Origin of the sequence: Bradyrhizobium sp. BRP23, from assembly GCF_020194135.1 — a bacterium.
Lineage (GTDB): Bacteria > Pseudomonadota > Alphaproteobacteria > Rhizobiales > Xanthobacteraceae > Bradyrhizobium > Bradyrhizobium yuanmingense.
Map to the genome: position 1 here is coordinate 57672 of NZ_JADYVW010000007.1, position 230686 is coordinate 288357.

Genomic DNA, 230686 nt, shown 5'->3' on the forward strand with positions numbered 1-230686 from the left:
ACGATCACCAGCATGGGCGGCTTGCGGGCAAGCATGCGCGCAAGCCAAGGATTTGCTGTCGAGCCTTTGCGCATTGCCCAGCGCACGGCCGCGCTCGCGCCAATGATCAGTAGTCGGCGCAGGGTTCGTTCGCCCATGCGGGATGTCTCGCCGAGCTTCTGCTTTCCGCCGGTGGAGCGCTGCAGCGGGGTGAGCCCCAGCCAGGCCGCAAAGTCGCGTCCCCTCTTGAAGGCCTGCGCCGTCGGTGCCAGGGCAAAGAGCGCCGTCGCCGTGATCGGCCCGATTCCTGGGATTGTCATCAGCCGCTTCGCTTCGACATCCTCCTTGGCGCGTCGGGCGAGCTATCGGTCGAGCAGCGCCACCCTCTCGCCCAGTGATCGCAACTGCTCGGCGAGTAGCCGCAGGATCGCTCTGGCCAACTCAGGAATGTCGGTCGTCGATCGCGGACATAGGTTTGGCAACATGAAAGGGGCCTTGCGCAACCACCATCCCAAATTCGGCCAGATGGCCGCGGGTCGCATTGATGGTTTGGGTGCGCTGACGCACCAGGAGGTCGCGGGCGCGAAACACAACGGCCGCCGCCTGCTGCTCTTCGCTCTTCACGCCACGAAACGCATCGTCGGCCGCTGGACGGCTTCGCAGATCGCTTCCGCATCGGCGGCATCATTCTTCTGCCGTTTCACGAAAGGCTTTACATAGTCTGGCGCGATGAGTCGCACCGCATGCCCCAATTTTCCGATCTCGCGCGCCCAGTAATGGCTGCTGGCGCAGGCTTCCATGGCGACCGTGCAAATCGGCTGCGCGGCAAGAAATTTGAGCACCTGGTCCCGGCGCAGCTTCTTGCGGAAAAGTACGGTTCCCGATGCATCCGCGCCGTGCATCTGGAACACATTCTTCGCCAGATCCAACCCGATTATGCTAACTTCCGACATGGACGCCTCCGTTCAAGTGATGGTCAACGACACCACTTTGGCACAGCGATGGCGTGAGGGGGCGTCCACCCCATCAACCTCTCCAGCCACAAAGGGCCGCGCATACGGGAGGTGCTCGCGGCGGCCGGCGCTACGCTTCTCTTTCTTCCGCCCGTACAGTCCCGACCTCAATCCCAATCGAAAATGCCTTCGCCAAGCTCACAGCAAATTTGCGAGAGGCCGCCGAACGCACCGTCGGCGGCCTCTGGGATGCTGTTGGGCGCATCATCGATACCTATACGCCCGCAGAATCCACAAACTACTTCGCCGTCGCAGGCTACTCGCAACTTGATCGGCTAACGCTCTAGCAGTGCGCTTGCACGGCGGGAGTGCACAGGGATTCATTAAGCGAAATCGAAGAAGGCCAGAGATACTCATCGATGCTCATCTCAAGTAGTATCGCCGCAAGTTCCGAAAAATAAGAAAGACTATGCGAACGAGGCTAACGGCCGGGATCTCCTGGGACGTAGACTAACCACCCCTTGGTCCACATCCGATTGACGCCCCGGCCTCCCATCCGATGCCACGTGTGCCGCTCATTGTGCTTCAAAACGTGCCGCAGTCCTCCCCCTCAACAGGCGGCGTCGTGGATCTGCTGAAACTATGGTGCCTGTCAGCATGGCGGCGCCGCCAGAGTCAGGTGAGGCCGTGTTGCACCGGCGACTAGCAATGACGAGTGTCCCCGGTTTTTGCGGCCGTGTGCATCACGAAAGGCTACTGCGCCATTCAAGCGGACGCGTCAGCCAGCCGAAAGGCCTCTGGCCATCAGCCTACCAAAACAAGGAGACGACGGCTCTCTTGTTTGTTTGTAGCATATGCCGTGCGAGCGTACGGCTGACAACAGATGACAAATGTTGCGCCGGAGCGCTCGGACGGTACGCGATTAGGGGCACTGATGATCACGCCGTTTCGACGGAACTGGAGTCCAAAAGAATTATTCGATGCTCTTACGCCAGCGATGTTCGCCGCCGAGCCGTCGGCTGTCCGCGCACGTTGGGACAAATTGTGGCCAGATCTGTACACAGAAGATGACGCCCGGTATCTGAAACAAGAATTAGTGGCGCGAAATCTTATTGCTTCCGATGAAGCTGCGGCATTCTTCAACGCTTGGGCGATTGACGAACGGCGCCACACCGACGGATTCATCCGAATCATTGAACTTGTCGCTAACGGGTCGGAAAAGGATCTTCGGGCGAGATTGGACGCCCGCACGCATGATTTTGGTGCGATCGTTGAACACCTGAAGGACGAATTCTCCTTAATGGTTATAATCGCGTTTGATGAGATGTGCACTTGCCGCGCCTATGCAGCAGAAAAGCCATTTTATGATGCCCTTGGGAACAACACGTTCCATCATTGGCTGCGGGAGGTTATTGCCGACGAGGCGGTCCACTCGATGAACGCGGTTAACGTTATCCGCGCACGCTATCGCGACCGCATCGACCAAGCCGCCACAATTCTCGATAACCTAATCCGCGCGTCGGATAATCTACGCTATTCTGGCACCTTCCTGCTGGACTATTTCGGCGCAGTTTACTCCAAGGAGTTGCTCGCCGACTCCCGCCTCGCGACCATGAGAAATATTGCCAAGCCACTCATCGTGTAGAGCGAGATGTGTGCAGCGAGCCTGGCGAAAGTTGCACCGGCGTCACATCGCCGATCAATCCACCTTTTCTGCAAGTTTACCATTCTATCAGTTGACGCCAAGTTGTCCTGACGCGTCGTGCGCATTGTCGCCGCCGCCACCATCTGCTCAGCGAGCCGTTCACCTGATGGTTGGCGCGCCAAACCTCTCCTTGACCATCGAGCGGATTTCCTCGGAGGCGACGTCCCCAGCGGCGCCGGCCTGACTTCGCGCCTGTTCCGCGAAGTCCGCGAGAAGCGCGGACTGGTCTATTCGATCCGTGAGAACCTGGTCCGCTGGATCATTCAGCCATGTTTCTCGGCAATAGCGCCACCTGCGCCGATCGTGCCGACGAAACGGTCGAAGAAATCGAGAAGCAGGTCCGCCACGTCGCCGAGGAAGGACCGACTCAGCAGGAGCTCGATGATGCAAAGTCCTACCTGAAGGGCTCGCAAGCGCTGGCTCTCAACACATCATCAAAGCTGGCACGAACGCTGCTGCAGCGTCAGCTTGACAAGCTGCCCATCGACTATTTCGAAAAGCACAACACCATGGTCGATTTGGTGACGTTTGGAGGACGCCAAGAGAGCAGCGCAGCGGCTGTGGGGCGGGGGTCTGCTCACAATTATCGTCGGCCGCTCCCCAAAGGACGCAGCGCGGCCGAACACCATGCCAGCGGGGACAACACCCCCGCCAGGCGCCGAGCAGCTAGGCGCCGCCCCGACGGCGCCACCGAATTGACTTTCTAGCAGCCCAGGCGCTTAGCAAGCGCCTCCCTGTTGCGCGCAGAGTGTCTAGCCCCCGCCTTTAGCTCGCGGAGATATTCGATCATCGGGCAGTTACCATGCGGCCGCTCGAGTGCCGCTTTTGCTCAATCGCTTTGCCAAACAAGGCGGCAGTCCGGCGTGAAGTCTTCAGCGTAGCGAAATGCAAAAATAGAGCCATCACCAAGCAAGACGGCCTCGGCGGGGGCTACGCTGAGGCAGAGCTTTCACTGTGGTCGTGCCATTGGAGGAATGGCACAGACGTGGAGATAACCGCTTACCAAATAGCTTGTTCTTAATTTCTTTTCATTTCCGGCCTGACCAGCGATCGCCGGATCGGAGCTCTTCGCGGCGGCAGGGGATCGCTACTTTCCGCGGCCTTCGGCGGCAGCAATGAGGTCGATACTTCCTGTTTTCCACCCCTCCCTCGATTGTTGCAGTAAGCATCCGCCTTGATCGCATTCAGTTGTGCTCGAGTTGCGTTACCCTGGTCGGCTGGCGTGCGTACCGTGGCGCCAGCGGGATCGATGCCGCCTAGAGCTCTAGGGGCCTAACAAAGCTTCGGTGGTTGCCCCATGAAGGATATGAAGGTGAGCATGACGTGGCTTTACGCCCAGGCCGAATATGCAGACCAATTATCTAAAGCGCGACCGACCAGAAGAAACGAGAACTGGACGCGCATCTCGCACCGGCGGGCTTGCCTAGCAAATCAAAAAGGTGGTCAGAGTGGGCGCTTCAAAAGTGTAATGTACACCGTCTGCCGCCCCCCCCAGCGAGAGCGCGCACGCGCCAGGCCATCGTTCATTCCCTGCAGATTCTTCTCGACCTGCACGTAGCCTCATCGGCGAAATCTGTGCCCAAGACAAAGATCGTCCCGGTCGCTCGACGCCGACTTTCTTTTGACGAAGCGTCCTCGATATCGCTTCGTCACCGCCATCGGCCGGCGAGCCCCGTGCACCCTTCGATCCTGTTCCCATGACACGATACCTCGCCTCGGCGCGAACAGATGCATGCTTGCTGTTTGCGTCAGCATCAGCGCTCGCATATCTCGATATTCTTCAGCAGAGTGAGAGTTCGGTCGTTCAGGGTCATCTCTCAGTGATTGACCAGCCACTTCGCTGTCTGCCGAAAAGACGACGATCTGATCCAGCATACCTTTGATGATCTGCCAAGTCATAGTTGGACCGCGTAGCACCGCCTCGATTGCGCTTCCACCGAGCTCGCAATCTGACGCTACGTAAGATTCGGCCGCTTCATGCCAATCATAGCAGCAGCGATAGATATCCTATGGCAATCGCCACGATCACCACAGGCAGCCGTTGATACTTGGTGACGCGCATTCCAGCCGTTTACAAACCTCACGTAGATCACCAGTACAAGTGATTTACTCTCCATTTTCGGCCTGCATCGTCGTTGCGATCCAAGGACGTCACTCGCTTGATGTTGAAAACGTTCATCGGTTGCAGAGCTCTCGCATCGAAGGTTCATTGCCCCTTCTTTCTGCCATGTTCGCACCCAAAGCAGAGACGCGCCGGTTGCGTACTTTGCGCGCCGCGATAGCGAGTGTCTCAGGAGATTTCCATGGTGAAGCCAGTTGTAATTGTGGTCGGTGCGGACAAGGGAGGTGTCGGCAAGACGACCGTATCACGAACGCTACTGGACTACTTCAGCGTCAACAACGTGCAAACACGCGCATTTGACACGGAGTCGCCGCGGGGAACGCTGAAGCGCTTTTATCCCGAGATCACCGAGATCGTCGACATGACGACGACGGCGGACCAGATGAAGATCTTCGATACCCTGAACTCAGGGCTGTCCGTCACTGTCATCGATGCTCGCGCAGGCTTACTGTCCTCTGCGCTGGCTTCCTTGCGCGACATCGGATTTCTGGACTCGGCGCGGTCTGGCCAGATAACATTCGCCGTGTTCCATATCCTGGGATCGTCCATCGCCTCGCTAGACGAGATCGCGGAAACCGCGACCTTTATGAGCGGCGCGAAGTACTACCTAGTCAAGAACTTCATCAACGACACTCAATTCTTCCAGTGGGATCAAGCGACATACAATTCCTATTTTCACCGCATCAAACATGCGACCGAGTTGGTCATACCGAAGCTTAACGAGATGGCCTATGAGCAGGTGGAAGTCGCATCCGTCCCATTCATAGACTTCGTCGCAAACAAGGGGCGGAACGATGAACCTGCGAACAACTCCTTCGTGCTGCGCGGCTATGTCCGGCACTGGCTGGCAAATGTCTGGAACGAATTTGATCGCATCAACTTGACGGAATTGGCCGGCGCCAAGTCCGCCACCCGTGCCGGCGAGAAGTAATCGCATATTCGGCGAGCTCAGGCCGGGCCCACGTACGAAACGAAATTGATCTGCTGGCTATGTTAGCGACCCCAATCTACATTATCTGCTCTCCTAGCCCGCAGGTCGGTAAAACCCTCATCGCTCGGGCGATGAGCGAGTTCTTGCTGCTGAAAAACGGCACAGCGCTGTCGTTTGATGTCAACTTGAAAGAGCCATCGTTGCTCGACTACCTCCCCAACATCACGGAAACCGCGGATGTGATCGACACTTACGGCAAGATGCAGCTGATGGACCCTCTTATCATCCACGATCGGGTACCCAAGGTGATTGATCTCGGATTTCACGCCTTCGACGAATTCTTCAAGATGTGCGAGGAGATTGGCTTCATGAAGGAGACGGCGCGCTGCTATGTCGCCCCTATCATCCTCTACGTCGCGGGCGCAGACCGTATCTCCTTTCGCGGTTATGAAATGCTGCGCCGGCGAATTCCGCCGGCGTCGCTGGTCACCGTCCACAATGAATTCGTGCTGCGCGGCGGATTACCTGATCCGATGGATGGCGAGCGGGTGATTCGGATTCCCGCACTTCCGCTGTTCCTCAAGAGATATATAGACCGTCTTGGCTTTTCCTTCACGGGATATCTGCGCAACGAGAAGGACTGGTCCACCGAGCTGCATCAATGGATCCGACGGAATTACAGCATGTTTCGCGATCTGGACTTGAGTGTGATGCTGCGAGGGTCCTATCGATCGCGGGGGACGGATATCGATAGCCTACGTTTCACAAGGACCACTTGAGATTTCGGTCTGCTCGCCATCTATTCGTCCGGCCTATGAGTGGTCGTTGACCAATGACTTCAATGGCGTTCGCAACGCGAACGCATGAATTGCGGTATACGACTCTTCGCTTGGATCGCGCATCTTTACCGTGATCGTCCGCACGGACCGCGCGACCGGTAATTGACGTCAGCTCATTCGCCGGATGCCGCAAGTAGACACGCCCGTCCTCGAAAGGATCGATGACTGTCTTGACCTTGTGAGCAGCTAGGCAGTCGTCCGTGAAGAGTGGCTCCGATTGAGCTAGAATCGCATTTGTCGTTGTGGACTGTTTTGCGTTTGCAGGGGTTTGATGCTTCGGGCGTCGGAACCTTGCAATTTCATTTTCGGGATTCCGTCGAATCGCCAACCATGATTCCGTCATCGCATCGGAGGTGGCGATGCGACCGAAGGAGCACAGGACGACGGGATCGGGCGATCTGTTCCGGGCCAGGCTGGACCAAATCATCAATATGAAGCACGAGCTGGTTCAGCTCGCCGGCAAGGTCGATTGGGACTGGATCGACGGCGAGATCGCGCCGCTCTATAGCGAGAATGGTCGGCCCGGGATCGCGAGCCGCTTCATGATCGGGCTGTTGCTGCTCAAGCACATTTACGGGCTGTCCGATGAGGGGGTGTGCGAGCGCTGGGTCCACGCCCCATATTTCCAGTACTTCACCGGCGAAGAGTTCTTCCAGCACGCATTCCCGCACGAGCGCTCGGACCTGAGCCACTGGCGCAAGCGGCTCGGCGACAAGCTGGAGCTGTTGCTGGCCGAGAGCTTGCGGGTGGCACACGAGGCCGGCGCGTTACGCAGCCAGGACATCAAGCGGGTCACAGTCGATACCACTGTGCAGCCGAAGGCGATCACCTTCCCGACCGATGCCAAGCTCTTGCACGCGGCGATCAAGGGGCTCAACCGTCTGGCGAGGAAGCACGGGGTCAAGCTGCGGCAGTCCTATCTGCGCATTGCCAAAACCGCGACAATGATGGCGGGACGCTACGGCCATGCCAAGCAATTCAAGCGGCATCAGCGGCAGTTGCGCATCCTGCGCAGCCGACTGGGCCGGATCATCCGCGATATCCGCCGCAAGATCGAAGGTCAGGCTGTGCTTGAGAACACGTTCGCCCTCCCGCTCAGCCGGGCCTCGCAGATCCGCTCGCAGCAGCAGCGCCAGCGCGGCTTCAAGCTTTATTCCTTCCACGCCCCGGAGATGGAGTGCATCGGCAAGGGCAAAGCAGCCGCGCCTTACGAGTTCGGCGTCAAAGCCTCCATCGTCACCAACAACCGCCGTTCTCCCGGGGGCCTGTTCGTGCTGCACGCCAGGGCGCTACCCGATAACCCGTACGACGGTCACACCTTGCGGGACGTCATCGACCGCACCGAGACACTCACCGGCTGCGCGATCGAGCGGGCCTATGTCGACAAGGGATACCGCGGCCACGACGCACAAAATCCCCGACGGATCTTCATCTCCGGCCAGAAGCGCGGCGTCTTCGGTGTCATCAAGCGCGAGCTGCGCCGCCGCTCCGCCATCGAACCCATCATCGGACACCTGAAGGCCGATGGTCACCTCGGCCGCTGCTACCTCAAAGGCCGCGCCGGCGATGCGGCTAACGTCATCCTCTCAGCCGTGGGCCACAACTTCCGCCGCATCCTCGCCTGGCTCAGAGAACTCTTGTGCCTCATCCTGCTCCAGCTATGGCGCACGTTCGGCTGTCGCGCCGCGCTCAATTCGCCTTCTTAACGGACGACTAGGCAGATCGACGGGCCCTTGCGTCGGAGGGCGCTCTTAGCTCAATGCCGAGTTTCCCGAGCACCTGGTGCATGACCGCGCTTTTGATCTCGCGGGCGATCTCGTTGCGTATCTGGGCACCGAGCACCCGCTCGGCATCGGCATCGCCTGTCAGACCATGCTCGGCCAGTCGCTCATCCAAGCGGGTTTGAAACTGTACGCCCATCGCGTCGACGAGGCGCTCCTGCATTTCAGCATAGTCTTCGGGTGCGATGCGCCTCACCACGCTTTCCCATGGTTGCCAGCGCGCTGCTAAATAGTCCGGAAATTCCGCGGCTTCCTGGTTCCGCACCGATGCCTCGGCCCTGGCCACATCGTCCTCGCTCACGTGAGAGACGTTCATGAAGCGCATGTCGGGAGCGATGTGCCGCAGCTCCAGCGCGTCCCGCAGCTGGGTCTGATAGGCAAGGTAGACCTCGATCTCATCGACGTCGGGATAGGCACGACGAAGCGAGTTGACCCTCTCGCGCGCGATTCCGTCCAGAGCTTCCAAGCGAAACATGACGCGGCCGTGCTGGAGCAGTTCGCCCAGTCGCCCATCATAGACGCCGTCCTCGACATCAGCGTTCAGGCGTGCAGTCTGCATGCCGTTCCAGGCCAAAGTAATGCGATCTTCGCAGCTCGCATTCGCTCCCGAAGCCAACTCGAAATACTCCTCGCGCAAATGCGGCCTGACGGCTGCCTGCCGCAAATCTTCGGCGACCGCTTGGCGGAACGCCTCGTTGCCATAGTTCACCGTGCCCCGGAGCCTGTCGAGGAAGCGTGCATAGTCCGCGGCCCCCGGTTCATGGGCGAAGTGCTGCCAAGTGGCCATTGCCGTGGGCTCGCCCTCGAGCCAGTCCGCGGCAACCTCTTGCAGGGACCGCGGCTGAACTTCCACCGGTCCATCCGCGGTTGAGAAGAAAACCTGAGGGCCGGCATAGTCTCCGGCATGCATCGCCGTTGCCAAGCCGGCCTGCACCCGCTCGGCGAGCGGATTATTCTCCAGATCAACGCTCGAGTCACTGCTTAGCTGCGTCAGCAGGGTCTCGGGTACGTTGGTCAGATAGTTGTTGCTGGCGCCGAGCCATATCAGCTGGGGCGGGACCGTCTCAGGCAGGCTGGTCAGCCGGTTGTGGCTGGCGCTGAGCCATTCGAGCTCGCCGGGAAGAGGTTCGGGCAGGTCCGTCAGCTGATTGTACTCGACGTTCAGACGCTGGAGCCCTGCTGGAAGCCCGGGCAGTTGGGTCAGGCGGTTACCGCGGGCGTCCAACTCCTGAAGCGTTGCTGGTAGGCGTTCGGGCAGGCTGTTGAGCTGATTGTCATCGACATTCAGGCGGCGCACCCCGGCCAGAATGGGCGCAGACAAGGCGGTCAGGGACAGAGACGACAGATCTAGCAGCTCGTTGATATCACCCGCGCGCCGCCAAGCCCTCGTTCGACTGACCGCCTGTTGCCGATCCTCATTTTGCCCCTGCCCGTCTTCGGCAGCCCAATCCGTCAACACCTCCTCCTGCCAGGCAGTGGCCTCGGCAGCGGACGCCTGCACGTCCGTCAAGGCCTCTCCCCATTGCGATGCGCCCGCAGAGCCCAGTTCGGAGCTTTCCGAATTGGAAGTTGCGGAAGGAGTACCAGGGCCGAGCTGTTCTGCATTCATCGATGTCGTCTTTTCGGTAGCAAAAATTAAGCGAACTCGCCGGGGCGGCGCATCTTAGAACCGGTAATCCCCAACCATGGATGGCGCTCCACCGGCTAACTGCAATGAGCTGCGATCACAGAGCGGGGCCGTCACGCACGACTGGCGCGAATACGCTGCTGCGACACCGAGGAACTGCAGACGGTGCAGCGAACCCGGGCGAAGTCTCGCCTCCTGGATCGGTTGATGTTGAGGTCCACCCTGGTCTCGCCTGCCAGATCTGTGCCCATTGAGCCGAGCCTGCAAGCGAGTAGCGACGTTCATGATACGAGAGCTAGCTGTCGATAAGCTGACGGACCGCGGAGCGACAAAATGGCGAATGGTCCCCATCAATTTCTCAACCTTAGGCTCAGCGCCCCGCAGGCGAATGAATTCGAGCTGGGCCGACTGATGCCGGGCGCCGGCACGCCGGCAGCGGCGCGCTTGCGCCGGCAACTTTGCTGTCGCTTGCGGCGAGGCGGCCCCACTTCTCCCCGCGTTCAAACGCTTGTGTTATAGCTGAGCTTAAAAGCTTGCAGCCCATCGCGCCTAACGCCGCTCGCCCTTGGCTACGAGACCCGCGCGCACTCAAATGCTAACAACACGGGCCCGTTAAATTCTCCGATGACGAGTTCCTTGCGTTTTTGACATCGGCCACGTGAACCGGCCATCCCCCTCGGCTTACCGTCGCAGACCTCGACAGGCAAGCGCCCATGAGACGCTCTTGATCCGTGCACGTTCGACTGAATGACCGGACGGCTGTATCTGCACTGATGCGACAGAGTTTATATGTCGAGCTCAGTGTAATCGAGCGGCGCCGCGATCAATGAACTTGAGCATCGACTGAGACTTGTTGATCTCGCATGAAACTCGTTTCAGTATACGTATTGCTATCTCCTCGGTCGCAATCAGCCCCACTCTCTCGCAGGCTACCCCAAAATGATGCATCACCTGCTCCTCGGAGGGTGCGATACGATTCTGCAACACGCTGGTCGTCAATGACGAGAGCATGTGCTCGACGACGTCATTCTCCGCCTGGCTCAAGACCTAGTCCTTCTGATTTTTTGTTCAGTTCCTTTGGCGACCACATCGCATAGAGTGTCGCTGCGACGGACAGTCATCTTCAACATCGCAGCTTCATGCCCGTTGAACTCTGCTTTCGAGAGATGGTCGTTTACCTCACCTGCTCGGACCGCTTATCCTCAGCACACGCGCACGGCTTCAGATTGCGTGAGTTGCACGATTCTGATAGCTCCACAGCGGCATTCCGCTCTTTTGGAGTGTGCCGACCGAATGATGGTACAAATATGGAAGGGGCCCTAATTCCGACCTTCCCAATCAGAACGCCGTCAAGATGCGACACTCGAGAAGCTATTCTCTGGCAAACGTCCTGGCCGGCCTAGCCTCCGGCCTTTCGGCTCAACGCATTGCATGTCGTGGCGTAGCCCACGATCTTCCGACGCGGATGCTTTCCTCGAAACTCCAGAAATCTAGATTGAAACTCAACCGCCGCCCCTTTCCGGAACATCGAAAGGTCGACGGTGCGCAGTTGCTTGTTGCGCGTGACCACCACTGTTGAGCATTTAACGATGTCGCCGGCGCAATCGATTTCGCCTAGCGCCCTCGTGAGGGTGGTTTGAAAGGACATAAGGCCTTCCGAGCTTTCACCGCAGCGTTCTGCGCGGCATCAGTGCTGCGGGTCATCGCCTCTGGCCGGAGTGACCGGCTATTCCGTTGGAGTATCTGCTTGCGAGCGCGGGCTGTTTAGCCAGCGCGCTTTCGCTGTTGCGTTAAAAGCGCCTACGGCTGTGGTCAACCATATTTCTGCTGCCTGCATCATTCCATCATTGCGATCTGGCGACTCCAACTGATCAGTGTAGGGGCAATGGCTGGCCCGGCGCCCCGTGTGACGACGGAAATGGCTTTCCTGGCCATCGCCCGCAAAACGAGAAAACTAGCAATCAGCAGGCCGTCCTCTCGGTCTCCATTTGCGTTGCGCCGTCAACGCATCAGCAAGCGGACAACCTGTCGCAACGTGAGATTCAAGCTAATAAATCGGTCTTCTGAGGCGTGCACAGCGGATGTCGATAGCAATGATTGTCTGTGGAATGCTCATTTGGCTCGACACTGCGTCCAGCCGACATTTTACCTTGGATCCAATCCCGGCGCGTGCGTTTCTTTGATTGGCTGGCGCGCGCCGTGGATCGCAGTCAGCCTGGCTCGCCTTCCTCAAAATCGCACCACCGCGGCTTTCCCATTATGTTGATGAGGTCCACCTCGGCCCATCGATGATTCATCGGGTAAGCGACTGCGAATGGCCGTAGCAGCGCGGGACCGACCACCATCGGAGCTCGCAATGAAGCCGCCATCGCCTTATGCCGCTTGGGCCGCTAGAGGTCGACATCGCTACGTTCGGGCTCGCGAGCTGCTGGCCTAAGTCAGGTCGCGCCCAGCGCCTGAACAGGCAACAAAGCCGTCAAACGCTTGCATATTCCGCTGCCATCGACCATGGGGACATGCGTTGTGTGTTACCAGCTCCTGCTTGAGCCGTCTGCGTGGCGGGCATGGGCTTAACTGCTCTCCGGTGTTGGCGCACCAATCAATGAGCGCTGGAATTGTGCAAGGCACACGACCGCGGCGCCGTGAAAACGCGAGGATCTGCCGCGATTTCTCGTCACACGCGCGGTGTAGGGTGATATTGATTGATAGAGTTGCATACATCCAACTGCTCGCCGCCTACCGCGAAGAACAGGCGGGAGGTCGCAAGTTCTCGGATCAACTATTCGGCAGGAATGCGGAGCCAAGGAATGGCCGCTCGGTGACGATAGATATGCTTGATACCCCAGGGACGAAGTGAACTAGATCTGTGATGACTTCAATTGATGATACATTAAGTGAGATCAGATGGCTGCGGAACGAAGTCTGGCGCTGCCGTCGATTCCTTAAAAGGGACCTACCTGACGCAGAGCGCAAGGCCGTTGAGAGGCGTCTGCTTGAACAGCTTTCTGCCTTTGAACGGCTCTTGTCGACGTCGTTTCCTTTGACTTTGAGCCCTAAAGTGTATTCGGCCAAGAGCACCACGATCGGACGAAGCGACTCCCCTGAAGCGCCCATCGAGAACCCCGCAATGGCATCAAGCGGTTCCTCCGGGAAGTCGATGGGCGGCTAAGAGGCTTCCTAGCTGTATCTGTACCTTGAGCCCGCCAGTCAAGACCAGGCTAATTCCCAGCTGAGAAATCTGAGGAAGACCGCTATTGAAGAAACATCCAACGCGAGGATACCGGCGATCTTTTGCCAGTTGTAGCCGATTTAGCCAGCTGCCGGAAAATACTTGGTTGCCGGGCACAACGCCATACCATGATGAGCAGCACGGATTTCTGCAAATGTCCGGCCGCAACCACTGCAGTTTACGCAGATTCCCCTTCCGACCAGTTAGGCCGATGGCAATCTCACGACGGCCTCAAAGTCAGCGAATGGCAGCAGCTCAGAATAAAGCGCAACTGCTGCAGTACGAAATCGAAGTTCGGAGCGCATTACAACCTCGTAACACGCGTGGGCGCACATCGATCGTTGATCGAGGCGAATCGATTCACAGAGCTCAGTGCCCCTGATAAATGAACTGCGGCTCGGCAGGCTGATGCTTCAGCCCGATCGACTTTCGGCCAAGGGCCAAACTCCGGCTCCCGTCAGTCTGGAACACCTAACTGTCGCTCGATTTCTGCGACTGCCGCTCGGACGCCTCACTCTCGATGGAGGACGACCGGAAGCCTGTTGAGACGCCGTCTCGGTCGGTCGTTTCTCTCCGCCGCGATTGGCATCCTGCGGCGGCATTCTCCGCGCAAGTTCTTGAAATTGTCCCTAAGACAAAACATGGCCACGTCCGCATCGCCACGCCCTGTAAAGCGGTTACAGAAGCGCATCACGTCCGGTCTGCAGGAGGTCAAGACTTCCTCGGCCCGCCGATCTCGCGCGCGAGCGTAGCCTGTGCACCACGCCGTTGCGATCGCGATCACGATCGCAATGAGGGCCGCTGCACAGCGATGCGCATTGGGAATCCAGCTCATTCGTCGCTCATGACCCACCAAATCTGTCTTAAGCCGCATATCGGTAACTATTACTCTTTCCTCAATCTGTTTACCGGCGCCTCGGCAGCCATGGTCGCGCTGTTGCGGGGCAGCCGCAATGATTACGGCCTCCCGAATCATCGTCCCGCCACGAATAACACGCTCGTTGCGAAGACACGGAGGTCCAACAGAGATCGGCTGTTTAGCATGTGCGGCGATGCTGGCTCCCAATATGGCGTTCTGCCTTCGCAAGGCCTACAACCTGACGCTACGGTCGATTCAAGCACTTTGAGCGTCGTCCGGCATGTGTGAATCGCTCTGAGACGGGCATGCCCTCATTGGGCGCAGCAGGACGAACTCCCGACAACTGCGCGCCGGACCGGCTGCCTCCGGGGTAGGAACGTTACCGATGCTGGTGGATGACGCTTAGCTTAGTGAAGCGGTTGAAGCCGCAAAGGGCACGCATCGAGACGATCAGTAACAAACTGCGTCGACGCAGCTCCTTTTGTTCGCGATCCGATTTGCAGAGTCAAAAGAGTTCGGTAGATGGGTTTTCCGAGAAGCACAGAGGTTTGGACCGACAGGCCAGGATACCTTGCCTGGTGGTGATTGTCGCAACTGCCACGTACCGTCCATGACAGCCTCATGCGGCCTGCTGCTATTCACGGTGCGCAATTGCTTGAAACCGGCTCAGCAGCTTCGACCTTGAGCCCCGCTGGCACACCGGTTGCTAGTAACACCGGCAGAACGTCAGCCTTGGTGCGGCCTAGCCGGAACACGGAAGACACCATTCGACGTTGACTGCTACAGGTCTTTCTGGGACCGAGGGCTATGTTCGCGAATCCACGATCTAGGAGAAAAGCGAGACTTCACATGAGGAGATTAGCGGTACGCGAGTTTTCCAGGGTCGGCAGGTTAAGTGTTATGGCCTCAGCCATTCTGGTTTCGCCAGCAGCAGGCGCCAATGAGGATTTGATGAGCGCCGCCAAGCGCATTTTCAAGCCGATTCCCTCAACCGTTCCAGCGGTGAAGGACAATCCTATTACCCATGAAAAGGTCACACTTGGCAAATCCTTGTTTTTCGATCCGAGGCGATCGGCGAGCGGGGTTATTAGCTGCAACACGTGTCATAACCTTGGGACGGGCGGGGTAGATGCCGGCCCGACGTCGATTGGTCATCGCTGGCAGCTGGGGTCACGTCGTGCGCCAACAGTCTATAACGCAGTCTTCAACGTGGCGCAGTTCTGGGATGGACGCGCGGCGGATCTTAAGGCGCAGGCCGCGGGCCCTGTCCAGGCCAGCATCGAAATGAATGCGACGCCCGATCGCGTGCTCAGAACATTGAATTCAATGACCGATTATGTCGCTATGTTCAGCAAGGCTTTTCCCAACGATGCGACGCCAATTACGTTTGAAAATTTCGCCAAGGCCATCGAGGCTTTCGAGGCGACCTTGATTACTCCCGCCGCCCCATTCGATCAGTACCTCGAGGGCGATGAATATGCTCTCACTGATCAGCAGAAAGCTGGGCTAAAGCTATTCATCGCAAAGGGATGCTCCTCTTGCCACAACGGAATCAACGTCGGTGGACAAGAATACTTCCCGTTCGGCATGATTGAAAAGCCCGCCGAAAGGCTGCTTCCGAGGGAGGACAAGGGTCGCTTTGCCATCACCAAGGATCTCGGGGACGAATATGTTTTCCGCTCCGCGCCGTTGCGGAACGTCGCGTTGCGCCCTCCTTACTTCCATTCCGGTCAGGTTTGGAGTCTTAAGCAAGCGGTTGGCGTGATGAGTGAGGTTCAGCTTGGCGCAAAGCTCAGTGATGAAGAATCTGACGAGATTGTAGCGTTTCTGAATTCGCTCACCGGGCAGCTGCCAAAGATCGATTACCCGATGCTGCCAACGCGGACCATTGCAACCCCAAAACCTTGCCTAGACAAATAAGCCTTCACGATAGCGACACGCGGCGTTGTGATTAGCGAGGAAGATACCGCTGCCGCAGCGAAATCAGGCGATATCGCGGTCCAAGCTGGAGCATTTAGCAGGCTGCAATTGCGAGCCTCGAGTCCCAACGGTTCGTCGCTGACGCAAGAATTCCTTCGGAGCCTGTAAAAGTATCCAACTTGGGCAGCTCAATCCTGGGTCACCTCGCGTTGCAACAAAGGCCCGCGCGCCTGAGATGCGCCCGCGACCGGTGCGGCCAGGAAGACGTTCTCCCGTAGCTCGCGGGCACAGCATCTCATCTCACATCAGCCCTTTTTCCCAAGCGCCCCGCTGCCGACTTTCACCTCCGCGCACACCGGAAGGTGCGCCAAATCGGGTGACATGGACTTGTGCATCATTGACGAGTTTTACGGCCGCATGTTCGCCAAAGCACCATCTCCAATGCAAGAGGCGATCGATCATCCTCAGCTTCCACTTCGTAGCTCCTGCATGTGCGGTTGGTGACGCGAGCGTCCAAAGCCCTACAATGACATGCGGCGATTTACGCCGAGTGGAGCCCGATACAAAGCCTCCTTCACCGCTAGACGCGCAGATATTCATTGAAGCGGCACGCGGATTGCTGGGCAGGGATCAACCAGTCGCGACGGCGGAGCCGGAGTTCCAATGAGGCTTATCCGATTCATCCAGATCGATCTAGCTTTGATGCTGCTCGCACCCGAGAATGCAGGGGCCACGACTATGGCGACCGGCGCAAACTTCAAATCGGCTAGCAACGCTGTGGGAGGCTTGATGCGGATTTCTGATCCCGAGCCAGTATTCAGCTCTGGCGCGAGCCGACATCTTTACCGTCAAACCTCTCAAGCCGGGCCATTTGGACATTCAGCAGAAGCCCTCGGCTTTGCCAAGCAGGCTGAGAACGTCGCGTTGCTAGGTGTCTCATTGGCAAGCGCAACCGGGCAGCGTCCGATTGTCACAATCCTCGCGGCTGGGAGATGAAGACGCCTCTGGTCTTAACACCGTTCTGCAGTTCGCCGCCGCACCTTATGCCCTCACCCGAGTAGAGACGCCGTGCTGGAGCGGCACGGACTGGATTTTCGGAGGCATGGTCATGATCTCCATTGCAGTGATTGTGCTCGTGTCTTGGATGGGAAGATACAGCACCGGCGCAGGTTCATGAGAGAAGCAAAAGCGGGCTATATAGAGGTTACGTTCAACGGCTCTCTCGCAAACATTCCGCTAGATGCGCAATTCAGCGTACCAGCCAAAGGCGTCACAGCGACTTTTGGTCCGCCCGGGTGCGGCAAGACCACACTCGCGCGCTGCATCGCGGGCGTGCAGCGTCTGCCGAACGCATTTTGTGCGGTCGATGGAGAGATTTGGCAGGATGAGACGACATTTCGACCGCCTCATCTGCGTCCCGTCGCATATGTATTCCAGCTACCAACTCTTTTCTCTCATTGGTCTGTACGGCGCACCCTTCTACATAACGCGTCAAAATCGACACCGACACTGATCGATTTTGATGGTGTGGTCGAATTACTCGCCTTGGCGCCACTGCTCGAGCGTTCGCCATCGCATCTTTCCGCGGCCGAGCGACAGCGACTTGCGCTTGGCGGCGCGTTGTTAGGCCAGCCTAGGCTGCATTTGCTGGACGATCCACTCGTTGTGCTCGACCGCTCCGCCAAATGCGAGATCCTACCATTTCTCGAGCGCCTGCGGGAACAGCTCCCACTGCCGATGATCTACATCAGCCATGACATCGCTGATATCGAGCGTTTTGCCGATCATCTTGTCATGATGAAAGATGGCGTCATGACTGCGGCAGGGCCGCTCCATGTCGTTTAGAGCGAACCGGCGCTTGCCAGGCGCCGCGACGCGGCAGTCTGTCTTGATACCGTGGTCGGCGGCTACGGACGCTATGGGCTGATCATGCTCCGCCTAGAGGGGGCACGCCTTCTGATACCTGGAGTGCCGCTTAGACCGGGCGCGCAGCTGCGGCTCCGCATCGCAGCCGGCGACGTCAGCATTGCGTGTGAGCGCCCGCGTGCAAGCTCTATCCTCAACGTATTTCCGGCACGCACAAAGCCTCTCTGCCGTTCGACGAGGCAGAGGTCACCTTCTTCTGACTGTTGAAATTGGCCGTTCTGGCGTAGCTCTTGGCGCGCATCACGCGCCGGTCCTTTGATGCGCTACGGCTCAGCGATGGAGCGGACGTATTCGCCGAGGTCGCTCGCGCCGTTCCGCTTGCGGCTGCCGAGCGGTGCTTGCAACACCCGCCACGACCCGCATGAGAACCTCGACAGATATTCCCCGACAAGAGAAACACATCAACAGGATCCCAGCCGTGATCGATGATCTGGATCAGATAGGTCCGTATAGTGTGGGGGCAATTCACTACCGCCCAAAAGACGATGCCGATAGGCTACTCGCCCAGTTCGCTCAGGATATCGCGCAGCAAGGCCTACGCTTCGGCGGCATCGTGCAGCGACACTCGATGCGCGCAAATGTGACGCACGTCATGATCACAATCGACGTTGCGACGGGACAAGAGATCTCGATCTCCCAGCCACTCAGCAGCGGAGGTCCTGTAATCTCGGTACAAATGCGCTTGCCAAGGCCGCAGCTGTCCTTTCCCAGGCACTTCGCAACAAGTTCGATCTTCTCATGACCAACAAATTCGCCAGACAAGAAGCAGCTGGCCGGGGCCTGCGCGCCGAATTCGTTGACGCGATCACCCGAGGCGTAGTCCTAACGGCCGTTCCGAAGAAATGCCTTGCCGACTGGCGACCCTTCAGCGCGGGCGTTGGCACGCTGCTGCCTTGTGATCGTAAATAGTTGGAGCGAAGCGCTTGGCTACTGATTTTTCAGAACTTAGCGCTGATCGACTCTCCAAGCGCGCGAGCATGCTCGTATCAAAGCCGCTGGAATCCACTCCCGAGAACGGATGGCATATAGTTTGCTTCAACAGTGAAATCACGATCTACAAAAGCAAATTTGTGAGGACAGCATGCTCGGAATTGGAAGTCAGTTGCCGCCGTTCGAAATCACAGGCGTGAAGCCAGGTTTTCAAGCGCAGGAAGAAGGAGGACAGAGTGCATTCGAGACGCTGACCGAGGCGAGTTTTGCAGAAAAATGGAAGGTCATCTTCTTCTATCCCAAGGATTTTACCTTCGTCTGCCCGACAGAGATCGCTGAGTTTGCGCGGCTCTCCAAGGAATTCGCCGACCGCGATGCGATTGTACTCGGTGGTTCGACTGACAACGAGTTCTGCAAGCTCGCTTGGCGGCGCTCACATGTCGACCTGCACAATCTGCCAATCTGGCAGTTTGCAGACACAAAGGGAACGCTCGTCGATGGTCTTGGCGTGCGTTCACCTGAAGGGGTTGCTTATCGTTACACCTTTATTGTTGACCCCCAAAATACGATCCAGCACGTCTATGCGACCAATCTCAGTGTCGGGCGCAGTCCTAAGGACACGCTCCGCGTTTTGGACGCGCTGCAAACCGACGAGCTCTGTCCCTGCAACCGCGAAATCGGCGGCGAAACCTTGAAGGTTGCTTGAGGCAGCATGTCGTCGATCGAACAACTAAGCGACAGGATTCCAGATTTTGCGAAGGATGTCAGGCTTAACTTGACCTCCTTGGTGGCCGATGAGACGCTTTCGCCACAGCAAAAATACGGGCTGCTGCTGGCGAGCGCTATTGCCACCCGCAACGCAGCCCTGATTGCCGCGATCGAATCGGCTGCCGCCGCCGTGATGACATCTGTGGCGATCGCCGCAGCAAAAGCCGCAGCCTCCCTCATGGCAATGAACAACGTTTACTACCGCTTCGCTCACCTCGTTTCCAACTCGCAATACAAGACGATGCCGCCACGGCTGCGTATGAACATCATCGGCAATCCCGGCGTCGACAAGTCCGATTTCGAGCTGTGGTCGCTTGCGGTCTCGGCCATAAACGGCTGCGGTGCTTGCATCGATGCCCATGAGAAGACACTGAGAGCCGCGGGCGTCAGTTCCGAAGCGATCCAGACCGCCGTACGCTTTGCCGCGATCATGCAGTCAGTGGCGATCGCAATCGAGGCCGCTGGGCCCACCCCCTCTCGGGCGAGGGGCTGATCCTTCTTCTGCCATACGATCGACTGCGTTGTGGCGCCACTCAGTGACGCCACAACGAGCCCTTTGCGGCTCCCGAACGAGCGGGACATCTGCAAATCATGTCTTGCGCAGCGTCCGCATGAAGAGCGTCTTGCTCGAATTCCAGGCGCCGTGCAACTGACGCGGAATGCGCCACACATGCGGTGAGATCCTATCGCCTAACCTCGGTCGCACCACGGCCCGCCCTTTTTTCCACCATCACCCAAACTTGAACAGCACTCCATATCCGCCGCGCGGATGGCTCCATTCGATGTCGCCGGTGGGCTCGGCGATCACGCGGCAGGTACCGCACTCGATGCAGCCGTCAACGGTTATCTCGACCTGGCCGTCGTCATTGAGCTCGTAGCATCGCGCGGGGCAGGCTTTCAAAAGTGCAAGTAGCTGCGGCGATGGCGTCGTGTGCGCACGGACCTTGACGTGAGGATGACCGATGTCGACAAGATAGCGGTTGTAATACAGCTTGTCTTCGACGCGCACTGGGGGTTCGACATTCATGCTTTGACCTTCCATTGTTAGCCTTCACGCTGTCCCGGTCAGCGCCAGGCCCGTGCAAAACGATAAGCATCGCCGAACAGACCTGTCCATGACCTCGCCTTGGCAAAGGATTTCAGGGTCGCCTTCTCCTTCTCAGCCTTGGGCGTACCATCGACGCGCACAAAGTTTTGCATCGCCTTGGAGATGAGCTGCGGATAGGTGAGAAAGAAGTTTTGTGAGTGCGTATGCATCAGGGGCGGCAAATCCTTGTACTTCTTTAGATCTTTGATGACGAAGGAGTCGTCCAGCATCTTCTTGTAGATCGCCAGATTTGTTGCACTCATCGGCTCGCCGCGCGATTTCACCAGACCTATCGCTTCGGCGGCGATACGGCCGGAAGTCATCGCGAGATTGGAGCCCTCTCGATGAATGGCATTGTTGAGTTGGGCCGCATCGCCCACGACGACCCAGCCTTCGCCATAAAGCTGCGGGATCGACTTGTACCCGCCTTCAGGAATGAGATGCGCCGAATATTCCTTGACTTCGGACCCTGCTATCAGGGGCGCCACAGAAGGATGCCTCTTGAATTGATCGAGCAGGCCGTAGGGCGTCCGGCCCGTGCGCTGGAAGTCGGCAACGAGACAACCGATGCCGAGCGAAATGCACTCTTTGTTGGCATAGATGAAACCCATCCCTGTCATGCCGTGGGAAATGGTACCGGCCGCCTCGATCACGACGCCTTCATCGCCCTTGAGATTGAAGCGCGCCTCGATAGTCTCGCGAGGCAAGAAGTGCATCTCCTTCACCGCGAGCGCAACGTTATCGGGTCTCGGCCGCGCGCGCAGGCCCGCGCGCGTCCCGAGCAGGCCATTGACCCCCTCGGCCAGCACGACGACATCGGCATGTATTTCGCCGTCTCGGCGATCTGTACGAACACCGACGATTCTTTCACGCTCGTCCCGTACAAGCTCGGTGACGGTCGTCTCGCACAGCACGGTCGCGCCAGCCTCCCGCACCTTGGAAGAGAACCATTTGTCAAACTGGGCCCGTATAATCGTATACCGGTTCGGCCGTTCCTCGTTGAAGTCGTCTGAGCGGTAATGCATGCCGACATGGGAGCGATCGTCCATCATCCAGAACCGCTGCTCGATCAGATGACGTTCGAGCGGCGCCTCCTCTCGAAACTCGGGGACCAGCTTTTCCATCATGTCGGCATAGAGGATGGCGCCCTGCACATTCTTCGATCCGGGATATTCGCCCCGCTCGAGCTGCAGCACCTTCATGCCGCGTTTGGCCATGGTCAATGCCGCCGCATTGCCGGCCATACCGGCTCCGACCACGATCGCATCGAATCTCTCTTCAATCATCATCATCTCCTCTAGGCCGTCGCGATCCGGGCGCGCGAATTCGGCAAAAGCCGGGCGCGAAATGCGGCCGTGAGCGAGGGTAGCAATTGCATGGCGTCACTGACGATCGCGAGATGGGCGAAGTCGAAGATCGGAGCGTTCTTGTCAGTATTGACGGCGACGATCAGATCCGCGCCCTCCACACCAACCCGGTGCTGGATCGCGCCGGAAATGCCGGCGGCAATATAGAGCTTTGGCCGGATGGTCTTGCCCGTCTGGCCGATTTGCCGGTCAGACGTGACCCAGCCTTTTTGCACCAGAGGACGCGAGCAGCCATATTCAGCGCCAAGCAGCGTTGCGAGCTCGCGCACCAACCGAAAGTTCTCAGGCGATCCCAGTCCCAGACCGCCCGCAACCACGACATCGGCATAGGCCAAATTGGACGTTTCTGCATCGCGGTCGGGTAGGAACGACAATATTTTTGTGACAATATCGTCTTCGATAAGACCGAGCGGATGGACGATGATACGAGCGGCATCGCGTACGACGCGCTCAGGCATCGGCATGACCCGCGGGCGGACGGTTGCCATCTGCGGACGATAATTCAAAGTATAGATTGTGCAGAGCAGCGAGCCGCCAAAGGTCGGACGCGTTGCCGCAAGCGAACCATCGGCGTCGACGTCCAGCGCGGTGCAGTCGGCAGTGAGCCCGGTCGACAGGGTCGTCGCCACGGAACCTGCGAGATCGCGACCGAGCGTCGTCGCCCCCAATAGCAGGATCTCGGGCTTGTATGTGTTGACGAGTTCGGTTAGCGCTTTTGTATAGGATTCGTTGCGGTAATCCGACAAAACATTGTCGCTCACGAGATAGGCCAGGTCGGCGCCATAGCAAAAGGCATCAAGCGCGGCGTTACGTGTGTGCTGCCCCTCCGGACCGATAACGACAGCGGCAAGATTCACTTTTAGCCTGTCGGCAAGCCTGCGCCCCGCCCCCATGAGTTCCCAGGAAACCGGATGCACCTGGCCGCGCTCCAGCTCAACAAAGACCCAAACGTGTTTGTACGCCTTAAAGTGCTCCGGCAGTTCCTTTTTTGCTGCTGCGCGGCCGGCCGCCGCCGGCATGGCCGTTCTGGTGACATTGCTCATACTCAAAATTCCCCTCAAAGATAGGCGCGCCCGCGCCACAGGTCGCTTTTTAGCTTCGTTGACTGAAGATCACTTTTGGTCAGCAGGTGGCCGGTTGCTCTGCCCCGTCAGCCTGGTCCGACCGGCCGCACAACAAGACCCGTCGTCGCGATAGACGTACCGGTCCGGCCGGATTTGGAGAGGTCTTCCACACTGGACCCTTGCGCGCCGGGTTCGACGAATGCGGCCGCGGTGATTCTGACCGGTCGCTTCCATGCCTGAGTTGGCGTGTCCGTTCGCTGCGCAATACCTGCGCCTCACTTTCGGCCCAGCGGCTCCACATTGACTGTGACGGCGAGGGCGATCCCCGCAACGCACCTGTCACGCAATCCATCCCGAGCCTCCAGCGCCGACAACCCGCATGCGCCGACCTTGGCCCTCTTCCTAACGTGCTGTCCGCCATGAGATGGATACAAATCTGAGCGGAATCGGGGGCCGATTTGATGGGGATGACGCTGTGCATACCCTCTCCAGGTGTAGCGCGAACGGGCGACTTATCCATTGACCACCATCTGACCGTCGATACGGAACTTCGATCGCGTCAAAGACCATTTCGAACGGACCTGCGCGATCGTAGGCCACGAGATGATGCCGCAGCGCTCGGCAGGCAGTAAAAGCAGCATCATGGGTCTCCTTCAATCTCATCTCGGACGACTAGCATCTGTCGGCAGCGATGATCATACCGGCAGGACAACAGCAAGTGTCGTACCAGTTGCAAAAACCCTTGAAAGTCAGTCGAAAGTAATGGTTTGGGAGACACTTGAAATAGCCGCTGATACCGTGGACACGACCAGTCCAGACATGGGTCGGGAATACGACAGGCGCCGCTCGGGTCGTGGTTGCAGAGAGTTGACCCGGATAAGGACGAAGGCTGCACATCGGGTTGCCATGGCGCCCCGCCGGCAAACCTTGCTTGCAGTGGACCGCGAGATCACTTCAGCTCGCTCAACGGGACAAAGGCAGCGGCCTTCTTAGGGTCTGCGACGGCATCCTTCAAAACCTTGAACACTCGCTGGTCGATCGGTGACGATGCCACGAAATCGGCATAGGCCTGCTCCAGCATCGCCTTGCACCGAGCTCTGATTTCCGGCTCGGCGGCACCAGCAAATTGCTCTTTGGCAAGATACTGTCCCATGCGCTTTAAGATGTGAAGGCGCGCGACATTCACGATCTTAGGGTCGTAATCGACGCCTAGCAGCGAAAAAAAATCCTCTGCCGACGAGGCCTTGCTGAGCCGAACCAGGATACCGGCTGCCGGGGATGAGTTGATCATCGAAACTTCTCCTTCAGATTAGCTCTGGACGGTCAATGAGATGGGGTTGCGCCTGTTGACTGCTGCCGTCCTGCCTCGCACAGCTGATGCGCACGCCACAACCCGGAAAGCGGTGCTCTCAACTTCGCTGCCCAGATCGGCGGGTCCGCCGGTGACGAAGCCAGTCCCGATGAAGATCCGGGATCAATGGCCAAACCACGATCTAGGTTGACGCTCGTCAGGACGGTCGTCGGACCGGAAATCAGCCGCGCGAGAAGATGCCGATTGGCAGTCCGGGGACGGCTCGTCATTGTGTAGGAGATCACAGCATGTATGGCGGAACGGGAACTAAGATTTGGAGGTGAGATCGCGCCAGGGATCTGACGTGCGAAAGCTGGGCGCCGCTTGCGCCATCAGCGACATGGGACACTGTCCTTGCGGCGCGTCGGTTTGCGAAGGGTCGACGCAAACGTTGCTGGGCACGGCTTTTCACGCGGGCTGGGTTGCCAAGCATCCGCACACGTCGCGCCAGATCGCCGCCACGGTTTCGCGCTCGACTGGCAGCTTGTGCTCGATCGCATACTTGCGGACTTGCGACAGGATCTGCCTGGCTTGATCGTCGCTGGCGACGAGCTGCAGTTCATCGAGTAACGCGGTGATCGCCGCAAGTCCGGAATGCTTGCCGAACACAAAGCGGTTGCAGCGGCCAAGCAAAACGGGATCAAGCGATTGATAGGTGCGTCGATCCTTCAAAAGGCCAGCGACATGAATGCCGGATTCGTGCGTAAATACATGCTGTCCGACGATCGCCTTGTTCATAGGAATCGCACGTGCGGCCGCGGCTGCTACCACCGTGGCGACGTTCTCGAGCTCCCGGAGTATGATGCCGGTCTCGCGCCCGTAGAGCTGCTTGAGTGCGACCGCGATTTCCTCGAGCGGTGCATTTCCGGCCCGCTCGCCCAGCCCGATGACGGTCACTGAGGCGTGGCTCGCGCCAGCCCTGATGGCGGAGAGCGTGTTCGCGGTTGCGAGTCCTAAATCATCGTGACCGTGAAATTCGAGTTCGAGATCGGTTGTCGCACGCAAATTTCCGACCAGCGCGTAGGTCGCGTCGGGATCGAGCACACTGAGCGTATCTGCAATACGAAAACGACGCGCGCCCGCGGCTTCTGCAGTCGCCATCAGCCTGATGAGAAAATCAATGTCGGCGCGGGAGGAGTCCTCACCACCGACGGCGACCTCAAGTCCGCGCTCACAGGCATAGCCTACCACTCGCTTCACCCGTTCTAGCGCCAGGTCGCGATGACCACCTAGCTTGGCCGCGATCTGAACATCGGAGGTCGGGATCGAGATATTGATCATGGACACCTTTGCTTCGATCGCCGCGTCGACGTCAGATTCCCGCATCCGGCACCAGCCTATGGTGGTCAGCGGAAGATCTGCTTCGACAATGGCGCGGATGGCGGCGATCTCCTCGTTGCCCATCGCCGGCGTTCCCGCTTCGATCTCCGTGACTCCGGCCCGCGCCAGCGCCTGCGCGATCGCCAGCTTTTCCTCTGTGGTGAACGCAACGCCAGGTGCCTGCTCGCCGTCGCGCAATGTCGTGTCGTTGAGCACGGTAGGCTTGGCGCGCACCTGGTCGGACCAGGACGATTTGGCGGCGGTGCTGGCGGCAATCACGCGAGAGCTCCTCATTGTTTGACCTACCTACGCTTCAGCAACCAGCATGCCAGCCTGCCATCCCGTCCAACCCATTGACGAATGACCCCTTCCGTCCTCGACCTTCTTGAGCAAATGAATTGTCGCAAATGCGACAGGTCATGAAGCGGACGCCTTGCCTGTTGCTACGCCGAGTTCGAACGTTAGCAATTGCGGCTCGCCAGGATGTGAGAATTGTCGCGGTCCACTTGGGCCCGCCGCCGCCTTGGACACATGGTCACTCGCTCACATCGAAGCGGCGTCGGCCGCGCCCTCAACCTCCCGCGCGACTTACCAAATCCGGCGAGGCTTTCTCGGATGACGGGGCGATAGCGGACGCTCCTGGCAGTTCAGATGGACAGTCTCCGGCAACGACCGGCCGAGCCGCCCGGAACAGAAGATCGCGCCGGCGCTCGGCCATCCGGCTCTCACCGCTTTCTTCGCCGAAGCACAGGTTGAAGTCGTCACATTGCTTGCACACAGGTGTTGTGCACATCACGAGCCCTTCATTCTCGCAAAGCATGCGGTAGAAGAAACGCTTCCAGCGCATATTGTTGACATTGCGCGCGGCGAGCGGCGCGAAATGGCGGCTCAGCAGCCGAGAGAGCTCGCCACGATTGCGCAAGCCGAGCGCTTCCCACAGGTGGTCTGGCTCAATGGCACGGCGCGCGATCATCGCAGCCAGCCAGCGGCCGATATCCCCTTCCGTCGAGCGTTGCTCGAGCAAGAGATCGCGCAACATTGCGATCTCGTCGTCCTCTTCGCACTCGAAATCCGAGAGCTGCTCCGCGAGCTTGATCTCAAGCGAGGGAAAGTACTGCTCCAGCAAGGCCACCAGTTCAAGGCCGGACAGGCCAGCCTTCTCGGGAAGAGAGCCACCATCCATTGTGGCAGCCGCCAGGATAGACGCCAGGACATGGCGATCGAGATCGCTGTCAATGGTAATATCGGCATCTGTAGGAGGCACACCGGTGAGCATGCGATAGGTTGCAATTCCCCTGTGCATCTGGCTGTTGATATCAACGGCACAAGCAGCCGGCGACGGAAGGAAGTGCGCTTCGAACATAATTTTGCGGGTTTCCACAATGGTCAGGTTTGCGTGCCGCATCCTGGTTTTGATCAGGGTCGATCGTCAGAATGCCGGCCTCCCGGGATGGGCGGTGAGGGAGACCGGCATCCGTCGCGCGCCTTTACAAGGCCGCGACTCGCGACCTTTACGAGGCCGCGAGTTCGGCGGCGGTCTTGCCGATGATGGATTCATCCACGGGCTTCATGATGCCATGCTCCATCAGCATGTCCTCGAGCTCGTCCATGGAGATTGGGGTCGGGATGATGCCTTTGCCGCCATTGTTATGAACCTTGGTCGCAAGATTGCGATAGTGATCGGCCTGCTTGGAATCGGGTGCATATTCAAGCACCGTCATGCGGCGTAACTCGGCATGCTGCACCACGTTGTCGCGTGGCACGAAGTAGATCAGCTGAGTGCCTAGCTTCTTGGCCAACGCTTCCGCCAGTTCCAGCTCCTTGTCGGTCTGCCGCTCGTTGCAGATCAGACCGCCCAGCCGCACGCCGCCAGAGTTCGCGTATTTCAGGATGCCTTTGGAAATGTTGTTCGCAGCATACATCGCCATCATCTCACCGGACATCACGATATAGATTTCCTGCGCCTTGTTCTCGCGGATTGGCATCGCAAAACCACCGCAAACGACGTCGCCGAGCACGTCGTATGAGACATAGTCAATGTTCTCGTAGGCTCCGTTCTCCTCCAGGAAATTGATCGAGGTGATGACGCCGCGGCCGGCGCAGCCGACACCCGGCTCAGGACCACCGGACTCCACGCAGCGAATGTCCTTGTAGCCGACCTTCATTACGTCCTCGAGCTCGAGGTCCTCAACGCTGCCGGCGCTCGCTGCAAGGCTCAAAATCGTGTCTTGCGCCTTGGCGTGCAGAATCAAGCGGGTCGAGTCCGCTTTCGGATCGCACCCTACAATCAGAATTTTCTGACCCATCTCGGCCAGCGCCGCCAGCGTGTTCTGCGAAGTGGTCGACTTGCCGATGCCGCCCTTCCCGTAGAACGCGATTTGTCTCAGTGAAGACATGTTGCTCTCCATCAACCGATTTGCCAAAAGTTGCGCGCTTCTTGCGCGCGAGCTTGTTTCTCTCTCAGAAACGGGGGCACACGGGTTCGAGGGAAGGAGCGCATCGCTCGTGTTACGCGTCGGCGTGCACTCAGCCCTCACTCAGTGTTGCTGTCGCTTATTAGCAACCGCCGTGCCAACGCTTGACCGCGCTCCTTAAGCTTCTGATTACGTTTCTAAAAAACACCAGCCGGTGAGTGAGGCCTTGGCTATTTTGGATCTGACAGGATCTGCGCGACTGTCAGAAAACTAACAACGACCACAACAATCTACGCGAAAAGCCGATTTGGCGAGACCTGTTCCGATGCCTTCTGGTGTGGAACGGCACTTTGTCCTCTTCTCGCAAGCCGGGCGATCCTAGGACAGTGAATATGCCGGTCGGGCTCGAAACCTGGCGGACCAGCCGCGAGTGTTGCAAATACGGTACGGCGCTTGATGCGCTGACATTGGAGATGATCGGCAAGAAATTCGAATGGGCTCCCGAAAGCAGCCGCGCCATGCCAATCGTTCAGCTCAGCGCGCCTACATAGGTATGTCGTGGCGACAATCATCTTTTATCAGAAGCCCGGCTGCGCCACTAACGCGCGTCAGATTCAAGCTGAAGTCCGACGTGATCGCCCGAGACATCTTGAAAGATTCATGGGATGCGGAGAAATTGCGCGGCTTCTTCGGCAATGTGCCGGTCAAAGCCTGGTTCAACCGAGCTGCCCCCCGTATCAAGTCAGGCGAAGTCAATCCGATACTATCGACCCGGCAAGCGCGCTCGCATTGATGATAGTCGATCCGCTCCTGATACGACGACCGCTGATCGACGTAGACGGGGCACGATGTGCCGGACTCGATCATGAGCCCGTGCTGTCCCTGCTTGGCGGCAACACGCAAGATGATCTCGGCGGATGCTTGCACGAAGCAAACCGTACGCGTTGTCCGCAGACGTGAGAAACGGGCGGAGGGTACCCACCGCTATCAAGCGAGGCAGAGATGCCGTTTCCCACTTCCGGCTTCCTTCACCGGTAGTAAGCGACGGGACCTTCCCTGAGACGCTCGCACGAGTGACTGCTCCGTAAGGGGCATCGCCTCTATTGCGCTCGAATGCCGCGCTTCTCGCCTGTGTAGTGTGTGAGAGGCCGCCGCAGTTGCCGCCTTTATCGCGCATGACCTCCGCGGCACGGATTGGATCACAGCACCAAGGCGAGAAGCGGTTTCTTGAAGACATTCTGCTCTATTCAATTGAATAACGATCAGAACAGATCACAACGCTTCGCGGCCGTGATCCTTATGCAACTTAGCGGCATAATTGCGCTATGGCCGCTCCCATTTGATCGGTATCAAATCCTCCGCCATTCCCCAGTGTCACAGAGATCTCGCGCGGCTCTTCGCGCCGATTTTGGAATGGAGAATTCGATGAGAACAAGGACAGTTCTGACGAGGGCATCGCTCCTCGCGCTCGCGACCTCGTTGGCCAGCATCTCGGTACAGGCTGCGGATCTGGGTCGGACGCCGGTCTACTATAAAGCGCCTCCGATCGAACCCTTCAATCCATGGATGATCCGCCTGCGCGTGCTTGGCGTTTTGCCGGATACCGCAGGCAGCTCGGTCAGCATCGCCGGGGCCCCCTCGCTGTCCTCACCAAGTTCTGGCCTTTCGATCAGCGATCAAGCCGTACCCGAGCTCGACATCACCTATTTCTTCACAAAAAACGTTGCCGCCGAACTCATTCTCGGCGTGACCAGCCATCACATCAGCGGCAATGGCGCGCTCACTGGCCTCGATATCGGCAAAGCCTGGCTGTTGCCGCCAACACTGACCCTGCAATATCACTTCACCGAATTCGGCGCGCTCAAACCCTATATCGGTGCGGGCATCAACTACACCGCATTCTTCAACCAATCGGCAGCCAATACGTCGCCCGCCGGTCTTGCGGTGACGGATTTGCACATCAGCAACCAATTCGGCGCGGCGGTCCAATTCGGCTTCGATTACATGCTTGATCGTCACTGGGGCCTCAACTTTGACGTGAAGAAGCTGTGGCTGCGGCCGGAGTACTCCGCGACCGTAAACAATGCGATTGCCGTCACCGGGCGCGCCAATATCGATCCATGGCTCGTCAGCGGCGGCGTCACTTACAGGTTCTGACGCTAGAACAGGAGCAGAATGGGGAATCCGTTTGATCATTCCGGACGTACGAGCTCATCGAGCGCGTCCCCTAACCTCACCGCTGTGCAAGCAGGGAGCGAGATGACGCGTCAAGGACGCGTCATCTCACGAGAAGCGGGGAGCCATTCGCAGCATTGCTCTCGCTGTAAGCTACGGATCGCGCGGCATGGAGTGACGGTACACAAACAGATCGACCCAGCATGTGTTCATATTCTTGTTCGCGTTGCAAAAGGCGCCATTTGCCGATCGGCCCGGAGAAAAAAGGCAACACCCGCGCCGAGGTCAATGACCTGCTGTTCGCAGACCCAGAGCGTGAGGCCTCCGCTCAACCTCAGACGATCCTAGCTCCGGGCGGCCAGCTCATGGACTGACAAGCCGTCCATGCTTGCTAGCCCGGGCACGTGGCCGCTGGGCGAAGCCTCTAGCTTCGCTTTAGCACCATCACAAGGCGGTCGACACGTTTGCCCTGCTTGAGGTGGGAGTTTACGATTTCGTCAACGTCCTCAGGCGTGGTCGCGCGATACCACACTCCATCGGGATAGACTACCATCAAGGGACCAGCGTTACAAAAGCCAAGGCAGCCTGCCATCGTGAAGCCAATATCGTTGAGGCCTTGCGCTTCGACCGCCTTGCTCATTCGATCCCACAGGGCTTGCGCGCCAAAGGCGCCACAGCTGCCGTGCGGATGAGTTGGCGGACGCTGCATGTTGCAGGCAAAGACATGATGCCTATAAAGTTGAGGAAGTTCGAATTCGGCTTCTGAGTTCATGCGCCTGTCCTGTGATCAATGGGCTTCATCTGAAAAGATGACAAGGTGCGAGCACGTCGCTCCCACAATCTCTTACGATTAAACGCTGCATCGAAGACTTTGATGCTACTGATTCCCACTCGCGCTTGCCAATGCTGGCGAAATGAGCGGGTGCCATAGTGGTTGTCATCGCTGAAGATCAGCGATAGACACCTTCGCGTCCGGATCAGCCTCTTTGATCAATTCCAACCTCTTCTGCCATCATCGCGACCTTTTTACTCCCGCATCACTTGCTCATCATTCAACTTCTCCAAAGCAAGTTGCACACCAGATGCGTAACGTTCGTTTGTCCAACGATCCCTTCCTTTTCGCGGCGCGACTCACAATTATTGCGCAGGTTGCGACAACGTCGTTCGCTTCTGTTTCGGACACGACAAAACTCGCATAGCATTTGACCTCCCGCCTCGGCCTGCTGCTGTGTTCCGTCGCTGCCGATCTATCGTTTGCTCAACAGATAGCGCCTGTCGCAAGAGCCCAACGAGACAGCGATGATTGCTGAGCCACCTTTGAGGCTGCAGACCAAGCCGGCCGCAATCCCGATTGGCAGGAACGTTAAACCGGCAACGCAGCGGCCCGCAGGCTTCCCACGATACACGTCAAGACGCGCTTGCAGCGGCAAATTTGCGACGAACAACGAGCACCTGCTCACATGCATTTGCTCCTAACGGGTCCTAGCTGACATCCGCTAAGGGCCTCGCACGAACGGAGTGGCATGGCAGTTGCAGCGCAGGCAATAACGCCAGCTGCGTCCGCCGGCCAAAGAGTTTTGACACAGGATCGTCATTCCTCCTCCCCAAACGGTCCTGTCAGTCTGGGCCCCACATTCTCCCAGCCCAGACGATGCCCTCGGCGAACTTCCAGCCGCCGGGGGCATTTCCCTCTCCAACATATCGCCTGCAGTAGGAAGCATGTCCTGCCTGCCCGCTCGATTTGGCGAGCTAGTGCAAGGGCAGCTTCTTGGTGCGACGGAGGTCGCGGAGTGGCAGGGCTGCAATCCGCGCAAGGTGCCCGTTTTGTCTCACAAATCAACAGCCGTGACACGCATCTGCCAACGCTCACGAGTACGACGGCTTCATCCGACGGCAAGGCGCCTCAAGCAGCTTGAGCATAACAAAGCGATAGGCCCGTTAGTCCGGATGGATCGTGATATCCATGGTTTCGTCGCTGTCCGCGAACGGGTCGGCAGACCGATCGTCCTCCAGCAGCCTGACGCCGCACAGGCAGACGTCACCTTCGATCACGGCGAGCGGTACCGGCTCAAGCGATTGTCCATCGCAGGGGCCGTCGATGCACATCCCAGTGTCGATCTCGAATCTTGCGCCGTGCCGGCCGCATCTGAGAAAGGAACGGTCTGACGAGAAAAACGCACCGGTGCCGATGTTAAGCCAGACGCTCTCATGCGGACAACGATTGACGTAACCAAAATAGTCGTTGCCGAAGGTGCGCACCACAATAATTGGAAACGGGCGGCTCTCGCCCCTATCATCGATCCGCGACAGGCTGAAGCCCATGGCCCCACTCCGCTCGAGGGCATCGGCCGGGCAGACGGCAAAAACCTCCGTCTTATCGCTCATCAGGTCGCCGATTATCGGTTCGCTCATCCCGGCCTCGCAGTTTCCTGCTTGAAGGCTTCGATCGCAGTCCGGCTCAGCCGAAAAATCCCGCGGCCACGAGCGAGCGGCCGATAAGCCGAGCTGGCACGGGCGTTCAGGACATCAAACCATTGGATCGGCGTGAGCTTCGCCGGACGCTCACTGATCTGGATCACCCTCCCGTCCGGACCGAAGCGGACGTGGATGATGACTTCTTGCGAGCTCATACCGATCCCCTGTTTTGGCAACTCTAAGGATCCCGACCGTACACCGACGATCTCGACTCGGGCACCTTGGCGCGTGGGGGCTCAAGCCGCGCCTTAGACGCCGCGCCTTTTGTACTATCGAGCAGGTATTCTTCACCCGCTTGGAGCATTTCTCGCGCGGACTTAACACGAGTGCGTGCCTCCAACCGCACGGCGTGCTCCCGCATTTGTGTGGATCACGATCCGCACCAGGCAACGCTGCCACAAGCGACGTATGCTCAATCCGTCCTTGTAGCTCGATCCAATCGCCTCGGTGTAATCCTCCAAAAGCAGCAGCTGATGGCGCTGCGCGACCGCACGCAGTTCCGACCACGGCGCGGGATGACCGTTAGGATTGCCGGCGACAATCGCCCGCGTGTTGGCCGTGATGCGCTCTTTGGCCTTCGCTGGGACTAATGCTCCCGACCAATAATCGACATCTGCAAATACCACTCGTGCGCCCGCGAGACTGGTGGCATGCGCGGTTTCGCGAAAGGAGTAGGGCGAGGCGAAAACCTCCTGCCCCGGGCCGATGCCGAGCGCCTTCAGCGCAAGCAGGAGCCCGATGGTACCACTCGAGACCGCATCAACATATTTGCGACCAAGATAGGCGGCGAAAGCGTGCTCAAACGCCTCAGTGATCCGCCCGTTGGAAATTTGCGGCGAACACAGCAGCGTCTCCACGGCAGAGAGCTCAGAGAAGGTGATATCGGAATCGAACAGTGGAATGAATGATGTATTCTCCTCCACAGTGTGCGCACCATCAAGCCGATACTCTGCTAGTTCAGTGCTCACCGCCGCACATTCCTTTTGGCCAATACGATGCCGGTCGCCCGCGTCGGATCGGCCGTAATCTGCACGCAGTGATCTGATCCATCGATCAGATGAAGGTCGAAACGCGGAAACTGCCGGAACGGCTGATCCGCCACATCCGACGCATCACAGCGCACCCAAGCAAGCTGTGGAAAGCGGTGCCGCAGCTCGACAAACGGACCCATCTCGGCGCGATCGGCTGCAAGCAGCCGCTCGATTTCGATCAATTCCTCCGCGGTGAGCGCCATCGTGGCTCCTCTATGACTCGTCAAAGGCGCGGCGTCATTGCCAGAACAGACGCTCCGGATCCGCATTCAATTCGTCGATTGCAGAAGTCAACCGATGGTAAAGGCTGTAAAATTCCCAGGTTCCTCGCGCGTGGTTCTTGCGAAACAGCTTCCAGATCCCGCTCACGGCATCATAATGAATCAGTGCGACATCGATGAGAGCGCCATCCTTGTCGATGTTGCGCGAGCAACAGGGGCTCTCGACGAGGTAGCCGCCCCTCACCGGCGTCACGTTCGGCGAGACGTAGAGATAACGCTTGCGCGAGCTCAAGCCGCGCTCGATCCGTTTGCGATCGAGTTCGTTGGGGTGAGGCACCAGCCCGGCCTTTACCGTTCTCATCAGCGCGGCATTCATCGCGAAGCCTCCATTCAAAGCACTGTGATTTCTTCTTCAAGACAGCCGATGAGCATCTGCTCACCAAAATCGACAATATAGATCGGCACGTTCGCTTCGGTATGGATCGCGACGTTGATGATCTCGCCGGTCGCTCCGGCCGCGAGCAAGACTCCCTCGGGCTCCATGTCGGGATATGAGTGGTCGTTGATGAGGTCGACTGCGGTTTTGACCCGCTGGCCCCGCTGATATTTCGGAACGCCGGGCTGAGTCATGACTCCTCCGGGAATGGCAGATCATCGATCTCCTCGCACGTGTCCACCGGCTCTAGCTCCTTGCGCTTCATGCCAACGCGGTAGCCGCTTTCCAAAAACTCAACGCCGTAGATGTAGAATTGCTGCAGGAACGTGCCGATCGAGACGACATAACCGACCTCCCCCTTCTTGACTAAGACGTCGCCAATCTCCTTGCCGCGATAGGTGCCATCATTGCGGATGGTGCGATTGGCTCGCAGCTTTTGGCCAAAGCTGAAGACGGGCGGGTCGCTGAGCTCGACGACGTCGCTGTCGCGAACAATGCTGTTCATGTACCGCTCCTCATGCATCGCTCCCTCTAGAGATGTAGGAAGCTGCCTCGCCCACGGCAGGCGAGATCCTGCATCACTTCATACTCGCGCGGCGTGGTCAGTCTCATCGACGACAGCAGCGCTGGGTAGGAAGGCCGCTCTCGGAATCGCGAAACGCCTTGGACCGCCGCGCAGAATGAAATGCCCGCCAGGGCCGTGCTGCCGACCAGCAACAGCACGATCGCAGGGCAAGCCAGCGCAGTCGTCGTCCGTGATGGAGGACCGAACGTCGGCGTCCGCGCCGCCGCCAACGCGCAGCACGAAGCTTGCGACGTTTTCAGCACCCGCTCTTGGCGTGCCGTTCATGGGGTTCACACTTTAGACTGGCGCCTGGTAGCGAGGAAAGGACGTGTCAACCACACAGGTATTGTCGACCGGACAGGCGGCGACGCATTGCGGCTCGTCGAAATAGCCAACACATTCAGTGCATTTCGCCGCTTCAATGACAAAGCTGCCCCCCTTCTCCGAGATAGCAACGTTCGGGCATAAGGGTTCGCAGGCTGAACAGCTCGTACACTGCGAGGCGATGATCTTGAATGGCATATATCCCCCTTAGCCTGCGGAGAAAAGAGATCCTTGCGGGATCGCGGCGTCGCCGCGCTGCGCGTGCTGGATCTCCCCGCGTTTCACCTTATCCAGATAGGATCTGAACCAGGCGATCGCCGACTTCTCAATGAACTCATGGGCATATTGATCGACCGGCTCGATCCCTGCCTTGATCAGATTGCTTTTCGGGCAGCCGCCTATCTTGGAGACGAAGACCGCATGGCAGTCATGGATGCCACGCATGATGGCGGAAAGCCTGTCCTCCTCGCCATAACCGCCCTGGCAGTAAACGTCCACGCGGCGGTGGCCGACGAATTTGGCGCCGGATGTAGAAAGTTCGTAGACCTGGAATTCCTTTGCATGCCCAAAGTGCTCGTTGATCACCCCCGAGCCCTTGGTTGCGACGGCCACTAGAAGAGTGATCGCGCTCATCTCCCCGGCAAATTTCGCAAGCTCCTTTTGGGCGACCGCGACTCTGGCGGCACGCTCATGCTCTACCCTGCCCTGATATGCCTTGCGCATCTCTAGGTCATATTCGACGTCCATTTTCATGACCTGATCGGTGGTGAACTCTGCGCTGCGGTCCTGCCCGAGCAGACCGACCGCATCGGCCCGGCACTGGCGACAATGGCGCATAATTTTTATCTCTCCTTCACAAGCATCTTGCAGCGCCTTCAATTCTTGCGCCGTCGGTCCGCGCTGACCGTTGAGGCCAAATACTGTGCCGTGTTCGGGCGCGGAGATCAGCGGCATGATATTGTGAAGGAAGGCACCGCGCGACTTCACCGCCTTGTTGACCTCGATCAGGTGGTCGTCGTTGATGTTTGGGATCATCACCGAGTTGACCTTGCACAGGATACCTCGTTCGCTAAGCATCTCGAGACCTTGCAGTTGGCGATCGGTGAGTATTCTTGCCGCGTCAATACCCGTGTATCGCTTGTGGTTGAAGAAGATCCACGGATAAATCTTGGCTCCGATTTCGGGATCAACCATGTTGATGGTGATGGTGACGTGGTCAACCTTGGACTTGACGATGGTATCAACATAGTCCGGCAGTGCGAGTCCGTTCGTTGACAGACACAGTTTGATTTCGGGAGCGGCCTTGGCGACCAGCTCGAACGTCTTGAACGTCTTTGCTGGATTGGCCAGAGCATCGCCCGGTCCAGCGATGCCAAGCACCGTCATCTGCGGAATGCTGGTCGCGACCGCGAGCACTTTTCTGACCGCCTGCTCAGGCGTGAGCTTCTCGCTCACCACACCCGGACGCGATTCATTGGCGCAGTCGTATTTTCGGTTGCAGTAATTGCACTGGAGGTTGCAGGCAGGCGCGACCGCGACATGCATACGGGCGTAATGATGATGCGCTTCTTCGCTGTAGCAGGGATGGTTCTTGACCTTTTCCCAGATTTCGGTCGGCAGATCGCCTTGGCCTGCGTGCGAGCCGCAGCTCGCCTGTCCGGTCTTGGCCGAAGCGCGGCAGCGCTTATGCTCGGGGGCGGGCTGCATCATCTTGCCGCTATCCACTGCAGCTTTGACATACTTTCCGCGTTCATTTTCATTTTTCCCTGCTGGCATCATCGCCCCCCAGGACGATCAAAGAAGCTGGATAGCAACTTGCATGCCATGGCGCAGACGATGAAATTGCAGCCATACGCCAAGGAGTTAGCGGAAACCATCGTCGCTGGCGCACGAAAGAAGAGCAATGATGCGCTTGTTGACGATGCGACAGATACGTCGTCATTCTCACGCAGAGCTCCACGGCTTGCGCATGCTCGCGCTAAGCTCGCCGGAACCGGCTCCATCTGAACGGGTTTTCTCGCGTTGCGGCTCCCACGATAGGAGCTGGGGGATCCGGGCTTCATAAGGCCACTAATGGGTGAGCAGTATCTCAACCGTGCAAGGGAACCCAATCGCAAGCGGTGTCAGGCGTTGCTCGAGTAGAAAGCGGAGCTCGTTGCGAGAGAGCGCGTCCCCATCAACGATGGCATAGTGGGTGCTGGCCGAGCGCTTGATGATCTACCGCCGCATAGCTACGCAACAGCTGTTCGTTGAAGCGACAGCCGATCAAGAGAAAGGTCTGTTCGCCTTTCCTTGATGGATGTCCGGAACTGGCGTCTGAATGTCGATTTCGGTCAACGCCTGACGTAGTCCGCGTCGGAGATAAGGAAGGTGTTGGCCGGCTGCACGCTGCCATGCGACTTGTACAGCACCCCCGTCGCCCAGCTGACGGCCACCGCACTGCCGACCTCTCGGCAAGCGAATCGTAAAGGCGATACCAGCGATTTTCGCCAATGCCGACGCGGGTGATACCCTGCACTTCGACCCATCCATCGCGCTTATCCAGCGCCGGGCGCCTGGCGGCATCATACCAGATGTCGACTATGACTCGCAGCGACAGGGACGCAAGATGATGGCGCGACCGCGTCGGCTGAACTGGCCGAGCGAAAGCCCGCGCCATCAATGCCGTCACGGCGGACCGATCTTTGCTGATCTCGACTTGTCGCGCCGACGCCAACGCATTGCCCCTAGCCGGCCGCGGCAGCGGAACCTCGCTCGAAGAAGCCGGGCAACGCCTCTGGCGTGGTCGACATATCGGATCTGCACAATTCGGCGAGGCCAGGACCGAGATGGGGAACAATGCTCGCGGCCCTCGTCCACGAGCGTGGCTTTTGCATCGGCCGCATCGACAAAGTCGATCTTCGGGGGCGCCTTCAGGGATCGTCCCCGTTCTCGCCCCGTTTTTTAGCGTTGATTGTGATCGGTAGCCGTGTGTCGCTCGCCATCTCGGGCAAATCGAGCACCCAGCCATTAGCTACTTTGATCCAGCCGCCCCATAGCGTCTCGTGCTCGGATTCCACGATTGGCTCTTCGAGATCCTTTTTTGGCACGTATATCGACAGGCCCGCGTCCGGAGACCGGCGGATCATGATTTTCACGTGGTCAACTCCTTGGCTGTGACGCAGGAGGTGGCGCGCAGGCGAGCCACGATGTCGGACACTGCGCACACGACCTCATCGACCTCCGCGAACGAGGTTTCACGTGACAGAGAAAAGCGCACCGCGCCGCGCATCCGCCACGCCGGCACCTGCATGGCACGCAGAACATGCGAAGGCTGCATTGAGCCGGAGTTGCAGGCTGATCCGAGCGACACGGCAATACCGGCCCGATTGAGATGGTGGGCGATGGCTTCGCCTTCGAGATGATCGAAGGCAATAGTGGCCGTGTTCGCTAACCGATTGCTGATATCGCCGAGCGCAACGCACTCGCCATTGTGCAAAATTCCCTGCTCTAGGCGGTCGCGCAACGCGCCAATGCGAACGCGCTCCGGTTCGAGCCGCTCCGCCGCGAGCTCGGCAGCCTTTCCCAGGCCGACGATGCCGGGAATATTCTCAGTCCCGCCGCGGCGTCCTCGTTCCTGTGATCCGCCGCAGATCAGCGGCCGGAATTTTGTCCCTTTGCGCAAATATAGCGCGCCGATTCCCTTGGGGCCGTGCAGTTTGTGCGCGGATAGCGACAGCATGTCGATCGCACTGTCCTTTAGGTTTACGCGCACCTTACCGATGGACTGGACTGCATCGGTGTGAAACAGCGCGCCCGCCTCACGGGTCAACCCGGCCAGAAACTCCACAGGGAATATCGTTCCGGTCTCGTTGTTGGCCCACATAACCGAGGCGATCGCTGTGCGTGGCCCGAGCGCGCAGCGAAACGCCTCGATATCGAGCCGGCCGCGGGAATCTACGGGTACGATGTGCGTCTTGACTCCTCTTGCCGCCAATTGCTTGGTTAACGCAAGAACGGCGGAGTGCTCTACCGAGGTGGTGACAATCTCGTCTCGGTCTTCCTGCGTCGCAAGCGCAGAGAGGATCGCGGCATTATTCGCCTCGGTCCCTCCCGAAGTGAAAACGATTTCTTGATCGTATGCGTTCCCTAACAGGCCCCGCAAGCTATGCCGGGCCTGCCTCACAGCGACCGCGACCTCGTCGCCAAAGGCATGCGTCGACGAGGCATTGCCGAATTGCTCGGTGAAGAACGGCAACATGGCTTGTACAACGGATGGATCGGTCCGGGTCGTTGCATTGTTATCGAGGTAGATCGGCATTCTATTCCTCGCTCATCCATTGCCTCGCCTGCAGCAGCAACGGGGACCAGATTCAATTCGCCGAATTGATCAACCAGCCGCGCCTGAATGCCTTCCAGCGTCACCCGCGAAGTCTACAAACCGTGCAGGCACCGGTCAGCGTGACCATGATCCTGCTGCTGCCATCGATGCCTATCAGCTGACAGTCGCCATCATCGCGTGGCAGATTGGGGCGTATCTCTTCGAGAGCCCCGCGAATGCGACGCTTTAGGTCTGTCGCAGTGGACGACGATTGCCTCAGTTGTTCGGCCGGCATGCTTCGATATGTCCTCTTCATCAGCTGAACGATTTTTTTCATCAGCTGAACGATTTTCCGCAGGAGCAGTTCGCGGTGGCGTTCGGGTTGTGAAAGGTAAAGCCAGAACTCTCCAGTGCCATCACGAAATCGATGGTCGTGCCGACCAGATGCTCACGGCTCTTGTTATCGACGAACACCTTCAACCCGTCGCATTCGATCACGGTGTCGTCAGGCTTCGGTTCCTCGGCCAGGCCCATCTTGTATTTAAATCCATTGCAGCCGCCTGCTTCGATCATGACGCGCAGACCGCCGGTCGGGTGCGCCGACGATGAAATCGCGCTCTTGATTGCATTCACTGCGCTGTCCGTCAGGTTGATCACGGCTTTCCCTCATCAGCTTGGATCTAGCTGTTAAGGGCAAGTCACGTGCCAGCGCGCAGGCGCTTGATGATGCGCACTTTTTCGGACCGCGCCTGTTGACTTTGGAACCGGTGTTGGGTTCCTGACACGACTAGGCGCGGCCCCCTGACGCGTTTTCTTTCTAAGCTACGCGCGGGCAGCTACGCATGCAACGGCAAGCAATTTGCATCGCATCTGGCACCGGCCAAGGCGTCGGTGAAGAGCTTAGATCGAGGACGAATTTAATGACTGCAATCGAGAACACCGCACTCGGCAGATTTGAGAAGGAGGGCCGCCTGCTCAACGCCGTACTCAAAGGCGCGACTACCAAGCCGGGCCGGTTCGGCTTTCGTGGCGACGTCGCACTGAAGTTCCAGACTCAGGTCGCCGACGAGAAGCGACCGCCGGACTATTCGATCGAGCAGGTTCTGACGATCGCGCAGGACGGAGAACGCACTATTCCGGTGCTGGCCGGCTACCTACACTCCTTCGCGTATCTTGCTGACGTCGCGACCGTCCTTGACGGCGCCTTAAGCCCAACCGGCAGCTACTTCATGTTTTGCAACAACATCGATTTGCTGGCGAAATATCGAATCAAGTTCGGTGATATCAACTTTCACGTCTTGCCCTGCGATGAATCGACCGTTTGGAAGGAGATGATGGAGCTGGTCGGGCTCAACAAGGACGACATCAAGAAGCTCGATCCGGGCGGCAAGCTTGATTACCTCCTCGATGCCGCAAAGGATCTCGATCTGTCCTATGAGGAGATCTCTTACGACGGCGGGCTAAAGAGGATGGAGCCGGTGAAAAACCGCAACGAGAACCGCCCGGTCTGAGGCGGTCTTCAGTTGTTTGGCGATGCATCGTCTTCGACAAGACGCACGCCGAGGACACAGATATCACCATCCAGAACTGCCAACGCGATCGGCGTGAGCGCTCTACCCTGACATGGACCTTCGACGCACCGCCCGGTGCCGAGTTCGAAGGTCGAACCGTGCTTGCCGCACATCAGCCGGATGCCGCAAGGATCCAGGAATTGGTTCTGCTCCCAATCCAATTTGACGCTGTTGTGCGGGCATTTATTGACATAGCCAAGCACTTTTTTGCCCCAGCGCACCACAATGATGGACCACGGCCGGTGATTGCCGTCATCTTCAACGACCATAAGATGGAATCCCATGGCTTGGCGGCTCGGAATGTCGTTAAAGCCGCAAATTGCATAGATGGGATTTGGCTGCATTCATACTCGCTTATTGCAAGGCGCTTTTCATTGCGTTGTGCAATCAACGTGCAAGAAGTGTGCAAGTGCCTGAGCGGATCGTGTCTGTGGTAATCCAATGCGCAAGCTTATTGCAGCTCACCCCATTACCAACGCACAATTAGGCCAGTTCGTTCGACGATTGGGCCGTGCTGCCCTTCCATGAAGCCCGCCCAGCTACAGCTTTCGGCTTCAAGCATTCTGCACGATTTGCCGGATAGCTACATGCGGTGGCTGGTCGTTGCTGCTCGTTGATGGCCACGGCCGTGGCAACCCCGTTAGGGCCCCTCGGATCGCCTATCCCCCGCGAGCATCGTAAGAGCCTCGGAGAGGGGCTAGACGGTCGTTTCGGCCGCCGGGGCGACGCTGCGAGCGTCGCCCCTTGAAGTAAGACCATTGCGTCCGCTATAGAACGGTCGAAAGCCCATCATTTCAGGCCCGGTGCTGCTATGCAGCCAATTTACTCGAGGGGCATTCGCCTAAGAGCGCGCTCCAGGTAAATTGAAGCGCCGTCGTCCGAGGAATCCGAGTCGTAGCTTCTCTGAGGACCGACATCACTGCCCCCAGCTTTGGAAAGATACTTCGTAGGCTTGTCTACACGCTGCCACTTGTCATTCTCGTTCTTCGTCCACACTTCGGGATTTTGGTGAGGATCAAGCACCCAGTGGTTACGGCCCACGTGAACAAAACCCATGTCCGCAAGGCGGGGTTCCATGCCTGGTAAGGCCGGCCTCGACATGATCAGCGGATGGTCGCCGTCCTCTCGCAGTAGATGTTGTAGCAAGATGTCGCCAGCGTTCTCGACAAGCGGATGAGTTACCCTAAGATCTACCACGGACGTGATATCGTTCCGCCCAAACTGTTGTTGAAATTGGTCTCCTTTGATCCGAACCGGGCCTCCTGCTCTTAATAGCCCGACAATTTCGTCGCCCAACCGGTAGCTGTAAAATCGTGCTGGCTTATTTGGATCGTCGTAGGTGTAGGCGTAACTTCCAGCAACGGTTGCTGCGCGCTCAGCCTTCTGGGAGACGAAATCTGAGTATTCCTGTGGGTTCTCGGCGATCTGCATGATATCGCTGCGCAAGAACCTCTCGACTCCTCTCCTGAAGGTTTCGCGGTCGGGGATCTCTCTAATGGGCGGTTCGGAAACGAGAGAGTATGACGCCGCTGGTTCGGATGACGACCCACTTGGCTCCATCCCTGCAACTGTTTCCGCAAATCGGGGACTATCTCCCGCTTCTGACGAATCGTCATTACCGGTTGTGAACTGGCTGGATGAGCCAACGATTCTGCCATACATCAGACCGCTCTCCTATGAGAAAAGTTGCACGCAATCGAGCTCGCCCACGCGCGGCTCTGCCTGCGAGGATAGAATTCCTAGCTGACCACAACCTGACCAAAGCACTCAGCGTTTACACGTGGCTACCCCGCGCAGTCTGCGCGTAGCTGCGACTAGCCGCGATCTGTGGGTGGAATCGCACGTAATATCGGCGGCTACGATCCGTCGAAGAAACCGATGCTTATGATAATGACTTGCACGTTCCTATTAGCAGATGGGTTACCCCGCCCGACCACGTACATCGACCCATGAACCCGCAACGAGAATTAGAGACCTGCGTGCCAATTGTTCCGCGTCCTGATTTTGCGATGTGCGCTCGATGCCCATGTGGGGCAGCGAAATGTCGTCCCCGCTGGGCGTGTGCAAAAGACCAACTAAGGTGTTCCCGGCGCATCCCGTCCCTGTAGAATCGACCATCTAGGCAGACACCATTGTCCACGATCGGCGGCGCGGCGGGAACATAAGCTTCTCCTGATCCGCAAGCAGACATGCACAGGATCCGCTCGGATCAAATCGCCAGATGTAGTGGCTAACTGCCTTTCAAAGTAGACTCCTCGGCCTCAATCATGACAGGCTTCAATCCACCTAGTGCGGCGCGAGGCGCAGCTCGCCTCCTACGAATACGCGAACCTTGGGGACGAGTGGTTCGTGAGCAACGGATATTATGCCGGCATGACATAGCCCGAGGCGCCAACCATCGCCTCGGTAATGCTTACGCTTTCGCCGCTCGATCTTGCTATTCGATGCTTGGTCGACATCCTTCTGGCATGCCGTCCTCACCTGAGTTCACCTGATCACAATTGCGCCTTGCCTCACGTATATCTCGCCTGCCACAACAGGACGAGTGTGTTCGCTCACGCTGCTTCAGGTACCGCCAAAGTGTGCGTCTGGCAGTTGGCCGGGCAAACCCTGGCGCATGCACCGCAGCCGATGCAGGCGCCTTGATCATTCAGAACCATAATTTTCTTTTCGATCTCATCGTCCTCGTCGTCGAGGTCGACAAGTTCGCCTCCCTCACCGATTCCTTTCAAAGTCATGACATCTCGACCGCACACCTTGAAACAGCGGCCACAGCCGATGCATTTCTTTGCATCGATCGTGATCAAGTATTGTGGCGTCCAGTCGCGTCCGTCTCGTGTTTGGAACGACATGCATTGCCCCTTTTAAGTATTCTCTAGCGCCTTCAAGGCGAGACTCTCGCGCTCAAGTTCGGCATAAGCATCGTACGCCTTCTGCGCGACCACCATGATCGAGGTCCAGTTGATGGGCAATTCTTCCGAAAGGTCGTGCAGATCCAGCTTGGCCTGTATCGCCTTGGCGGACACTTTCCTTAGTTCGGCCTTCAGTGTTTCACGATCGCTCATGAATATCCCCAATAGTTCGCCACGTCCGGAAATTTCCGAATCAGGCCGATTCCGTCGCTGACACATTTGTCGCCCTGCTGCGCGAGCTTCACCAAACTATCAAATCCGAAGCGATACACATCGCGCAGCTGCTTGTTCACGGCGATCAGACGGCCTGAGATGAGCACCATGCGGGCGAATCCTTCATGATGCAGATCCAGAATCGGCTGGGTCATCGCGCCGGTCTCCCTCTCGATCGAGAGCGCGACCGCATCGAAGAAAAGCTTAAGCCGCCACAGTGGATCGGGATCAGGATCACCGATAATCGGCAATGCGCGCCGTTTCTCCTTGTCCAGAATATAGAGTTCGAGCAGATCGAGATCGCTCCTCGCCTCCAAGGCTCCGTTGGTGTCCTGAGCACGCCAAACCTTGATCAACTCCACGAGGAACGGCGCGTCGGCGGCGTTTCCCTGCTGCTCTATTTTAGCGGTCATATCACCTCATTCGTCGAACTCGAAGGTTCGCCGTCGGTCTTTTGCCATAGCCTTGCGTAGCCAGGGAGGTGGCGTGCCCTTCAGTACGCGCTCGAGTTTCTCGAGCAACACCAGAATGCTTTCTGGCTTGTTCACCTTGATAGGATGGATCTTGTTGGCGACCACTCGCGCAGCCCCAGCACCGCCAATGGCGCCGACGTAAAGGATTGCGCAATCCTTGATTGCGTCGATCTTGGGCGCCAACTTGTCGTCGTTGCCGTCTTCCTTTAGATCGCCCTCAAACTCAACCGCTTTGAGAAACACGTGCCCGCTAGGCGTGACATCGTAGATCGCGATATTCTTTGCCCAACCAAAATGGGCATCGACGCGTTTCAGGTCCTGAGTGGCAAACGCGACCTTCATGCACTCGACCTCTCAGCTGCGCCGGTGGAACTGCGATATCCCGAGCATCGCGGCGATCCGGCCGCAGTTCGCCATTTGTCGGGCGTAGGCCGATCGTTCTCCTCACGATGCGCGATCACGAGATTGGCGATATCGAAGACCAGATTGCGGGTACCACGATAGCCCACGGATAGTTGGTGTCCCGCACCAAGTCGGTCGAACATCGGAAAACCCGTACGATAGAACGGGACTTTCAGCCGAGCAGCCGCTTGCCTGCCATGCGAGTGCGTGATCAGCAGGTCGCAATGCTTTGTTTTGGCAAGCCCTTCCAGATCCTCGAGATCGCCAATGAGTACCTCCTTGGTCTTAATCCGCTCGATCACCCCCGACTGAGTGGTCGTCACGGCCGCCGTCACCTGCGCGCCCATATCGTGGAGCATGCCGGATAGATCGAACAGGAGGTCTGGCTCAGCGCCGATCGCAACTTTGCGACCGCCAATATGGAAGTGCGCGTCCAGCATTGCATCGGCGAGCTGACCGCGCTGGCGCCGATACTTCAACGGTATGGGGCGACCGCTGATCTCGCTCAAGAACGTCATGAATTCGTCATTCGGACACAGGCCACACAACCGCTCGAAGACACGAAAAGGCACGCCGGTCTTGCCCTGCATGACCTCTGCCGCCCGCTGCATCTGCGCGCCGATCGCAATTGTCCACCCGGCGCGGCCCATGCTCGCAATTTCGTCGACGCTGATGCCGCCGATGGTCGTTGGCGTAAACTCATCGGGGATATGCCCATCGAGCGATCCCGCCAGATCAGGGAGGAAGGACGGGATCAACCCGAAATCCTCCAGTATGACACGGAGTTCATCAAGGTCGCCGGGCGTGAGGTGACATCCCGGCAGAACATTCACCTTCGATGGATCCCGCAGGCCGCTGGCGTTGGGCCCTTCCACCAGCACCTCCACAATGCGCGCCACAGCCTTTTCCCAGCCGTCCTGGAACGCGCCCTTGAAATCCGGCGTCGAGACATACACCAGTGGCAACTTTGCGAGTTGCGGATGATTGCTCCGGATTAGCTTGAGGTAGGCATCCACATCGTCGCCGTTGGTCTCGGTGATACCGGTCGAGCAGATTCCGATGATCTTTGGCTTGGTTCGGTTATAGATGTTCAGTATAGCGTGCTCGAGATTCTCATAGCCGCCGAGTACGGTCGCGACCTCGCTCATCGCGGTGGTCTGCAGCGGTACTGCCTCTTTGAAATGCCGGACAAAGAGCGTGAGACCGAAGGATGTGCACCCCTGGGAGCCGTGCAGAAGCGGCATCGCCCCGCGCAGCCCCATGAACGCGAATGCGCCGCCGATCGGCTGACTCATCTTCAGCGGGTTGACAGCGCACGCTTTTGTCGGCGCCGTGACGATTGCCATGACGCCTCGCTATTCTGCGGCCTGTCGCATGGCAGATGGTTCGGACACCAAGATATCTTCGATGCGTCTTTGGCAGCAGCCACCGACCGCATTGGTATGCTCTCTGACCGCTGCGACGCTCTTCAGGCCGTGCGCATAGATTGCATCCTCAATCGTGCCCAAATCGACTCTGTTACACACGCAGATCTTCCTCGCGCGGCGCGCGGTTTCGGCGAGCGCCGGATCGCGGGCGATCGCGGCCATCGGCGATTGTATCTGCACCATCGCCTTGGCCAATGCTTCCCATGGTGCCGGTCGACGTAGCTGCTCCCACATCGGACTGGAGAGCGAATTATCGATCTCCTCCACCAGCTTGACCATTCCGACATAGCCCATATAGGCGTGGCAACGCTCCTGGTTGATATCGAGCCAGGGCATCGCCGCTTTCAGCGCGACGAACTGCGACTTGCCGCCCGATAGCATGATGTCCGCTTTTGCGTCCTTCAACATCTTATACATTTCGCGCGGCGTCATGTCCTCGATCATGTGGGCATCCTGCCCCATGAGCTCCTTGATGCGCTCCTTGTCCTTCCTGGTTGATTTCTTGACGCTGGTTCCGACTAATTCAAGCCCTGCTTCCTGGAGTGCCGCAACGACCGACCACGACTTGACGCCGCCGGTAATCAACAAGGCCTTCTTACCTTCGAATCGCGGCTTGTACGGCTCTATCGCAGCCCACGCCCACGCTTCCTCGCGCGCGATCACTGCTTCGGTGCGCCCGAGCAGATCTGTCGGCGCGCCGCGTTCAACCAATAAGCGGGCAAGCTGACGCAGCGATTCGCTCGAATCTTGAATACCGTAGAACGACCCCTCGAAGAACGGGATCCCGTAGCGTTGCTCCATCTTGCGTGCGACGTTGATCATGGACTTTGAGCACACCAACATCGCCGCCCGCGCGCGATGAGATGACGCGACTTCGCGATATTTGCCATCCCCGGAGATGCAGGAGAGAATCCGTACTCCAAGCTCGTCTAGCAATGGCTTCACTTGCCAGAGCTCTCCCGAAAGGTTGTATTCCCCGATCAGGTTGATGTCATACGGCGTGGTATAGTCCGGTTCTTGCGTCCCGATCACATACTCGAGCAAGGCCTCGCCGGCGAGCTTGTTACCGAGGTTCTTCGAGCCGACGAAGCCCGGCGAATTGATCGGGATCACCGGCTTTGCGAACCTTTGAGATGCTGCCTTACAGACTGCGTTGATGTCGTCGCCGATCATCGCCGGAATACAGGTTTGATAGACGAAGATGGCGGGCGGGTCGCACTTCTCGATGATCTCCTTGATCGCTTTGCAGAGCCGCTTCTCGCCTCCGAATACAATATCGGTTTCGCTCAAATCGGTTGTGAATGCAGTGCGCCACAGATTCGCGCCGGACGACGCCGCGCCGCGATTGTCCCAGGAATTTCCTTCGCACGCGATCGGACCATGCACCAAGTGAGCGACGTCGGTGAACGGCTGCAACGCAATCTTGGCGCCATCGAAAGCGCAGCCGCCGGCAGCGCTACCCGGCTGCAGCTGTTTGGTGCAGCCGTTCTTGCGTTCAGCCTCCGACTTACTGCCGTTCTTGGCGCAGCCCGGCTCGTCGAAAATATTCTGGAGCGTGGCCGCTAGTGAATTCATCCTTTTTCCTCTCAGCGCAAACTAATTGCGTGGTCAACCCTCGTGTGCTTGTGTCATTTCAAGTGCTTTGGCGATGGCACGCGCACGGTCGCTCATCAACGAATGATATCGAAACTGTAGTCAGTTTTGCCAAGAACGTTTGTCTTCTTGTCCATCTCATCGAAGATCTTGTCCAGGATCTTCACCAGCACATTCAAGCCGCCCTGATAGCCCCACAGGGGGGAGCGGTGATGATGATGCCGATCAAAAACGGGAAAGCCGATGCGGATCAGTGGCGTTCCAGTATCGCGCTCCAGATACTTGCCATAGGTGTTGCCAATCAGAAAATCGACTGGCTCGGTGAACAGGAGTGAGCGCATGTGCCAGAGATCTCGGCCCGGATAGGCTTGGCAGCCCTGCCCAAATGGCGAGCTTGCAAGCAGCACCTGCATTTTTTCGTGCCACGCCTTGTTGCCGTTGGTGGACAGCACATGGGTCGGTTCGGCGCCGAGTTCGAGCAGAAACCCAGCCAACCCATAGCAAAGATCCGGATCGCCATAGATCGCGAACTTCTTGCCATGGATATGCGCGCTGGAGTCAGCGATCGCGTCGACCAGGCGGCCACGTTCTCGCGCGAGTTGCTCGGGAATCTCCTTGCCGCTGATGCGTGACAGCGCCAGGATAAAGTCATCCGTTGCCGATAAGCCCACGGGGTAGTTGAAGGATACGACGTCCTGTCCATGCTCAGCCACGAATGGCAGCGTTTTTTCGGTGCACCACTGCTGCATGGAGATTGTCGCCTTGGCGTGAACCGCGTTGGCCGCATCTTTCAGGGTCGTGCCTCCGTCATACATCCGGAACTCGCCGTCTGTCGGAGTATCGAAAACGTCAGAATTGTCCGCTAGAATCGTGTGCTGGATGTCCATTAACGCCAAGATGCGCTTGATCTCGCGAAGGTTTCCGACGGTATAGCCATCGAACCCACCAATGATGTTGATCGCCCCGTTCTGCTTGCGCTCCAGCTTCGGCGCTGTTCCGGCCTTACCGTCCCAAAAATGCTCCAGAATGCCCTTGAGCGCATTGTCATAACCGGTAACGTGGCTGCCGACGAACGCTGGCGTGTGGGCGAATGGCACGTCGAAGTCTGCCGGAACCGAGCCTTTTTCTTTCGACGTCTTGATGAAGGCGTTGAGGTCATCGCCGATCACCTCGGCCATGCAGGTCGTCGAGACCGCAATCATCTTGGGCTTGTACATGTTGTAGCTGTTCGCGAGCCCGTCGATCATGTTGTTCAGGCCGCCAAATACGGCAGCGTCTTCCGTCATCGACGAAGAGACGCAGGAGCTAGGCTCCTTGAAGTGCCGCGACAGATGGCTGCGGTAGTAAGCCACGCAACCTTGAGAGCCGTGGACGAAGGGCAGCGTGCCCTCAAAGCCAACAGAGGCGAATACGGCGCCAAGCGGCTGGCATGCCTTGGCCGGATTTACCGCTAGCGCCTCCCGCGCAAAGTTCTTCTCGCGATATTCGGCCGTTTTTGTCCATTCCTTGATACGCTCGACCTCGGCGGGATCGCGAGGATTCTCGAATATCTTCTTCTTAGCCAGCATCTGCTGGTATTCTGGACCGCGGAACAGCTCGAGATGATCGAGCACGTGTTCGGCACTCTGCGCCATTGTTGAAATCCTTCACTATCGAGGTTGGTGTCGCCCCGGCTTTCCCAAAGAGCGAGATAAGTTGATTTATTCAGCAGCCAGGAGCTTCGCCCTCGAAGCTTGATTCCAGGGGGCCTTCGTTTTCTTCCAGACCGGCGAGTTGATCGCCATGTCCATGTCGCGCGCAAAGATCGCAAAGCCGTCATAGCCGTGATATGGGCCCGAATAGTCCCAGGAGTGCATCTGCCGGAACGGCACACCCATCTTTTGGAAAATGTACTTTTCCTTGATACCCGAGCCGACGAGGTCAGGCTGGAGCTTTTCGACGAAGCGCTCGAACTCATAGCCATTGACGTCATCGTAGATGAGCGTGCTGTCCTTTACGTAATGCTGAGCTGTGCGCTGATAGTCGTCGTTGTGACCGAACTCGTATCCGGTGCCAATGACTTCCATCCCGAGGTCCTCGTATGCACCAATCACATGACGCGGACGGAGCCCGCCGACGTACAGCATCACCGTCTTGCCCTCCAGGCGCGGGCGATATTTTGCGATCACAGCGTTCACCAGCGGCTGGTACTTTTCAATCACCCGCTCGGCGCCTTCCTTAATCTTGTCGTCGAAATAGCCCGCAATCTTGCGCAGAGACTCTGCGATCTTTGAAGGTCCGAAGAAGTTATACTCGCACCAAGGGATACCGAACTTCTCTTCCATGTGGCGTGAGATGTAGTTCATGGAACGGTAGCAATGCAGAATGTTGAGCTTTGCTTTCGGGGTTGCCTCGAGCTCAGCCAGAGAACCGTCGCCGGACCACTGCGCGATCACCCGCAGGCCCATCTCCTCCAGCAGAATTCGTGATGACCAGGCGTCGCCGCCGATATTGTAGTCTCCGATGATCGCAACATCGTACGGCGTCGGCTCAAACTTTGGTTTGCCATCCGGCTCGAGCTGGTCGAAAATCCAATCGCGCACCGCGTCGTTGGCAATGTGGTGGCCTAGTGACTGCGACACACCCCGAAAGCCCTCACAACGGACCGGCACGATGGTCTTGCCGCCATATTCCTTGGATTTCGCTCTTGACACGGCCTCGATGTCGTCACCGATCAATCCGATCGGGCATTCCGATTGGATCGTGATGCCGTTGTTGAGTGGAAACAGCTCCTGGATTTCGTCAAGAATTTTGACCAGCTTTTTGTCGCCACCGAATACGATATCCTTTTCCTGGAAGTCGGAGGTGAACTGCAGGGTCACGAAGCTATCGATGCCCGTCGTGCCAACGTAATAGTTGCGTCGCGAGCCCCACGAATACTGACCGCAGCCGACCGGGCCATGGCTGATATGAACCATATCCTTGATCGGTCCCCAGACCACCCCCTTTGACCCTGCATAGGCGCAGCCTCTGATCGTCATCACGCCGGGTATGGATTTGATGTTGGACTTCACCCCGCAGTCTGATTTGCCGGCTTGGTGAACGTTGAGGTGCTTGGCACGCCGTTTCGCGGTTTTCTCCGGATAGACCTTCAGCACCTCCTCGATCAGCTCTTTGTTGCGAGCCCTGATTTCTGCGATGCTCTGGGTCGTGGCGAGACTCATCTGATGTCCTTCAAAGGTTAGCTGTTGCGAGGGCGGCTTCTTGCCAAGACTTCTGCAACCAGCATGCCAGCATCTCGTGAGCACAAAAAACAGAGCAATCAAAATCGCTTAGCGCGCCTCGTGCGGTGATAGGGGGTGTTGTTGCGAACCCGACATCACGCTTTGGGCAGAGAACTCTTGGCTTGGCCCTGTTCGAAATGGAACAAGGGCTGGTTATGGGTGAAATTGCCCGCCCAATACTCGAGCGTGTCCGCGATCGCAATACTCTGCAATCGGCGCTCGCCGAAAGCGGCCGAACAGGAAGACCGGCTGCAAGGCCGAGTGGCCTACACAGGCTCGCCAATGCTATCTATGCCTGCTGAGATCTACAGGTGCTTACGTGCTACGATGACGATGAGGTGCATGACCTCATGCTCCAGATCTCAATGCGAGCTGCCTCGCCACCCGGCGTCGTAGGCTCGCCGATCACGATAACAGCTGCCGCGCCTTGATAAGCGCACGCACGAGCACATCAATCTCTTCACGTGTATTGTAAAGTCCGAGTGACGCACGGCACGTCGCCAGCACGCCGAAGCGCTTGAGCAGCGGCATCGCACAATGGGCCCCCGCCCGCATCGCTACACCAGCGCGGTCGACGACGGTAGCAATATCATGGGCATGCGTACCCTTCATATCAAAGGAAATGATCGGCCCCTTCTCGGCCGGGGTCCCGATCATGCGCACGAAGTTGATGTCCGTCAGCCTCTCCTGCGCGTAAGCGAGCAGTGCGCGCTCGTGCCTGCGGATTTGCACCTTGCCTATTGAGTTGATGTAATCGATAGCCGCCCCTAAACCGATGGCTTCGACGATCGGCGGCGTACCCGCTTCGAAGCGATGTGGCGGATCACCATAAATGACGCCGGAACGCGAGACGTCGCGGATCATCTCCCCGCCGCCATTGAAGGGCGGCATCCATGCCAGATGCTCAGACTTGCCGTAAAGCACACCGATCCCCGTCGGACCATAGAGCTTGTGGCCCGTCATGACGTAGAAATCGCAATCAATGTCGCAGACGTCGGCGCTCAGATGGACGCATCCTTGCGAGCCGTCGACCAGCACCGGGATACCACGAGCATGCCCGATCCTCACCACGTCTTTCACCGGCAACACCGTGCCGAGCACGTTCGACATTTGTGTGATTGCAACCATCTTGGTGCGCGGGGTCAGCAGTCGCTCAAAATCATCGAGCAAAAAGTTTCCGTCATCATCCACTGGGGCCCATTTGATCACTGCACCGAGTCGTTCCCTGAGAAGGTGCCATGGCACAATGTTGGAGTGGTGTTCCATAATCGAGAGAACGATCTCATCACCCGCGCTAATGCGTTCACGGCCAAACGTCTGCGCCACCAGATTGATTGCCTCCGTGGCGCTCCGGGTGAAGATGATCTCTTCGTTTAAATGCGCGTTCACAAACCGCGCCACCTTGGCACGGGCGTCTTCATACGCCTCCGTCGCCGCGTTAGCGAGGTAGTGCAAGCCGCGATGAACGTTGGCATATTCGCTGGAGTACACCTGCGTCATACGGTCAAGCACCGCGTTGGGCTTTTGCGCGGATGCAGCGTTATCGAGGTAAACAAGCGGCTTGCCGTACACCGTCATGGCGAGCGCAGGAAAGTCTGTACGCAGACGGTTGACCTCGTAAATGCCATTGCTCACGGCGGTATGTGCGCTCATCGCCCCGCCTTTAGCCAGTGTTCAGCTTGCGCCGTCACAAAATCGCGCAGATTCTCGGAAGTGATCTCCTCAATCGACTCGCCAACGAACGCTTTAATCAGCAACATCTGCGCATCCTTCTCTGATAGCCCCCGGGCGCGCAGATAGAACACGAGAGTGTCGTCCAGCGCACCCGATGTCGCTCCGTGGCCGCAGGTCACGTCGTCGGCCAAGATTTCGAGTTCCGGCTTGTTGTCGACCTCGGCCTGGTCGGATAGGAGCAACGCTCGCGTCGTCAGGGTGGCGTCCGTTTTCCGGGCGGCGGGACGAACGATAATTCGGCCCTGAAACACCGAGCGACCGCAATCGTCTACGACCGCGCGGAACTTCTCCCGACTGGTGCAATGTGGCATGGCGTGGTCGACCACGACCGTTGTGTCCGCGTGGAGCTTGTCCCTGATGAGATTAACCCCATTCGCCGAGAGCTTGGTTCCCTCGCCGGCCAGCGTGATGAATCCCTGATAGCGGCTGATGGAGCCGCTGCAGGTCATGCTGAAGAGGTCGAGCTTAGCCCTGGCGCCGACTGCGATGATCGCCGACGAGATGTTCACGGCGTCAGAGGCAGCAGCTGCCACGCGGATATACGAAAGGCTCGCCTCGTCACCAACCAGGGCGATTATCGCATCGTTGGCTTGATAGCCACTCGCGCGTTCAGCCGGGACGAAACTTTCTACGATGGCCGCATGCGCTCCTTTACCGAGTTGCAGATAGCAACGTGTAAAGGTGGACACCGACAGTCCGGTTGCGACGTGAACGATTTGAATTGGACGCTCCACCGCATTGCCGTCGGCGACCGTAATCACCAAGCCATCTGTCGCCATTGCGGCGTTGAGCGCGATCGCCGAGTCGCTCGTCGTCGACAGCACCAGACCGGCCATGCCCCCAGTAGCCGAGTTCTCCAGAACCTCTCGCAGCGACCGCACAACGACTTCGTTTTCCAGCCTGCCGAGATCGGATAGCTCCGGCGCGAATATGCCATCCACCAAAACCAGTTTGACCGCCTGATCGGCAGCCACTTGCTTGACCGAGACCTTTGCGCGCACCAGCGCCTCCGCATCCGGCCGCGGAGCGAGTGGCAGCACCTCGCTGATCAGGGCGCGCAGATCTGTGTATTTCCAATCCTCCATGCGCCGATGCGGGAGGCCGGTACGCTCGTAGACCTCGAATGCTCTCGCCCGTATTTGGGGGACAGGGCCTGCACCAGGCAGCCGTCCACGCGCCGCAGCGAAAACATTGCCCATTGCGCGTTCGGCGTCGGCTTTGACCAAAACCTGCTTCATCGGGAAGTCCCTAGAGCCGTCAGGCCGCGTCTTCGAATTGGGCGTAGCCACAAGCCTCGAGCTCCAGCGCGAGTTCCTTGCCGCCACTCTTCATGACCCGCCCTTTCGACATCACGTGCACAATGTCCGGCACGATATGCTCGAGAAGCCGCCGATAATGAGTGATCACGATCATCGCTCGTTCCGGCGAACGTAAGGCGTTGATGCCACTGGCGACGATACGCAGCGCGTCGATATCGAGGCCGGAATCGATCTCGTCAAGGATGCACAGGCTCGGCTCGAACAACGCCATCTGCAAAATTTCGTTGCGCTTCTTCTCGCCGCCGGAGAAGCCGACATTGACGCCGCGCTTGATCATGTCCCGGGGAATGTTGAGCGAACCGGCCACCTCGCGGACTCTTTTCAGAAATTCGGGGGTGGAGAATTCCTGTTGGTCGCGCGCCTTGCGCTGGGCGTTCAGTGCCGCGCGCAGGAAGTTCATGGTGGTCACGCCGGGGATCTCGACTGGATACTGGAATGCTAGGAACACGCCCTTGGCGGCGCGTTCATTTGGCTCCATCCGCAAGAGGTTCTCGCCCCTGAACAAGATTTGTCCGCCGGTGATCTCATAGCCCGGCTTGCCGGCGATGACGTGCGAGAGCGTCGATTTGCCGGAGCCGTTCGGCCCCATGATCGCGTGCACTTCACCGGCATGGACGCTAAGATGCAGCCCGCGAATGATTTCGCGGTCTTCGACACCAAGATGCAAATCTCGGATTTCGAGTAGCGCCATTCTGATCTGCCCCCTGAAATGCGTCGTCTGGCGAGCCGCATTCGAGGGGCTCGCGGGAGGTTTCGTTATCCAACGGATCCGTCGAGCGAGATCGAGATTAGCTTCTGCGCCTCCACTGCGAACTCCATGGGCAGTCTTTGCAGAACTTGCTTGACGAAGCCGTTGACGACGAGGCCCACCGCTTCTTCCTGGCTGAGCCCGCGCTGGATGCAGTAGAACAGCACGTCCTCGGAGATCTTCGAGGTCGTTGCCTCGTGCTCGAAGGTTGCCGAGGAGTTCTTGGCCTCGATGTACGGCACGGTGTGCGCGCCGCATTTGTCGCCGATCAGCAGCGAGTCGCAGGCCGTGAAGTTGCGCGCCCCGGTCGCCTTGCGATGCGCGGTGACGAGACCGCGATAGGTGTTCTGCGACTTGCCGGCGGCGATGCCCTTGGAGATGATCCGGCTCGACGTGTTCTTGCCGAGATGGATCATCTTGGTGCCCGAATCGACCTGCTGGAAGCCGTTCGAGATCGCGATCGAATAGAACTCGCCGCGGGAATTGTCGCCGCGCAGGATGCAGCTCGGATATTTCCAGGTGATGGCGGAGCCGGTCTCGACCTGGGTCCAGGAGATCTTGGAGTGGTTGCCGCGGCAGTCGCCCCGCTTGGTGACGAAATTGTAGATGCCGCCCTTGCCTTCCGAATTGCCGGGGTACCAGTTCTGCACCGTCGAATATTTGATCTCGGCATCGTCAAGCGCGACGAGCTCGACCACGGCGGCATGCAGCTGGTTCTCGTCGCGCTGCGGCGCGGTGCAGCCTTCGAGATAGGAGACGTAGGAGCCCTTGTCGGCGATGATCAGCGTGCGCTCGAACTGGCCGGTGTTGCGCTCGTTGATGCGGAAATAGGTCGACAGCTCCATCGGGCAGCGCACGCCCGGCGGCACATAGACGAATGAGCCGTCCGAGAACACCGCCGAGTTCAGCGTCGCATAGAAATTGTCCGAGGTCGGAACCACCGAGCCGAGATATTTCTGCACCAATTCAGAGTGCTCGCGGATCGCCTCCGAGATCGGCATGAAGATCACGCCGGCCTTCTTCAGCTCCGCCTTGAACGTGGTGGCAACCGAGACCGAATCGAACACCGCATCGACCGCGATCTTGCGCCGGGCCGGATCTTCCTCGCCGACCTTCGGCTCGACGCCTTCGAGCATGGCGACTTCCCGCAAGGGGATGCCGAGCTTCTCGTAGGTTTTCAGGATCTCCGGATCGATCTCGTCCAAAGACGAGACCGTCTTCTTCGGCTTCGGCGCCGCGTAATAATAGAGATCCTGGAAGTCGATCTTGGGATAGTCGACGCGGGCCCAGGTCGGCTCCTGCATGGTCAGCCAGCGCCGATAGGCCTCCAGCCGCCACTGGAGCATCCAGGCGGATTCGTTCTTTTTCTGTGAGATGAATTTTACGATCTCTTCCGACAGCCCCTTGGGAGCCTTCTCGGTGTCGATCAGGGTCTCAAACCCATAACGATACTGGTCGACGTCGATGCGCTTCACGCGCTCGACCGTCTCTTGTACGGCTACCATTGCCCGCTCCACTCACGCAGCGACAACTCCCGCCGGCGAGGATAGCGCCGCAATCTCTCTGAGCGGATCGTGCAAGTCGCCGCCAACTCTGGGCCAGCGAGTGAGAGAAACAGGACACGGATCCAAACGGCGGCGGCTGACGATAGCCTCTTCATCATGCTTCGCGCCGGAGCTCCTCTCATCGGCTACCCCACCTATGCCGGCACGCAGGTATCGGGCACCGGGCAAACGACCACGCATTGCGGCGCGTCAAAATGCCCCTCACATTGCGTACACTGGGTCGGATTGATCACATATATATCGTTCTTCAGGCTGATCGCGGCATTGGGACATTCGAACTCACACGCACCGCAGACGGTGCACTGGGATGCGATTATCTTGTAGGCCATCACTGCGATTCCATGAGCAAAAGTTGCGCGACAGTTTCTTGCTTTCAAGTCTTGTGCCAGACAGTTAACCTTGATTTGTCTGGGCTATTTTCGATAACGCAAGTCGCCGCCTCGACACGGTGTCGCAATTCCTACAACGCGCATGACAGCAGCTTGATCTCGATGCCGTGGTTTGCGCATGGTCGATCTCTCGGCAGTCAGCGATCAGGTGAACCGCGTTAGCCAGCCTGCGATGCATCCTAAGGTGGTCGTGCCGCGGCTATGATCGATGCGCCGCGCGACTTCACAAGGTTCTCCGCCGGTGTATCAGGTCGACCCCAAGCCCCAGTCACGGGACACCGGCGGCCTCGGCGACGGCACCGCGATAAACAGCCCGCGCAGTCATCACCGGTCCGGTCGGCGTTCCACAGCCAGCCAGAAAGGGTCGCGGCGATCGCGCCAGATAAAGTCGCCCGTGATTGCGGGTCCCCTGCGGACCCGCGGGACGCATTCTCAATTGCCTTCGATTACCTGGCAAGACCGGCATTCATATGCGCTGTATGGGCGAACGTACATTGTCTCGCATCGTGCGAGCGACTGAAGCCGGCGCTCGTCTGGTGATCCTTCACTTATGCCGACGGCGGTCAGCAGATCGATGGAGCCAAAAAAAAGCCACCCCGAGGGGTGGCCTAAGTCAGGGAGGAAACGCCCATAAGGGCCTCTGGGATCAGGCCGCAGCCTGTTCGATCGGTGAGAAGGGCAGCCCGAGGCTTTCGGCCACCGCTTTGTAAGTTAGTCGGCCCCGATGGACGTTGAGGCCCGCGCGCAAATGCGGATTTTCGAGCACGGCGGAAAAACCTTTGTTGGCCAGAGCCAAACCAAACGGCAGCGTCGCGTTATTCAGTGCCTGGCTCGAGGTCAGCGGTACAGCCCCAGGCATATTGGCCACGCAATAATGAATGACGCCATCCACTTCGTAAGTAGGATCAGCGTGGGTGGTTGGGTGCGATGTCTCAAAGCAGCCGCCCTGATCGATAGCGACATCCACGAGCACCCCCCTCTTGCGCATCGAGCTCAGCATGCTCCGGCGGACCAGCTTCGGCGCGCTCGCACCTGGAACGAGCACCGCACCAATCACCACATCCGCCGCAAATACCTCTTCCTCCACGGAGTCGATAGTCGAAAACCTGGTGCGAACGCGTCCTTCGAATAGCTCGTCCAGCTCGCGGAGCCGGCGTATCGAACGGTCGATGATGGTCACTTCTGCGCCCAGACCGACCGCCATGCGTGCCGCGTGCGTACCAACGACACCACCTCCGATCACCACGATACGGGCAGGCTGAACACCGGGCACCCCACCGATCAACAGCCCTCGTCCGCCTGCACTCCGCTTCAGGGCGCTACCCGCCGCTTCGATCGCAAGCCTACCCGCGACCTCGCTCATCGGCGCCAGCAGCGGAAGACCACCATGCGCATCAGTTACGGTCTCATAGGCGATCGCGGTGCATCCAGATTTCAGGAGGCCCTTGGCCTGATCCGGGTCGGGGGCCAGATGCAGATAAGTGAAAAGGATCTGATTTTCCCGCAGCTGACACCATTCGGACGGCTGAGGCTCCTTAACCTTTACGATCATCTCGCTCGATGCGAATACCTCAACTGCGGAAGTTAGAATCGTTGCGCCAGCATTGCGATAATCGTCGTCGGTTGCACCAATGCCAGCGCCGGCATTGGTCTCGATCATCACGCGGTGGCCCGCTGCCACGTATTCGCGGACAGCTCCCGGGGTAAGGCCGACGCGATATTCGTGCGCCTTGATTTCCTTGGGGACTCCGACCTTCATTTGAAAACTCCCTACCTGGAGCGCCTTTCTAATCGGAAGCGAGCAGGGATATTGCGACGCAGCCGTCAAAATGACGCAGAAATTCAGCGATATTTGGCAAGCTTCGCAGGATTTCAAACCCACTGGTGCCGAGCGGATCGAGTGACCATGCTCGCTGAGCTTAACCGTCGAAAATGCGTGATCGCGATGAAGTTTCGAATTGCGTTCTCGGCTCGTGAAAAAGCTAACAACCGAAATCCAGCCTCGCCGAAACTTCTTGAAGAGCCGAGTCGCAGTGTGCCGGTTGGGTAGACTTGCCCATAGAAGGGATCGTTTCCAAAGCTGATGGCGCTTGGCTAATGACCATTGATCATAAATTTGGTTTCCAAAAAACTGGACGATGCGCAACGTGTTCAACAGATCCGAGGCAATTGTTCGCCCCACAACCAATCAACGATTCGCCGGCCGCCGAAACCGGTCGCCATCTGCACAAATTTCCGATCGTCAGCCACCGCCTCGCCAATATCAGCTGCATCGGACCCGAGCGGGTGCGCCTTCATGGCTGCAAGCACGGCATCGGCCAAATCAGGCGCGACGATCGCAACGAGCTTGCCCTCATTGGCGACATGGATCGGATCGAGACCAAGGAGCTCGCAGGCAGCTGCAACCGCGGGCTTCACCGGAATGGATGTTTCCTCCAGATGGAACCCGAGGTCAGATTGATGCGCAATCTCGTTGAGGGTCGCGGCAAGCCCACCCCGCGTCGGGTCGCGCATCACCCGGATGCTGCTACCGCCGGCGGCAACCATGACCGCTACGAGATTATGCAACGCTGCGCAATCCGAGACGACCTCGGTTTGAAAAGCGACGTTCTGACGTTTTGACATGATCGCCACCCCATGATCGCCGACGCTACCGGACACCAGCACACGGTCCCCGACCCTTGCCTTGTCGGCGGAGAGATCGAGCCCATCGGCCACAATCCCGATGCCGGTCGTAGAGATGAACAAACCATCGGCCTTGCCGCGCTCGACCACCTTGGTGTCTCCGGCAATGATGTAAACGCCAGCGCCGCGCGCTGCCGCGCCCATCGAATCCGCGATCGCCTTCAGATCCGAAAACCGGAAGCCCTCCTCGATGATAAAACTGGCCGACAGATAGAGGGGACGCGCGCCGGACATCGCGACATCATTGATCGTGCCGTGCACAGCCAGTGACCCGATATTACCGCCCGGAAAGAACAGCGGGGAAACCACATAGCCGTCGGTCGTCATCACCATCCTGCCTGCCGCAACGTCAAACGCGGACTGATCATTGCAGCGGGCGAGCCATTCATTACCAAAGGCTTGGTGAAAAAGGCCGGAGATCAGCTGTGCCATGGCACGGCCCCCGGATCCATGGGAAAGATCAACGCGTCCGTTCTCGATGTCGAGCTTGCGTTGATAAGCCTTTACGCTCATGACGTCCGCCTCAACTGTTCATCGCGAACTCGGCCGTAGGCCCAATACGCCGCACAAGCGCCTTCTGATGACACCATGCAGGATCCTATGGGAGTTTCCGGCGTGCAGACGGTTCCAAACAGCTTACAGTCGACCGGCCGCTTGGCGCCACGCAAGATCGCGCAGCACTCGCATGCCGGATTGTCTGCGATACGCAGGTCGTGGATCGCAAAACGCGTCTCGGCGTCGAATTGCGCGTAAGCCTGCTTCAGCTTCAGTCCGCTGTTGGGGACGAGTCCGAGCCCTCGCCATTCAAACTGCTCGCGCAGTTCGAATATCTGCGATACCTCCTCCTTGGCGCGCCGATTGCCTTCACGCGTCACCGCACGACTGTATTGGTTCTCTACCTCGTAGCGATCTTCGTTCACCTGCCGCACCAGCATCAGGATCGCCTGCATCACATCGAGCGGTTCAAAACCCGCGATCACGATCGGCTTGCCGAATTGTTCCGCCAGAGGCTCGTAAGGCTGCGTGCCAATAATGGTGCTCACATGTGCAGGCCCGATGAAGCCGTCGATTGGAACCCCGCCGGTGTCGCGGATTTTGGGGTTCTCGAGAATGCTGTGCATCGCAGAGGGTGTAAGCACGTGATTGCAGAACACGCTGAGGCCCTTCAACCGCTTCTTCTCGGCAATCCGGATCATCACCGCCGTCGGAGGGGTAGTGGTCTCAAATCCAATGGCAAAGAAGACCACCTCGCGGCTCGGCGCCTGTTCGGCGAGCCGGATAGCGTCGAGCGTCGAGTAGACCATCCGAATGTCTGCGCCGAGCGCTTTGGCTCGCAACAGGGACTGTCCTTGCGACCCAGGCGCGCGCATCAGGTCGCCGTAGACGCACAGAGTGACCTCTGGTCGGTCGACGAGCCGGATCGCCATATCAATTCGGCTGGCGGGCAGAACGCAGACGGGACAACCGGGCCCGTGGATCATGCGAACGTTCGCGGGCAGCAGATCCTCCAGGCCGTAGCGGGAGATCGCATGAGTGTGTCCGCCGCAGAATTCCATGAACCGATAGGCTCTTTGCGAACTGACCTCGGCGCCAATCGCACGCGCAATTCCCTGCGCGATGGCCTTGTCGCGAAATTCGTCGGCATATTTCATGATCGGCGTTCTCCTGCACTGCCTAGCTCCTGCAGGAGCTCCAGCGTGCGCTTGGCTTCCGTCGGATCGATCTTGGCCAGCGCATAGCCGACATGGACAAGGACGCAATCGCCGACCTCGAGCTCGTCGATGAGAGCAATCGATATCTCCAGGCTGATGCCATCGATGGACACCGTAGCCATGTCGTTGGGATGAATTTTCGCAATCCTTGCCGGCACTGAAAGGCACATATCAGGCTGTTCCTTCCCTGGCGGACGACCGTTGAGCAATCTGCAGAGCGGCAATCCAGGCCTGGCCAAGGCTCAAACCGCCATCATTGGGCGGCACCCGCCGTGGCACGAGCGGGGTAAGGCCGGCAGCGCTGCAACCGCGCGGGATCTCATCAGCCAGCACCGCGTTCAGGAAGCAGCCGCCGCTCAGAACGACAGTATTAACGCCGGTTGTCCGCGCAGAGCGTGTGACCCAGTCAACGCAGGCGGCAGCGAAGGTGCCATGAAAAAGCCCGGCTCCGCCCACGGCGTCAATGTCATGTGCAATCAGCTGCGCAAACAGCGGACGAAGCGACAGCACGCCGCCGTCGATCGTCCAGCCGGCTTCGAGAATCGCAGTCCGCCCCACCAGCGCCTCGAGCTTCATCGCCGCTTCGCCCTCATAGCTCTGCAAACTCGCAATCCCCAGCAGCGCCGCTGCCGCGTCGAACAACCGGCCCGCACTGGTCGTGGTGGGCCCGCCCGGCTGATCGAGCAAGGCCGACACACATCCAGCCCGCCTTTGCGCCGCAAAGCGCGGCCCGATTTCATTACCCCGGCCGAGCCCGTGTAGTACTGCGCTCGCCATGCGCCAGGGCTCGCGAGCTGCACGATCTCCACCAGGCATTTGCAGCGGCGCTAAGTGCCCGATGCGTCGGCACCTCGGGCCTTCGCACAACAATAGTTCGCCACCCCAGTTGCCGCCGTCGGAACCAAAGCCATGGCCATCGAGCACCAGGGCAAGCGCAGGTCCCGCATGGCCATGCTCGGCGATCACTGCGGCAGCGTGTGCGTGGTGATGTTGGACAGCCACCAGCTCGCGGCCATTTGCTTCCGCAAACCGGGTAGAAACCATATCGGGATGCAGATCATGGGCGACGACGACAGGCTCCACGTCAAGGCTCGATGTGAGGTGTCGGATCGTCTCCTCGAACGCACGAACGCCTTCGGCCGTATCCAGATCGCCAATATGCTGAGAGACGAACGCTTGGTTGTCCCGCGTGATGGTGATGGTCGATTTCAGCGCGCCGCCGACGGCGAGCACGGGGGGCACAGACTTCGGAAGCCTGATGGGTTCGGGAACATAGCCACGGGCACGACGAATGAATTGTGGCCGGCCAGCCACCACTGACACCACGGAGTCATCAGCACGCGTCAGGATATCGCGGTCATGGGTCACGACAAGGTCGGCGATCTCATCGAGCCGCCGCAGCGCCTGCGCGTTGTCGATCAGGAGCGGTTCGCCGCCAAGATTGGCACTGGTAGCCACGATGACCGCGCCGGCCCCCGCCCATGCACCTGCCGAGCGAAGCGCATGAAAGATGAGGTGATGCAGCGGCACTATAGGCAGCATGACACCCACACGTGACAAGCCAGGAGCTATGTCGGGCGCCAGGTTGTTTCGCGAAGGCAGAAGGACGATGGGACGTGCTACGGATTCGAGCAGCGCAAGCTCGGGCACGTTCGCCTCCGCGATCTCGCTGACGCGCTCTATCGAATCGACCATAACCGCGAACGGCTTCTGAAGGCGCTGCTTTCTCCTGCGCAAACGCTGCACCGCGTCCTGGTTACGCGCATCGCAAAGCAGCTGGTATCCGCCCAGCCCCTTTATCGCCACGATTTGTCCACCCGCGATTGCCGCGACAATGGCGCTGATCTCATGGCTGAGCCGAGGACCGCATGTCGGACACGCGATCGCCTCCGCATGAAACCTGCGGCTCTCCGGATCGCCATATTCGGCCGCGCAGGCTGCGCACAGCCTAAAAACCCTCATGACGGTGTTGCGGCGATCGTAGGGAAGCCGTTCGGCGATGGTGTAGCGTGGGCCGCAATGGCAGCAACTGATGAAGGGGTAAAGGTAATGCCGATTTTCTGGATCGAACAGCTCACTGAGACATTGCTGGCAGACCGCAGCATCAGCGACGATCTGCGTTGACAATTTGCCGCCTTCGCTCGTGCCGATCGAAAAGTCTTTCGCCGCGAGCGCCGCAGTCTCCCGAACGCAGATGTGGTCGATGCGTGCCAATGGCGGCGCCTCGAGCGGCAACGTGGCGATAAACTCCGAGGCCCGATGCCCCTCGACCTCGATCGTAACACCGTCGGGGCCATTGATGACAAATCCCGCCAATCCGTACCGCATAGCGAGTCCATAGACGTAAGGACGAAAGCCGACCCCTTGTACGGCCCCACTCACGCGCACGCGTAGCCGTGTTCGGTCGCAGGAGGTTGCGGCGTTCATCGCCTTGTGTCCTCTACGATGGGCCTCTGGGCCTCGCCTGTCTATCGATCCAGGCGTAGAGCGCGCCAAACCCCTCGCCGGTACGAGCCGAAACTACAAGCACGTCAATCTTCGGATTGACGCGTCTGGCGTATTCGATCGTCTTACCCAAATCGAAATCGAGCAGCGGGGCTAGATCAATCTTGTTGATCACCATGAGCGAAGAAGCGGCAAACATATCAGGATATTTGAGCGGCTTGTCTTCACCTTCGGTAATCGACAAGACTACGATCTTGCAGGCCTCACCAAGATCGAAGGCTGCGGGACAGATCAGATTACCGACGTTCTCGATGAAGAGAATACCGCCAATCAGCAGCGGCAAGCGCCGATGAGCCTCGCCAATCATTGCAGCATCGAGATGGCAACCCTTGCCGGTGTTGACTTGAACGGACGGCACGCCGGCGGCCCGAATGCGTTCGGCATCGTTCGAGGTCTGCTGGTCGCCTTCGATGACCCCGACCGGACGGCTGCGCTTGAGCTCGGACACGGCGCGGACAAGCAGGGTCGTTTTACCTGCACCAGGACTAGACAGAAGATTAAATACAAGCAGGTCATCAGCTACGAAGAGCGCGCGGTTGTCCGCCGCAATCCGATTATTCTTGCCAAGAATGTCGCGCTCGATCTGAATGACCCGCTCTCTGCTCATGCCCGCAGCCTTCAAGCCAGCCGGCCCGGCGCCGCCGCTCAGCAGCGCCTGCCCGCCATGAGCCTGGTGATGGGCAAAGCGATGATCGTGACTATGACTGTCGCGAACATGGTATGAACGTTGCAGGCCTTGGTCGCCATGCGGATGGTAACCGCGATCGAAATCGTCCTGCATATCAACATAGTAACGCGCGTGGCTCTCCGCGTCATGCGCCTTGGCGCGTTCGGTCGACGGCGTCCCGTCGGTGCAGCCGCAAACGGTACACATCAATCGATCTCCAGCTCTTTCACGCGCATCTGTTCGCCCGCGGTTACCTGCAACTGATAGCTGCCGCAGCGAGGACAGCACTCACCGCGCCGTGCAATTTCAACGCTTTTCGAACAGCTCATGCACCAGACAATGCCTGGCCGTTCGACGATATTAAGGACCGCGCCCTCGGCAACGGTCCGCGTTGCAACGACAGCAAAGCAGAACCTGATCGCTTCAGGCGCAGCATGGCCCAGCGCTCCCATCTCTAGACAGACGCTCCGTACGCGCGAAAACGATCGGTGACGTGCCTCCTCCTCGATGATTTGAATGATGCCAAGACAAATCGCCATTTCATGCATCGCCAATTTCGCGAAAATTGAGGGTGAATCCGACGCACGGATCGAGCGATGCAATCACTGCATGGACTGCATCCCGACGCCGTCTAGCCGTCAGCACCGCGCCCTGCAGGCTGCGGACAAGCGGTCCGCGGCGGTGGAAATTCCACTCCGTCGGCGCAAGGAATTCGAAGCGGGATATCCGGCCCTGAGGATCAAGCTCAACCGCTTGGTAGAGACGCCCCCTGGCGCATTCGACCGCGGCCGCTGCACGGCCGGGCCCTAGCCTATATCTTTCGATAATCCCATGCTCCGCCGACTCAATCTGAGCACCGGCCTTGAGCCAGGCGCATAGCCGGAGGATTTCAGCAATTCTGGCCCTCAGCCGCTCGGCCGCTCCGGAGGGGCTCGGCGAGAGTTGATCACGCGCCATTTGGCGCGCCCATGGACCCGTCTCGGGCGCATGTCCGTCAAGATCGGGACAATGGCAAAATGTAGCGTCATCCACGAGCAGCCGTTTAATGATGTTGCGGTCGTCAGCAACGGACAGGAACGAGTGCTCCGCCGGAATTGACTTCAGGTCGATCTCATCAAGCGCTGCAATGCGAAGCGCCAATGGGCTACCGGATGTCAGCGCGCCACCCTCATTCGGTATGCCGAGCGCGGCCAGCGCAGCCACAATCCGCACCGTTGCTTCGCATTGAGTGGAGCCCCAGGGTGGCTGGGTGGTGCCGACAAGCGCTGAGATTTCCCGCATCACGGAGCGGACTGCCGCCGCACTGATGACGTCTTGCGCAAGATGTCCGACAAAGAGGCCCCTTAGCAAGTCCGCGATGCGCTCGGTAACGATAAGCGCAATACGATGCTGTTTTGTTGTGCGTGTGATCACTTCGTCGCGCGCCGTCTCGATCGCGGACAGCAGTGCGGTTTGCTGCGCAGCGGCACACAATGCGAAGAGCCGCGGCAGCACCTTAAGCAGCGACGAAGCTTGTTTGCCAGCGAACAGCTGCCCCAGCGGCGGCCGGACTCGCGGCAGGATCTCGACCGCGGCGACTACGTCGGCAGCAAGCGATACGGTGACATCGATCTTGTTGTGGGCAGCAAGGCTCATGCGCACCGCTCCGCAAACATCCTGCGCAAGGTATGCCGGCGGTCGCTGCGCACGCGCCGTCTACGGGATCCCCCCGGACGCCGAACGTTCTCCAAGCTCTTCATGTGACGTACGCCTTAATAATTTCCTGCATGCGTTCGGCAGAGTCCTGGAAATCCTCGTCGGCAGCCAACGCAACAATCGGCACGCCGCCGACCTCCAGCGTATCAAGGATGATGTTGTCCGTAGAATTGAAGAACTGCACCGACCAGACATTCCTGATCCCGGTCGCCTGCACTCGGCACGTTCCGTAACCGCGGAAGATGAGCTGGACCGGGCCATTGCCCAGGCTGAGCTGCAGGAATGCCAGATCGATAACGCTCATCGGCAGCAACGTGAGATTGATGACGTGAGCGCGCATGCCAAACCGCCAGACGCGCGACCGCTCGCGTATTTCCGCGAGCAAAGGTTGCACGTTCATCGCGCCGTCCGGCGCCGCGCGGATCACAATATCGGCGGACGTCAGGTCACTTGCGGCGCGCCGGACAATTTGCGGAATCGCTCCGACCTCGACATATTCGTGCGCCGGATCGGTCCCGATGCGCACGCGCCAGATTCCCGCAAGCACGGACTCCCGGATTTGCGCCAAAGTGCCATCTGGCAGCGCAACCACGCCAGCAATCTCACCTTCTCCGAGCACTTCGCCAATCAGCTTGCGCTCGGGATCGCTGAGATTCGCGAGTCCGTACTGTTGCGTCCGAGCGCCCCTTCTCTGGCTGGCAACGGCAGCAGCGGCATTCGATAAGAGCGCGGTGGCATTTGGATAGTTCCTTGCAAGCCCGTCGCCATCGCGCCAACCGCTGGCGAGCGCACTCCTCGACCCGCCATGGAATACATCGAGGCTCCCAGAGCCCATGGCAAGCTTGCTCGCCACCCGCTCGTCGCCGTCCGATGCAACGCGGAGCGCTGTTTTCATCATGCGATGTTCCGTTGGCTGTCTCGAGGAGCAATGCCCTTGCCGACACAAGTGCTGCCGGCGTGTGGCCGAACGATCGGTACCGAGATACGGCTGATCCTGACCAAACGGACCGGTCTCTTGCCGATCACGCGGAGTGTATTGCGCCGACGGCGCAGGCTCGGGCTCGACGGGCCGCGCAGGCCGAGCCGGCCGACCAGTTCGCCACCAACGCCGCCCGCAGGCACTGCGCCTTGCATGCGCCGCCGAAACGAGTTGACCATTTCAGGACGGAAGTACGCGGGCTTGATGATTCGGAGCAAATATAGGAGATCGGCCGGTGACTGCGGCATCACGTCCGCCCTCACGGGAGCGTGTGCGACTAGGCACGCACCTCCGCTGACGCCCCCCACCTCGGATGGAGCGGGCCGCGAAAGACCACGCTGCGCCGGCTGCAACTTCATCACACGCCTTCTGAAAATCTTCGGTTTCTGCTAACAGGCTATTAGCAAGGTGCATGCCAATCATCGTCTGGCCGCGTCTCCCCCTCGAACCAGAGGCTCGAAGCGCCTGACATTTTCCATGCAAAGGTTACGTGCGACTGGAAGCCAATGTGTGAGCAAGCAATCGGCGCAATATCCGCAAGCGGAATCGCTAGCGTAGGTGCTCCGGCAATTGCGGCTCATGACCGATTAAGTCCGCAAAGAAGGGATCGCAGTCCTGGCCGTTGAGGCTGGCCTCAAGCCCGTCCAGTGCTTGCGAGATCAGCGTTGCTTCATTTTCATCCAAAAGCCGCACCGCGCTGTCGATATGAACGAGCACCTTTGCGCCGACCACGGCGTCCGAGAGCAGCATGACCGAGACGCGCCGCTGTTTATCGCCATACTCGCACAGCGCCGTGATGCCGTCGGTCTCGAGAATCGTCATTGGCAATCCAAGGCACATGGTCACTCGCGGGCCGCTAGATCGGCTGCGTCCTCATCTCATAATTTGCATGGTCGATATTGTTCGCCAATAGTCGTTCTGATGCAGGCAGCGGCGCGGTCCGCGGTTTTGCCGGCGAGTCCCACTGCGCCAGGAGTTTGCAAGCCAGTTCAATCGCAGGCGCAATCTGAAAGCGTACCGGGGCAGTCAGCGGACCGCCCCAATGCTCCAGGTCCAGCGGCTGACAGCCGATGAGAGCGAGCTCTCGCGGGCGGCGGCCAAGCAGGTCGGCCGCACTCAAGACCTCCTGAAAGCCGGTCTGATGCAGGCTCACCTTCTTGGCGGCGGTAAATTTTGGCACTTCGTCATCTCGCACAAGCTTCAACTGCCCGGGCAGTAATCCATAGTCGATAGCATCGAACACGATCAGGCAATCGGCCTGCTCAAGAAAACTAATGAGGTAGAGCCCCTGTGTGCCGCCATCGAGAACGGTGACGTTGTCATCGATGGCATAGCGGCGATGAAACTCCTCGACCACCCGCACGCCAAATCCCTCATCGGCCCACAAGATATTGCCGATGCCGAGCACCAGAATCCTCTTCTTGGTTTCCGGATTCAGCATCCGCCTCCCAGTCAATCGCGAGACCCGCGCTCACCCGATGGACTAGATGCTCCGGCGCGACATGAGTCTTCACGGATCACCGCGTAGATGTGGACCAGCGCAAAGGTCACGATCACCCACAGGCCGAGATGATGCCAGGTATGGACGTCCTGACTGTTCGGCCAAATTGAAAATACCCAGCTGAACAGCTTGTACTGCCAGCTGTCAGTGCCTGCACCTTGCCCATAAAGTGCAAATCCTGTGACAACCATGAACGTGATCGTCTGCGTAAACATAAAGAACATTGCGAGCTGAGCAAGACGGTTGCGCCCGACGCGCCTCTCGGGCTCAACTGTAAGGAACGCATACGAGCGAATCTCGTGGTAGACCTCGCGCCAAAAGCACCTGCGCCAGAGCGGCACCCAAAAGATCTGCATGGCATGCGCATTTCCCATTAAAGCCCAGTAGATTCGCAGAAGAAAGCCGGTACTGAGCACATATCCCGCCGAGAAATGAGCAAAGCGGATGTAGCCGAACAGGAAATTGCCGGTTGCCTCTCCCGACATCGCCGGTGTCCCGGTTCCAATGAGATAGCCGGTTAAGCTCAGCATCAGAATGGTCGCGGCATTGACCCAATGCCACAGTCGCACCGGCGCGGAGGCGATGCCACCGCCGATCCTGCCTTCAGTCGGTGCCGCATCGACGGCGGCAAGGAGCTTCCGAGCCCTGTCCGGCATGCCCCTAACGAACATTGACTGAAGCCATTTCCTGGCCATCAGGACTCATCACATGGGTCGAGCAAGCCAAGCATGGATCAAAGGAATGGATCGTGCGCAAGATCTCCAGGGGCCGCTGCGGATCGGCCATCGGGGTACCGATCAGGGAGGCTTCAAAGGCGCCAATATTGCCCTTGGGATCGCGAGGAGATCCATTCCACGTCGTCGGCACAACACATTGATAATTGTCGATCTTGGCGTCCCTGATCTTGATCCAGTGCCCAAGCGCACCGCGCGGCGCCTCAGTGAACCCGTAGCCCTTGGCCTCCTTGCGCCAGGTTTCCGGCTTCCACCTGCTGACATCGGCAGTTGCCGTATTGCCTGCCTTGATGTGGATTACCAGCTTATTCTGGAAATAACGCATCTGATGCGCCGCCCACTGGCATTCGAGCGCTCGCGTCGCAGTACGGCCAAGCGTCGAGAACAGCGCACTCAGGGGAAGATTGAGCCCCTTGAGCAGTCTCTCGGCGGGCTCCTTGAACTCGGCTTTGTCTTGCGCATAACCGATGATGTATCGCGCTAACGGCCCGACCTCCACGGCGTGGCCGCGCCAGCGCGGCGCTTTGATCCAGGAATACTTGCCGCCCTCGTCGAGTTCCTTAATATCTGTCTTGCTGCCTTTGAGTTTTGGCCCAAGTTCAAAACTCGGCTCGGTGAGACCGTCCCAGGGATGCAGTCCGCAGCAATCGCTGGGGTATTTATACCATGAATGCGGGACGAATTCCTGGATCTGCTCGGGATCACCATGGTCGATCGGCAGTATCTCCTTGAGATTGCCACCAAGAATGACCCCTCGCGGCAGCTTGAAGCTTTTGGCGGAACAGTCATTTGCGTTTTCGGGGATGTCGCCATAGGACATCACGCTTTTGCTCGAAAGTCCGCCGCCATGGAGCCAGTCCTTATAGAACGAGCAGATCGCGGCAATGTCGGGCAGGTAGACCTGCTCGACAAACTCGATCGAACGGTCGACGATCGAGGACACGATGTTCAATCGCTCCATATTGATCGCACCCACCGCACCAGTTCCGTCGACGTTGATCGCGCAGGGCACGCCGCCGACCAACCAGTTCGGATGCGGGTTCTTGCCACCATAGATCGCCTGGATCTTGACGATCTCCTTCTGAAAGTCGAGCGCTTCTAGATAATGCGCTACAGCCATCAAGTTCGCTTCCGGTGACAGCTTGTAGGCCGGATGCCCCCAATAGCCATTCTTGAACGGACCGAGTTGGCCTGATCCGAAGAATTTGGTGAGCCGGATCTGCAAATCCTTAAAATAGCCAGGGGACGATAGCGGCCAGGGCGAGATAGACTGCGCGAGCGCGGAGGTCGACTTGGGATCGGCCTTGAGCGCGGAGACCACGTCGACCCAATCCAGCGCGTGCAGGTGATAGAAATGTACGAGGTGATCATGCACGAGCAGGCACAGCTGCATGATGTTGCGGATCGAATTGGCATTCTCCGGAATCGCAATTCCTAGTGCATTTTCAACCGCGCGCACGGAGGTGAGCGCATGGGTTCCGGTGCATACCCCGCAAATCCGCTCGGTGAACGCCCAGGCGTCGCGCGGATCGCGCCCGCGCAGGATAACTTCGATGCCACGCCACATCGTGCCGCTTGAGACCGCATTGCGGATCACATTGTCTGAATCGAGATTGGCTTCGACACGCAGGTGGCCTTCGATCCGCGTCAGCGGATCGATGACGATTCGCCTGCCGGAACGATCGAGATTGAACCCATTCGGTGTCTGGACGGCCACCGTCGCCCCCTCCTCAAGTCGATTTGCTTTTGTGGGCTGCGCGATCCCGCTTGTGGGTCAACCGCTTCGCGGCGGTGAGCGCCGCGTGGGCAGCGACGGTTAGCCCAACTACGCCGGCAGCGGCCATGCCGATCTGGTCGGCGTTCGCCTCGATGCCGAACTGCTTGATGGTTGTGAGGCGGTCGTAAAATGATCCCTTATCCCAGAAGCCGTCTTCGGAGCAGCCGAAGCAGCCGTGGCCGGATTGAATCGGAAATGAAATGCCGCCGTTCCACCGAATGGCCGAACAAGCATTGTAGGTGGTTGGCCCCTTGCAGCCCATCTTGTACAGGCAATAGCCCTTGCGTGCGTACTCATCGTCCCACTCTTCGACGAATTGGCCAGCGTCGAAATGGGAACGCCGATAGCACTTGTCGTGAATCCGCTCGGAATAGAACATACTGGGACGGCCTTGGCGATCGAGCTCCGGAAGCTTTCCGAACGTGGTCATGAAAGTCAGGAGGCCACTCATAACCTCTGCGATAGGAGGGCACCCGGGCACCTTGATGATCGGCTTGTTGGTGATCACCTTATCGATCGGCGCCGCGCCAGTCGGATTGGGCTTGGCCGCTTGCACGCATCCCCAGGACGCACACGTGCCCCAAGCGATGACCGCCATGGACTCTTCCGCCATGTACCTGAGCTTTTCAACGAACGGCTTGCCGCCGTCAATGCAGAACATGCCACCCTCGTTCAGCGGCGGATTGCCTTCGACGGCGAGCACATACCTGCCTTTGTACTTGGCACGAGTTTCCTCCAGGATGGCTTCGGCCTGGTGTCCTGCCGCCGCCATGATCGTATCGTCATAGTCGAGCGAAATCATCGACAGCAGCGCGTCCTTGATCAATGGATGGGCCGAGCGGATAAAGCTTTCCGAGCAGCAGGTACACTCGAGCCCGTGCAGCCAGATGACGGGCACACGCGGTTTGGTCTCTAGGGCGTTGGCAATTCTGCCTGCGGCGAGCGGACCGAGTCCCAAGCTCGCGGCAGTCAAACTGCAGAATTTGTGGAAACTACGACGCGTGATACCCTGACGTCTGATCACGCTGTAGAACGTTTCTGTTGCACCACCCATTAAGCCTTCCATGTGAGTTGTCGTCGACCGAAACGAATTACTGACGTTCAGCAAGAAACAAGCCACAGCAGCGAAACACTTGACAGATGGCACGCCACCGCTTCTGGATTTGATGACAGTCGAAACCAGCCAGCGAGCCACGAGCTGCGCCATTGATCTGTCATGCTAATGGTGTCCGGTTTTGGACATCGATGTGATCAGTTCAACAGAGCGACACGATGGTTCATCACTGCACGGTGACTACGTCCTGCTCGCTCTTGCAGACGCGACACTCATGCCTCATGCCGATTGTTGAATAGAATTGGTGCAGTTGACGGGGACCGCACTGCCCCTGGGGCGCTTAAAGCCGCTCATAGTCGCAACTGCGCAAGCAGCCCGTACCAAAGCGGCTGTCGAGCGACGAAGAGAAGCCGCAATGTGAGCCCCGAGGCGCACGCAGCGTTCGCTTTTTAGGTCTGATCGACCCGATCTGCCTTCATTCAAAGCGGCTCGCCGCACCGCATCGCTGCATATTTTAGGCGAGAGCCTGGATGTTCAGAGCTATTACAGGAGCGTTCATCGCGCGAGCCGATCGATAGCAATGCGCGATCGTCTTGGCGCATCGCGATACCAAACCCGCTAAGAGCTTCTTCTCGATAGCGGAGGCGATCTCGTTATTGAAGCACTAGCGCGATCCGGCCGGGCGCTGCCGTCCACGACGAGATGCTCCTTTGGGTCGCAGAACAATTGTGTCCCGTAGGCGCCGGTCCAGGTGAACTCGCTAGACGAGTTCTTCGCTCGCGAGACCGCCAGTAAAAGCGTTCTGTGCGCGGTGGTTGCAGATCCGGCTTGCAATACTGCTGCTCGGTCGTGATCGGATGTGTCCGGCGGGCAAGCCTAGGACGGTTCAATGCCTCTCTTGACACAGTGTCTGTCGATGAGGGCTAAGGTGAAGATAGCCGCAAAGGCGAACATCACCATACCGCCGGCAACCACACTCGCTTCGCGCCAGCGAGACGCTTGGACGTAGTCTACGACGTGGGCTGACAAGACCTTGGTGCGCCCAGGAATGTTGCCGCCGATCATCATCACGACGCCGAATGTGCCGATCGTATGAGAAAACCCAATCACGGCAGCTTTAACAAACTCCAATCGCGCCAGCGGCCCGCTGATGGTAATGAAGGCATACAACGACGAAACGCGCCCTGTAGTTTTCAACGGGCAATCGCCATCGCAACAAAGGCGTTACGGATCGGCTGCACCACCAACGGCAGCGCCGAGAGGACCGATCCGACCACGATTCCTGCGAAGGTAAAAGCGAGCGTGCGCTCGCCCCACAAAGAGGCGAGGACGCCACCCGGTCCGTTGGGGCCGAGCAACACGAGTACGCAAAAACCGAGAGCCGTAGGCGGTAGCACTAGCGGCAGGGCGATCATCGTCGCCACCGCCTCGCTCAAAAGAGTCTTTGAGCGCGCCAGCCACCAAGCGAGGGGGACACCAATCAGGAGGAGGATCACGGTCGTCACGCTGGCGAGCTCAATCGTGAGCGCAACTGACTGCGAAATCTCTGCCGAAAAGACATCCATGTGGATCAGCCCAAAAGTGCGAGCAGGTCGCCGTGTCGGCCGAGTGAGCGCCTGCACGTCCGGCTCGTCCAGGGATGTGGCGCGGATCGCCCTTTAGTCGCGCGGCACTTCGTGGCGGCCGCCACATCGCGCGTCGTTTCTGCGAGCAACAGCAGCATCGCAAGCCTCATCGGCAACTCCTGTGACTGGGTCACTTCCATCCATCCGACGGCGGAAGCTCCTCGTTCGTCATCAGCAATTGCTGTGCCGCGTGCGAACTGTGGCGCGTTCTATGCTCAACGTGCGAAATTCGCATAGACGGCGACGTCACCCTGGCGTGAACCTAACGCTCTGTCAGATTTCTGGCATCTTTGTTGCCGAGCAGACAGCGACACGCCGCGCAACGAAGGGCAGATTTTGACGCCCCCAGACATGCTTGTTTGATTCGTCGATGGCTCAACCGCCGCACTCGCCGCGCTGGCAATGGAACGGATCTCAGCAAGACTGCCGTAAGTAACGGGAACGATCTAGCTGTAAGCTGCTTCTGCGACGCGGCAAAAGGCACGAGGAGCCGAGAGCGAAGGCCGCCTGCCGACCAATCTGCCTAATGCGCAGCGCTAGCACAGGCCTGGAGACAATGCCCCGTGAACGAGCCTTGCCGTTAGCGACAGCGCAGTGCATTGATCAAAGATTCTTCCGCGCAATCGAGTTCCTAAGCCAGGCTTCCATCGCGTGGATGCCTACGATCCAAACTATGAATTTTACCGATGTCACGTACTGTTGCATCCATCTCAGCAGTCGGCGTATATCGATCCCGCTAGAGCTTCGGGGCCGAGACGTGACTCCGCTAATGCGCCCAGCCGATGAAGTTACGAGTCACGCTAGAACTTTTTGTTCGACCTTGCGAACGCGGTCCGAGCACTCAAACCCATGCCGCCGGAGACAGACGGTTTGTCCGCCACTGCTTAGTCGGCGCACTTTGGGCATCTGGTGCAGATCTTGCTTAAGAGAAAGGATAAACGCAACTCGCCTGCCTTTGGAACGACGCGCCGACTCTCGGAACCGTCTTCAATCGCACACGGCTAAAATGAGTCTCGTATGACGCTGTCGCCTCTCAAAGACGCGGCGGCTCACATTCGACTATATTCGGGAAGGAAGCGTCATGACCACCATGTCAACTGCGGCGCCCGCGCGCGCGTCGCAAACTTGGTATAAGATTCTCTACGTGCAGGTGCTGATTGCGATTTTGATTGGCGCCATGGTCGGCTGCCTATGGCCGTCCGTCGCGACCAACGACTGGGTCAAGGCGCTTGGTGACGGATTCATCAAGCTAATCAAGATGGTGATCGCGCCGATTATTTTCTGCACCGTTACATCCGGTATTGCGCATATTCAGGATGCGAAGAAAGTCGGGCGCGTCGGCGTCAAGGCGCTGGTCTATTTCGAGATCGTCTCCAGCTTTGCCTTGTTGTTGGGCCTTGTTATGGGCAATCTGGTCCAAATCGGCCATGGTCTTGCGCTCAAGCCGGATGCTGCGGCGGTCGCCAATTACGTGAAGCAGGCGGAAGCCTCGAAGACCGTCGATTTCTTTCTCAACATCATTCCCGACACCGTGGTGGGCGCCTTCGCTCGCGGCGATGTTCTGCAGGTTCTCTTGTTCGCGATTCTATTCGGCTTTTCGTTGATGGCGCTCGGAAAGCGTGGGGAGCGTCTGCGCGGCATGATCGACGACGTCGCGCACGCGGTGTTCGGCGTAATCGCTATCATCATGAAAGCGGCTCCGATCGGCGCCTTCGGCGCCATGGCCTTCACCGTCGGCAAGTTCGGGCCGGCAGCACTCGGCAATTTGATCGGTCTGATCGCTCTGTTTTACGCGACTGCGGCGCTGTTTGTTGTGGTGGTGCTCGGTTTGATCGCGCGCCTCGTCGGCTTTTCAATCTTCAAGTTCATTGTCTATATCAAGGATGAGATTCTGATCGTGCTCGGCACTTCGTCCTCTGAAAGCGCTCTGCCGCAATTAATGGAGAAGCTCGAACGGCTGGGCTGCTCCAAGCCCGTGGTCGGCCTGGTGGTGCCAACTGGCTACTCCTTCAACCTCGACGGCACCAATATCTATATGACACTTGCGACATTGTTCATTGCCCAGGCACTCGGGGTCGAGCTCACCTTTGGCCAGCAGCTCACCATCCTGCTCGTTGCAATGCTGACGTCGAAGGGAGCAAGCGGCGTCACCGGCGCGGGCTTCATCACGCTCGCTGCGACGTTGTCGGTGGTCAATCCAGCGCTGGTGCCGGGCATGGCAATTGTGTTTTCGATCGATAAGTTCATGAGCGAGGTGCGCGCCCTTACTAACATCACCGGCAATGGCATCGCGGCCGTGTTCATATCTTGGTGGGAGGACGAGCTGGAGCACGCGACGCTGCAGGCCCGGCTCAACCAGCCCAACGTTTCCACCACTATCGACGCACGATGAGATAGGTCCCGGATCTTAACCACAGCCATTCGAAGACGCGTCAAATGCAAGCGCAGCCACATTTCTCGTAGTTCGAAGACACAGCCGACTTGACACGAGCCGGAACTTTCAAGGGCGATCTCCAGTGCGCAGATCTTGTCCCGCTTCGCCCCCCCCCCCGCAGCCGCCCTGAAAAGATGCCAGCCGGGCAAAAGAGCCGGAGCTTTTTAACGGTCATTATCAAGCGCGTCTTTCGCGTCAAGCTCCCGCCATCTGAACGCTTCTGCGACATTTTGCCGTGCCAGATAACAGGACTGCGACAGAACTTGTCCAGCCTGACGGACCTAGGTGTTGCTCCGCCTACAATTGCCAATGCGCGCGGTCACTGCACTGGCCTCGCCCAACCAACGACGTGGTAGCGATCTTGCTGACGCAACTCGTCATCCCTTGTTACGGTCCGTGCTGCCGCATTAGATCGTGATGGGTGTGATCAGCATGGATTAGATGGCACCTCGACGGAGCCATGCCGGCTCGCACACGGCTAGTGTTCGGTTCGGCGTCGTTCGCGCGCGCTCAACGGCTGACCGGAGACAAGTCCTCTCACCTAGGCGTGATGGCCCTCGGGCATGCAAGGCAGTCGCGTAACTTCGCCTTCGTATCTCGGCACGAGACGGTTGCGCTTTCTTCCGCATGCCGATCGCAACGGCGAGATGAATCGGCCGGCAGCTTGTCCCTGTTCTTTCCGGTTCGGCGAGGCGCGCCTGATTGTTTCGGCTCAACGTCTTGGCCGAACTGCAGCCGCTGTCCTCGTCCGGCTGGCGTAAGGGAGTTGTCCTCGGCTGCAGCCTCAAGCGCCTGCCTGGAGGTTATCGGCAGCGGAGGAAAGTAGACATCTCAGCTTCGATTCTAGGCGTGTCAGCGCGCGATAGTGGCCATATTGAAAGGTTTAGGACGACTATACGTATGTCTGTGATGCGTTTTTTCTTCGCGCGTGCTCAGTTCAGCAAGCAATCGATCTCGGAACCGCTCACAGCAGGTGCTGGTGCCGAGTATTGCCCCATTTTTGCCTAAAATGTTATAGCTCTCCCGCCGGAGAACAGGCCGGACAGTATCAAAATGCGTAGCCAGATCAGCAGTTTAAAGCGCTCAGCCCCTCAGTTTACCTTCGGCTCCATAACGCTGGCGGTGGTAACACTGTCTTGCTTGTACCTTCACGCGCATTTCGCCCCCACGGCGTTCGCCTATTTGTTAGTGGTGTTACTGTTTTCGTTGATGGGCAGCTTCATCGCGTCGTCCGCGCTTTGCATCGTAGCCGTTGCTGCTCTCGCTTATTATTTTGCGCCGCCGGCGTTCAGCCTGCGAATCGATGACCCCCAAGATCTGCCCGTGGTTGTTGCATTCTTTATTGCCTCGATTGTGGGAGCGCACCTGATCGGAAAGCTGCGCCAGGAAAGCGAGGCTGCGCGTGTGGCTGCGGCCAAGCTTCAGCGGAGTGCGGCCGATTTGGAGGATCGGGAAAAGCGGTGGCGCGCCATCTTCGAGCACAATCCGGCCATGTACTTCATGGTCGATGAAGCCGGCACTGTCCTCGACGTCAATACATTCGGCGCGACACAACTCGGCTATGCTCGTGCTGAACTGATTGGTCAATCCGTGCTGGAGGTATTTCTCGAGGAGGATCGCGCCTTCGTTCGTGAATGCGTTCGGACGTGCCTGGAGGATGTCGGACAAACGCGCACGTGGGACGTCCAGAAGGTCAGGAAGGACGGCTCGGTATTGTGGGTACGTGAAATCGCCAAAGCCATGCTCTGGGCGGATGAGCGGCCCATTATCCTTGTCGCCTGCGAAGATATAACGGAGCGAAGGCGGACTGAACTTGCCCTGCAGCGGAGCGAAGCACATTTGGCCCAGGCGCAGGAGTTGAGTCACACAGGCAGCTTCAGCTGGAACCCTGCTACGGGCGAGGCCTTCTGGTCAAAGGAAACATTTCGGATTTTCCAATTAGATTCTGAGACAGTGCCACCGGGGCCGCAGCTCGTCGTTGAGCGCACTCATCCCGATGATAGGGCTTCGGTTAAAGAAATTATCGATCGCGCGATGCGAGACCCGAGCGATTTCGAGCACGAATACCGGCTTCTGCTACCGGACGGCTCGGTAAAGCACATTCATGCGCAGGCACGAGCCACGAGGACAGCCTCTGGTGACATCGAGTTTGTTGGGGCAGCTACGGATATTACGGCGGCGAGGCGAGCAGAACAGCAGCTGCGCCGCAGCGAGGCCTATCTGGCCGAGGCCCAGCATCTCACTCACACAGGCAGCTGGTCCTGGGACGTCTACGGCCTAGATTTCGTGTATCGCTCCGCCGAGGTCGATCGTCTGTTTGGCTTTAGCCCACAAGAGCCGGTATCGATCGAGACCATTCGATCGCGCATCCATCCGGACGACTTGCCGCGGCTACAGGAGGTGCTGCGGCAGGCGATTGAACACGTGGAAGAACGGTTCGAGTATGATTTTCGTATTCTTCTGCCAGATGGCGGGATAAGGCGCATACACTCCGTTGCACACGTTGTCCTCGGCAGCGATGGTAATGTCAGCGAGCTGATCGGAACACATATGGATGTCACCGAGCAGCACGCAGCTAGGGAACGCCTGGAAAACACACTTGTCGCGCTGCGCGAAAGCGAGCAGCGCTTTCGCGACTACGCCGAGACAGCTTCCGACTGGCTCTGGGAAACTGGGCCGGATCATCGGGTCACTCACTTGTCCGAGCACACCAGCGCTGCGGGAATCTTGGCGACAGGATTGATGGGCCTGCTTCGCTGGGACATTGCTTGCGACACGGAAGAGGAACCCGAGAAGTGGCGTCAGCATCGGGCGACGTTGCAGGCGCATCTGCCGTTTCGGGATCTCATCTACCGTACCGTGAATCGAACGGGATCTCCGATCTATGTCCGTACGAGTGGCAAGCCATTCTTCGATGGAAACGGAACTTTTCTGGGCTATCGGGGCGTCAGCACTGACATAACGGCTCTCATTCGCGCTGATCAGGCCGAACAAGAGCTGCGAAAGGCACAAGCGGAGCTTGCACATGTCACGCGTGTAACGACGTTAGGAGAACTGACGACTTCCATCGCTCACGAGATAAACCAACCACTCGCCGCTATTCTCAACAACGCCGATGCGTGCCTCGGCTGGATGGCTCGGGAAGCTCCTAATCTTGCCGCCGCGCGCTCTTCAGTGGAATGGATCATCGAAGACGCAATCCGGGCAAGCGAGGTGATCCGCAGTGTTCGCGCGCTCGCGAAGAAAGGCGAGATTCAGATGGTGCCACTCGACATTAATGAGGTCGTTAGGGAGGTCATTGCGCTGGTAACACGAGAGCTGGTGAGCCACCGAGTGACGTTGCGAACCGAGTTGGCGGCCGCGCCGCCGAGGATCCTCGGTGACCGAATTCAGCTACAACAGGTGATCATCAATCTGGTAATGAACGGAATTGAGGCGATGGACGCAGTTACCGACCGGCCGCGCGAACTTCTAATTCGATCATCCAAGGACGATCTGGGGCACGTGCAGCTTGCAGTGGCCGATTGCGGCGTCGGGATCGCCGAGAAGGACGCTGACCACGTCTTGGATCCCTTCTTCACCACCAAGCCGAGTGGCCTTGGAATGGGCCTTTCGATCTGCCGTTCTATCGTGGAAGCTCATGGAGGGCGGCTATCGCTTCTCCAGAAAAATGAACCGGGCGCGACCTTCCAGTTTGTCCTGCCCGTACACAAGGAGGCCCTCCAGTGACAGGACGATTTGACTCGCCAGGTGAGGGTAGCAATGCCGAGGCCTCGACGAAGGCCATCGTTTTTGTCGTTGAGGATGACATCTCGGTGCGCCGCTCGCTTACGAACCTTTTTCAACAGGTAGGGTTGGAGGTCGTGGCGTTTGGATCGGCCCGTGAAATGCTGCAGAGCACAATTCCGGACGTCACAAGCTGTCTAGTTCTTGATGTCCGGCTGCCAGGCCTGAGCGGCCTTGACTACCAGACCGAGCTGGCCAGGTTGAACATACACATCCCGATCATTTTCATCACCGGCCATGGCGACATTCCCATGACCGTCAAGGCCATGAAGGGAGGTGCGGTCGATTTTCTCAGCAAGCCGTTCCGCGATCAGGAACTGCTTGATGCCGTGGTTGCGGCGACCGAACGAGATCGCAAAAGACGGGAAGCTCAGCGAACCGTCGTGAATCTGCAGTCTCTATTTGAGACCTTAAGCCCGCGCGAGCAGGCAGTGATGAAACTGGTCGCGGCCGGCCTAATGAACAAGCAGGTAGCCGGCGAACTTGGGCTCGCCGAGATTACGGTGAAGATTTACCGGGGTCACGTAATGAAAAAGATGCGTGCCCGGTCGCTGGCCGACCTGATCAGAATGAGCGAGACGCTGGGAATTCGCGTCGATCGTTCCGAACAAACGCAAGTATGATTTTACAATTCCATCACTTAAGCCCACTTTTCGCCGAAAGTGGCTAGCGCTTTGGCTGCCGCTGTACTGCGTCTGGAGGGCTCATCTTGTCCACGCCTTTGATTTCCGTCGTTGACGACGACGTCTCCGTCCGTGCGTCGACAGAAAACCTTCTGAAATCGCGTGGCTACGTCGTGCAGATATTTGCGTCGGCCGAGGCACTCCTGCGGTCGCCGTACTTGAATGAGACATCCTGTGTCATCACCGATGTGCAGATGTCGGCTATGAGCGGGCTGGAGCTGCTGGCAGAGATGCGGACGCGTGGTTACGACGCACCATTCATTTTCATTACAGCTTTCCCCAACGAGCGCGTGCGCGCGTCAGCCCTGGACGCCGGGGCGATTGGCTTCCTCGCCAAACCCTTTGCAGGACAAGCGTTAATCGAATGCCTCGACACCGCACTGAACGCGTATGACGGCCGGCGCGACATCTGATGCAATCCATCTGCGGCTTGGGTTGGTGTCCGATCTAAACGCTCCACGCGTCGATCTCGCCGCCGATCAACCTCTTCGAGTCAAAGATGCTACTTGCTCTAAAATCAAGCGAGCGAGAGGCCAATTGTCGCTTGTCGACACTTTAGCGACCATCGCCGGGCGGCTACATTGGTGCAGAACAACCTTATCGCTGCGAGTGCTGGAAGGGTACGCCAGCTCGACTCATTCTGCAGATCGACGTTCAATGTAATGCTCACCCAAAGCAATCGACGACCCTGAGCCCTTCTTAACTCGTCTGGATCGTTTCTATATGTTCTATTGCAGAGCGGAGCTGGCCGAGAGCGATCGACAAAGCAAGAGTTTGGCTGTTCGCAGCCGACTGCAGTGACGATGATAACGGAGCTTCGCCCAGGACAACCGCCGCGTGTCTTCTGTTGAGGCTTTTCTGGTGAAAGTGCTCTGCACGATGATCGTGCTCTCGGCGTCGTTATGTCCGTTGACGCATGCCAGCCGTCTTGCCCATCGGGCGCCGCTTCGCTGTGCATTTCCTTGCCCACCGACTCGCGGCAGGCGCCCACACCCTTACTACTTCGTAGGCGCCATCTGTAGACAACTTCTGGCTCCAAGCCGTCCAACGACTCGGCACAACACGCCCGGCCCTCGGCGGCCGGGCGCACTTTGGCGGCACCCCATCCAGGTCCTCTCCGCAGCGAGCATTGTCGCAATTGCCTTCCGCAGTGAGCCCCTACTTCCAAGGCTCAAACAAATCAGCAACCGCTAAGCCAAGAAGCACTCTGCGGACAGTATTCTGAGCCAACTCAGAGGAACTCTCAGCCGAAAAGGCGATAAACACAGAGGAGCCCGGAGCACGCTAGATTGGTCTACTCCATCGGGCCAAATCACCGGTGATCCCATTGTCACATAAAATCATCCTCATAGTCGTATGTTGAGGGGCTCGCTGAGATCTCGGTATCACTACCTTCACTGTCGTCAGCTTTGGAAAGATACCGCGCAGCAGTACCTTTGCGCTGCCATTCGCCGTCGCTATTCCTTACCCACTTATCTGACTTCGCTGGGTCAAGAACCATGTTGTCGGCGTCAACCTCGACGAATCCCATCTTTGCCGCACGGGCTCTTGCTTCCGAATTAGCCGGACGCAAATTGAGCAGCGGCTGTTTTCCGTCTAGTCGAAGCTGGTGCTCGAGCAGGATGTCGCCAGCGTTCTCGACAAGCGGATGAACGACTTGAAGATCCACAGTAGAGGTAGTCCCGTTGCGTCCAGGAAATAGCTTCTTCCACCTTTCGACGTCGAACTCGGTCATGCTGTCGCCGCCTTCCGTTCTTAGAAGTCCGACACTCTTGTTGCCCAATTGGTAGCTGAAGTATCGCGCCTTCTCGGAATCTCGGGTTCGCCCGTAGTCTTTGGCAACTTCGGCAGTTCGCCTTGCCTTGCCGGACACGAAGTCGGAGTACTCTTGGGGGTTGTTGGCGATTTTCATGATTTCGTCACCATGATAGGCCTCCGCGGCTTTTCGGAATGACTGACAATCCTTGAACTCTATTATGGGAGGGGTTGAAACGAGCGAATACGGTCTTGTTGCCGCAGATGAACTGCTACTGGAACCAGATTCGGCTAAGCGCATATTTGCGAACGCATCCGCAAAGATGTCCGCGTCCATTTGCTCATCAGTTTCGGCATAGTCAGAGGATTGGAAGTAGGACGAGCCATTGATCCGATTATACATGGCGATTGGTGCTCCCGTCGGACATACATTTCCGCATCTGTTTAGGCTTGTTAGGCCCAGCGGCGCTGATAGGGAGCCTGGCTTACCAAAACCTGACGTGGCCGCCCTCACGTTTGGCTTGTCATAGGGCTTCCTTTCGAACTACACGGCGGCACGCTCGTGCCATTGGCATTCATCAGGTTTGATGAGAGGCCGCGAACACCTCCGAGGAAGCTCCTTTATTGGGAATTGGGCCGATCGCTGGTTGACCTGCTGATGCCAATCGGATCGTACTCTTTTCGGAGTTCCGCCGCTTCATATTCGGATTTTTTCAACGTTCGAGTGGAGCTCGCGCACCGCCTTCCATAGATTGGCCGATTTCCAGACTTTGACCAACGATATCGCCTGCGCCAGAAAGGCCGTCTAACGTCGACTCGTGGAAGCGCGACCCGCTCGTCCGGCGTTAGCGCTCCTCTATTTAAATCCGCATTTCGCCTTCGCCACGATTATCCCAGCTGAACCACGGAATGAATGTCAGCCGCTGCGGTTCTAGCTGTCCAGGCGATTTGTCGTAGTTATAAAGCGCCGCTTCTTCAGAATGCGTGCGTTGCAACCGCGCCCCGTCCGCCTGCAGCATAATCTTGCCGTTAAAGAGACCTGTTCCTTCCATAAGGGAAAACCGGCTGTCTGAGTGAAGCCAAACGTTGTCTAACTCGGTCCCGTTGTCGGCCTCCTCCAGACAATAAATTAAGGGGCCACGCTGGATGGCCACCTTGCCGGCCAAATTGGGAAGTTGATGGCCGTATACGCGGCGCACTTGCATCGGCAGCGATAATTTGACGCGATCTCCCTGCTGCTACGCTCGGCGAATGTGCAAATAGCTCCTGCGCGGCTCGCAATTCATGGGCTCGCCGTTCAGGCTCGCCTGCGGCACGCTGTACCATTCTGGCAGCGCAGGGCGAGCGTGTGGGCAATTGGCGGCGCAGATTCGACGGCGATTTCTACCTCTTCTCTCCAGGGATAGCTGCCGCTTATCAGCTAACGCAGCGCGTGTCCGTCGACCGATATTGCTACTATATTACCAACGTAGAAATTTACATAGAGCGCATCGGTGCTGGGCGTGTAGATGTAATGACCAATGGATGTGAAAAGCCGTGCGATGTTCGGTGGACAGCAGGCGCAGCCAAACCAAGGTCGTCGCACCGGCGAGACATGATTGTAGATGCCATTAGACCTCAGCGTTTTTGGATGCATTTCGAGCCGTTAACATAAAAATAATGGCGCCCGTCGAACGCGATACCGCCGAGAGCGCGCGCTCCATCACGTCTGCATAGCGACTGTCCAGTTCCAACTCCAGCATACGGCGCGCGAACATCATCAAGCCAATCGACACGCAACTTTCCGCATACGCCGTATCATTCGGCAAATCGTAATCGCTGCTGTACGCTTCGCCGGCACTTTGCGAGCCGATGGCTCCGGTAATATAGATCTTGCGCTGAACCATGTTTTGCCATAGCCGTAGGCAAGTTTGGCGCTGCTGGTCGTTCTGGCGCAGACGCGCGAGATGAGCTACTGCCGTCATGAGGTATACAAAACGAACCGCATGACCTATTGCAGTCCTCTGCTCCGAAAGCGGCAACTGCGCTTGGCTGTACGCTTTGTTTTTTATCATCCAAGGCGTGCCGTGGGATTTGGCGACGCGGGATTGCTGGCGCTTCTCTTACTCAATGTCGTAGAAGTGCGGCTCCGTGCCACGTTCCTAGCCGTACAACTGATCGCGCTCTGGGCCAAAAACTGTGCCGAGGTGGTCAGCAAGCCTGCAAACGACCTCCAGCAATCGCCGTTTGCCAGTTGCCTGAAAGAACGCGACACCTGCTTCAATCAAGTGCCCCGCGCAATAAAGTTCGTGGCACTCCGCTAGGTTGGTCCAGCGCTCCTGAGGCGCGTTCATATGAAATAGGTGTTGAGATAGCCGTCGCCACATTGGGTGGCCGCCATCAATTCAATGAGCTCATCGGCCGCTTTCTCCTGCTCTGGATTTGGTGTCTGGCATAGCGACCATGCAGCCGCCTCAAGCCATTTTGCGACGTCACTGTCCTGAAAGACCGCGCCGTGAAACTCGCCCCTCGCACGTCCGGCGGCAACGCGGAAGTTCTCTACCGCGTGGCTCGGTATCGCCCCGGGATTGCGATCGTTTAGCACCTCCCATTGCTAGGGAATTGCCACTTCCCTGACCAGTTGCTGGCATTGCCCAATCAGCGGATCCAAGACTTCTTGATTGTGAAGATCGACTTCGGCCACATTTCTCTCGTTCCTCCTTGCCGTGTTGTAGCGCGCCAATCTGGGTAGGAAGTGCGCGGCGATCAGGATGGCGAGGCAGTGTCGCGGCCCGATGATGATTGCCGCGATGATTGTCGCGCGCAAGAGTTTTGTTGAACTCTGATTGTCGCGCAGCGTCAATCAGCGACGGTTTTAGGTGTCGCGTGCGATGGCGGCCGTCCGGGTCCGCGTTTTCGTGCGAGGGCGGTCCGTCTGCGATAGCTCTCGACGTTCATCTCGACGATGGTGGCGTGGTGAACGAGGCGATCGATAGCGGCGAGGGTCATGGCGGGATCCGGGAAGACTCTGTTCCATTCGCCGAATGGCTGATTGGCGGTGATCAGCATCGAGCGGCGCTCGTAGCGTGCACTGATGAGCTCGAACAGCACGCTGGTCTCGGCCTGATCCCTGGTGACGTAAGCGAGATCATCAAGGATCAGGAGATCGAAGCGATCGAGACGATTGATGGCCGCCTCGAGGTTGAGCTCGCGTCGCGCCAGCTGGAGCTTCTGCACGAGATCGGTGGTGCGGGTGAAGAGGACGCGCCATCCGTTCTCGATGAGGGCCAGGCCAATCGCTGCCGCCAAGTGGCTCTTTCCGCCGCCGGGCGGGCCGAACAGGAGCAAATTGGCGCCCTTGCCCAGCCAGCTGTCACCGGCGGCGAGCGCCATCACCTGCGCCTTCGAGATCATCGGCACGGCTTCGAAGTCGAAGCTGTCGAAGGTCTTTCCGGCGGGCAAACGTGCTTCGACAAGGTGTCGTTCGATCCGACGGCGGCCGCGTTCGGCGATCTCGTGCTCGGCGATGGTCGCGAGGAAGCGGCCGGCCGGCCAGCCTTCCTTGTCGGACTGTTCGGCAAATTGCGCCCACAGCACCTTGATGGCAGGCAGCCGGAGCTCATTGAGCAACAGATTGAGGCGCGCGGCATCAACCGTGTTCGTTACGCTCATGCGGCACCTCCGGTCTCGGCGGTACCGATGAGGCATTCGTAGGTGGCAAGCGGCACGAGCTGCACCACGACGTTCGGCAGGTTGGCGGGATCGGGGGCGAAGTGAGCACGTAGCCGGTTGAGGTCGGGCAGTCGGCCGGCCTCGAGGTCGGCGGTGAGCTGATCGGCGAGTTCGGTCTCGCAGCCGCGCTCATGAGCGAGCGCGAGGAGATCGACCATGATCCGGCAGGCTTTTTTGTCCGGCAAGCGTTCGCGCAAGCGATCGAAGGTCTTCCGATAGGCATCGCGCGGGAACAGCCGATCTCGGTAGACCAGATTGAGAAGCGCCATCGGCTTGCGCCGCAGGGAATGGATCACGTGCCGATAATCGACGACCTGGTCGTACTTGCCATTGGGATGCGGCCGCCCACGCGGCAGGGTGACGAGATGGGTGCCGCCGACGAACACGTCGAGACGATCATCGTAAAGGCGCACCCGCAGCCGGTGACCGATCAGGCGCGATGGCACCGTGTAGAACACCTTGCGCAGGGTGAAGCCGCCGGACGATGTCACGCGGACGATCACCTCTTCGTAGTCGGAGGTGCGCCGATCGGGCAGCTCCTGCAACACCACGCGCTCGCTATCGATCCGCTTGGCGTTGCGGGCATTGCGGCGGCTGACGATCTCGTCGATGAAGCCGCGATAGGTTGCAAGATCGTCGAAGTCGACAGTTCCGCGCAGCAGAAAGGCGTCCGCGATTGCTCGCTTGAGATGACCGTGGGGCCCTTCGATCGAACCATTCTCGTGAGCAACGCCTCGATTGTTGCGGGAAGGCCGCATGCCGTAATGGGCACAAAGGGCCTCGTATCGCTGCGTCAGATCGTCCCGTGCATCACGATCGAGATTGCAGAATGCGGCCGACAGACTGTCGGTCCGATGCTCCCGCGGCGCCCCACCGAGCGACCAGAGGGCATTCTGCAGGCCTTCGGCCAAGGCAACGAAGCTCTCGCCGCCAAGCACGACGTGGGCGTGCTCGAACCCGCAATAAGCCAAACGGAAGTGATAGAGACGATGATCCAACGGTGCACCCGCAATCGTAACACCCAACTCGTCCATGTCTGTGAAGTCGGAGAGGCCGAGTTGGCCAGGCTCGTGGGTTTGGCGGAAGATCACCTCCTGCTCCTCGCCGTGGATCGCCCGCCATGCACGGATCGTTCCAGGGTACGACGGATACCGCTGCCGAGATCCGGATGACGCCGTAGCATCTCCTCGAACACCGCCACCGGGCGTAAGCCAGGTGCCGCCTTCAGGATCGGGACGATCTCGGTCTCGAACACGTCGCTCAACGGGTCCGGCGGTCGCCGGCCGCGGGGCGCCTTCCTTTGCGATGGAAATCGGGGGTCTCTCTCGATCAGATAGGCGGTCGACGCACTGAATGATGCCTTGGCCGCCGCCACTGGCGGGCTATCGGTCTGACGGTACTTCATGTAGAGCCTCATCTGGTGATCTGTGATGTGTCGGCCGGGCACGCGAGTGATTGCTCTTGGCGGAAGAACCACTTGCATAACCCCGCTGGCCGCGATCACCAGTCGGCGCGGTCCTCCTCGGGATCGCGCCGACACTGGGCTCGTAACTCCGGTCGGGCTACGCCCTCCCTACGTCACGAGCCCAGCGAAACTCTCTCACCTTGATTGACGCTGCCTTCCATCCTGATCGCCGCGCGACACCGTGTGGCGAACGGAGCCTAGTAAGCCACCTCACCACGATTGCGTCGTTGAGGTTGTGGCTCTGAGATTTTGCGGCTGCACACTCGTAGTCTCGGTGCGAGGGTTCAAACGATAGAAATGGTGAGGCTGCCCTAAGGCGCCACACTCCCAGACGCGCGTTGACAGCAGTCGTTCGACGAGGGGGGCAGCAATTCCCGTGCCGATTATGAGGACCGGTTCTTCTGGCAACCCGATCTGCAGCTCCGCGGAAGGAACCCGATGCGATCGCTGGCCCACCAACCGGATTTGGCGGTCGTGCTAATCCCACGTCGTCGCAAGGCTAGTCCATCCTGCTATACGAGCGGGTGACTGTCGCTGGATCAGACAGTGGCCAATAGTACTCGCCTGCCGCATATACAGCCAGGGGCGCCGCGTCCTTCCGGTGCGGCGCCCCCTGCACTTGGTTTTGGGCCCTCACCTTGCGCGGGAATGTCAGTTATCTAACAATCCATTTGATGACACGTATCAGTGAAGTGGACCCCGGGAGCAGGACCACTGACGCCGCCTTCTTAGTTGGAACTCTCGCCGCTCCGATTTTCTGATATGAGGCCGCGAGGGCCTCTGTCTGCGTCTGTTGTTGAGGTTGTGGGCATGTGGGCAACGCCTCTTCGGCGTTGTCCACCATGTCCAGAGCCTTTGCTGTAGCGCCGGCGCGCCAGACCGCCATCGGCGTGCGATAGCCGTGTGCCTGGTGCGGGCGCTCCTCGTTATAAAAGGCGATCCAGTCGGCGAGGCCCGCGTGCAGCTCTTTGCCGTCGGCATAGAATTTGAGATAGACGTCCTCGTGCTTGAGGCTGCGCCACAGCCGTTCGATGAACACGTTGTCCATCCAGCGGCCGCGACCGTCCATCGAGATCCGAATGCCGGCGGCCTCCAGCACGCCGGTGAAGGCCGCGCTGGTGAACTGGCTGCCCTGATCGGTGTTGAAGATTTGCGGCTTGCCGAACCGCGCCAGCGCCTCCTCCAGGGCGTCGATGCAGAACGACACGTCCATCGTATTGGACAGGCGCCAGCTCAGCACGGCCCGGCTCGCCCAATCGATCACAGCCACCAGATAGAGGAAGCCGCGTCCGATCGGGATGTAGGTGATGTCGGTCGCCCAGACCTGGTTCGGCCGGTCGATGGTCATGCCGCGCAGCAGATAGGGATAGATCAGGTGCCCCGGCGCAGGCTTGCTGGTGCGCGGCTTCGGCCCCAGTGCCTCGATCCCCATCTTGCGCATCAGCCGCTGCACGCGCTTGCGGTTGATCGGGACGCCATCCTCGCTCAGCAGCCACGCCATCCGCCGCGAGCCCAGAAACGGCCGCGCGGTGAACAGTTCGTCGATCTGGCGCATCAGCGTCAGATCGTCGTCATTGGCCGGCTGCGGCGTTCGGTAAACGCCCGAGCGCGACAGCCCGAGCAGCCGGCACTGGTGGCGGATCGACAGCACGCCATGCGCGCGGTCGAGCTTCGCCCTGCGGTCCGGGACGCTCATCTTCCGGACCTCTTCGCTAAAAAATCCCGCTCCACGACCAACTGCCCGATCTTGGCATGCAGCTTCTCGATCTCACGGTCGCGACCAACGTCCGCCGCCTCCCCAGCGGGATCAAAAGCTCTGGCCGCCTGATCCAGCAGTTGCTTCTTCCAGGAATAAATCTGGTTGGGATGCACCTCGTAGCGCTGCGCCAGATCGGCCACGCTCACCTGTTCACGCAGCGCCTCCAAAGCGATCTTCGCCTTCAGCGCCGCGTCGATCTTCCGTCTCGTCTTCTTCGTCATCGTCCGCTCCGTTTACCAAACGGAACGGCTACATTCCAACTAGGCTTCCGGTCCCAAATCCGGGGGCCACTTCACAGGTCGGAGAGCCGCGGTGGCGCGTGTGGCCCAACCGGATTGCGTGAACCCCTGCCACGCGCGATCGAAGGGACAAACTGGACTGCTAATCCTGAGCAATCGAAGTGCATGCTCGACGTGCCCGACATCGCTCGGATGCTGGCAATCGGGAAAAGTAAGTTGTCGCGCGTATGCGCCGCCAGTGAATAAGCTGCGACGGAGCGGCCCGAAGCTGTTGTGCAGCGACTTGTTCGTCGACATCGGCGAGGTGGGAGGATGAGTTAGAGAGTATCTTTTGTGGCTTCAGGCTGATTTGGCCCTGCAAAGCAGATCGCGGGCTGGTAACCGAGAGCCGACTTCGATCTTCCAATTATCCGGAATTTCCACTTGTTATCGACCGTTCGGCTCGAACAAGAGGAAGGTAACGCTCGCTCCCAGGACGTTAGTCGGTAGACGATGATGACGCAAGCAGGGCTGACTGCTGCTCATCGAGCTGGATCGGTCTATGATTGACCTGTGATACCGGGATCGTTCTCTTTCTGAGCTCGCCCAGGCGATTCGTGGCCTCAAGGACCGACATAACACTGTAGCCTCATTCCACAGTCACCGATTTTGCTAGATTACGCGGCTGATCCACGTCCGCGCCCCTTACGAGAGCGGTATGGTAAGCCAAGAGTTGTACCGGAATGGCATAGACCATCGGCGTAAAGCGTGCGACCATCTCAGGCAGCACAATGGTCATGAGTGTGTCCACCGTCGGTTCCAAAGAACCCTTCGAATCGGTGATCAGGATGATCTTGCCGCCCCGAGCCGCAACTTCTTGCATATTCGAGACGGTCTTCTCGAAGACATCGTCATAAGGTGCGATCACCACCACAGGCACGGCCTCATCGATCAGTGCGATCGGTCCGTGCTTGAGCTCGCCGGCGGCATAACCTTCTGAGTGGATATAAGCAATTTCCTTCAGCTTGAGTGCGCCCTCGAACGCCAAGGGAGCCGATGTGCCACGACCGAGATAGAGCACGTCCCTTGAATCGGCGATATAACGCGCGAGCTTCTCGATCTGCGGCTCGATCAACAGCGCCGCAGCAATCAACCGCGGCACTTCGATAAGCTCACGCACGAGCCTCGTTTCATCGATCTCAGACAGTTTACCGCGCTCTTTGCCTGCTGCGACGGCAAGCGCCGCCAATACCATCAGCTGGCAGATAAATGCCTTGGTGGAGGCGACGCCGATTTCCGGCCCCGCCAGCGTCGGCAGAACGGATTCGCTCTCGCGCGCAATCGTCGACGTCGCGACGTTGACCACAGATATCGTGTGCACGCCCTGGTCCTTGGCGTATCGCAGTGCAGCTAGCGTGTCAGCGGTTTCGCCCGATTGCGAGATGACGATCGCGAGATCGCCCCGGCGCAAAGGCGCCTCCCTATAGCGGAACTCGGACGCTACATCGATCTCGACAGGCAAGCGCGCCAGCCGCTCGAACCAGTATTTGGCGATGTGCCCGGCATAGCCTGCAGTCCCGCACGCGGTAATTGAGATGCGCTGAACGGATTTAAAGTCGAACGGCAATGTGACCGGCAGGGCGACGCGCTCGGCCGCCATGTCGAGATAATGCGCCAATGTCTTGCCGGCCACTGTCGGCTGCTCGTGGATTTCCTTGGCCATGAAGTGGCGATAATTCGCTTTGTCCACAAGGAGTGACGATACGCCAGACTTTGATGTTTCCCGCTGGACGACAGATCCGTCTGCGCTATAAATCACGCACATCGTGCGGGTAAGCACGGCCCAGTCGCCGTCTTCAAGATAGGTGATGGTGTCGGTCAAAGGCGCGAGCGCAATCGCGTCCGATCCTAGATACACTTCGCCGATACCATGTCCGATCGCAAGGGGCGACCCCTTACGCGCACCGATCAAAAGATCATCGTGGGCTTTGAAAAGGAATGCCAGCGCGAAGGCACCGCGCAGCCGTGGCAGTGACGCTTGTACCGCATCCCGCGGCGAGTAGCCCCTGTTGAGATAAGATTCGACGAGATGCGCCACCACCTCCGTGTCTGTCTCTGAGTTAAAGTGGGCTCCATTCCGCTCCAGTTCGGCTCGCAGCTCGCGGAAATTCTCAATGATCCCGTTATGAACGACCGCGACATTTTCTGTCGCATGCGGGTGAGCATTGCTCTCGGTCGGCTTTCCATGAGTCGCCCAGCGGGTATGACCGATGCCGATATGACCCAACGGCGGATAATAGCGCAGCTGCTCTTCAAGGTTTCTCAGCTTACCTTCAGCGCGCCGGCGTTCGATACGGAGACCTTCGAGAGTCGCGAGGCCTGCGGAGTCATAGCCACGATATTCCAATCGCTTGAGCGACGCGACCAACTGGCCAACGACCGGACCACGCCCCAAAATGCCAACAATTCCACACATATCGATCAATGCAGCCCAAGTTCAAGGGGCCCGAGGTCCCGCCTACAGGAATCCGATCATGAAATCGCCTGCACGATGGTAACAGGCGTCAAGTTCGGGCTTTTTCGCGGCCGCCTGTATCGCCGCCGCATTCGCAAGCGTGAGTTAGACCTCCTTTAGCCATCATCGCTTCGGCCGACTACATTCCGCTTTTGGCTGCCGATCGAGTACAAACTGCGCAGCAGCTCTAGCTTGAATTGTTCTGTTCTACCTGAAACATTTTGCCGGCTTGGATTTAGGAGGCCCATCATACTCGTACGAAGGCAAGTTACGCTCATCGAGACTAGACGATTGGCAGCGAAGCTCTATTGTACGAGCGTAAACTTTCGATATCGAAACGTTGGAGCATCTATACCAACGTTTACTACTCTTTCTCATCTTGTCTTGTGTCGGCCGCTCCACTGCCTGCCGCGAGCTTGACATTGGCAACAGCGCTGATCACGGGCGATGAATCGACCGCGAAGACCGGGTGTTCTGTCCGGAAGTTAACGGTAGGGGGGCTTTCTTGACTACGAATTGGCGTGCAAGCTTGACTGTACGCTTGCTTGCATCCCGTCATCGGGCGAAATGCATCGATGACTGCGGCTCCAGCTCGTCGCTCTCGCAAGCCGTGACGAGACCACGCGTATGCGTACTTGCGCCTGAGGTTAGATAGGAACACAGATGGTCAGCTTCTATCTCGTTGGAGATATAGCCCGGACAAGCGCGCCCTTGCGCTCGCAACCGCGATCGCATGCATCTCGCCTACTTAGGATCGTCAGAGATATAAGCCAGGATGCGAGCGTTAATTGACTTTGATGTTTTGGAGATCAATGCGTTCACACAATCCAGTCCGATTTAAAACAATGTATATAGTGTGCTTTCCTAGCTGATGTGTATGACTGGACATAACGATCGCTTTCCTCAAACTGCGGGTGGAGCGGGCTTGCGCCGTCTAGACTTCACGAGAAACGGCTTCCAATAGCGTTTCACAGGGCTTTTCTTTCCGGCGAAACTACGAGAGACCATGACGGTTCAGGACTCAAAGCGACGCGTTGCGCTGATCACCGGCGTCACCGGGCAGGACGGAGCATATCTCGCCGAGTATTTGCTCGGTCTCGGCTACCACGTGCACGGGATCAAGCGCCGATCGTCCTCGTTCAACACCGCGCGCGTCGATCATCTCTACCAGGATCCGCATGCCGGCAGCGTGCCGTTCCTGATGCACTATGGCGACATGACGGATTCGACCAATCTGATCCGGCTGGTGCAGCAGATCCGGCCGACCGAGATCTATAACCTGGCCGCCCAGAGCCACGTCCATGTCAGTTTCGAGAGCCCGGAATACACCGCCAACGCCGACGCAATCGGCGTTCTGCGCCTTTTGGAAGCGATCCGCATCCTCGGCATGGAAAAGGAGACGCGGTTCTACCAGGCCTCGACCTCGGAGCTTTACGGGCTCGTGCAAGAGGTGCCGCAGAAGGAAACCACGCCATTCTATCCGCGCTCGCCCTATGGCGTCGCCAAGCTTTATGGCTATTGGATCACGGTGAACTACCGTGAGGCCTATGGCATTTTCGCCAGCAACGGCATCCTTTTCAACCATGAGAGCCCGACCCGCGGCGAGACGTTCGTGTCGCGCAAGATCACCCGCGCCGTCGCCCGCATCGAGGTCGGCCTCGAGAACACGCTCTATCTCGGCAATCTCGACGCCAAGCGCGACTGGGGCCATGCCCGCGACTATGTCGATGGCATGCACAGGATCCTGCAGGTCGACGAGCCCGGCGACTTCGTGCTGGCGACCGGCGAGACGCGGTCGGTCCGCGAGTTCGTCGAGGTGGCGTTTGCCGAGGTCGGGCGCAGCATCGAATGGCGCGGCAGGGGCGTCGAGGAGGTCGGCGTGGACAAGGCCTCGGGCAAGACCCTGGTGCAGATCGATCCGACCTATTTCCGTCCGACCGAGGTTGATCTCCTGATCGGTGACGCCAGCAAGGCGCGCGCCAAGCTCGGCTGGGCTCCGAAGACGCCGTTCTCGCGACTGGTGAAGGAAATGGTCGCCAGCGATCTCGTTGAAGCCAAGCAGGATGCGACCAATGGCAAGCACGTCGTTTGAACTGAAGGGTAAGACGGTTTTCGTTGCGGGCCATCGCGGCATGGTCGGCGCGGCGCTGATGCGCCGGCTAGCACGCGAACAGGCCGATCTCTTGACGGTGCCGCGCAGCGAGCTCGACTTGCGCGACCAGGCCGCGGTGAACGCCTGGTTTGCCGCGAAGCGGCCGCAAGCCGTGTTCCTCGCCGCCGCGAAGGTCGGCGGCATCGTCGCTAACAACACGCTGCGCGCCGAGTTTCTGCACGACAATCTGGCGATATCGAGCAACGTCATCCAGGCGGCGCATGCCAATGGGTGCGAGAAGCTGATGTTCTTCGGCTCCTCCTGCATCTATCCGCGCTTGGCGCCTCAGCCGCTGCGAGAGGATTCGTTATTGACCGGCCCGCTGGAACCGACCAACGAACCCTATGCCATCGCCAAAATCGCCGGCCTCAAGATGGCCGAGGCCTATCGCAGCCAGTACGGCGCCGATTTCATCAGCGTGATGCCGACTAATCTCTACGGCCCCGGGGACAATTATCACCCCGAATACAGCCACGTCGTCGCCGCGCTGATCCGCCGCTTCCACGAGGCCAAGATTTCGGGCAGCCGCAACGTCGTGGTGTGGGGCACCGGCACGCCGCGCCGCGAATTCCTCTATGTCGATGATCTCGCCGATGCCTGCATCCATCTGATGAAGACCTATTCCTCGTCGGAACTGGTCAATATCGGTAGCGGCGAGGACATCAGCATCGCCGACTTCGCACTCATGATCGCGGCCGCCGTCGGTTTTCGCGGTGAGATCAGCTTCGATACGTCGCGCCCGGACGGCACGCCACGCAAGCTGCTCGACGTGCGTCGGCTGTCTGGGCTCGGCTGGCGCGCCACGACTTCGCTAAAGGATGGCATTCAGCTGGCATATCGGGCGTATCGGGCTGACAGCGACGGACGGCACCAGAGTGATTCGCTTGTTCCCGGATAAGGGGCGATACCACGATCGCCCGGCGGTGAACGTCCGTCCTAGCAGACTCGCCGCTCACGTAACGATCAATCTTGCTTCGCAAGTTGACGAACGTTCATTGTCAACAGCTGCCCTCAGTTCGCCGCCAAGAACCCCTGCCGACTTGCAGGAAAGGAAAGATCAGATCGAGACGTGCTGCCAGCAGTTGAGAGCTCATCGACTCTAAATCTCAACCGCCGACGGGCGATCACTAGCCGGAGCGAACCGGCGCTCCCTTCCTCTTGACCAATGCCTTAGCGATGGTCGGTCATCATCCTCGCCGACAGCATCACGATGGACATGAGCGCGCCTAACATCCCGAACGCCATTGGCAAGCCAAATATGTGTGAGATGAGCCCGATGCCGGCCGGCCCGACGAGTATACCCGCGTAGCCGCCGGTCGTGATGACCGCTATCGCTATGCCTGCTGGCATCACGTTCTGTTTGCCGGCGCGTCGACACAGTACGGGTACAACATTTGAAATACCCAATCCGATAAGCAGGAACCCTGCCATAGCAATCAACGCAACGGGCGCGGCTACCACGGCCAAAAAGCCTGTTACCATTAGTACAGTCCCGAGCATCAATGTGGCACGGTCGCCGATTCGCGCCACCACGGCATCTCCGCTGAGACGCCCTGCGGCCATGGCGATTGAGAAGAGCATATAACCAATGCCCCCGTGCGCCTCCGCGAGAAGATCTCGTTCAACGAGAAGCAAAGCGCTCCAATCGAGCATTGCACCTTCTACAAGAAAGGTGATACCCGCGAGCACCGCTATGAGCAACACACTGCGGTGGGGCAAGACAAATAATGGCCCCTGCTGTCTCGAACCCGTCGCCAGCAACCTCGGCCAGGCCGTCACAATCGCGATCGCTACTAACGCCGAACAGACCAACGTCGAGAGAAGCGAGCCACACTGCAGGGAGACTAACAAGGTGACCGCGGCAGAGCCGGTGACTTCCCCAATGCTGTACCGAGCGTGGAAGCCGGACATCAATAGACGGCCCGTGGCGCGCTCCAGTTCAATCGCGTGGATGTTCATTGCTACATCGATCGAGCCGAGTGAAACGCCGAAAGCAAATAGCGTGGCACCGAGCCTTACAGGTGTGTCGGAAATTGCAAGGCACGGCAGGATGATCGCGAGTCCAAGTCCACCCGCGAGGATAATGGGCTTGCTGCCGTACCGCGAGTTCAACACGCTGGTCAAAAGCATCGCGACGACAGATCCCGTTCCGAGACAGAGCAGCAGTAGACCAAGCATGCGGTCATCCGCCGCGAGCCGCTCCTTGGCGAGTGGCACCAAAGGCGCCCAGGCCGCGAGGCCGAATCCGGCCACAAAAAATGTCAGGCGTGTCCCAAGCAGGCCGGCAGACAAATTGGCACATGGTATCACGGACGCTCCTGAGAGAACGGACTCGCGGGCGCGGCGCCCCTCATCCTGCGTGCGTCGCCTGCAAGCGACGCGCGGCTCGACGATGATGGCCTCAAGTTGACGTTCTTCATCCCTGCAAATGCGATGCCGTCACAAATGCTGAACTGCGTCACACGCAGAGCGACAAGTAGGGGTGATCGTCGAGCCCCTGGGGATGGCGGTGTTTCGGCCAATCTCTCCCGGATGAGCTGGCCACACGAGGGCAATGATTTTTGCTGGTCTGCGACAGCCAAATCGCAACGCTCAGCATGCTTGTCGCAACGCCTACAAAGCCGACGGCGCCCCAGGCCTCTATGCAGTTGGCGCTAACACGGCCGTCCTTTTTCCGACAACTTTGCACAATCGGAAGCTCTCATCACGAGTGGCGGCGCTGTCTCAAGAGATCACTACAACGAGCTCCGCTACCACGCGCAAGCGGTTAATGTCGGCCCCGATGGTTTTGACATTCGTTCGTCCCTGGTTTCCGGCCGCCAGATGGTTCCCGCGCAGCCATTGGGCCTCAGTTCGTTTGTTCTGGGCCAGCGTGTCGCCGCCGGCAACAGCCATTTCGAGTAGCATGGCGGCATCAGGGCTGTCCTGTGATCCCGGGTTCCCGGCGGCGGTGGGCTGGGCCGTCTGGAGCAATCAACCAGATTTGCAAGCCATCATCATCGCCGCCGAAGAGGGCGGCGTCGATCAGGTCCAGGACGCGCGCGCATTCGATACCGAGTTGCCCGCCGGCATCGTTCAGGTGCTTATATCCGCAGTTCGCCGAGATGAGATTTGGATTGTGCGTTGTAAAGAACAAGTATAGCAGGGAGAGATCGATCAGTATCGCCGCCGCCATCACGCTATAAGCCCAGGCGCTCTGCACTAGATCGAGCTCAATCAGCACCCGTGACAAGCCGAAGCCCACGATCCAAGCATCAAAGCTCATACAGATGCGTCGGAATATCTCCGCATCAAGCCGGCGAATGACGTAGGACCCCAGCGGGACGCCAAGCAGGACACTCGGTACAAAAACATAGAGCAAGCTGCCGCTTTCGTAAATGAACAAGCCGAGCTGATAGTAGACGAAGGCGGTAACGCTCGATTCCACCACGCGAACCAGCGCTAGGCCGGCGCGAAATTCGTGTTTGACCAAGCCCTGGTTGTTAAACAGCATCGCTATGGGAGGCCCGGAGATTGTCGTCAGCGAATAGAGAACGCCCAGCATCCACCCGAATGGCAGGCCGATCAGCCAGCTTGCTCCGATAGGGCGGCGCCAACCCGCAGCTTGCAGCAGGATCAGGGGCAGAATGATCGTGTAGGTGGCGAATTTGATCCAGCCCGGCTGAAGCGAGGTCAAGGCATAGCCGCCGAGCGCAACGCCCGGCAAGAGCCCGAGCAAGATGGGAAACACTCGTCTCCAAACCACCCGCACGCCCTTCAGATTGATGAGGAGGACGTAAACGTTGACGAAGACCTCGATGATGACAATGGCGGGGTTGAGAATGCGATTGGTGTAGAAAACTAGGGCTCGGACTCAATTGATCCAATAGGCAACGATGGCGGCGAGATGGATGGCAGCCAAGAAGTTCCTGGCTAGTTTGTCGTAGCGAGTTGCGACACGCCTGAAATCCTTGAGGCGGCAGAAACAGCGCTCGATGACGTTGCGCCCCTTGTAGGCGCGTTTGCTGAAGCTGTGGAGAGTGACCCTGTTGGATTTGTTTGGGATGACGGGCTTGGCACCACGATCGACGATTTCGGCTCGAAAGCCGTCGCCGTCGTACCCTTTGTCGCCAATGAGGGCAGACATGGGTTTCGCGAGTTCCAAAAGGGCTGGCGCTGCGGCAATATCAGCGTCCTGGCCTGGAGTGAGATGAAATGCGCAAGGTCTGCAGTCAGGGTCGCTCAGCGCGTGGATTTTCGTGGTCCGCCCGCCGCGCGAGCGGCCGATCGCTTGTTCATGCTCCCCCCTTTTCCGCCGCTCGCCGAGCGATGCGCTTTGATCGTGGTGGAGTCGATGGACAAAGTCACGCCGTCTTTGCCGCAGCGGGCGAGCGCTTCAAAGATCGCCCGCAAATGTCCGCGCTTGGCCCAGCGATTGAAACGATTGTAGATCGTCGTGTACGGACCATAGTCGGGCGGTCAATCGCGCCAGCGTGCGCCGCACTGAAGCATGTGAATGATACCGCTGATGACGCGTCGATCGTCATCGCGCACCGGTCCGGTCTGGTTCGTTGGCAGATGCGGCTCTATCAGAGTCCATTGCTTGTCGTTGAGCCAGAACAGTCCTTTGCGCATCGAAGTCCCCCGCGTGGAATCAACCCGCTGCGAGGGAATCAGAGTTCGCTAATTAGGTACAGACCCTAGCGCAAAGGGTACAGTGAGCGACGAAAAGCCGTAGCCAATGGCTCCATTTACAAAGGCAGCAAAACACGTCGTTGCGGCCAGAAACCAGATAGCAGCATCAAACTCAGGCATTTCCTTAATTTTCCCACTCCAGAGGGTCGGGTCACACGTCGGGGGAGCCAGCGCGGCCATTGGTCATCGGGTTGCGGCAGATGCTGAACATTCGCTTAGCAGCTCCGCCCTTCTTCACAATGGCAGCGGCCGTTTTTGCGTTCAGCAGTTGCTCTTGTTCTCGACTTTCGATCGTGCAACGCAAGCTGTGCTGCACTTCCCGATACCCGGCAACGATCATTCAGCCAAAACGCGTCGGCTTGTTTCTCGGCTTGTCGATCAATGGTCCTCGTATCGAAAGCGGTAAGTGCGTCGGCCATGGATACGGGCCGTTCCCACGGCGCGTGTCGACCCCTAAGCGGTTCAGCGCCATCATTTTTCGGCTAGCAACGCAACGCGGTTAGACGGAAGCAAACAATTCTCCTTCAAGAGCCCTGGGATAAATAGCAACGCGCCTTTTGTCAGCGAGGATCAATTCCCTTCTCCCCCGGCGATGTCGAGCTTGGGCATTCCGCTGCCTTGAAATGTACGGTGAAATTCACCTTAGCGGAGCAGCCGGGGATCACCGATGTGTTCTTCCGAGCCCCCGATAGCCGCCAAGCTCGGCACCACGGGCGTGAAGATCTCAATGCGTAACGGAGCGTGAAGCGATCGCAGGCTCCCTCGCTTGACACTGAGCGAACCTGGATTGAATTTATCGTCATTGCTTGGCCAGCTGGGGATCAGCAGCGCCGGTGAGGCCGAACTCGGCGGCGTTCTTCGCGCGGCCGGAGCTCGCGTCGGCGCGGTGGTCCGACGCGAACACGACATAGACCGCCGGCAGCACGAAAAGCGTGAACAGCGTGCCGACAGTCATGCCAGCGACGAGCACGAGCCCAATCGAGAAGCGGCTCGCGGCGCCAGCTCCCGTTGCAGTCAACAAGGGTATGAAGCCCGTGACCATTGCCGCCGTAGTCATCAAGATTGGACGCAGTCGGACGCGCGCCGCCATCTCTATAGCCGAGCGACGGTCAAGTCTCTCCTTGAGCTGCAGCTCATTGGCGAACCCAACCATCAGGATGCCGTGCTTGGAAATCAACCCCACCAGTGTCAACAGTCCGACCTGGGTGTAGATGTTCATAGTTGCCCAGCCAAAAAATGGCGGGATCAAGGCGCCCACGATTGCCATCGGTACGCTGATCATGATGATGAAAGGATCGCGCAGACTTTCAAACTGCGCCGCAAGCACCAAGAATATGATGATGATTGCAAATGCAAAGGTAATCGCCAGTTGGTTACCCTCGTATACGTATTGGCGGGCGTCGGCCAGAAAATCGTGGCTGAAGCCTGCGGGCAGTTTCTTTGCCTCGGCTTCCAGGAAGTCCACAGCCTGACCGATCGTGACGCCAGGCATCGGCACGGCCTGAAAGGTCGCGCAGTTGAGCTGATTGTAGTGGGTGAGAGCGTTCGGATCGGTCGCAGTCTCGATGGAGACTACAGTAGACAGCGGGAGCATCGAGCCCGTCGCAGTCTTCACATAATAGCTCCCGATTGCTTGCGTCGCCAGGCGCTCCTGACGTGGGACCTGCGGGATCACCTGGTAGGAACGGCCCTGCAAATTGAAGCGATTGACGTAGTTTCCGCCAAGTAAGGTGGCGAGCGCGCTACCGATAGTCTGCATGGTGATGCCAAGCTCGTTGGCCTTAGACCGATCAACCTTGATTCGCACCACCGGCTGGTTGAACTCGAGGTCGGAGTCGCTCACCATGAACAGACCGCTCTTGCGCGCGACATCCTTCAGCTTGGACATCTGCTCGTAAACGGATTGGAAGCCAACCGTCGAATTAATCACCATCTGCACTGGTAGGCCACCCGAACCGCCCGGAAGCGGAGGCAAGCTAAAGGCAAACGCGTTAATACCTTCGATTTTGGACAGCTCGGCTTGAACGAGGGATTTTAGTACAATCGATGATCGCTTGCGCTCGTCCCACGGCTTGAGCAACATGCCGGCCATGCCACTCTGCTGGCCACTGATGCCATTGAGCACGAAGCTCAAGTCACTCTCTGGAAATTTCTTGAACGCGTTTTCAAGTTTGGCGCCGTAATAGTCGAGGTAGTCGATATTGGCGTATTTGGGCGCCTTCGTTAGCGCGAATACGATACCTTGATCCTCCTCCGGCGCGAGCTCCTTGGAAATATTCATGTAGAGAAAACCGACAAGGCCTAACATGGTCAGCGCAAATAGCCCGGTAATTGGGCGATATTCGAGCGAGCGGTCGAGCTTGCGGCCGTACCATCGTGTTATGGCGCCGAACCCGCGGTTCACAAGCCTTGCAAATCGGCCCCCCTCGGCGCGCCTCAGGAAGAGCGAGCACATCATGGGCGACAGCGTCAACGCGATCACGCCCGACACGATCACAGCTCCCGCCAGCGTAAACGCGAATTCGCGGAACAGCGCACCGGTGAGGCCGCCGAGAAACCCAATCGGCGCATATACCGCAGCCAAGGTGATCGTCATGGAGATAACGGGACCGACGATCTCGCGCGCGCCCCTTGTAGCAGCCAGTAGGGGCGTCGCACCTTCTTCTAAATGGCGATGAATGTTCTCCACCACCACGATCGCGTCGTCGACCACGAGACCGATCGCGAGAACCATCGCAAGGAGAGTCAGGAGATTGAATGAAAACCCCAGCGCGAGCATCATGCTGCAGACACCCACGAGCGACAACGGAATAGTGACCACAGGAATGATGACCGACCGCAGTGAGGCCAGGAACAGAAAGATCACGATCACCACGACCACGACAGCCTCAATGAGCGTCTTCTCCACTTCATCGATCGATGATTGAATAAACTGGGTGGAGTCGTAGGCCACTTTCATCGTCAGCGACGGCGGCAGGTTACGCTCCATTTCTGGAAACAGCCCTCGAACGCCTCGCACTATGTTTAGCGGATTGCCTTGCGGGCTCGCCTGCACGCCGATGAAGACCGCGTGCTCGCCGTTCATCGCGACGCTAGTGTCTGCCGTCTGCGCGGCAAGCTCGACTACCGCAATGTCTTCCATGCGCACAAAGCCACCGTCGTTGGCTTTGACGATCATCCGCTTGAAATCATCCACACTCCGCAGATCCGTATTTGCCGTGACATCGGAGATAGTGAAATAGCCCTTGGCCTGGCCAGCCGCGGCCTGGAAGTTGTTGGCGGCGATTGCAGCCGAAACCTCGGCCGGCGACACGCCGTGCCCAGCCATTTTCGCAGGATCGAGCCATAGCCGCATCGCAAAACTCTGACCGCCCAGGATGTCCGCCGCTGCGACGCCATCCACGGTTGCCATAACGGGTTGCACGACGCGCGAGAGGTAGTCGGAGATCGCGCTTGCCGTCAATTCCTCGCTGGAGAACGCGATATACATGACAGCGGTTGTTTGACCGGTCGATTTGGTGATGACCGGATCGTTTGATTCCTTTGGGATCAAATATTTCACTGAGTTGACCTTGGAGAGCACCTCGGTGAGCGCCTCGTTGGGATCAAAATTCAGCTTGATGTAGACTTGGATCGTCGAGGTACCGAGCACCGATGAGGAGCTGATGTAGTCGACGCCCTCGGCGGAAGCGACGGCCTGCTCCAGGGGAGTCGTGATGAACCCCTGGATCATGTCGGCGGAGGCGCCAGGATAGGAAGTAGTGATATTGACGACCGTATTAGATAGCTTGGGATATTGCCGGATCGGCAGTACGGTCGCCGCCCGAAAGCCGATCAGCAAGATCAGGAGGCTAACGACAATAGACAATACCGGACGTTTGATGAAAAGCTCGGTAAATGCCATCTCGACTCGCATTTCCAGAGGGGGATGCAAATACGCCAGCAAATTGCGGTACAGCAATGATCATCAATGCGGCGACTGCGCTAAAGCCCGTAGTATGAGGGAAGCGTTATCGGCTACTCTAAGGAATCACACGTTGCTGAGCATAGCGTGCCCGATCCTCCGCTTCTTCATCTTCGTCGCTTGAATGAAGGTTGGTTGCGCTGTTCTGATCGCTCATCGCGATCTCGAATAGTGGGCACCTTCTTAAGGCACAGCCCCCCAAGTCTTTTTGCGTGCAACCGGCTAACGGTCAGACTCAAGATTCGTCCTCACACCTGATTGGAACGCAACGACTTCTAGCAAGGCGTCACTTCGGGCTTCGCGCCGCCCCGTCGATCGAATGATCCGGGTTCGAGATCGAAAGTACAAACGACCTGACGGGTGCTCAACTCTACAAAGGTAAGTGGGAAATATAGAATGGGCTGCAAAAGACTATACCAAGGTTTGTCGAAACGCTCGCTGGTCGCAGCCCCGCGAAGTATGACCTTGCCAGAGGCAAAATTCTCGGGCCTACAATATTCCGCAAGCCCCCCTCTCCGCATCGCTAACTCGCTGAACAACTTTGCTCGGAGTTCGCCCTTGGCACCAATCGACACGTCTGTCGGAACAGTTGGCTTGAGCACTTCTTCCAGCTCAATATGCTGCGTAATGTTGGCTGCGCAGTGCGCTATGGAGTTGGCAACGCCAGTATTACCTTGTCGGTCAGCCGGGTCCATCCAACGTAGGCTGCTGCACAAAGCTCCGCGGGGCGTCGCAGTGGACTGTCGGCGGCACCGTCCACAAGTTCAAGATACTGGAGTCGGTCAACTGTCTCTAAATGCCCCTTGGCGATCGCAATTGGCCTTTCTCCCGAGCGGAATTCATCGAGCGCGGCGGAGAGTCCACGATTGAACGCAAGGGCCCGCTGACGTTCTTCCTTGCCGAGATACTGGTTGCGACTGCTCATCGCGAGCCCATCCTGCTCGGCAGCGGTCGGTACGGTGACGATCTCGATTGGGAGATTGAGATCAACCGCGCCATGCGACGCACGACTGCGCATTGGCTGAAAATCCTTCTGGCCAAAAAAAACAGCACGTCGGGCTGCACCATGTTCAACAACTGACATACGACAGTAGCGACACCGCGAAAATGTCCAGGCCTGAAGGCTCCGCACAGCTTTGGCGAGGTCGCCCGGTTCAATTAAGGTCTCGAAATGACTCGGATAAACTTCCTGTGCATCCGGCGCAAAGTGGAAGGCAACACCGGCGTCGCGGCACAGTCCCTCATCCTGCAAGAAGTCGGGCGTGTAGGTGCTGAGATCCTCGTTCAGTCCGAACTGAGTGGGGTCGACGAAGATGCTGACGTTCGATCGCCGGGCTCAATCAAGCCAGCCCGGCGCCGGCCCGACTGAGCGCATAGCCGCGCGACAAATGCGCGCGCTCATCATCCTCGTATGCCGGCGGGCCCAGAAGTCGACGTCGCCCTCTTCTACTGAATGAAAGAGGTGGCCTCAGTTAGTGGCCTTACTTTGCCAAAACCAGGATCGCAGTCGAGCGCGGCCTCAACGTCAGAGGGCGACTCTTCGCTTAAACCATTTCCTTGGTAGGCCAATGTAGTAGCCACGCCTCCGAAGTTCCGGCTCGGACCTGTGGAGCGTTTCGCAAATGGATTCCACAGGCGCGCCTGCATCAACAAGCTCGCGCAACAGTTCATCTTCCCGTCTGGTCCAGCGAGGAGAGCGGAGAGCCGCCTTCAAGTTAACCTCTTAGCCCTGAATTCATGCGGTTCTAGAGAAGAACTGTCCGCCAGCCTCGGCGAGCCTGTTCCGTGCCGAGCGCATTGCCAAGCTTGGCCTGCGATCTCCGCGTTCGTGTTCTGGAGTGCGCAGTACAGTCCCAATCAGGATGACAAAACTCATCTGAACAGAAGTGTGATCAACTGTATGGCCTCCGATAGCGTCGCCTCGGCTCTCCCAATGATCGTGTCCTCCTCAACAATGCCGGCGGAGGAATTCCTTCGAAAGCTATACGTTGGCATAGCCGAGCTGATCCTATGCCAACGAAATTTTGGAGCCACTAGGACTCACCCAGACCGTGACGGACAACCTGTGGGATGGGCGTGCGGCCCTGGAGTGAACCTGCGTGCGATAGCCTATCGCTAGGATCGCCCGCCACGGCCGGAACCGGCAGTACCAAACGCATGCAGTGGACCGGGCGCCTTGGTCGCAGCCAAGACCGGCTCGACCAGCATGGCGCGCGCATAACTGCGGCCGATCTTGCTGATGCGGCCGTGAGGGGCAGCTCCCAGTCCCGACAGCCGCACCCGCGTGTTGAGCCCGAAATCGCTCACCAGCTTCTGCGGGCTGTTCAACCGGCTGATCCTGCAGCGCAGTCCGCGTGATATCAATGCGGCCTGCATGTGTCGTGTGTATCGGGCTGCCCGCACCGTGCTTCCGGTGCCTCGGCTTGGACTCCTAGCTGTCGATGCACGCATGTAGCTTCCGGAGCAGCGCGGACGTGCCTCGGCGCCTCGAGTGAGTGAGAACCCGACGCTGTCCCTGCTACACGCGCTAGCTGAGGGCGCGGCATCGGCTTCAGCACAAACTCCGAAAAGGCTGCTCGCGCCTAAAAACTCTCGGTTCCAAATGACCCGACGAGAGCTGCGGGCGCGCGCTCTCGGCGCAACCGGGCGAGTCGGAGGCGACCAGCCCTAAGTTCTCGGCTCGTGTCTGGCAGGAGGTGCGAATGCGACGGGTGATTGGCATTGATGTCCACCGAACCTCGGGGAACTGGTGCTGGGTTCAAATTGGCTTGCAGCCTTGGAGCCAGTTTAAGGCCGTTTTCCCAATGCTGTTTGCGGATCGTGAGGATGCGTAGTCTAAGCAGGGCCAAATCGATATCTTTGGGCCCGGCGACCTCTCGAACTGATGAGGTCGCCCGTAGCGCCGGCCATGCGGCGTCATTTGCTGTCGCGATCCCGAGGAATGCGTCGGCAACCAGCGAGATATTTGGTGGCGGCGTGAAAGTAGGGTTGTCGCCCAGGTATCATCCATCATCACGAAGCACCCGACTGGTGCGCCAGCACACGAGCGAGCAGTTCTAGCGCCTGATGGCCGACCATGGCATCGTTTGCAGCATGAGCCGTTCCGGGAAGCGTGGGACGATGCGGCCACGGAGAGCTTCTTCTCTTCTCAAGACCGAACGGACGGCAGGAAAGATCTACAGAACTAGAGACGAGGCACGCGCCGATGGGTTCAGCTAAACTGAAAGATTTTGCAACAATACCCGCATGGACTCGACCACGCCTATGTCAACCCGGTTGAGTTCGGGCGCAAGACGGGTTTAGCTGAACCCCGTGTCCATTAAACCGGAAAGCTCAGGCGCTTGGTGAACGCGTAAGACCACCGATTTCTCGGGTTCGGAGCTTGCCGGAATAGTTGGCGGGTTACGAATCGGCGATCGGCAGGCTTACGAGCACTAAGTCGACCGCTGCCCAGCCCCCAGGCCCCGGGCAGCGTAGGATAGCCGGCGGCGGATGACGTCCGCCGGCCATCTGCTCGGACGAGTTGCCCAAGTTCTCTACGAGGAGATTTGTGGTTCATCGTAGCCATCAGAAGCGAAGATGAACCACAAGTCCAAACCGGGCGAAGCGACGGCAGAACAAGTATCGCCTGGGGGTGCGTGATCGCCTCGTAGTCCGACAACTGAACTTCTCCCGCACCGTGTCGATCACCTTGAATCGACCCTGAGATCTCTTCCAGAGTCGAGGTCACCCTTCGCTTATTGCATGGAGGCCCAGTCTTTGCGTGCACCGAAATGTTCCGTGACGAAGACGTGGAAGACGGGCACAAAGAACACAGCGAGGAGCGTTGCTGAAATCATGCCACCGAATACCCCGGTCCCGATGGCGCGCTGGGTTTCGGCGCTAGCGCCGCGGGCAAGCATCAATGGGACCACACCGAGTGGAAAGGCCAGTGAGGTCATTTGGATCGGACGCAATCGAAGCCTGGCTGCTCCGACGACGGCGTTCGTAAGCCCACGCCCTGACTGCGAAGGTTCTTGGCGAATTCGACGATCAGGATCGAGTTCTTGGCCGAAAAACCTATGATAGTAGTAAAGCCGATGGTGAAGAAGACGTCTTTTTCGAGCCCGCGCAGATGGGCCGCGAGAACGGAACCGATTATTCCAAGCGACACGACAAGCGTCACCGAGAACGGAATTGACCAGCTCCCGTAAAGCGCAGCCAGCACCAGAAAGACGACCAACATGGAGAGAGCAAGCAGGATTGGCGCCTGCGAGGCAGATTGCTTTCGTGCAGAGACTGTCCAATCCACTCGACTGTGAAACCTGGGGGCAGTTTGAGGCTAGTCTTTCCATTTCCATCATCGCGTCGCCGGCTATCCCGGGTGCAGCCCTTGCCGGCAATACGCATGGCCGGGTAGCCGTTGGAGCGCACGAACTGGAGGGGACTGGTTTCCATGACCGGTGTGACGAGTTCTGACAAGGACACCGTAGCGCCCGCATTGTTGCTGACGTAAAGCTTGAGCACGTCGTCAACCTGCATGCGGCTCGTCGCATCGCACACGCCGCGCCCCGTATCACCACGGTGTAGTGCCGGCTTGTCTGCATCCTCGCCAGATATGCTCGGGGCCCGTTTCTACGTGGCTGAGGTGAGCGCCCGTAGTTGCCCAAGCTTGGCGCGGGCAATCGTGTATGTACATGTGCCCATCTCGTGCGGCCATTACCACACCGATAGTGCGCCTTTACGCCGTCGGCCAGCCACCAATCCTGGTAGGCGTCCCATGATCGCTCTTGGCGCTACAATTCCGCAGCCCGTGGGAGCTTCAGACACTCCCGCGAAGGCGAGGGTGGTTAGCGTTGTTATGGCAAGGTTGGCCACTGAAGTTAGTGGGGCGTGGTAGGGACAGCGCTTTTTCGGACCAGCACAAGCGCCGAGTCACGTCGGGCTAACTTCACCGGCAGCGTGGGCGCGGCAGGGACAGCGTCGAGTTCTCTTGAGTGAAGGCGCCGAGTCGCACCTGCGTTGCCGTCAATATCAAAGGGGTTAACCCGGTAGTTAGCTATGAAATGGAGGTATGAAACATACGCCGGTCTAGCCGAGATCATTATCGTGCCGGGAGGATGCGCTCTCCTGTTTGATGGTCAGGTTTTAGGCCAGTATATCTCGCCAGTCATCGCAGCAGAAGGGTTAGCGAACGGGAGATGTCATTGGCCGTGGGCTGGAGATCCTACAAAGATGGGTATCCCGCGAGACTTATCTGAGTGGCAAAGCATCCCATAGCGCCGCGTCGGCTATGAGCACAGTGGTGAAACGCGATCGAGCTCTCACCCAGATTAGCTCGCTACGCGATCTGACGCGATGGGTTCGGATGGACTGTGATCGGTGTTGTGACCGGGCAGGCCGCATGCCAGGGCAACGTCACCTTCACGGGGCTTTTGATGAAGGACGCTGTCGACTTGGCCGACGCGCTGTCTTGGATCTCTACTTTGACAAGCATCGTCGATCGCGCAAGTTATGGCAGGGGCAGACTGCGCCTGTCCTCCAGCCCGCTTGATCCCCCAAATAGCTGTGGGACGATCTGAAGAGTATCTGTTCGTCGATAGGAACCCGCGCTCGAGTACCGCAACAGTTCACCGTATTCCTCCACGATAAAGCGTTAGGTCCGGGTTGATTCGAGTCGCAATGGACGAGGACGGCACAGTACAGCTTCGAGCATGCGAATCCTCAACTCGACCAACGCTCGGCTCGTTAAACAGTGCCAACGTTCGCTCGATTAAGTCCGCATGGGGAAGCGCGTCCGCAGTCCAGTCGAGTGGCACAAGCGTCGGCGAACCACATGGCGCTAAGACACTATGGCAGCCACTCCCAGAAGAGCGCGCCAATACCATTTTGTCGGATTGAGCAACGGAACGACGGTAAGGCGGAGCCCGATTCTGAAAGCGGCGTCTGCAAAACGAAATCGGCGTCAAGTACGGCGACAAAGGCCGTGGAAAGCCGCAAAGAGTCGTGAGGGCAGCAGCATCAGAGCCCGTAGCGCGTAAGAAACCGACGGAATTGTGCGATCGGGCCGCCGGTGAAGATAACGCGTCCAGTACTCCCAATCGCGCAGCCGAGATCTGGCTCTCCTGCGAGATCTGAAACAATCACGGTGACATCAAAGCGCTGGAGGTGCTGCGCACTTCGACCAGCGAAGGAGCATCATTGTAGGGCTCCCGATGAAGACTCCGTCGCGGGCTGACGCAAGTTCGGCCTCGAGGTAATTAACTCGATCCGAGAACTCGATCAGCGGCTGGCCGAGCTTAATGTCGAGAGCGAGCAAGTGAAAGCGCGCATCGTCCATCTCGACCGGCAAATCGTGCCGAGCCTGTTCGTGTCTGATCTTCGCTACGCTCAACGCCGGCGTTGTTGGCATGCCTGGAATATACCGATGGCCAATACACGCGGCGTGGCTAGGATCTCGTCAAGATCGTCGACCGCAATACGCTGAGCGTCACCGCGGGCGTCGCCGAATCCGTGTATGATAGTCTTTCCGTCGGCGCGGCCGTCCAGTTTCGGCTGTTTGGGGACGATCGCATTTGTACGAGGTCCGTGCCAAAACGCTGCCGTCAGATGACGCCGTCGTTCTAAACTGGTCCAACATCTTCGATGCTTCATTGAACGATTTTGACCAGGTTTGCGCACGACATCCAGGTGGCACGTCACTACGCCAAAAGGACTCTTGGAGTTGGCAAGATTCTTCAGAAGATCGACCGTAAATTTTAATGCGCCCTGCAAGGGAAGCGCTCCTGCATCGCCGTTCCGATATCAAATGATAAGCAACCCGTGCTTCAGAAAATACGGCATCTCAATTGATTAGTCTGACCTCGGCGGCTCTGTACTTTGAGCGGCGTTTGTTGAAGCGACGATCGAAAGACACGCGCGTCCCCGGCACCAGATCAGCCCCTGTGCAGTCGCAAAGGTCCGAAATGTGAACGAACAAATCCATGCCGTCGCAGCTGTCGGGTCTGATGAAGCCCCAGCCCTTCTCAACACTGTAGGAGACTACTGTTCCAGTCTGCATCTCTGATCTAACGTGTGTTCGAGGCTATGGCATGGCCGCTTAGGCGCCGAAGTCGCAAGCCACAGCAAATCGGCGGGGCGGACCAGACGCTCGCGACGCCGAGCCCGCCCCTAACATCGCCGTATCTGGAGCAATACGTGATGGTACCTCTAACCAAGCAAGGGCCGTGCCGAATTGAGAATTGGAGGTTCAGCAGGGACTTCGTAGCGGGCTGCAGGGTCAAGTTGTCGACATTCGTTTGAGAGCTGACGTCCGTCGTCAGACAACTCCTTGAACCAACTGTAACACATCGAGGCAGCGATGCCTTCTGGGCGGCAGATCTCGAGATGTTCTCCTTGCCGCGCACAGCATCATGCGGATCCTCTCTTCCGCCGAATAATGCCGGCGGGTCTGTCGCCTAATGTCTTTTTACAACTTGTTCTGCCGGTGCTTTTCTCGGTCCGGATTTCTGTTTCATCTTCGCTCCCGCTGGCTACTATGAACCAGGAACTCCTCCCAAAGCAAAATCACACTGCCTGTTTCACAGGCCCCGACGGCGAACACTCTTTAGGTCAGCGTGGCGCCTTGGCTAGCTAAGTGCCGCGCAAGGTCAAGCGCCGGAAGTAGTGCATGTCTAGGACAGCTCGCGAAGCTGGACCGGCAGGCCAAGCAAGCATGGATAGTTTGCGCCGGACCAAAACCACGCCGTACCCCACGTGCGCGTCTGTCGGCAATCTGCACGTCCTTCGCTATGGCGAGTAAGGTCTCGGCTTTGAGGCTGCCGGCCCGGAAAGCTGTCGTAGGCTCGTGGCTCAACAGCGGTCGCCTACTGTGCAGACTAGGCTGCTTCGCCGGATCATGCATCCTGCTGTAAGACGGGCTCGGCTTGAAGACTGTGAACGGTCTTTTGAACGCTGCCGGAAATGCGCAGCATCTTCTCGACTGAAACAATCTAAACGGCAGGGGACACTGCTTCGGTGGCAGTCCGAGGCAGCTCGCAATACTGAAGTCGCTTGAGAAGCCGCGTTCTTGAGAGTGAACCAAATCAATGTCCATCGTTCATGGCAGCCGCTCGTCTTGTTAGTTCTTGTGCATGGTGGAATCTGCGCGAAGTTGATGGATGCTAGCGAGGGCAACGATGCGCGTATTCGAGACAACGCAAATTGGCCGGCCCAGGTATCCGAAGGGCCTGGGAGATTCCAGGCCGAAACGCGACGCATTGAAACGTGAAGGCGCCAGCTTTGAAGTGACAGGGCTTCGTAGGTGCGAGCTCAAATGTTTGAGTATTTTCCTGAAAGCGTAGGTATGATCATCATCATTGGCTGGGAAGTTCTTGTTCGAAGCCGCCCTCCGTCTCAGCCAGCTTCCGGAACGTGCGGAGGTCGACACGTCCGCCTGAGGGAGTATCAATATAGTCTATGTCTACTCCCGATCTCTCAAGACACTCCGCCTTACACAGGGCTTCTCTTGCGCTCAAACTTTGAACTGAAAAATGCCTCCGGCTAAACCCCGTTCGATGACACCTAATGCTGTAGGACACGGATCCCCCTCCGTTGAGAGCGACAGTATAACCAACTTCCCGCGACAGTGCGACCGGCCATTCTTGGTAGGTCCTTGCGGGCGCGTTTGCGCAATCACCGCGGCTCCTGAGCTTCAAACCGACTTTCTGAAGCAGAACTGTGAGATCCTCTCCAATCAAAGTGCCAGACGTCCGTCGAACTTCATCTGAAGTGAGTCAGAGCCAGTACGCTGGATGGCTACGGCTATCGTCTCAAAGTCCGTCGGACCGGCAGCCGAACGAGAAATGTTGCGATACAGTTGCGCTACGATCCAGGCAATGAGGCAGGAATATTTGCATCACTCCAGTTGACTTCAGCGATTCCCTGCCTGCGAAGGCACGTCGTAGTGAGGTGAAGAACATGGAAGTCCTGCCGCACTGAGCCGAACGCGGGAATGCTGTTCAAACTGCCACCTCATCCCTTTCGATCGGATCAAAGTGGCATAGCGCCCCGTCGGGCCACTCCCGAACCGCTGCACCTAAGGACATAGCTATGTTGCCATCAGGCGATCCTTGTTGGCCTCCAGAGCGAATCTCAAAGGGGATTGATGCTGTGCGGCAAGGTCGGCGTGAAGGCGCTTACCGAAAGCGTGGCCCGCGCTTGTCATTTGCGCCCCCCCGCATTGCAAGCCCCAAGTGCGCCTCGCCCGCATAAAAGCGGCCCCAGCCAATCGGCGACAGCCGGGGCCGTTGTGCTCTGGCACGGCGGGGGCTATCGGCCAGGGCGCATCAACAATCCAATCCCTTCGCCACAAGTTCGTAAACGATAGCTGCGCCATGAGGCGGCGCTACTTTTGAAGCGCCTACGATCCATTGCCACCTTGATCTCGAAGATGGCGACGATCGCCGCGCAGACCGCTGTACCGCCAATTGCCGATACAGGATCATTTCGATCCATACGTGTACTAACACTGGACGAAGGCGGTTAATCCGGCCCCAGCCGTGAATCAGGACAGGCCGAGGCGGCCTTACTCTCGATGCTGGGGGTTGTGGTCGTGCCAGTCCGCCATCTGTTTGTACTCGCGGGCCATCTGCCCGAGCTCGCGCTTCGCTTTCGGATTGCCGGTTAGGGCGGCCTGGTGCCGGCCGAGCAGTTCAAGCGAGCGGTGCGAATAATTCGGCGGGAGATCGGTCTGGCATTCGGCAGAATACCACGCCCCTCTCGGGGGCGGTCAGCCGTGTTACAAAGCGAACACTTCTCAGAAGGCCGGGCGAGAAGACCGCAGTCGCGGCCTCAAGACAGCTCCTGGGGCCTGTGCCGCGACGTTCCGCACGATGGGCGCTGCGGCTTGACCTAGCACATCGCGCGCTAACCCGGCGAGGATCTTAGCCGATCGTTAGCAAGAATCTGCAGTTTGCTCTTGGGACGAACCGTGGGGACATGCACGGCCTTGTGCTCAGGCTCGGGGTCGAGGGTCCGCCAGCCAGCCCGGAGGGCCTTCCCTCATGCCCCTAACTTTCGATTCACATGTATGGAGTCGGAACCGGTGCACGCCGTAGCGTTGGTGAAACCGGGGCTGGCTATATATTTCACTTAAACCAGGGCTCTCCCTCGCGTCGCGCGCTTACTTCGTTGTCGCGCTGCCGGACCGGGGGGAAGCTTCCTGCATTGCGCAAGGAGCTAACGTCGGCTGGTGGACGCAGGCGCGGAGATCGGCACGCGGCAGATCCCCGGCGTGGACGGCCCCTATCGCTTTTTTGAAAGCAGCTCGCGAAGGGCGGCCGCGTCGAGCATCTGCTCGGCCAGAAGCTTCTTCAGCTTCGCGCTCTCCTCTCCCAGCGCCTCAGGCGCTTGGTCTCAGAGACATCCATGCCGCCGAATTTAGCCTTTCAATTGTAGATCGTCGCTTCGGAGATCCCATGCCTGCGAGCCAGGTCAGCCGTTTCGCCCAAGCCTCATCCTCCTTTAATACCGCGATAATCTGCTCTTCCTGAACCTTGCTCGCCTCATCTGTCCGTCCCTCTTCGGGCTGGACTCTAACTCCTTCGCCTTCTGGAACAAATACTTAGTGGCGGGTCACGTCCCGGACAAATCCGAAAACTTCACGTCAAAAGAGGAAGCGGAGCACCTCTACGGGAGCTACCGAAACTGCCGGTTTTCTAGCTTCTTGACTTGGGTTTTATCTGGACGACAGCCAACGGAGACCCTCTATGTACATACCATCCCACTTTCGAGATGACGACCTCAAGAGCATTCAAGCGACAATCCGCTGCGCCCGATTGGCCAACCTGATCACGGCGACATCAGATGGGCCACTTGCGACGCCTCTTCCGCTCTTCCTCGATGAGAGCGAAGGCAAACACGGCGCGCTGTACGGGCACCTGGCGAAGGGCAATCCGCAATGGCGCACGGCCCCGATTGGAGAAGCTCTGGCGATCTTTAGTGGCGCAGAGGCTTATGTGACACCATCCTGGTATCCAAGCAAGCGTCAAACTGAACACGTGGTGCCTACATGGAATTACATCGCGGTCCACGCCCATGGACCGATTGAGTTCTTCGAGGATCCTAAACGCCTGCTTGAGATCGTGACGCGTCTGACGAATATCCATGAGACGTCACGTGCGACGCCCTGGGCCGTCAGCGATGCGCCCGCGGATTTCATTGCCGTCCAGTTGCGTGAAATCGCCGGCGTGCGCATCCCGATCACCATGGTCGAAGGCAAGCGCAAGATGAGCCAGAACCGCCCTGCGCCCGATCGCGTTGGTGTCGCCACCGGCCTAGCGGCGAGCAAACTGGCACAGGACCTGGAAGTTGCAGCTCTTATCCTGGCTCAGGACTGAGACGATAATGTGCATGACCGTGGCCAACAGCGCCGATGGACATTACATCTGCAGCTCTCACACGCTCCAGCGGCATTAGTAGAGATTAACCCGGGCATACAATTACCTCGCGACATTTATTAACCGAACAGTCAGCTCGGGCTTACCGCGCTGTAGACACTTGTCTGTATTCTGACAGAGGCACAATCTCGTGTCAGGTCCAGTACAGCGCGAATATCGAAAGTCCATTCGGCCTTGTGGCTTGCCAGCGCCGCCTAGGTTGGCGCCTCCTGCTGTCCGCTTCGGCTTTCACGGTTCGACATTAGAAGGGGGAGGTCGGTGATCGAGTTTTTTCGTCACTCGGTCCAACCATCGGCTCAGTTCGATGACTCGCGCCGAATACCACGATTCGTTCAGTGCCCATTGGCGGTACATGGTCGTCTTTCGCCTGGCACGATGCTTGCTGAAGATCATTCGCTCCGAGAGGCGAGAGAGAGAAACTGCAAGGGCTTACAAAAGCAACATGAGCACAACGGCTTTGATCGGTGGCGTCATTCCGAGCACCGATGTGGTGAAACGAGCAGCGCGCATCGGCGCCGAAATCAAAAATATCAAGCTATCAGGCGATTTACCGGATCACGCGATCGCTGCGATCAACAGCTTATTGCTCAAGCACAAGGTGATCTTCTTCCGTAATCAAGGACATCTCAATGACGCCGAGCAGGAGCGCTTTGCCGCTCGTCTCGGAAAGTTAGTGCCGCATCCGATGCTTGGTGCCACCAAGGGGATGGCGTCGCTCCTCGAACTGGACTCCACTCGCGGCGGCGGTCGCGCAGACGTTTGGCATACGGATGGGACCTTCGCCGACGCCTATCCCAAGATTTTGGTCCTGCGGGCCGTTGTAATGCCAAGGTTCGGAGGCGACACCGTGTGGTCGAACACAGCTGCCGCTTATCTTGATCTGCCGCCGCCTCTACAACGCCTTGCCGACGGCCTATGGGCCGTTCACAGTAACGTTTTCGATTACGCCGGGATCGCGCGTGTCCGCGAGGTCGACAAGAAGCACTTTGACGAGGTGTTCACCAGAACGGCTTTTGAGACCGAGCATCCCGCTGTACGCGTCCACCCCGAGACAGGCGAGCGGACGCTAGTGCTCGGCGCCTTGGTGAAGCACTTTGTTGGGGTCGGCAAATACGACGGACAAAAGTTGTTCGATCTGTTCCAATCTCACATCACCGCGCCCGAAAACACTGTGCGCTGGAACTGGCTAGAGGGCGATATTGCAATATGGGATAACCGCGCAACGCAGCATTACGCGGTAAACGATTACGGGGACCAGCATCGCGTCGTACGGCGGGCCACGGTCGAGGGTGACGTGCCTGTCAGCGTCGATGGCCGGAGCAGTGTAACGCGCTTCAAGGCGACCGAATAACTGCAGTTGGCCCAGCGCCTCGCGTCTGAAAACCGAGAAAACCTGATAATCGGAGTTGTATCCGGCGCGAACACACCTTTCCGACAAGATATCTCGGCTCTTGGCGCCAGCTCGGCAGCGCCTAGAATTAGCATCGACCAACAGTTTCGGAAACCTTGAGCATCACTGTCCTTCGCCAGCGGCCGGTACGTGGCCTTCACGTTTCAGTTTAGAAAATCCTCGATCCGTGGCCATAAAGCGCGCTAACATGGGAGCGATGAGCTTAGTCGGATCGACCACTTGGCCACCCTGACGCGTAAGCGCTTCCGCATATGCAATGAGATCACGATGCACGGCCGCAGGCAGCTCGGTACTCACTTTGACCGGCTTGTCGTCTGGAAGCTCTCCAATTTTGAGTTTTGGCATGTTGTCACCCTCTATAGGGCGTAAGTATGAGGTCACGATTGACAAGAACACGAACCGGGAAGCCAGGTCGTACAGCCAGAGTGGGCTGGATGTTGAGGCTGCGGCGAACGACCTGCTGTCCGGTCTGATTCAGTGAGTCTGAGGCGCCGTGCCGCAATGCCTGGATGATCGCGCTGTCGTTGCTGTTGGTGTCCGAGCCGGCCCCAAGTTCGGTCCCGACCGCCAGAAACGTCGATAGTGCCGCAGCCTTGAACAGCTCACCCCAGTGATTGTCGACCTGGTCTTCGAGGCCTGCATACCCGGCAGCGTCAGCGCCAGGCTGCCGCTCGAGAACGATGGAACGTCCGTTCGGCATAATCAGCCGGGTCCAGACGAGCAGGACACGGGACTGGCCGAAAGTGACCTGGCTATCGTAGATGCCGATCAGACGCGCTCCCTGAGGCACAAGCAGAGAGCGGCCGGTCGGCGTGTCATAGACATTCTCGGTCACCTGCGCCGTGATCTGGCCCGGCAGGTCCGACCGGATTCCGGTGATCAGGGCTCCCGGAATAACCGTCCCAGCCTGCACGATATACGGTGAAGCCGGCTTGGTGACGCGATCAGGGCTTACCGTGCGACGGTCCACAGAAGCGTTCACGAAGGCAAGCTTGCGGTCCTGACCGTTTTGCGCATTTCCGTCGTCGCCGGTGCTCGTCGCGCTCGCAGGCACGACGCGCTCGTTTCCAACCGCCGCAGCGGCGGGCGGACGCACTTCTCGTCCATTCGCCGAAGCGAATAGATGGCTGATGCGGGCTGCTTCGGTCTCTTGATCCCGGCGCTGCTGTTCTGGATCAGCGCCGATCGTCGGCAACTGGCCTTGGGCCGCAAGGATCGGCCGACCGAGGTCCCCGGGAAGGGGCGGACCCAGTTGCGGGATTGGCTGGCGCGGAATGCCAGTGTAGTCCTTCGGCAGCGCCGTAATACCGTCAGCGACATTGTGATGGTCGGTACTGTAAAGCTCATCGGCCGCCTGGTCTCGAGGGCGATTCTTCTGCAGCGACCACAGCACGGCTCCACCGATGACAAGCAGGGCGACCGCGCTCCCTCCCGCCAGTACTTTCCGTGACAACCGTGTCACGCGCGGGTGCTCCGCTCTCAAGCGGAAGCCCCTGGACTGATCCTCTTGTGTCTCAGGCGGAGCCGCTTGCTCCTGATCGTTCATATTCCGAGTGTTCATGACGACGGTCTCCCATCGGTCCTGACAATACGGACCTTCTGCTGGTGCTCGCCGCCAAGCCGCAGTTCGGCGGCAGCAAACAGCCGATCGACGATCAATACGTTGCCGTAAGCGCGGTAGTTGACGAGTTCAGTCTTGCCGTCTGGACCGATGACGAAGAGCGGAGGCATCTCGCCCTGCACGATCCCCGCCGGGAATTCGACATAGACCTTGCGGCCATCGTCATATGCGGCGAGCGGCCGCCAGGGAGGACTGTCCCCTTCGATGGCATAGCGGAAGGTGCGCTGCGCCGGGTCCGGAAGAACAGGCTGCGCGACCGAACGCGATCGTTCCCGTGCAGTTTCTGGATAGTACCAAGCAACAGACGGCATGTATGGCCGTTCGCGGGAGCGGAGCTCAATCAAGTAGGTGCGCCGGTCCGTATTGACCACCAAGTTGGTCTCAATCGAAGCTCGGGTCGGCTTGACCAGGATATGGACCCGCCGTGTGTCGCCGCTCCCGCTTTCGGTATCGCCCACGACCCAGCGTACGGTATCTCCGGCCGCGATCGGTCCTGATCCCGTCAACTGCTCTCCCTCCTCGAGCGCGATATCCGTGATCTGCCCCGGTGCGGCGTAAATCTGATAGAGCGCCCCGGGACTGTAGGCGTAGATTTGCGCTGCGTTGAAATAGCCCCGCTTGCGCGGTTCGACCCGGGCTGCGCTGTTTGCCGTCTCTACGCGGCTCACCGGCTCAGCGTCTTCTTTCGCGCCTAACTTGCCGCCGAGAGCAGGCTTCCAGAGAGGTGGAACGTGAAGCGGTCGCGATCTGTCGTCGAGAGCCACTGGCGCCGCCGGCAGCGGAGGAACATCAGCGTCATAGCTGATCTCCGGCGGAATGTAGGTCGCGCAGCCTCCGAGCGCGGACGAACAAAGCAGGAAAGCGGATAAAAATGCACGCTTCGAGCTCACGAACTCGGGCCAAGCCGAGCCGAGCCTGCTTTGCTGGAGGGAACGTTTCGAATGAACGTCAAACGGCATCTTGGTCACTGGCTCAACTCCTTTGACCAGTTGATGGCGCGGACGTAGACGCCAAGGGGGTTCTTGCGCAGGCGTTCGGCATCGCGGGGTGTCTCGATCACGATCGAGAGAATTGCGGTCCAACGCTCAGTCGCGCTCAACGAGCCGTTGTCGTAGATGCGCTGGGTCCAGGCGACTCGAAAGCTCTCCGAAGACGCGCGAATGACGCTTGAGACGTCCACTGAGATTTGTGCCTTGCCCAGCTTGGCAAAGGGGTCATTGTTGCGCGCATAGTCGTTCAGTGCAGCCGCGCCACGATCCGTCGTAAAATCATAGGCCCGGAGCCAATTCTGGCGCAGAACGATACTGTCTGCCGGCAAACCTCTGACGTCCTCGATGAAGCGCGCCAGATGGTAGGCTATCTGAGCGTCAGTAGGTTGATAGTCGATGTTGGCCGGCGCAACCCTTTGGGCTTGACCGAGATGATCGACCTCAACTACCCAGGGCGTGATCGAGCCTTGGCTCGATTGCCAGACAAGGCTGCCAGCGAGACCGGCAGACAACATCAAACAGCCGAACGCCATCAGGCGCCAGTTCTTAGCTTGCACGCGCGCTGATCCAATGCGTTCGTCCCAAACCTGAGCGGCCTTTTGATAAGGCGTAATCGGCTCGGGCATGCGCCCGTAGTGAACTGTTGGTCGTTTGAACATCGATGGGTGCCCCTGATATCGAGTGATCGGTTTCAAGTGTGCGATAGAAGGATTTGAGGCGCTGCTGTGCGGCGGAGGTGTAGTGGTGCGTCTCAGCGTTCTCCTTCGGACAAATCGACGGAAGAGCCGCTGCCACCATGATCGCCCGAGCGGACGGCGTGGCCAGCAGCCGAGGCACCGTGCTGAATGATCTGAGCACGCTTCATGCGGCGAGCCCAATCAGGCTGCCCGTCGGCCGGAGCGCTCGCGCCCTGGTCGCCCGCTTGGCTACCTCCGAAGGTAGCCGCTGCCCGGCGCAATGGACTCCACGCAGCCGAAGCGCCAGCCTCCGCGACGCCGGCAAGGCCGCCGCTTCGATAGGCGGCTGTTGCTCCGCTTATGACAGCGCCGCCACCGCGCGCGGCGCCTGCAACCGCACCGCCAGCGAGACCGGCACCGCCAGCGGCAAGTCCCGCGCCAGCTGCAACAATGCCGCCAGCAGCAAGGCCTGTTCCAATCGCGGCGCCGGCGCCAAGTTGAGGTCCGCCCGACACTAGGCCGTTTGCGATACCCGGACCGAAGATGCCGAGGCCCAGCAAGGAAAGCGCCGCGAGCACCAGTGTCATCGCGTCTTCGATGGTCGGCTGTGCACCGCCGAAACCTGCGGTGAACTGCGAGAACAGGGTGGAGCCGATGCCGACGATGACGGCCAGGACCAGGATCTTGATGCCGGAAGATATGACGTTGCCCAGAACGCGCTCCGCCGCGAAGGCAGTCTTGCCAAACAAGCCAAAGGGAATGAGCACGAAGCCGGCCAGCGTCGTGAGCTTGAATTCGATCAGGGTGACAAAGAGCTGGATCGCCAGAATGAAGAAGGCGAGCAGCACCACAATCCAGGCGAATAGGAGAACGACGATCTGGACGAAATTCTCGAAGAAGCTGATGTAGCCCATCAGGTTGGAGATCGAATCAAGCAATGGTCGACCGGCATCGAGGCCGACTTGGGCGATCTTTCCCGGTCGCAGGAAATCTGCCGCGGAGAGGCTTGCGCCCGATGCTTTCAGTCCAAGACCGGCGAAACTCTCGAAGACGGTGCGCGCCAAGCTGTTCCAGTTGCCGATCAGGTAGGCAAAGACGCCTACGAAGAGCGTTTTCTTGACGAGGCGCGCGATAATGTCTTCGTCCGGCCCCCAACTCCAGAACAACGCGGCGAGCGTGATGTCGATCGCAGCAAGGGTCGTTGCGAGATATCCGACATCGCTGCCGAGCAGCCCAAAACCGTTGTCAATATATCGCGTGAACGTTTCAAGGAACTGGTCAATGATCCCCGTACCAGTCATGGCTTGCTCGCCTCAGGCATCGCCGGTCCCGGATAACCTTGCGGGATCCGGCTCTGATCCTTTCGGGCGGACGCCAAGCCTGCGGTGGAATCGTCTTGGCCAGGATCTGCGGGAACGTTCTTCCTGCCCAAGAAGCGGCGCCGGTTTTCGGCCCAAATCTGCTGGCAATGCCGATAACCTGCTGTTTCCTCAGCAGTGACGCTGCGGCAGCGTGCGAGATCAGGGTTGGCTCCATCTGTCGTCCGCTCCGTCTTCGGCAGCGCGGGCGACTCGTCACTACCGCGAAGCTGAATCGTGCAGGCTGTGACCACCAAAACGCCGATTGTCGTCAGCAGCGACAACGCCTTGAATGCCCGAATGTCCGTCATCAGTGGAACATCTGCACGCTGGATGATTGATAACCCTGCCCTGGCGTAAGAAACCGTCGAAGCTGCTCGCGGCCCTGGTCCTGGGCCGAGGCGCGTTGCGCTGCTTCAAGGCTTTGCGCCCTGCCCTGCGCCGTCACGACAGCGGTGAGGTCGGCGAGCTGCTGCGCGTTAAGCGCGAGAATCTGGTTACCAGCTTGTGTTGCCTGCAGAGCGCCGCTTGCGCCCTGGCTAGACATGACGAGCGCGGAGGTCTGGACACGGTTGGTGTCGAGATTGCCAACGATGCCGGCCTGGACGCGAAGCGCGTCTTGCGTTGCGGCATAGGAATTCTGCCAACGCGATTGAGCATTGGAGATCAGTAACTGGTTCGATTGGCTGCTGGTCGCTGGCGCGTAGCTGGTCGAGAACGCGCGATCGATCTGATCGACGTCGTAGGCGATCCGCTGGGCCTGGGCCAGCAATTGCTGGGTCCGCTGGATCGAGGATTGCAGTTGGCGCAGGGATGAATACGGCAGGTTTGCCAGATTCTTTGCCTGATTGATCAGCATCTGCGCCTCGTTCTGCAACGAGGTGATCTGGTTGTTGATCTGCTGCAGCTCACGGGCGGCAGTCAGGACGCTCTGGACGTAGTTGTTGGGATCGAAGACGATCCACTGCGCCCGCGCGGGCACCCTGAGGTCGAGCATCAGCGCGACCATGCCAGCGGCCGCCAATAGGCCAAGACGCCTCATAGCGATTTCTCCAGATTGACGAGGTTGGGGATCAGGTCGAGGGCCCAGGCGACGCCACGGTGCTGTAGCCAGGCCGGCACGAAGCCGTCAGGTCCATGTTCGGCGAGGAGTTGCGAGATGGCTGCCTGGTCTGTCTTGGAAGAGGCTGCGGTAAAGGCCAGAGCGACCTCGCCAAGGCCAAGTTCGAACATCCGGTTGCCGCGGCGAGATTGGCAGTAGTAGTCGCGCTTGGGCGTAGCGCGGCTCAGAAGCTCGATCTGGCGGTCATTGAGGCCAAAGCGGCGATAGATCGCTGTGATTTGCGGCTCGATCGCCCGCTCGTTCGGCAGCAACAGCCGCGTTGGGCAGCTTTCGATGATCGCCGGCGCGATTGCGGACCCGTCAATATCCGAAAGCGATTGGGTGGCAAAGATAACGGACGCATTCTTCTTGCGAAGCGTCTTCAGCCATTCCCGGAGCTGGCCGGCAAAATCTTCGTCATCGAGGGCAAGCCAGCCTTCATCGACAATAAGTAGTGTAGGCCGACCGTCGAGGCGGTCCCCGATGCGATGGAAGAGATACGCCAGCACGGTCGGCGCAGCACTCGTTCCGATCAAGCCTTCGGTCTCAAACGCCTGGACCGACGCCTCGCCGAGATCTTCGAATTCGGCATCGAGCAAGCGCCCGGAAGCTCCGCCCAGGCAGTATGGTTGCAGGGCGCGCTTCAGGGAGTTCAATTGAAGAAGGACTGACAGGCCCGTGAGGGTGCGTTCCTCCCTCGGCGCCGAAGCGAGAGATGTTAGCGCCGACCACAGATGATCCTTGACCTCAGGGGTGATCTCGATCTTTTCCCGTGCCAGGATCGCGCCGATCCATTCCGTCGCCCACCCTCGCTCGGAAGGATCATCGATCCAGGCCAAAGGTTGCAGCGCGACTGGGTTTTCGTCCCCGTCAGACAATGCACCGCCGAGATCATGCCAGTCGCCACCCATGGCGATCGCGGCCGCCCGGATCGAACCGCCGAAATCGAAGGCAAAGACCTGCGAATTCGGGTAACGACGGAACTGTAGCGCCATCAGGGCCAGCAGGACCGACTTGCCGGCTCCAGTCGGTCCCACTACTAGCGTATGGCCGACATCGCCGACGTGGAGCGAGAACCGGAAGGGCGTCGATCCCTCGGTCTTGCCGAACAGAAGCGGCGGACCCTTGAAGTGCAGATCCCTCGCCTCGCCGGCCCAAACAGCCGACATCGGAATCATATGGGCGAGGTTGAGGGTCGAAATCGGAGGCTGCCGCACATTGGCGTAGACGTGCCCGGGCAGACTGCCGAGCCAGGCTTCGACGGCGTTCACGGTCTCGATTATGCAGGTGAAATCACGGCCCTGTATGACCTTCTCGACCAGCCTCAGCTTTTCATCGGCAGTGTTGGGATCGCGGTCCCAGACAGTGATGGTCGCCGTAACAAAGGCTTGTCCGATCTGATCCGACCCCAGTTCCTGCAACGCTGCGTCGGCATCAAGCGCCTTGTTGTGGGCGTCGGTATCGAGCAGCGTCGACGCCTCGTTCGTCATGACCTCCTTGAGAATGGCGCCAATCGACTTTCGTTTGGCAAACCACTGCCGCCGAATCTTGGTCAGCAGTTTGGTGGCGTCGGTCTTGTCGAGCATGATTGCGCGCGTCGACCAACGATACGAGAATGCCAGACGATTCAGATCGTCCAGGATACCCGGGGTCGTCGCACCCGGAAAGCCGACAATCGTCAAGACCCGAATATTGGCTGAGCCCAACATCGGCTCTAGCCCGCCGGTCAGCGGCTGGTCGGACAACAGCGCGTCGATGTACATCGGAATTTCAGGCACGCGAACGCGGTGACGCTTGGTCGAGATCGTCGAGTGCAGGTAGGTCAGCGTGTCCTGATCATCGAGCCACGCGCATTCCGGCATAAATCCTTCAACGAGCTGCAGCACACGGTTGGTTTGGTCGATAAATCCGCGGAGCACCTCGCGGGCGTCTGCTCCCACAGTCCGATCGCGTCCCTCATAGAGCAGGCGCTCTGCCCTGGCGGCTCCCTCCTCGGGTGGCAGATAGAGGAAGGTCAAGAAGTAGCTGGACTCGTAGTGGGCACTCGCCTCTTCGAACTGAGCCCTTCGTTCCGCATCGACCAGCGCTGACGCGATGTCGGGAAAGACGTTAGGCGGGTACGCCCCCGCAAAGTGACGCTGCGCCTCAACGAACACGGCGCAGCCCGATCCCAGGCGACGCACGGCGTTGTTCAGACGGCTGGCGACGGCTACAAGCTCAGCCGGCACCGCGCTGTCGAGGTCAGGCCCCCGGAACTTTGCTGTCCGTTGGAACGAGCCGTCCTTGTTCAGGATGATTCCCTCGTCGACGAGGGCTGCCCAGGGCAGGAAGTCGGCGAGGCGCGCGCTGGAATGACGATATTCGGCAAGGTTCAACATGACCGATAACTCAAAGATTGAGATGACTGGGAATGCGCAGATGTCGGCGCACCACATCGACGAATGCGGGGTCGCGCTTGGCGGCCCAGACGGCGGCCATGTGGCCGATGAACCAGAGGACAAGTCCCGCGATCCACAGCCGAAGTCCGAGCCCAAGGGCTGCCGCAAGCGTGCCGTTCACGATTGCAACTGATCGCGGCGCGCCGCCCATCAGGATTGGCTCAGTGAGCGCGCGGTGAACGGGCACGGCAAAGCCTGTGAGGGGTTCATCCATCAGATAACCACGCCGCCGCCGAAGGAGAAGAACGAAAGGAAGAAGCTCGAGGCGGCAAACGCGATCGACAGACCGAACACGATCTGAATCAACCTGCGGAAACCACCCGACGAGTCCCCAAACGCGAGCGTGAGACCGGTCACCACGATGATGATGACGGCGATGATCTTGGCGACCGGTCCCTCGACCGACTGCAAGATCTGGTTGAGTGGCTGCTCCCAGGGCATGTTCGAGCCAGCCGCCCATGCTGGCTGAACTGCCAAGACCACCGTGCCGAAGGCGGCCAACGATGCACCTCGAAGAAAGCGAAATTGCTGACGCATGTCAGTCTCCTGCTGATGAAAGGTCGTAGTCGCCGGCGGCCCCTAGCCCGGTGACGAGGGCAAGCTCGGCGAGGCGACGGCCGGCGCCGCGCCCCGCCAGCACGGCGATAACGTTGATGGTCTCGGCGATCAGGGCCCGCGGAACCGTGATGACGGCTTCCTGGATGAGCTGCTCGAGCCGCCGCAGTGCGCCGAGCGCGGTGCCCGCATGAATAGTGCCGATGCCACCGGGATGACCGGTGCCCCAGGCCTTGAGCAGATCGAGTGCTTCCGCACCGCGGACCTCGCCAACCGGAATACGATCAGGACGCAGTCGCAGCGAGGACCGAACGAGATCGGATAGCGTAGCCACGCCATCTTTGGTCCGCAGCGCCACGAGATTGGGCGCTTTGCATTGGAGTTCGCGCGTGTCTTCGATCAGAACGACCCGATCGGCGCTCTTTGCTACCTCGGCCAAGAGGGCATTCGTCAGCGTTGTCTTGCCGGTCGATGTCCCACCGGCGACGAGGATGTTCTTCCTTGCGTCGACCGCGCCTCTCAGGATCTTGGCCTGCTCCGAGGTCATGATCCCCCTGGCGACGTAGTCGTCAAGCGTAAACACGGCGACGGCGGGCTTGCGGATAGCAAAGGCCGGTGCTGCAACGACCGGAGGCAAGAGACCTTCGAAGCGCTCGCCGGTCCCTGGCAATTCGGCCGAGACCCGTGGCGAACCGGCATGCACCTCGGCACCCACGTGATGCGCTACCAGGCGAACAATGCGTTCGCCATCCGCCGCGGACAGAGTTTCGCCTGTGTCGATCAGACCATCCGACAACCGATCGATCCACAGCCGCCCATCTGGGTTGAGCATCACCTCGACGATCGCTTCGTCTTCGAGGTAGCCGGCAATCGCGGAGCCAAGCGCGCTACGCAGCATTCGCGCACCGCGTGAGCTCGCTTCGGATTGAATGGAATGGATTGCCACTGTTCGCCCCCACCGAATGAGAGCGTCCTCAGACTCCCTCATATGGGGAGGATTAGAAAAGGCACCAATGGACTTGGCGCAACAAGCGCTTTCGGTGATCGTAGGCTGGCGTAGAAAAAGAAAGACTGAGAAACCGATATTTGACGGCTACTTAATCTTATCCGCTCGCCGCGAATTGCTGCTCACCACTCCGCATCATCATCCGCTGGCAGGAGGATGACCGAGTCCTCATAGAGCCGAACTGTCTCGACAGCGTAGGAAACATCGGTCGGCTCGAAGAAGACGATTGAACTTATCCATGAAGCGACGGATCGGCGCCAAGGCAGCGCGAACCAGACCAACGCTGCGATCTGCAGTGCTATGTAGAGACCGAACGCGACTTGATAAGCTTGGACGGGCCTACGGCCATCATTCGCAGACCATTGCTCCAGGATAAGACCTGTCGCGTATTGTGCCAGAAAGGCCCAACCAAAGTGCAAAACGTTCAAGGCGCCGTTCGCACGACCGGCAAGCTCCGGCGGAAAGTAATCCAGTATCACCGCGAAGCTCACCACGGTTGCCGTTCCGACAATTGCGACAACGGACCAGGGCAAGACGGATGGCAGAGGCGCTCGCAAGATCAAAGCAAACTCAGCTGCGATAAATAGCGCTGCAACCAGCGCCAATACTGTTTCCGCCCCAATTCCCCTTCGTTTGATGCAATGGACCGTCATACCGAATAACCAAGCGCCACCGCTAAGTACGATCGACATCATGAAAAGCTGTCTGACGAGACTTGCGCGATCAAGCCCCTCCACGTCGGCCAGCCATAGCGATGCCCACAATCCCTGCAGGGACCAGGCCGATCCAATGCAAGTCGCCGACAACGGGGCCATTCGCCAAAAGCGGCAATCGCCGAAAACGGAGCTAAGGGTCGCGGGGGTTGACGCCATAGACGAGACAATGCCTCGTTCGGGTACCACGACATAGATGAGAGCGGCCGTCACACCGGTGGCCGCCGCCAAGACCTCAAAGAGTTGCCGCCAGCCCATCCAAGCCAGCAGATGTTCGACGGGAGCCGTAGCGGTCACCGCTCCTAGCGAGCCCAGCATGACCATATAGCCGTTCAGCAAGGCAACGCGTTCCCTGGGGAACCAAAGGATCATGGATTTCAGTCCAGCCGTCAGCGCCGCCGCGAGGCCGAGCCCGATCATTGCACGTGCGATCAAAAGTGACAGGAAGCCGGTCGATACCGCAAACAGCCAAGCGCCCACTGCTGCGAGCAAGAGCAAAACACTCTGTACGCGGCGAGGACCAAAGCGGTCCAACGATATGCCGACGGGGATCTGGGCCGCCGCGAAAACAAGGAAATAGACCGACGTAAGCAACCCGAGGTCGGCAGTCCCAAGCCCGGTATCCGAGCTGAGACGACTGGCGATCAAAGCGTTGATCGTACGATACAGATACGAAAGATAGTATCCGACCGCAAACGGGAGAAATACGCGCGCGGTGAGGCGCCATGCCCCGGAAATCTGCATGCTGGCCCCTCTTGCTGTCAGCTGGTGCAAGCCGATAGCGTGACCAGCTTTTCGTCAGTTCAGCTAAATCACTGCGGGCGTAAGTTAGCGAACAAAAAGAAGGGAACGGCGAAACGGTCTTTCTCCATGATTCAATTAAGCTTCTTCGACCGGTTCCTGACGGCGAATATCTTCCGGAATCTCGCGCAGAAAGCTTTGCCCCTTTTGCAAACGGCGCCCTAGCGCCTCGACAAATCCTTCAAAGCGCTCCCTTCCCTTTACTTGCGCGGCCGCCTGCGCGTCGTTGGGCAACGGTGGCGTGATCGTCAGCCAGAAACGGATGAAGAGAGCCAAGGTCTCAGCCGCCAAACCAACGTCACGCTCGAGCCTCTGCATCTGACGCGACAACCGATCCAGGCGCCGGGTAAACGCCGCCTCCCGTCTGTCCGCGCCGTCCGGTGACAAAAATGAAGCGACAGCCGCTTCTACGATCGCGGACCTGGAAAGCTTCTTGCGATCGGCGAGTTCCGAGATCTGTTTCAGAAGCTCTGGCGGAAAATAGACGTTCATCCGGTCGCGCATACTGCTCAGAGCTCCATACCGTCATTAGGGTCCATGGCGACTTGACGGGCGACACCACGGAGCTGTTGGCGTATAACCCGGGACTGCCGGACCGTGTCCTCGTCATCATCAAGAACGGCGGCGAATTCCTCTGCCGGCGTTAGTTCGGTCGTCTCCTTGGCGATCGCGACGTGATCGGGGAGTTCGGGCTCACGACGGAGCCCGCTGTTTGCTGTGTCTTCCTCGGCCTCCGCAGCTTTGGCAGTTGGACCTCCAGTTGGTTTCAGCACTTGGAGCGCTGACCATCCGTCCGTTCGCGATGATCGGCCGGCTGTCCCAGGACCGGGCGGCGGCAGAACCCGCTCGGTGAATCGCCGATCCTCGTAGTAGCGGACCTTGTTCGCCCGGATCGGCGCCGTCCCTGCCACCATGACGATCTCGTCTGCCGGCGGAAGCTGCATGACTTCGCCTGGGGTCAGCAGCGGCCTCGCAGTTTCCTGCCGTGAGACCATCAGGTGCCCAAGCCATGGGTTCAACCTGTGCCCGGCGTAGTTCTTCATCGCGCGCATCTCGGTCGCCGTGCCTAGCGCGTCGGAGACCCGCTTGGCGGTCCGCTCATCATTAGTCGCGAAGCTGACCCGGACGTGGCAGTTATCGAGGATCGCGTTGTTAGGCCCGTAGGCCTTCTCAATTTGATTGAGCGACTGCGCAATCAAGAAACTCTTGATGCCGTATCCCGCCATGAAGGCGAGCGCGGACTCGAAAAAATCAAGCCGACCGAGTGCCGGGAACTCGTCAAGCATCATCAGGACTCGATGCCGGCGGTCGCGGGCGTGCAAATCTTCGGTCAGGCGCCGGCCGATCTGGTTCAGCACCAGGCGGATCAGCGGCTTGGTCCGCGAGATATCGGAGGGCGGCACCACGAGATAAAGCGTCGTGGGACGGCTATCTGCGATCAGATCGGCAATCCGCCAATCGCAGCGGCGGGTTGCTTGGGCCACGACAGGATCGCGGTACAGCCCGAGAAACGACATCGCGGTGGATAGGACGCCAGAACGTTCATTCTCCGACTTGTTGAGCAGCTCGCGCGCGGTCGAGGCGACCACTGGATGCGCACCCTGCTCGCCAAGGTGCGTCGTGGTCATCATGGCCTTCAACGTTGCCTCGATCGGCCGCTTCGGGTCGGACAGAAAGGAGGCGACGCCGGCTAGGGTCTTGTCCACCTCCGCGTAGAGAACATGGAGGATGGCGCCGACCAGGAGCGAATGGCTCGTCTTCTCCCAATGGTTCCGCTTGTCGAGCGATCCTTCGGGGTCTACGAGAACGTCGGCCACGTTCTGGACATCGCGAACTTCCCATTCGCCGCGCCGGACCTCGAGCAGCGGATTGTAGGCTGAGGACTTTGGGTTGGTGGGGTCGAACAGTAGGACGCGGCCATGTCGCGAGCGAAAGCCGGCCGTCAGTTGCCAGTTCTCACCTTTGATGTCGTGCACGATGGCCGAGCCCGGCCAGGCCAGCAACGAGGGAACGACTAGGCCAACACCCTTACCGGACCGAGTGGGCGCAAAACACAAGACGTGCTCCGGTCCGTCGTGGCGGAGGTAGTGCCGGTCGAGCTTGCCGAGCACCACACCATCCTGACCGAGAAGTCCGGCCGCTCGAACCTCATCCAGACCAGCCCAGCGCGCCGAACCATAGGTCTCGACATTCTTGGCTTCACGCGCGCGCCACACCGACATGCCGATCGCCACCGCGATCGAAACAAAGGTTCCCGACGCCGCGATGAAGGCACCCTCGAGAAAGATTTGTGGCGCGTAGGCATCGTAAACGAACCACCACCAGAAGAACACTGGCGGGTAGTAAATCTTGAAGCCCCACAGTTCGAACCAGGGCCGCCCAAGCTCCGGTTGCCAGGCGAGCCGCCAGGCCGTCCACTCGGTTGCTCCCCAGATGGCCAGCAAGACGATCAGGCCGACAACGATCACCTGTCCCCAGAGGATTTTGGTTCCGGACATCCCGAACGCCCTTCCGCAACTGAATTGGAGAGACTGCTAGAGGCCAAGGTCGCGCTTCCGACCAAAACCCCATTCGATGCCACCGCCGTCCTTCACGACGCCGGTGACGTGTTGGCCGAGTTTCTTTTCGAGTTCGCGCGACCAAGGCACGAGCTGGAAGCCGAGCCCGTTATCGATCATGGCGAAGCGTCCTGAGCTGAGCGTCAGCCGCTGGCGATATGTGCCCGCCACATGCTCCCCGGGGTCACGCTTCATGTAAGGGAGGCGCGTGTCGGCCGAGACTTTTGCGGCCACCTCATCCAGTTCACGCCGGCGCAAAGTGTTCAAGAGGTCGCGCTGCAATATGATGCGTTGGCCCTGCCGCCGCGCCAGGCCTTCCTGGATCAGATGCTCGGTACGGGCTTCCATGGCGTCGCGTGTCTCGCGGCCGAAGCCGCCCATGGCGAGCGGCATGGCCTTGCGTTCGACGAGCCTGTGGTCGAGCCAAGTTGCCCCTCTTGCCTTGACCTGACCACCAAGATCGAGATCGGAACGGGTCGCGAGCACCACGGTGGGGTGCGGATCGCCGGGTGGACCGAAACTCCGGACTTCGACGATGCCGCCGACGGGCGGTGCATATTCGAACGCCTCGAGCCCTCGGAAGCGCACGTGGTGCGCGCGTCCATCTGTTCCGTCGATCAGAGCGTAGGCCTCGCCAGTCAGTTCGTCATGCAGTCCACGGTCGACCAGGCGTCCGATAATCTGGGCCGTCGGCTGTCCACCCTCGATGACGAAGTCGGCAACGCCGCGGGGTTCTCCACGCTCGGTAAAGGCGCGGTGCATGGTCTTGATGATGTCGCCGCGCATACCGAGGTCGCGCAAGCTACGCTCGGCCTCAAGCCCGACCATCCATTCGCCTGGTGCGGCGGAGGCAGCAAGGCCCATCTTCTCAAGGTGCTGAAGGCGACCGACCATCAGGCGCCGGATCTCAGGATCGGAGCTGCCCGGGTTCTCGGGGCGAAGATCGATAGTGCCGGTCTCATCGGCCGCCAGCCGGATCTCCCGATCTAGCCGCGTCCACCGTTCAGCTGTGACTTCCCTCTCCAGCGAATTGCGGATCTCCTGCTCTGGTCTTGGTCCCAGTTCGATGGCGACCAGTTCCTCGGCGCGCGCGCGCAGACCTCGGCTAATATAATCGCGGGAGATCACGAGATCCGCCCCTTCCTCATCTATCCCCCGAACGAGAAGATGGACGTGAGGGTTGTCGGTATTCCAATGATCGACGGCCACCCAATCGATCCGCGTCCCGAGATCCGTCTCCATCTGTTTGGCGAGATCGCGGGTAAAGGCCTTCAGGTCGGTCATGTCGCCCGCATCCTCCGGCGAGACGATGAACCTGAAATGATGCCGGTCGTCCTCACAGCGCTCCGCGAAAGCCGCGCTATCGGCACGATCGCTGCCAGCATCGAACATCTCGGCCCGCTCACCACTCCGGGTCACGCCGTCGCGCTTCAGATATGAAAGATGGGCCGTCATTGGCGCTGAACGGAAGGCTCTCCCTTTGTGACGAACCACGCGGGCCTTCACCACGACGCGCCGCGTTGGGCTGAACAATCTGGCGCGGCTAAAGGCGAGGCGCCCGCGGCCAAACGTCGAGCGCCCATAGGCCGCAGAACGCCTGCCAGCCGCGGCCTGGCCCGAGGTGTGTCCCGCTCTCTTCGCCGCCCGCAGCACCTGGTTGATGAAGCTCTTTTGCTTCGGCGCGCGGGTACTGCGGATGCGCCCAGGCCGAACGCGCAAGTCGCTGTCGCGCACGCTCACGGAAGGGCCTCCCAGGCATCAAAAGCATGCACGGTGCCGAAAACGCCGTTGATTGCATTCATCAAAATGCACGGCGCGGCACGCGTCCCGACCGACCGGCACGCCAGAACCCATGCCATGCCAATGGCTTGCGGTTCGACCGGCGAGCCCCTTTTATCTCGCCGTCCTGCCGTCGTGGTCTCCCGGTCGCCGGTTCCCCAAAGGGCCGCCGCAAGTTGCCAGCCAACTCGCGGAGCCCCCACTGCTTCCGAGCGCTTGCGATAGCGATCGTTACCCGAAGGGCCGAGACACCCGAAGGGTGGCTCGGTGAGGAGCGAAGCGACGAGTAGAGCGCGGGCCGAAGGCATCGCCCATACGCCACCAGCTTGTGAACCCACACACTTGGTCATTGCGACACTTCCGAATCCGATCGAGGGACGAACACGCCGATTGGCCGGGGGACCATGGGCGAAACATCGGGCGCCGAGATTGCGGTCGTGACACCGCTGGATGGCATGAGCGCCGGCAACCGATCGCTCGTTTTCGTGAGATTGGCTCGCGCGACGAATAGCGTCGCAGCTGCTGATGACTGTCGGGTCGACGTCCACCTCGGCGGCAGTTCGATGGCTAGCAGATTTGGAAGCTTTGCGACGTATGCTCGCGTCTCGTCTGGCAAAGAGCCGCCTGCGAGATGCTCTTCATAGCGGGATGGTCCCGCGTTGTACGCGGCAAACACGCCAGGCGAGCCATACCGATCGAGCAGTTCGCGTAAGTACGCCGTACCGGCCAGAATGTTATCGTGCGGGTCGTATGGGTCGTTCCCGAGATTGTAGCGCTCGCGAAGTTCCGCCCAGGTCGCCGGCATGATTTGCATCAGGCCCATTGCGCCTTTTGGCGATCTGGCGTGCACGTCACCAGCACTCTCGACGCTTTGCACTGATCGGATCCAGTTCGGCGCAATCGCAAAGCGTTGTGAGGCTTCATTGATGAAACCGGCAAATGAGTGAGCGGTCTGACTGATCGCCGGCTGGGCGGCTGATCCGCTCTGGGCCAAAGCAGCACTGTCACCGGCGGTCAGAAGAAGCATCAGGGGCACGACAGCGCAAACACGCGTGCCCAACCGACCAAAGGACGCGGTCGGGCTCGCGCCAGCCTTGCAGACATCGATCGAGACGACGGAATGATCCCACAATCGATCGAGCAAGGGAATGGCAAGGAGAACACCTCGAATACGCATGATTACTCCTCCCACGTCCATACCGGCATCGCACGGCCGATCACGCTAGACGCCGGAAGAAATCCAAAATACCGGCCATCAAGAGAGTCGTCCGACTGCCAGTTCATCAGAAACAGCTCGCCGTCGCTAACGACGCGGCAGCCCTGCCATTTCGGCAGCGGCCTGCCCCGTCTGTCGTGATCCTTCGCCTCGCCCACCGCGACATCGTCGACCGAAATCGCGAGGCCGGTTCTGCAAACACTTTGCCCCGGAAGGGCGAGCACGCGCTTCAGCATGGGGACGCCGATGGGTAAATAGCCGTTCAAGTCGAGGAAGGTCGCGAGCGGCTCCGGCGGCTGCACGGCGACCAAATCAGTGACTTGGAATTGGTCTGCCGGTCGGAGGCGGTAGAGACCGATTGGCACGCTTGCGGATGCGTTCCAGATGTAAAGCGGAAGCGGCTCCAGGACGATCGTCGCGATGAGCGCAGCAGCGACACCAAACGTGGTGGTCAGCGTCTTCATGCGGCCCGTCATCGCATGATCCTCTGACGGTGAAGCCAAGCCTGGTGGCGCGCTTTCGTATACGGGCGCGGGTTTTCGTTAACCGACAGGCGGTTATGAACGTGATGCCAATGATCGGGCGCGACATCAGCAGGATCGATGCCGAGTGCCTCAACGGCATCGATCATTTGCAGCACTCGTTCGACCTTCGGCCAGCCGGACAGACGCAGCAAAATCTCTCCGCCGGGCTTCACATACGGCACGGTCGAGCAGCGCTGTCCCGGAGCGACTGCGCGCAAGATGTCGATCCGCGAAATGATTGCCCCAAAGTCGTTGGAGGTCCATCGGGCGAAAGCAAAGATGCTGCCCGGCGCAAATGACAGGACGCGCCGATGGCGCTCAAGCTCCCTTTCCTTGACGACACGACCGAACCGAATCCGGTTTTCGATACGCTTGTCGAGCCACAGCACTTCTACTTCGGTAAGATCACTCATACCGCCGCTCCCCTACGCTCGACCTCGGAGCCGTTCGCTTCGACGGCCGGGAAGTGCGTGTACGGCTTGTGAAGGCCAGCAGGGCGAACGGGCCGGCTTTGCCGGCCACCTCCCAAGCGCTTTGCGGCCTGGTCCGTTAGAAGAAATCCGAAGGATTTCTGGTTAGTAAAGTTAGAGCGGCCGGAAAGCGCAGAGAAACAAGCCTTTAAGGTCGATTCCGGTCCCCGATAGCACGAGGATCGGGTCCCCGATAGCACGAGGGTTGCGGTCCTCGATAGCACGAACTGATTCACAGGTTGTCCTCCGAATTTGGAATGAGACCGCGCCGGCGCAAGCGTGCCGTCAGGGGATCAACAGGCGTTGGCGCGAAGTTCAGCCGCTCGATGCCGTTCAGATCCCGTGTGAGCACGAGCTGATAACCGGGCAATGTCTGGCGCTGGACGATCTGACGTACGTCGTAAGCAAAGTGCTTGAGCGGCGAGAGGATGCCGGACTTGGCATGGAGGTGTGCAAGGTCAAAGCTCCAGCCATCGTCCTGCCGACCGCCGTGCTTGCGCACAAGACGATAAAGCCACCGCTCAAGTCCGCCGGTGAGCTCGAAATAGGCGCGGTCGATCGTCAGCACGAGCGCGTCGTCGATGACGCCGGCATAGAACCAATCCGGCAGGATCAGCTCGAGCCCGAATGGGCGGCCATTTGCATCCGCCGTCTCCTTCCACTCGTTTATCCAGGAGAAGCGATGCCGTCGTCGTTCCATCGGCTGGCGGATCGACGTCAGCACCGTCGTTGACTGAAGTCTGTCGAGGCCCGCCTTCAGACGGTGATAGTCGCGTGCGCTGGTGCCGCGGCCAACGAACGTTAGAATCTCGTATGGCGTTGCAGCCATCAGACGCGACGTCTTCAGGCCCGCATCCCGGGCTTCGACGATCTGAGACGCGGCCCAGATCAGAACGTCTGCATCCCAAATGGTCGCCATGCCGTGTTCCGGAACAGCTTCGACACGAATTGAGATCGCACCTGCGCGGAAATCGATCGGCACAATCCGCTTCGTTTTTGCGAGCGAGAAGAACGGATAGGCCATCAGATCCTGCGCATCTCGCGGCGCGAGATCGCCGGGCAGCGCCCGAAAGAGCTCAAGCTGGCCGCGCTCGGAATGGTGTTTGCGCCGCATGGTCACTGCTCTCACGCGGCTATCAGCGACGTTCCTGACCTGCATAGGGACGCAGGGCCGGATGCTTCTTGGCGGGCAGCACGGTCCCCTTGCCGGGATCGGATGTCGAGGTCTTGGCGCCGCGGTCGGCCCACGCTTTCAGGTCATCGACGGCGTAGACGACACGTCCGCCAATCTTCCGATATGTTGGTCCGGTGCCGTACGTGCGGTGCTTCTCCAGCGTGCGACCGGAGAGGCCGAGGTAACGCGCGGCCTCCGGGGTACGCAGGAAGCGCGGGGGTAGACCGGCCATCGGATCGGGCATTTGGGGACTCCAGGATGACAGCGCACCACGGATGGCGGCGCTAGCGTGTGTGCGGCCATCATGGAGGAGCAGGTTCTCGGAGGGGGATGCCGAATATGGAGGGAGCGGTTTTCGGCACGCCTTGGGAACGACGCTACCCATCCCTGCGCCCGGGCCGCAGAATTTTTTGCGGTGACCACCGCGCATCAACGCGAGGCCGGCTTGCACCAGGCGGATCGTTCGATTACGCAGTTCGTGGGTCTTCTAAGCGCGATCGGGGACGCGGTTCTTGCCGGACAGGCGCCGAGTAAGAGTCGCCCTTGCTCAGTCACCCATTTGGCACGAGCAAGATGACTCTGATATGCGCGCCGCGCACGGTCCGGCTCTCGGTCGGACCACTTGAGCCACTTCGCCCCAGTCCGCCCCCTCACCGCCGGCCGTGCAGAAGGCGAACGTACGTGACGACATGCTGTTCGTTATAGGCCGTCAACGTCGGCTCGTTCGGCGCACTGTCAGCTACGTCTGGATCTGGGGCTCGCTCCTGCATCATACCCGCTTTTAGAACGCCTATAAGCTACGCCATGGTCTCCGATGCGCGTTGGAATCCAGGATAGCCCTTGGGTAGACACACGGCCGAGCTCGGTCGCGCACGTAGCGTCGTCACATCGATAGCATGTTCGGACACGAATAGAAACGATCGTTGCTAGAACGATCGTTCCGGTCAGTTTCCCATATCGCCATGGATCTCAAGAGATCATGGCTGTGACTCTGCGTCGGAAACGCCATGATCTACAAATGACGCAGGAGGAGCTGGCCGAGCGTGCGGGTCTAATCGCCGTTATGTCGGCGCCATCGGCGACGCATCAGCAAGCGATACCGTGCTCGGGCAGATTGCTGAAGCATTAGGGGGCAAGCCGGAAGACCCGCTCAAAAGGGCTGCGCGGCTTAGCAAATCGTAATCCGCACCTCAGCCCGGGCGCGAAGTGCCCCGTCCGGCGAACCGGGCGGGGCTTGATTGAGCGAGCTTACTCACCGTTCTTACGCGGCCGCGACCAGAGGAGCGTGTAGCCTTCGCCGCTTTCGTCCTCGAAGAGGTTCGCATAGATCGGAGCGTTGAACGAGGGGTCGTCGAGCTTGAGTGAGAGGTAGTCGCGGCCTTCCTCGGAACGCTTCGACCAGGCTGCGCCGATCTCCGCGCGCCCCACATAGATGCGGTGGCTGGGGGCGTTGTCGTTGGACCGGTTGGTCTCGGCGACGATGCGGACGCCCTTGGCTTGCAGGCTCAGGGTGACAATCTCGCCCTGGAAATCGTTGCCGACCTTCTTGAAAGAACCGATGTTAGCCATGTCACTTCTCCTGTTGTGTTTCGAGCCCGCGACCACCGCGGCCTCGATGGCGATCTAGGGGCGAAGACGATCGGCGACGCACCCGCCCGCGGGCCGGAGCGCAGCGGAGGACGCCGTTGTGGCGACTTTCTTGACTCGCGAGGAATGGGCGAAGCCCAGGGGAAGAAAGTCGCATCAACGGCGTTGCGGCTCAGACGATCGAGGCGAAGCCGGTCTTCGGCCAGATCAAGCCATCCATGAGGCCACGTGCGTCGGCGTGCTGAACCGCAATCTCAGGAGAAGACATGACTCATATCGGCTTTGCTGAACAAGAGGTCGGAACCATTCAGCGCAGAAAGAGAAACAATTTTCTGCAAAGGGCGGTATCGTCTCGCACGAATGGATCGGCGCAACACCGCTCCGCCGCGGCTGCGTGGGCCAGACCCGAACGCCGGCGGCTTGATCGAGAGCTCCGAGGCGGACTGCCTCTCCCGCGCTCGATCGCTCCCGTTCAGCGCGCCGATCTATGCGAACCTGTTCGACGATGAAGGAGGTAAATGGTCATCTCTCAGGCCTTCCGGCCGTAAGAACTGGTTAGGACGGACTCTCCACCACCCTACCCGGCTCGAACGGGCGGGTCTCCGCCGGAACGATCAAGCGCGTCCATGACGTAACGCCAATGCAAACCGCGCCCAGGCAAGCGAAGACTTCACGCCAAACCAACGAAGGCACCCCAATCTGGGACAGGGCGAACACCACATGATAGCCGGCAACGGCGGCGGGAATAGCAAATGCTGTCGCGATCGCGATGCGCAAAGCCAAGGACCGGGTAATTGCGACGGCGACTTGGCCGAGGACGAGCGTCAGCGCACCGCCGGCCGTCGCGATAAGTACCGCACCAATGAGGCCGGCGCCGCTCCGAAACGTAGTCATTCCGATACTGAGAGCGACGAAAAACGGCAGTGCATACACAGCGATCGCAAAGATCGCCCAGCAGAACAAGCCGATGCCGAGTGTGTTGATGGCAAGCCCAAGGGCAAGCATGGTGGTGGCTCCATGTGCATAGATGTACCAGTCGCGCCTTCCACCACCACCACGGCGCAACTCTGAACATGAGACGGAAAGGAGGCGGAGTTGCGGCGCATGCCCCCCGCTCCAACTGTTTGGAGGCGAGAAGACGGCTTATGTGCCGCCGAACCTCCAGACCGGGATGCCGAGGCGCTTTGCTTTGTCCGCCAGGTTGTCCTGGATTCCTGTGCCCGGGAAGTGCATGACGCCAATCGGCAGGAGTTCGAGCATGGCGTCGTTGCGTTTGAATGGGGCTGCCTTGGCGTACTTGGTCCAGTCAGGCTTGAATGCGATCTGAGGCACCTTGTGATTAGTCGCCCATTTGGAGGCGATAAGCTCCGCACCTTTCGGCGAGCCGCCATGGAGCAGGACCATGTCGGGATGCTTGGCGTAAACCTTGTCGAGGCGGTCCCAGATGAGGTGGTAGTCATTAAAGTCTAGCCCGCCGGTGAGTGCGATCTTCGGTCCTTCCGGCAACAAGACCTCGGTTTCAGCGCGACGTTTTGCTGCGATGAAGTCGCGGGAGTCGATCATTGCTGCGGTCAGCGTGCGATGATTCACCAGTGATCCCGATCGAGGGCGCCAGGAGGATCCGGTGTGAGTCTCAAAGCGTTCGATGGCCTGATCGCGGAAGAGTTCCAGGCAGTTGCGGCGCTCGATCAAAGTGATGCCCTCGGCCGTCAAGCGCTCGAGTTCGACTGATCGGACCTCAGAGCCATTCTGCTCGCGCTGGCTCTTCTGCTGCGCCTGCTCGTTATCGTCTAGATGGCGTTCGATGCGGTCGACGGCTCGATGGAACAGGTTGACGGTCGACCACAGCAGATCGCCCAGGTCCGGCTCGAGCCGCGTGTCGCTCAACGTCGCGACCAGGGCGTCGAACACATCGGCGACGGCGCCAGCGATCATCTTGCCCTCGGGGAGCGGTCGTGGGTCAGGCTGGTCGTCGAAGGGACGGTAGCCGAAGAGCTGTAGTTCGGTCAGCACGTGGTCAGTTGGAGAAGAGGCGTGCGGCGGTTCGATATCGTCGTTGTCGGTCATTGGAGTGATCCTTTTCCGGATCGGCCGCGCCCATCGCGGCCTTCGTGGCGATCACTCAGACGGCGGGCGGAACGGGCCAGAACCCGCAAGGGCCGAAGCGGCAGCGGAGGATGGCGGAGGCCGGCTATTTTGCTTCGCGATGCAAAGCGCGCCGGTCTAATGGCTGATGTCTTCTCATCGCCAGCGCGCGGCGGAAAATAGCCGGGCGTAGCCATTGCCGGCCCGGTCCGCTTGCCGTCCGATCGCCCTCTAGAAGGCCGAGGTCGCGTCCTCTTCCGGCAATGGCCTTGGAACGACCGAGCTATCAACGTCGATCGAAGCACCGGCCTATTCTGCGGCTACTGTCGACGAATGCAGGAAGCGGACGACGTCCTCTGGTGCGAGTTGAAGCCGTAACTCTGCTCGGAGGGCCTCGAGACCGAAGATGTGCAGGTCTTCGTTGAAATCCCCCAGCCGGGGCGACAGGGTGATCGCTTCAACGCCGGCCTCTTCGGCGCGCTGGGTGAGAATCGCCTGTACGGCATCTCCGGCAGCATCGTCATCGCGGGCGATATAGAGCCGACGCAGGCCAGATGGCAGCATGATTGCTGCGAGATGATTGGCCGAAATCGCGGCAGCCATGGGCATGGTCGGCAGCACGTAACGCAATGAAAGCATGGTCTCAATCCCCTCGCCGGCGGCGAGCACGTCGCCCACCACACCGAAGCGGACGGCGTTGCCGAGCAGGTCACCCATAGCCCGTCGTGGCGTGTCGATCGGAGCCTTGCCGAGACGAACGCGATCAAAGCCGTCTGGATCGAGCCAGGTTCGGTGCGCTCCGGTGATCCGCCCCTCGAGGTCCGTGACGCGGGCAATCATCGCCGGCCAGGTCTCGGTGGGCGAATGCTCATCCGGTCGATAGTAGCAACGAGGGTGGAAGCGCAGGCTGCCACCATGGTGGATGTGGGTTATCCCGCGACGCTGCAAGTATTTTTCGACCACCGTCCCCTCGATCGGACTGGATATCGCAAAGAGCCGACGGGCGGCTTCCTGCGATCCAGCCGGCGCTACCGAACGAACGGGTTTCGAGGTCAGCTGGGGCACGGGACGAGGCAGCTTCAGAAACCGTCTCGCCTCCTCGGCGGCCGCGCTGAAGTCGCGCAACCCCCGGCATTCGCGGATGATGTCGAGGAGGTCGCCATGCTCGCCGGTCGCAGCGTCGGTCCACTTGCCGGCAGGGCCCTTCGGTGATTCCTGAAGCCGCACGAACATCGAGCGGCCCGGCTTGTTGCGGACGTCGCCGACCACCCAGTACCGCCCCGCGCGCTTGCCATTGGAGAGATAGTATCGGCACACGGCCTCGGCCTCGCGCGCGAGGCGGCATGCCAGTTCGCAAGGCGCGGGGGACATCACGCAGCCACCCGCTCACTGACGCGCGCGACCGGGTAGGTTTCGAGCACCTTTGTCAGGATCCCGACGCCGCTTTCGTCTGTGGGCACAAACATCCGCAGCTTCCAGGAGATGATCTCTCCAAAGAGGCCGTAAGCACGGAGGCGATCGCGCATCGTGTCGTTGAATCCCGATAGCTCGATGCGGCATGCGCCCATCACCCGGACGCGACGAAGCTGGAGCCCTTCCGCGAGATCGAGGAGGGTGCGTCCTTCCATCAAGGCCGCAAAGGCAGTGTCCGGCGATAGCGTAGGCGCGTCCGCCGCGAAGGCGTTTGCGACCCACGCCGCAGAAACCTTGCGGCCGATGATGCGCTCGCCCGCATCGGTCTGGAGCCGATAGACGCGGGTCGATTCGTTCGGCAAGCGTTTCCAGATGGGCAACAGCAAGCCGGCCACTACGTGGATCGTGCTTTCCGTGAACTCAGGCACCTCGGCGAGCTCCGCCAGCCAGGCCGCGGCAAAACGTTCGCGATCCGCTTCGACCCAATGGCTCTCCGCCATCATGTTCAGTCGGACTTGGTGCTGCTCCATAGGGCGGATCAGGCGGACGCGGCGCTCGATGTCGCCGTCGTCGAGCATGATGCTCGCGGCCGGAACCTGCACGGCGGCCCTTCCTGAGCGCTCGTTGATCAGCAGGACGGCAGGATTGGAAAGACGAGTAAGGGCGTCATCCAAACCAACGGGATGGTTACGCCGGCGCTGGATGACGCTGAGCAGCCGCGTCTCGGCACCTGTGCGCGGATGGACATAGATCGTCCGCCGGCCGCTGACGACAAAGCTTTCGGCGCGGAGCGTTTCCAATCCGACATCGTACGTGCCCGATGCGACCGCGCCCTCGATCCGGGCGGTCAAGAGCTGCTCGAAAGCAGTGAACAGGACATTTTGCAGGTCGATGGTGAGCGCCAACAACCTGTTCAGGAAGGTCGTGATCGGCGGCAGGTCATCCCTGAGCCCATTGGCATCTGTCAGCTTCAGGCCGGTTGCATCCTCGAACTTCTCGAGCGAACAGCCGTCGACTTTGCCGCGCACCAGCAGCATGTAGAGTTGACGCAAAGCATCGCGCCCGTACTGACTTTCGAGATTGTCCTCGGGCCGGAAGAGGCCCTGTCCTCCGGTCTGGCGCTGGCCGCGCGTAATGGCCCCCAATGTGTCGAGCCGGCGCGCGATGGTGCTGAGGAAGCGCTTTTCGGCCTTCACGTCGGTCGCGATGGGCCGAAACAGCGGGGGCTGCGCCTGATTGGTCCGGTTTGTGCGGCCGAGCCCCTGGATCGCAGCATCCGCCTTCCAGCCGGGCTCAAGCAAATAGTGGACCCGCAAGCGGCGATTCCGGGCCGACAGCTCGGCGTGGTAGCTCCTCCCCGTGCCGCCCGCGTCGGAGAACACGAGGATTCGCTTGACGTCGTCCATGAAGGCCGATGTCTCAGCGAGATTGGCCGAACCGGCTCGGTTGTCGACCACCAACCGGTCGCCCTTACGAATGATACGGCGCGTGCGGCCGGTCACTTCGGCGACCATGTCGGTGCCGAAGCGCTGGACGATTTGATCCAACGCGCCGGGTACCGGGGGCAACGAGGCGAGTTTCTCGATGAGGCGGCCGCGTCGTGCGACGGCTTCCCGGCTCTCGACTGGCTGGCCATCGCGATAGACAGGCCGAGAGCAGAGATTGCCCTCCGAGTCGGTGAAGGGCTCGTAGAGCTGGACCGGGAAGGAATGGGCGAGATAGTCGAGCACATATTCGCGCGGAGTGATGTCGACCTGGACGTCGCCCCAGTCTTCGGTCGGGATCTCGGCGAGCCGGCGCTCCATTAGCGCTTCGCCCGTTGAAACAATCTGGATGACGGCGGCATGGCCGGCGTCGAGATCGCGATCGATCGACCGGATGAGCGACGGCGTTTTCATCGAGGTCAGCAGATGACCGAAGAAGCGCTGTTTGGCGCTCTCGAAGGCGGATCGAGCCGCGGATTTTGCCTGCCCGTTCAGCGTTCCGGTCTCGCCGATGATGTTGGCGGCCCGCATCGCCGCATCGAGGTTGTTATGGATGATGCTGAACGCATCGGCATAGGCGTCGTAGATGCGAACCTGCTCCGGTGTAAGCTGGTGCTCGACGAGTTCGTACTCGACGCCCTCATAGGACAATGAGCGGGCGGCGTAGAGACCGAGCGCCTTGAGGTCGCGCGCCAGAACCTCCATCGCCGCGACCCCACCCTGCTCGATTGCCTCAACGAACTCGGCACGTGTGGCGAATGGGAAGTCGGCACCGCCCCAAAGGCCGAGGCGTTGGGCATAAGCGAGGTTGTGGACCGTGGTGGCGCCCGTCGCCGACACATAAACCACCCGAGCATTGGGCAAAGCGTGCTGGAGCCTCAGGCCTGCGCGCCCCTGCTGAGAGGCCGCCTGATCGCCGCGCTCGCCCTTGCCACCGGCCGCATTCTGCATGGCATGGCTCTCGTCGAAGACGATCACTCCGTCGAAGTCGGAGCCCAACCATTCAACGATCTGACTTACGCGCGAAAGCTTCTCGCCACGCTCGTCGGTGCGTAGCGTGGCGTAGGTGGCAAAAAGGATGCCTTCCGAAAGCCGGATCGGTGTGCCCTGGCGAAACCGGGACAGAGGCGTAACGAGCAGTCGCTCCATGCCGAGTGCGGACCAGTCGCGCTGCGCATCTTCGATCAGCTTGTCGGATTTGCTGATCCAGACCGCCCGGCGGCGGCCATTGAGCCAATTGTCGAGCAGGATGCCGGCGACCTGCCGCCCCTTGCCCGCGCCGGTGCCATCGCCCAAGAACCAGCCGCGGCGAAAGCGGACGGCATTCTCAGCGTCGTCGCGCGCGGCCGCCACAACATCAAAGGTCGCATCGACGGTCCAGGAGCCCGCAAGGAATTCGGAAAGCGCCTCGCCAGCATAAATGATGCTCTCGACCTGGGCGTCCGATAGAACTCCATCTGCCACCAGACTTGAAGGCAGATGCGGACGGTAGGACGGCTTCGGCGGCGCAACGGACGCCATCGCCGCGGACTGCACGAGTTTCGTCGGATGGGAGCACGATCCGGGAATACGGATGGACTGTAATCCGTACTCCTCATATAGCGCATCGGTGAGGCGGGCGCCTTCCGGCGGCGACCATTCGACGGTCTCGTACGTGAGTTCGACGCGATTTGGCGCTGCGCTTTCCGAAGTGGACGACAGACATGATACGGAAGCGCCCGCCGATCGGGGCATTGCAGGGCGGCTAACGATGTCGGCCACGACCGGCGCGGCGACGGGTAGCCTCGGAGGCACGTACTGGGTCACCCAATTGAGCAAGATGGCAACATCGCCGGCCATGCCCTGCGATGCAGGAAAAGCCTTCGGATCGGCAGCGGGCCACTTGTCGATTACGAGCAGCCTCGTGTCCGTCTGAGTGCCGTGCTTGGCATAGACGGCGCCGTCGATCGCGGCAGAGAACACGACCCGTCCGCGCTCCTGGAGGCGAACAAAGGCCTCTAGCCACGCCGGGTTATCCGGCGCAAGGCCTGCGCCAACGATGGCGACGAGGCGTCCACCATCGCAAAGGCGCGCGAGCGCCGAAGCGATATGCCGGAAAGCGGCGTCTGCCATCCGTCGATCGACATTCGCCACCGCGGAGAACGGCGGGTTCATCAGAACCACGCTCGGCACAACGTTCGCGTCGAGGTGATCATCGATCTGCGCGGCGTCGAACCGCGTGACCTCAACGTTGACAAACAAATGATCGAGCAGCGCCGCGCGACCTTCAGCCAATTCGTTCAACATCAGAGAGCCGCCGGCGAGCTCGGCGAAGATCGCGAGCAATCCGGTCCCCGCGGATGGCTCCAGAACGCGGTCGGCAGGCGTAATGCCGGCTGCGACGCATGCGGCCAGCCCAAGCGGGATCGGCGTCGAGAATTGCTGGAACGCCTGACTGTCCTCGGAACGCCGCGTATGGGTCGGCAGACAGCTCGCGATTCTCGCGAGCATTGGCAGCATGGCAGCCGTCGAGCCAGCCTTGGCGCGCATGGCCGGACCGAACTTGCGAAGAAATAGAACTGTTGCCGCCTCGCAGACGTCATAGGCGGTCTTCCAGCTCCAGACGCCGGCCGCGTCTGAGGCGCCGAAGGCTGCCTCCATGGCGCTACGCAGGACGGCGGCATCGATGCGACGGCCGCGTTCGAGCTCGGTCAGGAGCTGTCGCGCGGCCCTGATGGCGGCGGAGGTGAGATTTGCGGCGGCACGCATCGAGAGCGGCGCGGCGGCAGCGCCGCCGGCGAGAGATTCGGTCATGGCAGGATTTCTCGGGAGAGCAGGAACAGGTCGAACCGCGCGGCGCTCCCCTTAAGACCACGGCAATTCAAACCTTCCCGGCCCTGCTCTCCCTCTCAGCGCTCGCCCATAAAATGGGGACCGGCGTTACACACCGGTCTCCAGGCAACTGCGGGATGGCCCGAGCCATCCCGCTCTGTGTCACTCAGCCGCGTCGAGCTGTTGCGGGTCATCGTCGCCGGCGTTCTCCCGATCCTCATCGTCGGCGAGAAATTCGGGTAGCGGGCCTGCTTCAACCTCCGGCTCCAGTGACGCCGCATGGGGATCGACGAGACGCAGCGGTTCCGGCAACCAGCCCGAACCATCGAGAAGACGTTCGGCCTCTTTGGCCATGTCGGCCTTCTTCAAGTGGGCGATCAGCTGCGCGGAAGATTCTCCCCTTGCTTCTCGCACGGCTTCCAGAATGCGAGGCTTGATGACCCCGCCAAGATAGTTGTCGACGGTGGGTCGCCAGCCGGCCTGCACCATGTCCAGCCCGACCGCGCGCGCCAGCACATTGGCCTGGTCGAGACGCGCGCGAACACTATGGGCGGAGACACGGCCCTGATCGTAGTGGTTGGCTGGCTCGTAGAGAGCGTTGACCGCAAATGACGCACAGTGAGCGAACAGGGACGCCTGAGCGGCACCGTCGAGAGCTGTGAGCGCATCCCACAGGTCCTTCTCGCCTTTCGGCAACCGTGCTTTCCAGGACTCAGGCGGCGCCTCGACGGTCTTCGCGGACGCGCTCTCCCTCAGGCCGGGGGCTTGAGCGGGGAAGGTCGGCGTGCGAAGTCCGATCTCAAGGGGACTCCCCGTCGACGAGAACCCGTAGAAGGCAGTCAGCACGAAATTGTGCAGCACCGCCTGGAACGCGATCGCCGGATTTTCCGCCAGCGCATCGCGCAATGCCAGTGTACGATGTGCGGTCAACTCGGTGATCAGCCGATCCGGCAAAGGTTTGGCCGCGTCCTCATCATCTTCTTCAGTGTCAGCAGCGCTACTTGCGACCGCGATGACGTGCGCTGAATGGAGCTACCCTCCTTCCCCTCGACCGGCTGCGCATCGGTGCCCTGCCTGACGTCAGAATCGATCGCGGACATGTCGTCCTCCGACCGAACATAGCCCCGATCCACCGACAGGCGCCCTTCGGAATCGATGCTGACGAAGACGCCAGTGCGGACGATCTCGGCCGGCTCGTAGATCATCGATCGGTGTTCGAATGCGAGCAGTGCCGCTTCGATCTTGCCGAGCCGCTGGTCGACCTCATCGGGCAGTTCGTCGGCATCCTGATAATCCGATTCAAGCTTAGTATGCTCGCCGTTGGGTGCGTCGATGGTGGCCTGCTCCTCCGGGGTGAGATCCATAGGTTTGCCCTCGAGTTCGCGGAGGCCGTTGGTATGGCCGTAGGGGAAATCGACCGCCACTGAGATCCAGTTCCAACCCTCGGTTGCGATGCTTTCCGCCTCGAGCTTCAGCTTGTCGGTAACAAGACGGTCCAACAAGGCAAGGTCCTGCAAATATCCGCCATCGTCCTGCTCGAACAGATCACGCAAAACGCCGCCGCCTGCCTGTTCGTAAGCCTCGAGGCCCACGAACCGAGCGCGGCGATCGGACGCACGGACCGTTAGTTCGGTCAGCAAGCGCCGGATCTGGTATGGCTCGTCGTAACCCGAACGACTGACCTGCTCCCAGACTTGCTCCTGGCGAACATGATCGGCTGTCACCGAGAACGCCATCAGTTGCTCGAGCGTCATACCGTCGTGGGCATAGATCTCGTGCAGCTTGCTCGAAACCGAGGCCAGTCGAAGCCGCTGCTTCACGACGGCCGGGTCACAAAATGCCACGCAGCGGTCTTCCTCGCTCATGCCACCTTGCTGGAGGCGCTGGAACGCGCGGAACTGATCGAGGGGGTGGAGGCCGACTCGCTCGTCATTCTCCGCAAGCGAGTCATCTTCCGCGATACCCTGGTCCCGAACAACGCACGGAACCGCTTGCGTCTCCGCCATGCGCTTTTGTTTCACAAGCAGTTCGAGGGCGCGATAGCGCCTGCCGCCTGCAGGCACTTCGAACATGCCCGTCTCGTTCCCTTCGGCATCAACGACGGCACGGACGTTGAGGCTTTGCAGGAGGGTGCGCGCCGCGATGCTTTCGGCGAGTTGCTCGATCGAAATGCCCGCCTTCACATGGCGAACATTGGATTGGCTCAGCACCAGCTTATTGAAGGGAATGTCGCGTGAGGGCGACAGGGTGATCTTCTGGACAGCCTTCGTGATGTCGAGTCTCCACGACGGGCCGCCGCGAGCCTCTCTCGGCCTTCAACCCGTCGCGAAAACGACCCTGCCCTCTCACTCGCTTACCCGCGGTGGCCGAGGAGACCCTCACGCTGCCTCCTGTTCCGCTCTCTCCGTCGTCATGTCGCCAACCTCCTCCGGCAAGAACCCAAGGAGATAATCCGCAACCTTGCTGGCTTGCGAGGCAGCTCGCACAATAGCACGATTGTCCTCTCGCAGCACCTCAAGCCAGGAGCCGATATAATCGGCATGTCGCACCGTCGGCACGATGCCGAGCGAGGCGCATCCGAATGCGGATGATATCTCCGCGATCAATTCCTCAAAGGCATACTTCTTGCTTCCGTAGCTTCCCGACAAATCGCGACTCAGACGCGATGTATGGCCGCTAGCATGCGCCAGCTCGTGAAAGGCCGTCCGATGCCAGTTGATCGGCTCGAAATAGGCTTGTGGTGGCGGTACCTGCACATAATCTTCTGCCGGCATGTAGAAGGCGCGGTTGCCGCCAATGCGGAAGTCGATCCCGGTCGCCTTGATCAGGTATTCAATCTTTGGCTCGATAAGGCCAGGTGGCGGAGGTGGCGTCGTTGCGATCTCCGAAGGCAAGCCTTCGCACTGATCGATATTGAAGACCGTGAACCGCTTGAGGAACGGGATGGCCTGCGCTTCGTCACCTGTTTCGCTGGCGCGCCGCTTTTCGTCGGCCGGCACAAACCGGTCGGCATAGACGACGCTCGTGCCGCGCTCACCCTTGCGGACGTGACCGCCGAGCGAGAGCGCCTGACGGAAGGTGAGCCAGCTCTGACTGGTGAATGCGTGTTCGGTGGCAGCCCCCCAAAGGATTAGGACGTTGATGCCGCTGTATTGACGGCCAGTGGCGGCGCTTTCCGGCATGGCCAATGACGCCGCCGCCGCCGCCGAACCCCAAGGCTGTACCCACGGGACGCGGCCGGCTTCAAGCTCGCCGATAATTTTGTTGGTGATTTCGTCATAAAGGCTGGTTCGGTCCTCGCCGGCGCGTGCCCGAAGATAGTGTCTGGACATAACGGATCTCCGCGACGGGCGCCGCGAGCCTCTCTCGCAGCCTGTAACCCGTCACGGCAAAACCCGGCCGGCACTCTCACTTTAACCTTCTTCAGGCGAAATCGAGGCCGCGTGATTTGCGAGAGCTCCTCACCCACACAAATGACAGAATGCGAAATCTGCGACGCACTCCGTCTTTCGTTCCATTCTTCGGGATGGCCTCGCGGTGCTTTAGGGCCGCAGGCCCCACCAGGCGTGGGCCAACGGCGCATCGCCTCAACGCAAAATGGCACCCGGAGAGCGTGAGCATAGCGACCCGAAGGGGCACGCGGGTCCGAGTGCGGCGACGAGACCGGTTCAATAGCGGCACCCGGGAACGGGGCAGTGATAGCGATCGCCGAGAGGCGAGCCGCTTTCCCGAGTGCCCCCGGCGAGAAACTCCGCAGGCCTTGCGCGAGGGATCGAAGCCGGATGGCCGAGACGCAAAGCGGCTCGGTTCACGAGACCCCGGTGCGGCGGAAGCCGCACGCGCAAAGCGGAAAAATCCGCTAGTCTGAAGATCTAGATGTCCTCGCGCGCATGCGTCTGCGCATCATAGATCCTGATTTGAAGCATGGGAAAACGTTTCTTTAGTTCTTCTCCACCTGCCCTGGCGCCGTCTCTGGTTGCAAATTCGGCTTTGAGTCGGCCATCCACTTCGAGTGCGTAACCAGAGGCCGGCGGTTCACGGGTAGCTGCAACCATTTCATTCCCATTGCGTAGTGAAGGGCTTAAAATGATGGGTAACGTGAGTCGCCAAACCGCGCTAGTCCCACTCCCCGAGCGCGGTGATCGGCGCACCATGTGGATTGACGCTTCGCCGTGCCCAAATGGGCACTGGAGATACAAGGCGCGCTGAGCCCCGGCCGTCCTTGAATGCGGCGACGGTGCGGGTATCGGTGGACGTACCCTCCCTACCGCAAGGGCGAGAGTATCCTTGTTGCGCCACGTGCGTGGGTTGGAAAAGTAGCGGACAGGCGCGCACCGTGCACTCTCGCACTAGTCAGCTTCTCGAAAGCCAACCGTCCTAAAATTCGAAGCCGATCTTTAAGGGCCAACCGAAGAGGCTTTGTTCTCATAGGAGCAAGGGAGAGCATAATGGATTCCAATCGGATAAACGGTGCCGGCTTGCCAGAGTTCCCAACGGGGTACGCCCGCTCACAGGAGGATCATGAGCTTTTCAGACAAGCTGTAAACGACGTCGGGCGGCCGCTCGCCGCTGTACCGGCAAAGCCCCCGATTTGGAGTTCGAGCGCTCCATACGGGAACTTTGCACGCGATGGCTACTCCTGGAACAACGATGTGTGGGGCAGTGGTGCCGGGCCTCAGACCATTTCAGTGTATGGACCGAACCGGTGGAGCGTGTGGTCGAACCAGCCTCGAACTGGTGGCATCAAGAGCTATCCGCATGAGGCCGTCCATATCGGGAAGCCGCTCAGTGCAATCAACACCTTGAGCTCGACCTTCAATCAGGACGTTCCTAACAGCGGCGCTTGGGACACCGCCTATGATATTTGGGACAGCTCAAACCAGCATGAGATCATGATCTGGACAAACTACACCGGAAACTCGGACGGTAGCGGCAACGTTAAGCCGATTTCTTATCATTATCGGCAGGATCCCTCCGGGGCGGCGATCCCCGTCTACACTAACGTCGAGGTGGGAGGGACGACCTGGAACGTGTTTCAAGGGAACAATGGTCACAACGTCATCTCGCTCGTGCCCACTTCGAAGAGCAATAGCGGGACAGTGGACATCAAGGGCATCCTAGAGTGGATCAAGTCGAAAGGCTACTTCGGCGACATAAACGTCGGTAGCGTCCAATACGGCGTCGAGATCACCTCGTCCCCAGGCGGAATGGACTTCAAGTTCAATAACTGGACTGTGACCTCAAAGTGAAGATCCAGTTCTGTTCGCCTCAGTCAGCTTTCTGTCACCGTTATCTCGACGACGGGCGCTGGTGTACTGGCGTAGCCTTGCGGACGCGTTCATTTGCAATGAACGCGTGTGTTGCTAGCTGCGGAAGATAGCACAGGTCAGATTTTTGGCACAGTCCAGATGGTACCTGCCGGCTCTGAGAGCCAGATGCATAGCGCTCAAGTCGTCAAACTGCTGGTTGGAAGAAGTGCACGCCGTCGCGGTATCGGGCGCTGGCTGCTGTCGGCTGGGAAAGATATTGTTGACGCTCAGCACGACCACAAGTTCTGCTGCCGAGCGTCTTTACGCCAGCGAAGGATGGCAGCGGGTGGGGTATCATACCGGGTTGTGTGCTCGCCTCTGACGGAACCTATCGCTCGACGACCTTCTTCTACAAGAATCTCTGATACTGCGTTGCTAGATCATTGCTGACGGGCTTGGTATTCATATAGACAAGATCGTCGGGTCGCGTCCCGATAACCATCATCGTCGGGGAGCATCGCTGACATTGCAGCCTTGTTCATGGTTTGTGAACAACGACAACGGGATCTCCAGATGAGAATATCAAAACTGAGCAGACGGTGGATCATCCAACTGCTGGCACCGCTTGTAATCACAATGACTTGCATGAGCGCCGCTGAGGCTAGTTGCAGTCCCGACGCCGCCGGGCCGACGATCGGGATTTAAATTCCATGCGCATGGGCTGCGGAGACTGAAGCAATGCCTAGCAATGCGCTTGACAAGCTGCCCCAGCTCCTAACTGCCGCGTTAAAAGACTTCTTCGTCGAACATCGAAGCCCGTAAATCGGGGCGCCCGGTAGCGGCACTAAGGGAAAGGGGCTCGCCTCTCGGCGATCGCCATCACTGCCCCGTTCCGCCTTCGGCGCGCGCCGCCCGTGGGAGGCCGGCGTTCCCCTCATCGCATAGAACGAGAGGATCCGTCCTCCCTTCAGCGTGTCGCCGACGGTCGCCTTTGCAGCAGGTGACGCCATGCGATCAATCCGACGCCTGAGGCTTCGGCCTCCGGCTCCCATTGCGCAATGTCGGAGGCGATGACTTGGCCTATTATCGTTTCGCAGAAACCGGGGCCGACTCGATTACATTTGAGACGAACGCGTCAGAGCCGCCGATCCGAGTATGAGGCTTGGAGCATTGCTAAACTGCGGTGAAGTTTTACCAGGAAGACCTGAAGCGCCGGCGCCGGGCGACCGGGATCGTATCTGTGGGACAAACGCGATGGCAAAGGGGTAAGGGCGAGAATTGCACAAACTAAGCGCCTCAGTTCGCGCGCGACGGATAGCTCGCAATCTTGCGAGTGAGCTGCCAAGTTCGACCGTGTTGGTCTCGGCTAATTGCTGCGCTCGCTGCTTAGCCGCCTCCTCACCAGCGCAGCCTTACGCAGTGCACTATATTCCCGTCGGGCTGCGCTGCGTGCATGTCTTTGGTGGAGGTCGTCATCGGTCATGCTTATCTGATCGCGACCAGCGGCCGGCGTATTGGCTAGTTGCAACGTTCCTGTATGGACATCGCTCGGATCTTATTCCCCGCCAGTTGCGCTCGACGATAGCTATAATCAATTTTTCAGTGGCGATCAGAGCCAGCTCCATTTTTTCCTTAACAATGGTCGACGTATCTCGACCGATACTGTCGAGGTGGTTCAGGGCCATCGTTTTGAAGCTATGGGCTAGGCGCTCCTCGGCATCGTCACGTGCATAGTCTACAATAGTATCCAGGTGGGCGACGATTTCAGCCCGTTGCTCGGTCGGTTTTGGTCCGTCAAGCAACGTTATCGCTCGAATAAAGGACTCCTCAATGGGGATCATATCACGTCTCCTTTGGACTGTGGTTGGAAGCAGTGATTCCAGCTCGCACCGTTGGTGAAGATTCAGCGGAAAGGCGGGGACTTCAAGCGGCTTACCGCTCCGAAAAACGGCCAGCGCAGGGGTGATTCGGCGCTCACGCCCCCGAAAGCACTGTCTCTACCACCAGCCGTCGCCCTCGGAGTTAGCAAGGCTGGCCACCTCGGCCCCCCAGAGGCTGAACTCCCAAAGGGTGCTGCTAATTATCGCGGAGAAGGACTGCAAGGTACCTACCAGGATTGGTTGGCGCCGATCTCATGTGGTCCGCGATTAGGCAGCTGGTGGGGGTATGGGTCGTGGCCGTGTGTCCACTCGATTCCAAATTGGTGGTTCTCCCTTTGAACGAGAACCTAAGCGTCGTGCCCTGCCTTTCCGCTCGCGTGGACGGCATCGACCGCGGCGCGGATTGCCTCCTTCTGAGTAGCGTATGGGTCGGCTATCGTCGCTCGCAGTCATTTTGGCCACGCCGTGGAATCGTGGTGGCTGGCTCACGCAATCTTTGCTGGCGCTCTGCAGGCCGATCGCCGACAGACGGCAGCCTCGCGAGCTGAGGAAGAAGGCCTGGCCTTTTTGGGAAACACAGTATCGCCTTCAACCGCCAGACGGGACACCGCATCAAGTACGTGAAGGTCGATGCCGACACCGGCGACGAGGTGCCGAACGAAGACATCGCCGGGGTTACGCGCTCGAGAAGGGTCAGTACATCTAGGTCTCGAAAGAGGAGCTCGAGGAGATCGCGCTCGAATCGACACGTACCATCGAGATCGACGAGTTCGTCGACCGGCCCGACATCGATCCCCGCTACCTGATCCGCCCCTACTGCCAGCGCCCGGACGGCTAGGTCGGCCACGACGCCTTGGCCGTGATCCGTGAGAACATTCGAGAGATGGACAAGGTCGCCATCGGTCGGGTGGTGCTGACCAACCGCGAGCATATCATTGCGCTCGAGCCGATGGACAAAGGCCTTGTCGGCACTCTGCTGCGCTACCCTATGGCGTGCGCAGCGAGCTGGAATGCTTCGACGAGATCCGTCGAGGACTTGCCCCTCCAGGGCGGCGGCCACGAATTCCGGCGGCTGAGCGCTAGCATAACCGCTCATTGGGTTTGCGGCATGACCCAGCTTGAGCCGGATCCCATCGCTGCCATTTTCGCGCGGATCGAGGGCGACGCCTATGCCGAGTTCTTGTCCGACGTCAGCGAAAACGGCGTGCGCGAAGCGGTCGGCGTGTTCAAGAGAAATATCCTCGACGGCCGCAATCGCTGTCGCGCCGCCGTCGAGACCGGCGCCGATTGCCCGACGCGCAACTATTACGGTGACGATCCGCTGGGATACGTCATCAGCCTGAATTTGAAGCGTCGACACCGACAACGATCCGAGATCGAGATGTTGCTCTCTCTCGGAGAGATTTAATCGCGTTAGGGCTTCTTCTCGAATTCGAGCGGGCCCACGTCCCGTTCGGCAGCCCAATTTTCAACCCTCTGGTCTACGTCATCCTCCGCATGAGCTGAATCTGCCACGTCATAGACTGTGAGCACTCCGTCCCACTGCGCCCGCCGAGAGCCAGCGCGCGATGTGTGCGGCGCGGGCAGCCGAACAGTTCAGGCAGCGACAGGGGACGGCCGCGCAGAGCAAGGCGGCGGTGGCACGGTGGGACGGCGAGGTGGAAATCAGACGCCTCCACGCGGATACGTCCCTGTCATATGATGGTAGTGCTGAAATGGTCGAGCAGCTTCGGGCAGGCGCAACGATCACCGCGTTTCCAACTCCTATGGTCGCCACCTGGCGATAGCTTCTTCGTCAGCTTACCGACAGGTAAGTGCTTCAGAGGTTACAACGTATCGTATGGACTAAGTCTACTCAGTCCTGGCAAGGGAGTATGGAATGGATCCTTTTGAGGCAGGACAGATTCTGCGCGCCGATGGGATCTCTTCGAACGAACAAAAGGGGGCAGGAGCGGAGATCCTCCCTGATTCGCTCCAGTATCTCGAGCTCAGCGACAATCAATTGACGAGTCTGCCGGAGGGCTTCCCCGCTATGCTCCATACTTTCGCCGTTAGGGGCAACCAGCTAACCAGCTTACCTGAGGCGCTTCCGCCCGGGCTCGTGCTCCTCCTCGCTAACCATAGCCAGCTAACCAGCCTACCCGAGAACCTACTGACGCATTTGAGCACTGGTGCCGAGTTAGATGTGTCTGGAGATCCGCTGCCGGAGCAGGTGCTGACGAACCTGCATACAGGCTCGATTTCGTGACCACCGCGGTGTACCACCGATTCGGCCCGCCACGCGCGGCGAGCATCAGAACAGCGAGGCAGCCATGGCAAAACCGTTCCCGTCGAAGACCCATATCGGCAACCATATGCTGCATCCGGAAACCCTGATGCTGACCTATGGCTATGATCCGCAATTGTCGGAAGGCGCCATCAAGCCGCCGGTGTTCCTGACCTCGACCTTCGTGTTCAAGACCGCCGAAGACGGCCAGGACTTCTTCGATTACGTCGCCGGCCGGCGTGAGCCGCCAGAAGGCATGGGCGCGGGCCTGGTCTATTCGCGCTTCAACCACCCCAACAGCGAGATCGTCGAGGACAGGCTCGCGGTCTACGAGCGCACCGAGAGCTGTGCGCTGTTCTCCTCGGGCATGGCGGCGATCGCGACCACGATCCTCGCCTTCGTCCGGCCCGGCGACGTCATCCTGCACTCCCAGCCGCTCTATGGCGGCACGGAAACGCTGCTGACGAACACGCTGGCGCGCCTGTCGATCGGCGCGGTCGGCGTTGCCGACGGCATCGATGAGGCCTCCGTCAGGCAGGCCGCGGAGGAGGCGACGGGGAGGGGGCGGGTTTCGATGATCCTGATCGAGACCCCGGCCAATCCGACCAACGGCCTCGTCGACATCGCGATGATCCGCCGCATCGCCGATTCCGTCGGCAAGGCCCAGGGACACACGCCGATCATCGCCTGCGACAACACGCTGCTCGGCCCGGTGTTTCAGCGGCCGATCGAGCACGGCGCGGACCTGTCGCTGTATTCGCTGACGAAGTATGTCGGCGGCCACTCCGACCTGATCGCGGGCGCCGCACTCGGATCGAAGGCGATCATGAAGGGCATCAAGGCGCTGCGCGGCGCCATCGGCACCCAGCTCGATCCGCATTCCTGCTGGATGATCAACCGCTCATTGGAGACGCTGAGCCTGCGCATGGAAAAGGCCGATGCGAATGCGCGCCTGGTCGCGAGCTATCTGCGCGACCACCCCAAGGTCGCCAGGGTTCATTATCTCGGTCATCACGAGCAGGCCTCGCCCTCGGGGCGGGTGTTCGCGAGACAATGCCTGGGCGCGGGATCGACCTTCTCGTTCGACATCGTCGGCGGCAAGGAGGCGGCCGTGAAATTCCTCAATGCGCTGCAGATCCTCAAGCTGGCGGTGAGCCTCGGCGGCACCGAGTCGCTCGCGAGCCTGCCCGCGACCATGACCCATTCCGGCGTTCCCGCCGACATCCGCCAAAAGATCGGCGTGCTCGATTCCACCATCCGGCTGTCGATCGGGATCGAGAACCCGTCGGATCTGATCGCCGACCTCGCCCAGGCCCTGAATGCGGCTTGAGCGGGGGATCAAAGCGGATTGGACGCGCGGCATGCCGACATGATCGCCGCGGCAGCCTCGCTGCTCTGCGCGCCCGAGAGCTGCCGCACGACGCAGATGTAATAGCCCTTGCTGGATGCGTTCAGCAGGGAATCGCCGGCAGGCCCGTCATCTCACTCGGCTTAGAGCCATTTGGAGACGGCGCGACCCGTGGGCCAACGAACGAAACCGACTCCCAATTGTCGCCTGATCCCGTGCCCGACCGCGATCACCGTGCTCCTGCTTTGCATCTGGTTGGAGCAGTTGACCTCGACTCAGTTATGGTCCTCCGCTTCCTTGCAATCACGATGGTTTCGGCCGGCGTTGCCGCCCCCCCTCAGCCTTCGCCGGCTCGAGCGCGATTGGAGCGTCTTTAGCCGCTTCGCGCACCGTGCGCCAGACGTTCTCCGCCGCTAGATCGTGCTTGTCGGCCTCTACAGGGCTTGGTCGGGTTGGCACTAGACCCACCTGCGCCGGTGTGGTGATCGCCCATCGCATCTTGTGGACTTCCCTCTGGCAGTGAACCCCCTTTAAGGACGGGCATTTGCATCGTCCGAATAGGCAGACGGGCTTCCGCTGGCGCGGATGCATGCATGGGAGAGCCACGGCCCGATCTCACTGCCTTGCACAGCGCCTGCTCCGTGCGCTGAGCCGCCGCGGAGTGGCTGGCCTTGAGACTTTAAGCCGCCTGGAAGTGCAATTGTGGAACGGCTGCAACCAGCTTCCTCGTATAGGCTTGCCGAGGCCGTAAAAATACGTCGTCGGCTCCGCCGGCTTCGACGGTCACGCCGTGATTCATGACAAGAACACGGTCGCTCAGGTGGTGCACGACGCCGAGATCATGTGAGATGAATAGATAGCTGACGCGCAAGTGAGACTTGAGATCGCCAAGCAGATCGAGAATTTGCGCCTGGATGGATACATCAAGTGCCGCGACCGGCTCGTCACATACGATGATCTTGGGGCGCGGAGCAATCGCGCGGGCGATCGCAACCCGCTGGCGTTGACCGCCCGACAGTTCGAGTAGCCGCCTGGTTCTGAAGCTTGGTGACAGCCCCACAAGATCGAGCAACTCGCTGACCTCGGATCGTCGACTGGCTCTGTCGAGGGGATCTCCGCGGCGCCTCGCCAAGGCATCATCAATGACGCGCTCGATGCTCCAGCGCGGATCGAATGAACTTAGTGGGTCCTGGTAGATGACCGAGATATCCGATCGCCGCTGGCGGCGCTCTTTCTCAGTCGCTGCAGTCCACGGCGCACCTTCGAGCGTCACCTCTCCCAGGTCTGGCCTTTCGAGCGCGAGCGCCATGCGTGCCACGGTCGTCTTCCCAGACCCTGACTCGCCGACGATACCAAGCGTCTCTCCAGCGCCGAGGCGAAACGAGACATCATTGACAACGGTACGCAGCTTGCCGTCCGGTCCACGAAAGCGCTTGACGAGCCCTTCCGCTTCAAGCAGCGGTCTACTACGCTGTGCGATATCCGATTGGGCCAGCGCTTTGGTCACGTCGCGTTCAGCCGAGATGAAGCGCGGCGCCTTAGAGGACGAAAGACGGCTGCCGCGTGACCGGACGGATGGGATCGCCTTAAGAAGGCTTCTGGTATAATCGTGTCTTGGATTGCCAAAAATCTGTTCTGATGAACCATGCTCGACGATTTCACCGTGTCGCATTACGATGACTTCGTCGGCCATCTGCGATACCACGGCAAGATTGTGGCTGATGAGGATCATGGCCTTCCCGCGTTCGCGGGTCTCGCTGAGCAGATCCAGGATTTGCGCCTGGATCGTAACGTCCAGCGCCGTCGTGGGCTCATCTGCGATCAAGAGAGCTGGATCGAGAGCGATCGCCGTCGCAATCAAGGCTCGTTGTCGTTGTCCGCCTGACAGCTCATGTGGAAGCTGCCGCGCCTTCACCGCCGGCTCGGGCACGCCGACGAGCTTCAGAAGCTCAAGCACCCGTTCTGTCAACTCTGCGCCTGTCCTGATTGCGCGGTGAACAGTCAGGGCTTCACCGATCTCCTTGCCAACCGGTCTTAGCGGATCGAGCGACACCAGTGCGTCCTGTAACACGAAGCCGATACGCTTGCCGCGCAGGGCTCTCCATTCCGTGTCACCCAGGTGACCGATACTCTTCCCTTGAAAAGTCAGGCGGTCAGCTTGGACATGAGAACACGCCCCCGTAAGACCAACCAGCGTCCGGGCCGTAACGCTCTTGCCTGAACCAGATTCACCGACGATCGCAACGCACCGGCCTTCCTCAACCGTAAAAGAGACCCCCTTTACCACAGCTCGCCGCGAATGGGCCGGCCCGAAGGAAACGTTGAGATTTTGTATCGTGAGCAACGGGTCGCTAGCGGGCGGCAGTGTGGCGTCTTGCCGGAAGGAGGCTGCGGGATAGGTCACATTCATGAAAGCTCGATCCTTCCTTCCAAGCGTTGCTGAACGTACTGGCCGATGACAGTCACGGAGAGCGCAAAGGCAGCGATGGCGATACCGGGCATGACCTCGAGCCACCAGGCATAGATCACGTAGTTACGCCCGGCATTGAGCAGCGCGCCCCATTCCGATGAGGGGGGCGCAACTCCCAAGCCTAGAAAGGAAAGACCGGATGCCCAAATGATCGCTTGCCCGACACCGAGCGTGAACATTGTCGCAAGCGGGCTGATTGCGTTGGGGAGAATATGCTTGAACAGGATGCGTCTCGGCGAGTGGCCTAGCGCCTTTGCCGCCTCAACATAACCGGTCGCTTTAACGCTCAGAACCTGCACCCTCACCATCCGCGCATATCCGGGCGATGTTCCAAGGCCGACTGCGATGACCAGCGTCGGGACCGAGGTGCCCAACAACGAAACGAAGAGAAGCGCAAGAAACAGAGTGGGGAGAGCGAACAAGGCGTCGAACAGCCGGCTGAGCACATTGTCGATCCAGCCGCCAGACAGGCCCGCCGTCACGCCGAGTGCAAGCGCGAGGGCAAGGCTGAGCGCAGTCGCACCTAGCCCAATCGAGAGAGACTGACGTGTCCCCGCCACGATGCGGGAATAGAGATCCCGTCCGGACTGGTCCGTCCCCAGCCAATGCGTCAAGGAAGGGGCCTTGAGAGGTGACGTCAGGCTCAGCACTAAAGGATCATGCGTCTGAAGCAGTTTCGGCGCAATCGCCGCGATGAGGAAGAACGCCATAAACAAAGCCGCGACATAGACCCGAACCGGAAACCTACGGGCGCCCGTCAGCACTCTTGCAGTTATGAACGCCTTTGCATGTCCGGCGGAGCTAGTGGCGAAACTCATGCCTCTTTCATCCTGGGATCGACGAGCTGCACCGTGAAATCCACGATCAAGCTGGTAGCGACAAACAGCGCTGCTGAAACCAGAACCACCCCCGAGACGACCGGGACATCCCGTGTCGAGGTTGCTGCAACAAGGACGCCGCCCAGCCCCTGGCGGCCGAAGACCGCTTCGATCAATACCGCGCCGGAGAGCAGCTTCCCTATGATCCAGCCGGAAAGCGTGATCCCCGGCAAGGCAGCATGGCGCAGAGCGTGACGCAAACGGACACTGAAATCTCCCGTGCCGCGCATTCTCGATGATGTGATGAAAGGCTGATCAAGAACCCGTGTGAATTCACTCAGGACCGCTTGACCAAGGAAACCGTAGATTTCCAGGGCCAGGGCCATCGTCGGCAGAACGAGGCCCATGAGCGTGTTGCCGCCGACGACAGGGAACAAGCGAAGCTGGATCGCGAAAACGACCAGCAGGATTGTCCCCAGCCAATAGGGCGGCAGTGTTGCGAGGAAGACCTGAAAGCCGCCTAGCGCCTTGGACCATATGTTGTCACGCCCGGCGAAAAGAACCGTTGTCGTGATCGTGATGATCCAGGCCGTCAACATCGCGGCAAAGGCGAGTGCAATCGTCGGTCCGATCTGGCGCGCAATCAGGTCCGTGACAGGTTGATATTGAACGTAAGACTGCCCAAGATCTCCGTGCATCACGTCCCTTATATACTTTCCGTATTGCGCGATGACGGGTTGATCGAAGCCATATCTGGCGTTGATGGCAAGCAGCTGGTCCCGAGGAATCTCTCCCACGTTTCCGGTATTTGCATTGAAGATGATCTGGGCGCGTTCGCCGGGCATCAGAAACTGCACAAAGAAGGTGAACGTTGCCGCGGCCCAGACCACAATCAGGCCGGACAAGAGCCGCCGCACCAGCCAAAAGCTTCGATTGCCTATCGTCTTCACCGCATTCATTTCTTGCCGGTGAAATATGCGTCCGAGAAAACGGGCTCGCCCACCGACCCGCTGTCGAGCCAGATGTCCTTCACATTATTGGCCAAAGCGAGGGTGACATCCAAAACCGTGTAACTCAGGGACGGCGCGTTCTCGACGATCCGCCGTTCGGCCTGCTGATAAAGCGCGATGCGCTGCTCCTTGTCAGCGGCCTGTTCGGCCTTCTGGATGATGTCCCACAGCGGCAGATCCTGATAGCGGGATGGATTGAAGGGATTGCGCACACCATTCAGGTCCGGCTTGTACGAAATCCGATAGATCTCGGCGCCGGGCGCAACCCAATACAGGGGAACGATCTCATAGTCATTTGGACCAAAATTCTTTCCGGCCCAGAAATCAGCTTGGTTGGTGGGCTGGAGGCGCACGTCGAACCCTGCAGCCTTCGCTTGCTGCTGGATGATCTGCAGGACCTGATCGCCATCCGGAGGCGAAAAGGCGTTGGTGTAGGTGATGCGTATGATCAGCGCTTTGCCGTTCTTAGCTCGGATGCCGTTTGCATCGCGCTCCGTCCAGCCGGCCTCATCGAGCAGCTTGTTCGCCTTCTCGATGTCATAGGAATAGGATTTTGAGAGGTCGCTGACATATTCCGGGGAACTTTGGCTCAAAGCGAAATTGCCCTCATAGGGCAGCGAGCCGAGAAACGCCGCTTGCACGGCAGCACGCCGGTCGGAGGCGTAAGCAAAAGCCTGCCTGACACGCAGGTCGTCGAACGGCGGTCTCTCCGAGTACAATGCAAGCCGAAGCGGCGTTCCGCCCGTGAGGTGACGCACGATCTTGAACCGCGAATTGGCCTCCTGCCAATTGACGGCCGGGATATGATAGACAACGTCGGATTCGCCGGTCAGAAGTGAGCCGTAGCGTATCGTGGGGTCAGCAAGAAAACGCCACTCGATGCCTTCCACATAGGCTGGGCCTTGATGCCTGGCCGTCGCCGGCGCCGAATTATAGTTGGGATTTCGACGGAATATGACGTTCTTGCCGCGATTCCATTTCTCCACGATGAACGGACCTGAACCCACCGGGCTTTCGCAGTTCACGGCCTTGCCGCGCTTCAGCGCCGTCGGCGACAGGATACCTTGCGAGGACTGCGTAAAGACATTCAGCAGCGGCTCGAATGGCGTCTTCAAGGTGATCTTGAGCGTCAGCGGCCCGGTCACCACCGCGGATTCGAAGACGCCCTTGAGATAAGGGCTGGCTGTGGGGTTCTCCAGCTCCGGATTGTCGCTCAGCCATCCATTAATGTTATCGACGACCGCCTGGGCGTCCAGAGGCGTCCCGTCCGTGAATTTGATGTCGGGCTTGATCTGGAAGGTGTAGGTTTTTCGGTCATCCGAAACGCTCCAGGCGGTCGCAAGCCAAGGCAGGATCCTTCCGTCTTCAGCCCTGGCGACCAGATTGTCGCTGAATTGACGCTGCAGGTACCATTGCTGCACCCAGCCACCATAGAGGCACGGCGGTTCCTGGAAGTGACCGTACCGGATGATCCCGCCCGATTGTGGCTTGCCAGCAGAAGCATCTTCCGCCTTCACGGCATCCGCTATGGTAAGGCCAGACATCGCGACGGCGATGATTGCGGCGTGAGACGTCAAACGACGGTTCAGATTTTTGAGAAGAAACGCCGAACGAACGGCAGCCGGCTTAGACATGATAAGCTCCGATTGCGATAAAGGAGAAGCACTCAGGCGGCGGAGACCTGGTCGGTGGGCTCGCCCTGCAGTGGAATGCCGAGGTGCTCGCGCAGCGTTTCGCCTCGATAATCCGAGCGGAACAAGCCGCGCCGCCGGAGAACGGGCACGACATGATCGACGAACGCAGCAGTGCCGTCGGATAGAACATCCGGTATGACGTTGAACCCGTCCACTGCGCCAGCCCGGAACCACTCTTCGAAGGAAGCGGCAATCTGCTCCGGCGATCCAACCAGCACCCGGTGACCGTAAGCAGGCGCCTCGACGATGATCTGGCGGACTGTTTTGCCGGAGCGCACGAGCGCTTCCACAGTGCGATACTGGCCGATGGAAAAAGCCGCGTCCGCATGTCGCGGCAGCCAATTGAGGTCGATTGGTTCGTCGATCTTCAGCCTTTCGGCAGGAATACCGAAACGACTGGCCAGCCCATCAACGGCAACGTCGAAGTTGAGAAGGTCATCAAGTTCCGCCTTGCGCGTGATCGCTTCCTTTTCCGTTCCGCCGACGAACGTGACGACGCCCGGCAGGACGAGGGGCGCCCTTCGTCCATGTTGAGAAGCAAACGACCTGAGGCGATCGGCCTCCCGCAAGGCGATTTCCAAATTGCCTGTCGATGAGAACACGGCATCGGCGCTTCGGGCCGCGAACTGAAGCCCTTGATCCGATCCGCCGGCCTGGAAAATAACCGGCTGCCCCTGCCTTGAGCCCGGATGTGTCAGGGGCCCGCTGATGTCGAAGAACTCGCCGGCATGCCTCGTCGTCCGCAGCCTGCTCGGATCACCAAACCGCCCGGACGCTTGGTCCAGAATAAGGGCGCCTTCTCCCCAGCTATGCCAAAGGGTTCGCACGGCCTCCACGAATTCTTCAGCGCGGCGATAACGGTCATCACGGGATTGCTCGTGGCCGCCGAAGCTCCTCGTCGTATAGACATTGGATGTCGTAACTGCGTTCCAGGCCGCGCGGCCGCCACTGACAACGTCAAGCGACTGGAATCGGCGCGCGAGGTTATAAGGCTCGTTGTACGTGGTGGATGCCGAGCCGATCAGACCGACAAATCTTGTTTCTCGTGCGATGCTGGCAAGCGTAATCGTCGGCTCGATGCCATTGAGGGGTGGGCTTTTGTCGATTGCCGGATTGAGCGCTGGCGTGTCGGCGAGGAAGACCGCGTCGACCTTTCCACGCTCGGCGAGCTTTGCGGCTCGCACGTAATGCTCAATATCGTAGAATGCCCCAGGAGGATTTCCGGGCCACCGCCACGCTGCTGCATGTCCCCCAGCGCCATGCAGGTTCAGGCCAAGGTGAAGCTCACGTCCAAGCGGCGACGTCATCACGCGATATATCCGCCACGGGTAGTGGTAAGCCGGAAGCTCAAAAACGTCATCGCACTCTTCTCAATCTTCGGTAGCCATGAGCGCGTCATGGCGCTTCAACATTGTTGAGGAGCCGACCAGCGTCAACCACGCAGGAAAAATAAGAATGCCTGTTTCAATTCGTGCCGCCGGATAATTGATTTTTGTTGGAAATGCATCACGGCGCGGAACGATAAACTCCGCGACTGACAAACCCCATCTTTCTGGTTTGCAGTCACATCGATGGAGCGATATCGGCGACCAACTCAGAGCCACATACACACATGCGCTGCAAATTTATCGAGGCGTTAGCGACAAGAGCGTCATCTGTACCCTGCGCAAAACGATTGTATCTCAGGCGGATGGCTCCCGGAACAGAAGGGCGCGATCGTGTCGCAATCAGGCTTACGCGTTCTGATGTTTCAGGACTGACGCCGTTCAGAATTGCTGCTCGCCCTCGCCTGGCAAGATGATGGCGCGTCGTGCTCTGAAGTTTCCAGCCGTGGCCACAAGCCGAGCCATCATCGGGGCAAAGAGTTGAAAGGGATCACTGATCGGCTGTCCCGTATCGATCGACCTTGCTCGTTCACGTTTGGGCGGTGCGCCGGAGGCGCATCGCCTTAAGAGAATTGGTACCCGCAGGAGCGTGAGCATAACGACGCCGAAGGCGGCACGCGGGACCAAGTGCAGTCGCGAGACCGGTTAAAAAGGACCCGAGCTCGGGGCAGTGATAGCGACGCCGGAATGCGATGACGGCGGGACCCGAGAGCGAGTGCCTCCGGCGAGCGGCTCAATGCGGATTTGCGTCTCCTTGGTATCAATTTTGCTTTTGTGGTATCGTCTCACTCGTGCGCATGTCTATGCACGGTGTGGGCATGTTCACTGAGAGCCAATTCTTACAGAGGACGACATGGCCAAGAAAGCAAAGAAGGCAAAGAAGACCGCGAAGGCAGCTACCAAGAAGGTGGCAAAGAAGACTTCAAAGAAAAAGAAGTAGTCATATCGGACTGATCTATTGCCGCCTCCGGGTCGAAACCCGGATGAGAAGCGAGACCTCCCAAAGGATATGAAGCGTCCTTTGCAGCCGTTTGGTATCGCGGCAAGCTGAGATAAGGCCGGACCTTTGTGCAGGTGGCTGCTGCATAAAGGTCTGGTTTTTCGTTTCTGCCCCGCGAGGGCGTGATCTGGTCGTGCGCAAGGGATCGAAGCCGCATGGCCGAGACGCTGCGCGGCTCGGTTCACGAGAGCCCGGTGCGGGCGACAGCCGCACGCGCAAAACGACAAGGAGCAACTAACTGAGCTCGGACGTCTGAAGTGTCGGAAAACGGTTTCTCTAGTTCGTTCTTGCCCACCCTAGCACCTCGCCAAGCTGAATATTCCGCCTTCGAAAAACCACGAGATCCCACGATCTCGAATCCCAGTCGTGTGTTAGCGATGGGGAACGTCTGCGGGACTAAACGATTCGTCTCAGCGTGGGAGAACCTTTCAATGCTGATGACCAAGCAGAGACGGCCGGCGATCCGCACCCTGCGCGGTTGGGCGATCAACGTGCTGAACGAAGCCGGCGCCATCCGCGAGTGCGAGGAGCACGGTTGGATGCAGGACCGCGCCGATCCGCATGCACGAGAGCGCGCCTTCGATATCGCCCATCAGGACCCGCCAGCAGACGTATCCCGTGACGCAGCGGAGGCCGCGGTTCGCGACCTGCTGGACTCGATTGGTGATACCTGCCCAGAATGCCCCCCTGACGAGGAGGACCGACGCTAAGCACCGATGCCAATCCGTCTCCTACTCAGCGGCCTAGCCGCCTTTCCACGCGCTTCCGCGTATTGCCGACCTTTTTGACAGCCTTCTTCACCGCCGGCGCCGACTTACCTGTCTTCTTCGCCTCGTACCGCACTTCGTAGTCCTGCCCGCCGGCCACCCGTGCCCGGTCCTGCTTGCGTCCGCGGGACGTCTTCGACTTTTTCGCTGCCGCCATGGATACCTCCTGTTCGTGGCGTCGAGGCAGCGCAACAAGGATTCGCCGGTTCCGGAACGATTCGAACTGTGCCAATTTGAATCGCCTGTAGCGTGGAGTTCTTCAGTGGCGTTTCAGCGTAAAAAGCCGGCGGCTATCGGCGTCAAAACGCCCTTCCCCGGCTTCATCGACCCGGCCTTGGCCACCTCGATCGAGAAGGTGCCGTCCGGAGAGCGCTGGATTCACGAAATCAAGTTCGACGGCTACCGTGTTCAGGTCCATCTGGCCAACGAGACGGCGAAGATCTTCACCCGGCGCGGCCACGATTGGACGCATCGCTTCAAGAAGGTCGCTCATGACGCCTGGCGGATCAAGGCGAACTCGGCGGTGGTGGACGGCGAGATCGTGGTACCGGCCGCCGACGGCACGACTGACTTCTCGGTCCTGCAGAACGAGCTCAAGGGCAAATCGAAGAGCATCGTGCTCGTCGCGTTCGATCTGCTCTATCTGAACGGCCGAGATATCCGGAAGCTACCGCTCTTTCAGCGCAAAGCCGAACTCAAGAAGATCCTAGGCGGCACCGACATCCAGTTCAGCGAAAGCTTCGAGATAGATGGCCGCGAGATGTTCGCGCACGCCTGCAAGCTCGGCCTCGAAGGCGTCGTTTCGAAGGTCCGGGGCAGCGCCTATCCGGCGGGACGCACGAATGATTGGGTCAAAAAGACCTGCGTACAGCGTGAGACGCTGACGATTGCCGGCTTCGCACTCGATGGGACGAAGTGGGACGGAATCTACGTCGGCCGGCGCAGGGGCGACGATCTGGTCTATGCCGGCAAAGTCGACCACGGCTTCGACAAGGTCTCGGCCGCCGATCTGCAGAAGCGGCTTAAACCCCTCATCCGAAAGACCCAGCCTTATACCAAGCGCATTGGTCACAAGGGCATCTGGATCGAACCCAAGCTTCTGGCCGAGATCGAGTATCGCGCGAAGTCGGCCGAGGGAAAGGTTCGCCACCCGTTTTTTAGGGGGCTTCGGGAGGATCTGTAATGGATGCCTTTGACCGCTTCTGGCAGTGGGCGAACAAGCCCGCGGAAAGTCCGCTGACGATTCCGGCCGAGCTGCATCAAGCGGTCATGGAGCTCGCTCCCGAGGACCGAGCGGAACGCACCACGGTGAACCGAGCCGCAGCGCGCTCACCAGACCCCGAACGATGATCGCTTGACGGCAACCCTTTGCCTTCCCTCGGTGCCGCCGAGCAAGAACTGCCAAGAAACTAACTCCGTGCGCGCCGCAGCGCAGCTTCCAATCGCTCCCTCTCCTTATTCCAGCGATCGTCTTCGGTTTGCGATCTCTTCGCGAGAGCCTCAAACCTCGGCCTGGATGGCGGCAGCCCGCTTCGCGTGCTCCTGCTCCGCCTTGTCCAGCGCAGCCTGCGCCTTGTCGACCGCCTGCTGACGGCGCTCACGTTCTCTCTGCCTGGCGGCCTCCTCCCTCGCCCGTTCACTCTCCTGGCGCCTCTCCTCCCGTTCGTAGGCAAGCGCAGCCTTCCGCTCGGCCGTCTTGTCGACGGGACGTGAGGAAGGCTTCTTCGCAATTTGGCCCTTCGATTTGCGCGGGGCGTTCGTCGTTCTTCTGTCCCCGCCGTGATCGGAGGGCAGTTCAGCTTGCTCGCTGAAGGATCGGTTGGATCCGACCGGGCGCCTGAGAACGACGCCCGGCTTCTTCATGGCCGCAGCGATGACGTCCGGATCGTCGCTTTCCTTCGCCGCGCCTTGGTGGAAGAGATTGCTGTCGGCGCCCCAGGCTTCGAGGGCCGCTTTCATGGAGGAGGAAGGCGGCGATCGCCAGATCGAAGAAGCCCAAAGAAGTCTGGTAGGTTTTGAGTTTTCTCGCCATCGGTCCGGTCCGCCCTCCTCAATCGAGCGTCAACGTCACGCATGCCACGGAGCCTGCGGAACAAGACGCGGCCCCGAAGCGTTCCCTAATCCTTGAAGGACGTCCATGCATTTCGCAACGTGCTCTTAAGGATTGGCCTCGAATGAGCCGGACGTCGACCCTGCCCAAGCGCCTGCAGCCGATGCTCGCAACGCTCACCGACGCGCCGTTCGACGATCCCGGCTGGGTTTTCGAGGACAAGTATGACGGCTTCCGGATGATCGCGGAAATCCGGCGAGGCAAGGTTGCGCTCTACAGCCGAAATGGCAAGATCATCAGCCGCAGCTATATCGAGGTCGCCAAAGCACTTGAGGGCGTGAAGGGCGATGCCGTGATCGACGGGGAGCTCGTCGCGATCGGAAAGGACGGCGTCTCGCATTTCCAGTTGCTTCAAAACGCGCTGCGCCATGAGGCGAAGCTCCTGTATTGCGCCTTCGACCTCATGTTCGCAGACGGTGAGGACCTGCGTGCGCTGCCGCTCCTCGAGCGCAAGAAGCGGCTCAAGGCCATCCTTCCGCGCCACAAGCTCGTCGCGTTCAGCAACCACCGCAAAGGCAAGGGAACGAAGTTCTTCGCAGATGCCGAGCGGAGACATCTCGAAGGCATCATGGCCAAGCGCGCCGATAGCCCGTACACGTCCGGACGCCGGACCGCCGACTGGCTGAAGGTGAAGACCGCGCAGCGGCAAGAGGTCGTGATCGCCGGCTTCACGGCGCCGAGGCGAACCCGGCCTTTCTTCGGCGCTCTCGTCCTCGCGGTACGCGAAGGGGATGCATGGCGGTACATAGGCCACGTTGGCACCGGCTTCAGCCACCAAGTTCTCGAAGAGCTTCACGGCAAGCTCATGAAGCTCAAAACCGCCAAGTCACCGTTCCCTGCCAAGGTGAAGGATGAGCAGGTCACGACCTGGGTGCGTCCTGCGTTGGTCGCAGAAGTGAAGTTCGCGGAGTGGACCAGCAACGGCGAGCTGCGCCAGCCGGTCTATCTCGGGCTGCGGTCCGACAAAAACGCGAAGGACGTCGTACGCGAAAAGAGCTGGCCGCGAAAATAGCGCCGCCGAGACGAAGCGTAGACCTGTTCAGCCGGCGTCGCGCTCAGATGCCGAAGGCCATGGCGGCAAGGGCGGCAACCCGAGAGCCTTACGTACCGGTCCGAACGACCGCCGGTGAGCTGCGCATGCGCCAAGCCTGGCGAGCGCTTCATAATGAGCCGGCACCGGGTAGCCCTTGTGATCCGCGAAGCCATAGCCGGGGTGTCGCACGTCGAGCGTCCGCATGACGGCATCGCGCTCGACTTTCGCGAGGATGGAGGCGGCCGCGATGCTGGCGGACTTGGCGTCGCCTTTGATGATTGCCTGCTGAGGGATGTCGATTTCCTTCAGCCGTTTCGCATCGATCAGCAAGTGTTGCGGCGTCAATCCCAGCCCCCGGACCGCACGCTGCATAGCCTGAATGCCCGCCCAATAGATGTTGATCGCGTCGATCTCCTCGACCTCGACGAACGCCACAGACCAACACTCCGCCTTTTCCATGATCTCCTTCGCGAGTTCTTCGCGAGCCGCGGCGTCGAGTTTTTTCGAGTCGTCGATTCCGACTATCCGCGTGCCCGGTTTCAGGATCACGGCGCCAGCAGAGACCGGCCCGGCGAGAGGGCTCATTCCAGCCTCGTCCACGCCTGCCACGGCGTGATGGCCTGTTTCCCACAGAGAGGTCTCGAAGCGGAGCATCTTGCGGAGGCGCTGCCCTTCCGACCTATTTTCGAAGCGGCGTTTATCGATTGAAGCCAGGATGGCACGCGCTCCGGCGCGGGTGTCGGCCCGCAAGATCTGCTCGACGCCGGCCTCGAGCGGTCTTTTCTCGACGACATAGCGCTGACGCAATACATCGAGTGAGTACTGGGACATTAAGGCCTTCGTGAAGATTGACTGTTGGGGAGCATGTCAGTGAACTTTATGGCGATTGTCTGAAGTAGCTATACCGCCTCACCGACCGCGCAACGCCCTCTCAAAAGGAACCCGGCCAGCTCTCCCGCGCGGGTTCGGCCTTCATTTCCTCGCTACATTGTCGCTCGCCGGCTCGGTAGAAGGACCCGTGCTCAGTCGCCGTCCCGAGTAGATCGGGGCCGGCATGGCCGCAAACAAGGTAACGGCGGTACGCTTGGGACTGGGGAGGCAAATCGACAGTCCGGGACTATCAAACGCTGCTCCCATTTGGCGGATTTTTCTTCCCTCAGTCGCTACCTCAAGAGGCGTTTGCTCTTGCCCGTTCGCGCGCCTCGCGCCGACGTTCACGTCTTTCGCGCCGTCGCTTGGCACGATCGGCGGGCTGCCGCAGCGGAGGAACAGGCGCCGGCGAGGTCGCACTCGTCTCCAGAACTGGAGGCGCCTCGGCCCTTTCCAGGGCCGTTGGCCGCGCTTCCATCAATTCGAGCAACGCCCGTCCTTTGGACGTGATCTTCCATCCTCCGCTGATCCGTTCGACCAATCCTTGTGAGAAGATGTCGAGGTCGGGCACTCTGGCCGCGAGGCGCCTGGTCCGGTCCGCCCAGTCGCGGCCACTCGTCGCCAGGATGGCCATATCCCTCTTGAGGTCCTCCATCACGGCAAAGCCGTCCGGATAGGCTACCAAAATCTTCAGGACGGTGACCTGGAAGTTCACGCCGGCCCCCGCGATCAGCGCCACATTGTCGGCGCATGCGAGAGGGCGTCGCGACCAATCTGTTTGAGACCTTCGGGAGAGATCTCGCCTCTCGTCGCAGCCTCTAGGATTTTCGACGCGACGTGGGTACGTGCCCCGATCTCGCGGTGCGAGACGCTTTCACAGACTTCATCGAGAACCGCGCGCAAAAGCGCGGTGGTTGCCGTGTCGAACATAAGCTGCCCCCTAAAGGGAAAATCTAATCCTAGCGCAGTTTCGCCCGCTTGGGGATTCAAGCATGTTAAACTTTGCGGACGGTGCACTGCACCCATAGCTGCGTCTCGGCCCCCAATGGATCGGCTCGCTGGCCGAAGCCCCCAAAACCGAACTGATTAGGCTGAAAGACTACGCTGCCCAAACACTCTCCCCAGCGCAAATCACGCAACTTGATAAACTTCCGCAGTGGCGCGGCCTGCAGCGCGCAAAGTGTCCCCTCTCATTGCAAATCGCGAGGTCGACGGCTCTATGCGCCGTTGGTTCGGCCTCGCGGCTGTCGCCTTTCTGCCGGTCAGCGCGATAGTCTCACGCGACCTCGTCGAGATGGGATTTACCATCCGCCAGGGCCTGCGCGGATGACGAAGGAGTGACCGTCTGGCGTGACTGGTGCTTCACGATAGTCTAGGCCGACTTTCGCTGCGGCTTTGCAGCCGGCTTCTTGGCCGCGCCCTCCTTCGCCGTTTTTTTGCCGGTGATCGGCATCAGCATTTCCTTCTGCCCAGCCGCTGCCTTGCGCGGCTTCTTGGCCCTCTTCTTCGGAGCCTCTGTCGGGCTCGTCGCGTCCCGTCCGATGCTCTTGCGCAGCGCGTCCATCAAGTCCACGACGTTCTCACCTCGAGGACGCTCTTTCGCTCTAATGGGTTTGCCGGCGCGCTTCTGGTTGATCAGATCGATGAGGGCGGTTTCGTACTGGTCTTCGAACTTGTCCGGCTCAAAATGGCCCGCCTTTTGATTGACGATGTGCTTCGCGAGATCAAGCATGTCCTTGGTAACTTTGACATCCTGAATGTCATCGAAATACTCATCCGCGGAACGGACTTCGTAGGGATAGCGCAGCAGCGTGCCCATCAGCCCCTTATCGAGCGGCTCGAGCGCGATGATATGCTCGCGATTGGTCAGCACCACACGGCCGATTGCGACCTTGTTCATCTCGCGGATGGTTTCCCGAATGACGGCGAAGGCATCGTGCCCGACTTTACCGTCAGGACGCAGGTAGTAGGGGCGAATGAGATAGCGCGGATCGATCTCGCTGCGGTCGACGAACTCGTCGATCTCGATGGTGCGCGTCGATTCCAGCGCGACGTTCTCAAGCTCCTCCTTGGTCACCTCGATGAAGGTATCGGTATCAACCTTGTAGCCCTTGACGATGTCCTCGTTGTCGACCTCCTCGCCGGTGTCGGCGTCGACCTTGGCGTACTTGATCCGATGGCCGGTCTTTCGGTTCAGCTGGTTGAATGAGACCTTTTCGGATTCCGACGTGGCTGGATAGAGCGCGACCGGACAAGTGACGAGGGAGAGACGAAGGAAGCCTTTCCAGTTGGCGCGTGGGGCCATCGCGGGGGAACTCCATTATTGATGCCGGATTCAAGACGAACGGCTTGCCTTGGTTCCGACATCCCGATCCGTCCGACAGGCCGATTTTTCTCCCTGGGCCCTTGGACTGACTCGACTTTTGTTCACTTTATGTCCTAATCGAGGAATGACCGACCGACCCGCAAGCTGGCGCATGACCCCAAAGCAGATGGAAAGACTGGCAGCTGACGCGGCGCGGAGGCCTATTCCCCCCGTCGCGGCTCCAGATGCGCCGCTCCCGGCCGAATACTGGGACTCAGTCCTCAAAGACCCTCGCGCCGGCACGACCGAGGCCCACATGCGGCAGCGACGTCTCTCCGAATTTGAGCGCCACGTACTTCGCGTCTCCTGCCGCCGTTGCCAGCGAATCGTGGAAATCCAGACTGTCGATGCAGTGCGATTGTATGGCGGCAACGCGCTCTGGAAGGACGTCGCGCAGCGGTTGCTCGACAACACCTGCCAGCAGCGCACCGGCAGGCATGAAGAAGACGGGTGCTGGCCAGCATTCGAGACGCCGTAGCCGCTCTGCATTTGCCGATCCGATCTTTGCGCCTGGATGTCCGGATGGCCCCGAAGTATCACCCTACGCCCCTGTCGGGCGGCGATCGCAAGGCTCTGGCAAAAGAGCTCGGCAAGGCGCGCGCTATGGCCAACATCCTGGCTACCCAATCGGCGGAGACGCGGGCCAAGGGCGAGGCGATGATCCAGCAAGCCGATAGGCTGCTTTGCGAAAGCTGGAACGAGCGGATGTGGAGTGACGGCGAACCGATCGATCCGTCGCCGACCATCGATCAAGCCGTGAACGGAGGCTTCCCCTGGCTGGAGATCAGATGCGCGCGCTGCAAGACGCCGAGCGACGTGGACCTCGCGGCGATGAAGCACCCGCCGACCACCTTCGTGCACGATCTCGCCAGCCGGCTGCGCTGCCGCAAATGCGCCAAGGTGGGCCGGCGTCCATCCGCGACTCTGCTACAGTTGACGTGGCAGCCGCGCCACCCTCGAACCGAATCCTGACCGATGTGTAATCTTTATTCGATCACGACCAACCAAGCCGCGATCAGCGCGCTGTTTCGTGTCGTGAACCGCTACGTTGGTAATCTGGCGCCGATGCCGGGAGTTTTTCCCGACTACAAGGCGCCGATCGTGCGTAACGGGGCCGAGGGCCGCGAACTCACCACTGCGCGGTGGGGAATGCCGTCGTCGTCAAAAGCGCTGATGGACGCCACGAAGAAGCGAGTCGAGAAACTGCAGGCCAAGGGCAAGGCAGTGGATTTCAAGGAATTGCTCAGAATGGAGCCGGACAGTGGAACGACCAATATCCGTAACGTGACGAGCAAGCACTGGACTCGCTGGCTCGGCGTCGAAAACCGCTGCGTGGTGCCGTTCAACTCGTTCAGCGAGTTCAACAAGGCCGAGGGCGGCGATATCTGGTTCGCGCTCGATGAGAGCCGTCCCCTCGCCTGCTTCGCCGGCATCTGGACCAACTGGACGTCAGTCCGGAAGGTCAAGGAAGGCGAGACCACCAACGACCTCTTCGCGTTCCTCACGACGGAGCCAAACACCGAGGTCGCCGCCATCCATCCGAAGGCGATGCCCGTGATCCTAACGACGCCGGACGAGGTAGAGGCCTGGATGACGGCTCCTCCGGACGAGGCCCTGAAGCTACAGCGGCCACTTCCCGACAGCAATCTTCGGATCGTCGCCCGCGGCCTCAAAGAAGACCCCCTCGGCTTGGCGTCGTGACTGACGAGGCCGACGACCAAACGGCCGCGACCCCGTCCAATCCTTGGCGAATCAGACGATCGCGCGACACTGACATATCCTGCAATTTTTGGGTCGATAACTTCACTTCAGATCATATAGTTATCCTCCGCATACGAATCACGCTGTTGCACTCTGTCCAAAGGATTACGTCGCCATGGCGCGAGGTCCGAAGCTAGGAAAGGCCACGCTCGACGCACGGTTTACGTTTGCCGACACCGCGTTTTCCAGCGGCGTCGATGGCTGGCATTCTCAACTTCGTTTTGCCACCGGCATCGCCGACGGCGAAGACTATCTCCTCCGTCTGTTTAAGAAGACCGGATCTGCGCTCGACGAAGACCTGAAACGACTCATCACGCACGGTCTCAGGCGTGTCCGGCGCGTCCTGTCGTCACGCCGTGCACGACAGCTGTTGGTTGAGGTTCTTGAAATCGTCGAGGACCAGGATGAGATCGGCATCTTAATGGTCGATCCGGGTAGTCCGATCTCCGGGTCGTTGCACAGGGTTCGAGCGCGAGAAGGCCGGCTGCTTACGACGGCCGGTCGCAAGGTGTTTTGGCGCAATATCCTGCGCGTAGCCGAAGGACTCGCGCTTTGTCATGATGCGGGAATTGTGCATGGCGCTATCAGCGAACATGCGATCTTCTCGCATAGCGATGAGAAGGAGGATTTCCGACTCGGCGGCTACGAGGCGTGCGTGCACATCGCCGACGGCGATATGGGCGGCGCGGGACATCTCCTGCGGCCCTCGGGCACCGTATCGTTCCGGCAGGACTGGAGCGATCTGGGGCAGACGGCGTCCCGTATCCTTGGCCTTACCGAGGACGGCGGTGGACCTTCCCTGCTGCCGATCGAACGGCGCATGCTCAATCGCCTTGCCAATCCACCGCACCATCAGCTTTTCGACGGCAATATTGTCCTGAGCGAGCTGACGGAGATCGTGGCCGATCTTGAGCGGTCAGGATCGAGCGCCGAGGGCGAGCTCGTTCTCTATCCCTCGCCTCAAGTCATCCAAAGCGACCTTCCGGCTCTCACGTCGGGCACGATACAGGCAGATGACCGGGATGCAGTCCTCCGGTTTGTCGAAGACGATCTGAGCGGACCAACGGTACGTACTGTTGCTGTGGATCAGGCCTTTGTGCGTGTCATCACTGATCTTGCTGCCTATGGCGTGAAAGTCGTCGATGATTGTGTTGGCATGATCGAGAATGCCAACAAACGGCGGCCTGATGATCACATCTTCGATGCCGTCGAGGTTTCTCACAGGGTATACCTCGCGCGAACCCGGAAGAGCGCTGAAGAACGGGTGCGCAAGCTTGGTCCCGGTGCCAAGCAGTGGATCGACGCCAGTGGCAATAGCCGCGCGGCTCAACGACCCGACGATATTCCGACCTGGTACGCCCTCATCCTCCTCGAAGCCTTTACATGGTTGCGCGAACAGTTTCGCATCTATCCCGTCGAAGTGCTTCATCCGCCATCGGACGGAGATACCGATTTGGCCTGGATCGCATGCCGCGAGGATGACGAGCGCGACATCCGGCGCAAAATGATGGGACTACGTCCGGCATACGACGCCTTGGGCCACGAGTTGAGGTACGACGATGGCAAGCCGAATTGGACGCTGTCTCGCCTTGATGCGCTCGCCGGCGATCGCGAGAGGCTGCCCGAGCTCAGTTATGAAGGAACGGGCGGCATCGTCGAGGGGCGCCTGACTTACACATTCGCGACCAGTGAAGCGGTCGTGCCAGGACAGACTCTCTATCTTCGTCCTCGACGCGATAGCGGATTCGAGCGCGCTATCCGCCGCCGCCTTCAAAATATCGTGGCGGCCCGGACCAATATTGAACTCTTAAGAGCGATCGACGATCCGGCACAGGTCGCGCTGGACGATGCGCTACGCGATATTGCAGCTCCCGGCAGCACGCCGCCAGACGATATGGATGCATCGAAAAAGTCCGCATGGGACGCGATTGTGGCCGGTAGATCCATCAATGTCGTTATCGGCCCCCCTGGCGTCGGCAAGACCTTCCTGATCTCGCATCTCGTCAAGAGTATTTTGGGAAAGACACGGGACGCCAGGCTGCTGGTCTCGGCCCAAAACCACGAAACCTTGATTCAGATGGAGGACGAACTCAAAAAGACTCTGGCGGGCGGTCCGGAGATCGTGGTTCGTGTCGACCGCACACGACCGACCGACGAAGTAACCTCCCTGCGAACGAGCTCCATTGGTCTGCTCCAGTCGGTCTCAGTGGCAGGCCACGCGGCTGAAGCTGCGATGGTCAATCAACGCCACCAAATCAAACAGGCCCTTCGACCCGTGGATCCGTCGGAAACGGTGGTTGCCGACCGCGTGTTTCGCGATACCGAAAATCTGTTGCTACGATCATCCGATGTGACGCTTGCCACGACGTCGTCCCACATTATCGAAGAAATGATAGCCGACGGCGACCAGTTCGACTGGGTCATCGTGGAGGAGGCTGCCCGCGCCAATGGCGCGGAACTGATCGGCGCACTGTTGCTGGGCAACAGGAGGATCGTGGTTGGAGACCATAACCAGCTGTCTCCATTCGATGCCGCGCAGCGGCAAAAGTTCTACGATGCTGAACGCGCGTCGGAGCTGCTGCGAGGCGCGAAAGAGCAGCTTGAAACCATCTCCGATCTGCCGCCAGAAGTGAACGAGGCGCTCGATACTATCAAGTCGAACGAGCTTCTGCTGAAGGAAGTGCTCGCGACAGCAGCGCGTCTTGAAGAGCCCTTCCGATCAATCGCAGAGCGCGAAGAGCAGCGGGAAAAGGACTCGAGACGGCCGAGTACGATCGTCAACACTCTCCTCGAGCAGAGCCGCATGCACCCCGCCATCGGGGACCTTGTCTCGAATACTTTCTACAACAGAAGGCTCGTTCCCTCCGATCGCGTCAAGCGTCGCGCACTGACTGTTACATCGACCGCACCTCACCTCGCCGCGCCGATCGTTCTCCTCGATTTTCCGCCGCTCAGTGTGACGAAACGGCGCAATTTCGAAACGAAAGTGAAGCGATCGTACCGCAACGACCTTGAAGCTCAGCTTTTGATAGCAGCTTTGAAAGGCCTGCAGGCCGTCGTTGGCGGCGATGGCCGCCGGCCCACGCTGGTGATCCTTTCGCCGTATCTGGCGCAGGTTAATTGGTTTAAGCACCTGCTTAACCAACGGATCAAGAAAGACAAGACCTTGTTTGGCTTCGCCAGCCCGCGCAGCAACGGAGAGTTTATCTTTACGAGCGACAGCTTCCAGGGCGGCGAGGCCGACGTCGTCGCCGCCAGCCTCACGCGCAACAATGTCATGGTCGGATCGCGCGCGCTCGGCTTCGTTAAGAGCCCGCAACGCATGAACGTGCTGCTCAGCCGCGCCAAGCAAAAGCTTGTTCTTGCCACAAGCCAAGACTTCATTCGCGACGTGGTGGACGGAATAGATCCCGATGGAAACAAAGATGAGCTCGAGTTCCTTCGCAAGATGCTGAAGGAGTTCGCGACGCTGGCCGGAACTGATTACGACCTCATCAGAAAGGACGGCACCACCGGCAAGGTCAAGGGTGCTTCCATCATCACGGTCGATGAGAACGGGAGATTTCCCGCGTGAAAATCTACCTTCCCGCCTGGCACTATCGTGCGCGTGCCATCGTCCAACGCACCTGGGGATGGAGCCCAATTGAGGAAATGATCTTGCTCGCGCTCGATCGCACCCCGGACACGATCGAGGGTGTTGCTGCGTCGCTCGGAATTCCTGTCCAGGTCGCCGGCTCGACCATCGCGCGGCTGATGCAGTTCGGCCTGGTCGAGATTCGGCTGTCACCTGTTCCCCAACTGGCAACAAGCACTGTCGGTCACGACTTCATCAGGTTGGGGGGCGCTTTGCCAGAGCGAACCGAAGATCGCGAGATTCACATCAGTCTTGTGCTGGAGAAGGTCGGGCACTCCGTCTTTCGCAACCGCGACGTCGAAACCGCCCCGCTCCATCGATTGTCCCATGCGGATCACAAGGTTAACTTTCCTGCGGGGCCCGATGAGACCGATGACACGATGGCAGTTCGCGTCACTCAGTTTGTGACGAACATGCTTCGCCCAGGCGAATGGTTGCGCGGCGTGCAAACCGTCAATTCCGTCCTCGAAAGGAAATACCTCGCCATCGAACTCAATGATGTGAAAAACGGTCTGCTCCCCGAGGGAGCCAGTCAGGACCTAATTGGCGCCCTTCGAGCAACGATCAAAACCGGCATCCTTCCTGAAGCCAGCGATCCACAACCGGACCGGTCACCGACCATCGATACGATGATATCCACCGACGACTTGATCATTGGTGGCAACCAGCATCTGGAGACCTTCGAGCGCATCGTCGGCCAGGCCGAGGAAGACGTCTTTGTACTTTCGACCTTCATCACGCCGCACGAAGGAAAATACACGGAGCGCCACGAACGTGTCCGCATCGCGCTCGAGCGGGCATGTCGACGTGGCGTGCGTTGCCATTTGTTCTATGGCACCGTGCTTGACGCCGAGAGAAAAAATGCAATCGCAATGCAAGAGCTGAACGTCCGGCTCTCCTCGGCGCGCCACGCGCGTGGTTTTGTGCTTGCACACCGCGACTCGGTTCGAAGCCACGTGAAATGTCTCGCCGCAGATGACGGTCATGGAGGCGCTGTCGTCTTGCTCGGCTCCTCCAATTGGCTGTCGTCGCCTTTTTCGGCCGTGGAGCTTTCTGTCGAGCTCACCGAAAATCGGGCTGCAGCGGCCGGCCTGGATCTTCTGCGTTCGATCATCTCGCCTCTTTCGAGCGCAAGTCGTTCGATCGAAACGCTTCAGTTCATGGCATCGGATTTGAGGCGCGCCAGAAGCCCCTTATCACCCACCACCGACACCGGTCACCGTGTACCGGTTCGGATGACTTTCCTGCAGGCTGACGATCACGAGCGATTGCTCCGGCAGGTGGCGCACGAGGCCGATGAACGTTTCGTTTGCTGCAGCAACAAGGTCGGCGCGCCCATGGTGCCTGGGCTCTTCAACCCGGCCGAAATCGCGGGCCGGCGCCTCGACGACGTCCGTGTCTATTTTTCGCGCCCGTCTGGACCCATCAAGCGGCGGCATGTCAGGGCCCACCGCGATCGACTAAACGGCGTCGTCGATTTGATTGCCGTGGAGGATCCGCAAGTCCACGCGAAATTCCTGCTCTGGGGCAATGATGATGTCGTCGTGAGCACGATGAATTGGGGCTCTCAGACCGGTTCGCCCGACAATCCTCTCGACGAGATTGGCCTGCATCTGGAAGGGGAAGGCCTGGCTACTTCCCTCTTGGCGAAATTCGAGGGACAGCTCGGGGACTGATCGACCCATACGACGGGTTATATCAACTTTGTACGCGCAATGATCTGTATCTGGTGCCGAAACAAATTTGAACGCCTTTCGACTGAGCACGGCATCCCTGAGGCTCTCGGCTGCCCGGAAGACTTGGTCTTGCGCGACGTGATGTGCGTAAACTGCAACAACGCTTTGGGGACGCTGGATCAGGCCCTATTAAAGCAGTTCGAGGTGGTGACTGTCGTCTATGGTGTGCCCCGAAAGGGCGGGCGTAGACCTACAATTGACAGCTGGCGCGCCATCAGCAGCAAACACTCGGCGACTGGACAGATATTTTTCTCAACGCTGGGCCTCAAACTGTGGAAGCAGAGGGAAAGCGCCTGCGCCAGCGGCCAAGTCCAACGGTATTTTTGACACGTGGATAGAGCCGGAGGCCGGCCGGCTCGGATTCAGGCAGCAGTTCGGGAATGACCCTCGTTTTGTGCGTGCGCTTTACAAGATCGGGCTCAACCTTATCGCAAGGCACTATGGCGTAGCCGAAGCAGCTGACACACGATACGAACATATTCGTGTGTTTGTATGGGGCCGACCTGACGCGCCAGCACCGCGTGCGGCGAGGGACACAACTCAAACCTTGGGACCTGTTACGAGTGCGTCCACTCCGATCGCAAAAGACGGACGTGATTTTCCGGTGTTTAGCGTAACGATCCTTGGTCTGATGTTCTTGATCGACATGTCACCGCAGCAGCCGGGCCTTCGTGATTTGGAAGCCGCGGCGGCTCTCCGTAATGAACCGCTCGTTTTTCTGCCGCCAAGACGGCCGTTATCAAGTTGCTGAACTTCCAGGCTGGCTGCAGCCGTTTTCACTCGCCCTAACCGTATTGGGCGCCTTGAAGGATTATGGCAAATCTCGAAGCTGGCAATGCGATGGCGCGCAATCCAGCGAAACTTCTTGAGCTCGATGCAGTGCATACCGACACTACCGCTTGCCGTAACGACGCCTCAAGAGCGCCAAACATTGCCGCATCGTTTGCTCGTCCTTTGTGTGGACGGTCGGAGAGACTAGGCCGGGCAGCTCGGGATCGCCGGCTGTCATGTAGAGGCGAAGCATATCGGGCCGCGGAAGCAGCTTGGATGCTTCTCGCTCCAGCTCATCCACCCATTTCGCTTTCTTGATCAACTCTGCTTGAAAGCTGCGCAGCAGACGGGTTGCAATTTCGAGATACCCTCCAGATCGTGCAGCGGCTTCGCGCGGCGACATCCCGTCGAGGTTCGAGTGTGGTGCCTCTAGCCAATTCGAATGGGCATCGCCGATCCACGATATTGAAAGAGCCGTGATTGTCTCCAGCCGCTCCAAACGCTGCAGTCGCTCTGCTTCCTCCTCTTGGGCCTTGCGCTGGGCGGCCCGGCTGTCGTGGATCGAGCGCATCGTCTTAAGCACGCCGCGAACCGGCAGCCCAAGATCGTGGGCCTCCTGCTCAGATTCATCTTTGAGAACTGCAAGCGTGGTCGCGAGAGCTCCTTTCAACGCCTGCCAAGCAGCATCGCCCTTGATAGCGATTTGCTTCAGGGATTGCTGGCCATCCGGCGCGTGCTCCATCCAGGATGCGACTTCGAAGCCCTGTCGCTCAACATCGGATCCAAGGAGGGCTATGCTTTCGCCGAGACCTTTCAGAGATGCTAGCCGAGCCGCCAGCTGTGCAGCCTCTCGATCGGCACGATCTTGCTCAATACGGCGCTGATGCAATTCGGCGGATCGCCGCTGCGTCTGCTTCCATGCCCAGCCCGTATCTTCGACTACTCCCTTGACAGCAAGATATCGCAGGAACTTGACCACGGCCCGTTCGGCACCGCCCTTAGGAAGGTTAGCGTCCACCAGAAGCGAGTCCTCGTTCTGGCTGCGGCTAGCGAACTCTTCCGTGATCCAACCGCGCGTACGGAATTCTCCGATCACGGAGAACGGGGTGACGCCACCGAAACGCGGCACCATGTCACAAAGGATGCCAGCCTGCCATACCTTGGGATGAACCGTGAAATATCCCTCTCCCACGGACGGTCCGTCGAGGAGCTCGGCATCTCCCGCCGCAGCAACAGCTCGTACTTGGGGCGAGTGCTGCCAGGCATAGCCTAATGCCTTTCGTCGGGCGGAAGCGTAGGCTGCTTTGACCTTCTCGATCTGGTTTCGACGCCTCTCTTCCGCCGCAGCTGCTTCCTGTCCAGCTATTCGCTCCAGTTCATTTCTAACGTGAGCGGCCCTGCGATTGTAGATCCATTCGCGCGGAGCCGATGTTAGAATTGCCTCGTCGAGGCCAGCTATCGTCGTGTCTCGGGACAGCGCGGACAGATCAATTTCGACTGCCGAGATGCCCGCAGCCGCGATCTTCGTTCGCTTCTCCGGGCCACAGCGATGCGTCACATAGACCTCGACCTGCATTCGATCATCGCCTTTTCGCAGGATTACGTCCGGAATGGTTTCGCCGTCCATGGTCTCCAGCATAGCTGAGTCAAAGACGAAAGTCTTTGCTTGACGAATTGTCCTGGTGCGCGCGCCGTACGTGGCCTGCACGGGAGGAAGGACGAGGCTTTTGCGGCTATTGAGCAGTTGCTCAGCATAGTGGTGAAGCGCCGTCATATTGCCGTGCTTGCAGCTAGGGGCGATACCTGCAGCCCGCTCCGCCGCCGTGAGTGGCGCATGCGCGAAGTGATGGGCGATGTCACCGTCAGGCTTTCGCGCGACGAGCTTTCGACCGCAATTTTTGGCCGGACACTGACACCCACATGACGAGCCACGCGATGCCTGCGAAATGTGAATGATCTCCCCGTCCCACCGCTTGCCAAAGGCAAGCCTCACGCCGTCGCGGGCGAAGAAGGCGTGGCCAATTTTGGACAATGCAGCCAACGGATCCATGGCGTCGCCATTAATTGCAGCGAGTTGCTTTTTCTCGACTTATCGTTCAGTGGCTTCGTCGCTGGCGAGAAAGTCGCGAAGCTGAACCAGCTTCTGCAAGAGCTCGTCGAACGCGTAAATCTGAACGTCCTTCATGCTACGGCGGAATAATTCCAAACACTTCTGCTCGGCTTTTCCTTCCGGGGTTTTCCCCGCAACAACCACGCAATCAACGGAGTAAGATACTATGTTGGCGATCTCACTTGCATCCTTGATCTGCGCGATATTCTTTTGGAATTGATAGCGTTGGTCGAGAACTTGGGCAACCGAACCCACAAGATCGCCCGAAGCTGGATAGACGCCGCCGCGAAATTCCCTTCCGAGCAGCTGAGTGTGCGGTGTCTTGATTTCGACCAACGCCACATTGTTGGTTCCTTCATTCTTGACGAGAAAGTCGGCGATCTTTCCGCCTCGTCCAGTCAAAGCCGCCCCTCCCACATGAGCCTGTCCAAGCACCTCCACGATCGGATAGCCAAACAGCAACGACAATATGAACGGGTTCGAAGCAAATAGCTTCTGCCAAGCGCTCTCGGGCAGCTTCTTGTCGATCATTTCCCGAAACCGCTCGATTAGAACATCGAGGCTAACGAGCTCGATATCGCGTTGAAGTCCATACAACACATCGGGCGTTTCGGTCGCGATCGTCGGAGCGCTCGAGCGAATTGCAGCGACCATGCCGACCCGATCGCGTTTTGAGAGCTCGGACTTAGAGTAATCGCGACCAACCAGCAAATTGGAGATTGTGTCTTTCTTGAGCGCTCGCCGCTTTTCCGGGAATCGCTCAGGGTCCAGCGTTGTCAACAGGGCATTATGGGATTTGATCGCCCTGTCTATTCGTCCCTCGCGTTGATACCCTCGTGTGATACGCGCCAACGATAAGCGCAGTGTTTCGAATTCGCGGTAAGCGAGATGAAAACACGCGCCGTCGAGGCGGGTCACCCCTCGCTTTGTGATGATTAGGCTTGTGACGTCGTCGAGCTCCTCGATACTGTCAACGATTGAACTATATTCTTTTGGAAATCCAAGGCCAGCTTCGATATTCTTGATCAAGCCGGTAGGAAGTTGGAAGAGCACATCGTGTATGGCGTGTTCATCCTCGGGTAGCTCGAAATCAAAACCTTCCAGGACGATCTCTTCAAGCTGGCCGTACTTCGCTTCAAAATATCGCTCGGACGGATATGTGATAATGGGTCGAATGATAATTGTCGACTTAGTGGCATCGAACCAAATGACATCCTTGCTGGGCAGCGGGTTCGGGACCGGCTCATCCGGCTTGAGAGATTGGTAAATGCCAGGATCGGCTTCGCAATGGACTGCGATGCATCCTGGATGAATCTCTCTTAGACTCAGTTTCACGACATCCCCCAATTTGTCCGCCGCCTGGCAGTCCCAGGGTTTCAGCCCGCTCGTCGAGCGACGGCAATCCGAAGCTGTTACTTCTGCGATCCCGCTGTGTTCCGAAGACGGTGCTTGGCGTCGGGCGCTCGAGCTGATTCGCTAAGTTTCGTCCAATCGTCCGGCGGGTTGCCGCGCTTCAGCATCTTCCGGAACACGGCGTAGGCATCATTGGCGCTCTCGTAGGCGCGCAGCGTCGAGTCATCATTGACCCAAGCCAGCACAATGACCTTGGCGTCAGCGGATCGCTGGTAGCGAAAAAATAGTCGATACTGCTGCAGAAATTTCGCACGGAACCAGTGCTTATGTTCATCGCCCAGCGTGGCGCCCTGACGATAGATGTCCCGGGTTGGATCGCCGGGAATATCCTCGAATGCGACCTTCAGCACCGCCGCAAGGAGCTTTGCGGCGCGCTTCTTCTTATAGTCCTTTGGATCCTTTTTGCGCGCTCGCTCGACTTTTTCGATCATCGCCTCGAGTTGATCGAGGAAAAGCGGGTGCGCATAGATTTTCCAACCATTGATTTCGACGGTGTCGTCGCTCACCCTTCGTCATCCGGGAGCGTTGCGTCGAGATCGACCTTGACACCCTTGACCAAGCCCTTTCCTCGCGCAACCAGCGACTTCGGCACCGATCGAATTCGCGCTGGCTCATGAGCCATGTCACGTGCCAAGAATTCGAGGAACGTGCCTATCACAGGGTCGGCTTCGGCTTCACGCCTCTGCTTCTTCGCGATGACGACAGTGCCGTCAGCGAGGCCACGGAACACGACCTGGTCACGCTTGCCGAGAGCCAGCATCTTACGGATAGCGGCCGGCACAGTCGTCTGGCCGCGCTCGGTGATGGTGGCGGGGATTTCGAGGATTTCAGCCGTCTTGGCCATGACCCGCTCCTTGCATCTCAATATCATCCGATGTAATGCATTTGCATTGTAAGTCAAGTTCATCTCGGCTGGTGTGGCTGGCCGACGGCGGCGGAATTCTGCCCGTTCGGTGCGTATTCCCCTGACGAACGAGCAGAAAGAACGCCCAATGGCGCTGATCCGTGTGCTTGAGATTGAGAATTTTCGAGCGGTGAAGACGCTTCGCTGGGTACCTGGTCCTGGGATAAATTGCCTGATCGGACCAGGCGACAGCGGCAAGTCGACGATTCTTGATGCCATCGATCTTTGCCTCGGCGCGCGCCGATCGCTTTCCTTCACTGACGCCGATTTCCACGCTCTTGATTTCGGCCGCGCGATCCGCATTGCGGTGACACTTGGCGCTCTCGATGACCCCCTGAAGAACATGGACGCGTATGGCGACTTCCTCGTGGGCTTCGATGCAGCCACCGGGTTGGTGGAACCGGAACCCGGTGCCGGGCTCGAAACCGCCCTGACCCTCCAGCTCACAGTTCAGGACGACCTCGAGCCGGAATGGACGCTTGTCTCGCCGCGTGCCCAGGCTTCAGGTCGGGTCCGCAATCTTAACTGGGCCGATCGCACGCATATAGCTCCAGCCAGACTCGGCGTCACGGGGGGCATGCATCTGACGTGGCGGAGAGGGTCTGTGCTGACCAAGCTGACAGACGGCAAGGCGGACGCATCAAAGGAGCTGACACGGGCAGCTCGTGAGATGCGCGACGCCTTTGACCAAAAGGAACTCGAAGAGCTCGCGGAGCCTCTCAAACTCGTCACGGCAGCGGCAGGCGATATGGGCGTCCCCGTCGGAAAGGCCGTGCAGGCGTTGATCGATGCCGGTTCGGTCACTTTCACAGGCGGCACCATCTCGCTTCATGATGAAGGGGGTGTGCCGCTACGGGCTCTCGGGCTTGGTTCGTCGCGGCTGCTGATCGCCGCCCTGCAGCGGAAGGCGGCCGAGATGGCGACGACGTTTCTGATCGACGAACTGGAATATGGGCTCGAGCCGCACCGAATCATTCGCCTGCTCGGCGCGCTGGGCGCAAAGGAAGACTTGCCCCCGCTACAGGTTTTTGCCACAAGCCACTCGCCGATTGCCGTGACCGAGCTCAACGCCCACCAGCTTCATATCGTCCGCAGGAATGGCGGGCAGCATACCGTCCGCTGTGCCAGCGACGCCGGGAACGTACAGGGCACGATCCGCGCCCACGCCCATGCGCTGCTCGCCTCCTCGATTGTGGTGTGCGAGGGCGGAAGCGAAATCGGCTTGATGCGCGGTCTGGATCAGCACTTCACTGCTGCCGGCGAAAAATCGCATGCAGCTTGTGGTGCAACTTTGGTGAACGGCAACGGCGATGAAACCTTCAGCCGCGCCATCGCTCTGCAGTCTCTGGGCTACCGAACAGCGATCCTGCGAGACAGCGACAAACCCGCCCCACCGGGTGCCGAAGCTGCCTTTGTTGCTGGCGGCGGCAAGGTGTTCGCATGGGGCGGCGGTCGTGCCCTCGAACAGGAACTGTTCGCCGCACTCCCGAACGGGCCCGCGAGCCAACTCCTGAATCTCGCCATTGAGGTGAAAGACCGCGCGTTGATTGAAGCGCATGTCAAAACAATTTCCAGCGGCACAAGGACGCTCCACGATCTGGAAACCGAGGCGCTCTTTGGCAGCCTCAGCCCCGCCAGCCGTGCCCTTCTCGGGGACGCGGCGGCGCGCTTCGGTTGGCTAAAGACCATCACCACGATGGAAACGGCGGGGCAGCGTATTGTCGGTCCCGCCTACGATGAGGCCGATGCCAGCCTTACAAACGTCATGGATGGCGTTCTCGACTGGGTCGCAGATGACGGCCGCTGAAATCGACCTGCGCACGATAGGCCGTGGGCTGGTGATAGCCCCGGCCGGCTGCGGCAAGACCCAGCTCATCAGCGATGCTCTGGCAAGGCATGACGGGCCAAAGCCAATCTTGGTGCTGACACACACCAATGCGGGGGTCGCAGCGCTCCGCGGCCGCCTCGATAGAGCAGGTGTAAAGCCAAGCTCCTACCGGGCTGCAACGCTCGACGGCTTCGCGATCCGGCTCATTTCGACGTTTCCTCAGCGAGCCGGGCACGATCCGCGAATCGTAACAGCCGCCCGGCCGAATTATGAAGCCATTCGTGACGCGGCAGCGCGGCTTGTTGCTGCCGGGCATCTTTATGACATTCTCGCGGCCAGTTTCGCGCAACTATTTGTAGATGAGTACCAGGACTGCTCGATCCGCCAGCACGCCCTTGTAACCTGGTTGGCTCAAAGTCTGCCCACAGCCATCGTTGGAGATCCGTTCCAGGCCATCTTTGGATTCGGCGCTGATCCGCTGGCAGATTGGCAGAAGGACGTACTCTCGTTCTTTCCGAAAGTGCGAGAACTTGCCACGCCGTGGAGGTGGAACAACGCAGGCGCGCACGATCTGGGTCAATGGTTGCTATCGATACGACCCGACCTTGCGGCAGGCAAACCAATCGATCTTCGGAACGCACCCGGCAGCGTGCAGTGGGTTCAGCTCGATGGCCGCCAGGACGATGCCCTGCGGCAGGCTGCGGCCGCGGTCGCCGCGCCAGGCGACACGAAGGTTTTGATCATCGGCGACAGCACGGACCCTCGGGGACAGCAACGTTTCGCCCGCCAAGTCGAAGGAGCCGTGACGGTCGAGGCTGTGGACCTGCGCGACCTTACGGATTTTGGGAGTGCCCTCGACCTTGCGAGACCCGAAGCGCTCTCCACCGTGGCCCATTTTGCGGAGAGCTTGATGAGCGCCTTTTCCGCAGACGACCTAGTACGGTCGGTTGCGGCAGCCCGTACCGGGAATCTGGGACGACCTCTGTCCGGTATCGAGCAAGCGGGCATGAGTTTTGAAGCGTCGCGGTCGCTTGCAGATGTCGCAGATCTCCTTTCCGCCATCAATCGCGCCGGTGGAGTTCGATGTTACCGTCCTGCAGTGCTGGCGGCCGCACAGCGGGCTCTGCAACTTGCAACCTCTCCCGACGGGCCATCGTTTCGAGAGGCGACGGTGACGATCCGAGAATACTCTCGGCTCATCGGCCGGCCGCTCGCCAAGCGTTCCGTCGGAAGTACCTTGCTACTCAAAGGTCTCGAAGCCGACATCTCGGTCATTCTCAATGGGAGCGCTCTCAACGCGCGCAATCTCTACGTCGCAATGAGCCGTGGCTCGCGCCGAGTCGTGGTTTGCTCTCCATCGCCAATTCTCAATCCGCCCTGGTAAGCCGCGCTACGGAGGTTCGACCCACGAAACTTGTGCTGCGGACATGTAGACGATAGCGCCTCGCTCGGCCCCTGTGACGCTCAGATAGTCGCGCAGTTGCGCCACATGTGCACTGTGTGCCGCCGCCGTGGGGTTTACGTCGGACTTCCAGTCGATGACGAGTGCGATGCGCTCTCCCTCGATTGCGGCAGCATCCGCACGACCCGCAAGATAACGCGGCGGGTTTGCCGCCCAGAGCGGAACTTCGGGCACCAGTAGCGCGAGGAAGGGCGCGAGCTCCGGCAGGGCCAATGTGCGCAGCGCCACCTCGGCCATCTCGACCGCGTCTGGCCTTTCGGCATCCGTCGCGTCATCGGATTGTAGTTGAGCAAGCAACTCGGTCGCGCGAAGAGTAGCCCCTTCACGAACTTGCTCAAGTTCCCCCGTGAGTAGCTCTTCCATAAGCTTGTGCAGGATCGTACCCCGGAGGGCGCCCGCTCCTACAATCCGCGCCGTCACGTCGGTCGCCGGATCGACTACGAATGCATCAACAAGGTCGGCGCTGCGATCAGCATCGCGGTCGCTCGGACGGTCCCATACAATCGGCGGCGAAGCAGCCACCAATCGCTGGTTTTCTGCTGCAAATATCGCCACTGTCTGATCGTTGGCCATGGATTGCGACGCGCTCATAACAGGCTCGGGCAACGCGTCAGCTCGGATCTCGGAAAGTCGCTTCTGCCCCAGATTCATCACCCGCGACCACGATCGCGAGGGAGCGCCAGGCAGATCAGGGATCACCAAGAGATCTCGGGCGCGCGTCGTTGCGACGTACCAGAGCCGCTCGCGTTGCCGCGCTTCGCGAAATTCCTCCTCTTCACGGGCGGTAACCAGTTCGGGCGGCTCGATCCCTCCGACGATCCAGTGAATTGTATCGTCTGATTGCCTATAGACGAACTGATCCTGGGGCTTGAACTGCGTCGACGAATTCACGGTGATCACCACGGGCCATTCCAGCCCCTTGGCGCTGTGCATGGTGACGATCTCCACCGAGTCCTCGGACGCATCGACTCTCCCTTCTGAATGCCGGCGCTTGCTCTGCCATCCTCGCTGGAGATCGAGCGCGAACGCGCGCAGTCCGGCAACATTGTAGGGTCTGGCGAGTTCGACGATGGCATCAAGGTTTGCGAGCGCGCGCGCGTTGCGCTGGCCATGCCTAGCCGCCATGATCACTCTCAGTTTCAGGCGCTCGATTGCGAAGGCGATGAGCTGCATCGGCGTGAGTTCGGCGGCAAGGCGATGCAGCGCCTGGAGCTTCAACAGAACATCCTTTGCGAGGGGGTTGACGACCTCGTCCGCTGAGGTCCGCAACTGAAAGCGCCGGCGCCCATCTTGGTCGGGTGAGAGAGCCGCCGTAATATCAAGCAAGTCTTCATCGGTGAGTCCGACAGCCGGACCTCGCATTAGCGCGCCGAAAGCCAGAGTGTCGAGCGGATCCGACAGCGCGCGAACCAGGACGAGCATGTCCTGAAGCTCCTGGCGCCGGAAGAGCGCGTGACCTGCCTGGGAGGCGACCGCGATGCGGTGCGCTTCGAGAGCGCGTTCGTAACGCCAGAGATCGGTGTGTGTAGGAGCAAGCAGCGCTATGTCGCCTGCACGCAAGTATCGCTCAGTTCCATCCGGATGATGGATCTTCAGGGCGCCGATCAGGCGCGCGCACAGGCTGGCAACAGCTTCCGCCTCCGCTTCGCGCTGTTCCTCCGCGTTGGCATCACGCGGAACATGGATCGTCAGCTTCGCCGCCGCACTGATCGGCAGTGGCGGGAGCATAAGGGTCGGCGCGAGCGGGACGAAACCCGGTTGTCCCGCCCCTCCAAGAACGTCACTGAACACGTGGTTGACGTGCGTGATGACGTCCGGCCGGGATCTGAAGTTCGCGGTGATAGAAAGTACGCAGCCGTTGCCGGCTGTTCCAAGTACGGACTTCGCGAGGGCGTAAGACTCAACGTCAGCACCGCGAAATCGATAGATTGCTTGTTTGGGGTCTCCTACCAAAAAGAGCGCTCCTGGCCGCAAGCTTGCGCTGCTCCAAGTCGCCGGCTGCGAACGCGCAGCGAGGCAGAAAACGATTTCCGCCTGCACGGGATCGGTATCCTGGAATTCATCGACGAGCAGGTAGGCATACCGGCCGGCGAGCCAAGCGCGAATTTCGGGGTTCTCGCAAACAAGCGCCCGCGCCTGACGTAGCAAGTCGTCGAAATCGAGAACGGCCGCTTCTCGCTTGCGCCGGTCGTAGGCCTCGATCACCCCGGTTAGATGCGCATCCAGTTCATGCGCCAGACCTTGCGCAATGCAGCCAATCAACGTTCGATACGCGGCGCGAACCGTCTCGAAGTGTTCGACCGCTTCATTTGCGCGACGCCGTCCATCCGTCTCGCCAAGACTCTGCTTCCAAGCGCGCATCCTGTCATAAGCCAGCAAGTCGATGCTTCTTTGCCGCATCATGCCGATACGGGGCGGCTGGGTCAGGCGCCACAACGCGGAGAAGCCCGCGGTGGCGTGATCGCCGGCGAAGAACGAAGAAAGACGTTCAAGATCCGCGATGAGACCTGCCGTCCACGTATCTCCTGGTCCCGCGACATGCCAGCGGGCAAAGGCAGAGACGGCTTCCGCGAACGTTTTGTCCGGGCGAGTTGAGAAATCCGGCGCCGGCACGGTCGCGCTGCGATGCTCTCGCCGGAGGATGGCAAGTTCGCGGACCCGCTCGACTACCCCCAACGGGTCATCCTTGGCAAGGACACCGATGGGACCGCCGTCTGTTTCGTCAGGCACCAACCTCTCCTTCAGCCAAGTCGCGAGCACTTCGTCAAAGAGTGCATTGGCAATGATCGCGTCCACAACACGCGAACCAGGATCGAGGCCCACTTCTATCCCGTGCGAACGAAGAATTCCTTGGCAAAACCCATGGATGGTCGTGGCAGTGATTTCTCCGATGCGTGGCGCGGCCTCATCAAGATGCGCGCGCTCCGCTAGGTCTAACGGCAGTGAGAGAATTCCGGCGAGTGCGGGCGGCGTCCTTCCATGGCGAAGCTCCTCGACCGTCCAGCGTATCCGTGCCTCCAACTCGCTCGCCGCCGGTTCGGTGAAGGTGATGGCTGCAATTTTTGAAGGATCAACCCCGCTTGCGATCATCATCGCGACGCGCGCGGCCATCAATGACGTCTTGCCAGTGCCCGCCGCAGCCTCGACCAGCATGTTGGTCTCAAAATCAGTGAGCGCGCGTCTGCGGGCATCGAGATCAGGTACGCTCACGGGCTACTCCAAAGTTTGTCTAGCGCGCTGTTCACCCCAGCAAATAGACGACGCTTTACGCGACGGTAAGCATCAAGCTCAGCTGGCAGGGCGATAGCAAGCGGATCAAAGAATACAGGCGCAGGTCCTGGCGCAATCTGGCCGTTGCGTTGCAGTTGAACGCCTGAGGCCGTGAATGCAACCGCCTGGTCAATCGCCTTCTCAAGTTCCTCGTTCGTAAGGCTTAGCGTCCGCGCCGGCTCGTGCTTTAGATAAGTCAGCTGCGAGCTCACGCTCCGAACATCAGCAAGGAGAGACCGCACGGCGAGGCCGTAAAAGACGCGCTGGAGTTCTGCGCCACGATCGAACACGACTGGCTTCTTCCGCTCCGGCGCCGCCCCAACCTTATAGTCCGTGACGACTGCCGCGCCGCGTGCCGCGTCTTCATCAAGTCGATCAATTCGTCCACGGAAGACAATTCCGGTCTTTCCGATCTGGACCGGCGAGAGCGTGGTCCACGGATGAGCTCCTTTATCGGGCTCGCCAAACGAAAGCTCGGTCCAGCTCCTGCCGCGCGGTTCGTCGATTGCATCTTTGAGTCCTCGCAGCGCTCTCTCGCGTGCCATCTCCACTGTGTGGCGCCAGAGAAGGCCCGGTGGAACGGCTCTGGTGAGAGGCCAGCTTTCGGTAAGACTGTCCACCTCTCGATCTAGGGCAATCTCAATCTCATCGATATTTTTGGGCGCGCCAATCCGCAACACGCCCGCAATAAGAGCGTGAACGAGCTCGCCGAAAGCGCGATGGGTTAGAGCGAGGGGCTGGGGGTCTAGATTCGGCTCACGCCAGTGCAGGGCGTACTCCCAGACGAACCCCAACGGATCGCATAGAAGTCGATGGAGAGAGGTCGTGGATTGGACTTCAGCAAGGGCATCGACAACGAGCGGGTGGTTGGCACGAACCTTCCCGTCATGAGCCGTGTGTTGCTCACCATCCCACCATGCGCGCCAACAGGCACGACTTGCACGCACTTGGGGATCCTTGCCCGCATCGACGGGCCGGGCGTAGAGCCGATCGCTTTCGCTGAAAGCATGCGGGGGTATCGCGCTCCGCCCGATGATGCGCTCTGCTTTTCTCGGCCACAACGTACTGGCTGCTTGCAGCGATCCAGTCGCACTCCTATAGGCGCGTGACAGCGAGTAGTTGGTCGATTGGCCGACGATGATGTCATGCATCATCCGGTCCATTTCTGCTGCTTCAGCGGACGGAAGTCGTAATTGCCCAAGCAGATGTTGTGGTAGCAACGGGTTCTCGTTCGACCGTCTGGGCCACGCGTTCGCATCCAGCCCGACGAGGCGAATATATGCGCGCGGGGCCGCCGCCAAGTGACGGGCGGGTCCCCACGCGATAGAATTTCCCGGCTCGCGTCCGTCGGCAACGCGCAGAGCCTGCAGGGAGAGCTCGATTGCCTGTGGGGGCGCCATGCGCAAAGCATCCCGCCACAGGCTCAGCGCCTGCCCCTTCAAAAGACGGCGCCCTACTCCCTCTGACAATGCAATCCCGCCGGCCAAGTCTTCGAGAATCGGCAACAATGTCCGTTCCGTAAGGTCACCATTTGCCCGTTCGTCTCGAGTTTGCTCCAGAGCATGACGCCAAAGCGTCGGACTTGTCAGCGCCGCGCTTCGCCGCAAGCCCTTAGCCCAGTCACTGGGCAACTTATCCTTGGCTGGGCCGCGCGGCAGCCGGGCAAATAGGAGCCTCACACGTTCCTGAGACAGCCCGCGTAGCAGGATGTCCGCGAGTGCAGCGCAGGCCTGCCCTTCACGGGTCGCTAGCGCCGGAATGCCGTGCGTGAAATGCACGGGCATCCCTGCCTCACGCGAGAGAACCAGAAACGCATCGTCCCAAGCCGACGGCGAGGCAGCCGAAATGGCGACCTCGTGGGGCGCGGCTTTTCCGTCCGCCACAAGCGCGCGCGCCCAACGCAAAGATTCCCGCACTTCGTTTCGCGGATCGGCACAGAGGTCTGCAGAGCCAAGCAATGCTGTGCCGGATGGACGCGTTTGGATGTCCCCAGAGAACCAGTCGCGCCGGCTGTGCTGCGATGCAATCCATCGCACCGGTACGACATCGCAAAGCGCATGGATGAGCGGATACCAAACGGCCTGGATATTAGCGACGTCTTGAATAGTGACGGCGCCGAGTACTTTGGGAGCGAAACGAATTCGCGCCAAGGCAGCTCTGACCAAATCGGGAGGCGTCAGCATTCCAGACGGCAGTTCCTCTCGGACGCGGCGTTCGAGCAACACAAAGTCCCTAAGGCGGGCATTGTCGGGCAAAGAAGCCGGGGCCTCCATGTCCCACCAGTCCCGGAGCGCCGATAGCGCAGCCGCGGGCATCCCCGGCAGTTCGGCAACCTTGCCAATGTCCTCGTATCCGCCCACCTCGAGCCCCTGCCTGATAGCCAGGTACAAGACCTCGTGCGAGGCTGGCGAAACGAAGCCGCCGGCAAGGCGTGCGGCGAGAAGCGGCAGCGTCAGGACTTGCCGACCCGTGGCCCCTTCGCGAGCCGCATCAAGGCGCCGCATTCGCAGTGCTAAAGGCCCATCGACGACTACAGTATGGATTAGCATTTCGCGCCCTATCGCCGGACTGAAGGCAGCGATACCCGATCGCTGCCGAAATCGCGAATCTTTAAGGCGACGCAGTTCCCGCCGTCTAACGCGTCTCCGCTATCGCGTCCGCCATCTCGTCGACCGTCTTCTTAAAGTGTGCCGGATCATGCAGAGCGGCCTTCGCCGCTTCTGTCCATTCTGATCTTGTCGACATCCATCCGACCATCCTCCCGGCATCGATCCCGCGGTTTCGGACGAGATAGGGTGACAAGATCTTATCCGGCACCGAGTCGCGCAGTAAGTCGGCGCTCTCTGGATGGATCATTTCAAACACCCGCCAAGCTCGGTAAACGGCAACCAGTTCTCCATCCTCTGCAAGCTTGGACAACAGTTCGAGGATTGGCCCAGGCGGTGTGATTTGTGTCTCCGAGCCTTTGTCGGCGCCAGCTTCCGCTACACGCGTGGGCTGCTCAATTCCGGTTGCGGAGAGCGCCACGGCGAGCGCTTCCACTGCCTCGTCTCCGACGCCAGCGAAATACTGTGCGCGGTCGGTGAACCCTCTGGCCGCGTGCGCAGCGACCTCGTCTCTGTCCGCCGGCAGGACCCGCAGGATGCCATCTTGGTATTCAAATATGCCGGCCGCCACGAGAGAGGCGAAATCCTTCTCGAACCGAGGATGCTCCGCATCGACCCCGAAAAGATCTGCCGTGTCGCCGGAAACGACGAGCGCTAAGGTGTCCGGCTCGAGCTGTGGGATCAATATCTTGCTGCCTCTTCCTCCGAGCAAGAGAGAGACGACCATCGATTCCCGCAACCGCTGTCCGGGACTGGAGCCGGGCCGAAGCAGAGCGGACTTGGTTCGGTGAATGACAGACGACGAAAACACGTAGGGCGCGACGGCGCGGTAATAGTTGTGCGAGAGTCCTTCGCCGTCAATTGTCTCCAGTTTCCCATCATCCAACCAAAACAATACGGGTATCCAGCATGGCTGGGGCAGAAACGCGATCAGCCTGCGGCGAAACGCGCCAGGATCGACGGGTCGATCCGACCCTGCCAACGATCTGCTGAGGTCGTGCCAATCTCGAAAGCCGCCTGCGATCGCGGCGGCCTTCTGGCAGCGATTAAGCGGAAAAATGATCCCGCTATCGTCAAACAACGATTTGAGATTCTTGGCGAATTTCTTTGCGCCTTCGAGCGTCGAGAACATGCGAGCGTCCTTCATCTCGGCCGGGTCAAGACGCGCTGCTCGTCTCATCGGCCGAAAGAGGGGAAGCGGTCGCGAGAGCTGATGATTGAGTAGTCGTTGGACCAAAAGTCCTTTGCCAGGGCAGCGGCCTAGCCGACGGAGGCGGCATGAGTCGAATCTAGAGCCGTGCGCCGAAATTTTCAACAATTAGCGCGAATTGTCCCGTGATCTTTGCTCGTCCGGGATTCGCTTCCAAGGAAGACCTTCGCTCTGCGACTCTGCCGGATTCTAGACCTCACTCCGGACTGTCCGTCCCCATTCGAGCAATCGCGGCAATGTGCGACGGGCCAAGGAAGGCATCGGTTGCCAGTAGGATTGTCTCGCGATGCGTCTTGCTCACAAGGCCCGCAATGCATTTTGAACGATCGAAATAACCGTGCTGCCCGGCATTCGGCCAGTGGTTGGCAATCGTTCGGCTAAAGCTAGCACTGCGCGCCACACGTCGGTGTTATCCATTGCGATGCATGCTTGTTCAGCTTGCTCTGCGAAGAGCCTTGTTGCCTCTGATCCGTTCAAGCCGATCCTTTGACAAGTCTCGATGACGGTCTGACGGTCATCGCTGCACCCGTAATCATGCCAAACCAAATGAAAGGAAGCGTCTATAAATTTCGCTTGTGCCGCCGCCCCAGCAGTAAGCTCAAAAACTCGCACGCTCGCCCATTCCAATGGATCGATGCCCATATACGAAAATAGCTTGCGCCATTGCTCCACCGTCCACCGGGTGCCTTCCCTTATGCCTGCGCGCTCCCCGAACTCCTTAAGGCCCGGCATATTAAGGGGCAGCTCGAACACGGAGCAGTGTGGAGTGCCCTCCTCCATTTCGATCCACCGGATCGCGTTTTCATTGGTGACGCCTACGCGACCTATCGATAAAACGCGGGCAACTGCATGGCCGGCCTCATGGACGGCTATATCTCTCTTCGTACCCCCACCAAAATCCATTGCTCGCCTCCAATGACCGGATCATTGTAAACTAAACGTACAATAAGTATCGCTCCAGGAATCCCCGCGTTCGGATCACGAAAAGCCACGCGATTTGCCCGGTCACAGTTGCCACACAATGGTCGGTCTTAGCCTAGTGGCAATGTCGAATTTCCCAGCATGAAAGCGAACAATCCAGATTGGACCGCGCCGCGCACTAACCAGGATTGGCGCGATGACGAATTGATGCTGGCAGTTGCCTGGCTGAAGTCGTTCGTTCCTCGCAAAGAGATGGAGCAGAGGCTGGACGTCGCGAAGACCAATCTTCTTGCTGCCCAAGACCGCATGCGCGCCGGCATAATGGGACCGTTGTATGACCCGGTAGATACGGCCGCTTGGTACATACTGCAGGCAGAGACCTTTGCCACCGACCGGGCCCTGTGGACGCCTGAGGGCACAATGCGAGTTGTGCCCTTCCTTACGCGCATCGGCAAAGAGCTGAAACTTCTGCTCAGCGTGAAGGGGGTCGAAGAGCGAGCGGCTCGCATGATGTTACAGGAGAGACGCCAACCTGACAGCAGCATTTTCGAGATGCTCGTCGCCCTTGCCTACCGACGCAGAGGTTGGAGACGGGTCGAGTTCGTGCCGGAAACTCCCGGGCGCGGACGAACCCCGGACCTGCACGTTTTCAGGACAGGAAGCCGCTGGGCGGCAGAGTGCAAGCGCCTGATGCCTTCAACCTACGCCGCGAACGAGAAGTTGCGGGGCACGCGGCTTGCACAACCCATCCATCAACTATGCCTGGAGCTAGGCGAATCCGTCATTGTCGAGGTGAAGTACCAAGTCGAGCTGCGCGAAGTCGCGGACGACTATCTCGTGCGACACGTGAGACAGACCATCGAGCGGCGATCGCTGGCACCTTGGAAGGACGAGGTGGCGACCGGAAGAGTGCGACCCATAAACTGGACGTTGCTTCGGCGAATTCTCGCAAAAGACTACGTCTATTTTGATGGAAGTCGGATGATCGAACTTCTGGCCGGACACTATGATCATTCGGCCGATCACAGCATGGCAGCCAAATGGCGTCCGGCGCCTTTGAGGCCCACATATGCCGACGCTGTTTACCAAGCGAGCGTGGTCAGCTGGGTCAGTGAATCCGAAGTTGCCGTACGTCAAAAGGCGCGTCACTTTCGTAGCACCATCGCCAACGCAGAGCGTCAGCTTCCGAGCGACCGTCCGGGGGTAATTCACGTTGGCGTCGAGAGCTCGGCGGGACCGGAAGTTGATTTCGCTCGTCACTTCTTCAACACGATGCAAGCCAGAACTTTTGCGCCGGCGACCTCACGCCTCAGATGGGTTTACGCAAACTATTTTGTTCCGGAAGCAACCACGCGAGAGAACGAGACGTGGGCGATCACTGAGACGATGGTGCCATACAAGATCGGACATCATCGAACGCATTGGCCACTGCCCGACCACATGTTGGTCACGCCCGAGAACGAAAGCGAAAGCGGGGTACATTGGCATCCGATCGCAGCAGCGAATTCGAACCAAGAATAGTCTCAGAGCCAACTCTCGCACTTTCTGACCGCGATTCGCTCTGCGCGTCACGTTGGCTAGAACAGAGAGCTAATCGGATCACTGATTTAGTGTGGCGGAGTTCGCCGATGTTCGCTGGCGCTTATTCGACGGATATTCGACGACTTTTCGGGCCAAGCTGTAAGTCTTTGAAATTTCTGGCGCTCCCTAGGGGAATCGAACCCCTGTTTCAGCCTTGAGAGGGTAAAGTCGATCCGCTTGATGATCATCATCGTTGAGAGTCCTGCGATGGAGCTTACGGACGTCAGGCCCGGCTCGTTTGCATAAGCAGGCGTTACCGCACCAGTTTCGCACCAGAAACGACCCAGCCAAAGCACAACGAACGCGATCAGATTCAAACAAATAGCCAGCAAAATCAACGAAGCCAATCGCTATCCCGCCGCTCATAACGGTCTGGTTGCAGGTTCGAGTCCTGCCGGGCCCACCACGCTTCGCCGTTCGGGCTACGCGCGGCCCAGCCAAGCGGAGAACGAGGGGCGAAGCGCGGTGTCCGGCGTAGCTGGAGCGCAGCGGAAGCGAAGACGAACTGTTGCAGCAAGCTTCGGAGCGGCAAGCCAACGCCACACTTCAAAGTAAGCATGCGAAGGCTGCCGCGCCGGAGTTGGCGGTCGAAGCGTTCGCTGCCGTCAAACCGTGGCGGAGAGAGTGGTATTCGAACCGACGATTTTCGATCGATCCACTTCGAACACTGAGACTGCTCGTATAACATTCTCCCGAGCAGCCGATGGCGCTCCCCGCTCGTTCAAGGTGAAACCAGCCGCTTGCGGACAGCATACCGAACCAGCTCGGCGGTGGAGGACATCCTGAGCTTGCGCATGGCCGAGGCGCGGTGGGTCTCGACCGTCTTGACGCTCAGATTCAGGATCGCGCTTATCGACCTGTTGGTGTGCCCCTCTGCGATCAGCTGGACCACGCTCTCCTCGCGCGAGGTCAGCAGCATGTCGGCCCGGTTCTGCTTGTTCGCCTGGTAGTCGCGGAGCAGCTTCTCCAGCAGAACACTCGTGAAGTAGGGTCTGCCGTCGAGCAGCGCTTCGACCGCGGAAATGAGATGGTTGCGAGCGTCGGACTTGAACAGGAAGCCGCGGATTCCGGCCAGAATGGCCTCTGTCAGCAGCTCCTCGCTTTCATGCATCGTGAGGATAAGCACCTCGGTTTGAATGTGAAGCGCTCTGAGGCGGCGGCTGACCTCCAGGCCGTTGATGATCGGCATGGAATAATCGACGATCACGATGTCTGGCCTGGTTTCCAGCGCAAGCGTGACCGCCTGCTCACCATTGGTCGCCTCGCCGCTCACGATCCAGTTGGACCGCGTTTCAACAATCGCACGAAGTCCGGAGCGCACGATTTCATGGTCGTCCGCAATCAAGATGCGTTTCACGGGTCGTTCCCGTTTGCCTACCCTCGGCCAAGCCAGGTGGACTAGAGCGGTCATCGGCCGTCAGGTCGAACGATCATACGGCGTCCCACAAGAACGGTTATCCAGCAAAACCCTGAGAGATGCAGGCGAAGGTACTGACAGCCACGGATCGCCACGGCTTGCGATCAGGCCTCGACGAGTCCGCTCCGCACCGCGTAACGCACGAGGCCCGCCGTCGAGTTTACCTCCAGCTTGCGCATCGCCGCTGCACGATGTGCCTCCGTCGTCTTAACGCTCAGGTCGAGGATCGCGCTAATCCCTTTGTTGCTGTAGCCCTCGGCTACCAGCTTGACGACGAGCTGCTCGCGCGAGGTCAGCCCATGGTGGTGTCGTTCGCCGTGGGGGCCCGGCCCGCCATCGTATTCGATAATGCTATTCGTACAGAAGAACGGCCTATGCATCAGCAGCGACTCGACAGCCGCCAGCAGCAGCTTGTTCGCATCAGACTTCACCAAGAAAGCGCGGGCGCCGGCCTCGAACGCCTGCTGCGCTATCAGACCCGAATTGTGCACGGTGAAGATCAGGATCTCGGTTTGCAACCGATAGTCCCTCATACGCCGCGCCACCTCCACGCCGGTCATCCTCGGCATCGAGAAGTCCAGGATGGCGACGTGGGGCTGGCTCTGGATCGCCGCGGCGACCGCCTTGCCCCCGTCAGTGGCCTCGGCCACCACTTCCCAGTCCGCCCGCTGTTCGAGGACCGCCCGCAAACCCGATCGCACCGCTTCGTGATCGTCGGCTATGAGGATACGTTTCATGCAGCACACTCCCTATTCTTGACGGCGGTTCGGGTCACACTATCGACCCGCCGCCGCTGGCTAGTGTTCTTTCGCTGATTGTGTGCCGGTATCGGCCCTCGTATTGGTCGTGGTCCTGCGTCGATTGCGCCGATTCACTGCAAGGACGTGCGGGAAGACCGCGGACAGAACGGTACCGGAATGCGGCGCCATCCCGCTGGACTGGATGGCCAACGTACCTCCGATCCCGTGCAGTCTTGCTCGCATCGCGGGAATTCCGACGCCGCTCGATAGCGTCCCGGCACCCGGCCTGCCAGGGTGGGGAAGACCGCGTCCATTGTCGCTGATCATCAATTGGAAACGACTGTCGACAACATCGATGACGATTGCCACCTCCGTCGCTTTTGCGTGACGGAAGACGTTCGTCAGAGCCTCCTGAACAACGCGCAGCAGCGAGCGTTGGGCCTCATAAGGTAACCCATCGACCTCCGGCACGATGTTCACCCTCACATGCAACGAGGTGCGCGCCGCGAACCCTTCCGCGTAGCCTTCGATCGTGGCCTTCAATCCGTCACCCGTCAGATCCCGCGGATGCAGCAGATAGGCAAAAGCCCGGAGCTCCCGGAGCGCTTCATCAATCGACGCGTCGATTTCGTCGCAGATCCGTTCGGCGGCTTGTGTGCCGTCAAGCTGGCCGCGGATCCGCATCAAGCCGAGACTCGCGGCAATCAGATGTTGACAGGTCGAATCGTGGAGATCGGAAGCGATCCGCTGCTGAATGCTCTCCTGAAGCGACAGCAGGCCAGCTTCGACATCCAGCCCGTTCCCCCATGTGGTGGGGTCCTCGAAGCGAACGTCGCGCGCCTCGCGATGGCAGCCGATCAACCGGACGACACCGCGGGTCGCGGGATCCAGGATCGGCGTGACCGTCGTTTCCCTCGTGCGGGATGAACCACCAAACGCCAGCCGCTGCCGGATCCTGATCTCAGCCTTCTCCGCGAGGCTCGCCCGAAGTGCTTCGCAGACAGATCTCGCGTCATCCGCGCTCAGGCAATCGGATACATCCATGTCGAGCACGTCTCGCGACGATACGCCGAGCCGGGACTCGAATGCCGGATTGATGCTCTCGTAGACGAAATGTTCGCAAAAGGAGGGGCGCGCGACGAAGAGGAGATCTGCAGAAGAGTTCCAGTAAAGCTCCTCGGTCGATGGTTGCAAACCTACGCGCAGCCAGCGCTTGGGACTGGTTTGCCTCGACTCTCTGGCGGGGGAGCCATGTGGCTTCACTGTACTACTCACTCTATTCCGGCGACTCCCGATATTGGCCACGACGACAATAGCGGGGTCTCTCCCCACCCTGCCGGCGAGAAATCCTCCACCGAATTCGGAATAGCGCACCTGCGGGGTCAATCAACTATACACCCAGCGAACCGCTCATTCAACATGAGGTAGTATTCGTGGGGGATTGAAATCTTGGCCTTCGTCAAGGGCCGCCGAATCTCAAATCCGATGCAATAGAGAGTAAAAATGGCGATGCGCGGCGAACGAGCCCGAATGGGATCGTCGCGCCGCCATTCCGTGGTCGCCGGGCGTCCTCCACCGTTCCCCCCCTAATGCGCTGACAGGTTCGCCAGGGCTATCGGCTACTGCTCGTGTCCGACTTCTTCTTTCTGGTCGCCTTCGCGGGCGGTGCCGCCGGGGCCGGCGCAATTGCGAGCGGGTGAGATGGTTGCTCCAGACGGCGCGTCGCGGCATCATCCCGAAGTGCATCGGTATCGAGTCGATGGCTACGATCGACCGCATCGCGAGGATCGGCCAGCACGACCGTCGTCATCATGCTTGAGATGATGAGGCAGGTCAGCATTAGAAGGCGTCTTGCCGGCATCTCTCGAGCACCTCTAAAAGGCAAAGTCCAGGCGAGGCCCAATCCGAACGTCCCTGTATCGCCGCAGCGGGACGTTCGAGGTTCGTGCCTCGTAGAGCACGGTCGTCGTGAGCGACACGTTGTTGGCAACGTTGTACTTCAGGCCGAGGTCAACCGAATAGAGCTGATCCTGGCGACCGGTATTGAGTCCATCGGTGAACCAATAGGCTTCGAACAGGGGCGTACTGACGATCGACCATCTGGGATCAAGCTTGACCTCGATTCCGAGCACGGCGTCAAAGCGCCAGCGGCGCGCCTCGGCCAGATCGGAGAAACGGTAGGTCAAAAGCACTAGTGGCGAGAACGTCGCGTTGCCAACGCGGAAATCGCGCGCGACTGAGCCCATCACGTCGTGGGACGTGAAGGCGAGATCGCGGTAGATGCCATCGAAATCATATCGATTTTCGTAAATGCCAGACAAGCGCCAGCCGTCCCAGTTCTCGGTCAGACGCGCGCCCATACGCGCGACGGCGAAATTGCCGTCCTTTTCCCGCGAAAAGGCTTCGTATTGAGCCCGCGCATAGAGCCGGTATGACAGATCGTTGGTGAGGTTCCCGTCAAGCCTGACGCTCACGTCTGGCGCGTAATAGACGTCGGACCTGCGGTTATCGCGGGTGAAGAGCGCGTTGTCGGTGAAAGTCGGCGAGATGGAGCCAACGACGCTCCAGGACGGGGCTTGGTAATAAGGAACCGCGTAGGAGGATGTAGCGGCTCCGCTCGATTTGAAGTCGGTGAGATCGAGGTCCGCCGCCCAAGCCGTACTACTGCCGAGCAGTGCGGCAACCGGCAGAAAAAATCCAGACGGTCGCATAGGTCCCCTCCGATGCTGCAGCCGGACACCGGGATTCGTGTCACACTGCGCGCCGATTGTGGCGTGTTAATGTTCAGATGATAAATCACAGGTTGATCTGGGTCGATTCCTCCGCCGGCTAGTAGTCGACCGGATCCCTGGTAATCGGGCAGGTCATGCAGTGACCACCGCCGCGGCCGCGGCCGAGCTCCGCGCCGACGATGGTGATCACTTCGATTCCCTCCTTGCGCAGCAGCGTATTGGTGTAGGTGTTGCGATCGTAGGCGAAGACGACGCCTGGAGAGGCGCAAACCAGGTTAGCGCCGCTGTCCCACTGGGTTCGTTCGCGCAGATAGGCATTGCCACCGGTCTCCACGACGCGGAGCTTCTTCAGGCCGAGCGCCCCAGCCACGACGTCGACGAAAGGCTTCTCGTCCTTGCGCAGCTCGATTCCGGCAGAGTTGTCCGCCGGCCGGTAGGAGTACGCCGTGATGTTATTGACGATATCGGGGTAAAGCAGCACGCAATCCCGATCGGCGAACGTGAAGACCGTGTCGAGATGCATCGCCGCACGCAGCTTGGGCATGGCCGCCACGATGACGCGCTCAGCGGCCTTTTTCCTGAAAAGAGCGGCGGCAAGCTGGCTGATCGCCTGTCTCGATGTCCGTTCGCTCAATCCGATCAGGACGTTTCCCTTCCCGATCGGCATCACATCGCCACCTTCCAGAGTGGCAAGGCCGTGATCCTGAGTCGGATCGCCCCACCAGACGTGGACCTTGCCGGCGAAATCCGGATGGAACTTGTAAATGGCGGCGGCGAGGATCGGCTCCTCGTGACGCGCCGGCCAGAACAGCGAATTCAACGTTACGCCGCCATAGATCCAGCAGGTGGTATCGCGCGTGTACAGCGTGTTCGGAAGTGGCGGCAGCAGATACTCGGTCATGCCGGCCGCCTCCCGGATCAACCGGAGCATTTCACCGCCATGTGCGTCGGGGAAATCGTGGGTCGACAATCCGCCGATCAGGGTTTCCGCCAGCGCGCGGGGGGCGAGGCTTTCCAGATAGCCGCGGAGCTCGTCAATCAGGCCGAGGCCGACCTGGTTTGGGACCACCTGATTGTCGAGGATCCATCGCCTCGCCTCCGGGATGGCGACGGTGTCCGCGAGCAGATTGTGCATCTCGACGACCTCGATGCCGCGGTCGCGCATCTTCTGCACGAAGTCGAAATGGTCGCGCTTGGCATTGTCGACCCACAGGACGTCATCGAACAGCAGCGTGTCGCAATTGGTCGGAGTGAGACGCTGGTGAGCGCGGCCCGGCGAGCAGACCATTACCTTGCGCAACTGACCGACTTCCGAATGAACGCCAAAAGGAAGCGCTCCGTTTGATGTCTGTTGTGTCATGAGCGCAACCTCCGCAATCGATCCGCCTAGATCGTGATGTAGCCGGTGGCGAGGCCGTGAATGCCGACGGCCGCGCCGATCGCAGCCACGATGAAGATGCCCCACTCCACCGGTGCAAAAATCCGCGCCTTCTGTTGGACCCGCGCCCAGACATACAGCGCCGTGCCGGGCACGTAGAGCAGCGCGGATAGCAGCAGGTATTTCATTCCGGCCGCGTAGATCAGGAAGAGTGTGTAGATGACGGCGATGCCGGTGAAGATCAGGTCTCGTCTGTGCTCGCCCGCGCTCTTCTCGTACGTCTCGCCGCGCTTCACCAGCAGCAATCCGTAGGCGGCGACCAGGAAGAACGGAATGAGGTTCATGACGCTCGTGAGATTGAGCATCAGCGAGAAGGCATCACGGGACCAGTAGGTGCTGATGACGAAGAGCTGCACCACGATATTGGTCAGCCAGAGCGCGGCAGCCGGCACCTTGTTGGCGTTCTCGGTACCGAACACGCGCGGCATGTCCCGGGTCCGACCGGCCGCGGAGAGCACTTCGGCGCAGATCAGCGACCAGGCGAGATAGGCGCCGAGCACCGAGACCAGGAGCCCGATGCTGACGAAGACGGCACCCCAATGTCCGACCACTGCCTCCAGCACCGTGGCCATTGACGGTTGCCGCATGTCTGCAATCTCCGCACGCGGCAGCACGGCATAAGGCAGCATGGTGACGAGCACCATCAGGCTCGTGACGACCAGGAAGCCCATGATCGTCGCCGCGCCGACGTCGGACCGCTCTTTGGCGTAGCGGGAATAGACGCTGGCCCCCTCGATCCCGAGAAAGACGAACACCGTGACCAGCATGGTCGCGCGGATCTGCTCGAAGAGTCCCGTGTCCGGCATGCCCTCGCCGCCCCAGAAATTGGCACGGAACAGGTCGGCCTTGAAGGCAAGGATCAGGATGACGATGAAGATCAGGATCGGCACGATCTTGGCGAGGGTGACGATCGTATTGATCGCGGCGGCCTGCTGCACCCCGCGCAGGATCATGAAGTGGAACAGCCAGATCCCGATCGAGGCTACGACGATCGCGATGACCGTATTGCCGTCGCCGAACACGGGAAAGAACGCGCCCAGGGTCGATTTGATGAGGACCCAGTAGGACACGTTGCCGATGCAACTTCCCATCCAGTAACCGAGCGCCGACAGGAATCCGGGATAGTCGCCAAAGCCCTCTTTCGCATAGGCATAAACACCGGCATCCAGACCAGGCTTTCGCTCGGCCAGAGACTGGAACACGCGCGCCATGGTGTACATGCCACCGCCTGCGATGCACCAGGCGAGGATGGCGCCGAAGGGACCGGTTGCGGTGCCGAAGGTTCTGGGCAGCGAGAAGATGCCGGAGCCGACCATGGAGCCGACGACCATTCCCGTCAGTGCGAACAATGAGAGCTTCTGGGCCGATGTCGTCGCAGTCATTGAATGGCCTCGAAGAGCGAGCGAAGACCGACGCCGTCATCGATGTCTCGAACGATGCGTTGCCGACCTCCTCATTGCGAGATCGAACCATGCGCCGTGGCCTCGGCCCGGCCCATCAGGTGATTACCTAGTCGCTGTCCGGGATTACCCTCGCGCCGGGCTGGAAGCATCGGAAGCTGGCGCCATTTCTTTCCCGCCGAACCAGGCGACATACAAGGTCGGCAGCAGCACCAGAGTTAGAACGGTTGCGACGAGCAGGCCGCCCATGATCGCAAAGGCCATCGGCCCCCAGAAGACGGTCGGCGCTATCGGGATCATGCCGAGTACGGTTGAGACGGCCGTCAGCATGATCGGACGAAAGCGGGAGCTGCTTGCATCCACTGCCGCCTGCCAGGGCCCCTTCCCTTGCAAGCGCTCCGCCTCGATTTGCCCGATCAGGATCACCGCGTTCTTGCTAATCATGCCAAGCAGCGCCAACACGCCGAGGATGGCGACGAAGCCCAGCGGCCGCCCGGACACGAGCAGCGCCGCGACGACGCCGATCAGGCCGAGCGGCGCGACGCTAACGACCATCAATAATCGCGGGAAGCTCTGCAGCTGCACCATCAGCACCGTAAACATGACGAACAACATCATCGGTACGACTGCCATCACGGACGACCTCGAATTTCGGCTCTCCTCCACCGTGCCGCCGACCACGACATCGTAGGAACGCGGCAGAGTGGCCTTCAGCTTGGCGATAGCGGGAGCCAGCCGATTGACCACCGTCTCCGGCGGCATCTCGTCGGGAACGGCGGCCCGCACCGTCAGGGTCGGCATGCGATCGCGCCGCCAGATCAGCGGAAACTCCTGACCGTATTCGAAGGTGGCAAACTGGCTCAGCGGAACGGTCTGCCCTCCCGGGATCGGCACCTGCAGCGTCCGCAAGCTCGGCAGCGAGACGCGCTGCTCGTCCGTTGCGCGGGCCAGCACATCGACGAGGTAGATATCGTCCCGCACCTGGGTCACGGGCAGGCCGGAGATCACGGTGTTCAGAACGATTGAGATCGCCTGCGAGCTCAGGCCGAGACGGCGCGCCTCATCCTGGTTGACGCGAACGCGGATCTGGCGATCCGGCTCCATCCAGTCGAAATTGAGGCTCTTGGCCCTCGGATCGGAGCCGACGATCCGCGCGACTTCGACCGCGATGTCACGCACGAGCTCCACGTCGGGACCGCTGACGCGATACTGCAGCGGCCATCCCACGGGGGGACCGAGCCCAAGCGGCGAAACCGAGGAGATCGCGTTCGGGAATTCTTCCACAAGGAACCGTTCCAGCTTGGCATGAAGGCGCTCGCGTGCCCCGACGTCTTTGGCCACAACGACCGCCTGGGTGAAGAAGTCATTCGGCAGCTCGACGCTGAGCGGCAGATAGAAGCGGATCGCACCGCGCCCGACATTGGTACTCCAATGACCAACGTCGGGATCACCGGTCAGTACTTGATCGAGGCGCTTGGCCGCCGCCTCGCTGGCGTAAATCGATGCATTCTGCGGCAGGCCGATGTCCACGAGAAGTTCCGGCCGGTCGGACAATGGAAAGAACTGCTGCGGAACCAGCGGAAGCGCGAGCACGGAAGCGAGAAAAAGCGCAACCGTCGCGCCGATCGTCAGCCATTTGGCGCGGATCGCCAGGACCAGAAAGCGCCGGTACAAGCGAAAGGCCATTCCCGGCGCATCGGCTGTGGTCTTGGGCGGCGCGAGGATAGCGACGCCGAGCAGCGGCGTGAAGATGACGGCGACGAACCACGACGCCAGGAGAGCGATCGTAACCACCACAAACAGCGAGAACGTGTATTCGCCGGCCGCGCTGGCTGCAAAGCCCACCGGAATGAACCCGGCGATCGTTACGAGTGTGCCCGTGAGCATGGCGACTGCATGCGTGCGAAAGGCGTAGGCCGCGGCCGCGATCTTGCCGTCGCCCAGCGCCAACCGATTAAGCGTGGCGTCCGTCGTCGTCATGGCGTCGTCGACCAGCAGCGCGAGCGCGATGATGAGAGCGCCGAGGGAAATTCGCTGCATATCGATGCGAAGAAACTCCATCGTCGGGAACACGATCGCAAGCGTGAGCGGAATAGCCAGTGCGATGATGAGGCCCGGCCGAACGCCGAGGGTGATGAAGCTCACGACGAGGATGATCGCGATCGCCTGCACCAGCGAGGTCATGAACTCGCGGATCGCTTTGTCCACCACGACGGCCTGGTCGGCCACGAGGCTCGGTTCGATTCCGATCGGCAGATCGGCCGTGATCTCTGCCATCGCCGCCTTGATGTTCCTGCCGAGAACGAGAATATCGCCGCCCTCGCGCATCGCGATCGCGAGCCCGATCGCTGGACGACCGCCGACCCGGAACAGCGGTTGCGGCGGATCGGCATAGCCTCGCCGTACCGTCGCGAGATCGCTCAGACGTAGCGTGCGACCGCCCGCGCTGAAGTTGATGTCGGCAATGTCCTGCTCCGACTGGAACGCCCCGGACACCCGAAACGAAATTCGCTCGGTCCCGGTCTGGATGGTGCCGGCCGGGCTCACGATATTCTGTGCCTGCAGGGCGGCGATCAGAGCCGTGCGATCGACCCCGAGACTTGCGAGTTGCCGTTTCGAGAACTCGACCAAGATCACTTCGTCCTGCGCACCCAGCAGTTCGATCTTCGCGACATCGGGCACGTCTAGAAGACGCGAGCGGACCGCCTCGACCCGGTCACGCAACTCGCGCTGGGTAAATCCATCACTGGTGAATCCATAGATGATCCCGAACGTGTCGCCGAAATCGTCATTGAACGCTGGCCCCACGATGCCCACCGGCAGCGTGTGACGGATGTCCCCGATGGATTTCCTCACCTGGTACCAGGTATCGGAGACGTCCCTTGCGTTGGCGCTCCCCTTCAAGTTCACGAAGATAGTGGTGAGACCGGCCCGAGTGAAGCTGCGCAGGAAGTCCAGATGTGGCGTCTCTTGCAACCGCCGCTCGAGCCGTTCGGTCACCTGCTTCATCGTCTCTTCGGCCGTCGCTCCAGGCCAGGCCGCTTGAACAACCATAGTCCTGATGGTGAATGCAGGATCTTCGTTCCGGCCCAGCCGCAGATAGGACAGCACGCCGGCGATGACGGCGGCAATCATCAGATAAATGACGAGCGAGCGGCGCCCGAGCGCCCATTCCGAGAGGTTGAGCCCGGTCATGGCTCCGACCCAAGGACGCGCACCCGCTGACCCGGATGAAGTGCCTGGACGCCCGCGGTCACCACGACCTCGCCTATGTCCAAACCTTGCGAGATGATCACCTGCGCCTGATCGAACCTCAAGACGTCGACATTGCGGATGGCGACCGTCTTCGTCGCGGGATCCAGGATCCAGACCGCCGGCTGGCGATTCATCCTGGTCAGCGCCGTTGCCGGAATGTCGATCATTGGTCCGGCGCTCATCTCGACGCGCCCCGTGACAGTCGCCCCCAGCCGCATCGCGGCAGGGGGATCGCGAAGTCCTATCTTGATCTCAAAGGTTCGCGTGACCGGATTGGCCTGCGCGGCAACCTGCCGGATACGCCCTTCCGCGGTCACCGCTGGATCGTCGGTCAGACTGACGCTCACCTGCAGATTGGACGGTGCCGCGCGGACGAATCGAGCCGGCATGTCGAAGACCGCGTCTCGGCCATCCTGCCGCGCGATCCGCGCAATCGTCTGTCCGGCCTGGACGACCTCTCCGGCGGCGGGCCCCGTTTCGGTTATCTTGCCCGGTGCATCGGCCCGCAGCTCGGTGAAGCTGACCTGGTCGTGGGCGGAATTCAACTGAGCTTCGGCCATTTCAACATTCGATTGCGCAGTCTGTTGCGCCTGCGTCGCGGCCTCGAAGTTGGCGCGCGTGGTCCATCCCTGCGCCAACAGAGTCTGCTGGCGTTCGAAATGATTGCGTGCCTGAGTGAGCTGGCCCTGAGCTGCGGCAAGGGCGGCCTGCGCCTGCCGCAACGCGCTGAGTTGGTCCTGCGATTCAAGCTTCGCCAACAGCTGGCCGGCCTCGACGCGCTCACCGAGCCGGATGTCGCTCGAGTGCAGCCGACCGGAAATTCGAAATGCCAGATTCACTTCGTCTTCGGCTTCGATGCGGCCGGAAAATGTGAGGGGCGTGAGTTGATCCCGCTTCTCGACTGTCATGGTGCGGACGGGACGCGCCGGCGTCGGCAGGGAGACCGTCGCCGCCTCCCTCTCACAGGCGACCAGCAGCAGCGCAGAAACCCCTGCAACAAGCGTCGTGCTCAGTGACCGCAGCTGCATGAATCGACCCATCCGTGCCGCTGAGGATTTTGCGGAGAATTCATCCCGCTTGTATCGGTAAATCTACTGAGCATCCGCGGGTGCAATCGTGAACGAACATCCGGCGGAGCCGAAAGATTCCGGCAGCGAAGTCAGGCGATCACCCGATAGCCCAAGCGCGCAGACGGTGCATAAGCCTGCAGCTGCCGCCGTTGCGGCGCATGCGATCCCTTCGTCAAAGCCGCGGCGGGTTTGACGAGCCTGCGACCCGCGGCTCGACGTGATTGCTCAACGACAAGGAGAAACCAAGATGACAAAGCTGGCTTTGCTCTCCGCTGCCGTCTTCATTGCGCTCGGTGCCATGGGCTCGTGGACGCCAGGACAAGCGCAGGATCTGGCATGGTGCAGAAAGTTCAGGGGAACGCTGACCTGTATGTATGACACTCGTGCCCAATGCCGCGCGTCGGTGAGCGGGCGGTCCGGCACCTGCGTCCCCAATCCGCGCGGCTAGATGCCGCAATTGATCGCCGAGGTAGCATCGATCGGGCGGCGCCAGCAATTTCACTTTGCGCCGCCCCTTCGGGACGCAGTCTACAGCGTCCAATCTCATTCGGAACATTCCCCACCGGGACCGAGGGTTTCTCCGATCCCCTGAGGCAGCTCTCGCGCGGTAGCTTCCTCGGGTCCGCTTGCATGCTCCAACGGGAGGTCTTCATGTCAGATCTGGTCGCCATCGTATATCCGTCCGAGGCGAAGGCCGAGGAAGTGCGTCAGCGATTGCTCAGGCTGCAGAAGGAGTATCTGATCACGATCAGTGACGCCGTGATCGCCGTAAAGACGGACCAGGGCAGCATCAAGCTCAACCAACTCGTCAACACGACCGCCATGGGCGCGGTGACGGGAAGCTTCTGGGGCCTTTTAATCGGTGTCCTCTTTCTCAATCCGATCCTCGGAGTTGCCGTAGGCGCAGCGTCGGGTGCGCTCGGCGGCGCTCTTTCGGACGTCGGCATCGACGATGCCTTTATGAAGGGTCTCTCCGCCAGCCTTCAGCCCGGCAACGCCGCCCTGTTCGTCCTGATCAAGCACATGACCGCCGACAAGGTGATTAGGGAGATCAAGGACGCGGGCGGCGTCGTACTCAAGACCTCCCTCGACGAGACGAAGGAAAAGGCGTTGCGCGATGCCCTCGCCAGCACGGTGGAGCGGCCGGCGGCCTGAGCCGCCGCCCTTCCCTTCTCAACGGCGGCCGCCCGCAAGACGCAGCAGCATCAGGAACAGGTTGAGGAAATTGAGATAGAGCGACAGCGCGGCAAGGACCGACTTTCGCCCCGAAGCGGTTTGGTCATCCGCGCTGTCGTACATCGCCTTGATCCGCTGCGTGTCATAGGCCGTCAAGCCGGCAAACACGCCGACTCCTACGATCGAGATCAGCCAGTCGAGCGCAGTCGACCACAGGAACAGGTTGACGACGCTCGCGAAGATGATCCCAATCAGCCCCATGAACAGGAAGGTACCCAATCCCGAAAGGTCGCGCCGGGTCGTGTAGCCGAAGATGCTGAGCCCGCCGAACATTGCAGCAGCGATCACGAAGACGCGGGTTATCGACGAACTGGTGTAGATGTGTAGTAGGATCGAGAGCGAGATACCTACCAGGGCAGCATAGAGGAAGAACAGCAGGCGCGCGGTTGGCACCGACAATGTCTCGATGCGCGAGCTGAGGAAGAACACCAACCCAAGCGGCGCCAGGATGAAAACCCACATCAGCGGGCTCTGCAGCAGCGCGGGGCCGGTGACCTGATAGGTCAGGCCGGCGGCGACGGCGGTCAGGGCGACACCCGCGGCCATATAGCCATAGATCCGCAACATGTACTGGCGCAGTCCGGCATCCACGGTGATCCGGCCGCCGACGACGTCTGTCGCCGCCAAGTTCTGATCGAGATTCGACATCGCATCCTCCTGTGCAGCCCCCTAAAGCGCGACCACGCTAGGCTCTGCTTCGACGGAACAACATCGGACAATCACCCGAAGACATCAGGTGAAAACCACTCTTGCCTGAATGGGGACGGCATGGCGCTGATTGCCGATCCGTAAGACTGGAACCTGCTTCGGGGTCGTAAGACTTTTGACTGAGGCACCTTGCGCTTTTGTCACTGGAGACCGGAGGCGCGATGACCTAACCGGAGGCATGCGCTTCTTCTTCCATATCACCGATCGCTACGGCGTCTCGCCCGACACGATCGGATGCGATCTTAGCGAGCAGGATGCGGCCGTCCTACATGCCAGGCGCCTGGCCGCCGAACTCGCCAAGTCCGGCGAGTTCTTCCGTGGCAGCGTCGTGCTGGTCGCGCGGGATACGTTGCCGACGTCCTGGCACAAGGGCGGGGACGACACCGCCGCTTCCCGTGGCGATATCTGAATCGGCGGCCACCGATTTCCTGCCTCTCTTCCTACAGACAATCCCTGATGTGCGCACGCGGGAGGTGGCTCTAAGGTTCCGGGAGGGAGGCCGCGAATGCAGCCGCCTCGGATCGGAAGGCATCCATCATGGCTGCTTCGACAAGCGAGGCCGATCAGAAGCTTTCGCGCAATGCGCTGATCGCCCTGGTGATCGGGTCGATGGTCGGCTCCGGCATCTTCGCATTGCCGGCTCAGTTCGGGCGCACCACCGGCGCTTTGGGAGCGATCATTGCCTGGATGATTGCTGGCACCGGCATGTTGACTCTGGCCTTCGTGTTCCAATCGCTATCCCGGCGCAAGCCGGAGCTCGATGCGGGCATCTACGCCTATGCCAAAGCCGGTTTCGGTGACTACATCGGCTTTGCGTCCGCCGCCGGCTACTGGATCGGCTGTTGTCTAGCCGACGTCGCCTGCCTCATCCTGATCAAGGCCACGCTCGGCCAATTCTTCCCCGTGTTCGGCGACGGCACCACGCCGGTAGCCATCGCTTCGGCCTCCGTGCTGCTTTGGAGCGTCCATATTCTGGTGCTGCGCGGCATCAAGGGGGCTGCCGCGCTCAACACGGTCACAACTTTCGCGAAGATCATCCCCATCGTGCTGTTCATCGTGGTGGCTGCGGTCGCCCTGAACCGCGGGCTTTTCTCCGACAATTTCTGGGGAACGACCGAGCCCGACGCCGGGCAGGTGTTGAGCCAGGTCCGCAGCACGATGCTGCTCACGGTGTTCGTCTTCGTCGGCATCGAGGGCGCGAGCGTGTATTCGCGTTACGCACGAAGGCGCGACGACATCGGTATCGCGACGGTCACCGGCTTTCTGACCGTTCTCTGCCTTCTCGTGCTCGTGACACTCCTGTCCTACGGCATCCTGCCGCGGAGCGGGCTCGCGGACCTGCCGACACCATCGATGGCAGGCGTGATGGAGGCCATGGTCGGCCGCTGGGGCGGTGTGTTCATCAGTATCGCATTGCTGATCTCGATCCTCGGCAATTACCTGTCATGGTCCCTCCTTGCGGCCGAGATCCTGCACTCAGCGGCCATTCAGCGCACGATGCCGGCCTTTCTGGCGCGCGAGAACGTTCACAAGGTTCCTGTCGGTGCGCTTTGGCTCACGAATTGCGTGATCCAGACGTTTCTCCTTGTGAGCTGGTTTGCCGAATATGCCTTCACGCTCGCCCTGAAGATGACGAGCGCAATGACGCTGGTCCCCTATCTTCTCGTGGCGGCCTACGGCCTGAGGCTCGCATGGACCGGTGAGGCCTATGCTTCCGGCGAGCGCGCCCGTACCCGCGAAGGGATCTTCGCGGCCGTCGCGACGCTCTACGCGGCGGGCATGATCTACGCCGGCGGGACGAAATTTCTCCTGCTGTCCGCGATCCTCTATGCACCGGGAACGCTGCTGTTCCTGATCGCCAGGCGCGAACGCAAGGAACGGCTTTTCAAGCCGGCCGAGTCCCTCCTGTTCGGCGCCGTGGCCATCGCCGCAGGAATCGGAATCTACGGCCTGGCCGTCGGAGCCATCTCGATCTGACCGATTGTCGCTGACCGCATGGAGGCGAGGATGAAGATGTGGATCAACTATCGTACCCTGTTCCTCACCGCAGTCGTAGCCGCCACTCTGCCGTCAAGCATTTCCCCGGCTCAGCCGAAGGACGATACCCTGGCCGCGCCGAAGCAAACCGGCACGGCCGCCCCGGGCGATGCGAGGCCCAACATCAACACCAACACGAATCCATTCAAGCATCGCTATTGGCGTCATCGCGGCGGCAAGCATCCGCATTTTGGCAGCCGCCGCGTCCGCTCGTGAGGCGTGACCACATGACGGCGGACCGATCGATGAGCGACGCCAGGGTCGGATCCGAGCGGGTCCGCGGCCTCGTTCGGAATGAGAGCCCGATCGACGATTCGGTCCAATCCGGACGACCGAGCCTGCTTGCGATCAGCCTCACTGTGCTCGTCGTGGCCGTGGCCCTCTTCCTGGTCTGGCAAACGGTGTCGAGTCTCTTGATCGTGTTCGCAGGCGTGCTTTTCGCAGCCTTTCTCGATGCCGCAGCCCGGGCTTTGGCGCCCGTTCTTCCTCTCAGCCGCGTCTGGCGTCTGACGCTCGTTCTCCTGCTGCTGTCGGCGCTGGCAGGCTTCGGGCTGGCCTGGGGGACCGGTAAGCTGCCGGAGCAGACGCGTGTGCTGCTGAAAGTCATGGATGCCCAGGTCGACATCCTGCAAGAGCATTTGTTGTCTTATGGCGTGGATCTGCTCGGCCCGGAATGGGGGCGTGACTTCGCGCAGTGGCTGTTCGCCGACCAGGGTCGGTTCCTCAGCCATGCGCAATTCCTGCTCGGCGGCGCCTCGAGCCTTTTGACCGCCGTGCTCGTGATCTTGTTCCTCGGCATTCTCTTCGCCTTCGATCCCATCAGCTACCGCGACAGCGTGGTCGTGCTGGTCAGGCAATCTTACCGGGCCCGCGCGCGCGAGGTGATGGACGAGATGGGCACCGTGATGCGGCTGTGGTTCGTCGGCCAGTTGATCCGCATCATCCTGATGACGCTCTTCGTCTGGCTTGCCCTTTATCTCATCGGCCTGCCTGGCCCATTCGTTCTCGGATTGCAGGCAGGATTGTCGAACTTCATCCCCTATCTTGGGCCAATCGTCGCCGCGATCCCGATCGCGCTCGTTGCGATGCCGCTCGGAGCCTCGCCGCTGATCTGGGCGGTCGCGGTCTACACCATCATCCAGTCGATCGAAGGTTACGTCATCGGCCCGCTGATTCAGCGGCATGCGGTCGAGACCCCGCCAGCCTGGACCCTGGTCGCCATCGTCCTGCTGGGCGCCTTGTTCGGCGTCATGGGCATTGCGCTCGCGATGCCGCTCGTCGCGGTCGGACGGGTGGCGATCATCAGGTTGTATGTCGAGGATTATCTCGGAGACAGGATCGAACCGGCAACGACCGATCCCCCAATCCTGGGTGAGCAGCCATGAGCGAAACGGATGCACAGCAGCGTGAAGACCACGTGCCTCAACAGGCTCGCTCGGGAATGGGGCGTCTTGTCTGGCAGCAGCTTCCGTACGCCGTCGCGCTGCTGCTCGCCATCGCAGGAGTTGCCTATACCAACGTCTCGCACCAGCCGCTGATCGGCTATTGGGAATTCCTGGCGCTGGCGATCGGGGTGGTCTGCGTCATCACCAAATGGCCGGAGATCGAAGGCAGGGAGGGCCAGATTCGTCTGATCTGGACCCAGGCGCTGCACTGGATCGCCGTCCTGATCACGATGAACATCATCCTGGTCTCCGGCGTTCAGCAACTGCTCCCGACGCCGGCAACCGGTCTCGTCCTGCTGACGCTGCTCGCGCTCGGCACATTCCTCGCAGGCATCAGCCTGTTGTCATTGCAGATCGCTTTTCTCGGCCTTGCAATGGGCGCAGCCGTCCCGGCGATCTCGTGGCTGAAGCAATCCATCTTCTTCTTCCTGCTCGGCGCCGTGCTGCTGATCGGGCTGGCCATTTCGTTCTGGCTGCACCGGGACGGCGGCCCGCCGCGGGCGCCGACCGAAACAAAGCACCAGGCGGAGGCTTGAATGCGACAATTGCCATATCTCGCGGCCGTCGGCGCAGTGGCGGTGCTGTTGACGATTCCCTCGCCCGCAGGAGCCGAGAGATTCAGAATAGGCAGGCTGCTATGCTTCTCGGAGCCACGCGTTGGACTGGTGCTCGGATCGACGCAGTCGCTGCGCTGCGTGTTCGATGGGGTGCGCCCTGCCCGCCGCTACATCTACGAGGGACGGATCAGACGCCTCGGCCTTGATCTCGGCGTGACCAGCGCCGGCACGCTGTCCTGGGCCGTGTTCGCCAGGACTTCGCGGATTGGTGCCGGCACTTTGCGCGGCAGCTATGTGGGCGCGAGTGGCAATTTCGCTCTAGGCCCCGGCCTCGGCGCCAACGTCCTGATTGGCGGCTCGCGCAGGAGCATCATGCTCCAGCCGATCTCGATCGAACGCTCGATCGGGCTCAATCTCGCGGCCGGCGTGACCCATCTGACACTGGGCCCGCGCGGACCGCGATGAGCCGTGTCCGCTCAGGAAAGGTCGCAACAAGTTGGAATGAGAATATTCCCGCCCCTCAACTCCGGGTTTCGTCCGATGTTGGACCTGCTGGTTCAAGTCTAGGATCGAAGGCGTGTCGATCGGAGCGTAAGCACCCAGGAGGTTCGCATGACCGTCTACGACAGCCGCGACGATCTCAACACGCTGGGTGCCCCACCGCTATGGGCTTGCGCTCTCCTCGGAATTGTCCTGATCGCCGCCGGCCTCCTCGCCCTCGGCGATCTCGCCTTCGCCACGATCATCAGTGTCAAGTTCATTGGGCTCACCGCAATCGCTGCCGGCGCCTTCGAGATCGCGCATGCGTTCTGGACAAAGGGTTGGGGCAGTTTCCTGTGGCGGATCATTCTCGGTGCGCTCTACCTCGCATTCGGCCTGATCCTTCTCACCCAGCCGGTGTCGGGTGCACTGATCCTGACCTATTTCCTCGGCGCGCTGCTATTCGCATCCGGCGTCGTTCGATGCGTGCTGAGTTTCGCCTATTGGCGACAGAACGGCTGGATGATGCTGATCTCTGGCGTCTTCGCCATGGCCGCCGGCGTGCTCATCCTGTTTGGCTTCCCGGATATTAGCGTCTGGGCGCTCGGCTTCCTGCTCGGCGTCGACCTGATCTCACATGGCCTCGCATGGCTGCTCTACGCCCTGCAATCGCTGCGATCGACTGCGTGACAGAGGAGGACGACACATGGTTGGTTCCAGCCGCCGAGCCTTCCTAGGCTTTGCAACGAGCGCCCTTGCCGCTGCCGCGCTCGGCGCCACCGGCGTTCGCTTGATCGACGTTGCCGAAGCGCTGCCGATCGATCCAGATCCGCGACGCGCCACCACGTCATCAGAACTGATCAAGACGCAGTGGGGACCGCCTCCGCGACCCGGCTGGGGCCCTCCACCGCGCCGTCGCCGGCACCGGCGCTGGGTCTGCTGGTGGCATCGCGGCCGGCGCCGCTGCGGATGGCGTTGGGTCTAGGCGGGTCTCCGAAGCCTTGCGAGCTGATGGAGGTAACGATGCGCGACAGGAACCAATGGGCGATCGCCGCCTTGCTGGCCGGTCTGCTGGTCGGGGCGAGCTGGTTTTGCGTGTCGGTCTGGCGATCGACGCCGATGCCCCTCTATGGAAACGTCATCCTGACCGGAGCCGTGATTCTCATCCTGATCTTAGGCTGCGGCCTGATCGCGCTGATGTTCTACAGCCATCGCAAAGGTTACGACGAACCAGCCCGCAGCAACAGGACGCAGCGCGAGTAATGCAGTCCGCCAGACGCCGAACGAAGTGACGTCGGCGTTCGGAGCTCTGGAACACGGAGCGGACCATGAACCTTGCTGACGTCGCGACCAGATTACTGGCGGCAGGATTGGTTACGGTCTCGATCGGCGGGACTGTCCGGACCCAGCCGACGCCTTCCACGCCTGCCGTCGGCGTTGTGGAGGCAACGCGCCGGCTGATCACCGAAAGCAACGAGTTCCTCGGCCGAGTTGAGGCGGTCAACCGGGTCAACGTGACGGCCCGTGTCACCGCCGCTCTGGAGCAGCGGCTGTTCAACGAGGGTGCCGAGATCAAAAAGGGCGACCAGCTCTATCGGCTGGAGCGCGGCCCATTCGAGGCCGATCTCGCAGCCAAGCAGGCGCAGGTGGCGCAACTCGAGGCGATGCTGGAAAACGCCAGGCTGACGACGGAGCGCGCGCACACCCTTCTCGGCGGGCCGGCCGGGCAGCAATCGACCTATGACGCCGCGCTCGCCACCCAGCGCAGCTTACAGGCCCAGGTCCAGGCTGCCCAGGCGCAGGTCCAGGCCTCCCAAATCAATCTCGACTACACCGTCATCAATGCTCCGATCGACGGCAAGATCGGTCGCACGGCGGTAACCGAAGGCAACATCGTCGGGCCCTCCTCCGGCGTGCTGACCACGATCGTCAGCCAGGACCCGATGCACGTCACTTTCCCGGTGCCGCTGCGAGAGGGGCTCGAGCTGCGCGAGCGGTACCTCCCACAAGGCGGTCTCGAGGCGGTGACGATCAGGCTGCGGCTGCCGGACGGCCGTATGTACGGTCAGTCCGGCAGACTGAACTTCGTCGACAACAGCATCGCCCAGAATACCGACACGATCATGGTCCGCGGCGAGATTGCCAACCCGATCTTGCGCGCCCCGTCTGCCGCAGGCGTGACCGCGCACGAGCTGACCGACGGCGAGTTCGTCACCGTTCTGCTCGAAGGCGTCCAGCCGATCGAAGTACTTGCGATCCCACGCGCGGCGGTGTTGTCCGACCAGCGCGGCGACTATGTTCTCGTCGTCGGCAAGGACAATAAGGCAGAGGAGCGGCGCGTTCAGCTCGGACAATCGACCGCAACAATTGCCGCCGTCATCGGCGGGCTTGCTGCCGGCGACAAGGTGATCGCCGAAGGGTTGCAGCGGGTTCGCGCGGGTCAGACCGTCGCTCCGGATGCAGCAAGCGCACTCCTGCGGTCGAGCATGGACGGCGCAGCGAGCGAGGCGCCACCGCGGAGCGGCCGCGGCACTCCGATCCGGCCCCACGCCGCGGACCGCACTCCATGATATCGGGCGTCTTCGTCGATCGTCCGCGCCTTGCGATAGTGATCGCACTTCTCATCACCATTGCCGGCGCGTTGGCACTCACGCAAATTCCCGTGGCGCAATTTCCGGATATCGTGCCGCCGCAGGTGACCGTCTCCACGACCTTCCCAGGCGCGTCCGCCGAGGTCGTGGAAAGCAGCGTCGCCCAGCCTCTCGAAGCGCAGGTGATCGGCGTCGACCGCGCGCTCTACATGAAATCGACAAGCGGCAATGACGGCAGCTACACGCTCACCATTTCGTTCGCGCATGGCACCAATGCCGACATCAACACGGTCAACGTCAATAATCGCGTGCAGAGCGCCCTGTCGCAGTTGCCGACGGAGGTGCAGCAGCAAGGCGTGAGGGTGCAGAAGCGATCCTCGTCGATCCTGCAGTTCCTCGTGCTCTACAGCGCCGACGGCCAGCAGGATCCCCTCTTCATCACCAACTACGCCATCATCAACGCGCTGGACGCGATCGCGAGCACGCCGGGTGTCGGCCAAGCGAACCTGTTCGCAAAGATGAACTATTCGATGCGAATCTGGTTCGATTCGCAGCGGCTCACCAGCCTCAGCTTGACCCCGTCGGACGTGATTGCCGCGATCCGCGCGCAGAGCGTCCAAGCTGCCGTCGGCCGCATCGGCGCGCGGCCGATCAGCGACGATCAGCAGTTCCAATTCAACGTGCAGACCCTCGGCCGACTCGCCAGCGCCGATCAATTCGCAAACATCGTGCTGCGCGCCAATCCCGACGGATCCTCGCTGCTGGTGAAAGACGTCGCGCGCGTCGAGATCGGTGCGCAAAACGTCGACAGCGAGGCGCGGATCGACGGGCGCGCCGCCGTTCCGATCGCAGTCTACCTTGCGCCGGGAGCGAACGCGGTGACCACGGCGCGAGCGGTGGCCGAGACGATGCAACGGCTGTCAACGCGATTTCCGCCTGGACTGAACTATCTCGTCCAATACGATTCCACGAGCTTCGTTCGGGACACGATCGCGGAGGTCTTGCGGACACTGGCCGAAGCCTTCGTCCTCGTGATGCTGGTCGTCTATATCTTCCTCGGTAGTCTCCGTGCGACGGTGATCCCGGCCATCGCAGTACCGGTGAGCCTGATCGGCACGTTCGCAGTTCTGCTCGCGTTCGGCTATTCGGCCAATACGGTATCGCTGCTCGCGATGGTCCTCGCCATCGGCATCGTCGTCGACGATGCCATCGTCGTCGTGGAGAATGTCGAGCGCGTCATGGCGGCGGAACCAAGCCTGGCTCCAGCCGAGGCCACCAAGAAAGCCATGACCCAGATCACCGCGCCGATCATCGCGATCACGCTGGTGCTGCTCTCGGTCTTCGTGCCGATTGCGTTCATTCCCGGCATTTCGGGCACGTTGTTCCGTCAGTTCGCCGTGACGATCAGCGCCGCAATGTTGATTTCGGCGCTGAACGCCCTGACGCTATCCCCTGCACTGTGCGCGCTGCTGATGCGTCACGGCAGACGGCCCCGCGGCATCATCGGCCGTGTACTCGGCGGTATCGACTGGTTGCGCGAGCGCTACGGCAACGGCGTCCGCTACCTCGTGCGCCGGGCCGCCCTCTCGCTGCTGCTGGTTGCGGTATTCGCCGCCGGCATCTTCGGTGTCTCACTGCTAACCCCGACCGGCTTCCTGCCGGAGGAGGACCAGGGCGCCTTCTTCACCTCCGTACAACTGCCCGACGGCGCGTCGGTCGCGCGCACCAGCCAGGTTACGCGCCAGATCGAAGACGTCCTGAAACAGATGCCGGCCGTCGATCACGTGCTCGCGGTGATCGGCTTTTCACTGCTCGATGGCGTCTCCCAATCGAACAGCGCACTGGTGGTGGCGCGGCTCAAGCCATTTTCCGACCGGACGGCGGCCGCAGACTCGGCGCAGGCGCTAATCTCCAGGACATTCGCAGCCGGTGCCCAGGTACGACAAGCCAATGTGCTGCCGTTCAACCTGCCGCCGATCATCGGCCTCTCCACCGGCGGCGGATTCGAGTACCAGCTTCAAGCTCTGGAAGGACAGGGCCCAGCCGCGATCTCCAGCGTGGCAAACGCCCTGATCGGCGCCGCCAACGCCGATTCGCGGCTCACGCGCGTGTTCTCGACCTTCACCGCGACCAATCCGTCGCTCTATCTCGACGTCGACCGCCGCAAGGCCCAAGCGCTGGGGATCGCGGTCAATGACATCTTCATGGCGCTGCAGGCGACGCTCGGCGGCGTCTACGTCAACAACTTCAACCTGTTCGGACGCACCTGGCAGGTCAACGTTCAGGGCGACGCATCCGATCGCGCCCACGTCTCGGATATCTGGCGGATCTACGTGCGCAACAACAAAGGCGAGATGGTGCCGATGCGGGCGCTGGCCGACGTCAGGGTCGTAACCGGGCCGCAGGTCATCACTCGCTACAACAATCATCGTTCCGTGACGGTGAACGGCAGCCCTGCGCCGGGGACCTCTTCGGGCACCGCGCTATCCGCGATGGCGCAGATCTCCGACACCGTGCTGCCGTCCGGCTACGACTTCGCCTGGACCGGCACCGCCTTTCAGGAGCAGGGAGCGGCAGGTCAGACCGGAATCGTGCTCGCGCTGGCCGTGATGTTCGCCTATCTGTTCCTGGTCGCACTTTACGAGAGCACGGTGATCCCGATCCCGGTGCTGCTGTCGGTGGTCGTCGGTGTGCTCGGATCTTATCTCGGCATCATGACTGCGCGCCTCAATCTCGACCTCTATGGCCAGATCGGCCTCGTTGTGCTGATCGCTCTTGCCGCCAAGAACGGCATCCTGATCGTCGAGTTTGCGAGGGAACAGCGGGAGGCGGGTATCCCGATCTGTGAGGCCGCGGTTCAGGGTGCTCATATGCGTTTTCGTGCGGTCATGATGACGTCACTTGCGTTCATCCTCGGCCTTCTGCCGCTGGTCATTGCGACCGGAGCTGCCGCGCTGAGCCGCAGAGCAGTGGGCACCGCTGTCTTCGCTGGTATGCTCGCAGCAAGCTCGATCGGGATCTTCCTGGTGCCGATGCTCTACGTCACCTCCCAGCGCATACGGGAGCGCGCGAAAGGCACAATCAAAAGCGGCTAAGAATGCCCGATCCTAACAAAAACATAGAACGTAACGAAAGAATGTCGTCTGGCTTAGATGAGCTACTTCGATGATTGAGGAGTACGCTGCCGGATTACGAGAGATTATTAGTAAGCTGCGCAGAAAGTTGAACCAAGTTTACCCGGGTAGAGCTTTGATAGAGCGCTATTTCCACAGTTGGCACCCCGATTCCTGCTCCGCCGGTGTACAGAGAATCCCTAATGTACGGGACAGACGGCGTCTCTAAGCTGGCGGACTGGAAGGCTCGGGGATCCCGCTCAATCCGCGGAACGTACTTCTACGCGGGTCCTTTGGTGCAACGGAGCTCACATCAAGCGGAAGCTGGCGCAAGTCGAATGTAACAGCATAGGGACCCGACCTTGCCACGAATATTCTGATGAATGGCTCTCGCCAAATGGTCACGGTCCGATGGTCGTCGGTCGAGCGACTCGGAACGAACTCGTATGCGGCGTGACAACTCCCGCCGGGCTCCGCGCCGCTGGCGAGAGAATACGACATGCTAGGAAGGAACACTGCAAATGCGGATAGCCGAGTGTGCCACGATCATTGTTGCGACGTGCACCTTTCTCACGCCGGCAGAGCCGCAAGAGCGGATTGCAGTCACCGTCTTCGAGAACGTGCGCATCTTTGACGGGAAGAGCCAGACGCTTTCCGTCCCATCGAATGTCGTCATCCGCGGAAACATCATCGAGCGGATCGTGACCGCTCCCATTCCAACCGATCGTCGCGTGGACGCCCGCGTCATACAAGGCGGTGGACGCGTGCTGATGCCCGGGCTCAGCGACATGCATTGGCACGCGATGATGGTCCGTCCGACACCCGCGCAGATGCTGTCGAGCGACCTCGGATATACGACGCTGCTGGCGAGCGCGGAAGCGACAGCGACACTGATGCGCGGATTCACGACAGTCAGGGACATGGGCGGCCCCACCTTCTCACTCAAACGCGCGATCGATGAAGGTCTCGTCCCGGGTCCTCGCATCTATCCATCGGGAGCCGTCATCACGGTCACCGGCGGCCATGGAGACTTCCGCGAGCTTTGGGAGCTGCCGCAAAGTCAGGGCGGAACAAGCCGCGTCGAACAGCTCGGCGGAAGCATCATCGCGGATGATCCCGACGAGGTCCGCAAGCGCGTGCGCGAACAGCTCATGCAGGGCGCGTCCCAGGTCAAGCTGACGGCAGGGGGAGGCGTCGCCTCGCCTTTCAGCCCACTTGATGTGACCACATTCAGCGAAGCGGACTTGCGCGCGGCCGTCGAAACCGCCACCGATTGGGGGACGTATGTTGCAACACACGCATATACACCGAGCGCAATTCGACGTTCCATCGCCGCGGGCGTCAAAGTGATCGAGCATGGTCATCTCATGGATGAACCGACTGCACGCCTCATCGCCGAGAAGCAAATCTGGCTGAGCACTCAGCCGTTCGTAGACCTCGGCGGCGCAGCCATGCTCCCGCCCGCCCAACAGGCGCAGATGCGCCAGGTTGTTGCGGGAACGGACACCGTGTACGGGCTCGTCAAGAAGTTTGGGATCAAGACCGCCTTTGGAACAGATATCCTCTTCTCGAAGCCACTGGCCGAGCATCAGGGTCAGGGCATCGTAGACCTCACGCGGTGGTTCACGCCGGCGGAAGCGCTGACGATGGCGACCTCAACCAATGGAGAGCTGCTCGCGCTTTCCGGAGCGCGGAATCCTTATCCCGGCAGGATCGGAGTGGTCGAGGAAGGCGCATTGGCCGATCTCCTGCTCGTCGATGGCAATCCGCTGGAAGACATTCGCCTCATCGAGGACCCCGCAAATAAGCTTGTCGTCATCATGAAGGACGGGATCATCTACAAAGACACCAATCCCAAGTGACCTATTCTCACGGCTGCGCCTGTGACCGATAGTGATGGCCTGTCACCCTGCCTGACGGACGTCAAACCGGATATTTCGACAACCAGCGCAGACCTTTCGCTTGGGTAAGCCGAGATGTGATGGACTCCAAGGGCCTGACCGACTTCATGAGCTCCGAGTCCACGAAGTGGGCCGGGATCATCAAGAAGATCGGCATCGAGCCGATGTAGCGATGCTTGGCGAAGACCTTTCGTTCCAATCCGCTTGGCGCCTCCAACCTGACCGCATCATGATCTAGATGCTGCGCGGTTGCGGTCCTCTGCATGCCGGCCTCGCAATATGCAACGGGCACTGTCGTTGCCATCGATGGCGGCTTTCTGGCAGGATAGTCAGCCGTCTCCGATCGGCCGCAGATCGTGCCAGAGTTGAAGATGCGGAAGCTCGACAAGGATGCGGTGCGTGGTCCTCTCGCCGCCCTAGGAGTGAGCAGGCCCGGACGGCGCCACATCCAAGCGGACCGCGATCCCGTCCAGATCCGGGGTCGGCGCTGGATAATGCATCATGACGAGCGGATCGTGACCTGGAACGATGTGGTCCGCATCCGGCGCTGCGGCGCGCAGTTTGTCGAACCCCGCCAGCATGTCGCCGACATGAAACGCCGTCGTAAAAGGACGCTCGCTGGTCAGGTTTTCGTAGAAATGACTGACGTCGGAAGCGAGCACGACCGGACCGCGGCGCGTGTTGACCCGGACGAATTGAAGCCCGGCGGAATGTCCGCCCGCCGCATGGACCGTTAGCCCGGGAGCGATCTCAGCATCGCCATCGTAGAACAGGACTCGGCGCGCATAGTTCAGCCGCACGATGCCGCAGACGTCCTCGACCTCGAAAGAATGCGACAACCTCGGATATTGCATGTAGCGGCCGGTGGCGTAGGCAAGCTCGCGCTCCTGGAGATGAAATCGCGCGTTCGGAAAGCGGTCGAAATTGCCGGCATGGTCGTAGTGCAGATGTGTGAGGATCACGTCCTCGATTTCGGCCGGCTCGATATCGAACGCCACAAGAGTCTCCACCGGGCAGCGCAAGAATGTCCGCCTGCGCTGCTTCGCAATTTCGGCGTTGAATCCGGTATCGATGACGAAGGTGCGCCCACCTCCCCGCGCCAGCCACATGAAATAGTCCATCGGCATCGGCCCGTCATGCGGATCGCCGCCGATGAAGTGGTCGCTCCGCTGCGCATCCCGCGTTGCGTAGCGGATGGCGAAGAGTTCGTAGATCGGGTCAGCCATGGATTTGCTCAGGAGCCGGCCGCGTCGACCTCGTTGAAGGCCTCGCGTGCGTTGCGGAAGGCGTCGATGCCGGCGGGCACGCCGCAATAGACCGCGACCTGGAGCAGGATCTCCTTGATCTCCTCCTTGGTCAGCCCGTTCTTCAACGCACCCTTCACGTGCAGCTTCAGCTCGTGCGGCCGGTTCAGTGCGCCGAGCATCGCCAAATTGACGATCGAGCGCGTGCGACGGTCGACGCCGGGCCGCGTCCACAGCGCGCCCCAGCAGAATTCGGTGGACCATTCCGCCATCGTGCGCGTGAACTCGTCGGCACCGGCGATCGATTTGTTGACGTAGTCCTCGCCGAGCACCTCCTTGCGGACTTTGAGGCCCTTTTCGAACAGTTCGGTCTTGGTCATGATCGTCCCTTTCACGTCTTGCGAGAGTCTAGATGGAAGTTGTTCGGCGCATCGCCGAGGGCGGCCGCAACGATCGCAGCAGTTCGGCGACGTCAGCCACCGCATCGAGACGCCAGACGGCGTCGATAACACCGTCCGCGTCCCAATTGCTCTGGCCCGTTCGCACGCTTTCGCGCAGCTTGGCCTCGAGATCGCGATCTTCAAGCGGCGCTGCCCGGCTGCCGCGCGGCGAGATGACGGTCTCGGTGAAAACCTCGCCGGACGACAGGCGCACGGTCACGCGTGCCGCACCATCCGGCATCCCGTCATCCCACTCCGCCCTCACCTTCTGCCGCAGCTGCACAATATCGGGCCGGACGACCGTCTCGCGTGCAAACTCGGCAACGCCGGCTCTGCCGAGCAGCAATCCGCACGCCACGCAATGATGGATGCTGACGCGCGCATCGCGCTCGTTGTTGACGGGGCGGTCGCCGCGCGCAAGCAGCAGCGTCGAGCCTTGAACGGTCACGGTGTCAATCTGGTCGAATCGCCGACCGATCCGCTCCCGCAACTGAAGGCAGGCATCAATGACCGCATGAAAAACGATGCCGGCGGGATAGGGCTTGTAGGTGTTCTTGGCGATCTCAAAGGTCTTGCCGAGACCATCAAGCAAGCGGGCAATATCCGGCTCGTCACCCATGGTGCGTGCCCAACCGAGCGGGCCTTCAATGGCGTGGGGGGCTGCCTCATAACCCTGCTCTGCAAGCAGCGCCGCAAACAAACCGTTGCGCGCCGCGTTACCGACGCTGACATTCTTCGCGGCACTGGGCAGGTTCTCGACATTGCCTGCCGACTGGCTCGCCGCGAGCCCGATGGCATTCGCAATGCCCTCCGCGGGCAGGCCCAATAGTTTGGCGCAAGCCGCCGCGGCGCCAAAGATCCCGCAGGTCGAAGTGATGTGCCAGCCGCGCGCATAATGGCGCGGCGAAACGGCGGCGCCGATGCGGCATTCGACGTCCACACCGAGGATGAACGCCGTCAACAATTCGCGTCCAGACAGTTTATGCGTCTCGGCGAGAGCGAGGACTGGAGCTGCGACCGGGGCCGCCGGATGAATGATCGTCTCGGGATGGGTGTCATCGAAATCGAGCAGATTGGCCGAGATGGCGTTGAGAAACGATGCGCACATCGCGTCCATCGGCTGCGAATGACCGATGACCGTCGCGGTCGCGGCGCCGCTGAACGGCGACAGGGTTCGCATCGCCGCCATCACCACCGGATCGCGTGCGGAGCCGAGTGCCGTGGCGAAGAAATTCAGTATCGAGCGTCGCGCCTCGCCGCTCTGCGCCTCCACGTCCGCCCACGATGTCGCCGCGACGAAATCGGCGAGCGTCCTGCTCACGCTGGGAATTGGGTCTTGCGGCACGCGGGGCGTCTTCCTCGTTTTTCGGACCTTATGCCGATCCGCGGCAAACTGTCGACCCCAAATGTTATGCTTGACAGCTTGTCTGACAATCATAACAATCCGGCACGCTGGCACGGGAACCCGCCGCCGCAACGACGGCGGTCGTCAGGGCCGGCCGGCGAACTGACAACGACAAGATCAAGACGGCGCGCCCCGCGTGGGATCGCGACAGGGAGTGAACGATGGCGGGAGAGACGCTCGGTGTGATCGGAACGGGCCGCATGGGCGGCCCCATGGCGGGGCGGTTGATGGACGCGGGCTATTCGCTCGTCGTCTACGACACGCAGACCGAGGCGACGCAGCCGCTGGTCAAGCGCGGGGCCTTGGTCGGCAAGTCGCCAGCCGACGTCGCCTCGCGCGCCGACATCGTGCTCGCCAGTCTGCCGACGCCCGACATCGTCAAGGCCGTCACTCTCGGCGAGGACGGCATCAGCAGCGGCAACCGCGCCAAGATCGTCGTTGATCTCTCGACCTCTGGTCCCGGCGCGGCGAAGCTCGTTGCGGAAGGCCTGAAAGCCAAAGGCATGACGCTGGTCGATGCGCCTGTCAGCGGCGGCATCAAGGGCGCCGTGAACGGCACGCTCGCCGTTATGGTATCGTGCCCGCAAGCGACTTACGACATCGTGCAGCCGATCCTGAAGAATTTCGGCAAGCTGTTCTACACCGGCGACAAGCCCGGCGTGGCGCAGACCGCCAAGCTCGCCAACAATCTGATGGCGGCGGCGGCGCTGGTGATCACGTCGGAAGCGGTCGCCATGGGCGTCAAGGGCGGGGTCAACGCCAAGGTGCTGATCGATATCATCAACGCCAGCAGCGGCCGCAACAGCGCCTCCGAAGACAAATTTCCCCGTTCGGTGCTGCCGGGCACGTTCGATTTCGGATTCGCCACCGGCCTTTCCTACAAGGACGTCCGTCTCTGCGTGGACGAGGCCGAGGCCATGGGCGTGCCGATGGTCTGCGGCGCAGTGGTACGGCAGATGCTGGCGATCACCAACGCCAAATACGGCCCGTCATCCGATTTCACCTCGATCGCCAAGGTGCTCGAGGAGTGGGCCGGGGTCGAGATGCGCGGCTGAGCGCAAGAGCCTTTGGGAGACACACTTGCGATGACGAACAGCCCGACCGGATCAGGCAAGGTATCGCTCGCGCGCCAGATGGCGCGGAGCGCACTTGCCGTTGATCTCGGAGATTTCGGGCCTGAAGTGGTCGCCAAGGCCAAGCTCTGCCTGCTCGACTTCCTGTCCTGCGCCTTCGAGGCGGGTCATCATCCCTGGAGTCGTCAGGCAATCGCGATCGCACAAGGTGGCGGCAGCGCAACCATCGTCGGAATGTCGCGACTCACCTCGCCGGCCGATGCCGCCTTCGCCAATGCCGTGATGGGGCACGGACTCGTTCGGGAAGACATGCATGCCGCCAGCATTGCGCATCATGGCGTCGTGATCTGGCCGACATTGCTCGCGCTGTCCGAACAGTCGCAGCTGCACGGCTCAAGGCTGCTCGCAGCCGCCATCATCGGCTATGAGACCGGCGCGCGGATCGGCCGCGCGCTCCTGACCTCCGACCTCGCCCGGCTCTATCGCCCGACGGGCTTGGTCGCACCTCCGGGCGCGGCGCTCGCCGGAAGTTTCGCGCTCAACCTGTCCGAAGACGCAGCGACCAGCGCCATCGCGATCGCGGCCAACACGTCCAGCGGTCTCAACGAGTGGCCGCATGCAGGCGGCTCCGACATGTATTTTCATCCGGGCTTCGCCGCCAGCAATGCGATCAAGGCAATCGGCCTCGCCGCAGCCGGCGCTTTCGGCTCCGAAACGATCCTCGAAGGCGAAGCGGGCCTGTTCGCCGCCTATCGTCGTCAGGCCGCGCCCGACAGCATCGCGCTGTTCCCGAATGGCGAATGCGAGATCATGGCGGTCTACAACAAGCCGGTCCCGGCCTGCAATTTCGCGCAGACCGCCGCGCAAGCGGCCCTTCGCGTCTCGCACGAACTCGCCGGCACCGAGGAGATCGACCGCGTCGTCGTTCGCGCTCCCGATGCCGCCGTGCGCTATCCTGGGTGCGCCTCCACCGGCCCGTATCGGAACGCGCTCCAGGCCAAGATGAGCATTCCCTTCAGCGTGGCGGCCACCCTCGTGAGGGGCGAGATCGAGGAAGGCAACTACGCCGAACTCGATGATGTCGATATCATCCGCCTGGTTGCGATCACGAAGCTTGAGCCGGATGTCGGCTTCACCACCGCTTTCCCCGACAAGCAGGGCGCGGATGTGACCGTGCATCTGCAGAGCGGCCGGACGATCCGGCACGCGCTACCCGACGTCATCGCCGCAACGCCTTCAGATATTCGCACGCGCTTTCGCACGGCCGCTCAGGGAGTCCTCGGTGAGGACCGCACGTGCCAGTTGGAGCAACTCATCGAGAGCTGCGAACGGCTCGGCAACGCCGGCGATATCGCAGCACTATGCCGCCTGGACACGGCGGAACGGGTTTTACGATCGGCATCATAAGAAGTGCCGGAGAGTACGGGGGAAACATGGTCGACTTCGAGACCCGCTTAGGTTCGTCAGCCGCGCGGAGGCGAAGCTGATGGAAGGATTTTTGCAAGCGCTCGCCGCGGGCCTTCTGATCGGCGCCGTCTACGGCCTGATGTGCGTCGGGCTCGGCCTAATCTTCGGCGTCATGCGCGTCATCAACTTCGCCCATGGCGATTTCATGATGCTCGGCATGTACACTGCCTTCTATCTGTTCACCGCCGCCGGCGTTCAGTCGTTCTTCGGCAATGCCGTCGGACCGTTCGTCTCCATCCTGCTGGCCGGCCCCGTGCTTGCCGTATTCGGCTACTTCGTCCACCGGGCACTGATCTCGCACGTCTCGGGGACGCGCACCGCCTCGCTCGAAGGCGAGGGACACTACGCCCAGCTGATCCTCACGCTCGGCATCGCGCTGATCCTGCAGAACGGCGGCCTCATCGTGTTCGGCTCGGTGCTGGCCTCGATCCGCACGCCGCTGTCGAGCTCGGCCTGGGAGCTCGGCCCCTTCTTCGACATGAGCATCTTTCTCAACAAGGCGCGCAGCATCGACATGATCGTTTCGCTGATCATGATGATCCTGCTTTCGCTGCTGATCACGCGCACGCGGATCGGCAAATCGCTTCGCGCCGCCGCGGATAATCCGACCGCCGCGACCTATATGGGCATCGACGTCGACCGCGCGCACCGAACCGCCTTCGCGCTCGGCTGCGGCATCACGGCGATCGCCGGCGGCCTCCTCGCTACGAACTATCCGTTCCACCCGTTCGTCGGCCTCGAATACGTCATCGTCATGTATGCGGGCGTCGTGCTCGGCGGCATGGGCAGCATCATCGGCGCGTTCTGGGGCGGCATGACGATCGGGCTCGTGCAGCAGATGTCGACGCTGATCCTGCCGACGCAGCTGCAGAACGCCGCGATCTTCGCCGTCTTCCTCCTCATCATCTTCTTTCGACCGCAAGGCTTCTTCGGGCGGATGGTGGAGAGGACGTGATCATGCTCCGGATGCGCTCCTTTCTTCCTCCCCTGCTCTTCACCATCGCCTATGCCGCGCTGTCGCTCGGCGTCACCAATTCCTACTACCAGCTGATCCTGACGCTGGTGCCGGTGTGGGCGGTGTTCGGCCTGTCCTGGAACCTGCTCAGCGGCTACACCGGACTGATCTCGTTCGGCCATGCCGCCTTCTTCGGCATTGGCGCCTATGCCACCGCGCTTGGCCAGATCTATTTCGACATATCGCCCTGGCTGCTGATCCCCATCGCCGCCGTGCTCGGCGGCATCGCCGGGCTGCTGATCGGATTTCCCACCTTCCGCCTCCAGGGCCACTATTTCGCCCTGGCGATGCTCGCCTACCCGCTTGCCATCCTCTACGTGTTCGAGTGGCTCGGCTTCCAGGAGGTGACCCTTCCGATCAAGCGCGACGCGCCGATCGCCTACATGCAATTCGCCGATCCGCGCATCTACACGCTGCTGGGACTCGCAATCATGCTTGCCACCATCGTGCTGACGCAATTCATCGAGCGCTCCCGCTTCGGCATGGCACTGCTCGCAATCAAGCAGAACGAGGCCGCCGCCGAGGCGGCCGGGATCAATACGCTCGCCTGGAAGCTGCGCGCGATCACGCTGAGCGGGGCCATTGCCGCGGCGATCGGCGGCTTTTACGCGCAGGTGTTGTTGGTCGTGACGCCGCAATCGGTGTTCGGCATGCTGGTGTCGGCCCAGGCGCTGACGGTCGCGATGTTCGGCGGCGTCGGCACAGTCTGGGGGCCGGTGATCGGCTCGGTCATCCTGATCCCGCTCGCCGAGATCCTGCACGCCGAGGCCGGCGCACGCTTCCCGGGCATCCAGGGCGTGATCTTCGGCTTCGCCATCGTCTGCGTCATCCTGCTGGCACCGGAAGGCCTGTTCTGGAAGCTGCGCGATCTCCTGCGCAAACAGATCGCGCCTAAGGCGCCTGCCTCCGACCTGCCCGAAACATCGGCTGCCAACGTCACCACGCTGAAGCCCGCCCCCCGACAGCGGGCCGCCACCGGTGAAGTCGTGCTCGAAGTCAAGAACCTGTCGCGGTCCTTCGGCGGCCTCAAGGCGGTGCAGGATGTCAGCTTCAAGCTGCACCAGAACGAGATACTCGGCATCATCGGCCCCAACGGCGCCGGCAAGACCACGCTGTTCAATCTCCTCAACGGCTTCCTGAAGCCGAGCGAGGGTGAGGTGCTGATCGATGGCCGCAACATGTCCGGCCAACGGCCGCACGTGATCTGCGAGGCCGGCATCGGCCGCACCTTCCAGGTGATGCGACCATTCCTGCGCATGTCGATCCTCGACAACGTCGTGGTCGGTGCCTATGTGCGCGCGCGGTCCGACGACGAAGCTCGCAAGCTTGCCGCCGATGCAGTTGCCCGTGTCGGGCTCTCCGCCGTCGCCGACCGCGTGGCCGGCGAGCTTTCGACCAAGGAGCTGCGGCTGATGGAGCTTGCCCGCGCGATCGCCGGCCAGCCACGCATCCTGCTGCTCGACGAGACCCTCGCGGGCCTCGGCCACGGCGAGGCGGACGAGGTCGTCGCCGTGATCCAGCAGCTCGCGCGCGACGGCATGACCATCGCGATCATCGAGCACACGATGCAGGCGATGGTTCGGCTGGTCGACAGGTTCGTCGTACTCGACCACGGCGCCGTCATCACCGAAGGCCTGCCGGAAGTGGTGACGCGCGACAACCGGGTGATCGAGGCCTATCTGGGCAAGAAATGGGTGGGCCATGCTGCGAATTGAGGGATTGAGCGCGGGCTATTCCGCCAAACCCGTGCTGAACGACATCTCGATCAATGTCGGCGCCGGCCAGTTCGTCGCGATCGTCGGACCCAACGGCGCCGGCAAGACCACGCTGTTCAAGACCATCTCCGGCATCGTCAAGCCGAGCGGCGGGGCCATCACCTTCGACGGCGTCGACCTCCTCGCAG

General features: G+C 59.9%; 176 protein-coding genes and 21 pseudogenes (2 of these 197 only partly in view). 59 read left to right on the top strand and 138 right to left on the bottom strand.

Annotated features, from left to right (window positions below):
- Window positions 1–932: pseudogene (locus I6F24_RS20180) on the bottom strand (IS110 family transposase) (it extends 34 nt beyond the left edge of the window).
- A gap of 72 nt (window positions 933–1004) precedes the next feature.
- Between I6F24_RS20180 and I6F24_RS20185 the strand changes: the two are divergent.
- The 6 genes and pseudogenes from I6F24_RS20185 to I6F24_RS20210 all read left to right on the top strand — a co-directional run.
- Window positions 1005–1279, top strand: a pseudogene (locus tag I6F24_RS20185) (IS630 family transposase); the annotation flags it as partial.
- Between the two features lie 587 nt (window positions 1280–1866).
- On the top strand, window positions 1867–2577 hold the full coding sequence (locus I6F24_RS20190; protein ID WP_225129526.1) for a hypothetical protein: 711 nt from the start codon (window positions 1867–1869) through the stop codon (window positions 2575–2577).
- 231 nt (window positions 2578–2808) lie between these two features.
- A pseudogene (locus I6F24_RS20195) lies at window positions 2809–3336 on the top strand (insulinase family protein); the annotation flags it as partial.
- Between the two features lie 1604 nt (window positions 3337–4940).
- Window positions 4941–5690, top strand: a complete 750-nt coding sequence (locus tag I6F24_RS20200) for a hypothetical protein (RefSeq protein ID WP_225129528.1) — start codon at window positions 4941–4943, stop codon at window positions 5688–5690.
- 59 nt (window positions 5691–5749) lie between these two features.
- Window positions 5750–6469: a hypothetical protein gene (locus I6F24_RS20205; protein WP_225129530.1), complete on the top strand. Its 720-nt coding sequence runs from the start codon at window positions 5750–5752 to the stop codon at window positions 6467–6469.
- Window positions 6470–6888: 419 nt separating this feature from the next.
- Window positions 6889–8235, top strand: coding sequence for an IS5 family transposase (locus tag I6F24_RS20210; RefSeq protein ID WP_225129532.1), 1347 nt, complete (start codon window positions 6889–6891; stop codon window positions 8233–8235).
- A gap of 7 nt (window positions 8236–8242) precedes the next feature.
- Here I6F24_RS20210 and I6F24_RS20215 read toward each other — a convergent pair whose 3' ends face one another.
- Both I6F24_RS20215 and I6F24_RS20220 read right to left on the bottom strand, forming a co-directional pair.
- Window positions 8243–9811, bottom strand: coding sequence for an NEL-type E3 ubiquitin ligase domain-containing protein (locus I6F24_RS20215; protein ID WP_225129640.1), 1569 nt, complete (start codon window positions 9809–9811; stop codon window positions 8243–8245).
- A gap of 924 nt (window positions 9812–10735) precedes the next feature.
- Window positions 10736–10981 (bottom strand): hypothetical protein, encoded by a 246-nt coding sequence (locus I6F24_RS20220; RefSeq protein ID WP_225129534.1) that lies wholly within the window; start codon window positions 10979–10981, stop codon window positions 10736–10738.
- A gap of 3893 nt (window positions 10982–14874) precedes the next feature.
- On the opposite strand from I6F24_RS20220, the gene I6F24_RS20225 reads away from it, so the two are divergent.
- Window positions 14875–15945, top strand: coding sequence for a cytochrome-c peroxidase (locus I6F24_RS20225; RefSeq protein WP_225129535.1), 1071 nt, complete (start codon window positions 14875–14877; stop codon window positions 15943–15945).
- A gap of 300 nt (window positions 15946–16245) precedes the next feature.
- On the opposite strand, the gene I6F24_RS20230 is transcribed toward I6F24_RS20225, so the two are convergent.
- A complete protein-coding gene (locus I6F24_RS20230; RefSeq protein ID WP_225129537.1) occupies window positions 16246–16407 on the bottom strand; it encodes a hypothetical protein in 162 nt (53 codons plus the stop codon).
- Window positions 16408–17118: 711 nt separating this feature from the next.
- Here I6F24_RS20230 and I6F24_RS20235 point away from each other — a divergent pair.
- The 4 genes and pseudogenes from I6F24_RS20235 to I6F24_RS20250 all read left to right on the top strand — a co-directional run bounded on the left by I6F24_RS20235 (window position 17119) and on the right by I6F24_RS20250 (window position 20062).
- Complete coding sequence (locus I6F24_RS20235; protein ID WP_225129538.1) at window positions 17119–17790, top strand: ATP-binding cassette domain-containing protein; 672 nt, start codon at window positions 17119–17121, stop codon at window positions 17788–17790.
- Between the two features lie 442 nt (window positions 17791–18232).
- Window positions 18233–18780, top strand: a pseudogene (locus I6F24_RS20240) (DUF2478 domain-containing protein).
- A 172-nt stretch (window positions 18781–18952) separates the two neighbouring features.
- Complete coding sequence (locus tag I6F24_RS20245) at window positions 18953–19507, top strand: peroxiredoxin (RefSeq protein WP_225129540.1); 555 nt, start codon at window positions 18953–18955, stop codon at window positions 19505–19507.
- 6 nt (window positions 19508–19513) lie between these two features.
- On the top strand, window positions 19514–20062 hold the full coding sequence (locus tag I6F24_RS20250; RefSeq protein ID WP_225129542.1) for a carboxymuconolactone decarboxylase family protein: 549 nt from the start codon (window positions 19514–19516) through the stop codon (window positions 20060–20062).
- A gap of 237 nt (window positions 20063–20299) precedes the next feature.
- Here I6F24_RS20250 and I6F24_RS20255 read toward each other — a convergent pair whose 3' ends face one another.
- The 7 genes from I6F24_RS20255 to nifH form a co-directional block, all read right to left on the bottom strand.
- Window positions 20300–20596, bottom strand: a complete 297-nt coding sequence (locus I6F24_RS20255) for a ferredoxin family protein (protein WP_027571403.1) — start codon at window positions 20594–20596, stop codon at window positions 20300–20302.
- 38 nt (window positions 20597–20634) lie between these two features.
- Window positions 20635–21942: an FAD-dependent oxidoreductase gene (locus tag I6F24_RS20260; protein ID WP_225129544.1), complete on the bottom strand. Its 1308-nt coding sequence runs from the start codon at window positions 21940–21942 to the stop codon at window positions 20635–20637.
- Between the two features lie 11 nt (window positions 21943–21953).
- A complete protein-coding gene (locus I6F24_RS20265) occupies window positions 21954–23066 on the bottom strand; it encodes an electron transfer flavoprotein subunit alpha/FixB family protein (RefSeq protein WP_225129546.1) in 1113 nt (370 codons plus the stop codon).
- A gap of 970 nt (window positions 23067–24036) precedes the next feature.
- Window positions 24037–24378: a nitrogenase stabilizing/protective protein NifW gene (nifW, locus tag I6F24_RS20270; protein ID WP_225129548.1), complete on the bottom strand. Its 342-nt coding sequence runs from the start codon at window positions 24376–24378 to the stop codon at window positions 24037–24039.
- A 468-nt stretch (window positions 24379–24846) separates the two neighbouring features.
- Window positions 24847–26034: a homocitrate synthase gene (gene nifV, locus I6F24_RS20275; protein WP_225129642.1), complete on the bottom strand. Its 1188-nt coding sequence runs from the start codon at window positions 26032–26034 to the stop codon at window positions 24847–24849.
- A gap of 295 nt (window positions 26035–26329) precedes the next feature.
- Window positions 26330–27121, bottom strand: a complete 792-nt coding sequence (locus I6F24_RS20280; RefSeq protein ID WP_225129644.1) for a nitrogen fixation protein NifQ — start codon at window positions 27119–27121, stop codon at window positions 26330–26332.
- 148 nt (window positions 27122–27269) lie between these two features.
- A complete protein-coding gene (gene nifH / locus I6F24_RS20285; protein ID WP_027571409.1) occupies window positions 27270–28154 on the bottom strand; it encodes a nitrogenase iron protein in 885 nt (294 codons plus the stop codon).
- Window positions 28155–28564: 410 nt separating this feature from the next.
- On the opposite strand from nifH, the gene I6F24_RS20290 reads away from it, so the two are divergent.
- Together I6F24_RS20290 and I6F24_RS20300 are read left to right on the top strand one after the other, a co-directional pair.
- Window positions 28565–28723, top strand: a complete 159-nt coding sequence (locus I6F24_RS20290; protein ID WP_225129550.1) for a hypothetical protein — start codon at window positions 28565–28567, stop codon at window positions 28721–28723.
- Between the two features lie 874 nt (window positions 28724–29597).
- Entirely contained in the window at window positions 29598–30329 is a 732-nt protein-coding gene (locus I6F24_RS20300; protein ID WP_225144493.1) for an OmpW family outer membrane protein, read from the top strand.
- Window positions 30330–30771: 442 nt separating this feature from the next.
- Here I6F24_RS20300 and I6F24_RS20305 read toward each other — a convergent pair whose 3' ends face one another.
- The 14 genes and pseudogenes from I6F24_RS20305 to I6F24_RS20370 form a co-directional block, all read right to left on the bottom strand.
- Window positions 30772–31119, bottom strand: a complete 348-nt coding sequence (locus I6F24_RS20305) for a (2Fe-2S) ferredoxin domain-containing protein (RefSeq protein WP_225129554.1) — start codon at window positions 31117–31119, stop codon at window positions 30772–30774.
- A gap of 1166 nt (window positions 31120–32285) precedes the next feature.
- Entirely contained in the window at window positions 32286–32759 is a 474-nt protein-coding gene (locus I6F24_RS20310) for a Rieske 2Fe-2S domain-containing protein (RefSeq protein WP_225129556.1), read from the bottom strand.
- Window positions 32756–32977 (bottom strand): hypothetical protein, encoded by a 222-nt coding sequence (locus tag I6F24_RS20315; protein ID WP_225129557.1) that lies wholly within the window; start codon window positions 32975–32977, stop codon window positions 32756–32758. Before I6F24_RS20315 ends, I6F24_RS20310 begins: the two co-directional genes overlap by 4 nt.
- 267 nt (window positions 32978–33244) lie before the next feature.
- Window positions 33245–33745: pseudogene (locus I6F24_RS20320) on the bottom strand (aminotransferase class I/II-fold pyridoxal phosphate-dependent enzyme); the annotation flags it as partial.
- A 41-nt stretch (window positions 33746–33786) separates the two neighbouring features.
- On the bottom strand, window positions 33787–34056 hold the full coding sequence (locus I6F24_RS20325) for a DUF6129 family protein (protein ID WP_225129559.1): 270 nt from the start codon (window positions 34054–34056) through the stop codon (window positions 33787–33789).
- Between the two features lie 34 nt (window positions 34057–34090).
- The gene (locus I6F24_RS20330; protein WP_225129561.1) at window positions 34091–34450 is read right to left on the bottom strand and encodes a DUF3024 domain-containing protein; all 360 of its coding nucleotides are present in this window, start codon (window positions 34448–34450) and stop codon (window positions 34091–34093) included.
- 14 nt (window positions 34451–34464) lie between these two features.
- The gene (locus I6F24_RS20335; protein ID WP_225129563.1) at window positions 34465–34704 is read right to left on the bottom strand and encodes a nitrogen fixation protein NifZ; all 240 of its coding nucleotides are present in this window, start codon (window positions 34702–34704) and stop codon (window positions 34465–34467) included.
- Window positions 34701–35015 (bottom strand): nitrogen fixation protein NifZ, encoded by a 315-nt coding sequence (locus I6F24_RS20340; RefSeq protein WP_225129565.1) that lies wholly within the window; start codon window positions 35013–35015, stop codon window positions 34701–34703. Before I6F24_RS20340 ends, I6F24_RS20335 begins: the two co-directional genes overlap by 4 nt.
- A 357-nt stretch (window positions 35016–35372) precedes the next feature.
- The gene (locus tag I6F24_RS20345; protein ID WP_225129566.1) at window positions 35373–35597 is read right to left on the bottom strand and encodes a 4Fe-4S binding protein; all 225 of its coding nucleotides are present in this window, start codon (window positions 35595–35597) and stop codon (window positions 35373–35375) included.
- Window positions 35598–35606: 9 nt separating this feature from the next.
- Window positions 35607–37106 carry a nitrogenase cofactor biosynthesis protein NifB gene (gene nifB / locus I6F24_RS20350; RefSeq protein ID WP_225129646.1) on the bottom strand — a complete coding sequence of 500 codons (1500 nt, stop codon included), beginning with the start codon at window positions 37104–37106 and terminating at the stop codon, window positions 35607–35609.
- Window positions 37107–38311: 1205 nt separating this feature from the next.
- Window positions 38312–38536 carry a putative nitrogen fixation protein NifT gene (gene nifT / locus I6F24_RS20355; RefSeq protein ID WP_027571421.1) on the bottom strand — a complete coding sequence of 75 codons (225 nt, stop codon included), beginning with the start codon at window positions 38534–38536 and terminating at the stop codon, window positions 38312–38314.
- On the bottom strand, window positions 38533–39699 hold the full coding sequence (nifS, locus tag I6F24_RS20360) for a cysteine desulfurase NifS (RefSeq protein WP_225129568.1): 1167 nt from the start codon (window positions 39697–39699) through the stop codon (window positions 38533–38535). Before nifS ends, nifT begins: the two co-directional genes overlap by 4 nt.
- A 100-nt stretch (window positions 39700–39799) precedes the next feature.
- The gene (locus tag I6F24_RS20365; protein WP_306469170.1) at window positions 39800–40036 is read right to left on the bottom strand and encodes a NifU family protein; all 237 of its coding nucleotides are present in this window, start codon (window positions 40034–40036) and stop codon (window positions 39800–39802) included.
- On the bottom strand, window positions 40036–40356 hold the full coding sequence (locus I6F24_RS20370; RefSeq protein ID WP_225129572.1) for an iron-sulfur cluster assembly accessory protein: 321 nt from the start codon (window positions 40354–40356) through the stop codon (window positions 40036–40038). Before I6F24_RS20370 ends, I6F24_RS20365 begins: the two co-directional genes overlap by 1 nt.
- Window positions 40357–40619: 263 nt before the next feature.
- Between I6F24_RS20370 and I6F24_RS20375 the strand changes: the two genes are divergently transcribed.
- Window positions 40620–41210 carry a hypothetical protein gene (locus tag I6F24_RS20375; RefSeq protein ID WP_225129648.1) on the top strand — a complete coding sequence of 197 codons (591 nt, stop codon included), beginning with the start codon at window positions 40620–40622 and terminating at the stop codon, window positions 41208–41210.
- A gap of 8 nt (window positions 41211–41218) precedes the next feature.
- Here the strand turns inward: I6F24_RS20375 and I6F24_RS20380 are convergent, their stop codons facing one another.
- The 31 genes and pseudogenes from I6F24_RS20380 to I6F24_RS20530 form a co-directional block, all read right to left on the bottom strand.
- Window positions 41219–41614 carry a Rieske 2Fe-2S domain-containing protein gene (locus tag I6F24_RS20380; RefSeq protein ID WP_225129574.1) on the bottom strand — a complete coding sequence of 132 codons (396 nt, stop codon included), beginning with the start codon at window positions 41612–41614 and terminating at the stop codon, window positions 41219–41221.
- 478 nt (window positions 41615–42092) lie between these two features.
- Window positions 42093–42932 (bottom strand): host specificity protein, encoded by an 840-nt coding sequence (locus tag I6F24_RS20385; RefSeq protein ID WP_225129576.1) that lies wholly within the window; start codon window positions 42930–42932, stop codon window positions 42093–42095.
- 893 nt (window positions 42933–43825) lie between these two features.
- A complete protein-coding gene (fdxB, locus tag I6F24_RS20390; RefSeq protein ID WP_225129578.1) occupies window positions 43826–44122 on the bottom strand; it encodes a ferredoxin III, nif-specific in 297 nt (98 codons plus the stop codon).
- 12 nt (window positions 44123–44134) lie between these two features.
- Entirely contained in the window at window positions 44135–44335 is a 201-nt protein-coding gene (locus I6F24_RS20395; RefSeq protein ID WP_225129580.1) for a CCE_0567 family metalloprotein, read from the bottom strand.
- On the bottom strand, window positions 44332–44808 hold the full coding sequence (locus tag I6F24_RS20400; protein ID WP_225129582.1) for a NifX-associated nitrogen fixation protein: 477 nt from the start codon (window positions 44806–44808) through the stop codon (window positions 44332–44334). The genes I6F24_RS20395 and I6F24_RS20400 overlap by 4 nt, the downstream gene beginning before the upstream one ends.
- A 6-nt stretch (window positions 44809–44814) precedes the next feature.
- Entirely contained in the window at window positions 44815–45210 is a 396-nt protein-coding gene (gene nifX / locus I6F24_RS20405; RefSeq protein ID WP_225129584.1) for a nitrogen fixation protein NifX, read from the bottom strand.
- Complete coding sequence (nifN, locus tag I6F24_RS20410) at window positions 45207–46616, bottom strand: nitrogenase iron-molybdenum cofactor biosynthesis protein NifN (RefSeq protein WP_225129586.1); 1410 nt, start codon at window positions 46614–46616, stop codon at window positions 45207–45209. The genes nifX and nifN overlap by 4 nt, the downstream gene beginning before the upstream one ends.
- A 9-nt stretch (window positions 46617–46625) precedes the next feature.
- Window positions 46626–48272 (bottom strand): nitrogenase iron-molybdenum cofactor biosynthesis protein NifE, encoded by a 1647-nt coding sequence (gene nifE, locus I6F24_RS20415; protein ID WP_225129588.1) that lies wholly within the window; start codon window positions 48270–48272, stop codon window positions 46626–46628.
- Between the two features lie 95 nt (window positions 48273–48367).
- Window positions 48368–49924, bottom strand: coding sequence for a nitrogenase molybdenum-iron protein subunit beta (gene nifK, locus I6F24_RS20420; RefSeq protein ID WP_225129590.1), 1557 nt, complete (start codon window positions 49922–49924; stop codon window positions 48368–48370).
- Between the two features lie 66 nt (window positions 49925–49990).
- Window positions 49991–51493: a nitrogenase molybdenum-iron protein alpha chain gene (gene nifD / locus I6F24_RS20425; protein WP_225129591.1), complete on the bottom strand. Its 1503-nt coding sequence runs from the start codon at window positions 51491–51493 to the stop codon at window positions 49991–49993.
- 465 nt (window positions 51494–51958) lie between these two features.
- A complete protein-coding gene (locus I6F24_RS20430) occupies window positions 51959–53206 on the bottom strand; it encodes a cysteine desulfurase (protein WP_225129593.1) in 1248 nt (415 codons plus the stop codon).
- On the bottom strand, window positions 53203–54525 hold the full coding sequence (gene sufD, locus I6F24_RS20435; protein ID WP_225129595.1) for a Fe-S cluster assembly protein SufD: 1323 nt from the start codon (window positions 54523–54525) through the stop codon (window positions 53203–53205). The genes I6F24_RS20430 and sufD overlap by 4 nt, the downstream gene beginning before the upstream one ends.
- A gap of 19 nt (window positions 54526–54544) precedes the next feature.
- A complete protein-coding gene (gene sufC, locus I6F24_RS20440) occupies window positions 54545–55297 on the bottom strand; it encodes a Fe-S cluster assembly ATPase SufC (RefSeq protein WP_225129597.1) in 753 nt (250 codons plus the stop codon).
- 65 nt (window positions 55298–55362) lie between these two features.
- Complete coding sequence (gene sufB / locus I6F24_RS20445; protein ID WP_225129599.1) at window positions 55363–56859, bottom strand: Fe-S cluster assembly protein SufB; 1497 nt, start codon at window positions 56857–56859, stop codon at window positions 55363–55365.
- Window positions 56860–57053: 194 nt separating this feature from the next.
- Window positions 57054–57248 (bottom strand): 4Fe-4S binding protein, encoded by a 195-nt coding sequence (locus I6F24_RS20450; RefSeq protein ID WP_225129601.1) that lies wholly within the window; start codon window positions 57246–57248, stop codon window positions 57054–57056.
- A gap of 706 nt (window positions 57249–57954) precedes the next feature.
- A complete protein-coding gene (ald, locus tag I6F24_RS20455) occupies window positions 57955–59067 on the bottom strand; it encodes an alanine dehydrogenase (protein WP_225129650.1) in 1113 nt (370 codons plus the stop codon).
- Between the two features lie 392 nt (window positions 59068–59459).
- The gene (gene hypE, locus I6F24_RS20460; protein ID WP_225129602.1) at window positions 59460–60506 is read right to left on the bottom strand and encodes a hydrogenase expression/formation protein HypE; all 1047 of its coding nucleotides are present in this window, start codon (window positions 60504–60506) and stop codon (window positions 59460–59462) included.
- Window positions 60503–61645, bottom strand: coding sequence for a hydrogenase formation protein HypD (gene hypD, locus I6F24_RS20465; RefSeq protein ID WP_225129604.1), 1143 nt, complete (start codon window positions 61643–61645; stop codon window positions 60503–60505). The genes hypE and hypD overlap by 4 nt, the downstream gene beginning before the upstream one ends.
- Complete coding sequence (locus tag I6F24_RS20470) at window positions 61642–61827, bottom strand: HypC/HybG/HupF family hydrogenase formation chaperone (protein WP_306469171.1); 186 nt, start codon at window positions 61825–61827, stop codon at window positions 61642–61644. The genes hypD and I6F24_RS20470 overlap by 4 nt, the downstream gene beginning before the upstream one ends.
- A 49-nt stretch (window positions 61828–61876) precedes the next feature.
- On the bottom strand, window positions 61877–64132 hold the full coding sequence (gene hypF / locus I6F24_RS20475) for a carbamoyltransferase HypF (protein WP_225129607.1): 2256 nt from the start codon (window positions 64130–64132) through the stop codon (window positions 61877–61879).
- A 13-nt stretch (window positions 64133–64145) separates the two neighbouring features.
- Window positions 64146–65084, bottom strand: coding sequence for a hydrogenase nickel incorporation protein HypB (gene hypB, locus I6F24_RS20480; protein ID WP_225140385.1), 939 nt, complete (start codon window positions 65082–65084; stop codon window positions 64146–64148).
- Window positions 65084–65425 carry a hydrogenase maturation nickel metallochaperone HypA gene (hypA, locus tag I6F24_RS20485; protein ID WP_225129612.1) on the bottom strand — a complete coding sequence of 114 codons (342 nt, stop codon included), beginning with the start codon at window positions 65423–65425 and terminating at the stop codon, window positions 65084–65086. The genes hypB and hypA overlap by 1 nt, the downstream gene beginning before the upstream one ends.
- Complete coding sequence (locus I6F24_RS20490) at window positions 65418–66512, bottom strand: hypothetical protein (RefSeq protein ID WP_225129614.1); 1095 nt, start codon at window positions 66510–66512, stop codon at window positions 65418–65420. Before I6F24_RS20490 ends, hypA begins: the two co-directional genes overlap by 8 nt.
- 100 nt (window positions 66513–66612) lie before the next feature.
- The gene (locus tag I6F24_RS20495) at window positions 66613–67467 is read right to left on the bottom strand and encodes a hydrogenase expression/formation protein (RefSeq protein WP_225129652.1); all 855 of its coding nucleotides are present in this window, start codon (window positions 67465–67467) and stop codon (window positions 66613–66615) included.
- On the bottom strand, window positions 67467–67799 hold the full coding sequence (locus I6F24_RS20500; RefSeq protein ID WP_225129616.1) for a hypothetical protein: 333 nt from the start codon (window positions 67797–67799) through the stop codon (window positions 67467–67469). The genes I6F24_RS20495 and I6F24_RS20500 overlap by 1 nt, the downstream gene beginning before the upstream one ends.
- A 301-nt stretch (window positions 67800–68100) precedes the next feature.
- On the bottom strand, window positions 68101–68391 hold the full coding sequence (locus I6F24_RS20505) for a HypC/HybG/HupF family hydrogenase formation chaperone (RefSeq protein WP_225129618.1): 291 nt from the start codon (window positions 68389–68391) through the stop codon (window positions 68101–68103).
- Window positions 68392–68407: 16 nt separating this feature from the next.
- The gene (locus I6F24_RS20510) at window positions 68408–68992 is read right to left on the bottom strand and encodes a HyaD/HybD family hydrogenase maturation endopeptidase (RefSeq protein ID WP_225129620.1); all 585 of its coding nucleotides are present in this window, start codon (window positions 68990–68992) and stop codon (window positions 68408–68410) included.
- 11 nt (window positions 68993–69003) lie between these two features.
- Window positions 69004–69708 (bottom strand): Ni/Fe-hydrogenase, b-type cytochrome subunit, encoded by a 705-nt coding sequence (gene cybH / locus I6F24_RS20515; RefSeq protein ID WP_225140454.1) that lies wholly within the window; start codon window positions 69706–69708, stop codon window positions 69004–69006.
- 4 nt (window positions 69709–69712) lie between these two features.
- Window positions 69713–71503 (bottom strand): nickel-dependent hydrogenase large subunit, encoded by a 1791-nt coding sequence (locus I6F24_RS20520; protein WP_225129622.1) that lies wholly within the window; start codon window positions 71501–71503, stop codon window positions 69713–69715.
- A 13-nt stretch (window positions 71504–71516) separates the two neighbouring features.
- Window positions 71517–72617: a hydrogenase small subunit gene (locus tag I6F24_RS20525; RefSeq protein WP_225129656.1), complete on the bottom strand. Its 1101-nt coding sequence runs from the start codon at window positions 72615–72617 to the stop codon at window positions 71517–71519.
- An 876-nt stretch (window positions 72618–73493) separates the two neighbouring features.
- Window positions 73494–74182 (bottom strand): annotated as a pseudogene (locus I6F24_RS20530) (molybdenum ABC transporter permease).
- Window positions 74183–75323: 1141 nt separating this feature from the next.
- On the opposite strand from I6F24_RS20530, the gene dctA reads away from it, so the two are divergent.
- The 4 genes from dctA (at window position 75324) to I6F24_RS20550 (ending at window position 81558) form a co-directional block, all read left to right on the top strand.
- Window positions 75324–76634, top strand: coding sequence for a C4-dicarboxylate transporter DctA (gene dctA / locus I6F24_RS20535; RefSeq protein ID WP_225129623.1), 1311 nt, complete (start codon window positions 75324–75326; stop codon window positions 76632–76634).
- Window positions 76635–77729: 1095 nt separating this feature from the next.
- Window positions 77730–80405 (top strand): PAS domain S-box protein, encoded by a 2676-nt coding sequence (locus I6F24_RS20540; protein ID WP_225129624.1) that lies wholly within the window; start codon window positions 77730–77732, stop codon window positions 80403–80405.
- Window positions 80402–81085 carry a response regulator transcription factor gene (locus I6F24_RS20545; RefSeq protein WP_225129626.1) on the top strand — a complete coding sequence of 228 codons (684 nt, stop codon included), beginning with the start codon at window positions 80402–80404 and terminating at the stop codon, window positions 81083–81085. The genes I6F24_RS20540 and I6F24_RS20545 overlap by 4 nt, the downstream gene beginning before the upstream one ends.
- Before the next feature lie 86 nt (window positions 81086–81171).
- Window positions 81172–81558: a response regulator gene (locus I6F24_RS20550; RefSeq protein WP_225129628.1), complete on the top strand. Its 387-nt coding sequence runs from the start codon at window positions 81172–81174 to the stop codon at window positions 81556–81558.
- Window positions 81559–82475: 917 nt separating this feature from the next.
- Here I6F24_RS20550 and I6F24_RS20555 read toward each other — a convergent pair.
- The 9 genes and pseudogenes from I6F24_RS20555 to glmS form a co-directional block, all read right to left on the bottom strand.
- Window positions 82476–83303 carry an Effector protein NopP gene (locus tag I6F24_RS20555; protein WP_225129630.1) on the bottom strand — a complete coding sequence of 276 codons (828 nt, stop codon included), beginning with the start codon at window positions 83301–83303 and terminating at the stop codon, window positions 82476–82478.
- Between the two features lie 457 nt (window positions 83304–83760).
- Window positions 83761–84105, bottom strand: coding sequence for a hypothetical protein (locus I6F24_RS20560; protein ID WP_249781959.1), 345 nt, complete (start codon window positions 84103–84105; stop codon window positions 83761–83763).
- 405 nt (window positions 84106–84510) lie between these two features.
- Window positions 84511–85266, bottom strand: a pseudogene (locus tag I6F24_RS20565) (beta-L-arabinofuranosidase domain-containing protein).
- Window positions 85230–85484, bottom strand: a complete 255-nt coding sequence (locus I6F24_RS37625) for a beta-L-arabinofuranosidase domain-containing protein (protein WP_345944108.1) — start codon at window positions 85482–85484, stop codon at window positions 85230–85232. The pseudogene I6F24_RS20565 and the gene I6F24_RS37625 overlap by 37 nt, the downstream one beginning before the upstream one ends.
- A gap of 9 nt (window positions 85485–85493) precedes the next feature.
- Window positions 85494–85742, bottom strand: coding sequence for a hypothetical protein (locus I6F24_RS20570; protein ID WP_225129631.1), 249 nt, complete (start codon window positions 85740–85742; stop codon window positions 85494–85496).
- Window positions 85739–86551, bottom strand: a complete 813-nt coding sequence (gene istB / locus I6F24_RS20575; RefSeq protein ID WP_225129633.1) for an IS21-like element helper ATPase IstB — start codon at window positions 86549–86551, stop codon at window positions 85739–85741. The genes I6F24_RS20570 and istB overlap by 4 nt, the downstream gene beginning before the upstream one ends.
- Window positions 86548–88094, bottom strand: a pseudogene (gene istA / locus I6F24_RS20580) (IS21 family transposase). The gene istB and the pseudogene istA overlap by 4 nt, the downstream one beginning before the upstream one ends.
- Before the next feature lie 868 nt (window positions 88095–88962).
- Window positions 88963–90056 (bottom strand): annotated as a pseudogene (locus I6F24_RS20585) (IS3 family transposase); the annotation flags it as partial.
- Window positions 90057–90702: 646 nt separating this feature from the next.
- A complete protein-coding gene (gene glmS, locus I6F24_RS20590) occupies window positions 90703–92529 on the bottom strand; it encodes a glutamine--fructose-6-phosphate transaminase (isomerizing) (RefSeq protein WP_225147790.1) in 1827 nt (608 codons plus the stop codon).
- A 1045-nt stretch (window positions 92530–93574) separates the two neighbouring features.
- Here glmS and gmd point away from each other — a divergent pair.
- Together gmd and I6F24_RS20600 are read left to right on the top strand one after the other, a co-directional pair.
- Entirely contained in the window at window positions 93575–94660 is a 1086-nt protein-coding gene (gmd, locus tag I6F24_RS20595) for a GDP-mannose 4,6-dehydratase (RefSeq protein WP_225128595.1), read from the top strand.
- Window positions 94641–95618 carry a GDP-L-fucose synthase gene (locus tag I6F24_RS20600; RefSeq protein WP_275945323.1) on the top strand — a complete coding sequence of 326 codons (978 nt, stop codon included), beginning with the start codon at window positions 94641–94643 and terminating at the stop codon, window positions 95616–95618. Before gmd ends, I6F24_RS20600 begins: the two co-directional genes overlap by 20 nt.
- 272 nt (window positions 95619–95890) lie before the next feature.
- On the opposite strand, the gene I6F24_RS20605 is transcribed toward I6F24_RS20600, so the two are convergent.
- From I6F24_RS20605 to I6F24_RS20640, 8 genes and pseudogenes are all read right to left on the bottom strand, one after another.
- Window positions 95891–97012, bottom strand: a complete 1122-nt coding sequence (locus tag I6F24_RS20605) for an MFS transporter (RefSeq protein ID WP_225128596.1) — start codon at window positions 97010–97012, stop codon at window positions 95891–95893.
- A gap of 432 nt (window positions 97013–97444) precedes the next feature.
- Window positions 97445–97627 carry a hypothetical protein gene (locus tag I6F24_RS20610; RefSeq protein ID WP_225128597.1) on the bottom strand — a complete coding sequence of 61 codons (183 nt, stop codon included), beginning with the start codon at window positions 97625–97627 and terminating at the stop codon, window positions 97445–97447.
- Between the two features lie 7 nt (window positions 97628–97634).
- Window positions 97635–98543, bottom strand: coding sequence for a sulfite exporter TauE/SafE family protein (locus I6F24_RS20615; RefSeq protein ID WP_225128790.1), 909 nt, complete (start codon window positions 98541–98543; stop codon window positions 97635–97637).
- A gap of 30 nt (window positions 98544–98573) precedes the next feature.
- Window positions 98574–99334 (bottom strand): annotated as a pseudogene (locus tag I6F24_RS20620) (IS5 family transposase).
- Between the two features lie 211 nt (window positions 99335–99545).
- Entirely contained in the window at window positions 99546–99734 is a 189-nt protein-coding gene (locus I6F24_RS20625; protein WP_225128598.1) for a hypothetical protein, read from the bottom strand.
- Window positions 99735–100193: 459 nt separating this feature from the next.
- Window positions 100194–103298, bottom strand: coding sequence for an efflux RND transporter permease subunit (locus I6F24_RS20630; RefSeq protein WP_225128599.1), 3105 nt, complete (start codon window positions 103296–103298; stop codon window positions 100194–100196).
- A gap of 706 nt (window positions 103299–104004) precedes the next feature.
- Window positions 104005–104679 (bottom strand): annotated as a pseudogene (locus tag I6F24_RS20635) (pantoate--beta-alanine ligase); the annotation flags it as partial.
- An 830-nt stretch (window positions 104680–105509) separates the two neighbouring features.
- A pseudogene (locus I6F24_RS20640) lies at window positions 105510–105689 on the bottom strand (transposase); the annotation flags it as partial.
- Between the two features lie 705 nt (window positions 105690–106394).
- Between I6F24_RS20640 and I6F24_RS20645 the strand changes: the two are divergent.
- A pseudogene (locus I6F24_RS20645) lies at window positions 106395–106681 on the top strand (IS3 family transposase); the annotation flags it as partial.
- 414 nt (window positions 106682–107095) lie between these two features.
- On the opposite strand, the pseudogene I6F24_RS20650 reads toward I6F24_RS20645, so the two are convergent.
- From I6F24_RS20650 to I6F24_RS20660, 3 genes and pseudogenes are all read right to left on the bottom strand, one after another.
- Window positions 107096–107894, bottom strand: a pseudogene (locus I6F24_RS20650) (efflux RND transporter permease subunit); the annotation flags it as partial.
- A gap of 2287 nt (window positions 107895–110181) precedes the next feature.
- On the bottom strand, window positions 110182–110397 hold the full coding sequence (locus I6F24_RS20655) for a cold shock domain-containing protein (protein ID WP_225128600.1): 216 nt from the start codon (window positions 110395–110397) through the stop codon (window positions 110182–110184).
- A 3227-nt stretch (window positions 110398–113624) separates the two neighbouring features.
- Window positions 113625–113856, bottom strand: a pseudogene (locus I6F24_RS20660) (transposase); the annotation flags it as partial.
- Window positions 113857–114085: 229 nt separating this feature from the next.
- On the opposite strand from I6F24_RS20660, the gene I6F24_RS20665 reads away from it, so the two are divergent.
- Window positions 114086–114715, top strand: a complete 630-nt coding sequence (locus tag I6F24_RS20665) for an FMN-binding negative transcriptional regulator (RefSeq protein WP_225128601.1) — start codon at window positions 114086–114088, stop codon at window positions 114713–114715.
- A 502-nt stretch (window positions 114716–115217) separates the two neighbouring features.
- On the top strand, window positions 115218–116126 hold the full coding sequence (locus I6F24_RS20670; protein ID WP_225128602.1) for a TauD/TfdA family dioxygenase: 909 nt from the start codon (window positions 115218–115220) through the stop codon (window positions 116124–116126).
- Window positions 116127–116288: 162 nt separating this feature from the next.
- On the opposite strand, the gene I6F24_RS20675 is transcribed toward I6F24_RS20670, so the two are convergent.
- From I6F24_RS20675 to I6F24_RS20775, 21 genes and pseudogenes are all read right to left on the bottom strand, one after another.
- Window positions 116289–116531: a DUF2274 domain-containing protein gene (locus I6F24_RS20675; protein WP_128931751.1), complete on the bottom strand. Its 243-nt coding sequence runs from the start codon at window positions 116529–116531 to the stop codon at window positions 116289–116291.
- Window positions 116532–116535: 4 nt separating this feature from the next.
- Window positions 116536–117747 (bottom strand): TrbI/VirB10 family protein, encoded by a 1212-nt coding sequence (locus I6F24_RS20680; protein WP_225128603.1) that lies wholly within the window; start codon window positions 117745–117747, stop codon window positions 116536–116538.
- The gene (trbG, locus tag I6F24_RS20685) at window positions 117744–118775 is read right to left on the bottom strand and encodes a P-type conjugative transfer protein TrbG (RefSeq protein ID WP_225128604.1); all 1032 of its coding nucleotides are present in this window, start codon (window positions 118773–118775) and stop codon (window positions 117744–117746) included. Before trbG ends, I6F24_RS20680 begins: the two co-directional genes overlap by 4 nt.
- Window positions 118772–119455 carry a conjugal transfer protein TrbF gene (gene trbF / locus I6F24_RS20690; RefSeq protein WP_225128605.1) on the bottom strand — a complete coding sequence of 228 codons (684 nt, stop codon included), beginning with the start codon at window positions 119453–119455 and terminating at the stop codon, window positions 118772–118774. The genes trbG and trbF overlap by 4 nt, the downstream gene beginning before the upstream one ends.
- 92 nt (window positions 119456–119547) lie before the next feature.
- On the bottom strand, window positions 119548–120774 hold the full coding sequence (trbL, locus tag I6F24_RS20695; protein ID WP_225128607.1) for a P-type conjugative transfer protein TrbL: 1227 nt from the start codon (window positions 120772–120774) through the stop codon (window positions 119548–119550).
- On the bottom strand, window positions 120771–121142 hold the full coding sequence (trbK-alt, locus tag I6F24_RS20700) for a putative entry exclusion protein TrbK-alt (RefSeq protein WP_225128609.1): 372 nt from the start codon (window positions 121140–121142) through the stop codon (window positions 120771–120773). Before trbK-alt ends, trbL begins: the two co-directional genes overlap by 4 nt.
- Window positions 121142–121873 carry a P-type conjugative transfer protein TrbJ gene (trbJ, locus tag I6F24_RS20705; RefSeq protein WP_225128611.1) on the bottom strand — a complete coding sequence of 244 codons (732 nt, stop codon included), beginning with the start codon at window positions 121871–121873 and terminating at the stop codon, window positions 121142–121144. Before trbJ ends, trbK-alt begins: the two co-directional genes overlap by 1 nt.
- Complete coding sequence (gene trbE, locus I6F24_RS20710) at window positions 121870–124311, bottom strand: conjugal transfer protein TrbE (protein ID WP_225128613.1); 2442 nt, start codon at window positions 124309–124311, stop codon at window positions 121870–121872. Before trbE ends, trbJ begins: the two co-directional genes overlap by 4 nt.
- Window positions 124312–124321: 10 nt before the next feature.
- Window positions 124322–124585 carry a VirB3 family type IV secretion system protein gene (locus I6F24_RS20715; RefSeq protein ID WP_225128614.1) on the bottom strand — a complete coding sequence of 88 codons (264 nt, stop codon included), beginning with the start codon at window positions 124583–124585 and terminating at the stop codon, window positions 124322–124324.
- Entirely contained in the window at window positions 124585–124908 is a 324-nt protein-coding gene (locus I6F24_RS20720; RefSeq protein WP_225128615.1) for a TrbC/VirB2 family protein, read from the bottom strand. Before I6F24_RS20720 ends, I6F24_RS20715 begins: the two co-directional genes overlap by 1 nt.
- A gap of 1 nt (window position 124909) precedes the next feature.
- Window positions 124910–125824: a P-type conjugative transfer ATPase TrbB gene (gene trbB, locus I6F24_RS20725; protein WP_225128792.1), complete on the bottom strand. Its 915-nt coding sequence runs from the start codon at window positions 125822–125824 to the stop codon at window positions 124910–124912.
- Window positions 125825–126054: 230 nt separating this feature from the next.
- Window positions 126055–127389 (bottom strand): MFS transporter, encoded by a 1335-nt coding sequence (locus I6F24_RS20730; protein ID WP_225128616.1) that lies wholly within the window; start codon window positions 127387–127389, stop codon window positions 126055–126057.
- Window positions 127390–127524: 135 nt separating this feature from the next.
- Window positions 127525–127950: a CopG family transcriptional regulator gene (locus tag I6F24_RS20735; RefSeq protein WP_225128617.1), complete on the bottom strand. Its 426-nt coding sequence runs from the start codon at window positions 127948–127950 to the stop codon at window positions 127525–127527.
- A 5-nt stretch (window positions 127951–127955) separates the two neighbouring features.
- Complete coding sequence (locus tag I6F24_RS20740) at window positions 127956–129944, bottom strand: conjugal transfer protein TraG (protein ID WP_225128618.1); 1989 nt, start codon at window positions 129942–129944, stop codon at window positions 127956–127958.
- A gap of 36 nt (window positions 129945–129980) precedes the next feature.
- On the bottom strand, window positions 129981–131744 hold the full coding sequence (locus tag I6F24_RS20745) for a DUF3363 domain-containing protein (protein ID WP_225128619.1): 1764 nt from the start codon (window positions 131742–131744) through the stop codon (window positions 129981–129983).
- A 385-nt stretch (window positions 131745–132129) separates the two neighbouring features.
- Window positions 132130–132960, bottom strand: a complete 831-nt coding sequence (locus tag I6F24_RS20750) for a lytic transglycosylase domain-containing protein (RefSeq protein WP_225128620.1) — start codon at window positions 132958–132960, stop codon at window positions 132130–132132.
- 2 nt (window positions 132961–132962) lie between these two features.
- On the bottom strand, window positions 132963–133475 hold the full coding sequence (locus I6F24_RS20755) for a S26 family signal peptidase (RefSeq protein ID WP_225128621.1): 513 nt from the start codon (window positions 133473–133475) through the stop codon (window positions 132963–132965).
- Entirely contained in the window at window positions 133472–133936 is a 465-nt protein-coding gene (locus I6F24_RS20760; RefSeq protein WP_225128622.1) for a DUF2840 domain-containing protein, read from the bottom strand. Before I6F24_RS20760 ends, I6F24_RS20755 begins: the two co-directional genes overlap by 4 nt.
- Window positions 133937–134225: 289 nt before the next feature.
- Window positions 134226–135107 (bottom strand): replication initiator protein A, encoded by an 882-nt coding sequence (locus I6F24_RS20765; protein ID WP_225128623.1) that lies wholly within the window; start codon window positions 135105–135107, stop codon window positions 134226–134228.
- A gap of 22 nt (window positions 135108–135129) precedes the next feature.
- Entirely contained in the window at window positions 135130–135411 is a 282-nt protein-coding gene (locus I6F24_RS20770) for a helix-turn-helix domain-containing protein (protein ID WP_008561544.1), read from the bottom strand.
- Between the two features lie 296 nt (window positions 135412–135707).
- A pseudogene (locus tag I6F24_RS20775) lies at window positions 135708–135937 on the bottom strand (DUF2285 domain-containing protein); the annotation flags it as partial.
- Between the two features lie 209 nt (window positions 135938–136146).
- On the opposite strand from I6F24_RS20775, the pseudogene I6F24_RS20780 reads away from it, so the two are divergent.
- Window positions 136147–136349 (top strand): annotated as a pseudogene (locus I6F24_RS20780) (helix-turn-helix transcriptional regulator).
- A 66-nt stretch (window positions 136350–136415) separates the two neighbouring features.
- Here I6F24_RS20780 and I6F24_RS20785 read toward each other — a convergent pair.
- From I6F24_RS20785 to I6F24_RS20815, 7 genes and pseudogenes are all read right to left on the bottom strand, one after another.
- Window positions 136416–136736 carry a DUF736 domain-containing protein gene (locus I6F24_RS20785; protein ID WP_128948358.1) on the bottom strand — a complete coding sequence of 107 codons (321 nt, stop codon included), beginning with the start codon at window positions 136734–136736 and terminating at the stop codon, window positions 136416–136418.
- A 573-nt stretch (window positions 136737–137309) separates the two neighbouring features.
- Window positions 137310–137759: a hypothetical protein gene (locus I6F24_RS20790; protein WP_225128625.1), complete on the bottom strand. Its 450-nt coding sequence runs from the start codon at window positions 137757–137759 to the stop codon at window positions 137310–137312.
- A gap of 138 nt (window positions 137760–137897) precedes the next feature.
- The gene (locus I6F24_RS20795; RefSeq protein WP_225128627.1) at window positions 137898–138821 is read right to left on the bottom strand and encodes a DUF2493 domain-containing protein; all 924 of its coding nucleotides are present in this window, start codon (window positions 138819–138821) and stop codon (window positions 137898–137900) included.
- A 327-nt stretch (window positions 138822–139148) separates the two neighbouring features.
- On the bottom strand, window positions 139149–140210 hold the full coding sequence (locus I6F24_RS20800; protein ID WP_225128629.1) for a toprim domain-containing protein: 1062 nt from the start codon (window positions 140208–140210) through the stop codon (window positions 139149–139151).
- Window positions 140210–144529, bottom strand: a complete 4320-nt coding sequence (locus I6F24_RS20805; RefSeq protein WP_225147714.1) for a strawberry notch-like NTP hydrolase domain-containing protein — start codon at window positions 144527–144529, stop codon at window positions 140210–140212. Before I6F24_RS20805 ends, I6F24_RS20800 begins: the two co-directional genes overlap by 1 nt.
- A gap of 180 nt (window positions 144530–144709) precedes the next feature.
- Window positions 144710–146820: pseudogene (locus tag I6F24_RS20810) on the bottom strand (ParB/RepB/Spo0J family partition protein).
- Window positions 146821–146925: 105 nt separating this feature from the next.
- Window positions 146926–147879 carry a zincin-like metallopeptidase domain-containing protein gene (locus I6F24_RS20815; RefSeq protein WP_225128631.1) on the bottom strand — a complete coding sequence of 318 codons (954 nt, stop codon included), beginning with the start codon at window positions 147877–147879 and terminating at the stop codon, window positions 146926–146928.
- Window positions 147880–148995: 1116 nt separating this feature from the next.
- Between I6F24_RS20815 and I6F24_RS20820 the strand changes: the two genes are divergently transcribed.
- Window positions 148996–149796, top strand: a complete 801-nt coding sequence (locus I6F24_RS20820; RefSeq protein ID WP_225128634.1) for a glycosyl hydrolase — start codon at window positions 148996–148998, stop codon at window positions 149794–149796.
- Window positions 149797–151268: 1472 nt separating this feature from the next.
- Here I6F24_RS20820 and I6F24_RS20825 read toward each other — a convergent pair.
- On the bottom strand, window positions 151269–151637 hold the full coding sequence (locus I6F24_RS20825; RefSeq protein WP_225147715.1) for a hypothetical protein: 369 nt from the start codon (window positions 151635–151637) through the stop codon (window positions 151269–151271).
- A gap of 620 nt (window positions 151638–152257) precedes the next feature.
- Here I6F24_RS20825 and I6F24_RS20830 point away from each other — a divergent pair.
- The 5 genes and pseudogenes from I6F24_RS20830 to I6F24_RS20850 form a co-directional block, all read left to right on the top strand.
- Window positions 152258–152705, top strand: a pseudogene (locus I6F24_RS20830) (Ku protein); the annotation flags it as partial.
- Between the two features lie 79 nt (window positions 152706–152784).
- A complete protein-coding gene (locus I6F24_RS20835; RefSeq protein WP_225128638.1) occupies window positions 152785–153084 on the top strand; it encodes a hypothetical protein in 300 nt (99 codons plus the stop codon).
- Between the two features lie 471 nt (window positions 153085–153555).
- Window positions 153556–153924 carry a hypothetical protein gene (locus tag I6F24_RS20840; RefSeq protein WP_225128641.1) on the top strand — a complete coding sequence of 123 codons (369 nt, stop codon included), beginning with the start codon at window positions 153556–153558 and terminating at the stop codon, window positions 153922–153924.
- A gap of 64 nt (window positions 153925–153988) precedes the next feature.
- Entirely contained in the window at window positions 153989–155272 is a 1284-nt protein-coding gene (locus I6F24_RS20845; RefSeq protein WP_225128643.1) for a cystathionine gamma-synthase family protein, read from the top strand.
- Between the two features lie 225 nt (window positions 155273–155497).
- A pseudogene (locus tag I6F24_RS20850) lies at window positions 155498–155707 on the top strand (nickel/cobalt efflux protein RcnA); the annotation flags it as partial.
- 262 nt (window positions 155708–155969) lie between these two features.
- On the opposite strand, the gene I6F24_RS20855 reads toward I6F24_RS20850, so the two are convergent.
- From I6F24_RS20855 to I6F24_RS20880, 6 genes are all read right to left on the bottom strand, one after another.
- Window positions 155970–157700, bottom strand: coding sequence for an ABC transporter ATP-binding protein (locus I6F24_RS20855; RefSeq protein ID WP_225128644.1), 1731 nt, complete (start codon window positions 157698–157700; stop codon window positions 155970–155972).
- Window positions 157697–158578, bottom strand: a complete 882-nt coding sequence (locus I6F24_RS20860; protein WP_225128645.1) for an ABC transporter permease — start codon at window positions 158576–158578, stop codon at window positions 157697–157699. Before I6F24_RS20860 ends, I6F24_RS20855 begins: the two co-directional genes overlap by 4 nt.
- Complete coding sequence (locus tag I6F24_RS20865) at window positions 158575–159537, bottom strand: ABC transporter permease (protein ID WP_225128646.1); 963 nt, start codon at window positions 159535–159537, stop codon at window positions 158575–158577. Before I6F24_RS20865 ends, I6F24_RS20860 begins: the two co-directional genes overlap by 4 nt.
- Window positions 159534–161222 carry an ABC transporter substrate-binding protein gene (locus I6F24_RS20870; RefSeq protein ID WP_225128647.1) on the bottom strand — a complete coding sequence of 563 codons (1689 nt, stop codon included), beginning with the start codon at window positions 161220–161222 and terminating at the stop codon, window positions 159534–159536. Before I6F24_RS20870 ends, I6F24_RS20865 begins: the two co-directional genes overlap by 4 nt.
- A 32-nt stretch (window positions 161223–161254) precedes the next feature.
- Entirely contained in the window at window positions 161255–162589 is a 1335-nt protein-coding gene (locus tag I6F24_RS20875) for an NtaA/DmoA family FMN-dependent monooxygenase (RefSeq protein WP_225128648.1), read from the bottom strand.
- 63 nt (window positions 162590–162652) lie between these two features.
- Window positions 162653–162823, bottom strand: coding sequence for a hypothetical protein (locus I6F24_RS20880; protein ID WP_225128649.1), 171 nt, complete (start codon window positions 162821–162823; stop codon window positions 162653–162655).
- A 1275-nt stretch (window positions 162824–164098) separates the two neighbouring features.
- Here I6F24_RS20880 and I6F24_RS20885 point away from each other — a divergent pair.
- Window positions 164099–164377, top strand: coding sequence for a hypothetical protein (locus I6F24_RS20885; RefSeq protein ID WP_225128650.1), 279 nt, complete (start codon window positions 164099–164101; stop codon window positions 164375–164377).
- A gap of 25 nt (window positions 164378–164402) precedes the next feature.
- Here I6F24_RS20885 and I6F24_RS20890 read toward each other — a convergent pair whose 3' ends face one another.
- Window positions 164403–164591: a DUF3606 domain-containing protein gene (locus I6F24_RS20890; RefSeq protein ID WP_225128651.1), complete on the bottom strand. Its 189-nt coding sequence runs from the start codon at window positions 164589–164591 to the stop codon at window positions 164403–164405.
- Between the two features lie 105 nt (window positions 164592–164696).
- Here I6F24_RS20890 and ligD (I6F24_RS20895) point away from each other — a divergent pair, with 105 nt between their 5' ends.
- On the top strand, window positions 164697–165617 hold the full coding sequence (ligD, locus tag I6F24_RS20895; RefSeq protein ID WP_225128793.1) for a non-homologous end-joining DNA ligase: 921 nt from the start codon (window positions 164697–164699) through the stop codon (window positions 165615–165617).
- Complete coding sequence (locus I6F24_RS20900; protein ID WP_225128652.1) at window positions 165617–165784, top strand: hypothetical protein; 168 nt, start codon at window positions 165617–165619, stop codon at window positions 165782–165784. Before ligD (I6F24_RS20895) ends, I6F24_RS20900 begins: the two co-directional genes overlap by 1 nt.
- A gap of 59 nt (window positions 165785–165843) precedes the next feature.
- Here I6F24_RS20900 and I6F24_RS20905 read toward each other — a convergent pair.
- A pseudogene (locus I6F24_RS20905) lies at window positions 165844–166466 on the bottom strand (cell envelope biogenesis protein TolA).
- A gap of 142 nt (window positions 166467–166608) precedes the next feature.
- Between I6F24_RS20905 and ligD (I6F24_RS20910) the strand changes: the two are divergent.
- Window positions 166609–167556, top strand: coding sequence for a non-homologous end-joining DNA ligase (gene ligD, locus I6F24_RS20910; RefSeq protein ID WP_225128795.1), 948 nt, complete (start codon window positions 166609–166611; stop codon window positions 167554–167556).
- A gap of 27 nt (window positions 167557–167583) precedes the next feature.
- On the opposite strand, the gene I6F24_RS20915 is transcribed toward ligD (I6F24_RS20910), so the two are convergent.
- The 4 genes from I6F24_RS20915 to I6F24_RS20930 all read right to left on the bottom strand — a co-directional run bounded on the left by I6F24_RS20915 (window position 167584) and on the right by I6F24_RS20930 (window position 170752).
- Window positions 167584–168408 (bottom strand): ribonuclease HII, encoded by an 825-nt coding sequence (locus I6F24_RS20915; protein ID WP_225128654.1) that lies wholly within the window; start codon window positions 168406–168408, stop codon window positions 167584–167586.
- A gap of 337 nt (window positions 168409–168745) precedes the next feature.
- Window positions 168746–169162, bottom strand: a complete 417-nt coding sequence (locus I6F24_RS20920) for a hypothetical protein (protein WP_225128655.1) — start codon at window positions 169160–169162, stop codon at window positions 168746–168748.
- A 14-nt stretch (window positions 169163–169176) separates the two neighbouring features.
- A complete protein-coding gene (locus tag I6F24_RS20925) occupies window positions 169177–169377 on the bottom strand; it encodes a hypothetical protein (protein WP_092220504.1) in 201 nt (66 codons plus the stop codon).
- Window positions 169378–169819: 442 nt separating this feature from the next.
- Complete coding sequence (locus I6F24_RS20930) at window positions 169820–170752, bottom strand: Ku protein (RefSeq protein ID WP_225128656.1); 933 nt, start codon at window positions 170750–170752, stop codon at window positions 169820–169822.
- A 145-nt stretch (window positions 170753–170897) separates the two neighbouring features.
- Here I6F24_RS20930 and I6F24_RS20935 point away from each other — a divergent pair, with 145 nt between their 5' ends.
- The 5 genes from I6F24_RS20935 to I6F24_RS20955 all read left to right on the top strand — a co-directional run bounded on the left by I6F24_RS20935 (window position 170898) and on the right by I6F24_RS20955 (window position 177883).
- On the top strand, window positions 170898–171290 hold the full coding sequence (locus tag I6F24_RS20935) for a hypothetical protein (protein WP_225128657.1): 393 nt from the start codon (window positions 170898–170900) through the stop codon (window positions 171288–171290).
- A gap of 44 nt (window positions 171291–171334) precedes the next feature.
- Complete coding sequence (locus tag I6F24_RS20940; RefSeq protein WP_225128797.1) at window positions 171335–171784, top strand: hypothetical protein; 450 nt, start codon at window positions 171335–171337, stop codon at window positions 171782–171784.
- Between the two features lie 3 nt (window positions 171785–171787).
- Window positions 171788–172513 carry an SOS response-associated peptidase gene (locus tag I6F24_RS20945; RefSeq protein WP_225128658.1) on the top strand — a complete coding sequence of 242 codons (726 nt, stop codon included), beginning with the start codon at window positions 171788–171790 and terminating at the stop codon, window positions 172511–172513.
- A 175-nt stretch (window positions 172514–172688) separates the two neighbouring features.
- On the top strand, window positions 172689–176147 hold the full coding sequence (locus tag I6F24_RS20950) for an AAA domain-containing protein (protein WP_225128659.1): 3459 nt from the start codon (window positions 172689–172691) through the stop codon (window positions 176145–176147).
- Window positions 176144–177883 (top strand): hypothetical protein, encoded by a 1740-nt coding sequence (locus I6F24_RS20955; protein ID WP_225128660.1) that lies wholly within the window; start codon window positions 176144–176146, stop codon window positions 177881–177883. Before I6F24_RS20950 ends, I6F24_RS20955 begins: the two co-directional genes overlap by 4 nt.
- Window positions 177884–178835: 952 nt before the next feature.
- On the opposite strand, the gene I6F24_RS20965 is transcribed toward I6F24_RS20955, so the two are convergent.
- The 4 genes from I6F24_RS20965 to I6F24_RS20980 form a co-directional block, all read right to left on the bottom strand.
- Window positions 178836–180764: a hypothetical protein gene (locus I6F24_RS20965; protein ID WP_225128662.1), complete on the bottom strand. Its 1929-nt coding sequence runs from the start codon at window positions 180762–180764 to the stop codon at window positions 178836–178838.
- 39 nt (window positions 180765–180803) lie between these two features.
- Entirely contained in the window at window positions 180804–182159 is a 1356-nt protein-coding gene (locus I6F24_RS20970) for a Shedu immune nuclease family protein (RefSeq protein WP_225128663.1), read from the bottom strand.
- Window positions 182160–182236: 77 nt separating this feature from the next.
- Entirely contained in the window at window positions 182237–182743 is a 507-nt protein-coding gene (locus I6F24_RS20975) for a type II toxin-antitoxin system YhaV family toxin (RefSeq protein ID WP_225128664.1), read from the bottom strand.
- On the bottom strand, window positions 182740–183081 hold the full coding sequence (locus tag I6F24_RS20980; protein WP_225128665.1) for a type II toxin-antitoxin system PrlF family antitoxin: 342 nt from the start codon (window positions 183079–183081) through the stop codon (window positions 182740–182742). Before I6F24_RS20980 ends, I6F24_RS20975 begins: the two co-directional genes overlap by 4 nt.
- A 148-nt stretch (window positions 183082–183229) precedes the next feature.
- On the opposite strand from I6F24_RS20980, the gene I6F24_RS20985 reads away from it, so the two are divergent.
- Both I6F24_RS20985 and I6F24_RS20990 read left to right on the top strand, forming a co-directional pair.
- Window positions 183230–184948, top strand: coding sequence for an ATP-binding protein (locus I6F24_RS20985; protein WP_225128667.1), 1719 nt, complete (start codon window positions 183230–183232; stop codon window positions 184946–184948).
- The gene (locus I6F24_RS20990) at window positions 184935–186353 is read left to right on the top strand and encodes a UvrD-helicase domain-containing protein (RefSeq protein WP_225128669.1); all 1419 of its coding nucleotides are present in this window, start codon (window positions 184935–184937) and stop codon (window positions 186351–186353) included. The genes I6F24_RS20985 and I6F24_RS20990 overlap by 14 nt, the downstream gene beginning before the upstream one ends.
- 6 nt (window positions 186354–186359) lie before the next feature.
- Here the strand turns inward: I6F24_RS20990 and I6F24_RS37795 are convergent, their stop codons facing one another.
- From I6F24_RS37795 to I6F24_RS21010, 4 genes are all read right to left on the bottom strand, one after another.
- The gene (locus I6F24_RS37795; protein ID WP_225128670.1) at window positions 186360–189641 is read right to left on the bottom strand and encodes a UvrD-helicase domain-containing protein; all 3282 of its coding nucleotides are present in this window, start codon (window positions 189639–189641) and stop codon (window positions 186360–186362) included.
- Window positions 189638–192091: a PD-(D/E)XK nuclease family protein gene (locus I6F24_RS21000; protein WP_225128671.1), complete on the bottom strand. Its 2454-nt coding sequence runs from the start codon at window positions 192089–192091 to the stop codon at window positions 189638–189640. The genes I6F24_RS37795 and I6F24_RS21000 overlap by 4 nt, the downstream gene beginning before the upstream one ends.
- 244 nt (window positions 192092–192335) lie before the next feature.
- The gene (locus I6F24_RS21005) at window positions 192336–193439 is read right to left on the bottom strand and encodes a hypothetical protein (RefSeq protein ID WP_225128672.1); all 1104 of its coding nucleotides are present in this window, start codon (window positions 193437–193439) and stop codon (window positions 192336–192338) included.
- Between the two features lie 375 nt (window positions 193440–193814).
- The gene (locus I6F24_RS21010; protein ID WP_225128673.1) at window positions 193815–194420 is read right to left on the bottom strand and encodes a hypothetical protein; all 606 of its coding nucleotides are present in this window, start codon (window positions 194418–194420) and stop codon (window positions 193815–193817) included.
- Window positions 194421–194579: 159 nt separating this feature from the next.
- Here I6F24_RS21010 and I6F24_RS21015 point away from each other — a divergent pair, with 159 nt between their 5' ends.
- Entirely contained in the window at window positions 194580–195959 is a 1380-nt protein-coding gene (locus tag I6F24_RS21015) for a hypothetical protein (protein WP_225128674.1), read from the top strand.
- 781 nt (window positions 195960–196740) lie between these two features.
- Here the strand turns inward: I6F24_RS21015 and I6F24_RS21020 are convergent.
- The 9 genes from I6F24_RS21020 to I6F24_RS21060 form a co-directional block, all read right to left on the bottom strand.
- Entirely contained in the window at window positions 196741–197376 is a 636-nt protein-coding gene (locus I6F24_RS21020; RefSeq protein ID WP_036011470.1) for a response regulator transcription factor, read from the bottom strand.
- A 164-nt stretch (window positions 197377–197540) separates the two neighbouring features.
- Window positions 197541–198173 carry a response regulator transcription factor gene (locus tag I6F24_RS21025; protein WP_036011473.1) on the bottom strand — a complete coding sequence of 211 codons (633 nt, stop codon included), beginning with the start codon at window positions 198171–198173 and terminating at the stop codon, window positions 197541–197543.
- Between the two features lie 60 nt (window positions 198174–198233).
- On the bottom strand, window positions 198234–199439 hold the full coding sequence (locus I6F24_RS21030) for an ATP-binding protein (RefSeq protein WP_036011612.1): 1206 nt from the start codon (window positions 199437–199439) through the stop codon (window positions 198234–198236).
- A gap of 349 nt (window positions 199440–199788) precedes the next feature.
- Entirely contained in the window at window positions 199789–200016 is a 228-nt protein-coding gene (locus tag I6F24_RS21035) for a hypothetical protein (RefSeq protein ID WP_141697668.1), read from the bottom strand.
- Between the two features lie 34 nt (window positions 200017–200050).
- A complete protein-coding gene (locus I6F24_RS21040) occupies window positions 200051–200887 on the bottom strand; it encodes an outer membrane beta-barrel protein (RefSeq protein WP_036011475.1) in 837 nt (278 codons plus the stop codon).
- Between the two features lie 118 nt (window positions 200888–201005).
- Window positions 201006–202268, bottom strand: a complete 1263-nt coding sequence (arcA, locus tag I6F24_RS21045; protein WP_036011477.1) for an arginine deiminase — start codon at window positions 202266–202268, stop codon at window positions 201006–201008.
- Window positions 202269–202294: 26 nt separating this feature from the next.
- Entirely contained in the window at window positions 202295–203728 is a 1434-nt protein-coding gene (locus I6F24_RS21050) for a basic amino acid/polyamine antiporter (RefSeq protein ID WP_225151564.1), read from the bottom strand.
- 144 nt (window positions 203729–203872) lie between these two features.
- Window positions 203873–206941, bottom strand: a complete 3069-nt coding sequence (locus I6F24_RS21055) for an efflux RND transporter permease subunit (protein ID WP_225151566.1) — start codon at window positions 206939–206941, stop codon at window positions 203873–203875.
- Window positions 206938–208029, bottom strand: coding sequence for an efflux RND transporter periplasmic adaptor subunit (locus tag I6F24_RS21060; protein WP_225151568.1), 1092 nt, complete (start codon window positions 208027–208029; stop codon window positions 206938–206940). The genes I6F24_RS21055 and I6F24_RS21060 overlap by 4 nt, the downstream gene beginning before the upstream one ends.
- 693 nt (window positions 208030–208722) lie before the next feature.
- Between I6F24_RS21060 and I6F24_RS21070 the strand changes: the two genes are divergently transcribed.
- Window positions 208723–209226 carry a DUF1269 domain-containing protein gene (locus tag I6F24_RS21070; protein WP_225151572.1) on the top strand — a complete coding sequence of 168 codons (504 nt, stop codon included), beginning with the start codon at window positions 208723–208725 and terminating at the stop codon, window positions 209224–209226.
- Window positions 209227–209244: 18 nt separating this feature from the next.
- On the opposite strand, the gene I6F24_RS21075 is transcribed toward I6F24_RS21070, so the two are convergent.
- Window positions 209245–209955: a Bax inhibitor-1/YccA family protein gene (locus I6F24_RS21075; protein WP_225128689.1), complete on the bottom strand. Its 711-nt coding sequence runs from the start codon at window positions 209953–209955 to the stop codon at window positions 209245–209247.
- 238 nt (window positions 209956–210193) lie between these two features.
- On the opposite strand from I6F24_RS21075, the gene I6F24_RS21080 reads away from it, so the two are divergent.
- The 11 genes from I6F24_RS21080 (at window position 210194) to I6F24_RS21135 (ending at window position 222100) form a co-directional block, all read left to right on the top strand.
- The gene (locus I6F24_RS21080) at window positions 210194–210424 is read left to right on the top strand and encodes a hypothetical protein (protein WP_036011495.1); all 231 of its coding nucleotides are present in this window, start codon (window positions 210194–210196) and stop codon (window positions 210422–210424) included.
- Window positions 210425–210552: 128 nt separating this feature from the next.
- The gene (locus tag I6F24_RS21085) at window positions 210553–211992 is read left to right on the top strand and encodes a basic amino acid/polyamine antiporter (RefSeq protein WP_225151574.1); all 1440 of its coding nucleotides are present in this window, start codon (window positions 210553–210555) and stop codon (window positions 211990–211992) included.
- Between the two features lie 30 nt (window positions 211993–212022).
- On the top strand, window positions 212023–212268 hold the full coding sequence (locus I6F24_RS21090) for a hypothetical protein (protein WP_225144724.1): 246 nt from the start codon (window positions 212023–212025) through the stop codon (window positions 212266–212268).
- Window positions 212269–212297: 29 nt separating this feature from the next.
- Entirely contained in the window at window positions 212298–213437 is a 1140-nt protein-coding gene (locus I6F24_RS21095) for an AI-2E family transporter (protein WP_225151577.1), read from the top strand.
- Complete coding sequence (locus tag I6F24_RS21100) at window positions 213434–214033, top strand: hypothetical protein (RefSeq protein ID WP_225151578.1); 600 nt, start codon at window positions 213434–213436, stop codon at window positions 214031–214033. Before I6F24_RS21095 ends, I6F24_RS21100 begins: the two co-directional genes overlap by 4 nt.
- Window positions 214034–214519, top strand: a complete 486-nt coding sequence (locus I6F24_RS21105) for a DUF992 domain-containing protein (RefSeq protein WP_128262852.1) — start codon at window positions 214034–214036, stop codon at window positions 214517–214519.
- Window positions 214520–214666: 147 nt separating this feature from the next.
- Window positions 214667–215224, top strand: coding sequence for an HdeD family acid-resistance protein (locus tag I6F24_RS21110; RefSeq protein WP_036026649.1), 558 nt, complete (start codon window positions 214667–214669; stop codon window positions 215222–215224).
- A 333-nt stretch (window positions 215225–215557) separates the two neighbouring features.
- Window positions 215558–215797: a hypothetical protein gene (locus tag I6F24_RS21120; protein WP_063822473.1), complete on the top strand. Its 240-nt coding sequence runs from the start codon at window positions 215558–215560 to the stop codon at window positions 215795–215797.
- A gap of 65 nt (window positions 215798–215862) precedes the next feature.
- The gene (locus I6F24_RS21125; RefSeq protein ID WP_225112290.1) at window positions 215863–217104 is read left to right on the top strand and encodes an efflux RND transporter periplasmic adaptor subunit; all 1242 of its coding nucleotides are present in this window, start codon (window positions 215863–215865) and stop codon (window positions 217102–217104) included.
- Window positions 217101–220220, top strand: coding sequence for a multidrug efflux RND transporter permease subunit (locus I6F24_RS21130; protein ID WP_225151580.1), 3120 nt, complete (start codon window positions 217101–217103; stop codon window positions 220218–220220). The genes I6F24_RS21125 and I6F24_RS21130 overlap by 4 nt, the downstream gene beginning before the upstream one ends.
- Before the next feature lie 539 nt (window positions 220221–220759).
- A complete protein-coding gene (locus I6F24_RS21135) occupies window positions 220760–222100 on the top strand; it encodes an amidohydrolase family protein (RefSeq protein WP_036026667.1) in 1341 nt (446 codons plus the stop codon).
- A 455-nt stretch (window positions 222101–222555) separates the two neighbouring features.
- On the opposite strand, the gene I6F24_RS21140 is transcribed toward I6F24_RS21135, so the two are convergent.
- From I6F24_RS21140 to I6F24_RS21150, 3 genes are read right to left on the bottom strand one after another with little or no spacing between them, the layout of a single operon-like run.
- Window positions 222556–223365, bottom strand: a complete 810-nt coding sequence (locus tag I6F24_RS21140; protein ID WP_036026668.1) for an N-acyl homoserine lactonase family protein — start codon at window positions 223363–223365, stop codon at window positions 222556–222558.
- Between the two features lie 8 nt (window positions 223366–223373).
- Window positions 223374–223763 carry a carboxymuconolactone decarboxylase family protein gene (locus I6F24_RS21145; protein WP_036011521.1) on the bottom strand — a complete coding sequence of 130 codons (390 nt, stop codon included), beginning with the start codon at window positions 223761–223763 and terminating at the stop codon, window positions 223374–223376.
- 28 nt (window positions 223764–223791) lie between these two features.
- On the bottom strand, window positions 223792–225144 hold the full coding sequence (locus tag I6F24_RS21150) for an MmgE/PrpD family protein (RefSeq protein ID WP_225151582.1): 1353 nt from the start codon (window positions 225142–225144) through the stop codon (window positions 223792–223794).
- Between the two features lie 245 nt (window positions 225145–225389).
- Here I6F24_RS21150 and I6F24_RS21155 point away from each other — a divergent pair, with 245 nt between their 5' ends.
- The 5 genes from I6F24_RS21155 to I6F24_RS21175 form a co-directional block, all read left to right on the top strand.
- Entirely contained in the window at window positions 225390–226283 is an 894-nt protein-coding gene (locus I6F24_RS21155; RefSeq protein WP_225151584.1) for an NAD(P)-dependent oxidoreductase, read from the top strand.
- Window positions 226284–226313: 30 nt separating this feature from the next.
- Window positions 226314–227708, top strand: a complete 1395-nt coding sequence (locus I6F24_RS21160; protein ID WP_225151586.1) for an MmgE/PrpD family protein — start codon at window positions 226314–226316, stop codon at window positions 227706–227708.
- A 79-nt stretch (window positions 227709–227787) separates the two neighbouring features.
- A complete protein-coding gene (locus tag I6F24_RS21165; protein ID WP_036011532.1) occupies window positions 227788–228723 on the top strand; it encodes a branched-chain amino acid ABC transporter permease in 936 nt (311 codons plus the stop codon).
- A gap of 2 nt (window positions 228724–228725) precedes the next feature.
- Entirely contained in the window at window positions 228726–230498 is a 1773-nt protein-coding gene (locus I6F24_RS21170) for a branched-chain amino acid ABC transporter ATP-binding protein/permease (protein ID WP_225151677.1), read from the top strand.
- Window positions 230485–230686 carry the 5' portion of an ABC transporter ATP-binding protein gene (locus tag I6F24_RS21175; protein WP_036011537.1) on the top strand. The gene runs 506 nt beyond the window's last position, so 202 of the gene's 708 nt are visible here — the first part of the coding sequence; its start codon is at window positions 230485–230487; its stop codon lies off the right edge, out of view. Before I6F24_RS21170 ends, I6F24_RS21175 begins: the two co-directional genes overlap by 14 nt.

Coding starts and splice junctions, on each gene's coding strand:
- I6F24_RS20190 (WP_225129526.1), top strand. CDS start 1,867: ATGATCACGCCGTTTCGACGGAACTGGAGTCCAAAAGAATTATTCGAT.
- I6F24_RS20200 (WP_225129528.1), top strand. CDS start 4,941: ATGGTGAAGCCAGTTGTAATTGTGGTCGGTGCGGACAAGGGAGGTGTC.
- I6F24_RS20205 (WP_225129530.1), top strand. CDS start 5,750: ATGTTAGCGACCCCAATCTACATTATCTGCTCTCCTAGCCCGCAGGTC.
- I6F24_RS20210 (WP_225129532.1), top strand. CDS start 6,889: ATGCGACCGAAGGAGCACAGGACGACGGGATCGGGCGATCTGTTCCGG.
- I6F24_RS20225 (WP_225129535.1), top strand. CDS start 14,875: ATGAGGAGATTAGCGGTACGCGAGTTTTCCAGGGTCGGCAGGTTAAGT.
- I6F24_RS20230 (WP_225129537.1), bottom strand. CDS start 16,407: ATGATCGATCGCCTCTTGCATTGGAGATGGTGCTTTGGCGAACATGCG.
- I6F24_RS20235 (WP_225129538.1), top strand. CDS start 17,119: ATGAGAGAAGCAAAAGCGGGCTATATAGAGGTTACGTTCAACGGCTCT.
- I6F24_RS20245 (WP_225129540.1), top strand. CDS start 18,953: ATGCTCGGAATTGGAAGTCAGTTGCCGCCGTTCGAAATCACAGGCGTG.
- I6F24_RS20250 (WP_225129542.1), top strand. CDS start 19,514: ATGTCGTCGATCGAACAACTAAGCGACAGGATTCCAGATTTTGCGAAG.
- I6F24_RS20255 (WP_027571403.1), bottom strand. CDS start 20,596: ATGAATGTCGAACCCCCAGTGCGCGTCGAAGACAAGCTGTATTACAAC.
- I6F24_RS20260 (WP_225129544.1), bottom strand. CDS start 21,942: ATGATTGAAGAGAGATTCGATGCGATCGTGGTCGGAGCCGGTATGGCC.
- I6F24_RS20265 (WP_225129546.1), bottom strand. CDS start 23,066: ATGAGCAATGTCACCAGAACGGCCATGCCGGCGGCGGCCGGCCGCGCA.
- nifW (WP_225129548.1), bottom strand. CDS start 24,378: ATGATCAACTCATCCCCGGCAGCCGGTATCCTGGTTCGGCTCAGCAAG.
- I6F24_RS20280 (WP_225129644.1), bottom strand. CDS start 27,121: ATGTTCGAAGCGCACTTCCTTCCGTCGCCGGCTGCTTGTGCCGTTGAT.
- nifH (WP_027571409.1), bottom strand. CDS start 28,154: ATGTCTTCACTGAGACAAATCGCGTTCTACGGGAAGGGCGGCATCGGC.
- I6F24_RS20290 (WP_225129550.1), top strand. CDS start 28,565: ATGCCGGTCGGGCTCGAAACCTGGCGGACCAGCCGCGAGTGTTGCAAA.
- I6F24_RS20300 (WP_225144493.1), top strand. CDS start 29,598: ATGAGAACAAGGACAGTTCTGACGAGGGCATCGCTCCTCGCGCTCGCG.
- I6F24_RS20305 (WP_225129554.1), bottom strand. CDS start 31,119: ATGAACTCAGAAGCCGAATTCGAACTTCCTCAACTTTATAGGCATCAT.
- I6F24_RS20310 (WP_225129556.1), bottom strand. CDS start 32,759: ATGAGCGAACCGATAATCGGCGACCTGATGAGCGATAAGACGGAGGTT.
- I6F24_RS20315 (WP_225129557.1), bottom strand. CDS start 32,977: ATGAGCTCGCAAGAAGTCATCATCCACGTCCGCTTCGGTCCGGACGGG.
- I6F24_RS20325 (WP_225129559.1), bottom strand. CDS start 34,056: ATGGCGCTCACCGCGGAGGAATTGATCGAAATCGAGCGGCTGCTTGCA.
- I6F24_RS20330 (WP_225129561.1), bottom strand. CDS start 34,450: ATGAATGCCGCGCTGATGAGAACGGTAAAGGCCGGGCTGGTGCCTCAC.
- I6F24_RS20335 (WP_225129563.1), bottom strand. CDS start 34,704: ATGACTCAGCCCGGCGTTCCGAAATATCAGCGGGGCCAGCGGGTCAAA.
- I6F24_RS20340 (WP_225129565.1), bottom strand. CDS start 35,015: ATGAACAGCATTGTTCGCGACAGCGACGTCGTCGAGCTCAGCGACCCG.
- I6F24_RS20345 (WP_225129566.1), bottom strand. CDS start 35,597: ATGCCATTCAAGATCATCGCCTCGCAGTGTACGAGCTGTTCAGCCTGC.
- nifB (WP_225129646.1), bottom strand. CDS start 37,106: ATGCAGCCCGCCCCCGAGCATAAGCGCTGCCGCGCTTCGGCCAAGACC.
- nifS (WP_225129568.1), bottom strand. CDS start 39,699: ATGCCGATCTACCTCGATAACAATGCAACGACCCGGACCGATCCATCC.
- I6F24_RS20365 (WP_306469170.1), bottom strand. CDS start 40,036: ATGAAAAAAATCGTTCAGCTGATGAAGAGGACATATCGAAGCATGCCG.
- I6F24_RS20375 (WP_225129648.1), top strand. CDS start 40,620: ATGACTGCAATCGAGAACACCGCACTCGGCAGATTTGAGAAGGAGGGC.
- I6F24_RS20380 (WP_225129574.1), bottom strand. CDS start 41,614: ATGCAGCCAAATCCCATCTATGCAATTTGCGGCTTTAACGACATTCCG.
- I6F24_RS20385 (WP_225129576.1), bottom strand. CDS start 42,932: ATGTATGGCAGAATCGTTGGCTCATCCAGCCAGTTCACAACCGGTAAT.
- fdxB (WP_225129578.1), bottom strand. CDS start 44,122: ATGTCGTTCCAAACACGAGACGGACGCGACTGGACGCCACAATACTTG.
- I6F24_RS20395 (WP_225129580.1), bottom strand. CDS start 44,335: ATGAGCGATCGTGAAACACTGAAGGCCGAACTAAGGAAAGTGTCCGCC.
- I6F24_RS20400 (WP_225129582.1), bottom strand. CDS start 44,808: ATGACCGCTAAAATAGAGCAGCAGGGAAACGCCGCCGACGCGCCGTTC.
- nifX (WP_225129584.1), bottom strand. CDS start 45,210: ATGAAGGTCGCGTTTGCCACTCAGGACCTGAAACGCGTCGATGCCCAT.
- nifN (WP_225129586.1), bottom strand. CDS start 46,616: ATGGCAATCGTCACGGCGCCGACAAAAGCGTGCGCTGTCAACCCGCTG.
- nifE (WP_225129588.1), bottom strand. CDS start 48,272: ATGAATTCACTAGCGGCCACGCTCCAGAATATTTTCGACGAGCCGGGC.
- nifK (WP_225129590.1), bottom strand. CDS start 49,924: ATGGCGCAGAGTGCCGAACACGTGCTCGATCATCTCGAGCTGTTCCGC.
- nifD (WP_225129591.1), bottom strand. CDS start 51,493: ATGAGTCTCGCCACGACCCAGAGCATCGCAGAAATCAGGGCTCGCAAC.
- I6F24_RS20430 (WP_225129593.1), bottom strand. CDS start 53,206: ATGAGCGCACATACCGCCGTGAGCAATGGCATTTACGAGGTCAACCGT.
- sufD (WP_225129595.1), bottom strand. CDS start 54,525: ATGAAGCAGGTTTTGGTCAAAGCCGACGCCGAACGCGCAATGGGCAAT.
- sufC (WP_225129597.1), bottom strand. CDS start 55,297: ATGGCGCTACTCGAAATCCGAGATTTGCATCTTGGTGTCGAAGACCGC.
- sufB (WP_225129599.1), bottom strand. CDS start 56,859: ATGGTAGCCGTACAAGAGACGGTCGAGCGCGTGAAGCGCATCGACGTC.
- I6F24_RS20450 (WP_225129601.1), bottom strand. CDS start 57,248: ATGGCCTACAAGATAATCGCATCCCAGTGCACCGTCTGCGGTGCGTGT.
- ald (WP_225129650.1), bottom strand. CDS start 59,067: ATGAAGGTCGGAGTCCCCAAGGAAATCAAGGCGCACGAATATCGCGTC.
- hypE (WP_225129602.1), bottom strand. CDS start 60,506: ATGAGCGTAAAGGCTTATCAACGCAAGCTCGACATCGAGAACGGACGC.
- hypD (WP_225129604.1), bottom strand. CDS start 61,645: ATGAAATATGCCGACGAATTTCGCGACAAGGCCATCGCGCAGGGAATT.
- I6F24_RS20470 (WP_306469171.1), bottom strand. CDS start 61,827: ATGGCTACGGTGTCCATCGATGGCATCAGCCTGGAGATATCGATTGCT.
- hypF (WP_225129607.1), bottom strand. CDS start 64,132: ATGAACGCCGCAACCTCCTGCGACCGAACACGGCTACGCGTGCGCGTG.
- hypB (WP_225140385.1), bottom strand. CDS start 65,084: ATGTGTACCGTTTGCGGCTGCACCGACGGGACGCCGTCGACCGAACGC.
- hypA (WP_225129612.1), bottom strand. CDS start 65,425: ATGCATGAAATGGCGATTTGTCTTGGCATCATTCAAATCATCGAGGAG.
- I6F24_RS20490 (WP_225129614.1), bottom strand. CDS start 66,512: ATGAGCCTTGCTGCCCACAACAAGATCGATGTCACCGTATCGCTTGCT.
- I6F24_RS20495 (WP_225129652.1), bottom strand. CDS start 67,467: ATGAAAACAGCGCTCCGCGTTGCATCGGACGGCGACGAGCGGGTGGCG.
- I6F24_RS20500 (WP_225129616.1), bottom strand. CDS start 67,799: ATGCCGCAGTCACCGGCCGATCTCCTATATTTGCTCCGAATCATCAAG.
- I6F24_RS20505 (WP_225129618.1), bottom strand. CDS start 68,391: ATGTGCCTTGGATTGCCAATGACGATTCTCGAGACCGACGGCATCACG.
- I6F24_RS20510 (WP_225129620.1), bottom strand. CDS start 68,992: ATGCTGAATCCGGAAACCAAGAAGAGGATTCTGGTGCTCGGCATCGGC.
- cybH (WP_225140454.1), bottom strand. CDS start 69,708: ATGCCGGACAGGGCTCGGAAGCTCCTTGCCGCCGTCGATGCGGCACCG.
- I6F24_RS20525 (WP_225129656.1), bottom strand. CDS start 72,617: ATGGGTGGTGCAACAGAAACGTTCTACAGCGTGATCAGACGTCAGGGT.
- dctA (WP_225129623.1), top strand. CDS start 75,324: ATGACCACCATGTCAACTGCGGCGCCCGCGCGCGCGTCGCAAACTTGG.
- I6F24_RS20540 (WP_225129624.1), top strand. CDS start 77,730: ATGCGTAGCCAGATCAGCAGTTTAAAGCGCTCAGCCCCTCAGTTTACC.
- I6F24_RS20555 (WP_225129630.1), bottom strand. CDS start 83,303: ATGTATAATCGGATCAATGGCTCGTCCTACTTCCAATCCTCTGACTAT.
- I6F24_RS20560 (WP_249781959.1), bottom strand. CDS start 84,105: ATGCAAGTGCGCCGCGTATACGGCCATCAACTTCCCAATTTGGCCGGC.
- istB (WP_225129633.1), bottom strand. CDS start 86,551: ATGAGCGTAACGAACACGGTTGATGCCGCGCGCCTCAATCTGTTGCTC.
- glmS (WP_225147790.1), bottom strand. CDS start 92,529: ATGTGTGGAATTGTTGGCATTTTGGGGCGTGGTCCGGTCGTTGGCCAG.
- gmd (WP_225128595.1), top strand. CDS start 93,575: ATGACGGTTCAGGACTCAAAGCGACGCGTTGCGCTGATCACCGGCGTC.
- I6F24_RS20600 (WP_275945323.1), top strand. CDS start 94,641: ATGGCAAGCACGTCGTTTGAACTGAAGGGTAAGACGGTTTTCGTTGCG.
- I6F24_RS20610 (WP_225128597.1), bottom strand. CDS start 97,627: ATGCTACTCGAAATGGCTGTTGCCGGCGGCGACACGCTGGCCCAGAAC.
- I6F24_RS20625 (WP_225128598.1), bottom strand. CDS start 99,734: ATGATCGTTGCCGGGTATCGGGAAGTGCAGCACAGCTTGCGTTGCACG.
- I6F24_RS20630 (WP_225128599.1), bottom strand. CDS start 103,298: ATGGCATTTACCGAGCTTTTCATCAAACGTCCGGTATTGTCTATTGTC.
- I6F24_RS20655 (WP_225128600.1), bottom strand. CDS start 110,397: ATGCAGACTGGAACAGTAGTCTCCTACAGTGTTGAGAAGGGCTGGGGC.
- I6F24_RS20665 (WP_225128601.1), top strand. CDS start 114,086: ATGTACATACCATCCCACTTTCGAGATGACGACCTCAAGAGCATTCAA.
- I6F24_RS20670 (WP_225128602.1), top strand. CDS start 115,218: ATGAGCACAACGGCTTTGATCGGTGGCGTCATTCCGAGCACCGATGTG.
- I6F24_RS20675 (WP_128931751.1), bottom strand. CDS start 116,531: ATGCCAAAACTCAAAATTGGAGAGCTTCCAGACGACAAGCCGGTCAAA.
- I6F24_RS20680 (WP_225128603.1), bottom strand. CDS start 117,747: ATGAACACTCGGAATATGAACGATCAGGAGCAAGCGGCTCCGCCTGAG.
- trbF (WP_225128605.1), bottom strand. CDS start 119,455: ATGTTCAAACGACCAACAGTTCACTACGGGCGCATGCCCGAGCCGATT.
- trbL (WP_225128607.1), bottom strand. CDS start 120,774: ATGACTGGTACGGGGATCATTGACCAGTTCCTTGAAACGTTCACGCGA.
- trbK-alt (WP_225128609.1), bottom strand. CDS start 121,142: ATGACGGACATTCGGGCATTCAAGGCGTTGTCGCTGCTGACGACAATC.
- trbJ (WP_225128611.1), bottom strand. CDS start 121,873: ATGAGGCGTCTTGGCCTATTGGCGGCCGCTGGCATGGTCGCGCTGATG.
- trbE (WP_225128613.1), bottom strand. CDS start 124,311: ATGTTGAACCTTGCCGAATATCGTCATTCCAGCGCGCGCCTCGCCGAC.
- I6F24_RS20715 (WP_225128614.1), bottom strand. CDS start 124,585: ATGGATGAACCCCTCACAGGCTTTGCCGTGCCCGTTCACCGCGCGCTC.
- I6F24_RS20720 (WP_225128615.1), bottom strand. CDS start 124,908: ATGCGTCAGCAATTTCGCTTTCTTCGAGGTGCATCGTTGGCCGCCTTC.
- trbB (WP_225128792.1), bottom strand. CDS start 125,824: ATGCTGCGTAGCGCGCTTGGCTCCGCGATTGCCGGCTACCTCGAAGAC.
- I6F24_RS20730 (WP_225128616.1), bottom strand. CDS start 127,389: ATGCAGATTTCCGGGGCATGGCGCCTCACCGCGCGCGTATTTCTCCCG.
- I6F24_RS20735 (WP_225128617.1), bottom strand. CDS start 127,950: ATGCGCGACCGGATGAACGTCTATTTTCCGCCAGAGCTTCTGAAACAG.
- I6F24_RS20740 (WP_225128618.1), bottom strand. CDS start 129,944: ATGTCCGGAACCAAAATCCTCTGGGGACAGGTGATCGTTGTCGGCCTG.
- I6F24_RS20750 (WP_225128620.1), bottom strand. CDS start 132,960: ATGCGTATTCGAGGTGTTCTCCTTGCCATTCCCTTGCTCGATCGATTG.
- I6F24_RS20755 (WP_225128621.1), bottom strand. CDS start 133,475: ATGACGGGCCGCATGAAGACGCTGACCACCACGTTTGGTGTCGCTGCT.
- I6F24_RS20760 (WP_225128622.1), bottom strand. CDS start 133,936: ATGAGTGATCTTACCGAAGTAGAAGTGCTGTGGCTCGACAAGCGTATC.
- I6F24_RS20765 (WP_225128623.1), bottom strand. CDS start 135,107: ATGCGGCGCAAACACCATTCCGAGCGCGGCCAGCTTGAGCTCTTTCGG.
- I6F24_RS20770 (WP_008561544.1), bottom strand. CDS start 135,411: ATGCCCGATCCGATGGCCGGTCTACCCCCGCGCTTCCTGCGTACCCCG.
- I6F24_RS20785 (WP_128948358.1), bottom strand. CDS start 136,736: ATGGCTAACATCGGTTCTTTCAAGAAGGTCGGCAACGATTTCCAGGGC.
- I6F24_RS20790 (WP_225128625.1), bottom strand. CDS start 137,759: ATGCTTGCCCTTGGGCTTGCCATCAACACACTCGGCATCGGCTTGTTC.
- I6F24_RS20795 (WP_225128627.1), bottom strand. CDS start 138,821: ATGACCGACAACGACGATATCGAACCGCCGCACGCCTCTTCTCCAACT.
- I6F24_RS20800 (WP_225128629.1), bottom strand. CDS start 140,210: ATGTCCCCCGCGCCTTGCGAACTGGCATGCCGCCTCGCGCGCGAGGCC.
- I6F24_RS20805 (WP_225147714.1), bottom strand. CDS start 144,529: ATGACCGAATCTCTCGCCGGCGGCGCTGCCGCCGCGCCGCTCTCGATG.
- I6F24_RS20815 (WP_225128631.1), bottom strand. CDS start 147,879: ATGTCCAGACACTATCTTCGGGCACGCGCCGGCGAGGACCGAACCAGC.
- I6F24_RS20820 (WP_225128634.1), top strand. CDS start 148,996: ATGGATTCCAATCGGATAAACGGTGCCGGCTTGCCAGAGTTCCCAACG.
- I6F24_RS20825 (WP_225147715.1), bottom strand. CDS start 151,637: ATGATCCCCATTGAGGAGTCCTTTATTCGAGCGATAACGTTGCTTGAC.
- I6F24_RS20835 (WP_225128638.1), top strand. CDS start 152,785: ATGACCCAGCTTGAGCCGGATCCCATCGCTGCCATTTTCGCGCGGATC.
- I6F24_RS20840 (WP_225128641.1), top strand. CDS start 153,556: ATGGATCCTTTTGAGGCAGGACAGATTCTGCGCGCCGATGGGATCTCT.
- I6F24_RS20845 (WP_225128643.1), top strand. CDS start 153,989: ATGGCAAAACCGTTCCCGTCGAAGACCCATATCGGCAACCATATGCTG.
- I6F24_RS20855 (WP_225128644.1), bottom strand. CDS start 157,700: ATGAATGTGACCTATCCCGCAGCCTCCTTCCGGCAAGACGCCACACTG.
- I6F24_RS20860 (WP_225128645.1), bottom strand. CDS start 158,578: ATGAGTTTCGCCACTAGCTCCGCCGGACATGCAAAGGCGTTCATAACT.
- I6F24_RS20865 (WP_225128646.1), bottom strand. CDS start 159,537: ATGAATGCGGTGAAGACGATAGGCAATCGAAGCTTTTGGCTGGTGCGG.
- I6F24_RS20870 (WP_225128647.1), bottom strand. CDS start 161,222: ATGTCTAAGCCGGCTGCCGTTCGTTCGGCGTTTCTTCTCAAAAATCTG.
- I6F24_RS20875 (WP_225128648.1), bottom strand. CDS start 162,589: ATGACGTCGCCGCTTGGACGTGAGCTTCACCTTGGCCTGAACCTGCAT.
- I6F24_RS20885 (WP_225128650.1), top strand. CDS start 164,099: ATGCTGATGACCAAGCAGAGACGGCCGGCGATCCGCACCCTGCGCGGT.
- I6F24_RS20890 (WP_225128651.1), bottom strand. CDS start 164,591: ATGGCGGCAGCGAAAAAGTCGAAGACGTCCCGCGGACGCAAGCAGGAC.
- I6F24_RS20900 (WP_225128652.1), top strand. CDS start 165,617: ATGGATGCCTTTGACCGCTTCTGGCAGTGGGCGAACAAGCCCGCGGAA.
- ligD (WP_225128795.1), top strand. CDS start 166,609: ATGAGCCGGACGTCGACCCTGCCCAAGCGCCTGCAGCCGATGCTCGCA.
- I6F24_RS20915 (WP_225128654.1), bottom strand. CDS start 168,408: ATGTCCCAGTACTCACTCGATGTATTGCGTCAGCGCTATGTCGTCGAG.
- I6F24_RS20925 (WP_092220504.1), bottom strand. CDS start 169,377: ATGTTCGACACGGCAACCACCGCGCTTTTGCGCGCGGTTCTCGATGAA.
- I6F24_RS20930 (WP_225128656.1), bottom strand. CDS start 170,752: ATGGCCCCACGCGCCAACTGGAAAGGCTTCCTTCGTCTCTCCCTCGTC.
- I6F24_RS20935 (WP_225128657.1), top strand. CDS start 170,898: ATGACCGACCGACCCGCAAGCTGGCGCATGACCCCAAAGCAGATGGAA.
- I6F24_RS20940 (WP_225128797.1), top strand. CDS start 171,335: ATGGCCCCGAAGTATCACCCTACGCCCCTGTCGGGCGGCGATCGCAAG.
- I6F24_RS20945 (WP_225128658.1), top strand. CDS start 171,788: ATGTGTAATCTTTATTCGATCACGACCAACCAAGCCGCGATCAGCGCG.
- I6F24_RS20950 (WP_225128659.1), top strand. CDS start 172,689: ATGGCGCGAGGTCCGAAGCTAGGAAAGGCCACGCTCGACGCACGGTTT.
- I6F24_RS20965 (WP_225128662.1), bottom strand. CDS start 180,764: ATGGATCCGTTGGCTGCATTGTCCAAAATTGGCCACGCCTTCTTCGCC.
- I6F24_RS20980 (WP_225128665.1), bottom strand. CDS start 183,081: ATGGCCAAGACGGCTGAAATCCTCGAAATCCCCGCCACCATCACCGAG.
- I6F24_RS20985 (WP_225128667.1), top strand. CDS start 183,230: ATGGCGCTGATCCGTGTGCTTGAGATTGAGAATTTTCGAGCGGTGAAG.
- I6F24_RS20990 (WP_225128669.1), top strand. CDS start 184,935: ATGACGGCCGCTGAAATCGACCTGCGCACGATAGGCCGTGGGCTGGTG.
- I6F24_RS21005 (WP_225128672.1), bottom strand. CDS start 193,439: ATGTTCTCGACGCTCGAAGGCGCAAAGAAATTCGCCAAGAATCTCAAA.
- I6F24_RS21010 (WP_225128673.1), bottom strand. CDS start 194,420: ATGGATTTTGGTGGGGGTACGAAGAGAGATATAGCCGTCCATGAGGCC.
- I6F24_RS21015 (WP_225128674.1), top strand. CDS start 194,580: ATGAAAGCGAACAATCCAGATTGGACCGCGCCGCGCACTAACCAGGAT.
- I6F24_RS21025 (WP_036011473.1), bottom strand. CDS start 198,173: ATGAAACGTATCCTCATAGCCGACGATCACGAAGCGGTGCGATCGGGT.
- I6F24_RS21035 (WP_141697668.1), bottom strand. CDS start 200,016: ATGCTGACCTGCCTCATCATCTCAAGCATGATGACGACGGTCGTGCTG.
- I6F24_RS21040 (WP_036011475.1), bottom strand. CDS start 200,887: ATGCGACCGTCTGGATTTTTTCTGCCGGTTGCCGCACTGCTCGGCAGT.
- arcA (WP_036011477.1), bottom strand. CDS start 202,268: ATGACACAACAGACATCAAACGGAGCGCTTCCTTTTGGCGTTCATTCG.
- I6F24_RS21050 (WP_225151564.1), bottom strand. CDS start 203,728: ATGACTGCGACGACATCGGCCCAGAAGCTCTCATTGTTCGCACTGACG.
- I6F24_RS21055 (WP_225151566.1), bottom strand. CDS start 206,941: ATGACCGGGCTCAACCTCTCGGAATGGGCGCTCGGGCGCCGCTCGCTC.
- I6F24_RS21060 (WP_225151568.1), bottom strand. CDS start 208,029: ATGCAGCTGCGGTCACTGAGCACGACGCTTGTTGCAGGGGTTTCTGCG.
- I6F24_RS21070 (WP_225151572.1), top strand. CDS start 208,723: ATGTCAGATCTGGTCGCCATCGTATATCCGTCCGAGGCGAAGGCCGAG.
- I6F24_RS21075 (WP_225128689.1), bottom strand. CDS start 209,955: ATGTCGAATCTCGATCAGAACTTGGCGGCGACAGACGTCGTCGGCGGC.
- I6F24_RS21080 (WP_036011495.1), top strand. CDS start 210,194: ATGCGCTTCTTCTTCCATATCACCGATCGCTACGGCGTCTCGCCCGAC.
- I6F24_RS21085 (WP_225151574.1), top strand. CDS start 210,553: ATGGCTGCTTCGACAAGCGAGGCCGATCAGAAGCTTTCGCGCAATGCG.
- I6F24_RS21090 (WP_225144724.1), top strand. CDS start 212,023: ATGAAGATGTGGATCAACTATCGTACCCTGTTCCTCACCGCAGTCGTA.
- I6F24_RS21095 (WP_225151577.1), top strand. CDS start 212,298: ATGAGCGACGCCAGGGTCGGATCCGAGCGGGTCCGCGGCCTCGTTCGG.
- I6F24_RS21100 (WP_225151578.1), top strand. CDS start 213,434: ATGAGCGAAACGGATGCACAGCAGCGTGAAGACCACGTGCCTCAACAG.
- I6F24_RS21105 (WP_128262852.1), top strand. CDS start 214,034: ATGCGACAATTGCCATATCTCGCGGCCGTCGGCGCAGTGGCGGTGCTG.
- I6F24_RS21110 (WP_036026649.1), top strand. CDS start 214,667: ATGACCGTCTACGACAGCCGCGACGATCTCAACACGCTGGGTGCCCCA.
- I6F24_RS21120 (WP_063822473.1), top strand. CDS start 215,558: ATGCGCGACAGGAACCAATGGGCGATCGCCGCCTTGCTGGCCGGTCTG.
- I6F24_RS21125 (WP_225112290.1), top strand. CDS start 215,863: ATGAACCTTGCTGACGTCGCGACCAGATTACTGGCGGCAGGATTGGTT.
- I6F24_RS21130 (WP_225151580.1), top strand. CDS start 217,101: ATGATATCGGGCGTCTTCGTCGATCGTCCGCGCCTTGCGATAGTGATC.
- I6F24_RS21135 (WP_036026667.1), top strand. CDS start 220,760: ATGCGGATAGCCGAGTGTGCCACGATCATTGTTGCGACGTGCACCTTT.
- I6F24_RS21140 (WP_036026668.1), bottom strand. CDS start 223,365: ATGGCTGACCCGATCTACGAACTCTTCGCCATCCGCTACGCAACGCGG.
- I6F24_RS21145 (WP_036011521.1), bottom strand. CDS start 223,763: ATGACCAAGACCGAACTGTTCGAAAAGGGCCTCAAAGTCCGCAAGGAG.
- I6F24_RS21155 (WP_225151584.1), top strand. CDS start 225,390: ATGGCGGGAGAGACGCTCGGTGTGATCGGAACGGGCCGCATGGGCGGC.
- I6F24_RS21160 (WP_225151586.1), top strand. CDS start 226,314: ATGACGAACAGCCCGACCGGATCAGGCAAGGTATCGCTCGCGCGCCAG.
- I6F24_RS21165 (WP_036011532.1), top strand. CDS start 227,788: ATGGAAGGATTTTTGCAAGCGCTCGCCGCGGGCCTTCTGATCGGCGCC.
- I6F24_RS21170 (WP_225151677.1), top strand. CDS start 228,726: ATGCTCCGGATGCGCTCCTTTCTTCCTCCCCTGCTCTTCACCATCGCC.